217 protein-coding genes, 10 tRNA genes, 3 rRNA genes, 1 pseudogene and 2 riboswitches (2 of these 233 cut by a window edge) are annotated in these 222,550 nt (G+C 61.6%); of the genes and pseudogenes, 136 read left to right on the forward strand and 95 right to left on the reverse strand.

Translation table 11 applies throughout. From position 1 onward, the window contains the following. Positions 1-21, forward strand: partial view of a LysR family transcriptional regulator gene (locus L1O02_RS07720; RefSeq protein WP_108545356.1) — the end only. Its footprint begins 897 nt before the window's first position; only the last 21 of its 918 coding nucleotides appear in the window; its start codon lies beyond the left edge, outside the window; its stop codon occupies positions 19-21. Here L1O02_RS07720 and L1O02_RS07725 read toward each other — a convergent pair. Beyond that, positions 18-947, reverse strand: a complete 930-nt coding sequence (locus tag L1O02_RS07725; RefSeq protein ID WP_060844405.1) for a LysR family transcriptional regulator — start codon at positions 945-947, stop codon at positions 18-20. The genes L1O02_RS07720 and L1O02_RS07725 overlap by 4 nt on opposite strands. Before the next feature lie 66 nt (positions 948-1,013). On the opposite strand from L1O02_RS07725, the gene L1O02_RS07730 reads away from it, so the two are divergent. Then, positions 1,014-1,631, forward strand: a complete 618-nt coding sequence (locus tag L1O02_RS07730) for a LysE family transporter (protein ID WP_235759752.1) — start codon at positions 1,014-1,016, stop codon at positions 1,629-1,631. A gap of 4 nt (positions 1,632-1,635) precedes the next feature. On the opposite strand, the gene L1O02_RS07735 is transcribed toward L1O02_RS07730, so the two are convergent. Beyond that, positions 1,636-2,667 carry a LacI family DNA-binding transcriptional regulator gene (locus tag L1O02_RS07735; protein ID WP_060844403.1) on the reverse strand — a complete coding sequence of 344 codons (1,032 nt, stop codon included), beginning with the start codon at positions 2,665-2,667 and terminating at the stop codon, positions 1,636-1,638. Between the two features lie 215 nt (positions 2,668-2,882). Here L1O02_RS07735 and L1O02_RS07740 point away from each other — a divergent pair, with 215 nt between their 5' ends. Both L1O02_RS07740 and L1O02_RS07745 read left to right on the forward strand, forming a co-directional pair. Continuing rightward, positions 2,883-3,416, forward strand: a complete 534-nt coding sequence (locus L1O02_RS07740; protein ID WP_060840650.1) for a gluconokinase — start codon at positions 2,883-2,885, stop codon at positions 3,414-3,416. A gap of 84 nt (positions 3,417-3,500) precedes the next feature. Beyond that, complete coding sequence (locus L1O02_RS07745) at positions 3,501-4,853, forward strand: GntP family permease (RefSeq protein ID WP_235759753.1); 1,353 nt, start codon at positions 3,501-3,503, stop codon at positions 4,851-4,853. Between the two features lie 171 nt (positions 4,854-5,024). Here the strand turns inward: L1O02_RS07745 and alaC are convergent, their stop codons facing one another. Beyond that, positions 5,025-6,236 carry an alanine transaminase gene (gene alaC, locus L1O02_RS07750; protein WP_060840648.1) on the reverse strand — a complete coding sequence of 404 codons (1,212 nt, stop codon included), beginning with the start codon at positions 6,234-6,236 and terminating at the stop codon, positions 5,025-5,027. Between the two features lie 280 nt (positions 6,237-6,516). Here alaC and L1O02_RS07755 point away from each other — a divergent pair, with 280 nt between their 5' ends. The 9 genes from L1O02_RS07755 to L1O02_RS07795 all read left to right on the forward strand — a co-directional run bounded on the left by L1O02_RS07755 (position 6,517) and on the right by L1O02_RS07795 (position 16,183). Then, a complete protein-coding gene (locus L1O02_RS07755) occupies positions 6,517-7,179 on the forward strand; it encodes a LysE family transporter (RefSeq protein WP_060842003.1) in 663 nt (220 codons plus the stop codon). Between the two features lie 69 nt (positions 7,180-7,248). Continuing rightward, positions 7,249-7,737, forward strand: a complete 489-nt coding sequence (locus tag L1O02_RS07760) for a GyrI-like domain-containing protein (RefSeq protein ID WP_060840647.1) — start codon at positions 7,249-7,251, stop codon at positions 7,735-7,737. Between the two features lie 253 nt (positions 7,738-7,990). Then, positions 7,991-8,089, forward strand: coding sequence for a K(+)-transporting ATPase subunit F (kdpF, locus tag L1O02_RS07765; RefSeq protein WP_016968152.1), 99 nt, complete (start codon positions 7,991-7,993; stop codon positions 8,087-8,089). Continuing rightward, positions 8,073-8,243 carry a hypothetical protein gene (locus L1O02_RS07770; RefSeq protein ID WP_164990748.1) on the forward strand — a complete coding sequence of 57 codons (171 nt, stop codon included), beginning with the start codon at positions 8,073-8,075 and terminating at the stop codon, positions 8,241-8,243. The genes kdpF and L1O02_RS07770 overlap by 17 nt, the downstream gene beginning before the upstream one ends. 13 nt (positions 8,244-8,256) lie before the next feature. Then, positions 8,257-9,963: a potassium-transporting ATPase subunit KdpA gene (gene kdpA, locus L1O02_RS07775; RefSeq protein ID WP_108545360.1), complete on the forward strand. Its 1,707-nt coding sequence runs from the start codon at positions 8,257-8,259 to the stop codon at positions 9,961-9,963. Between the two features lie 9 nt (positions 9,964-9,972). After that, positions 9,973-10,656 carry a potassium-transporting ATPase subunit KdpC gene (kdpC, locus tag L1O02_RS07780; protein WP_235759754.1) on the forward strand — a complete coding sequence of 228 codons (684 nt, stop codon included), beginning with the start codon at positions 9,973-9,975 and terminating at the stop codon, positions 10,654-10,656. Between the two features lie 12 nt (positions 10,657-10,668). Beyond that, positions 10,669-12,741, forward strand: coding sequence for a potassium-transporting ATPase subunit KdpB (kdpB, locus tag L1O02_RS07785; protein WP_060840644.1), 2,073 nt, complete (start codon positions 10,669-10,671; stop codon positions 12,739-12,741). Positions 12,742-12,800: 59 nt separating this feature from the next. Next, entirely contained in the window at positions 12,801-15,494 is a 2,694-nt protein-coding gene (locus tag L1O02_RS07790) for a sensor histidine kinase KdpD (RefSeq protein ID WP_060840643.1), read from the forward strand. Beyond that, positions 15,491-16,183, forward strand: a complete 693-nt coding sequence (locus tag L1O02_RS07795; protein WP_060840642.1) for a response regulator — start codon at positions 15,491-15,493, stop codon at positions 16,181-16,183. The genes L1O02_RS07790 and L1O02_RS07795 overlap by 4 nt, the downstream gene beginning before the upstream one ends. Here L1O02_RS07795 and L1O02_RS07800 read toward each other — a convergent pair. Then, entirely contained in the window at positions 16,162-16,314 is a 153-nt protein-coding gene (locus tag L1O02_RS07800) for a hypothetical protein (protein WP_164990749.1), read from the reverse strand. The two genes, L1O02_RS07795 and L1O02_RS07800, sit on opposite strands and share 22 nt — an antisense overlap. A gap of 222 nt (positions 16,315-16,536) precedes the next feature. On the opposite strand from L1O02_RS07800, the gene L1O02_RS07805 reads away from it, so the two are divergent. Next, positions 16,537-17,040 carry an N-acetyltransferase gene (locus L1O02_RS07805; protein ID WP_235759755.1) on the forward strand — a complete coding sequence of 168 codons (504 nt, stop codon included), beginning with the start codon at positions 16,537-16,539 and terminating at the stop codon, positions 17,038-17,040. Between the two features lie 71 nt (positions 17,041-17,111). Here L1O02_RS07805 and L1O02_RS07810 read toward each other — a convergent pair whose 3' ends face one another. Then, on the reverse strand, positions 17,112-17,597 hold the full coding sequence (locus tag L1O02_RS07810) for a GNAT family N-acetyltransferase (RefSeq protein WP_060840640.1): 486 nt from the start codon (positions 17,595-17,597) through the stop codon (positions 17,112-17,114). Positions 17,598-17,781: 184 nt separating this feature from the next. On the opposite strand from L1O02_RS07810, the gene L1O02_RS07815 reads away from it, so the two are divergent. The 4 genes from L1O02_RS07815 to L1O02_RS07830 all read left to right on the forward strand — a co-directional run bounded on the left by L1O02_RS07815 (position 17,782) and on the right by L1O02_RS07830 (position 20,396). After that, complete coding sequence (locus tag L1O02_RS07815) at positions 17,782-18,216, forward strand: SgcJ/EcaC family oxidoreductase (protein WP_060840639.1); 435 nt, start codon at positions 17,782-17,784, stop codon at positions 18,214-18,216. A gap of 67 nt (positions 18,217-18,283) precedes the next feature. Beyond that, a complete protein-coding gene (locus L1O02_RS07820) occupies positions 18,284-18,628 on the forward strand; it encodes a YciI family protein (protein ID WP_060840638.1) in 345 nt (114 codons plus the stop codon). Between the two features lie 26 nt (positions 18,629-18,654). Next, complete coding sequence (locus tag L1O02_RS07825) at positions 18,655-19,146, forward strand: SRPBCC family protein (protein ID WP_235759756.1); 492 nt, start codon at positions 18,655-18,657, stop codon at positions 19,144-19,146. After that, on the forward strand, positions 19,146-20,396 hold the full coding sequence (locus L1O02_RS07830; protein ID WP_060840636.1) for an RNA polymerase sigma factor: 1,251 nt from the start codon (positions 19,146-19,148) through the stop codon (positions 20,394-20,396). The genes L1O02_RS07825 and L1O02_RS07830 overlap by 1 nt, the downstream gene beginning before the upstream one ends. Before the next feature lie 54 nt (positions 20,397-20,450). Here L1O02_RS07830 and L1O02_RS07835 read toward each other — a convergent pair whose 3' ends face one another. Continuing rightward, positions 20,451-21,305: a LysR family transcriptional regulator gene (locus tag L1O02_RS07835; RefSeq protein WP_060844398.1), complete on the reverse strand. Its 855-nt coding sequence runs from the start codon at positions 21,303-21,305 to the stop codon at positions 20,451-20,453. Positions 21,306-21,394: 89 nt separating this feature from the next. Between L1O02_RS07835 and L1O02_RS07840 the strand changes: the two genes are divergently transcribed. The 5 genes from L1O02_RS07840 to L1O02_RS07860 all read left to right on the forward strand — a co-directional run bounded on the left by L1O02_RS07840 (position 21,395) and on the right by L1O02_RS07860 (position 25,506). Then, the gene (locus tag L1O02_RS07840) at positions 21,395-21,829 is read left to right on the forward strand and encodes a multidrug/biocide efflux PACE transporter (RefSeq protein ID WP_060840634.1); all 435 of its coding nucleotides are present in this window, start codon (positions 21,395-21,397) and stop codon (positions 21,827-21,829) included. Positions 21,830-22,018: 189 nt separating this feature from the next. After that, entirely contained in the window at positions 22,019-22,627 is a 609-nt protein-coding gene (locus L1O02_RS07845) for a paraquat-inducible protein A (protein WP_060840633.1), read from the forward strand. After that, complete coding sequence (locus L1O02_RS07850; protein ID WP_060840632.1) at positions 22,627-23,241, forward strand: paraquat-inducible protein A; 615 nt, start codon at positions 22,627-22,629, stop codon at positions 23,239-23,241. The genes L1O02_RS07845 and L1O02_RS07850 overlap by 1 nt, the downstream gene beginning before the upstream one ends. Next, positions 23,234-24,925, forward strand: coding sequence for an MlaD family protein (locus L1O02_RS07855; RefSeq protein WP_060840631.1), 1,692 nt, complete (start codon positions 23,234-23,236; stop codon positions 24,923-24,925). The genes L1O02_RS07850 and L1O02_RS07855 overlap by 8 nt, the downstream gene beginning before the upstream one ends. After that, a complete protein-coding gene (locus L1O02_RS07860; protein WP_060840630.1) occupies positions 24,922-25,506 on the forward strand; it encodes a PqiC family protein in 585 nt (194 codons plus the stop codon). Before L1O02_RS07855 ends, L1O02_RS07860 begins: the two co-directional genes overlap by 4 nt. Before the next feature lie 325 nt (positions 25,507-25,831). On the opposite strand, the gene L1O02_RS07865 is transcribed toward L1O02_RS07860, so the two are convergent. Next, the gene (locus L1O02_RS07865) at positions 25,832-26,749 is read right to left on the reverse strand and encodes a LysR family transcriptional regulator (RefSeq protein WP_060840629.1); all 918 of its coding nucleotides are present in this window, start codon (positions 26,747-26,749) and stop codon (positions 25,832-25,834) included. Positions 26,750-26,948: 199 nt separating this feature from the next. Here L1O02_RS07865 and L1O02_RS07870 point away from each other — a divergent pair, with 199 nt between their 5' ends. The 6 genes from L1O02_RS07870 to L1O02_RS07895 all read left to right on the forward strand — a co-directional run bounded on the left by L1O02_RS07870 (position 26,949) and on the right by L1O02_RS07895 (position 32,716). Then, entirely contained in the window at positions 26,949-27,707 is a 759-nt protein-coding gene (locus L1O02_RS07870) for a 5-oxoprolinase subunit PxpA (protein WP_235759757.1), read from the forward strand. A 108-nt stretch (positions 27,708-27,815) separates the two neighbouring features. Beyond that, on the forward strand, positions 27,816-28,058 hold the full coding sequence (locus L1O02_RS07875) for an acetyl-CoA carboxylase (protein WP_060840627.1): 243 nt from the start codon (positions 27,816-27,818) through the stop codon (positions 28,056-28,058). Positions 28,059-28,068: 10 nt separating this feature from the next. Further along, positions 28,069-29,442 (forward strand): acetyl-CoA carboxylase biotin carboxylase subunit, encoded by a 1,374-nt coding sequence (locus L1O02_RS07880; RefSeq protein ID WP_235759758.1) that lies wholly within the window; start codon positions 28,069-28,071, stop codon positions 29,440-29,442. Further along, entirely contained in the window at positions 29,439-30,311 is an 873-nt protein-coding gene (locus L1O02_RS07885; protein WP_060840625.1) for an allophanate hydrolase subunit 1, read from the forward strand. The genes L1O02_RS07880 and L1O02_RS07885 overlap by 4 nt, the downstream gene beginning before the upstream one ends. Continuing rightward, entirely contained in the window at positions 30,308-31,282 is a 975-nt protein-coding gene (locus L1O02_RS07890; RefSeq protein ID WP_060844394.1) for a biotin-dependent carboxyltransferase family protein, read from the forward strand. Before L1O02_RS07885 ends, L1O02_RS07890 begins: the two co-directional genes overlap by 4 nt. A gap of 111 nt (positions 31,283-31,393) precedes the next feature. Next, positions 31,394-32,716 (forward strand): allantoin permease, encoded by a 1,323-nt coding sequence (locus L1O02_RS07895; protein ID WP_060844393.1) that lies wholly within the window; start codon positions 31,394-31,396, stop codon positions 32,714-32,716. A 27-nt stretch (positions 32,717-32,743) separates the two neighbouring features. On the opposite strand, the gene L1O02_RS07900 is transcribed toward L1O02_RS07895, so the two are convergent. Further along, positions 32,744-34,354: an inorganic phosphate transporter gene (locus tag L1O02_RS07900; protein ID WP_060840622.1), complete on the reverse strand. Its 1,611-nt coding sequence runs from the start codon at positions 34,352-34,354 to the stop codon at positions 32,744-32,746. A gap of 253 nt (positions 34,355-34,607) precedes the next feature. Continuing rightward, positions 34,608-35,630: a transporter gene (locus L1O02_RS07905; RefSeq protein ID WP_060842002.1), complete on the reverse strand. Its 1,023-nt coding sequence runs from the start codon at positions 35,628-35,630 to the stop codon at positions 34,608-34,610. Positions 35,631-35,904: 274 nt separating this feature from the next. Here L1O02_RS07905 and L1O02_RS07910 point away from each other — a divergent pair, with 274 nt between their 5' ends. Together L1O02_RS07910 and L1O02_RS07915 are read left to right on the forward strand one after the other, a co-directional pair. Next, on the forward strand, positions 35,905-37,530 hold the full coding sequence (locus L1O02_RS07910; RefSeq protein ID WP_060840621.1) for a methyl-accepting chemotaxis protein: 1,626 nt from the start codon (positions 35,905-35,907) through the stop codon (positions 37,528-37,530). A 109-nt stretch (positions 37,531-37,639) separates the two neighbouring features. Beyond that, on the forward strand, positions 37,640-38,083 hold the full coding sequence (locus L1O02_RS07915; protein ID WP_108545369.1) for a hypothetical protein: 444 nt from the start codon (positions 37,640-37,642) through the stop codon (positions 38,081-38,083). A 70-nt stretch (positions 38,084-38,153) separates the two neighbouring features. Here the strand turns inward: L1O02_RS07915 and L1O02_RS07920 are convergent, their stop codons facing one another. Beyond that, complete coding sequence (locus tag L1O02_RS07920; RefSeq protein ID WP_060840619.1) at positions 38,154-38,471, reverse strand: PepSY domain-containing protein; 318 nt, start codon at positions 38,469-38,471, stop codon at positions 38,154-38,156. 158 nt (positions 38,472-38,629) lie between these two features. Here L1O02_RS07920 and L1O02_RS07925 point away from each other — a divergent pair, with 158 nt between their 5' ends. Beyond that, entirely contained in the window at positions 38,630-39,541 is a 912-nt protein-coding gene (locus tag L1O02_RS07925) for a sterol desaturase family protein (RefSeq protein ID WP_060840618.1), read from the forward strand. Here the strand turns inward: L1O02_RS07925 and L1O02_RS07930 are convergent. Together L1O02_RS07930 and L1O02_RS07935 are read right to left on the reverse strand one after the other, a co-directional pair. Then, positions 39,519-40,199, reverse strand: coding sequence for an AraC family transcriptional regulator (locus L1O02_RS07930; protein WP_108545370.1), 681 nt, complete (start codon positions 40,197-40,199; stop codon positions 39,519-39,521). The two genes, L1O02_RS07925 and L1O02_RS07930, sit on opposite strands and share 23 nt — an antisense overlap. Continuing rightward, a complete protein-coding gene (locus L1O02_RS07935) occupies positions 40,200-41,327 on the reverse strand; it encodes a glycerophosphodiester phosphodiesterase (RefSeq protein ID WP_108545371.1) in 1,128 nt (375 codons plus the stop codon). A gap of 245 nt (positions 41,328-41,572) precedes the next feature. Between L1O02_RS07935 and L1O02_RS07940 the strand changes: the two genes are divergently transcribed. Next, positions 41,573-41,908, forward strand: coding sequence for a DUF2025 family protein (locus L1O02_RS07940; protein WP_016968120.1), 336 nt, complete (start codon positions 41,573-41,575; stop codon positions 41,906-41,908). Between the two features lie 35 nt (positions 41,909-41,943). Here L1O02_RS07940 and L1O02_RS07945 read toward each other — a convergent pair whose 3' ends face one another. Together L1O02_RS07945 and L1O02_RS07950 are read right to left on the reverse strand one after the other, a co-directional pair. Continuing rightward, positions 41,944-42,279, reverse strand: a complete 336-nt coding sequence (locus L1O02_RS07945) for an antibiotic biosynthesis monooxygenase (RefSeq protein ID WP_060840615.1) — start codon at positions 42,277-42,279, stop codon at positions 41,944-41,946. After that, a complete protein-coding gene (locus L1O02_RS07950; protein ID WP_060840614.1) occupies positions 42,276-42,995 on the reverse strand; it encodes a CTP synthase in 720 nt (239 codons plus the stop codon). Before L1O02_RS07950 ends, L1O02_RS07945 begins: the two co-directional genes overlap by 4 nt. Before the next feature lie 61 nt (positions 42,996-43,056). On the opposite strand from L1O02_RS07950, the gene L1O02_RS07955 reads away from it, so the two are divergent. Then, the gene (locus L1O02_RS07955; RefSeq protein ID WP_181321593.1) at positions 43,057-43,962 is read left to right on the forward strand and encodes a LysR family transcriptional regulator; all 906 of its coding nucleotides are present in this window, start codon (positions 43,057-43,059) and stop codon (positions 43,960-43,962) included. Between the two features lie 5 nt (positions 43,963-43,967). On the opposite strand, the gene L1O02_RS07960 is transcribed toward L1O02_RS07955, so the two are convergent. The 4 genes from L1O02_RS07960 to L1O02_RS07975 all read right to left on the reverse strand — a co-directional run bounded on the left by L1O02_RS07960 (position 43,968) and on the right by L1O02_RS07975 (position 48,124). Beyond that, the gene (locus L1O02_RS07960; protein ID WP_060840613.1) at positions 43,968-44,507 is read right to left on the reverse strand and encodes a DUF1003 domain-containing protein; all 540 of its coding nucleotides are present in this window, start codon (positions 44,505-44,507) and stop codon (positions 43,968-43,970) included. Between the two features lie 89 nt (positions 44,508-44,596). Then, positions 44,597-45,916 carry a PAS domain-containing methyl-accepting chemotaxis protein gene (locus L1O02_RS07965; RefSeq protein ID WP_108545372.1) on the reverse strand — a complete coding sequence of 440 codons (1,320 nt, stop codon included), beginning with the start codon at positions 45,914-45,916 and terminating at the stop codon, positions 44,597-44,599. A 358-nt stretch (positions 45,917-46,274) separates the two neighbouring features. Further along, positions 46,275-47,345 carry a diguanylate cyclase gene (locus L1O02_RS07970; protein WP_060844388.1) on the reverse strand — a complete coding sequence of 357 codons (1,071 nt, stop codon included), beginning with the start codon at positions 47,343-47,345 and terminating at the stop codon, positions 46,275-46,277. 170 nt (positions 47,346-47,515) lie between these two features. Continuing rightward, positions 47,516-48,124 carry a TetR/AcrR family transcriptional regulator gene (locus L1O02_RS07975; RefSeq protein ID WP_060840611.1) on the reverse strand — a complete coding sequence of 203 codons (609 nt, stop codon included), beginning with the start codon at positions 48,122-48,124 and terminating at the stop codon, positions 47,516-47,518. 203 nt (positions 48,125-48,327) lie between these two features. Between L1O02_RS07975 and L1O02_RS07980 the strand changes: the two genes are divergently transcribed. Beyond that, positions 48,328-49,386, forward strand: coding sequence for an MBL fold metallo-hydrolase (locus L1O02_RS07980; RefSeq protein ID WP_060844386.1), 1,059 nt, complete (start codon positions 48,328-48,330; stop codon positions 49,384-49,386). Positions 49,387-49,486: 100 nt separating this feature from the next. On the opposite strand, the gene L1O02_RS07985 is transcribed toward L1O02_RS07980, so the two are convergent. Then, positions 49,487-49,804 (reverse strand): XRE family transcriptional regulator, encoded by a 318-nt coding sequence (locus L1O02_RS07985; RefSeq protein WP_060840609.1) that lies wholly within the window; start codon positions 49,802-49,804, stop codon positions 49,487-49,489. Between the two features lie 106 nt (positions 49,805-49,910). After that, entirely contained in the window at positions 49,911-50,702 is a 792-nt protein-coding gene (locus L1O02_RS07990; RefSeq protein ID WP_235759759.1) for a helix-turn-helix transcriptional regulator, read from the reverse strand. Positions 50,703-50,815: 113 nt separating this feature from the next. Between L1O02_RS07990 and L1O02_RS07995 the strand changes: the two genes are divergently transcribed. Continuing rightward, positions 50,816-51,631 (forward strand): sulfite exporter TauE/SafE family protein, encoded by an 816-nt coding sequence (locus L1O02_RS07995; RefSeq protein WP_060844384.1) that lies wholly within the window; start codon positions 50,816-50,818, stop codon positions 51,629-51,631. Between the two features lie 40 nt (positions 51,632-51,671). Here L1O02_RS07995 and L1O02_RS08000 read toward each other — a convergent pair whose 3' ends face one another. From L1O02_RS08000 to L1O02_RS08010, 3 genes are all read right to left on the reverse strand, one after another. Beyond that, positions 51,672-52,652 (reverse strand): hypothetical protein, encoded by a 981-nt coding sequence (locus L1O02_RS08000; protein ID WP_235759760.1) that lies wholly within the window; start codon positions 52,650-52,652, stop codon positions 51,672-51,674. Positions 52,653-52,808: 156 nt separating this feature from the next. After that, complete coding sequence (locus tag L1O02_RS08005) at positions 52,809-54,056, reverse strand: ribonucleotide-diphosphate reductase subunit beta (protein ID WP_060840605.1); 1,248 nt, start codon at positions 54,054-54,056, stop codon at positions 52,809-52,811. Positions 54,057-54,729: 673 nt separating this feature from the next. Then, the gene (locus L1O02_RS08010; protein WP_016968107.1) at positions 54,730-54,993 is read right to left on the reverse strand and encodes a DUF2790 domain-containing protein; all 264 of its coding nucleotides are present in this window, start codon (positions 54,991-54,993) and stop codon (positions 54,730-54,732) included. A 411-nt stretch (positions 54,994-55,404) separates the two neighbouring features. Here L1O02_RS08010 and acs point away from each other — a divergent pair, with 411 nt between their 5' ends. The 14 genes from acs (at position 55,405) to astE (ending at position 71,333) form a co-directional block, all read left to right on the forward strand. Then, positions 55,405-57,360, forward strand: a complete 1,956-nt coding sequence (acs, locus tag L1O02_RS08015; RefSeq protein WP_060840603.1) for an acetate--CoA ligase — start codon at positions 55,405-55,407, stop codon at positions 57,358-57,360. 613 nt (positions 57,361-57,973) lie between these two features. Beyond that, positions 57,974-58,750, forward strand: a complete 777-nt coding sequence (locus tag L1O02_RS08020; RefSeq protein WP_060840602.1) for an ABC transporter substrate-binding protein — start codon at positions 57,974-57,976, stop codon at positions 58,748-58,750. 92 nt (positions 58,751-58,842) lie between these two features. Beyond that, positions 58,843-59,532 carry an ABC transporter permease gene (locus L1O02_RS08025; RefSeq protein ID WP_016968104.1) on the forward strand — a complete coding sequence of 230 codons (690 nt, stop codon included), beginning with the start codon at positions 58,843-58,845 and terminating at the stop codon, positions 59,530-59,532. Then, complete coding sequence (locus L1O02_RS08030) at positions 59,529-60,227, forward strand: ABC transporter permease (protein ID WP_016968103.1); 699 nt, start codon at positions 59,529-59,531, stop codon at positions 60,225-60,227. Before L1O02_RS08025 ends, L1O02_RS08030 begins: the two co-directional genes overlap by 4 nt. A gap of 1 nt (position 60,228) precedes the next feature. After that, positions 60,229-61,341 (forward strand): succinylglutamate desuccinylase/aspartoacylase family protein, encoded by a 1,113-nt coding sequence (locus tag L1O02_RS08035; protein ID WP_235759761.1) that lies wholly within the window; start codon positions 60,229-60,231, stop codon positions 61,339-61,341. A 23-nt stretch (positions 61,342-61,364) separates the two neighbouring features. Continuing rightward, complete coding sequence (locus L1O02_RS08040) at positions 61,365-62,129, forward strand: ATP-binding cassette domain-containing protein (RefSeq protein WP_011062773.1); 765 nt, start codon at positions 61,365-61,367, stop codon at positions 62,127-62,129. A 112-nt stretch (positions 62,130-62,241) separates the two neighbouring features. Then, positions 62,242-63,222 carry a transcriptional regulator ArgR gene (argR, locus tag L1O02_RS08045; protein ID WP_060840600.1) on the forward strand — a complete coding sequence of 327 codons (981 nt, stop codon included), beginning with the start codon at positions 62,242-62,244 and terminating at the stop codon, positions 63,220-63,222. A gap of 307 nt (positions 63,223-63,529) precedes the next feature. Beyond that, positions 63,530-64,750, forward strand: a complete 1,221-nt coding sequence (locus L1O02_RS08050; protein WP_060840599.1) for an aspartate aminotransferase family protein — start codon at positions 63,530-63,532, stop codon at positions 64,748-64,750. A 132-nt stretch (positions 64,751-64,882) separates the two neighbouring features. After that, positions 64,883-65,902, forward strand: coding sequence for an arginine/ornithine succinyltransferase subunit alpha (gene aruF / locus L1O02_RS08055; protein WP_108545375.1), 1,020 nt, complete (start codon positions 64,883-64,885; stop codon positions 65,900-65,902). Between the two features lie 85 nt (positions 65,903-65,987). Beyond that, on the forward strand, positions 65,988-67,013 hold the full coding sequence (gene astA / locus L1O02_RS08060; RefSeq protein ID WP_016968175.1) for an arginine N-succinyltransferase: 1,026 nt from the start codon (positions 65,988-65,990) through the stop codon (positions 67,011-67,013). Next, a complete protein-coding gene (gene astD, locus L1O02_RS08065; RefSeq protein ID WP_235760237.1) occupies positions 67,010-68,479 on the forward strand; it encodes a succinylglutamate-semialdehyde dehydrogenase in 1,470 nt (489 codons plus the stop codon). The genes astA and astD overlap by 4 nt, the downstream gene beginning before the upstream one ends. 135 nt (positions 68,480-68,614) lie before the next feature. Continuing rightward, positions 68,615-69,961 (forward strand): N-succinylarginine dihydrolase, encoded by a 1,347-nt coding sequence (gene astB / locus L1O02_RS08070; RefSeq protein WP_060840596.1) that lies wholly within the window; start codon positions 68,615-68,617, stop codon positions 69,959-69,961. A gap of 61 nt (positions 69,962-70,022) precedes the next feature. Next, the gene (locus L1O02_RS08075) at positions 70,023-70,310 is read left to right on the forward strand and encodes a hypothetical protein (RefSeq protein ID WP_016968178.1); all 288 of its coding nucleotides are present in this window, start codon (positions 70,023-70,025) and stop codon (positions 70,308-70,310) included. Between the two features lie 12 nt (positions 70,311-70,322). Next, on the forward strand, positions 70,323-71,333 hold the full coding sequence (astE, locus tag L1O02_RS08080; protein WP_060840595.1) for a succinylglutamate desuccinylase: 1,011 nt from the start codon (positions 70,323-70,325) through the stop codon (positions 71,331-71,333). Between the two features lie 57 nt (positions 71,334-71,390). On the opposite strand, the gene L1O02_RS08085 is transcribed toward astE, so the two are convergent. Continuing rightward, entirely contained in the window at positions 71,391-71,900 is a 510-nt protein-coding gene (locus L1O02_RS08085; protein ID WP_060844377.1) for a 6,7-dimethyl-8-ribityllumazine synthase, read from the reverse strand. Between the two features lie 120 nt (positions 71,901-72,020). Further along, a riboswitch (FMN riboswitch) is annotated at positions 72,021-72,191 on the reverse strand. Between the two features lie 222 nt (positions 72,192-72,413). On the opposite strand from L1O02_RS08085, the gene ltaE reads away from it, so the two are divergent. From ltaE to mgtE, 8 genes are all read left to right on the forward strand, one after another. Further along, the gene (gene ltaE, locus L1O02_RS08090) at positions 72,414-73,418 is read left to right on the forward strand and encodes a low-specificity L-threonine aldolase (protein WP_108545377.1); all 1,005 of its coding nucleotides are present in this window, start codon (positions 72,414-72,416) and stop codon (positions 73,416-73,418) included. A gap of 146 nt (positions 73,419-73,564) precedes the next feature. Next, positions 73,565-76,189 (forward strand): alanine--tRNA ligase, encoded by a 2,625-nt coding sequence (gene alaS / locus L1O02_RS08095; RefSeq protein WP_235759762.1) that lies wholly within the window; start codon positions 73,565-73,567, stop codon positions 76,187-76,189. Between the two features lie 97 nt (positions 76,190-76,286). Then, positions 76,287-77,528 (forward strand): aspartate kinase, encoded by a 1,242-nt coding sequence (locus tag L1O02_RS08100; RefSeq protein ID WP_016968182.1) that lies wholly within the window; start codon positions 76,287-76,289, stop codon positions 77,526-77,528. Positions 77,529-77,716: 188 nt separating this feature from the next. Beyond that, positions 77,717-77,905 carry a carbon storage regulator CsrA gene (gene csrA, locus L1O02_RS08105; protein ID WP_002554426.1) on the forward strand — a complete coding sequence of 63 codons (189 nt, stop codon included), beginning with the start codon at positions 77,717-77,719 and terminating at the stop codon, positions 77,903-77,905. Positions 77,906-77,967: 62 nt separating this feature from the next. After that, a tRNA-Ser gene (locus L1O02_RS08110) sits at positions 77,968-78,058 on the forward strand. 107 nt (positions 78,059-78,165) lie between these two features. Beyond that, positions 78,166-78,242, forward strand: a tRNA-Arg gene (locus L1O02_RS08115). A 72-nt stretch (positions 78,243-78,314) separates the two neighbouring features. Continuing rightward, a tRNA-Arg gene (locus L1O02_RS08120) sits at positions 78,315-78,391 on the forward strand. Between the two features lie 410 nt (positions 78,392-78,801). Next, a complete protein-coding gene (mgtE, locus tag L1O02_RS08125; RefSeq protein WP_060840590.1) occupies positions 78,802-80,244 on the forward strand; it encodes a magnesium transporter in 1,443 nt (480 codons plus the stop codon). Positions 80,245-80,353: 109 nt separating this feature from the next. Here the strand turns inward: mgtE and L1O02_RS08130 are convergent, their stop codons facing one another. Beyond that, a complete protein-coding gene (locus L1O02_RS08130) occupies positions 80,354-80,680 on the reverse strand; it encodes an Arc family DNA-binding protein (protein WP_016968184.1) in 327 nt (108 codons plus the stop codon). 380 nt (positions 80,681-81,060) lie between these two features. On the opposite strand from L1O02_RS08130, the gene phnN reads away from it, so the two are divergent. Beyond that, on the forward strand, positions 81,061-81,642 hold the full coding sequence (phnN, locus tag L1O02_RS08135; protein ID WP_108545380.1) for a phosphonate metabolism protein/1,5-bisphosphokinase (PRPP-forming) PhnN: 582 nt from the start codon (positions 81,061-81,063) through the stop codon (positions 81,640-81,642). Here phnN and L1O02_RS08140 read toward each other — a convergent pair. Next, the gene (locus L1O02_RS08140) at positions 81,617-81,796 is read right to left on the reverse strand and encodes a PA3371 family protein (protein ID WP_060844374.1); all 180 of its coding nucleotides are present in this window, start codon (positions 81,794-81,796) and stop codon (positions 81,617-81,619) included. The two genes, phnN and L1O02_RS08140, sit on opposite strands and share 26 nt — an antisense overlap. A 282-nt stretch (positions 81,797-82,078) precedes the next feature. Further along, on the reverse strand, positions 82,079-82,300 hold the full coding sequence (locus L1O02_RS08145; RefSeq protein ID WP_146189194.1) for a hypothetical protein: 222 nt from the start codon (positions 82,298-82,300) through the stop codon (positions 82,079-82,081). A gap of 45 nt (positions 82,301-82,345) precedes the next feature. Between L1O02_RS08145 and L1O02_RS08150 the strand changes: the two genes are divergently transcribed. Further along, positions 82,346-82,422, forward strand: a tRNA-Arg gene (locus tag L1O02_RS08150). A gap of 107 nt (positions 82,423-82,529) precedes the next feature. On the opposite strand, the gene L1O02_RS08155 is transcribed toward L1O02_RS08150, so the two are convergent. Together L1O02_RS08155 and L1O02_RS08160 are read right to left on the reverse strand one after the other, a co-directional pair. After that, positions 82,530-83,198 (reverse strand): hypothetical protein, encoded by a 669-nt coding sequence (locus tag L1O02_RS08155; protein WP_235759763.1) that lies wholly within the window; start codon positions 83,196-83,198, stop codon positions 82,530-82,532. Between the two features lie 60 nt (positions 83,199-83,258). Beyond that, positions 83,259-83,387: pseudogene (locus L1O02_RS08160) on the reverse strand (serine recombinase); the annotation flags it as partial. A 136-nt stretch (positions 83,388-83,523) separates the two neighbouring features. Here L1O02_RS08160 and L1O02_RS08165 point away from each other — a divergent pair. Continuing rightward, positions 83,524-84,201 (forward strand): hypothetical protein, encoded by a 678-nt coding sequence (locus tag L1O02_RS08165; RefSeq protein WP_235759764.1) that lies wholly within the window; start codon positions 83,524-83,526, stop codon positions 84,199-84,201. Here L1O02_RS08165 and L1O02_RS08170 read toward each other — a convergent pair. After that, the gene (locus L1O02_RS08170) at positions 84,198-84,818 is read right to left on the reverse strand and encodes a recombinase family protein (RefSeq protein WP_235759765.1); all 621 of its coding nucleotides are present in this window, start codon (positions 84,816-84,818) and stop codon (positions 84,198-84,200) included. The two genes, L1O02_RS08165 and L1O02_RS08170, sit on opposite strands and share 4 nt — an antisense overlap. A gap of 170 nt (positions 84,819-84,988) precedes the next feature. Here L1O02_RS08170 and L1O02_RS08175 point away from each other — a divergent pair, with 170 nt between their 5' ends. After that, the gene (locus L1O02_RS08175) at positions 84,989-85,660 is read left to right on the forward strand and encodes a hypothetical protein (protein ID WP_146189195.1); all 672 of its coding nucleotides are present in this window, start codon (positions 84,989-84,991) and stop codon (positions 85,658-85,660) included. A gap of 156 nt (positions 85,661-85,816) precedes the next feature. Here the strand turns inward: L1O02_RS08175 and L1O02_RS08180 are convergent, their stop codons facing one another. The 8 genes from L1O02_RS08180 to L1O02_RS08215 all read right to left on the reverse strand — a co-directional run bounded on the left by L1O02_RS08180 (position 85,817) and on the right by L1O02_RS08215 (position 89,289). Further along, a complete protein-coding gene (locus L1O02_RS08180; RefSeq protein ID WP_235759766.1) occupies positions 85,817-86,392 on the reverse strand; it encodes a tail assembly protein in 576 nt (191 codons plus the stop codon). Beyond that, positions 86,389-86,709, reverse strand: a complete 321-nt coding sequence (locus L1O02_RS08185; RefSeq protein WP_235759767.1) for a hypothetical protein — start codon at positions 86,707-86,709, stop codon at positions 86,389-86,391. The genes L1O02_RS08180 and L1O02_RS08185 overlap by 4 nt, the downstream gene beginning before the upstream one ends. 84 nt (positions 86,710-86,793) lie before the next feature. Next, the gene (locus L1O02_RS08190) at positions 86,794-87,681 is read right to left on the reverse strand and encodes a hypothetical protein (protein WP_235759768.1); all 888 of its coding nucleotides are present in this window, start codon (positions 87,679-87,681) and stop codon (positions 86,794-86,796) included. Next, entirely contained in the window at positions 87,678-87,896 is a 219-nt protein-coding gene (locus L1O02_RS08195; RefSeq protein WP_235759769.1) for a hypothetical protein, read from the reverse strand. Before L1O02_RS08195 ends, L1O02_RS08190 begins: the two co-directional genes overlap by 4 nt. Then, positions 87,883-88,314, reverse strand: a complete 432-nt coding sequence (locus tag L1O02_RS08200) for a hypothetical protein (protein ID WP_235759770.1) — start codon at positions 88,312-88,314, stop codon at positions 87,883-87,885. The genes L1O02_RS08195 and L1O02_RS08200 overlap by 14 nt, the downstream gene beginning before the upstream one ends. Beyond that, a complete protein-coding gene (locus tag L1O02_RS08205; RefSeq protein WP_219737507.1) occupies positions 88,311-88,748 on the reverse strand; it encodes a DUF5681 domain-containing protein in 438 nt (145 codons plus the stop codon). Before L1O02_RS08205 ends, L1O02_RS08200 begins: the two co-directional genes overlap by 4 nt. Further along, positions 88,732-88,917: a hypothetical protein gene (locus L1O02_RS08210; RefSeq protein ID WP_108545388.1), complete on the reverse strand. Its 186-nt coding sequence runs from the start codon at positions 88,915-88,917 to the stop codon at positions 88,732-88,734. Before L1O02_RS08210 ends, L1O02_RS08205 begins: the two co-directional genes overlap by 17 nt. Before the next feature lie 201 nt (positions 88,918-89,118). Next, positions 89,119-89,289, reverse strand: coding sequence for a hypothetical protein (locus L1O02_RS08215; RefSeq protein ID WP_235759771.1), 171 nt, complete (start codon positions 89,287-89,289; stop codon positions 89,119-89,121). Positions 89,290-89,907: 618 nt separating this feature from the next. Here L1O02_RS08215 and L1O02_RS08220 point away from each other — a divergent pair. The 5 genes from L1O02_RS08220 to L1O02_RS08240 all read left to right on the forward strand — a co-directional run bounded on the left by L1O02_RS08220 (position 89,908) and on the right by L1O02_RS08240 (position 93,574). After that, a complete protein-coding gene (locus L1O02_RS08220) occupies positions 89,908-91,905 on the forward strand; it encodes an AAA family ATPase (RefSeq protein ID WP_235759772.1) in 1,998 nt (665 codons plus the stop codon). 577 nt (positions 91,906-92,482) lie between these two features. Next, the gene (locus L1O02_RS08225) at positions 92,483-92,707 is read left to right on the forward strand and encodes a hypothetical protein (protein ID WP_235759773.1); all 225 of its coding nucleotides are present in this window, start codon (positions 92,483-92,485) and stop codon (positions 92,705-92,707) included. A gap of 113 nt (positions 92,708-92,820) precedes the next feature. Further along, a complete protein-coding gene (locus tag L1O02_RS08230; RefSeq protein WP_235759774.1) occupies positions 92,821-93,006 on the forward strand; it encodes a hypothetical protein in 186 nt (61 codons plus the stop codon). Then, complete coding sequence (locus L1O02_RS08235; RefSeq protein ID WP_235759775.1) at positions 93,003-93,251, forward strand: hypothetical protein; 249 nt, start codon at positions 93,003-93,005, stop codon at positions 93,249-93,251. Before L1O02_RS08230 ends, L1O02_RS08235 begins: the two co-directional genes overlap by 4 nt. Beyond that, the gene (locus L1O02_RS08240) at positions 93,248-93,574 is read left to right on the forward strand and encodes a hypothetical protein (RefSeq protein WP_235759776.1); all 327 of its coding nucleotides are present in this window, start codon (positions 93,248-93,250) and stop codon (positions 93,572-93,574) included. The genes L1O02_RS08235 and L1O02_RS08240 overlap by 4 nt, the downstream gene beginning before the upstream one ends. A gap of 999 nt (positions 93,575-94,573) precedes the next feature. On the opposite strand, the gene L1O02_RS08245 is transcribed toward L1O02_RS08240, so the two are convergent. The 3 genes from L1O02_RS08245 to L1O02_RS08255 all read right to left on the reverse strand — a co-directional run bounded on the left by L1O02_RS08245 (position 94,574) and on the right by L1O02_RS08255 (position 95,299). Beyond that, a complete protein-coding gene (locus L1O02_RS08245) occupies positions 94,574-94,774 on the reverse strand; it encodes a helix-turn-helix domain-containing protein (RefSeq protein WP_207239789.1) in 201 nt (66 codons plus the stop codon). Positions 94,775-94,913: 139 nt separating this feature from the next. Then, on the reverse strand, positions 94,914-95,102 hold the full coding sequence (locus tag L1O02_RS08250) for a hypothetical protein (RefSeq protein WP_235759777.1): 189 nt from the start codon (positions 95,100-95,102) through the stop codon (positions 94,914-94,916). After that, positions 95,099-95,299: a helix-turn-helix domain-containing protein gene (locus L1O02_RS08255; protein ID WP_235759778.1), complete on the reverse strand. Its 201-nt coding sequence runs from the start codon at positions 95,297-95,299 to the stop codon at positions 95,099-95,101. Before L1O02_RS08255 ends, L1O02_RS08250 begins: the two co-directional genes overlap by 4 nt. A 116-nt stretch (positions 95,300-95,415) precedes the next feature. Between L1O02_RS08255 and L1O02_RS08260 the strand changes: the two genes are divergently transcribed. Continuing rightward, on the forward strand, positions 95,416-95,934 hold the full coding sequence (locus tag L1O02_RS08260; RefSeq protein ID WP_235759779.1) for a hypothetical protein: 519 nt from the start codon (positions 95,416-95,418) through the stop codon (positions 95,932-95,934). 3 nt (positions 95,935-95,937) lie between these two features. Here L1O02_RS08260 and L1O02_RS08265 read toward each other — a convergent pair whose 3' ends face one another. Further along, entirely contained in the window at positions 95,938-97,149 is a 1,212-nt protein-coding gene (locus tag L1O02_RS08265; protein ID WP_235759780.1) for a site-specific integrase, read from the reverse strand. Positions 97,150-97,924: 775 nt separating this feature from the next. On the opposite strand from L1O02_RS08265, the gene L1O02_RS08270 reads away from it, so the two are divergent. From L1O02_RS08270 to rrf, 5 genes are all read left to right on the forward strand, one after another. Beyond that, positions 97,925-99,463, forward strand: a 16S ribosomal RNA gene (locus L1O02_RS08270). A gap of 123 nt (positions 99,464-99,586) precedes the next feature. Then, positions 99,587-99,663 (forward strand) — tRNA-Ile (locus L1O02_RS08275). A gap of 10 nt (positions 99,664-99,673) precedes the next feature. Continuing rightward, positions 99,674-99,749 (forward strand) — tRNA-Ala (locus L1O02_RS08280). A 221-nt stretch (positions 99,750-99,970) separates the two neighbouring features. Further along, positions 99,971-102,862, forward strand: a 23S ribosomal RNA gene (locus tag L1O02_RS08285). A gap of 148 nt (positions 102,863-103,010) precedes the next feature. Further along, positions 103,011-103,126: ribosomal RNA gene (rrf, locus tag L1O02_RS08290) — 5S ribosomal RNA — on the forward strand. Together the 16S, 23S and 5S rRNA genes with 2 tRNA genes alongside form the textbook arrangement of a ribosomal RNA operon. Positions 103,127-103,673: 547 nt before the next feature. Here rrf and L1O02_RS08295 read toward each other — a convergent pair. From L1O02_RS08295 to L1O02_RS08305, 3 genes are read right to left on the reverse strand one after another with little or no spacing between them, the layout of a single operon-like run. Continuing rightward, complete coding sequence (locus L1O02_RS08295) at positions 103,674-104,333, reverse strand: DUF1266 domain-containing protein (protein WP_060844371.1); 660 nt, start codon at positions 104,331-104,333, stop codon at positions 103,674-103,676. A 7-nt stretch (positions 104,334-104,340) separates the two neighbouring features. Beyond that, positions 104,341-105,582, reverse strand: coding sequence for a hypothetical protein (locus L1O02_RS08300; RefSeq protein WP_108546125.1), 1,242 nt, complete (start codon positions 105,580-105,582; stop codon positions 104,341-104,343). Then, the gene (locus tag L1O02_RS08305; protein WP_108546124.1) at positions 105,573-107,903 is read right to left on the reverse strand and encodes a hypothetical protein; all 2,331 of its coding nucleotides are present in this window, start codon (positions 107,901-107,903) and stop codon (positions 105,573-105,575) included. The genes L1O02_RS08300 and L1O02_RS08305 overlap by 10 nt, the downstream gene beginning before the upstream one ends. 523 nt (positions 107,904-108,426) lie before the next feature. Between L1O02_RS08305 and L1O02_RS08310 the strand changes: the two genes are divergently transcribed. The 4 genes from L1O02_RS08310 (at position 108,427) to L1O02_RS08325 (ending at position 113,740) form a co-directional block, all read left to right on the forward strand. Then, positions 108,427-110,031 carry a tetratricopeptide repeat-containing response regulator gene (locus tag L1O02_RS08310; protein ID WP_060840585.1) on the forward strand — a complete coding sequence of 535 codons (1,605 nt, stop codon included), beginning with the start codon at positions 108,427-108,429 and terminating at the stop codon, positions 110,029-110,031. Further along, the gene (locus L1O02_RS08315) at positions 110,028-110,717 is read left to right on the forward strand and encodes a HAMP domain-containing sensor histidine kinase (RefSeq protein WP_235759781.1); all 690 of its coding nucleotides are present in this window, start codon (positions 110,028-110,030) and stop codon (positions 110,715-110,717) included. Before L1O02_RS08310 ends, L1O02_RS08315 begins: the two co-directional genes overlap by 4 nt. Positions 110,718-111,053: 336 nt before the next feature. Next, positions 111,054-112,295, forward strand: coding sequence for a glutamine synthetase family protein (locus tag L1O02_RS08320; protein WP_173664444.1), 1,242 nt, complete (start codon positions 111,054-111,056; stop codon positions 112,293-112,295). Between the two features lie 74 nt (positions 112,296-112,369). Further along, positions 112,370-113,740, forward strand: coding sequence for an MFS transporter (locus L1O02_RS08325; protein ID WP_060840582.1), 1,371 nt, complete (start codon positions 112,370-112,372; stop codon positions 113,738-113,740). 58 nt (positions 113,741-113,798) lie between these two features. Here the strand turns inward: L1O02_RS08325 and L1O02_RS08330 are convergent, their stop codons facing one another. From L1O02_RS08330 to flgA, 4 genes are all read right to left on the reverse strand, one after another. Further along, complete coding sequence (locus L1O02_RS08330) at positions 113,799-114,545, reverse strand: flagellar brake protein (protein WP_060840581.1); 747 nt, start codon at positions 114,543-114,545, stop codon at positions 113,799-113,801. 96 nt (positions 114,546-114,641) lie between these two features. After that, positions 114,642-115,109, reverse strand: coding sequence for a flagellar protein FlgN (locus tag L1O02_RS08335; protein WP_060840580.1), 468 nt, complete (start codon positions 115,107-115,109; stop codon positions 114,642-114,644). A 48-nt stretch (positions 115,110-115,157) separates the two neighbouring features. Further along, positions 115,158-115,475 (reverse strand): flagellar biosynthesis anti-sigma factor FlgM, encoded by a 318-nt coding sequence (gene flgM, locus L1O02_RS08340; RefSeq protein ID WP_060840579.1) that lies wholly within the window; start codon positions 115,473-115,475, stop codon positions 115,158-115,160. A 151-nt stretch (positions 115,476-115,626) separates the two neighbouring features. Next, the gene (flgA, locus tag L1O02_RS08345; protein ID WP_060840578.1) at positions 115,627-116,388 is read right to left on the reverse strand and encodes a flagellar basal body P-ring formation chaperone FlgA; all 762 of its coding nucleotides are present in this window, start codon (positions 116,386-116,388) and stop codon (positions 115,627-115,629) included. 75 nt (positions 116,389-116,463) lie between these two features. On the opposite strand from flgA, the gene L1O02_RS08350 reads away from it, so the two are divergent. The 6 genes from L1O02_RS08350 (at position 116,464) to flgE (ending at position 121,493) form a co-directional block, all read left to right on the forward strand. Further along, a complete protein-coding gene (locus L1O02_RS08350; RefSeq protein WP_060840577.1) occupies positions 116,464-117,396 on the forward strand; it encodes a chemotaxis protein CheV in 933 nt (310 codons plus the stop codon). A 44-nt stretch (positions 117,397-117,440) separates the two neighbouring features. Next, on the forward strand, positions 117,441-118,268 hold the full coding sequence (gene cheR / locus L1O02_RS08355; protein WP_016967561.1) for a protein-glutamate O-methyltransferase CheR: 828 nt from the start codon (positions 117,441-117,443) through the stop codon (positions 118,266-118,268). Between the two features lie 250 nt (positions 118,269-118,518). Further along, on the forward strand, positions 118,519-118,926 hold the full coding sequence (flgB, locus tag L1O02_RS08360) for a flagellar basal body rod protein FlgB (protein ID WP_016967562.1): 408 nt from the start codon (positions 118,519-118,521) through the stop codon (positions 118,924-118,926). A 3-nt stretch (positions 118,927-118,929) separates the two neighbouring features. Further along, complete coding sequence (gene flgC, locus L1O02_RS08365) at positions 118,930-119,373, forward strand: flagellar basal body rod protein FlgC (protein WP_011062742.1); 444 nt, start codon at positions 118,930-118,932, stop codon at positions 119,371-119,373. A 15-nt stretch (positions 119,374-119,388) separates the two neighbouring features. Beyond that, a complete protein-coding gene (gene flgD / locus L1O02_RS08370; protein ID WP_060840576.1) occupies positions 119,389-120,120 on the forward strand; it encodes a flagellar hook assembly protein FlgD in 732 nt (243 codons plus the stop codon). Between the two features lie 29 nt (positions 120,121-120,149). After that, positions 120,150-121,493, forward strand: a complete 1,344-nt coding sequence (gene flgE / locus L1O02_RS08375; RefSeq protein ID WP_060840575.1) for a flagellar hook protein FlgE — start codon at positions 120,150-120,152, stop codon at positions 121,491-121,493. Between the two features lie 265 nt (positions 121,494-121,758). Here flgE and L1O02_RS08380 read toward each other — a convergent pair whose 3' ends face one another. After that, the gene (locus tag L1O02_RS08380; RefSeq protein WP_060840574.1) at positions 121,759-124,650 is read right to left on the reverse strand and encodes a ribonucleoside-diphosphate reductase subunit alpha; all 2,892 of its coding nucleotides are present in this window, start codon (positions 124,648-124,650) and stop codon (positions 121,759-121,761) included. A gap of 757 nt (positions 124,651-125,407) precedes the next feature. Here L1O02_RS08380 and L1O02_RS08385 point away from each other — a divergent pair. Continuing rightward, a complete protein-coding gene (locus L1O02_RS08385) occupies positions 125,408-126,130 on the forward strand; it encodes a response regulator (RefSeq protein WP_060844365.1) in 723 nt (240 codons plus the stop codon). Then, complete coding sequence (locus L1O02_RS08390; RefSeq protein ID WP_060840572.1) at positions 126,127-127,737, forward strand: ATP-binding protein; 1,611 nt, start codon at positions 126,127-126,129, stop codon at positions 127,735-127,737. Before L1O02_RS08385 ends, L1O02_RS08390 begins: the two co-directional genes overlap by 4 nt. A 12-nt stretch (positions 127,738-127,749) precedes the next feature. Here L1O02_RS08390 and L1O02_RS08395 read toward each other — a convergent pair whose 3' ends face one another. Next, positions 127,750-128,475, reverse strand: coding sequence for a 4'-phosphopantetheinyl transferase superfamily protein (locus L1O02_RS08395; RefSeq protein WP_060840571.1), 726 nt, complete (start codon positions 128,473-128,475; stop codon positions 127,750-127,752). 222 nt (positions 128,476-128,697) lie between these two features. Here L1O02_RS08395 and L1O02_RS08400 point away from each other — a divergent pair, with 222 nt between their 5' ends. The 3 genes from L1O02_RS08400 (at position 128,698) to L1O02_RS08410 (ending at position 131,440) form a co-directional block, all read left to right on the forward strand. Then, on the forward strand, positions 128,698-129,300 hold the full coding sequence (locus tag L1O02_RS08400) for a hypothetical protein (RefSeq protein WP_060840570.1): 603 nt from the start codon (positions 128,698-128,700) through the stop codon (positions 129,298-129,300). 119 nt (positions 129,301-129,419) lie between these two features. After that, positions 129,420-130,097 carry a response regulator gene (locus L1O02_RS08405; RefSeq protein ID WP_016967571.1) on the forward strand — a complete coding sequence of 226 codons (678 nt, stop codon included), beginning with the start codon at positions 129,420-129,422 and terminating at the stop codon, positions 130,095-130,097. Next, the gene (locus L1O02_RS08410) at positions 130,094-131,440 is read left to right on the forward strand and encodes an ATP-binding protein (protein WP_060840569.1); all 1,347 of its coding nucleotides are present in this window, start codon (positions 130,094-130,096) and stop codon (positions 131,438-131,440) included. The genes L1O02_RS08405 and L1O02_RS08410 overlap by 4 nt, the downstream gene beginning before the upstream one ends. Before the next feature lie 14 nt (positions 131,441-131,454). Here the strand turns inward: L1O02_RS08410 and L1O02_RS08415 are convergent, their stop codons facing one another. Further along, positions 131,455-132,453, reverse strand: coding sequence for an AraC family transcriptional regulator (locus L1O02_RS08415; protein WP_060840568.1), 999 nt, complete (start codon positions 132,451-132,453; stop codon positions 131,455-131,457). Between the two features lie 332 nt (positions 132,454-132,785). On the opposite strand from L1O02_RS08415, the gene L1O02_RS08420 reads away from it, so the two are divergent. Both L1O02_RS08420 and L1O02_RS08425 read left to right on the forward strand, forming a co-directional pair. Continuing rightward, positions 132,786-134,117, forward strand: a complete 1,332-nt coding sequence (locus tag L1O02_RS08420) for a dicarboxylate/amino acid:cation symporter (protein ID WP_060840567.1) — start codon at positions 132,786-132,788, stop codon at positions 134,115-134,117. Positions 134,118-134,264: 147 nt separating this feature from the next. Beyond that, entirely contained in the window at positions 134,265-135,446 is a 1,182-nt protein-coding gene (locus L1O02_RS08425; protein ID WP_108546123.1) for a CaiB/BaiF CoA-transferase family protein, read from the forward strand. Between the two features lie 30 nt (positions 135,447-135,476). Here the strand turns inward: L1O02_RS08425 and L1O02_RS08430 are convergent, their stop codons facing one another. Together L1O02_RS08430 and L1O02_RS08435 are read right to left on the reverse strand one after the other, a co-directional pair. Beyond that, positions 135,477-135,971 (reverse strand): SprT family zinc-dependent metalloprotease, encoded by a 495-nt coding sequence (locus L1O02_RS08430; protein ID WP_016967576.1) that lies wholly within the window; start codon positions 135,969-135,971, stop codon positions 135,477-135,479. A 151-nt stretch (positions 135,972-136,122) separates the two neighbouring features. After that, positions 136,123-136,725 carry a Yip1 family protein gene (locus L1O02_RS08435; RefSeq protein ID WP_016967577.1) on the reverse strand — a complete coding sequence of 201 codons (603 nt, stop codon included), beginning with the start codon at positions 136,723-136,725 and terminating at the stop codon, positions 136,123-136,125. Positions 136,726-137,016: 291 nt separating this feature from the next. On the opposite strand from L1O02_RS08435, the gene ttcA reads away from it, so the two are divergent. Then, positions 137,017-137,841: a tRNA 2-thiocytidine(32) synthetase TtcA gene (ttcA, locus tag L1O02_RS08440; protein ID WP_060840565.1), complete on the forward strand. Its 825-nt coding sequence runs from the start codon at positions 137,017-137,019 to the stop codon at positions 137,839-137,841. Between the two features lie 59 nt (positions 137,842-137,900). On the opposite strand, the gene L1O02_RS08445 is transcribed toward ttcA, so the two are convergent. The 7 genes from L1O02_RS08445 to arsC form a co-directional block, all read right to left on the reverse strand. Further along, a complete protein-coding gene (locus tag L1O02_RS08445) occupies positions 137,901-139,436 on the reverse strand; it encodes a glycosyltransferase family 39 protein (RefSeq protein ID WP_108546122.1) in 1,536 nt (511 codons plus the stop codon). 117 nt (positions 139,437-139,553) lie between these two features. Further along, entirely contained in the window at positions 139,554-141,206 is a 1,653-nt protein-coding gene (gene arnT, locus L1O02_RS08450; RefSeq protein ID WP_060840563.1) for a lipid IV(A) 4-amino-4-deoxy-L-arabinosyltransferase, read from the reverse strand. A gap of 341 nt (positions 141,207-141,547) precedes the next feature. Next, complete coding sequence (locus tag L1O02_RS08455) at positions 141,548-142,228, reverse strand: histidine phosphatase family protein (protein WP_219915012.1); 681 nt, start codon at positions 142,226-142,228, stop codon at positions 141,548-141,550. Between the two features lie 452 nt (positions 142,229-142,680). Then, the gene (locus tag L1O02_RS08460; RefSeq protein ID WP_060840562.1) at positions 142,681-143,352 is read right to left on the reverse strand and encodes a DNA-3-methyladenine glycosylase I; all 672 of its coding nucleotides are present in this window, start codon (positions 143,350-143,352) and stop codon (positions 142,681-142,683) included. 97 nt (positions 143,353-143,449) lie between these two features. Continuing rightward, on the reverse strand, positions 143,450-143,872 hold the full coding sequence (locus L1O02_RS08465; RefSeq protein WP_060840561.1) for a DUF2069 domain-containing protein: 423 nt from the start codon (positions 143,870-143,872) through the stop codon (positions 143,450-143,452). Next, positions 143,865-144,470 carry an NAD(P)H:quinone oxidoreductase gene (wrbA, locus tag L1O02_RS08470; RefSeq protein ID WP_108546121.1) on the reverse strand — a complete coding sequence of 202 codons (606 nt, stop codon included), beginning with the start codon at positions 144,468-144,470 and terminating at the stop codon, positions 143,865-143,867. The genes L1O02_RS08465 and wrbA overlap by 8 nt, the downstream gene beginning before the upstream one ends. Further along, positions 144,467-144,820, reverse strand: a complete 354-nt coding sequence (gene arsC, locus L1O02_RS08475) for an arsenate reductase (glutaredoxin) (RefSeq protein WP_060840559.1) — start codon at positions 144,818-144,820, stop codon at positions 144,467-144,469. The genes wrbA and arsC overlap by 4 nt, the downstream gene beginning before the upstream one ends. Positions 144,821-144,958: 138 nt before the next feature. Between arsC and L1O02_RS08480 the strand changes: the two genes are divergently transcribed. Beyond that, complete coding sequence (locus L1O02_RS08480; RefSeq protein ID WP_108546120.1) at positions 144,959-145,423, forward strand: TlpA disulfide reductase family protein; 465 nt, start codon at positions 144,959-144,961, stop codon at positions 145,421-145,423. 131 nt (positions 145,424-145,554) lie between these two features. Here the strand turns inward: L1O02_RS08480 and L1O02_RS08485 are convergent, their stop codons facing one another. The 4 genes from L1O02_RS08485 to L1O02_RS08500 form a co-directional block, all read right to left on the reverse strand. Further along, positions 145,555-145,959 carry an META domain-containing protein gene (locus L1O02_RS08485; protein WP_060840557.1) on the reverse strand — a complete coding sequence of 135 codons (405 nt, stop codon included), beginning with the start codon at positions 145,957-145,959 and terminating at the stop codon, positions 145,555-145,557. Further along, the gene (locus L1O02_RS08490) at positions 145,956-146,393 is read right to left on the reverse strand and encodes a hypothetical protein (RefSeq protein ID WP_092311726.1); all 438 of its coding nucleotides are present in this window, start codon (positions 146,391-146,393) and stop codon (positions 145,956-145,958) included. Before L1O02_RS08490 ends, L1O02_RS08485 begins: the two co-directional genes overlap by 4 nt. 87 nt (positions 146,394-146,480) lie before the next feature. Continuing rightward, positions 146,481-147,470 carry a 2-hydroxyacid dehydrogenase gene (locus L1O02_RS08495; protein ID WP_060844360.1) on the reverse strand — a complete coding sequence of 330 codons (990 nt, stop codon included), beginning with the start codon at positions 147,468-147,470 and terminating at the stop codon, positions 146,481-146,483. Positions 147,471-147,533: 63 nt separating this feature from the next. Then, entirely contained in the window at positions 147,534-150,287 is a 2,754-nt protein-coding gene (locus tag L1O02_RS08500; protein WP_060840554.1) for a response regulator, read from the reverse strand. A gap of 208 nt (positions 150,288-150,495) precedes the next feature. Here L1O02_RS08500 and L1O02_RS08505 point away from each other — a divergent pair, with 208 nt between their 5' ends. The 7 genes from L1O02_RS08505 (at position 150,496) to L1O02_RS08535 (ending at position 158,723) form a co-directional block, all read left to right on the forward strand. Continuing rightward, positions 150,496-151,218 carry a response regulator transcription factor gene (locus tag L1O02_RS08505; protein ID WP_108546119.1) on the forward strand — a complete coding sequence of 241 codons (723 nt, stop codon included), beginning with the start codon at positions 150,496-150,498 and terminating at the stop codon, positions 151,216-151,218. Continuing rightward, the gene (locus L1O02_RS08510) at positions 151,205-152,560 is read left to right on the forward strand and encodes a sensor histidine kinase (RefSeq protein ID WP_235759782.1); all 1,356 of its coding nucleotides are present in this window, start codon (positions 151,205-151,207) and stop codon (positions 152,558-152,560) included. Before L1O02_RS08505 ends, L1O02_RS08510 begins: the two co-directional genes overlap by 14 nt. Positions 152,561-152,678: 118 nt before the next feature. Then, a complete protein-coding gene (cysM, locus tag L1O02_RS08515; protein WP_060840551.1) occupies positions 152,679-153,581 on the forward strand; it encodes a cysteine synthase CysM in 903 nt (300 codons plus the stop codon). Next, entirely contained in the window at positions 153,581-154,933 is a 1,353-nt protein-coding gene (rlmD, locus tag L1O02_RS08520; protein ID WP_108546117.1) for a 23S rRNA (uracil(1939)-C(5))-methyltransferase RlmD, read from the forward strand. Before cysM ends, rlmD begins: the two co-directional genes overlap by 1 nt. A gap of 122 nt (positions 154,934-155,055) precedes the next feature. After that, the gene (gene relA / locus L1O02_RS08525) at positions 155,056-157,299 is read left to right on the forward strand and encodes a GTP diphosphokinase (RefSeq protein ID WP_060840549.1); all 2,244 of its coding nucleotides are present in this window, start codon (positions 155,056-155,058) and stop codon (positions 157,297-157,299) included. A 24-nt stretch (positions 157,300-157,323) separates the two neighbouring features. Beyond that, positions 157,324-158,157, forward strand: a complete 834-nt coding sequence (mazG, locus tag L1O02_RS08530; protein WP_060841998.1) for a nucleoside triphosphate pyrophosphohydrolase — start codon at positions 157,324-157,326, stop codon at positions 158,155-158,157. Positions 158,158-158,183: 26 nt separating this feature from the next. Further along, positions 158,184-158,723 carry a DUF2058 domain-containing protein gene (locus L1O02_RS08535; RefSeq protein ID WP_060840548.1) on the forward strand — a complete coding sequence of 180 codons (540 nt, stop codon included), beginning with the start codon at positions 158,184-158,186 and terminating at the stop codon, positions 158,721-158,723. Between the two features lie 96 nt (positions 158,724-158,819). Here the strand turns inward: L1O02_RS08535 and L1O02_RS08540 are convergent, their stop codons facing one another. The 4 genes from L1O02_RS08540 to purM form a co-directional block, all read right to left on the reverse strand. Then, entirely contained in the window at positions 158,820-159,008 is a 189-nt protein-coding gene (locus tag L1O02_RS08540) for a hypothetical protein (RefSeq protein ID WP_060840547.1), read from the reverse strand. Between the two features lie 284 nt (positions 159,009-159,292). Continuing rightward, entirely contained in the window at positions 159,293-160,006 is a 714-nt protein-coding gene (locus L1O02_RS08545; RefSeq protein ID WP_047305628.1) for a DUF3108 domain-containing protein, read from the reverse strand. Between the two features lie 8 nt (positions 160,007-160,014). Continuing rightward, a complete protein-coding gene (purN, locus tag L1O02_RS08550) occupies positions 160,015-160,665 on the reverse strand; it encodes a phosphoribosylglycinamide formyltransferase (RefSeq protein WP_108546126.1) in 651 nt (216 codons plus the stop codon). A gap of 11 nt (positions 160,666-160,676) precedes the next feature. Continuing rightward, on the reverse strand, positions 160,677-161,735 hold the full coding sequence (gene purM, locus L1O02_RS08555) for a phosphoribosylformylglycinamidine cyclo-ligase (protein WP_060840546.1): 1,059 nt from the start codon (positions 161,733-161,735) through the stop codon (positions 160,677-160,679). A gap of 371 nt (positions 161,736-162,106) precedes the next feature. On the opposite strand from purM, the gene L1O02_RS08560 reads away from it, so the two are divergent. The 6 genes from L1O02_RS08560 to L1O02_RS08585 all read left to right on the forward strand — a co-directional run bounded on the left by L1O02_RS08560 (position 162,107) and on the right by L1O02_RS08585 (position 167,417). Beyond that, positions 162,107-163,147: a DUF2066 domain-containing protein gene (locus L1O02_RS08560; protein ID WP_060840545.1), complete on the forward strand. Its 1,041-nt coding sequence runs from the start codon at positions 162,107-162,109 to the stop codon at positions 163,145-163,147. Between the two features lie 38 nt (positions 163,148-163,185). Next, positions 163,186-164,259, forward strand: a complete 1,074-nt coding sequence (locus tag L1O02_RS08565; RefSeq protein WP_060840544.1) for an AI-2E family transporter — start codon at positions 163,186-163,188, stop codon at positions 164,257-164,259. Positions 164,260-164,486: 227 nt separating this feature from the next. Next, entirely contained in the window at positions 164,487-165,191 is a 705-nt protein-coding gene (hda, locus tag L1O02_RS08570) for a DnaA regulatory inactivator Hda (RefSeq protein WP_007898944.1), read from the forward strand. Between the two features lie 223 nt (positions 165,192-165,414). Then, positions 165,415-166,035, forward strand: coding sequence for an NlpC/P60 family protein (locus L1O02_RS08575; protein WP_016966222.1), 621 nt, complete (start codon positions 165,415-165,417; stop codon positions 166,033-166,035). Positions 166,036-166,199: 164 nt separating this feature from the next. Next, on the forward strand, positions 166,200-166,733 hold the full coding sequence (locus L1O02_RS08580) for a C40 family peptidase (protein ID WP_060840543.1): 534 nt from the start codon (positions 166,200-166,202) through the stop codon (positions 166,731-166,733). Between the two features lie 21 nt (positions 166,734-166,754). Further along, positions 166,755-167,417: a class I SAM-dependent methyltransferase gene (locus L1O02_RS08585; RefSeq protein ID WP_060840542.1), complete on the forward strand. Its 663-nt coding sequence runs from the start codon at positions 166,755-166,757 to the stop codon at positions 167,415-167,417. 1 nt (position 167,418) lies between these two features. On the opposite strand, the gene L1O02_RS08590 is transcribed toward L1O02_RS08585, so the two are convergent. Continuing rightward, positions 167,419-168,738, reverse strand: coding sequence for a sorbosone dehydrogenase family protein (locus L1O02_RS08590; protein WP_060840541.1), 1,320 nt, complete (start codon positions 168,736-168,738; stop codon positions 167,419-167,421). Positions 168,739-168,808: 70 nt separating this feature from the next. Then, entirely contained in the window at positions 168,809-169,390 is a 582-nt protein-coding gene (locus tag L1O02_RS08595; protein WP_108546116.1) for a hypothetical protein, read from the reverse strand. A 167-nt stretch (positions 169,391-169,557) separates the two neighbouring features. After that, a riboswitch (cobalamin riboswitch) is annotated at positions 169,558-169,791 on the forward strand. 79 nt (positions 169,792-169,870) lie between these two features. Here L1O02_RS08595 and cobO point away from each other — a divergent pair. The 14 genes from cobO to L1O02_RS08660 all read left to right on the forward strand — a co-directional run bounded on the left by cobO (position 169,871) and on the right by L1O02_RS08660 (position 181,164). After that, positions 169,871-170,482, forward strand: coding sequence for a cob(I)yrinic acid a,c-diamide adenosyltransferase (gene cobO / locus L1O02_RS08600; protein ID WP_108546115.1), 612 nt, complete (start codon positions 169,871-169,873; stop codon positions 170,480-170,482). 10 nt (positions 170,483-170,492) lie between these two features. Continuing rightward, positions 170,493-171,815, forward strand: a complete 1,323-nt coding sequence (locus tag L1O02_RS08605) for a cobyrinate a,c-diamide synthase (RefSeq protein ID WP_108546114.1) — start codon at positions 170,493-170,495, stop codon at positions 171,813-171,815. Next, on the forward strand, positions 171,808-172,458 hold the full coding sequence (gene bluB / locus L1O02_RS08610) for a 5,6-dimethylbenzimidazole synthase (protein ID WP_060840537.1): 651 nt from the start codon (positions 171,808-171,810) through the stop codon (positions 172,456-172,458). Before L1O02_RS08605 ends, bluB begins: the two co-directional genes overlap by 8 nt. Continuing rightward, positions 172,455-173,363 carry an adenosylcobinamide-phosphate synthase CbiB gene (gene cbiB / locus L1O02_RS08615; protein ID WP_060840536.1) on the forward strand — a complete coding sequence of 303 codons (909 nt, stop codon included), beginning with the start codon at positions 172,455-172,457 and terminating at the stop codon, positions 173,361-173,363. The genes bluB and cbiB overlap by 4 nt, the downstream gene beginning before the upstream one ends. Continuing rightward, the gene (cobD, locus tag L1O02_RS08620) at positions 173,356-174,348 is read left to right on the forward strand and encodes a threonine-phosphate decarboxylase CobD (RefSeq protein ID WP_108546113.1); all 993 of its coding nucleotides are present in this window, start codon (positions 173,356-173,358) and stop codon (positions 174,346-174,348) included. Before cbiB ends, cobD begins: the two co-directional genes overlap by 8 nt. After that, complete coding sequence (locus L1O02_RS08625; protein ID WP_108546112.1) at positions 174,345-175,796, forward strand: cobyric acid synthase; 1,452 nt, start codon at positions 174,345-174,347, stop codon at positions 175,794-175,796. Before cobD ends, L1O02_RS08625 begins: the two co-directional genes overlap by 4 nt. Before the next feature lie 36 nt (positions 175,797-175,832). After that, the gene (cobU, locus tag L1O02_RS08630) at positions 175,833-176,354 is read left to right on the forward strand and encodes a bifunctional adenosylcobinamide kinase/adenosylcobinamide-phosphate guanylyltransferase (RefSeq protein ID WP_060840533.1); all 522 of its coding nucleotides are present in this window, start codon (positions 175,833-175,835) and stop codon (positions 176,352-176,354) included. Beyond that, a complete protein-coding gene (gene cobT / locus L1O02_RS08635) occupies positions 176,351-177,406 on the forward strand; it encodes a nicotinate-nucleotide--dimethylbenzimidazole phosphoribosyltransferase (RefSeq protein ID WP_108546111.1) in 1,056 nt (351 codons plus the stop codon). The genes cobU and cobT overlap by 4 nt, the downstream gene beginning before the upstream one ends. After that, positions 177,403-177,975 carry an alpha-ribazole phosphatase family protein gene (cobC, locus tag L1O02_RS08640; protein WP_060840531.1) on the forward strand — a complete coding sequence of 191 codons (573 nt, stop codon included), beginning with the start codon at positions 177,403-177,405 and terminating at the stop codon, positions 177,973-177,975. The genes cobT and cobC overlap by 4 nt, the downstream gene beginning before the upstream one ends. Position 177,976: 1 nt before the next feature. Continuing rightward, positions 177,977-178,708, forward strand: a complete 732-nt coding sequence (locus L1O02_RS08645) for an adenosylcobinamide-GDP ribazoletransferase (RefSeq protein ID WP_108546110.1) — start codon at positions 177,977-177,979, stop codon at positions 178,706-178,708. A gap of 70 nt (positions 178,709-178,778) precedes the next feature. Beyond that, complete coding sequence (locus L1O02_RS08650; protein WP_047305612.1) at positions 178,779-179,183, forward strand: MarR family transcriptional regulator; 405 nt, start codon at positions 178,779-178,781, stop codon at positions 179,181-179,183. A 61-nt stretch (positions 179,184-179,244) separates the two neighbouring features. Next, positions 179,245-180,438 (forward strand): MFS transporter, encoded by a 1,194-nt coding sequence (locus L1O02_RS08655; protein WP_161799188.1) that lies wholly within the window; start codon positions 179,245-179,247, stop codon positions 180,436-180,438. Beyond that, the gene (locus L1O02_RS31100; protein ID WP_281063683.1) at positions 180,435-180,557 is read left to right on the forward strand and encodes a hypothetical protein; all 123 of its coding nucleotides are present in this window, start codon (positions 180,435-180,437) and stop codon (positions 180,555-180,557) included. The genes L1O02_RS08655 and L1O02_RS31100 overlap by 4 nt, the downstream gene beginning before the upstream one ends. Positions 180,558-180,612: 55 nt before the next feature. Next, positions 180,613-181,164 (forward strand): redoxin domain-containing protein, encoded by a 552-nt coding sequence (locus L1O02_RS08660; RefSeq protein ID WP_016967460.1) that lies wholly within the window; start codon positions 180,613-180,615, stop codon positions 181,162-181,164. Positions 181,165-181,251: 87 nt separating this feature from the next. Here L1O02_RS08660 and L1O02_RS08665 read toward each other — a convergent pair whose 3' ends face one another. The 3 genes from L1O02_RS08665 to L1O02_RS08675 form a co-directional block, all read right to left on the reverse strand. Then, positions 181,252-182,538 (reverse strand): outer membrane protein transport protein, encoded by a 1,287-nt coding sequence (locus L1O02_RS08665; protein ID WP_060844347.1) that lies wholly within the window; start codon positions 182,536-182,538, stop codon positions 181,252-181,254. Positions 182,539-182,682: 144 nt separating this feature from the next. Then, positions 182,683-183,165: a hypothetical protein gene (locus L1O02_RS08670; RefSeq protein WP_016967458.1), complete on the reverse strand. Its 483-nt coding sequence runs from the start codon at positions 183,163-183,165 to the stop codon at positions 182,683-182,685. 271 nt (positions 183,166-183,436) lie between these two features. Next, complete coding sequence (locus L1O02_RS08675; RefSeq protein WP_060840529.1) at positions 183,437-183,661, reverse strand: hypothetical protein; 225 nt, start codon at positions 183,659-183,661, stop codon at positions 183,437-183,439. 880 nt (positions 183,662-184,541) lie between these two features. On the opposite strand from L1O02_RS08675, the gene L1O02_RS08680 reads away from it, so the two are divergent. Together L1O02_RS08680 and rmuC are read left to right on the forward strand one after the other, a co-directional pair. Continuing rightward, complete coding sequence (locus L1O02_RS08680) at positions 184,542-184,865, forward strand: hypothetical protein (protein WP_082729289.1); 324 nt, start codon at positions 184,542-184,544, stop codon at positions 184,863-184,865. A gap of 175 nt (positions 184,866-185,040) precedes the next feature. After that, positions 185,041-186,408: a DNA recombination protein RmuC gene (gene rmuC, locus L1O02_RS08685; protein ID WP_164990747.1), complete on the forward strand. Its 1,368-nt coding sequence runs from the start codon at positions 185,041-185,043 to the stop codon at positions 186,406-186,408. Between the two features lie 12 nt (positions 186,409-186,420). Here rmuC and L1O02_RS08690 read toward each other — a convergent pair whose 3' ends face one another. Further along, the gene (locus L1O02_RS08690; RefSeq protein WP_060844345.1) at positions 186,421-189,894 is read right to left on the reverse strand and encodes a PAS domain-containing hybrid sensor histidine kinase/response regulator; all 3,474 of its coding nucleotides are present in this window, start codon (positions 189,892-189,894) and stop codon (positions 186,421-186,423) included. Positions 189,895-190,027: 133 nt separating this feature from the next. Next, complete coding sequence (locus tag L1O02_RS08695) at positions 190,028-190,573, reverse strand: TetR/AcrR family transcriptional regulator (RefSeq protein WP_060840525.1); 546 nt, start codon at positions 190,571-190,573, stop codon at positions 190,028-190,030. A gap of 92 nt (positions 190,574-190,665) precedes the next feature. Here L1O02_RS08695 and L1O02_RS08700 point away from each other — a divergent pair, with 92 nt between their 5' ends. The 4 genes from L1O02_RS08700 to L1O02_RS08715 all read left to right on the forward strand — a co-directional run bounded on the left by L1O02_RS08700 (position 190,666) and on the right by L1O02_RS08715 (position 195,671). Next, a complete protein-coding gene (locus tag L1O02_RS08700) occupies positions 190,666-191,868 on the forward strand; it encodes an MFS transporter (protein WP_060844343.1) in 1,203 nt (400 codons plus the stop codon). Between the two features lie 275 nt (positions 191,869-192,143). Continuing rightward, complete coding sequence (locus tag L1O02_RS08705) at positions 192,144-192,455, forward strand: cupin (RefSeq protein WP_060840523.1); 312 nt, start codon at positions 192,144-192,146, stop codon at positions 192,453-192,455. A gap of 106 nt (positions 192,456-192,561) precedes the next feature. After that, on the forward strand, positions 192,562-193,713 hold the full coding sequence (locus L1O02_RS08710) for a TDT family transporter (RefSeq protein WP_060840522.1): 1,152 nt from the start codon (positions 192,562-192,564) through the stop codon (positions 193,711-193,713). Between the two features lie 83 nt (positions 193,714-193,796). Beyond that, a complete protein-coding gene (locus L1O02_RS08715; RefSeq protein ID WP_060840521.1) occupies positions 193,797-195,671 on the forward strand; it encodes an MFS transporter in 1,875 nt (624 codons plus the stop codon). 62 nt (positions 195,672-195,733) lie between these two features. Here L1O02_RS08715 and sugE read toward each other — a convergent pair whose 3' ends face one another. From sugE to rdgC, 3 genes are all read right to left on the reverse strand, one after another. Then, complete coding sequence (gene sugE / locus L1O02_RS08720) at positions 195,734-196,051, reverse strand: quaternary ammonium compound efflux SMR transporter SugE (protein WP_016967450.1); 318 nt, start codon at positions 196,049-196,051, stop codon at positions 195,734-195,736. A gap of 118 nt (positions 196,052-196,169) precedes the next feature. Next, positions 196,170-197,135 carry a bile acid:sodium symporter family protein gene (locus L1O02_RS08725; RefSeq protein WP_060840520.1) on the reverse strand — a complete coding sequence of 322 codons (966 nt, stop codon included), beginning with the start codon at positions 197,133-197,135 and terminating at the stop codon, positions 196,170-196,172. Positions 197,136-197,210: 75 nt separating this feature from the next. Continuing rightward, the gene (rdgC, locus tag L1O02_RS08730; protein ID WP_016967448.1) at positions 197,211-198,131 is read right to left on the reverse strand and encodes a recombination-associated protein RdgC; all 921 of its coding nucleotides are present in this window, start codon (positions 198,129-198,131) and stop codon (positions 197,211-197,213) included. Between the two features lie 160 nt (positions 198,132-198,291). On the opposite strand from rdgC, the gene L1O02_RS08735 reads away from it, so the two are divergent. From L1O02_RS08735 to L1O02_RS08750, 4 genes are all read left to right on the forward strand, one after another. Further along, positions 198,292-198,367: transfer RNA gene (locus L1O02_RS08735), tRNA-Val, on the forward strand. Between the two features lie 19 nt (positions 198,368-198,386). Then, positions 198,387-198,463: transfer RNA gene (locus L1O02_RS08740), tRNA-Asp, on the forward strand. 187 nt (positions 198,464-198,650) lie between these two features. Beyond that, positions 198,651-198,726: transfer RNA gene (locus tag L1O02_RS08745), tRNA-Val, on the forward strand. Positions 198,727-198,745: 19 nt separating this feature from the next. Next, positions 198,746-198,822: transfer RNA gene (locus L1O02_RS08750), tRNA-Asp, on the forward strand. Between the two features lie 139 nt (positions 198,823-198,961). Here L1O02_RS08750 and L1O02_RS08755 read toward each other — a convergent pair. Then, positions 198,962-200,131, reverse strand: a complete 1,170-nt coding sequence (locus tag L1O02_RS08755; RefSeq protein WP_108546107.1) for a catalase family protein — start codon at positions 200,129-200,131, stop codon at positions 198,962-198,964. After that, positions 200,128-201,936, reverse strand: coding sequence for a di-heme-cytochrome C peroxidase (locus L1O02_RS08760; protein WP_108546106.1), 1,809 nt, complete (start codon positions 201,934-201,936; stop codon positions 200,128-200,130). Before L1O02_RS08760 ends, L1O02_RS08755 begins: the two co-directional genes overlap by 4 nt. A 269-nt stretch (positions 201,937-202,205) precedes the next feature. Between L1O02_RS08760 and L1O02_RS08765 the strand changes: the two genes are divergently transcribed. From L1O02_RS08765 to L1O02_RS08785, 5 genes are all read left to right on the forward strand, one after another. Next, a complete protein-coding gene (locus L1O02_RS08765) occupies positions 202,206-202,919 on the forward strand; it encodes an FKBP-type peptidyl-prolyl cis-trans isomerase (RefSeq protein ID WP_016963891.1) in 714 nt (237 codons plus the stop codon). 291 nt (positions 202,920-203,210) lie between these two features. Then, on the forward strand, positions 203,211-203,666 hold the full coding sequence (locus L1O02_RS08770) for a YkvA family protein (protein ID WP_060844337.1): 456 nt from the start codon (positions 203,211-203,213) through the stop codon (positions 203,664-203,666). A 114-nt stretch (positions 203,667-203,780) separates the two neighbouring features. Continuing rightward, positions 203,781-204,122 (forward strand): helix-turn-helix transcriptional regulator, encoded by a 342-nt coding sequence (locus L1O02_RS08775; RefSeq protein ID WP_060845168.1) that lies wholly within the window; start codon positions 203,781-203,783, stop codon positions 204,120-204,122. Beyond that, on the forward strand, positions 204,119-204,490 hold the full coding sequence (locus L1O02_RS08780) for a hypothetical protein (RefSeq protein ID WP_003179080.1): 372 nt from the start codon (positions 204,119-204,121) through the stop codon (positions 204,488-204,490). The genes L1O02_RS08775 and L1O02_RS08780 overlap by 4 nt, the downstream gene beginning before the upstream one ends. Next, entirely contained in the window at positions 204,491-204,907 is a 417-nt protein-coding gene (locus L1O02_RS08785) for a sel1 repeat family protein (RefSeq protein ID WP_060840516.1), read from the forward strand. It begins immediately after the preceding gene. Here the strand turns inward: L1O02_RS08785 and L1O02_RS08790 are convergent. Further along, positions 204,858-206,684, reverse strand: coding sequence for a bifunctional diguanylate cyclase/phosphodiesterase (locus L1O02_RS08790; protein ID WP_060844336.1), 1,827 nt, complete (start codon positions 206,682-206,684; stop codon positions 204,858-204,860). The genes L1O02_RS08785 and L1O02_RS08790 overlap by 50 nt on opposite strands. A gap of 134 nt (positions 206,685-206,818) precedes the next feature. Then, positions 206,819-208,903: a carboxy terminal-processing peptidase gene (locus L1O02_RS08795; RefSeq protein ID WP_164990745.1), complete on the reverse strand. Its 2,085-nt coding sequence runs from the start codon at positions 208,901-208,903 to the stop codon at positions 206,819-206,821. A 138-nt stretch (positions 208,904-209,041) separates the two neighbouring features. Between L1O02_RS08795 and L1O02_RS08800 the strand changes: the two genes are divergently transcribed. Next, positions 209,042-210,004: an NAD(P)H-quinone oxidoreductase gene (locus tag L1O02_RS08800; RefSeq protein ID WP_060840513.1), complete on the forward strand. Its 963-nt coding sequence runs from the start codon at positions 209,042-209,044 to the stop codon at positions 210,002-210,004. Between the two features lie 105 nt (positions 210,005-210,109). On the opposite strand, the gene L1O02_RS08805 is transcribed toward L1O02_RS08800, so the two are convergent. The 6 genes from L1O02_RS08805 to L1O02_RS08830 all read right to left on the reverse strand — a co-directional run bounded on the left by L1O02_RS08805 (position 210,110) and on the right by L1O02_RS08830 (position 215,429). Continuing rightward, complete coding sequence (locus tag L1O02_RS08805) at positions 210,110-210,763, reverse strand: HAD family hydrolase (RefSeq protein WP_060840512.1); 654 nt, start codon at positions 210,761-210,763, stop codon at positions 210,110-210,112. Between the two features lie 40 nt (positions 210,764-210,803). Then, entirely contained in the window at positions 210,804-211,793 is a 990-nt protein-coding gene (locus tag L1O02_RS08810) for an ABC transporter ATP-binding protein (RefSeq protein ID WP_060840511.1), read from the reverse strand. Beyond that, positions 211,790-212,590 (reverse strand): ABC transporter permease, encoded by an 801-nt coding sequence (locus tag L1O02_RS08815; RefSeq protein WP_060840510.1) that lies wholly within the window; start codon positions 212,588-212,590, stop codon positions 211,790-211,792. The genes L1O02_RS08810 and L1O02_RS08815 overlap by 4 nt, the downstream gene beginning before the upstream one ends. Next, positions 212,577-213,422: an ABC transporter permease subunit gene (locus L1O02_RS08820; RefSeq protein WP_060840509.1), complete on the reverse strand. Its 846-nt coding sequence runs from the start codon at positions 213,420-213,422 to the stop codon at positions 212,577-212,579. Before L1O02_RS08820 ends, L1O02_RS08815 begins: the two co-directional genes overlap by 14 nt. Next, on the reverse strand, positions 213,419-214,225 hold the full coding sequence (locus L1O02_RS08825) for an alkaline phosphatase family protein (protein WP_060844335.1): 807 nt from the start codon (positions 214,223-214,225) through the stop codon (positions 213,419-213,421). The genes L1O02_RS08820 and L1O02_RS08825 overlap by 4 nt, the downstream gene beginning before the upstream one ends. Positions 214,226-214,361: 136 nt before the next feature. Further along, on the reverse strand, positions 214,362-215,429 hold the full coding sequence (locus tag L1O02_RS08830) for an ABC transporter substrate-binding protein (RefSeq protein WP_016963880.1): 1,068 nt from the start codon (positions 215,427-215,429) through the stop codon (positions 214,362-214,364). A gap of 363 nt (positions 215,430-215,792) precedes the next feature. On the opposite strand from L1O02_RS08830, the gene L1O02_RS08835 reads away from it, so the two are divergent. Continuing rightward, entirely contained in the window at positions 215,793-216,506 is a 714-nt protein-coding gene (locus tag L1O02_RS08835; protein WP_060840507.1) for a UTRA domain-containing protein, read from the forward strand. A gap of 38 nt (positions 216,507-216,544) precedes the next feature. Here L1O02_RS08835 and L1O02_RS08840 read toward each other — a convergent pair whose 3' ends face one another. From L1O02_RS08840 to minE, 6 genes are all read right to left on the reverse strand, one after another. After that, positions 216,545-218,701, reverse strand: coding sequence for a mechanosensitive ion channel domain-containing protein (locus L1O02_RS08840; RefSeq protein ID WP_108546105.1), 2,157 nt, complete (start codon positions 218,699-218,701; stop codon positions 216,545-216,547). A 79-nt stretch (positions 218,702-218,780) separates the two neighbouring features. Then, positions 218,781-218,987, reverse strand: coding sequence for a hypothetical protein (locus L1O02_RS08845; RefSeq protein ID WP_129406377.1), 207 nt, complete (start codon positions 218,985-218,987; stop codon positions 218,781-218,783). 81 nt (positions 218,988-219,068) lie between these two features. After that, the gene (locus L1O02_RS08850; RefSeq protein ID WP_108546104.1) at positions 219,069-220,358 is read right to left on the reverse strand and encodes a M18 family aminopeptidase; all 1,290 of its coding nucleotides are present in this window, start codon (positions 220,356-220,358) and stop codon (positions 219,069-219,071) included. A 99-nt stretch (positions 220,359-220,457) separates the two neighbouring features. Next, positions 220,458-221,570: a hypothetical protein gene (locus L1O02_RS08855; protein WP_108546103.1), complete on the reverse strand. Its 1,113-nt coding sequence runs from the start codon at positions 221,568-221,570 to the stop codon at positions 220,458-220,460. A 44-nt stretch (positions 221,571-221,614) separates the two neighbouring features. Next, entirely contained in the window at positions 221,615-222,250 is a 636-nt protein-coding gene (locus tag L1O02_RS08860) for an RluA family pseudouridine synthase (RefSeq protein WP_060840505.1), read from the reverse strand. A 91-nt stretch (positions 222,251-222,341) separates the two neighbouring features. Further along, positions 222,342-222,550, reverse strand: the 3' portion of a protein-coding gene (gene minE, locus L1O02_RS08865; protein WP_007898843.1) for a cell division topological specificity factor MinE. Its footprint extends 46 nt past the window's final position; only the last 209 of its 255 coding nucleotides appear in the window; its start codon lies beyond the right edge, outside the window; it ends in the stop codon at positions 222,342-222,344.

The following is a 222,550-nucleotide window of genomic DNA, read 5'->3' on the forward strand; positions in this document are numbered from 1 at the left end:
CTGCCCGGCCCCGGGTTCTAGGCCAGGGCCTGCTGGCGCAACCAGCGCAGCAGCAGACCGGCCGCCGAGTCGTCGCTGATCGCTTGGGCCGAAAGCAAGTAGTAGGCACTGCCGTCGGCGACGAAGCCGAATGGGGCGCACAGCAGTCCGTCGCGCAGATCGTCGCGCACCAGTTGCCAGGGGGCGATGGCCAGCCCCAAGCCCGCCACCGCGGCTTGCAGGCTGAAGTAGAAATGCTCGAAGACCTGCTCCGAAGACGCCTGAGGCCGCGGCATCGGGTGCAACTGCAGCCAGTGTTCCCAGGCTTGCGGCCGGGTTGCGCTGTGCAGGCGCGGGGCGTGGTCCGCGAGAACTGCCTGCTCGTTTGACTGCGGCGCCCAGTCAGGCTGTTTGTCCGGACGGCACACGGGGCCAATGGCTTCGTCGAACAGCCAGTGGGCCTGGGTCTGCTCGCTCCAGGCGAAATCATTGCGGCGGATCGCCAGGTCGATGCCGGCGTTGAACGAGAAGGGCCCGCCGCCAGCCAGCAACTGGATGGCTATGTCGGGGTGGGCGGCCTGGAACGCCGGCAGGCGCGGGATCAGCCAGCGCATCAGCAGGGTCGGTTCACAGGACAGCACCAGCGGTGCCCCGGGGGGCGGAGCCCGCAAGCGGCGGCTGGTGTTCTCGATCAGGTCCAGGGCCTGGGTCACGCTGTGCAGCAGTTCGGCCCCGGCCGAAGTGAGAAACACCCGGTGACTGCGTCGCTCGAACAGGGCAGTGCCCAGGTCGTCTTCCAGGCTGCGCACGGCGCGGCTGATGGCGCCGTGGGTCAGGTGCAGGGCTGCGCCGGCCAGGGTGAAACTCTCCAGGCGAGCGGCCGCTTCGAAGCAGCGCAGGGCGCCTAGGGGCGGCAGGCGTCGGCGCGAGGTCTGTGAGTTTTTATCACCAAGAGTGTCAGTTTTCATCGTTGGCCTTACCCCGGGAGATCCCCATACAGTAGCGCCGGATTGTATAACCAAGGCGTTGGCAACGTGACAGAACTGTTAGTCGTAATCACCATCACCATTCTCGCGGTACTCAGCCCCGGGGCCGATTTTGCCCTGATCACCCGTAACAGCCTGATGCTCTCGCGCCGTCACGGCGTGCTGACTGCAGTGGGGATCGGGCTCGGGGTCATGCTGCACATCGGTTACAGCCTGCTGGGGGTGGGGCTGCTGTTGCAGCAGTCGCCGCTGTGGTTCACCGGGCTGAAGCTGGCCGGGGCGCTGTATCTGATCTACCTGGGCATCCGCTTATTGCGCAGTCCCGCCCAGGGACCGGAGGACGTGGCGGGGTGTGGCCAGGTGTCGTCCTGGGCGGCCTTGCGCAGCGGTTTCCTGACCAATGCGCTGAATCCGAAGACGATGATCTTCGTCCTCAGCCTGTTCATGCAGGTGATCCAGCCGGGCACGGGGGTGGCGGTGCAGATCGGCTACGGGGCGATCATCGTCCTGGCCCACCTTCTGTGGTTCGTGGCCGTGGCGCTGTTTTTTTCGGCACCGGCCATTGCCGACCGGCTGTTGGGCTACAAGCGCCGTATCGATCAGCTGTTCGGGGTGCTGCTGATCGGGTTCGGGCTGTTGCTCAGTGTGCTTGGCGTGCAGCCCTGAGGCCTCAGGTACTTTCCCGGATCCGCAGTTCGAACCCCATGTCCACCACGGGCTCGGTCACGCTGTTACCGGCCAGCAGGGTCAGCATCTGCTCGGCGGCGCGGCGGCCGATGGCTTCCCTGGGGGTGCTGATGCTGCTCAGGCGCGGCACCATGTGCTCCGAGGACGGCAGGTCGTTGAACCCCAGCACCGCCACTTGCTCCGGGATCTTGATTCCGCAGCGCATGGCTTCGAGCAAGGCGCCCTGGGCCAGGTCGTCATTGCCGAAGAAGATGGCGTCCACTTGCGGCTGGCTTTGCATCAGTTGCAGGAACAGTTCGCCGCCCAGGCCGACGGAAGACGGGCGCGGGGTCAGCAGTTCCAGGTCGGGGTTGTACAGCCCGGCTTCCTGCAGGGCGCGGCGGAAGCCTTCGCCCCGCAGCAGGGTGCGCTGATCCAACTGCGCGCCGACGTAGGCCAGGTGCTTGCGGCCGCGGGAAATCAGGTGCCGGGCGGCAGTCTCGCCAGCGTTCAACTGGGAGAAACCCACGCAGTTGAGCCCGGCGCCGGAGTCCAGATCCATCATGTAGACGCAGGGAATGTTGTTGGCCTCGATCATCCGCCGGGAGCTTTCGGTTCGGTCGAAACCGGTCAGCAGCAGCCCGCGCGGCTGGTAGGTCATGTAGTTGCGCAGCAGGTTTTCTTCTTCGTCCCGGGAATAGTGGTAGTTGCCGATCAGCACTTCGAAGCCCTTGGGCCGCAGGACCTGATGAATGGCTTCCAGGGTTTCGATGAACAGCAGGTTGGACAGCGACGGCACCAGCACCACTACCGACTGGCTCTGGGCCGAGGCCAGGGCGCGGGCGGCGGAGTTGACCACGTAGTTCAGCTCCTGCGCGGCCTTCTGCACTTTTTCCACCAGCTCGGTGGCCACGCTGCTGACGCCGCGCAGCGCCCGGGAGGCGGTGATCGGACTGACACCGGCCAGTCGCGCCACTTCGTTGAGGGTAGGGCGCCCCGTGGTACGGGAGCTTTTATCGTTTTTATGAGGGGTCATCAGACGGCTTGCCAAACAAAATTCAAGTCACTAAGGTAGCGCTGTCCTGAAACAGCTGCAATGCGTGAGCGAGGTGTGCCTGACCCTCGCTCTTTGGTTTGGCGGACTATATACGCGGCAACCCACAAAAATGACAAGAAGGCGTCGGCAGACACTGTTTTTGTACTAGAAATAGAACTAGCGAAGGTAGCGCTGTCTGCGCGCTGAGGTGTTACATGAGTCAACCAATTACCGCCCTGGTCATCATGGGTGTTGCCGGCTGTGGCAAATCCAGCGTCAGCCAGGCCCTGTGCCAGCGCAGCGGCGCCACGGCCATTGAAGGCGATACGTTCCACCCTGCCGCCAATATCGCCAAGATGAGTGCCGGCATTCCCCTCGACGACGACGACCGTGCCGGCTGGCTCGACAGCCTGTGCGAGGAGTTGCGCCGCACCCTGGCCGCCGGCCAGCGCCCGGTGCTGACCTGTTCGGCGTTGAAGCGCAAATACCGTGAACGCCTGCGCGCCGCCACCCCCGGCCTGGGTTTCATCTTTCTCGAACTGACGCCGGCAGTGGCCGCCGATCGCGTGGCACACCGGCCAGGGCATTTCATGCCTTCGACCCTGATCGACAGTCAGTTCGCCACCCTCGAATCCCCCGTGGGGGAGCCGCTCACCCTGGCCCTGGATGCCAGCACCCTGAGCGTCCAGCGCCTGGCCGAACTGGCCAATCAATGGTGGCTGGAGCATGGCCTTGAACCTTCGCGCTAAGCGTCGGTTCGAAATAGGTAGCGCTATCCCACTCGGCCCTTGTTTTTAACGCTTTAATAAAAACAACAAACCGGAGGCAATTCCATGTTTGGCATGTCCCAAGAGACCTATCTGCTGGTTGATGCAGTGGTCACAATCATCGGCCTGATCGTCTTGATCACCCGATTCAAGCTGCATCCCTTTATTGCCCTGACCATCGCCGCGGGCTTCCTCGGCCTGACCTCGGGCATGCCAGTGGACAAGATCATCAAGGCGTTCCAGGACGGCTTTGGTGGCGTGCTCGGTTTTGTCGGCATCATCCTGGCGCTGGGCACCATGCTCGGCAAGATGATGGCCGAGTCTGGCGGCGCCGATCAGATCGCCCAGACCCTGATCCGCTCGTTCGGCAAGGAGCGGGTGCAGTGGGCGATGATGTTCGCCGCCTTCCTGGTGGGCATCCCGTTGTTCTTCGAGATCGGCTTCGTGCTGCTGATTCCGCTGGTGTTCATCGTCGCCCGGCGCACCGGGGTGTCGCTGATCAAGATCGGCATTCCGCTCCTGGCCGGCCTGTCGGCGGTGCACGGCCTGGTGCCGCCGCATCCGGGGCCGCTGCTGGCCATCGGCGTGTTCGGCGCCGACATCGGCAAGACCATTCTTTACGGCCTGATCGTTGCCCTGCCGACCGCCATCATTGCCGGTCCGATCTACGGCACCTTCATTGCCAAGTACATCCCGGGCCACCCGTCCCAGGAGCTGGTGGACCAGCTGGCCCGTGAAAACACCTCGCAGAACCTGCCGAGCTTCGGCGTGACCCTGCTGACCGTGCTGTTGCCGGTGTTCCTGATGCTGCTCAAGACCTTCGCCGACGTGGCGCTGCCGGACGGGCATTTCTTCCGCATCTGGATGGACATGATCGGCCACCCGATCAGTGCCTTGCTCCTGGCCTTGCTGCTGTCGCTCTACACCTTCGGCTACAAGCAGGGCATCGGCTCCAAGCAGATCCTCGGTTTGCTCGACGCCAGCCTGGCGCCTACCGCGGCGATCATCCTGATCATCGGTGCCGGCGGTGGCTTCAAGCAGATGCTGGTGACCAGCGGCGTGGGTGATGTGATCGGCCACATGGCGGTCAATGCGCAGATCTCGCCGATCCTCCTGGCCTGGCTGGTGGCGGCGGTGATTCGCGTCGCCACCGGTTCGGCCACCGTGGCGACCATTACCGGCGCGGGCATCGTGGTGCCGGTGGTGGGGATGATCCCCGGGGTCAACCGCGAGCTGCTGGTGCTGGCCACCGGTGCCGGCTCCTTGATCCTGTCCCACGTCAACGACGCCGGTTTCTGGCTGGTCAAGCAGTACTTCAACATGACCGTGGCCGAGACCTTCAAGACCTGGACGGCGATGGAAACCATCCTCTCGGTGGTGGGCCTGATCTTTATCCTGTTGCTGTCGTTGGTGGTTTAAACGGCGGGGTTGACCCCTGTAGCTGCTGTCGAGCCTGGGCAAAGGCCCGAAGCTGGATAGGCAACTGAATCGCCGCGAGTGCTACGCACTCGTTCGCAGCCTGCGGCAGCGGCTACAGTACAGGCACAAAAAAAACCGCATCGCTGCGGTTTTTTTGTGGCTGAAAGGCTCTCAGCTTTTCTGCACCAGGCCATCGGCGCGGAACATGCTGCGAATGCCGCGCACCGCCTGGCGAATCCGGTCCTGGTTCTCGATCAGGGCGAAGCGCACGTGATCGTCGCCGTACTCACCGAAACCCACCCCCGGCGACACGCAGACCTTGGCCTCGGCCAGCAGCTTCTTGGCAAACTCCAGGGAGCCCAGGTGTGCATAGGCTTCGGGAATCTTGGCCCAGACATACATCGAGGCCTTGGGGTTCTCCACCATCCAGCCCAGCTCATGCAGGCCCTTGACCAGCACATTGCGCCGTTGCCGGTACTGCTCGGCAATGTCCTTGACGCACTGTTGGTCGCCTTCAAGTGCCGCGATTGCTGCTACCTGCAGGGGGGTGAAGGTGCCGTAGTCGTGGTAGCTCTTGATCCGCGCCAGGGCACTGACCAGCTCCGGGTTGCCGACCATGAAGCCGATGCGCCAGCCGGCCATGTTGTAGCTCTTGGACAGGGTGAAGAACTCCACCGCGATGTCCTTGGCCCCCGGCACCTGCATGATCGACGGGGCTTTCCAGCCGTCGTAGACGATGTCGGCGTAGGCCAGGTCGTGGATCACCAGCACGTCGTACTGCTTGGCCAGGGCGATCACTCGCTCGAAGAAGTCCAGCTCCACGCATTGGGCGGTGGGGTTGGAGGGGAAGCCCAGGATCATCATCTTCGGCTTGGGGATCGAACCGCGAATGGCCCGCTCCAGTTCGGCGAAGAAGTCCACGCCGGGCACCAGTGGCACCGAGCGCACCTGGGCGCCGGCAATCACCGCGCCGTAGATGTGGATCGGGTAGCTGGGGTTGGGCACCAGCACGGTGTCGCCCTGGTCCAGGGTGGCCAGCATCAGGTGCGCCAGGCCTTCCTTGGAACCGATGGTGACGATGGCTTCGCTTTCCGGGTCGATGTCGACCTCGTAGCGATCCTTGTACCAGCGGGAAATCGCCCGGCGCAGCCGTGGAATGCCTTTGGAGGTGGAGTAGCCGTGGGTGTCCTCACGCTGGGCAACGGTCACCAGCTTTTCGACGATATGCGGCGGAGTCGCGCCGTCGGGGTTGCCCATGCTCAAGTCGATGATGTCTTCGCCGCGCCGACGCGCAGCCATCTTCAGCTCGGCAGTGATATTGAAAACGTAAGGGGGGAGACGATCGATGCGCGCAAAGCGGCGCGGCGAACCTTGTTCGGCCATTGTTGCCTCGAAAAGACGTAAGCGCCCGGAACCGTCCGAGCGACGTTGGCCACTGCGGTGGCCTGCGGGGCAGACGATAAGGGCGGCGCCGGCGGCTTGTCCAGAGGGGCGGAAAATTATTTTCGCGGCGTCGGGGGGATTTGCGAGGGCTGATGATTTGCCGCTATAACGTGCACGCTTTTTGCCTGCAAGGGCTGCGGCCCAGGTCGGCCAGGGCGATTTTCCAACGCTCGGCGGACCAGGACAGCCCTTCGAACCACCGCATCAAACGGGATGAATGATGGAGTTTACCAGCGGCTTCTTGCTGAGCCTTTCGCTGTGCCTGGACATTGGCGTGGCCAATATCGCGATGATTACCCTGGCCATGCAGCGCGGCTATTTCCAGGGCTTCTGCCTGGGCCTGGGGACCTGCGTCGGTGACCTGATCTATGCGCTGCTGGCGCTGGCCGGGATGACCGTGCTGCTGCAGTACGAAAGCGTGCGCTGGGTGCTGTGGATCGGCGGTTCGGCGCTGCTGGTGTATTTCGCCGCGAAGATGATTTACGCCGCGCTGCACCACAGCGCGGTACTGGCCACGGCCGGGGAGGCGGACAAGGGCTCGCCGCGCAAGGAGTTCCTGCGCGGGATCTTCCTGGCCATGTCCTCCCCCAGCGCGATCCTCTGGTTCGCCGCCGTGGGCGGCACCCTGATTGCCCGATCCGGGGGCGGCGGGATCGCCAATTCCGGGCTGTTCCTCGCCGGGTTCTTTTGTGCCGGGTTGCTCTGGACCCTGGGCCTGTGCCTGGCCGCGACCCAGGGCGGCAAGCTCCTGGGGGACAAGCTGCTGCGCTACTCCTACCTGGCATCTGCGGCGATCTTCTGCTATTTCGCGGTGTACGTGATCCTATCCGGCTACCAGGAGTTTATCGTCGGCGCCGGCGTGAGCGACCTTCCGGCACTCTGATCCAGGCCCTGGCGATTGGCTTCTATACTTGCTGCCGTACCCATCTTTTCTGCGGCAGGAGTGGCATTCATGGATGAGCAAAAACAGGGCGCAGGTCCGGAACCGCGCTTCGAAAGAGAGCGTTTTCTGCTGATCGCCGGCTTCAGCGAGCGGTTTACCCCTGGCACCGGCCAGGACATCGGCCAGCTGTGGCAGCGTTTCATCCCCCACATCGGCCGGGTGCCGGGGCAGGTGGATGAGGTGACCTACGGCGTCTGCTGCAACCCCGACGGCCAGGGTAGCTTCGAATACCTGGCCGGGGTCGAGATCAGCAAGCTCGACGATCTGCCCGAGCGTTATCGCTGGATCGAAGTGCAGCCGCAGAACTACGCGGTGTTCGAGCATGGCGGATCCCTGCAGGAGCTGCCCCAGACCTTCAACTACATCTGGAACACCTGGTTGCCCCAGTCCGGCCGCGAGGCCGCCAATGCGCCGGAGTTCGAGCGCTACAGCGCCGATTTCAACCCCGAGACCGGCAGCGGCGTGGTGGAGGTCTGGCTGCCGCTCAAAAGTGAATGATCCCCTCGGGGGCGCGGTCCGGCCCCCGATTTTCCCCGCCTGCCGCGCAATCTATACGCCGTCTTAATACCGCCCCCTGCAATCAGTGCCCGACCTTGATACGCCCTCACCTAACCTGCGTGGCGCAGAGGAGAGCGGCGCACGGCCCGTGGCCGACTCCCTGCCGGCGCCCGTTGCCGGGTGCCTGACCGGCTGCCTCCGGCGCCGCCATGGGCGGTGTCGGCGCGGCCTCAATGAATTAAGGGGAAAAGCCTTGCTGACACTGGAATTCATCTACGGCGCCAGCGGTTTTTGCGCCGTGCTGCTGTTTGTCTACCTGGGTTACGCGCTGATCCGTGCCGAGAAATTCTGATGACCGCACCCAGCGCTACCCCGGCATTTTCATTCGCCCGTCCGGGCATTTTCGAGAAAGGAAACCAGCCATGTACGACCTGATCTTCGTGGGCCTGTCCCTGGGGTTCTTTGTACTGACGGCCCTGGTCATCGTCGCCATGGGCAAGATTTGAACGGAGCATCGACATGTTGAGTACTGTGCTGGAATACGCGGTGATCCTCGGGGTAATGACCGGGCTCGCCGTACTCATGGGCAAATGGCTGGCCCGGGTCTTCAGCGGCCGCGGCCACGCCTTGCCCGAGCGGGCCACCTACCGCCTGCTGGGGATCGACCCCGGCGAAACCATGGGCTGGGCCCGCTATGGCTCGGCGCTGTTGCTGTCCAACGCGGCGATGATGCTCCTGGGCTACCTGGTGCTGCGCCTGCAAAGCGTCATGCCCCTCAACCCCCTGGGGCTGGCGGCGCAGACCCCGGACCTGGCGTTCAACACCGCCGCGTCCTTTATCACCAACACCAACTGGCAGGCGTACTCCGGGGAAAGCAGCCTGTCGAACTTCAGCCAGATGGCGGTGATCACCTTCCTGATGTTCGTCGGCGCCACCGCTGGTGTTGTCGCCGCGGCCGGTTTCATTCGCGGCCTGAGCCGTTCCAGCTCGGCGGATATCGGCAACTACTGGGTCGACTTCACCCGCACCCTGTACCGGGTGATGCTGCCTTTGTGCCTGGTCATGGCCCTGGTCTATGTCTGGCAGGGCATGCCCCAGACCCTCAACTCCCAGGCCCTGGCCACCACCCTGGAAGGCGCCCAGCAGCAGTTGATCGTCGGCGCCGTGGCCAGCTTCGAGTCGATCAAGCACATCGGCACCAACGGTGGCGGCTTCTTCAGCATGAACGCCGCCCACCCGTTCGAGAACCCGACCCCGCTGACCAACGTCCTGCACATCCTCAGCATGTTGCTGATCCCTTCGGCGCTGACCTACGCCTTCGGCAGCATGCTGCTGCGGCGGCGTCAGGGCTGGGTGTTCTTCGGCACCTTCCTGGTGATGTTCGTCGGCTTCCTGGCCATCGTCTTCACCGCGGAGCAGGGCGGCAATCCGCTGCTGACCCAGGTCGGTGTCGACCAGCAACTGTCGGCGACCCAGAGCGGCGGCAACATGGAAGGCAAGGAGCTGCGCTTCGGCATCGCCGACACCGCGCTGTTCGTCACCACCACCACCGGCGCCACCACCGGTTCGGTGAACGCCATGCACGACTCGCTGACCCCCATGGGCGGCTTCGTGCCCCTGGCGCAGATGATGCTCAACTGCGTGTTCGGCGGTGACGGCGTGGGCTTTATCAACCTGATCCAGTACGCCCTGCTGACGGTGTTCCTGGTGGGCATGATGATCGGCCGCAGCCCGGAATTCCTCGGCAAGAAGATCGAGGCCCGGGAGATCAAGCTGGTGATGCTCTCGGTGCTCGCGCACCCGATCTGCATCTTGGGTTTCACCGCCCTGGCAGCGTTGTGGCCGGACACCATGAATAGCCTCAACAACCTTGGCCCCCATGGTTTCAGCGAGGTGCTCTACGCCTACGCCTCGGGCACCGCCAACAACGGTTCGGCATTTGCCGGGCTCAACGCCAACACGCCGTTCTTCAACACCACCATCGGCCTGGCGATGCTCATGGGGCGCTTCTTCACCATGCTGCCGATGCTGGCCGTGGCCGGTTCCCTGGCGGCGAAAAAGAACATCCCGGCCGGTGCCGGCACCATTCCCACCGCCACGCCGCTGTTCATGTTCCTGGTGGTGTTCGTGGTGCTGGTGGTCGGTGGCCTGACTTTCCTGCCGGCCCTCGCGCTCGGCCCGCTGGTGGAGCAACTGCAGTTGCTGGCCGGCCAGACCTACAAGTAAGGGGTTGTGATGACTACGCAAATGCAAACCCAAGGCACCACTGTGGTGCTGTTCAAGGGCCTGTTGCGCCCGGTGCTGGTGGCGGCAGTGTTCTTCATGCTGCTGACCGGGCTGGCCTATCCGCTGGCGACCACGGTGCTGGCCAACCTGCTGTTCCCGTTCCAGGCCCAGGGCAGCCTGGTGCAGCGTGACGGCCTGGTGGTGGGCTCAAAGCTGATCGGTCAGTCCTTCAGTCGCCCGGAGTATTTCCAGGGGCGCCCGAGCATGACCCTGGGCAGCGATCCGCTGGACCCGAGCAAGAGCGTGCCCCAGCCCTACAACGGCGGGGCCAGTGGTGCCAGCAACCTGGGCCCCACCAGCCAGAAGCTGGTGGACAGCGTGACCGCGCGGGTCAGCGCCTACCGCCAGCTCAACGGCCTGGCGGCGGACATTCCGGTGCCGGTGGACGCGGTGACCGCTTCGGCTTCCGGCCTGGACCCGCACATCTCCCTGGCCAACGCCCAGCTGCAACTGAACCGGGTGGCCCGCCTGCGCAACCTGCCGCTGGCCGAGCTGCAGGCGCTGCTGCAGGCCCACAGCGAAAGCCGCACCTTCGGCCTGCTGGGCGAGCCCCGGGTCAATGTGCTGCAACTCAATCTCGCGCTGGATGCCCTGGCACCCGTGCCTGCCTCGCCCCTTGCGGTCAGTGAGTAAGAGATACCGATCATGAGTAAGAACCCTCGTATAGCGTTGTTCGACCGTGGGCTGCTGTCCACGGCGTGCCTGGATGCGGTGAAGAAGCTGCTGCCCCAGGCGCAGTGGAAGAACCCGGTGATGTTCGTGGTCTACCTGGGCAGCATCCTCACCACCCTGCTGTGGTTCCAGTCCCTGGGCGGCGAGGGCGAGGCCTCCAGCGGCTTCATCCTCAGCATCACCCTGTGGCTGTGGTTCACCGTGCTGTTCGCCAACTTCGCCGAAGCCCTGGCCGAGGGCCGCAGCCGGGCCCAGGCTGCGAGCCTCAAGGGCATGAAGCGCCAGACCCTGGCCAAACTGTTGCAGCAGCCCAGGCATGGCGCCGCCTGGCTGCCGATGGCCGCCAGCGAGCTGCGCAAGGACATGGTGGTGCTGATCGAGGCCGGCGACCTGGTGCCTTTGGATGGCGAGGTCATCGAAGGCGTGGCCACGGTGGACGAGAGCGCCATTACCGGTGAATCGGCGCCGGTGATCCGCGAGGCCGGGGGCGACTTTTCCTCGGTCACCGGCGGCACCAAGGTGCTGTCCGACTGGCTGGTGGTGCGCATCAGCGTCAACCCCGGCGAGTCGTTCCTGGACCGCATGATCTCCATGGTGGAATCGGCCAAGCGCCAGAAAACCCCCAACGAGGTAGCCCTGACCATTCTCCTGGTGGGGCTGACCCTGCTGTTCCTGCTGGTGATCGTGACCCTGAGCCCGTACTCGATCTTCGCCGTGGCCATGAGCGGCACCGGCAGCGTGATCAGCGCCACGGTGATGGTGGCGTTGCTGGTGTGCCTGATCCCCACCACCATCGGCGGCCTGTTGTCGGCCATCGGCGTGGCGGGCATGAGCCGGATGATGTCGGCCAACGTCATCGCCACGTCCGGGCGCGCCGTGGAAGCGGCGGGGGACGTCGACGTGCTGCTGCTGGACAAGACCGGCACCATCACCCTGGGCAACCGTCAGGCCAGCGCCTTCCTGCCGGCCCCGGGGATCAAGGACAGCGAGCTGGCGGACGCCGCGCAACTGGCTTCCCTGGCCGACGAAACCCCGGAAGGCCGCAGCATCGTGGTGCTGGCCAAGCAGAAGTTCGACATTCGTGGCCGCGACATCGAGGCCCTGGGCGCCAGCTTCGTGCAGTTCAGCGCGCAGACCCGCATGAGCGGCGTCGACCTGCCGGAGGGGCGCAGCATCCGCAAGGGCGCGGCCGATGCCATTCGCCGGCACATCGAAGCCCTGGGGGGCAGCTTCCCGCCAGCCTTGCAGGCCAAGGTCGATGAAGTCTCGCGGCGCGGCAGTACGCCGTTGGTGGTCAGCGACGGCGCCCAGGCCCTGGGCGTGGTGGAACTCAAGGACGTGGTCAAGGGCGGGATGAAGGAGCGCTTTGCCGAACTGCGGCGCATGGGCATCAAGACCGTGATGATCACCGGCGACAACCGCCTGACCGCAGCGGCGATTGCCGTGGAGGCCGGGGTCGATGACTTCCTCGCCGAGGCCCGTCCCGAAGACAAGCTGCAACTGATCCGCGACTACCAGGCCAAGGGCAAGCTGGTGGCCATGACCGGCGACGGCACCAACGACGCCCCGGCCCTGGCCCAGGCCGACGTGGCCGTGGCGATGAACAGCGGCACCCAGGCGGCAAAGGAAGCGGGCAACATGGTCGACCTGGACAGCAACCCGACCAAGCTGATCGAAGTGGTGGAAGTCGGCAAGCAGATGCTCATGACCCGCGGTGCCCTGACCACCTTCAGCGTGGCCAACGACGTGGCCAAGTATTTTGCTATCGTACCGGCCGCGTTCGTCGCCACTTACCCGCAGTTGGCGGCGCTGAACGTGATGCACCTCAACAGCCCGAACTCGGCGATTCTCAGTGCGGTGATCTTCAACGCGCTGATCATCGTGTTCCTCATCCCCCTGGCGCTCAAGGGGGTGAAGTACCGATCCATCGGTGCGGCGGCCCTGCTTAACCGCAACCTGCTGATCTATGGCCTGGGCGGGGTGCTGGTGCCCTTTGCCGGGATCAAGCTGATCGACATGCTGCTGGCCGGGCTTGGCCTGGTCTGAGGCAAGGACTGACAATGCGGCGCTCCCCGGAGCGCCGCATTGTTCATTTAAGGAAGCTCATGACTGTGCTCGATGCGAGTTCCCCGCCCCGCGACGGGCGTCCCGACCCCGACGCGCTGCTGGAAAAGCTGCAGCAGGATGAACAGGCCGCCCAGCGCGGCAAGCTGCGGATCTATTTTGGTTCCAACGCCGGGGTCGGCAAGACCTGCGCCATGCTCACCGCCGCCCGCAGCGAAGTGGCCCTGGGCCGCGACGTGGTGGCCGGGGTGGTGGAAACCCATGGCCGGCGGGAAACCGCCGAGCTGCTGCAAGGCCTGGAGGTGCTGGAGCGTCACCGCCTGATGCACCGCGACTACGCCTTGCCCGAATTCGACCTGGACGCCGCCCTGGCGCGGCGTCCCGCGGTGCTGCTGGTGGACGAGCTGGCCCACAGCAACGTCCCCGGTTCGCGCCACCCCAAACGTTGGCAGGACGTGGAGGAACTGCTGCGGGCCGGGATCGATGTCTGGACCACCCTCAACGTCCAGCACCTGGAAAGCCTCAACGACATCGTCAGCGGCATCATCGGCATCCGCGTGCGCGAGACGGTGCCCGATCACCTGTTCGACGAAGCCCACGAAGTGCTGGTGATCGACCTGCCGCCGGATGACCTGCTGCGCCGCCTCAAGGACGGCAAGGTCTACATGGGGCCCCAGGCCGAGCGCGCTTCACGGCATTTCTTTCGCAAGGGCAACCTGTTGGCCCTGCGCGAACTGACCCTGCGTCGCACCGCCGACCGGGTCGATGCGCAGATGCGCGACTACCGCCGCGAACGCTCGATCAATGCCCTGTGGCCGGCCCGCGAGCGCCTGCTGGTGGGGGTGGCCGGTGATCCGGCGGACGAACGCCTGGTGCGTGAGGCCGCGCGCCTGGCGCAGAAGCTCGAAGCCGACTGGATGGTGGTGCACGTGGCCTCGGCGCAGCGCCGCGGCCACGGCTCCAGCCGTTATGCGGCGGCGATGAAGACCCTGGCCCTGGCCGCCGAGTTCGGCGCCGAAACCGCGACGCTGCCCGGCCTGGACGTGGCCGAGGCGCTGGTGGCCTGTGCCCGCGAGCACAATGCCAATCGCCTGGTGCTGGGCCATTACCCGCGCAAGGTCTGGCAGTTCTGGCACCAGTCGGTGAGCGACCGGATCAGCCGCCAGCATCCGGAAATCGATCAGATCGTGATCGCCAACGGCCCCTTGAGCCGACGCCCGGTGCCTGCGGACAAGCCCGAGGCCGGGCTGCCACCGAGCCGCGCGCCGGCCTACCTGTGGGCCAGCCTTGCCTGTTTTGCCGCCACCGCGGTGGCGGCGCTGCTGCTCCAGGTGTTCGACCCGGCCAACGTGGTCATGCTGTTCCTGCTCACCGTGGTGCTGGTGGCGCTGCGCTTTGGGCGCGGCCCGGGCGTTTGGGCGGCGATGCTGGCGGTGTTGTGCTTCGACTTCTTCTTCGTCCAGCCGGTGTGGTCGTTCACGGTCAACGACACCCAGTACTTCTTCACCTTCGCCCTGATGCTCGGCATTGCCCTGATCACCGGCCAGCTCACCGCGCGCCTGCGCCATCAGGCGCGCACCGCCGCCGAGGGCGAGCGCCGTGCCACTTCCCTGGCCGGGCTGGCCCGGGAGCTGTCGGCGGCGCTGACCGAGGAGCAGATCTGCGCCGTGGCCCTGCGCACCTTCAGCGGGGTGTTCGAGGCCCGGGTCGGGCTGGCGCTGCCGGACGCCGACAATCGCGTGCGCGCCCTGAGCGCCAATGTCCTGACCATCGACGAAAGCATCGCCCAGTGGGCCTATGACCACGCCCAGCCGGCGGGGCGCGGCACCGACACCCTGGCAGCCGCCAAGGGCTGCTACCTGCCGCTCAAGGCGCCGATGCGGGTGCGTGGGGTGCTGGTGCTGGAACTGGCGGATGCCGAACGCCTGGCCGAACCGGAGGAGCGGCGCCTGCTGGAGGCGTGCATGAGCCAGCTGGCGATTGCCCTGGAGCGCGTGCATTACGTCGAAGTGGCCCAGAGCACCGTGGTGCAGATGGAGGGCGAGCGCATGCGCAACACGTTGCTGGCGGCGATCTCCCACGACCTGCGCACGCCCCTGACCACCATCATCGGCGCCGCCGACGCCGCCTTGCCCCACGCCACCGAGGGCCCGCTCAAGCCCCTGCTGGCGGGTATCCACGATCAGGCCTCGTCCATGCAGCGCCTGATCGAGAACCTGCTGGACATGGCGCGCATGCAGGAGCGTGGCGTGCGTCTCAAGCGCCAGTGGAACTCCCTGGAGGAAATTGTCGGCAGCGCCCTGCGCCAGTTGCGCGAGCCGTTGGCCAAGCATCAGTTGCGGGTCGTCATGGCGCCGCAGTTGCCCCTGGTGGAAGTGGACGCGCTGCTGCTGGAACGGGTGCTGGTGAACCTGCTGGACAACGCCGCCAAGTACACTCCGGCCGGCACCCTGGTGCAGATCAGTGCCCGTCAGGTCGACCAGCAGATCATTTTGCAGGTCAGCGATTCCGGCCCCGGCTGCCCCAAGGGCAGTTCCCCGGACAGCCTGTTCGAAGCCTTCAGCCGCGGCCAGCAGGAGTCCGCCGTGGCCGGCATCGGCCTGGGCCTGGCCCTGGCCAAACGCATCGTCGAAGCCCATGGCGGGCGGATTGAGGCCCAGCCTCACGCCGACGCCGGGCTGAGTTTTGTCATCACCTTGCCGGCGGGACAACCGCCTTCCCTGGAAGCCCTATGAGCAGCCCACGCATCCTGATCGTCGAGGACGAAGCCAATATCCGCCGCTTTGTCGGCATTGCCCTGGAGGACGAAGGCTTCCAGGTGTTCGAGGCCGACAGCGTCAAGCGCGCGCTGATCCATGCCGCCAGCCGTCAGCCGGACCTGGTGATCGTCGACCTGGGCCTGCCGGACGGCGACGGCAAGCAACTGATCAGCGAACTGCGCGGCTGGCTGGCGGTGCCGATCCTGGTGCTTTCGGCCCGGGATCGGGAAGACGAGAAAGTCGCCGCCCTGGATGCCGGGGCCGACGACTACCTGGTCAAGCCGTTCGGCGTGCCGGAGCTGCTGGCGCGGATTCGCGCGCAGTTGCGCCGTCATGGCCAGAGCGGCGCGGCAGCGGCCACCAGCAAGGTGAACTTCGGGGTGATCGAGGTCGACCTGGCGACCCATGAAGTGCGCCGTGAAGGGCAGTTGGTGCACCTGACGCCAATCGAATACCGCCTGCTCTGTGCGCTGATCCGCGGCCAGAGCCGGGTCCTGACCCATCGCCAGCTGCTGCTGGAGGTCTGGGGCCTGGATTACGTCGACCGCGCCCATTACCTGCGGGTGCACATGGCCCATCTACGGCAGAAGCTGGAGGCCGATCCGGCGCAGCCCCAGCATCTGATCACAGAGTTGCAGGTGGGTTATCGCCTGGTGGGGCTCTGATCCCGGCGCGTGGCGCCGCTCAGGGATTTCTCGCCGCGGCGCCGCTCATGCACAAAGTCGATGTACAGGGTGATGCAGCCGAAGGTGGCGATGCCGAACAGCAGAAAAAGGCCGATCTGGATGTTGCTCATGGGGAAGGTCCTGTGGGCAAGACGCAGCACGACCGGCTCGACAGGGCCGGCCAGCAGGCGTCGGGGAGCTGATAGATAATCCCTGGGCGGCGTGCTTGCCAGGGTTTATATGAAAGCTTTACGGCGTCCCCGATGATCCCTATGCCCTGCATACGCCAGGCTCGGCGCGGCGCCACTCTTGCTAGAATCCGCCACCCTTCACCGACTTCAGGTTGCCGCCCCATGACCGCTTCGAACCCGCTGATCCGCACCGTACTGCCCACCGACCTGGACCGTTGCTTCGCCATCGAAACCCTGGCCTACGAAGGCGACGAAGCCGCGACCCGGGAAAAGATCGCCACCCGCATCGCCACCTGGCCCGAGGGTTTTATCGTCGCCGAGGTGGACGGCGTGGTGGCCGGCTTCATCAACGCCGGCGCCACCTTCGAGGTGCAGATGGCCGATGAAGCCTTCAAGGAACTGATCGGCCACGACCCGGCCGGTTCCGAAGTGGTGATCATGTCGGTGGTGGTGCACCCGGACTTCCAGGGCCTGGGCCTGTCCCGGCAATTGCTGAACGCCTTCATCGCGCGCATGGGCCAGATGGGCAAGGCGCGTATCCACCTGATGTGCAAGGAGCGCCATGTGGCGTTGTACCAGCGCTTCGGTTTTGTCTACGTCAAGGCGTCGGCGTCGGACCACGGCGGCATGGCCTGGCATGAGATGGTGCTGAGTCTTACGCGCTGATGCCGTGAAACCGTCGGTTTGATGAAGAGAAACGCGGCGGATCTGGATCGTTCCTGGCCCACTCGGGTCACTCAGAACGCCAGCACCATCCGCCGCTCATAGCCGATCCGGCCCTTGCAGGCCTCGCCGTTCTCCACCCAGCCCAGCTTGCGGTACAGCCTGAGGGCTGGCTGGTTGTCGCCGTCCACCGCCAGGTTCAAGCCCTTGAGCCCGGGCCACTGTTGGCGCGCGGCGGCGGGAATGGCTTGCAGGCAGGCCTGGCCGAAGCCTTGACCCTGGAAGCGCTGGTCCACTTGCAGGGCGTGCAGGCTGGCGCTGTCGGCGTCGGCCCAGGCCGGCAGGCAGGGCGGGCGCTTGAGCAGCACAAAGGCCACCGGCCGCTCGTCGCTGAGCAGGGCAAAGCCCTTGATCGCCCCCTGGGGCGCATTGACCAGGGAGTGCAGCGCGCCATGAATGTCCCCGCTAAACGCCTTCTGTCCGGGCCGCACTTCAAGCTCCAGCAAGCGCGCATGCTGGTGGCTGTCGAGCTGTTCATAAGGCACGAGGCGTGTGGTCACGGGCAGGGCGATCCGGTCGGGAGGAGGGGGCGGATTCTAGCGATTTTGTGCAACGGGTAAATTTTTTTTCTGTGGCTTGTCGATTGCGCGAATGGCCAGGCGACTAAGGGTGAACCGAACAGCCAGGGCCCGGTGTGCCGGGGCTGTTCAACCGCGGTTGATTTCACTCACGAGGAGTTTGGCCATGCTCAATCCATCCAACGAAGCGCAGGTGCGCAGCCTGATCGACCATTGGCAGCAGGCAGTGGTGGCCCGGGATATCGAGCGCATCGTCAGCTATTACGCCGATGACATCACCTCCTTCGATGCGGTCGGGGCCTTGCAGTTCAAGGGCAAGGCCGCCTATCGCGCGCACTGGGAGGCGTGCATGCAGGTTTGCCCCGGCCCGGGCATCTTCGAGTTCCACCAACTGCAGGTGCGGGCCGACGAAGACTTGGCCTTCGCCCACTGGCTGGCCCATTGCGGCGGCACCGACGCCGAGGGCGTGACCAAGGCCTGCTGGATGCGCGTCAGCGCCGCCTATCAACGTCGCGACGGCCAGTGGCAGGTGGTGCATGAGCACTGGTCGGCGCCGTTCGACATGCTCACCGGGACCACCCGGTTCGACCTGCAACCCTGAACAGCGAGCGGTTCGCCAAAGTGCAAAACAGCGACCATAGTTGCTCAGCCCGAGTCCGGAGGTGCCCATGAAATACCTATGCCTGGTCTACAGCGACGAGCGCTTGCTGCACAGCCTGCCCGACAGTCCCGAGGATGCCGAATGCCTGGCCTATGCCGAGTCGGTGCAGGGCAGTGGGCGGATGCTCGCCGCCGAGGCGCTGCAATCGGTGCAGTGCGCCACCACGGTGCGCATGCGCGGCGGCAAGCTGTCGATCACCGACGGCCCGTTCGCCGAAACCAAGGAACAGCTGGCCGGTTTCTACCTGATCGAGGCCCGGGACCTGAATGAAGCGATCCAGGTCGCCGGGCATATTCCGGCCGCCCGGGTCGGCAGCGTCGAAGTGCGTCCGGTACGTGAATTGAAGCCCTGAACATCCCCCTGAACAGGAGTTTTTCGATGACATTCCCAACCGCGGGCCGCAGGTCCGCCGAGCATGAACTGTCGATCAGCCGCTTGATCGACGCACCGCGCAATACGGTATTTCGCGCCTGGACCGAGCCGGCCTTGCTGGTCCAGTGGTGGGGGCCCCATGGCATGACCACCCCGGAGTGCGAAATGGACCTGTGGGTCGGCGGCCAGTTTCGTACCCTGATGCGCGCTCCGGACGGCAGCGAGTACCCGACCATGGGGGTGTTCCTGGAGATCGACGCCCCGTCGCGGCTGGTGTTTACCGATGCCTACCTGCCGGGCTGGATTCCTTCGGGCAAGCCGTTCATGACGGCGCAAGTGACCTTCGACGAGCAGGGCAACAAGACCCTCTACACCGCCCGTGCCATGCACTGGAGCGAAGCCGACCGCAAGGCTCACGAAGCCATGGGCTTTCATGACGGTTGGGGGCAGAGCCTGGAGCGCCTGGTGGCGCTGGTGACCCAGGGCCTGCCGGACTGATGGCCGAGCAAGACCGGGAGGCGCTGGCGGGGCTGGTGGCGCAGGTCTATCGCGAGCAGTCGCGGCGGATCCTCGCCACCCTGATCCGCCTGCTGGGGGATTTCGACCTGGCCGAGGAGGCGCTGCACGAGGCTTTCTTCGTGGCTGTCGAACGCTGGCAGGCCGATGGCGTGCCCGACAACCCCCGGGCCTGGCTGGTGTCGGTCGGCCGCTTCAAGGCGATTGACTCCCTGCGCCGACGAGCGCGCTTCGCGGCCTCCCAGGCGGCGCTGCTCAGCCAGTTGGAACAGCTCGAACAGGACGACTGGAGCGTCGAGGATGTGCAGGATGACCGCCTGCGGCTGATCTTCACCTGCTGCCACCCGGCATTGGCGGCGGATGCCCAGGTGCCATTGACCCTGCGCGAGATCTGCGACCTGAGCACCGAGGAAATCGCCCGGGCCTTCCTGGTCACCCCGGCCACCATTGCCCAGCGCATCGTGCGCGCCAAGGCGAAGATCCGCGACGCCGGGATTCCCTATCAGGTGCCGCAACTGAGTGAATTGCCCGAGCGCCTGGAGAGCGTGCTGCGGGTGATCTACCTGGTATTCAACGAGGGTTACTCGGCCTCCATGGGCGCCGAACTGACCCGAGATGAGCTGACCCGCGAAGCCATTCGCCTGGGCTACCTGTTGCTGGAGCTGTTGCCCGAGGCGGAGGTTATGGGCCTGCTGGCGCTGATGCTGTTGCACGAGTCACGGCGCACGGCGCGGATCTCTGCCACTGGCGAGTTGATCCTGCTGGACCAGCAGGACCGTTCGTTGTGGCAGCAGGACTTGATCGCGGAAGGTTGCGCCCTGGTGGAGCGCGGCCTGCGCAGCGGGCACGCGGGGCCTTATTGCCTGCAGGCGGCGATTGCCGCGGTGCATGCCGAGGCCGCGAGTGCGGAACAGACCGATTGGGCGCAGATCGTTGGTCTGTATGACATCCTGCTGCGTTTGCAGCCTTCGCCGGTGATCCGCCTCAACCGTGCCGTGGCCCTGGCCAAGCGCGATGGGCCGGCTGCTGGGCTGGAGCAAGTGGAAGCCATCCTGCAGCGTGGCGACTTGCAGGATTACCACCTGGCCCATGCCGCGCGGGCCGATTTCTGCCGGCAACTGGGGCATATCGCCGCCGCGCGCGAGTCCTACCAGCACGCCTTGGCCCTGGCCCGGCAAGGCCCCGAGCGACGCTTTCTCGAACAGCGCCTGGCCGAGCTCGGTTCCCGCTAGAGGCTGGCGATTCAGGGCTCCTGGCGGGGGCCGGCCAGGAGCCGGTGAATGCGGTCATTGCAGCATCCGCGCCAGCAACCAACTGCCCGCCGGACCCGGTGGGTGCAGGCGTGACCAGAGCGCGTCCACCGCCACGGTGCGTGGCCAGCCACGGACCTGCAGCTCCTGCAACCTGTCTGCGCCGAACCCTTCCACCAGCCAGCGCGGCAGGGGCGCCCAGCCAAAGCCGCCCTGGGCCATCTCCAGCAGCATCAGGTAGCTGGGGGCCGACCAGACCCGGCCCTGGCTCCGGCTCTCGTAAGGGTTGAGCACGGTCGCCAGGCGCAGTTCCCGGTGCTGGCGCAGGGCTTGTTCGTCGACCTGATCCCGCTCTGCCAGGGGATGGTTGCGCGACACGTAGAGCGACATTTCACCCCGTTCATCCAGGGTCTTGTGCTCCAGGTCCGCCGGGTAATCGTCCTGCTGCTCGGCAAAGGCGATGTGCGCCCGGCCGCTTTGCACCAGGGCGATCAGGTCCTCGCACTCGGCGATCAGGCATTCCAGCTCCAGGTCCGGATAGCGCTGCTCGAAGGCGCTGAGGCAGCTTTCGAAACGATCCGACTGGTAGGTGTCGGACAGGGCAATGGTGAGTTTGGCCTCGACCCCTCGGGACAGTTGGCTGGCGGTCATTTCCAGGCGGCTGGTGGCGGCGAGGATCTCTTCGGCGCGCTGCAGCAGCACGTGCCCGGCCGGTGTCAGCCCGGGCTTGCGGCTGCTGCGATCGAACAGCTGGACATCCAGGTCGATCTCCAGGCTCGCCACCGCCGCGCTGATGGTGGACTGGCTCTTGCCCAGCTTGCGTGCGGCAGCGGAAAAGGAGCCCTGGGTGGCGGCCTGGACGAACGCCAGCAGCACTTCATGTGAGGCCATGAACTATCGCCTTGATCGATGGTTATTGATTATCAAGTATCGGCCTGCTCCTGGATGATCGCCAGCACCTTTACTTCAGGAGTACGGCAATGAGCCTGCCTAAATCCCTTACCGAACGTATTTTCCAGGCGGTCGCCTTTGAGCTGCTGGCGGTGTCGATCTGTACTCCGCTGCTGTCCTGGATCATGGACAAGCCCATGGTCGACATGGGCCTGGTGACCCTCGCCATCGGCCTTCTGGCCCTGGGCTGGAACGTGCTGTTCAACGGTCTGTTCGATCGTTTGCTCAAGCGTCTGGAGCTTGAACACACCGCCAGGACCCGGGTCCTGCATGCCTTGCTGTTCGAAGGCGGGCTGGTGGCCTTCTGTGTGCCGCTGATTGCCTGGTGGCTGGATATCAGCCTGTTGCAGGCCTTGCTCCTCGACATCGGCGTGTTGTTGTTCTTCCTGCCCTACACCTACCTCTACCACTGGGCCTACGACGTGCTGCGGGGCAAGTGGCTGCAAACGCGCCTGGCCCATTGAACGGGAGGGCGTCCCGGGATTGACCGCCTCCGCTGGCGGGCGGCGAAAATCTCCGGGGCGCCTATCATGGCGTAGACACCGGCGACGACGCAGCAGACAAAACTGGACACTGTCCTGATGTTTTTCTGAAAATATGCGCCAGCAGGTTCGAGTCACTGAACCTGCCGCCCTCCCGACTATCTGAAGACCATGACTATTTCCCGCAACTGGATCATCTGCGAGCACTGCGATTCGCTGTACGAATCGGTGCCGCTCGGCAAGGGCCAGGCCGCCCAGTGCTCGCGCTGCGGCGCGCTGCTGGCCCGCGCCCGTCACCTGAGCGTGCAGCAGCTGTTCGCCCTGTCGATCACCGCCGGGGTGTTATTCGTCTTCGCCAACCTGTTTCCGGTGATCAAGATCAGCCTCGAAGGCCTGAGCAACGAGGCGACCCTCTGGCAATCGGTCGAGGCCCTGGCTCAGGGGCGCATCAGCCTGATCGCGGCGATCACCGGCCTGACCATCATTCTCGCGCCCTGCCTGCAGATCATCCTGCTGTGCTGGGTGCTGGGCTTTGCCAACGTCGGCCGTGCGGCGCCGGGCTTCAAGGCCTGCATGCGGGCCCTGGAGCACCTGCGCCCCTGGAGCATGCTCGAGGTGTGCCTGCTGGGCATCCTGGTGGCCATCGTCAAGCTGGCGGGGATGCTCGATGTGCATCCGGGGATGGGCCTGTGGGCCCTGGCGATGCTCACGGTGCTGATCATCCTGATCTCCGGCAAGGACATCCGCTACCTCTGGGATGACCTGGAGGGCCGCTACTGATGAGTGCGCCGCCCTACGCCCGGGATTACCAACTGATGCTGTGCCACACCTGCGGCCAGGTCTGCCAGGACTTCGAACACCGCTGCCCGCGCTGCGATGCCGTGGTGCATGCGCGCAAGCCCAACAGCCTGGCGCGTACCTGGGCCTTTCTGCTGGCCAGCCTGATCTTCTACATCCCGGCCAACCTGCTGCCGGTGATGCACACCAGCATCTTTGGCAGCGCCAGTGAAAACACCATCATGAGCGGCGTGGTGGAGTTCTGGAAACACGGCTCCTGGGACATCGCCCTGCTGATCTTCATTGCCAGCGTGGTGGTGCCCTGCAGCAAGTTCTTTGTCCTCGGCACCCTGTTGGTGACCTGCCAGCGCCGCAGCCTCTGGGCCCAGCGCGAGCGCGCCAAGCTGTACCGCTTCATCGAGCTGATCGGCTACTGGTCGATGCTCGACGTGCTGGTGGTGGCCCTGGTGGCGGCCCTGGTGCAGTTTCGTGCCCTGAGCTCCATCGATCCGCGCATGGGCATTCTGTTTTTTGGTTTGGTGGTGGTGCTGACGATGTTGGCCGCCATGAGTTTCGATCCCCGGCTTATCTGGGACGCAGAGGTTGAAGATGTCTGAGCATCCAGGTTCCAACGCAGCAAATCCTCGGCCCGCGCCTGGTGCTCCGGCGCTGCGCACGCGGCGCTTCAATGTCTCGCTGGTGTGGCTGGTGCCGATCGTCGCGGCCCTGGTGGGGTTGTCGATGGTGGTGCACAAGTCGCTGTCGGCGGGGCCGGAAATCACCATCAGCTTCCAGACCGCCGAAGGCCTGGAGGCCAACAAGACCCAGGTCAAGTACAAGAACGTGGTGATCGGCAAGGTGACCTCCATCGCCTTGAGCGACGACCGCAAGAAGGTGCTGGCCAAGGTCGAGCTGGATCAGTCCGCCGAGCCCTTTACCGCCGACGACTCGATGTTCTGGGTGGTGCGCCCTCGGATCGGCGCCAACGGTGTTTCCGGGGTCGACACTCTGCTCTCCGGAGCCTTTATCGGCGCCGACGCCGGCCGCTCGGAAAAGCGCAAGGACAGCTTCAAGGGCCTGGAAACCCCGCCGCCCATCACCTATGGGCAGAAGGGCAAGCGCTTCACCCTGCACACCGATGACCTGGGCTCGCTGGATATCGGTTCGCCGGTCTACTACCGGCGCATCGAAGTGGGGCAGGTGGTGTCCTACCAGTTGGCCAACAGCGGCAAGGGCGTGGACGTGAAGATCTTCGTCAACGCGCCCAACGACAAGTACGTCACCACCGACACCCGCTTCTGGAACGCCAGCGGCGTCGACGTGACCCTCGGCGCCAACGGCCTGAAGGTCAACACCGAGTCGGTGTCGTCGATCCTCGCCGGCGGCATTGCCTTCGTCGAACCCAAGTACAGCCCCAATGCCCAGCCGGCCGAAGAGAACGCCGAGTACACCCTGTTCGGCGACCAGGACACCGCCCTGGCCCCGCCGGACGGCGCGCCCTATTACATCCGCATGCGCTTCGACCAGGCCCTGCGCGGCCTGTCGCTCAATGCCCCGGTGGAGTTCCTCGGGGTGAACATCGGCAAGGTGGTGTCCATGGACCTGGACTACGACGAACAGCGCAAGTATTTCCCGACCCTGGTCGGCGCGGTGATCTATCCCGAGCGCCTGGGCAAGGCCCACGAAAAACTGGTGAAACAGACCGGCGGCGAAGACGACGCGCGCTCGGCCAAGCTGATCGGCACCTTCGTCAAGAACGGCCTGCGGGCCCAGCCCCGCAGCGGCAACCTGCTGACCGGGCAGCTGTACATCTCCCTGGACTTTGTCGCCAACGCCAAGCCGGTGGCCTACGACGCGGCGGCGCGGCCGCTGGAGATCCCCACCATCCCGGGCAGCATGGACAAGTTGCAGGAGCAGTTGCAGGCCGTGGTCGACAAGATCAGCAAGCTGCCGATCGACTCGATTGCCGCCAACCTCGATGGCAGCCTCGCGCAGATGCAGAAGACCCTCAAGCAGGTCAATGGCGAGGTGCTGCCGCAGATGCGCGACACCCTGGAGCAATCGAAGAAGACCCTGGCCAGCGCCAACGAGAGCTTCTCCGAGGACTCGCCGCAGCGCCAGAAACTCAGCCAGGCCATGGAAGAAGTGCAGCGCACCGCGCGTTCGGTACGGGTGCTCAGCGACTTCCTCGGGCGTCATCCGGAAGCGCTGATCCGCGGGCGCCTCAAAGACAACCAACCGGATGCCTACCAGTCGCCATCCTCCTCTGTTCGCGAATCCGTACCGGAAGCCCAGCCATGAAAACCCGTGCCCTGTTGCTCTGCCTGACCCTGGGGCTGGCCGCCTGCAGTTCCGCGCCCACCCGTTACTACACTTTGCTGCCGCCGGTCGCCGAAGGCAGCGGCGCGGCCCGCGCTGACGGGCCGCAGTTCGAAATGTCCACGGTGCGCATTCCGGTGCAGGTGGACCAGCCGCAACTGGTGGTACGCCAGGACAGCGGCAGCCTGGCGATCCTCGAAACCCAGCGCTGGAGCGCGCCGCTGGTGGACGAATTCCACGATGCCCTGGCCAGCCAGATGGAGCAGAAACTCGGCACCCGCAACCTAGAAGGGCTGCCCAAGCAGCCCGGGCGTCCGGTGCTGTCATTGCAGACTGATGTGCGGCGTTTCGAATCCCTGCCCGGTCGCTATGCGCTGATCGATGTGGTCTGGAGCCTGCGCCTGCGGGGCGAGGGCGGCCCGGCCCGCAGCCTGACCTGCAGCAGCCAGATCCGTCAGCCGGCGGGTATCGAACTGAGCAGCCTGGTGCAGGCCCACCAGCAGGCCATCGCCCAGCTGGCCGGGCAGATCGCCGCCGCCGCGCAGCGCTGGACCTGTCCCTGAATCAGCCCTGTCGCCGCTGCCGCAGGCGGTGAACGGCTTGGGCGGCATTCCGATGCAGCAGAGGCCAGGATGCTGAGGCCGCTGCGGGTTTGGCGGGCGATCGTCAGGCAAGGCCCTGTGGGCCTTTTCGCAGCCTCGCCGGGGCTCGGCAGCGGCTACAAACCCTGTGTAGTCGCTGCCGCAGGCGGTGAACGGCTTGGGCGGCATTCCGATGCAGCAGAGGCCAGGATTTTGAGGCCGCTGTGGGTTTGGCGGGTGATCGCCGGGCAAGGCCCTGTGGGCCTTTTCGCAGCCTCGCCGGGGCTCGGCAGCGGCTACGAGGGGCTCAGCGTCGTGCCAGGTGTTGCTGGGGCGCGAGGAAGGCGTCGTGGAAGTAGGCACGCAAGGCCTGCATCGCCGGGGTGAAGGTGCGTTCGCGATGCCAGGCCAGCCCCACGCTCATAGGCGTGACCGCGTCGCTCAGGCTCAGGGTCTCGATGCGCTTGCCCTCCAGGGACCAGGGCCGGTGCACCAGGTCTGAAAGAATCGCCACGCCGCTGCCGTTGGCCACCATGCTGCGCACCGCCTCCACCGAGCTGGTGCGCACCCGCACGTTGGGCTGCTGGCCAGCCTGTTCCCAATAGCGCATGGCGCTCTGTTCGGCTTCGTCGACGGTGAGCAGGATGAACGGCTCCTGGGCCACGTCCGCCAGGCTGATGCTGGTGCGTTCGCACAGCGGATGGTGGGCCGGCAGCCATAGCCGGCGCTCGGAGTTGAACAGGGTCTGCGAGACGATGTCCGGGTGGGTCAGGTTGGCGGTGAGCACCACCGCCATGTCGAAGCGGCCTTCCAGCAAGCCTTGTTCGATGGCCTGGCGTTCCTGTTCATGCAGCTCGATGGTGACGTCCGGGTGCCAGTGCTCCAGGCGCTGCAGGTGGTGCGGCAGGAAGTAGCCGATCACCGTGTAGCTGGCCGCCAGGTGCAGCACGCCGCTGGCCCGGTAGTCCGGCAACGGGCTGTTCAGGGCATCCTCGACGCTGCGCAGAATCACGTAGGCGCGGTTGAGAAAGTGCCGCCCGGCATCGGTCAGGTTCATGCCCTGGGCCGAGCGCACGAACAACTGCACCGCGAGCATGGCCTCCAGTTCCTTGATCGCCGTGGTCACCGCCGACTGCGAAATGTTCAAGTGAATCGCCGCCTGGGAGATCTGCCCGATCTCGGCGGTGGCCACGAAATAGCGCACCTGGCGCAAGGTCAACGACATGGCCCATTCCCCTCTTGTCCTGTAGGAGCCGGCTTGCCGGCCAAGGCCATCGCGCGAACGCCGATGCCGTCACCTACAGCGCTGCCCGATAGTTTTATCTGTTTTTCAGAAGAAGCTCTATCTGATAATAGATCTTCCCAAGGGGTCAAGGCCGCTCTAATTTCTGTTGCACGAAGTCACAAGAGTTGGAGCAACAGTGATGCAGGCAGTGGATTTCAATTCGGACATGGGCGAGAGCTTCGGCCCCTGGACCATCGGCGATGGCGTCGACAACGAACTGATGGGCTTCATCAGTTCGGCCAACATCGCCACCGGCTTCCATGCCGGCGACCCCGGCACCATGCGCCGCACCATCGAGCAGGCCAAGCACCGTGGGGTGGCCATCGGCGCTCACCCGGGGTTTCGCGACCTGGTGGGTTTCGGTCGCCGGCACATCAATGCCCCGGCCCAGGAGCTGGTGGACGACATGCTCTATCAGCTCGGCGCCCTGCGTGAGCTGGCACGGGTGCAAGGCGTGAAGCTGCAACACATCAAGCCCCACGGCGCGCTCTACATGCATCTGGCCCGGGACGAGGAGGCGGCGCGGCTGCTGGTGGAAAACCTGCGCAAACTGGAGCCCGAGCTGCTGCTGTATTGCATGCCCAACTCGGTGATCTGGCACGTGGCCCGGGAACTGGGGCAGCCGGTGATCCGCGAGTTCTACGCCGACCGCGACTACGACCTCAGCGGCTCCATCGTGTTTACCCGCAATGTCCGCGCCCTGGACCCGACCGCGGTGGCGGCCAAGGTGCTGCGCGCCTGCCAGACCGGCCTGGTGCGCACCGTCGAAGGCGAGGAGTTGTTCCTCGAGTTCGATTCCATCTGCCTGCACAGCGACACCCCGGGCGCCCTGGACTTGGTCGAGGCCACCCGCACCGCGCTGGACCAGGCCGGCATCGAGGTGCGCGCACCGCGCTGAGCGCATCCACAGCCAGCCATCGACAAGAAGCACCGCGCACAGATGCGGGCCTCACCCGGGTTTTGAATTTTTGCCTGCCTTTCTACAACTATTCCAAAAGGAACAGACATGGCCGAACACAGTGTTATCACCCCCTTGCCGGGCACCTTCTATCGCAAGGCCACCCCTGAATCGGCGCCTTTCGTCGAGGTCGGCGACCTCGTCAGCGCCGATACCGTGATCGGCCTGATCGAAGTCATGAAGCAGTTTTCCGAACTGACCGCCGGGAGCGCGGGCCAGGTCAGCGCCTTTGCGGTGCAGGACGGTGATCCGGTGGAACCGGGTCAGGTCGTCGCGACGCTCAAGCAGTGAGGGCCGGGGCATGACTCAAGCAATCAAGAAATTGCTGGTGGCCAACCGTGGCGAGATCGCCGTGCGCATCATTGGCGCGGCCAAGGCCCTGGGCATTCCCACGGTTGCCGCGTGCAGCGAGGCGGATGCCGACTCCATGGCCGCGCGCCTGGCCGATGAAGTGCAGATCATCGGCCCGGCCCGAGCCGACAAGAGCTACCTGAATATCCAGGCCCTGCTCGCGGCCTTGCAGGCCAGCGGTGCCAACGCGGTGCACCCGGGCTATGGCTTTCTTTCCGAGAACGCCGGTTTCGCCGAGGCAGTGGTCGAGGCCGGGGCAATTTTCGTCGGGCCCAGCGCCGAAACCATCCGCCGCATGGGGGACAAGGCCGAAGCCCGGCGCACCGCCCAGGCGGCCGGGGTGCCGGTGGTACCCGGTTCACCGGACGAGCTCTTTGACCTGGAGGCCGCGCTCAAGGCCGCTGACAGCGTGGGCTTCCCGCTGTTGATCAAGGCCAGTGCCGGTGGTGGCGGGCGCGGGATCCGCCTGGCCCAGGACGCTGCACAACTGGCCGAGGAGTTCCCGCGGGCGCAACGCGAAGCCCAGACCGCGTTCGGCAATGGCGCGGTGTACCTGGAGCGTTTCATCGGCCGCGCGCGGCATATCGAGGTCCAGGTTCTGGGCGATGGCCAGCACGCGGTGCACCTGTTCGAGCGCGAGTGCTCGCTGCAACGGCGGCGGCAGAAGATCTTCGAGGAAGCGCCGTCGCCTGTACTCAGCAGCGAGCAGCGTGAGCAGTTGTGCAGCAGCGCCGTGCGCCTGACCCAAGCCTTGGGCTATCAGGGCGCTGGCACCCTGGAATACCTGTATGACGACAGCACCGGCGAGTTCTTCTTTATCGAAATGAACACGCGGATCCAGGTCGAGCACCCGATCAGCGAGCTGATCACCGGCATCGACCTGGTCCAGGCCATGTTGCGCATTGCCGGGGGCGAGCCCCTGGGGTTGCGCCAGAGCGATATCCAGCTCAATGGCGCGGCCTTGCAGATGCGCCTGAACGCCGAAGACCCGGCGCGGGATTTCTTCCCCAGCCCGGGTCGGGTCGAGCAACTGGTCTGGCCGCAGGGGCCGGGAGTGCGGGTCGATAGCCACCTGTACCCGGGCTATGCTGTGCCGCCGTACTACGACTCGCTGCTGGCCAAGCTGATCGTCCACGGAGCCGATCGCGACCAGGCCCTGGCCCGGGCGCGTCTGGCCGTGGAGCAGACCACCCTGAGCGGCATGGCCAGTACCTTGTCGCTGCACCGTGAACTGCTGGCCGAACCCTGGTTGCAGCAGGCCGACTTTCACACCGGAACCCTGGAAACCTGGCTGGCCACGCGCCGCGCCGGAGGTGTCGCATGAGCCAGCCGATCCGCTACAGCTTTGGTGCCGACGAGCACCTGTTCGCCGAAGTCAGCGACAGCATGTCCCTGGAAGCCTTCTTCAAGGGCATGGCGGTGACCCGCGCCGTGGAGCGCCTGGAATTGGACGGGGTGCTGGATGTGTGCCTGGCCAATGCCTCGTTCCAGATCCGTTTCGACCCGGATCGCATCGCCCCGCAAGCCCTGCTGGAAGCGGTGCAGCAGGCCGAGGCCGGGGCGGTGGCCGAGCGCAGCCTGCACACGCGGATCATCGAGATCCCGGTGCTGTACAACGACCCCTGGACCCATGAAACCCTGATGCGCTTTCGCGACCGGCACCAGGACCCCAGCGCCACCGATCTTGAGTACGCGGCGCGGATCAACGGCCTGGCGGACGTCGAGGCCTTCATTGCCGCCCACAGCGGCGCGCCCTGGTTCGTCTCCATGGTGGGCTTCGTCGCCGGGTTGCCGTTCATGTTCCAGATGGTCGAGCGCCAACGGCAGTTGCAGGTGCCCAAGTACCTGCGGCCGCGCACCGATACGCCCAAGCTGACCCTGGGCCACGGTGGCTGTTTCGGCTGCATCTACTCGGTGCGTGGCGCCGGTGGCTACCAGATGTTCGGCGTCACTCCGGCACCGATCTACGACCCGCAGCAGCAACTGGCCTACCTCAAGGCGCACATGGTGTTCTTCCGTCCGGGGGACATCGTGCAGTTCAAGCCCATCGACCGCGAGGCCTATGACCGGGCGGTGGCCGAGGTCGAGGCCGGGCGCTTCGACCTGCGCATCCGCGAGGTGGAGTTTTCCCTGGATGCCTTTCTCGCCGATCCGGTCGGCTATCCCAAATCGCTGCAGGAGGTGCTGGCATGATCAAGGTCATCAAACCGGGCCTGGCCACATCGGTGCAGGACTTGGGTCGCGAAGGTTTCTATCACCTGGGGATTCCGCCGTCCGGGGCCCTGGACCAGTACGCCCTGAGCGCGGCCAACCAATTGGTGGGCAACCCGGCAGGCGCGGCGGGGCTGGAGTGCACGCTGCTCGGGCCGGAGCTTGAGTTCGGCGCCGACGCCCTGGTGGCGGTTTGCGGCGCCCACATGACGCCCAAGCTCGATGGTGTGGACATGCACCTGGACACCGCCTTTGCGGTCAAGGCCGGGCAAGTGCTGCGCTTCGACTTTCCCAAGGCCGGGGCCCGAGCCTATCTGGCGGTGGCCGGTGGCATCGATGTGCCGCTGGTGTTGGGCAGCCGCTCGACCTACGCCCTGGGCGCCCTGGGTGGCTTCCAGGGCCGGCGTCTGGCGGCCGGGGATGAGCTGCCGGTGGGCGTCGCCAGCGGCAAGGGGCGAGCCGGTGCCAGCTTGCCCATGGCGCTGCGCCAGTCCCTGGGCGGCGAGATCACCCTGCGGGTGGTGCCGGGCCTGTACTACGAACGCTTGAGCGACGCGGCCAAGGCCAGCTTCTTCGCCGAACCCTGGACCGTGGGCTCGGAAGCGGACCGCATCGGCTATCGCTTCAAGGGTGGCAGCGCCTTGAGCTTCCAGCCCCGGGAGCAGCCGTTCGGCGCCGGTTCCGATCCTTCGAACATCGTCGACAGCTGCTACCCGATCGGCTCGATCCAGGTGCCGGCGGGGCTGGAGCCCATTGTCCTGCACCGGGACGCGGTGTCCGGTGGCGGCTACGCCATGATCGGCACGGTGATCAGCGCCGACCTTGACCTGATCGGCCAGATGCAGCCCAACCAGAAGGCCCGCTTTGTCGCGGTGACCCTCGAAGAAGCGCTGGAGGCCCGGCGCTCCTACAAGAAAAAGCTCGGCTGTCTGAGCAAACTGTTTCCTTCCTGATTCTGCCCGCCGCATCGCGCGGGCCATGCCAAACGGTACGCCAACGCCGCACTTCGGTGCGGTGACGGCTGCCCGCGCTTCAACCCTTGATCGGTTCTGGAGTACACGCATATGGCAGCTTTATCGCAAGCGAATCAAACCGGGCAGACCCCGGCCAACGTGGCCCTACCCAGCGATGCACGCATGGGCCGGCTGTCCCTGACCATGGCCTGGTGGGCGGTGTGCAGCGCGATGTTCTACATCGTGGTCGGCGCCTCCCTGGCCTTGTCCTACGGCACCCGCAATGCCTTGATCGGCATGCTCCTGTCGGTGCTCAGCTATGGCCTGATCAACAGCGTGCTCAGCCGCTTCGCCATGCGCAGCGGGCTCTCGGTGGCGCTGTTCTCGCGGTTGCTGTTCGGCAGCACCGGGGCTTGCCTGGCGACCCTGATCTTTTTCTCCACGGCCATCTACTACGCGGTGTTCGAGGGCTCGGTGATCGCCGTGGCGCTCAACCACCTGTACCCGCAACTGCTGTACCCGCTGGCGGCGCTGGTGGTGGTGCTGTACAGCGTGCCGCTGATCCTGGGCAGCGTGCAGCACTGGCTGGACAAGCTCAACGGCGTGCTGCTGCCGGTGTACCTGGGGGGCTTGCTGTTCGCCGTGGGCCTGTCCATCAGCCGTTATGGCTACCAGCCGCAATGGCTGGATTTCGGCCCGGCCAATCCCAGCAGCACGGGCTGGTGGGATTGCTTCGTGGCCTACATGGGGGTGTGGATCCTGATGCTGTTCACCTTCGACTACGCGCGCTTCGGCAAGCCCGAAGACGCCGGCTACCACGGTCGCTGGAACTTCGGCATGCCGTTCTACGCGGTGACGTTCTTGCTCAACGGTGCGGCGGGGATCTACCTGGTGAGCAGCATTCCCCATGAGGGCGCCCTCAATGAAGTCTCGGTGGTGATGGCCATACTGCAGTTGATGGGGCTCTGGGGCCTGTTGTTCGTCTGGGCCACCCAGACCCGGATCAACACCGCCAACTACTACCTGGCGACCCTGAACATGCAGGCGTTCTTCGCCCGCTTCGGCTTGCGCGGTTCCTACCTGATGTGGGCGGTGGCCGTGGGCATCATCGTCTATGGCCTGATGCTGGCGGACGTGTTCGCCTACCTGCTCAAGGCCCTGGCCTATCAGGGGATCTTCGTGGTGGCCTGGGTGGGCGTGGCCCTGGCGCAGATCTTGCTGGGGCGTACCGACGGCGCGGCGCTCGATCGCGTGGCGGCCTTCAACCCGGTGGGGCTGATGGCCTGGTTCGGCGGCACGGCCCTGGGCCTGATGCTGATGTGGGCGGGGGGCGGCCTGGCGAGTTTTTCCGCGCCACTGACCGGGGTCCTGGCGTTTGCCTTGCAGGCCGGGCTCGCCGCTCGCTTGCAGCGCGGCCTGCCCGCCGCCGGCTGAGCGGGCGACGGCGCAGGCGCTGGCTGCTCAGAACAGTTGGGTGAACAGCCAGTACAGGCTGCCGGAGAGCAGGATCGCCGCCGGCAGGGTCAGGACCCAGGCCATGGCCAGGTTGCGGATGGTGCGCATCTGCAACCCTCCGCCATTGGCCACCATGGTCCCGGCCACCCCCGAGGACAGCACGTGGGTGGTCGACACCGGCAGGCCGAACAGGTCCGCCGCGCCGATGGTCAGCATCGCCACGGTTTCCGCCGAGGCGCCCTGGGCATAGGTCAGGTGGGTCTTGCCGATCTTCTCGCCGACGGTCACGACGATGCGCTTCCAGCCGACCATGGTGCCCAGGCCGAGGGCGATGGCCACGGCGATCTTCACCCACAGCGGAATGAAGCGGGTGGCGTTGTCGATCTGCTGCTTGAACAGCTGCAGCTTGTCCCGGGTGTCCTGATCGAAGTGGCCGACCTGGTGCTTGTCCATCAGGCGGATCGCTTCGCTGGTCAGGTACATGTCGTTGCGCACGTTGCCCATGGCTTCGGCGGGCACCTTGGCCAGGGAGCCGTAGCCCTTCACTTCACTGCCGATGGCACCGGTCAGGGCGGCCAGGGCGGGGATCAGTTCCGGTGTCGCTTGCTTGCTGCGCATGTACTCCGAGAGCACCGCGCGAGGATCGGCCGGTGCCGGTTGCGGGGCGCTCTTGATCAGGGCTTGCTGGGTGACTTCGGCCACCGCGGCGAACTGCAGCGACTGGTCGGCGGGCATGGTGCGGTTCAGCGCGTAGGCCATGGGCAGGGTGCCCACCAGGATCAGCATGATCAGGCCCATGCCTTTCTGGCCGTCGTTGGAGCCGTGGGCGAAGGACACCCCGGTGCAGGTCAGGATCAGCAGGCCGCGAATCCACCAGGGTGGCGGCGCGTCGCCCTTGGGCGCCTTGTACAGGGCGCGGTTCTTGACGAACAGGCGCAGGGCCAACAGCAGCAGGGCGGCGAACACGAAGCCGATCAGTGGCGAGAACAACAGCGCGTAGCCGACCTTGGTGGCCTGGCTCCAGTCCACGCCGCTGGTGCCGTCGCGGCCGTGCATCAGTGCGTTGGCCACGCCGACGCCGATGATCGAGCCGATCAGGGTGTGGGACGAAGAGGCCGGCAGCCCCAGCCACCAGGTGCCGAGGTTCCACAGGATGGCGGCGATCAGCAGGGCGAAGATCATGGCGAAGCCGGCGGAGGAGCCCACTTGCAGGATCAGCTCCACCGGCAGCAGGGCGATGATGCCGAAGGCCACCGCGCCGCTGGACAGCAGCACCCCGAGGAAGTTGAACAGGCCGGACCAGACCACCGCGAACTGTGGCGGCAGGGAGTGGGTGTAGATCACCGTGGCCACGGCGTTGGCGGTGTCGTGGAAACCGTTGACGAACTCGAAGCCCAGGGCGATCAGCAGCGCCACGCCCAGCAGCAGGAACGGGGTCCAGGTGGTGACCGTGGTGCCCAGCTCGTGCATGTCGTGCACCAGGCTGTAGGCGGTGAACAGCAAGCCCATGGCCAGCACGGCGAAGAAGATCACCAGGGTGAAGGCACCGGGTTTTTTATCCAGTTGCGGTTTGATGTCGGGGCTGGGAGACGCGGCAGTCAGTGACGGGGTGGCCATTGCCGGACAATCCTGTTGCTGGAAAGGAGTGTCGCCCATGATCGTTGCCAAATGTTACAGGGAGACTGCCTCAGATCAGTGTTTGCGCAATTGAGCCGTTCCGTTGATCCGATCCCGCCCGCGCCGACATCCGTGCTCATCCCGCCATCCCGCTCATCCCGTAGGAGCCGGCTTGCCGGCGAAGAGGCCCTCAAGCCAAGCACCTGCCTTGGCGGACGCCTTCGCCGGCAAGCCGGCTCCTACAGGGAGTGTTTCAGTAGTCCTGGCGCTTGCGGAAGGCCCAGCGCCCGGCGATCAGGGTGAAGGTGGCCACCAGCGCCACCAGGATCCAGAAGCCCTCCGGGTCGCCGGAAAACGGAATGCCGCCGACGTTCATGCCGAAGAAGCCGGCAATGATGTTGATCGGCAGCGCCAGCACCGTGACCACGGTCAGGGTGAACAGGGTGCGGTTGGTCTGTTCGTTGAGGTTGGCGGCAATCTCTTCCTGCAGCAGTTTGATCCGTTCGCCCAGGGCCGTGAGGTCGTTGATGATCAGGGCGAACTCTTCGGTGGATTTGCGCAGCTCCTTGACGTCGTCCTTCTGCAGCCATTGCGGCGGGCGGTTGAGCAGGCGCAGCAGGGAACCCGGTTCCAGGGCCAGCAGGCGTTGCAGGCGCACCAGCACCCGGCGCATGGCCCCCAGTTCGGCACGGTTGCTGGAGACCCGGGCGGCCAGTAGCTGGTCCTCGATCTGGTCGACGCTGAGGCTGGTCTTGCGCACGATCTGGGTCAGCACCTCGCCCTGGTCGCGCAGCAGGTGCACCAGCAACTCCAGGGGCGAGCGAAAGCGTTCGCCGGCCTTGACCGAGGAGCGCAGCTTGTCCACCGAATGCAGGGGCTGCAGGCGGGCGCTGATGATCAGATTGCTGCGCACGCAGACCCACAGGGTGGAGATGTCCGAGGACACCATGCTGCTGAAGTTGAACACCACGTCGTTGACCACCGCCAGCAGGGCCGAGTCCACGTGTTCGATGCGGGTCGAGCGCGAACCTTCGTGCAGGGCTTCGAAGAACTCCTCGGGCAGTTGCAGGTGGGCCTTCATCCAGCGCTCGCAGGCCGCGTGGGCCAGGTTCAGGTGCAGCCAGAGGAATTCATCACTGTCCTGGGGGTGTTGCAGGGCTTGCAGGGCCTTGGCGGAATCCAGTTCATGACCGCGTTCGCCGGGGCGAAAACTGAAACCGTAGAGCAGGCCAAACAGATCGGAATCGCGGTGAATCTGGTCGAGGCTGTGGTTCATGGGGGCTCGCAGGAGGGACAGTGCCTGGCGCGGGTTTTTCAGGTTCACTTGGGCCACATCATGGCAAGGCTCTTTGACAGTTTTGTGACGTTTGTACGTGCACAATCCGCGGCGCTCTACCGGTGGTCGGCGACGTTCAAGAATGCCGCGCGGATGCCGATCACGCTCACATGCAACACACATTCGACCCGGTTCGAATGTGCCTGACAGGGAAGTTCGGACCTACGCAAGCCCTTGAGTGGGCCTGCTCTATCCCTGCCATGAGATCTTCTCGATGTTTTTGCAAAAATCCCTGAGAGCGCAAATTCTTGCCCTGCTGAGCGGTAGTCTGCTGGCGATGCTGTTGATCGCCCTGGCGTGTTTTCACTTGTTGTCCGGTGGCGTGCAGAGCTACCGCGAGCTGATCGACGGCCCGCTGCGCAGTTCACAGCTGATCGACGAGGCCAACCTGCAGTTCAAGAGCCAGGTGCAGGAGTGGAAGAACGTGCTGCTGCGGGGCAAACAGCCCCAGGAACTGAACAAGTACTGGCAGCAGTTCGAAGACCGCCAGCGCGATGTGCAGAACATCCTCGGCCAGTTGGCCCGGACGCCCGGGATGGAGGCTTCTCTCAAGAGTCGGGTGCAGCGTCTGGCGGATGAGCACCGGCAGTTGGGTTCGGCCTATCAGAAGGGCCGCGATGCCTACGTGGCTGGCGGTGCCGACCCGAGCGCCGGTGACGCTGCAGTGAAAGGCGTGGACCGGGCTACCAGCGAGCAGATGAGCGAGCTGGTGACCGAACTGCGCAAGAACGGCGAACAGCAATCCCGCGAGATCAGCACGGCGGCCGACCGCACGGTGTGGATGGGGATCCTGGTGATGCTGGTGTCCGGCCTGCTGATCGGCCTGCTCAGCCTGTGGCTGGTCAACCGTAGCCTGGTGGAGCCGATCCGCCAGTTGATCGACTACGTCGCCCAGCTCAGCCGTGGCCAGTTGGCCCAGCGGGTGGCCAGCGAGCGTCAGGACGAACTGGGCAAGCTGGCGGCCGCCGCCAACACCCTGCGCGACTTCCTGGCCCAGACCTTCAGCAGCCTGCAGCGCAGCGCCTCGGACCTGGACAGCTCCAGCGGCGAGCTCAATGCCATCGCCACGCTGATGTCCCAGGGCACCAACGAACAGTTCAGCCGCACCGATCAGGTGGCCACGGCGATGAACGAAATGTCCGCCACCGCCCAGGAAGTGGCACGCCACGCCGCCGACGCCGCGCGTGCCGCGGACGATGCCGACCAGTCGGCGCAGCAGGGCGAGCAGGTGATGCAGAGCACCATCCACAGCATCACCCAGATGCGTGGCGAGATCGCCAACACCGCGACCGTGATCCGTCGCCTGGAAGCCGACAGCGGGCGTATCGGCAAGGTGCTGGAAGTGATCCAGGGGATTGCCGAGCAGACCAACCTGCTGGCGCTCAATGCCGCCATTGAAGCGGCCCGGGCCGGTGAGGCCGGGCGCGGATTCGCCGTGGTTGCCGACGAGGTGCGCAGCCTGGCGCAACGCACCGCGGCGTCGATCATCGAGATCAACCAGATCATCCAGAGCGTGCAGACCGGCGCGGTGGACGCGGCCCTGGCCATCGAGAGCGGCCAGTCCCGCAGCGAGCAGAGCGTGCAGCAAGTGACCGAAGCCGGTGCCATGCTCGAACGCATCACCCAGGCCGTGGAGGCGATCCGCGACATGAACCGGCAGATCGCCACCGCCGCCGAAGAGCAGACCTCGGTGGCCGAGGACATTTCCCGCAACCTGACCGAGATCACGTCGATTGCCAGTACCAATCTGGACAATGTGCAGCGCACCGAGGCGGCGAGCCGTGACCTGCATGGTCTGTCGGGCCAGTTGAACGAGGTCACGTCGCGTCTGAGCGCCTGACGCCGATCATCCTGTATCGGCCTGCTTACCAGGCCGATACAGGATCACTCTCAAGTGGCGGGGGGCGCTGTCGATGACCGGGTATCTTTCCCCAATCAGGATCCACGCCATGGTCAGCATCACGTCAATTGCCATCAGCCAGACCCCGGTCACCCCGAGCAAGACGCGAATTGACGCCAGTGCCGGCGACAGCAGCGCCACCAGCAGCGGCAACGCCACCGACGTCGGCGCAGCCGGCAAGGCACCGGCTGCGGGCGGCGCCGCGGCGGCCGGGGACAGCTCCGGCAGCGAAGACTCCAGCAGCGATACGGTGAAGGAGCTGCGCAAGCAGATCGCGCAGCTGCAAAAGCAGTTGCAGGAGCAGCAACAGCAGCTGCAAGCGGCGCAGACCAGCCAGGAAAGTGCCGACGCCAAGGCGGCAGCGGTGGCAGCGGCCCAGGCTCAGGTGGCCACTACCAGCGCGTCCCTGCAAACCGCGACGGCGGCCTTGCTCCAGGCGTTGCAGGAGTCGGAGAGCGGCTCCTCGGGCTCGCTGGTCAGCACCAGCGCCTGAACTGTTCGTCCGCTACACGGCACAAGGCCGCGCCCCTTTTCGGGAGCGCGGCCTTGTGCCGTGTGGCGGGTTAGCGATCCTGCTTGTTGCTCAGGACCTTGCCGGTCTTGGCGTCCAGGTCCACGTCCCACTCGATGCCTTTGCTGTCACGCAGTTCCACCTGGTAGACGTAGGCGCCGGTGGCGGTCTGCTCCAGCTCGGTGTCGGTGATGCTGGCGGCGGTGGTGCCGGGGTGCTGGGCCAGGGCGGCCTGGTTGAGTTGTTCCAGGTCCATGATGGCGCCGGACTTGAGCAGGCCCGGGATCAGGTCCGGACGGACATCGGCCTGGGCCAGGCCGGCGGTCAGGGTCAGGGCGGCAGCGGCAAACAGTGCAGAGAAACGGGTCATGGTGTTGATTCCTTGGCTTGATGGCTTTCGATGGGCACAGATTAGCCAGTGCAACTTAATTCACCCTTAATTCAGCGCCGTGTTTGCGTCGTTTGTTCAAGCCGCGGGCCGGGTGACCCCGGCAAGCTGGGCTCTCGCTTTTTAAGGAGACACCAAGAATGAAACGCATGCTGGCGTGGTTGTACGGTCCCTTGTTTCTTGGCGGATTCATCGCCGGTGGGGTGTATTGGATGAGTGGCGGGCAGGCTTGTGCCCTGGGTTTGCTGGTGCTGTTCGCTGCGGCGCTGCTGGTGTCGTTCCTGGCGGAGTGGGCGCTGCCTTACGAGCCGGCCTGGAACCGCTCCCAGGGCGACCGGCTGCGCGATGCCTTGCACGCGCTGGTCAATGAAAGCCTGAATGCGCTGGGGCTGCTGGCCTTGCCGGGGCTGGTGGCCGTGCTCGGTGGCGATGGCCTGTGGCCCCGGGACTGGCCGCTCTGGGGGCAGTTGCTGCTGGCGATAGTGATCGCCGACGGCGGGATCAGCCTGGCCCATTACGCCAGCCATCGCTGGGCCTGGCTGTGGCGCCTGCACGCGGTGCACCACAGTGTGCAGCGCCTGTACGGTTTCAACGGGCTGCTCAAGCACCCCCTGCACCAGATGCTGGAGGCCTCGGCGGGGTTGCTGCCGCTGGTGCTGCTGGGCATCCCGTTGCCGGTGGCGCAACTGCTGGCCCTGGCCATTGGCGTTGCCTTGCTGTTGCAGCATTCCAACGTCGATATGCGCATGGGGCCGCTGCGGCGGGTGTTTGCCTGGGCTCCGGTGCATCGCTTTCACCACATGAAGTATGGCCGCGCCGGCGATGTGAACTTCGGGCTGTTCTTCAACCTCTGGGACTGGCTGTTGGGCACCGGGTTCTATCGGGACGACTACGCGATGCGCCAGGGCGACCTGGGCATCGGCAGCCGCCCCGACTACCCGCTGGCGTATTGGCCGCAGTTGCTGGAGCCGTTCAGGGTCCAGCGCTATGCCGCCGAGCCCAAGGTGCCTGCGGCGCTGCGCCGGCCGGTCAATCCAGCAGGCGAGGCCTGAGGGTTTTCAGGGCCTGGCCGGCGGTGACCCCGAACAGCGCTTTCAGGGTGCGGGAGAAGTGCGCGCTGTCGGCAAAGCCGGCGCTGTGGGCCGCCTGGGCCACGGGCTGGCCGTCGAGCAACAGGGCCATGGCCAGGCGCAGACGCCGCCACAGCACCAGGCGCCGCACCGGCAAGCCCACGTCGCGGGCGAACAGGCGCTCCAGCTGGCTCAGGGACAGGTGGGCCCTGGCCGCCAGTTGCGCCGCCACCACCTTGCCTGCGAGCCCTGCATCCAGGGCCTGCAGGGCCCGCGCCACACGCCGGTCGGCCAGGGGCAGGCGCGGGCAGGCGCGCAGCGCCGCCTCCAGTGTGGGCAACGAGGGGCGCAGGTTGTGAACGCAGGCCAGCAGGTCCTCGGCGGCGATCGACAACGGCTCGGCATAGACCGTGAAGGCGTTGTCGGGCGCCTGGAGAATGGCATGCCGCTGCAGCGCCTGGATCATCAGGAAGTGTCCGCTGTGGCGCGTGCCGTCGAGCTCCAGCGTCACCGGTTGCTCGGGGGCGATGATCAGTTGATGGGCGTAGTGGGCATGGGGCGCGGTGCGCCCCATGGCTCCCTGTATCAGGCCGAAGTCATGCCCCAGCCAGAGCTCGCCGCTCCAGTGCGAGACAGACATTCAGTAACCGCCGGCCTCCAGCAGTTGGGCCACGCTGGCGTTGGCCGGACGCTTGAAGTACTTGAGCAACTCGGCGCTGCGGTTGGTGAAGATACCGTCGACCCCGGCGTCCATGACCTTCTGGAAGTCCACCGGCTCGTCGAGGGTGTAGGCGTGTACCAGCAGGCCCTGATCGTGGGTGTACTGATTCATCCAGGGTTGCACCAGATCCGCGTAGCTTTGCTCGCCGCCCGCCGTCAGTGCCGTGGAGGGACCGGTGCCGATGGCGCCCTGGGCCTTGGCGTAGTCGATCCAGCGTTTGAATTCGCCGGGGTCCTTGGGTTGCTGCTTGGCGTAGAAGGCCGCCTTGTCGGTTTCGCCGCTGTTGGCGAAGGTGACGCTGGACGCCGGTTCGATGCTGCCGGGCCCGATCCACAACAGCAGCACCTTGGGCACCTGGGGCATTTCCTTGTGCAGCAGATCCAGGCTGTGTCTGTCGAAAGTCTGCAGCACCACCTTGCCTTTGCCCTGGCCCACGGCCAGCTCGCTCTTGGCCAGTTTTGAGCCCGCCGGGCTGAGCCAGCCGCGATCCTGGAGCTTTTCCTTGAGCTCGTGCTCGATGCCGGGGAACAGCTGCGGCTCCTTGGTTTCGATGTACAGCCCGGGCTTGTGCTGCGTGCTGCCTTGGGCGATGTCGATAATCTCGTCCAGGGTCAGGATCTTCAGGCCGGCAAAGCCCGGCCGGGCGCGATCCGGATGCGCCTGGTTGAACCAGCTGCCGGCGTCGAGGTGCTTGAGCTCGGCCATGGTGAAGGCGTTGGGCGGGCTGTCCTTGCGCTCGGGGAATTTCTGCGCCACGTCGGTGGTGCGTAGCAGGTTGTTGTCATGCAGGGCGAAGAGCACGCCGTCCTTGCTGCGCTGCAGGTCCAGTTCCAGATAGTCCGCCCCCAGATCCCGGGCCAGCCGGTAGGCCGCCGCAGTGGACTCTGGGGCATCGAACGAGGCGCCACGGTGGGCGATCACGGCTGGCTGGGGGATGCCCAGGCGCGCCGCCAGGGCATTCGGATCCGGCTGTTCAGCGGCCTGGGCCAGGCCGCAACCGAGCATCAGGCTCAACATCAGGGCGCAAGGGGTGAAGGTCGCTGGCATGCTCGAAATCCTTTCGTGGAGGCGGGGGCAAGGACCTATCTTTTAGCAACACAATGACGCTTGTGCTATCTCAAGGGCGACATAAATCCTTCTCATGCGCATCATTCAGGGTTTTTTCCGGCGCTTTGCAGTACTCTTGGGCGCGCAGTTTCCCCAGCAGAGGGAAGCCTGAAAACAACCCTTTCCTTGCCTCGCGTGTAGACCATCGATCACCCAGTCCTGTGGGACTTACCGTGAGGTTTACCATGAGCATCACCTCTGAACTCATCTGCCAGGCCGCCGACCAGCTCAAGGGTTTTGTCGGCTTCAATCGCAAGACCGGCCGTTACATCGTGCGTTTCAGCGAAGACTCCTTCGGCATGGATGTGGCCGACGACGCCATAGTGCCGGCCAGCGAATTTGTCTGGGCGCCGGTGTCCGATCAGGCCATGAGCCTCAAGCGCGAGCAGATCCAGTTGTTGCTGGACCAGAACATCGACGACCGGATCAACATCAGCGAACCGCTACGGGTCTATATGCGCCGTAGCGATCTGCCGGAAATCCAGGCCGTGCGCAGCCTGTTGCCGACGGCTCAGGATTGATCCGGCGGCCGGCCTGAACCGCTGTGGGCCGCGGTTCAGGCCTGGGCTTGGGGGTCGAAGGCGTAGGCCCGTTCGACCTGGCCGACCCGGGTATGACAGGACTGGTACCAATCCTTGCGCCCGCGCTCGCGGATGGCGCTGTGTTCGGCGTGGTGCTTCCACGCCAGGATTGCCGCCTCACTGCTCCAGTAGGACACGGTGATTCCGAAACCGTCCGCGCCCCGAGCCGATTCGACCCCGAGAAAGCCCGGTTGCCGACGCGCCAGCTCCAGCATGCGTTCGGCGGCCTGATCGTACTCGGGGTCCGCGGCACCGCGTTGGGAACTGAAGATCACGGCGTAGTAGGGCGGGGCGGGTGTCTGGCCGATCATCCTCGGGTCTCCAGGCAGGCATTGAGCAGGGCGCTGACCAGGGGCGGCGTGTGGCCCTTGAGGGCCGCGCGTTCGGGCTGGAACAGGGTGGCGACGAAAAATGGATGATCGGCGAGCTCCACGGCGCGCAGATCTCCCAGGCGGTCGTGGCCGCTGGCGCGCAGGGCGCCAGCGAGCAGGGGCCCGGCAAAGTCCGGATTGACGCCGTAGCGGCAGCGATAGCCTTCCTCGATGTGCCGGGTGCCATAGGCCTTGGCGATCCGACTGCCGTCTTGCAGTTCGATGCGCTCACGGGCCTCCACCAGGGCGCAGCTCAAGGGGGTGAGCAGTGCGCGTTCGGCATCGGGGGCGATCTCGCCGTGTTCGGCATCGGTCCAGCCCAGCACGTTGCGCGCGTATTCCAGGACCGCATGCTGAAAGCCGCCGCAGGTGCCGAGGAAGGGGCGCTGTTGCTCCCGGGCCACGCGGATCGCCAGCAGGGCGCCGTGGATATTCCGGTAGGGGCTGCCGGGCACGCACCAGATGGCGTCGAAGCCTTGCAACAGGTGCTCCTCAGTCAGCTCGGCAGTGGCCAGCCATTGCACGTCGAGGGTGATGGCGGCGTCGGCTGCGGCCTGATCCAGGGCCAGGGGAATGGCCTGGTGCGCGGTGATCAGTGGGTCGTGATCCCCCACCAGGGCGATGCGCAGGGTGGGGGGCGAGGCGGGTGCTTGCATGGGCTTCTCCGGTAGGGGCACTGACTTGTCGATTGCCTGGGGCCACTATAGATTGGCGTCCATGCAATCAATATTGGCGTTTACCCAAGTGATCAATGCAGCAGCGCACTATCAGCTGGACTACCCCGATCTGTCGCTGGTCCTGGCCCTGGTCCGTGGCGGCTCCCTGGCCCGTGCCGCGGCCCTGCTCAAGGTGGATGTTTCGACGGTGTTTCGTGCCGTGCGCCGCCTGGAGGCCGGGCTCGGTCAGCAACTGTTCGACAAGAGCCGTGCCGGCTACCTGCCTACCAGCCTGGCCCAGGCCCTGGCACTGCAGGCCGAACAGGCGGAACAGGCCCTGGAGGCGGCGCGGATCGGTGTGGCCCAGGGCGGCGAGGTGATCAGCGGCACGGTGCGCCTGACCTGTACCGATTCGGTGTTGCAGGGCCTGTTGCTGCCGGCCCTGGCGCAGTTCATGCCCAAGTACCCGGCGCTGGTCATCGAACTCTGCACTTCGAATGATTTCGCCAACCTCAACCGTCGCGATGCGGACATCGCCGTGCGCCTCACCGCGACGCCTCCGGAGCATCTGGTGGGGCGCTGCCTGGGGGCGGTGGCGTATCGGGTGTGCACCAGCCCGGCGTATCGGCACCGGGTGGATTGCACCGATCTGGCGCGGGTGGCCTGGATTGCCCCGGATGACTTTCTGCCGGATCACCCCACGGTGGTCTGGCGCCGTCAGCAGTGGCCCGGCGTGCAACCCAGTTATCGCTGCAACAGCATGCTGGCGGTGACCGAGCTGGTGCGGGCCGGCCTGGGGGTGGCGGCGTTGCCGGACTTTCTCCTGGGCGGTGGTGACCTGGAAGCCCTCGGCGAGCCCCTGGAGCATGCAACCGCCTTGTGGCTGTTGACCCGCCCGGACTGTCGGGCCCTGCGCTCGGTGGTGACGCTGTTCGATGAGCTGGGGCGTCATCTGCGCTGGCCCTGAACAGTTCAGGCCGCTGGTGGCTCCTTGCGGACGAAGTGCGCGTGCATCTCGCTGGTGAGGTTTTCGATGCGTTCGCTCAGTTGCTTGGTCATTTCCGTGAGGCGGGTGTTCTGCTCCAGCAGCTCCAGCAGTTGCCCGGTGGTTTGCGCGGCCTGGGCCTGGCGTTCGCTGTTGGCGATGGCCAGGGCCTCGCGGTGCTGGGCGTCGGCGTCGGACTGGGCCTTGTCGCGGGCGGCCTGGCGGGTCTGGGCCAGCAGGATCAGCGGCGCGGCGTAGGCCGCCTGCAGGCTGAAGGCCAGGTTGAGAAGGATGAAGGGATAGACGTCGAACTGAGTGACGCCGCTGAGGTTGAGGGCGATCCAGATCACCACGATCAGGGTCTGTGCCCCGAGAAAGGTCGGGGTGCCGAAGAAACGGGCAAAGGCCTCGGCCTTCAAGGCGAAGGCATCGTTGCCGAAGGTGGGGGCCAGGTGGGCATGGGCGCGGTGAAAGCGCAGGTGATCGGTGACCGGAGTGGTTTCTTCGGGCGTGTTGCTGGAACTCATGATGGCCTCCGCCAGGCACTGGGACGTCAGGCCACTATAGTCCTCAAGGCTGTCCCGGACGTCATGATCGACGCCGGGAAACCCCTCCCTTACAGCGCATCGCGTTCGTTGGCGAACATGCTCACGGCTTGCACCGCGTCACTGGCCCCATCGCGAATCTGCAGGATCACGGTGCCGGCCTGATCCGCCAGTTGCACGCCCTTGGCCGCCCGTTCCCGGGTGCCGTCCATGCTCTTGATGGCTTGCAGGGTTTCGTTCTGGATCATGTCGATCATGCTGGCGATTTCCGCGGTCGAGCCGCTGGTGCGCGCCGCCAACTGGCGAACCTCATCGGCCACCACGGCGAAGCCGCGCCCCTGTTCTCCGGCCCGGGCGGCCTCGATGGCGGCATTGAGGGCCAGCAGGTTGGTCTGGTCGGCAATCCCGCGGATGGTGTTGACGATGGCGGTGATCTGTTCCGAACGTTCGCCCAGGCGGGCGATCAGGGTGGAGGAGTCCTCGATGTTATGGGCGATCTGGCGCATTTCGCTGGCGGCCTGCTGGATCACGCCGGTGCCTTGCTCGGCGACTTTCCGGGTCTGTACCGAGATGTGATAAGCCTGGCTCGCGCTATGGGCGTCATGCTCGTGTTTCTCCACCTGCTGGGTGACGTCGGCGGCGTACTTGACCACTTTGCACAGGCGTCCGCTGGCGTCGTAGACCGGGTTGTAGTTGGCTTCCAGCCACAGCGTGCGGCCGTGCTTGTCGATCCGTTCGAAGCGACCGTTGAAGAATTCGCCCTTGTTCAGGCGATTCCAGAAGTCCTGGTAGGCGCTGCTGTTGACCAGTTCGGGCTTGCAGAACATCCGGTGATGCTTGCCCTGGACCTGCGCCAGGCTGTAGCCCATGCGGCTGAGGAAGTTGGCATTGGCGCTGATGATGCTGCCATCGAGGTTGAACTCGATCACGGCCATGGCCCGGTCGATGGCATCCAGCTTGTTGCGTGCCTCGGCCTCTTCCTGGATTCGAGTGGTGACATCCAGGGCGTACTTGACCACTTTGTACACCGTGCCCGAGGCGTCGCGGATAGGGTTGTAGCTGGCTTCCAGCCACAGGCTCTGCCCGGCACTGCTGACCCGTTCAAAGGTTCCGGACTGGAACTGACCTTCTCTGAGGCGTGCCCACAATTGCTGGTAGTCGCTGCTGCGGGCGTACTCCGGGGTGCAGAACAGGCGGTGGGACTGGCCGAGGACCTGGTCTTCGCGATAGCCCAGGGTCTTGAGGAAGTTGTGGTTGGCGCGCAATACGCAGCCTTGCAGATCGAACTCGATCACCGCCATCGAGCGGTCGATGGCCTCCAGCAGGCTCGATTGCTCGGCAACGGTTCGGTTCAGGGTGTCGATGGTCTTGTTGTGGCGGTTGAATAGCATGTGGGCAGGTGCTCTGTGGGAGAAACGTTGCGTCGATCCCTATTGAGTGCGCCGGTACGCCGAATGCTCCCCGGCGCTCGGCATTATCTGCTCAATGTCAGCGTTCCATGACTGACAGAAGATACATTCGCAGCGATGCAACGGGGACGCTTCAGGCGCGCGTCGGTGGCCGCGTCAAGGGAGACGTAGCGGCTGCGAATCGATTTAGTTGGATTGATTGGCTTCGGTGGCGGCAGTTGCGGTTGTGGGCATCCGTTGCAGCGAAGTGGCGGCATTATGATGGCAACTGCCTGGATAAATCCAAATAAACTTGTACAAAAATATTTTTTACTTCCTTTTTGTATAAGTTTTTTCGGTTTTATGCCAAATGCGATTGTGCTGCATAGCCGTTGGCATCGTTGCTGGCTATCCGGTTGCGTCCGGTTTTTTTCGCCTGGTACAGGGCCTGGTCCGCGGCATTGAGCCAGGTGGCCGGATCCTCGAAACCGGCATCGAAGGCTGCCAGACCAATACTCAGGCTGACATTCAGCTCGTTCACTTGCGGGTGCCGGTACTGGCTGAAGACCCGGCGCAGGCGCTCCATGATATCGAGCGCCTGCTGCTGGCTCATGCGCGGCAGGATCACGCAGAACTCGTCGCCACCGTAGCGGCCGGCCAGGTCATCGTGGCGCAGGTTGCGTCGTAGTTCGTTGCTCAAGTGGCGCAGCACGGTATCGCCAATGATGTGGCCGTAGGTGTCGTTGATCGCCTTGAAGTGGTCGATGTCGATCAGGGCGATGCAGGCGTGCATCTGCCGCTGCCGGCACTTGTGGAACTTGATGTGCAGCAGGTCCTTCCAGGAACCGTGGTTGAGCAGGCCGGTGAGGCTGTCGGTGCGGCTCAGGGCGCTCAGGGCGCGCTTGTGTTCGGACAGTTTGATCGCCAGGCGATAGCAGACCATGCCCACCGCCAGGGGATAGAGGGTCAGCATGGGCAGGCAGGCGTAGATCTGCAGCGGGCTGATGTGGGTGGTGACGTGTGGCCCGAACAGCGCCCAGGACAGCAGCACCCCGGTGCATTGGGCCAGACTGCCGCGAATGAACAGGCGCAGGCCACCAGCGGCCACGTTGTTCATGGCCATCATCGAGAGGATGGTGACCGCCGGCAGCGGGTTGAACTGCATGGTCGCGGCCCAGAAACCGCCCAGCAGCGAGTCATACAGCAGATTGCGCCGCTCTGCCCGGTAGGGAAACGCCGAACGGGCGGACAGTTGATAGGCCAGGTGGGGCCAGATCAGGCCGTTGAACAACAGCAGGCCCCATATCCAGTCGGGCAGTGCCAGGGGAGCGAGTGCCGCGAGGACACTGATGCCGCCGATGCCCAGGCCGATGATCCTTGGCCAATAGATGCGTCGGGCAAATGACAGCCCTTTGCCGCGTTGGTTTTCCATAAATTCCTGCACCAGGTTTTGCACTGAAACACTTTGTGGTGTTTTTGCGGCCTTGCCGTTTATCGGATCAGTCTGGTGAATATTGTCATTTATTCCACTAGGAATAATCAGTGTCCTTCGAAGCCATTTCGCGGTGGCCGGGGCAGGGCATGCCGGTCGATCGCGCTGAATCAGGCCTGGTAGTGGCTGAGAAACATGTCCAGTGCCGACTCGATGACCCGGGTCTGCAGGTCCGCTGCCAGGGGCGGTTGGCCCAGGGTGATCTGCGGCCAGAACGCGAAACTCTTGAGCAGCCCGTGCATCTGCTGGGCAGCGAACTCCGGGTCCAGCGGCTTGAGGCGGCCGTCGGCCAGGGCGCCGCGGATCCACAGGGTCAGGCCTTCCTCCCGTTCGCCGAGTCGCGCCACCATGTCCTGAGCCCGCTCGGGGGAGTGGATGGTGGCAGCAATGGCCACTCGGGCCAGGTCGAGGAAGTTGTCGTCGGCCAGCAGTTGCAGCTTGGCCCGCAACAGGGCTTCCAGTTGCTCGCGCAGGGGCTGGTCGTGGCGATAGACGACGTCCGCTTGGGCGCTGATGCTGGCCCAGAGCTTGTGCAGGATCTCGGCGAACAACTCCTCCTTGCTTGGAAAGTGGTTGTACACCGTGCGCTTGGATACTCCGGCCGTGGCGGCAATCTTGTCCATGCTGGTGATGTCGAAGCCGCTGGCGCGGAATTCGCTGATCGCCGCCTGGATGATGGCATTGCGTTTAAGGTCGGTGAGGCGCTTCGGAGCTGTCATAAGTTGGGTTCGATCAGGGTGGGCGGCTAAATCAATCGGCAGTCTACTTCGTCTTAATCCTGTTGCAATGTAGAAACTACACTGTGTAGTGTAGTTATCCTTTAAAACGATGATTGGCGGCTGATGCTTGCGTGCCTTGGCCAGTAGATCGTCCCGTAGAACCACCTCGGAACCTTGCCGCGTTCCACGGAGTCCTTTCAATCATGGCCAATGTCTCGTCCAGCCTAACCCGCGCCTCTGGTCAGCCAACCTCTCGTCAGGAGCAGGGCGCCTTTCGCAACCATGCACCGGTGCGACGTGCCGGTTTCGGCAAGACCCTGCAGATCTTCTGGAACATGCTGTTCCACAAACCGCGCAACACCCGCCCAGCAGGGGCGATTCCGGTGCAGGAACTGACCCGCGAGCAATTGCTGGCAGCGCCTAATCACAGCGTGTTTCGCCTGGGCCACTCCACCGTGCTGCTGAAGATGCGCGACAAGTTCTGGATCACCGATCCGGTGTTTGCCGAGCGGGCCTCACCGGTGCAATGGGCCGGGCCAAAGCGCTTTCATCAGCCGCCCATCAGCCTGGAGGCGCTGCCGGAGATCGAGGCGGTGATCCTGTCCCACGATCATTACGACCACCTGGACCACCAGACGGTGCTGACCCTGGCGGACAAGACCCGGCACTTCCTGACCCCGCTGGGCGTGGGCGACACCCTGATCAAATGGGGGGTACCGGCGAGCAAGGTGCGGCAGCTGGATTGGTGGCAGGGATGCGACGTCGATGGCATACGTTTTGTCGCCACGCCGTCGCAGCATTTTTCCGGTCGTGGCCTGTTCGATGGCAACCGCACCCTGTGGGCCTCCTGGGTGATGATCGATGGCCCGACACGGATCTTTTTCAGCGGTGACACGGGGTATTTCGACGGCTTCAAGCGCATCGGCCAGCAGTACGGTCCCTTTGATCTGACACTGATGGAAACCGGGGCCTACAACGTCGAATGGCCCCACGTGCACATGCAGCCGGAGCAAACCCTGCAAGCCCATATCGATCTGCGTGGCCGCTGGCTCCTGCCGATCCATAACGGCACCTTCGACCTGGCCATGCATGCCTGGCACGAACCCTTCGACCGTATTCTGGCCCTGGCCTGGGAACGCAGCATCAGCATCACCACGCCGCAGATGGGCGAAGCCTTCAGCCTGACGCAGCCTCAGCGGGGCAGCACCTGGTGGCTGGAGGTGGATGGCGTGCTGGAGCAGATGGGTATCGAGTCCGCGTGAACCAGGACTGGCCACGAAGGTGGCCAGTTACCCGATTCATCTGGTTTCGACCCTGGCGCTGAGCGCCGGTCTGGTGTCGGCCGCTGCCCGGGGCCGTCGATCATTCGATCATGGCGTAGTCAGGGCGCTCCATCGGATTGGGGGTCGCTCCACGGATGTTCATGCCGCGGCCGGGGGTGAAGCCGGGGAAGAACACCAGGCCTTGCGCCTCAAGGCAGAAGGCCAGGGCCAGCCGGGTGACGTCACGCACCTCGTAGCCGGCCTCAAAGCGCTGAATGGCTTGCACCGAGACGCTGGACTCGCGGGACAGCCGGTCCATGTCCCAGCCCAGCATGTCGCGGGCCTGAGCACAGTGCTGCGGAGTGAACTGATAAAGGGCGATACGTTCCAGGGTTATTTTCATCGCTAGAGAGGCCATGGTTTTCTCCGGGAGGTTAGGCAATGCGTTGGCTTGATACTGGTTATTTGTACAGTTGTTTTGCTTGCTGATCAAACTCAATTACGGCCAACCCCCGAGCCTTTGGTCACAAGGTTTTACCTGGGAACGCAGCCTCCTGATTCAGGTAGGTGCTGGGGGATTGCCCCAATACCCGGCGGAACATGGTGGAGAACGCCCCGGGGCTGTCGTAGCCGAAGTCCAGGGCGATGCGGGTGACCGGCTCGGCTGCAGCCAGCCGGGCCAGGGCCAGGACCACACAGGCCCGTTGTCGCCATTGAATGAAGCTCATGCCCGTCTGCCGGCGAAAGCTGCGGTTGAAGGTGCGCAAGCTGATATGCAGCTGTCCTGCCCAGTGTTCCGGGGATTGGTGAATATCCGGGCGAGCGAGGAAGGCCTGGCACAGCCCCAGCAGTGCACCGGCGGCCGGCAGGGGGATATGCAGCGGCAGCGGGCGACTGCGCTGCAACTCAAGCAGAAGGAGGTCGATCAGCAATCCGTCCCTGCCGTGCTGCGGGTATTCCAGGGGAAGCTCCACCGCCTCCAGAAGCAACTGGCGCAACAGGGGCGAGACGCTGATCACCTGACAGTCGCTGCTGTCCAGCGGCGCTGCTGCGGGTTCGATGTACAGACTGCGGGTGCTGACCCCGAGCATCAGCACCTCATGTTCCACCCCGGGCGGGATCCAGACCGCCCGCTGCGGCGGCACCACCCAGTTCCCCTGGGCCGTGCCCACCTGCATCACGCCGGTGGCGCCATACAACAGTTGCGCCCGGCGATGACTGTGGCGCGGCAGGCGCTGGCCGTCGGCATAGTCGGTGCCGATGGCCACGACCGGACGCGGTGTCCGATCCAGTGAGTCGATGGAGATGTTGCGCATGCGACGAGGTTCCTGGCTGGCGTAAACGCAAACATTATTGGCTGACTTGCTGAAGTCGGCCAGGGCTCGATCTTTTATTGTCCGCAGCTTCTTTCCCGGACGGATGCGGCTCGATGTTCTATCTACTGCTGGCAGTTTTTGGCTGCATGACCGGCGTCAGCGCGGTGCTGTTCGGCTTCGGCGGCGGTTTTGTGGTGGTGCCGCTGTTGTACTGGATGCTGCTGAGCAGCCAGGGCGCCGACTCGGCGGCGGGGCATTCGGCCATGCACATCGCTGTGGCCACTTCGACCTGCGTGATGATCGTCAATGCTCTGCTGGCCAGTTGGCGGCATCAGCGGGCCGGCAATCTTGTTCGCCATTACCTGTGGCCTCTGGGGGCCTACATCGCCCTGGGGGCAATGTGCGGAGCGGCCGCGGCGATGTGGGTCAGCGGCGAGGTGATTCGGTATGCCTTCATTGCCTACCTGGGCATCACCATTGCCGACTGCCTGCTGCGGCGCGGCTTTCTTGAGCCGGTGAACCAGGCTCAGGCGCGTCGCCTGGGCACCGGCGAAACTCTATTGGGTGGTGTAGGAATAGGCGTAATCGCGACGTTTCTCGGGGTGGGGGGCAGCGTCATGACAGTACCTCTGTTACGCCGTTGCGGTTTGAGCATGACCCAGGCCACCTCCATGGCCAATCCCCTGAGCGTGCCGGTGGCCCTGGCCGGAACCGCTACTTACCTGGCCCTGGCGCGCTTCAGTCCAGCCGATTTCGGGCCCGGGTTCATCGGCTATGTGGACCTGCTGGCGTTTTCGCTATTGTCCCTTGGCTCGTTGCTGGGCATCCGTCTGGCCACGCCCTGGATCGGTCGTATCCCGGATCGGGTGCATGCGCGGGTGTACATCGGCCTGCTGCTGGTGGTGCTGGTCAGCCTGTGCCTGACGTGACAGGGGCATCGCTGCGGGCAGAACCTGGTGGGGGCTGAGACTACTGTGCGTGAAGCCCCGGTGCCTCGCGGATCACGAAGTGGTCCAGGTTCTCGATGTTGGCGCTGAAGACCCCGAAGGTCGCTTCGGGGTTTTTCTTGCTCGGCACTTGCTTGAGTGTCGGGGTGACACCGTAGAAGAAACAGTACAACTCGCGCTGGCTGTCGATGGCGCTCTTGATCTCTTCGAGGAAGGCTTTGCGCTTGCGATAGTTGTCGATCAGTTTCTTGCTCAGGTAGACGTTGACCGAGTAGGGCTTCTTCTTCGATTCGCCATCGGCCTTGAGCCAGACCTTGTGCTCGAAATCGATGCGAAAGCTCTGGGTGTAGTCCTTGATTTCCTTGATCTTGCCCCAGTAGATCAGCCCCTTGTTGTCCAGCAGGTACTCGATCTTCTTGAAGAACGAGGCGTAGGATGCGGTGTGCTCGCCGATCTTCAGCGGCATGCGCTTGAGCAGTTCCTTGTCGTCGATGTTTGACACGAAACATTCCACCGGGTGGGCGAAGACACAGGTCTTGTCCGGGGTGCTATCGCGCCCGGCGTGGTTGTGTTGCAGGCCGGCTGGCACGGCGGGCGGATTGTCCCGGGGCGTCTCTGCCGCCGCAGTCGGGCTGCTCGGTCGGCGCTTGTACTCGCGGCGGGTCAACAGCAGTTCCGAAGGGAAGTGTTCCTCGCGTTCATCCTCGGCGGCTGCGCCTTCGATGCTGCCGGCACCTTTGCTGAGCCGGTAAGGGCAGCTTTCTATATGCAGCGTGCCGGGCAGGTTCTTGAAGTGCGGGGTGCGAAGGTAATTGACGTTCTTGGCATTGAAGGTGCCCAGCTGATTGGCGGCATCGAAGGCGGCGCGACATTCATCGTTGGGGCACTGGAAGCTTTCCTGGGCGGAATCGAAAGCCACGGTTTCATCGAAATTCAGATCCCGCACGTCATAGATCGACAACTTGTCGTCGAGGCTGATGCAGTAGGCGATATCGAATTTCATGAGCGCTTTGATCCTTAAGCGGGGGAGGGGTCTTTATAACCACAGCTCCTGCAGCCTGCACGCATTTTAATGGGCCATCTGCGCAGTCTGTTTCCTCGGCCAATAAAAAAGCCCTGAACAAGTCAGGGCTTCTTATTTGTTGCATTGATCCGCGAATCAATCCCAGCTCAGTGCACCGCCAGTTTGATACTCGATCACGCGGGTCTCGAAGAAGTTCTTCTCTTTCTTCAAGTCCATGATCTCGCTCATCCATGGGAACGGGTTGGTGGTGCCTGGGTACTCTTCCTTCAGGCCGATCTGCGACAGGCGACGGTTGGCGATGAACTTGAGGTAGTCCTCCATCATCGCCGCGTTCATGCCCAGCACGCCGCGCGGCATGGTGTCGCGAGCGTATTCGATTTCCAGTTGGGTGCCCTGGAGGATCATCTGGGTGGCTTCTTCCTTCATCTCGGCATCCCACAGGTGCGGGTTTTCGATCTTGATCTGGTTGATCACGTCGATGCCGAAGTTCAGGTGCATGGATTCGTCGCGCAGGATGTACTGGAACTGCTCGGCAACGCCGGTCATTTTGTTGCGGCGGCCCATGGACAGGATCTGGGTGAAGCCGCAGTAGAAGAAGATGCCTTCCAGAACGCAGTAGTAGGCGATCAGGTTGCGCAGCAGCTCCTTGTCGGTGTCGACGGTGCCGGTTTCGAACTTCGGATCGGAGATCGAACGGGTGTACTTCAGGCCCCAGGCGGCTTTCTTCGCGACCGATGGAATCTCGTGGTACATGTTGAAGATCTCGCCTTCATCCATGGCCAGCGATTCGATGCAGTACTGGTAGGCGTGGGTGTGGATCGCCTCTTCGAATGCCTGGCGCAGGATGTACTGGCGGCATTCCGGGTTGGTGATCAGGCGGTACACGGCCAGTACCAGGTTGTTGGCAACCAGGGAGTCGGCGGTGGAGAAGAAGCCCAGGTTGCGCATGACGATGCGGCGCTCGTCGTCGGTCAGGCCTTCCGGGTTTTTCCACAGGGCGATGTCGGCGGTCATGTTGACCTCTTGCGGCATCCAGTGGTTGGCGCAACCGTCGAGGTACTTCTGCCAGGCCCAGTCGTACTTGAACGGCACCAGCTGGTTGAGGTCGGCGCGGCAGTTGATCATGCGCTTTTCGTCAACCGCGACGCGGGCGGAAGAGCCTTCCAGCTCGGCCAGGCCTTCGGCGATGTCGAGCTGGTCCAGGGACGCCTTGGCCCGGGCAACGGCAGCGGAGTCATTGGCGGTCACGGCGCGAGCTTCCAGAGCTGCGGCACCACCGGCGCTGTCGAGGCGGTCCATGTTGGCTTCAGTGGCGTGGCCGGCGTTGGCGCCTTTGACTGCAACTTCGCCTTCTTCTTTGTCGAATTCGTCCCAGCTCAGCATGACGTGTCGTCTCCTGCTCGAGGGCCAGATGCCCGTGTGAAAACAAAAGGGTTGGCTTTTCACACGGCGCTACTGGCCGCGTTAAATCAATAGAAATCGTTTGTTGCAGCTGTGAACGCAGGCAATAAACAGAAATATGTGTCCGGGTGCCTTGAGGCTGCTGTCGGGCGGAACTGAGGCTTTCGGTTCCGGCGCGTGATTCAGCAGGTCGTTTTCATCCGGTAAGGGAATGTTGCGGGCCCGTTTTGAGGACGCATTATAAGGATATTTTCCGGCTCGTGGGGTGACCGATGGGCGCAGGCGGGCCGAGGAAGGCAGGGGATCCAGAGCAAAGCGCGGGTTTACAAGGCTTTGACCGCGGAAGATTTTTTTTTGGGCTGAAAAAAATCAGCCGGAAATGGCCAAAAAATAGCCAATTTTACTAGATGTTGTGTTTTTGCAAGCCATTTCACTGTTTTGAACACAACTCAAAACCACCTGGATTGGGCCAGTCAAGGGGCTGGGAACCGGCCTCGGCGGTGGCGAAAAGGTTGCGTGCGATTGCCGTGGTCGCACGTCGCGGGGGCGATGCTGTTGGCCGGACCCCGAACGGGGGCGCTGGCGAGGCATCTTTGCCGCAAGAGGGATTTCTTGCGGCCGGCAGTCATCAAGGTCTATGCAATGAACTTGGCTATTAACCGTTAGAGCAACCGTTGCCCATTACGCGGTATTGAAGAATATGCCGTTGACCGTGGGAGTCTTCATATTCCATACGCGCTGGTACAACTTCGCATACTTCTGGAACTTCGCTCATGGAGATAACTTTGGCGATATCCAGATCAGTGGAGTAAGTGTATTCCTCTACCGGTACTTGTTGCTGTGCGACATCAGTCGGGATCTCATCAGCCATCGCGGTAACGCACAGACTACTGAGGGCCAGAACTAATAAAGCTTTCATTTGCGTTTTACCTTTCTAAGGTCGTGTGGGGTCACGCAGCCTTTATGAGGCTGCGTGTGGAGCTTGAGTAAACGTTTGATTAACTGCCTTCGTGGGGGCTGCAACTTGGTTAATCAGATTGCCTGTTTGGCGAGACGGATTTTAGGCCCCGGGTGGCGGGTCATATAGGTGTACTTTTGATAAACACCTTTGACAGTTTTTGTAACAATCGCCGAAAAAGGCCTGTCCGGATGCCTGCTTGAATATTTTTGTCGAGGCTGAATGTCGCTGTAACCAGCGTTCTTGAAGGGGTGCGGCAAATAGCCGGGCATTTCGCAGGGGGTTGTTACTACCATCGTCGAATGGTTCTATAGGCGCCCCCCGGCTACAACGGGGTCATACAAAAACAACTATGTCACCGAGGTAAGAAAGATGAGTGCGGCTTCTCTGTATCCCGTTCGTCCCGAGGTTTTGGCCAATACGCTGACTGACGAGGCGACCTACAAGGCCATGTACCAGCAGTCGGTCGTTAACCCGGACGGTTTCTGGCGTGAACAGGCCAAGCGTCTCGACTGGATCAAGCCTTTTACCACGGTGAAGCAGACTTCCTTCGACGATCACCATGTCGATATCAAGTGGTTTGCCGATGGCACCTTGAACGTCTCCTATAACTGCCTGGATCGTCATCTCGCCGAGCGTGGCGATCAGATCGCGATCATCTGGGAAGGCGATGATCCTTCCGAAAGCCGCAACATCACTTACCGCGAACTGCATGAAGAAGTCTGCAAGTTCGCCAACGCCTTGCGTGGCCAGGACGTGCACCGGGGCGACGTGGTGACTATCTATATGCCAATGATTCCCGAGGCGGTGGTGGCCATGCTGGCCTGTACCCGCATCGGTGCGATCCACTCGGTGGTGTTCGGCGGGTTCTCCCCTGAAGCGTTGGCCGGGCGCATCATCGACTGCCGTTCGAAAGTGGTGATCACCGCCGACGAAGGCATCCGTGCCGGTAAAAAGGTTCCGCTCAAGGCCAATGTCGACGACGCCCTGACCAACCCGGAAACCAGCAGCATCCAGAAGGTCATCGTGTGCAAGCGCACCGGTGGCGACATCAAGTGGAACCAGCATCGCGACATCTGGTACGAAGACCTGATGAAGGTCGCCGGCAGCGTCTGCGCGCCGAAAGAGATGGGCGCCGAAGAAGCGCTGTTCATCCTTTATACCTCCGGCTCCACCGGCAAGCCCAAGGGTGTGCAGCACACCACTGGCGGCTACCTGCTCTATGCATCGCTGACCCATGAGCGGGTGTTCGACTACCGTCCGGGTGAAGTCTACTGGTGCACCGCCGACGTCGGCTGGGTCACCGGCCACACCTATATCGTCTATGGCCCGCTGGCCAATGGCGCCACTACGGTGCTGTTCGAAGGCGTGCCCAACTATCCGGACGTGACCCGGGTGGCGAAGATCGTCGACAAGCACAAGGTCAACATTCTCTACACCGCGCCGACCGCGATCCGCGCCATGATGGCCTCGGGCACGGCTGCCTGCGAAGGCGCCGATGGCAGCAGCCTGCGCCTGCTGGGTTCGGTGGGCGAGCCGATCAACCCGGAAGCCTGGGACTGGTATTACAAGAACGTCGGTCAATCCCGTTGCCCGATCGTCGACACCTGGTGGCAGACCGAAACCGGCGCCACCCTGATGAGCCCGCTGCCGGGGGCGCATGCCCTGAAGCCGGGTTCTGCCGCGCGTCCGTTCTTCGGCGTGGTGCCGGCCCTGGTGGACAACCTGGGCAACATCATCGAAGGCGCCGCCGAAGGCAACCTGGTGATCCTCGATTCGTGGCCAGGTCAGGCGCGCACGCTGTACGGCGACCACGACCGCTTCGTCGATACCTACTTCAAGACGTTCCGTGGCATGTACTTCACCGGTGACGGCGCCCGTCGCGACGAAGACGGCTACTGGTGGATCACCGGCCGGGTGGACGATGTGCTCAACGTTTCCGGGCACCGCATGGGCACCGCCGAGATCGAAAGCGCCATGGTTGCACACCCGAAAGTCGCCGAAGCGGCGGTGGTGGGCGTGCCTCACGACATCAAGGGCCAGGGCATCTATGTCTACGTGACCCTCAACGGTGGCGAAGAGCCGAGCGAAGCCCTGCGTCTGGAACTGAAGAACTGGGTGCGCAAGGAGATCGGTCCGATCGCCTCGCCGGATGTCATCCAATGGGCGCCGGGACTGCCGAAGACCCGTTCCGGGAAGATCATGCGGCGGATTCTGCGCAAGATCGCGACGGCGGAGTACGACGGTCTGGGAGATATCTCCACCTTGGCCGACCCAAGCGTGGTGCAGCATCTGATCGACACCCACAAGACCATGAACGTCGCCTGAGGCGGGTTCCGAGTCACCCAGCCCCGTCCGGCCTTACGCCGGGCGGGGCTTTTTTGTGCCGGGGCGATTCCCCGGAAAGCCGCCCGCTACAGCCTCCGCGCGCCTGGTGCGAGGCCCGCTTGCCGGTGCAGGCGAGCGAATAAATATCGGATTTATCCATGTGCCTGGTGTGAATGTTACCGATGCCGTCGAAGATGTAACCCGGCGCCCATTTTCGGGGCAATGGGAAACGCCGAGCCCCATTTCAGGGCTGTTTTTATCCATATAAAAAATAAGTCATCACGCTGCGCTTGCCGGAATAGAAGGCTTTGCCAATAATAGGCCCGCAATTTGCAGCGTAGATCGGTTCCCTATCATTTGCTCTTGCATAGTTTTGAAGAGCTGTCAATGTGCTCCCCCGGTATTCTCGATGCTTCTGTAATTTGTTGTCGCATTGAGGAAATATCGGCTTCCAGCCTGTCGTTAGAATGCCGGTCACTCGCTCGTCGTTGCCTGTGTGTGAGTCCTCTCCCGGGCTTCTAAGGACGCAGCGCCGTCTTTGCAGTTTTACCCATTCGCATATTGGGCTGTCGCTCACTCTGCCGTTTTCGCCCTTTACCGATGGAGTTCTAAGATGAAGAAACTCGTGCTTCTTGGCGCCCTGGCACTGTCCGTGCTCTCCCTGCCGACTTTCGCCGATGAAAAGCCCCTGAAAATTGGTATCGAAGCGGCCTACCCTCCGTTTGCCTCCAAGGCGCCGGATGGCAGCATCGTCGGTTTCGACTACGACATCGGCAACGCTCTGTGTGAAGAGATGAAGGTCAAGTGCGTGTGGGTCGAGCAAGAGTTCGACGGCCTGATCCCGGCACTGAAAGTGCGCAAGATCGACGCCATCCTCTCGTCGATGTCGATCACCGACGATCGCAAGAAGTCCGTGGACTTCACCAACAAGTACTACAACACCCCGGCACGTCTGGTGATGAAGGCCGGCACCCAGGTCAGCGACGGTCTGAGCGAGCTCAAGGGCAAGAACATCGGCGTGCAGCGTGGTTCGATCCATGAGCGTTTCGCCCGTGAAGTGCTGGCTCCCCTGGGCGCACAGATCAAGCCTTACGGCTCGCAGAACGAAATCTACCTGGATGTGGCCGCCGGTCGTCTCGACGGCACCGTGGCCGACGCTACGCTGTTGAATGACGGCTTCCTGAAAACCGACTCGGGCAAGGGCTTTGCCTTCGTCGGTCCGGCTTTCACTGACGTCAAATACTTCGGCGACGGCGTAGGGATCGCAGTGCGCAAAGGTGACAAGGCCGAGCTGGACAAGATCAACGCTGCCATCGCTGCCATTCGCGAGAACGGCAAGTACAAGCAAATCCAGGACAAGTACTTCGACTTCGACATCTACGGCAAGTAAGACCGTCGAAACAGTCAGTCCGAGATGGCGCAAGCAGCAGAATCTCTGAAGTTTGCGCCATTTTTTCATCCCAATTTTCGAGGACCTGAATCATGTTGAAAGGCTACGGGGCTGTCATCCTCGATGGCGCTTGGCTGACGCTTCAGCTCGCCTTGTCGTCCATGGCCCTGGCCATTGTTCTGGGTCTGATCGGGGTCGCGCTGCGCCTCTCGCCGGTGCGCTGGCTGGCCTGGCTTGGCGATCTGTATTCCACGGTGATCCGTGGCATTCCCGATCTGGTGCTGATCCTGCTGATCTTCTACGGCGGCCAGGACTTGCTGAACCGTGTCGCGCCGCTGCTGGGCTACGACGACTACATCGACCTCAATCCGCTGGCGGCCGGTATCGGCACCCTGGGCTTCATCTTCGGTGCCTACCTGTCGGAAACCTTCCGTGGCGCCTTCATGGCGATCCCCAAGGGGCAGGCGGAAGCGGGCATGGCTTACGGCATGAGCAGCTTCCAGGTGTTCTTCCGGGTGATGGTGCCGCAGATGATTCGCCTGGCGATTCCCGGCTTCACCAACAACTGGCTGGTGCTGACCAAGGCCACCGCGCTGATTTCGGTGGTGGGCCTGCAAGACATGATGTTCAAGGCCAAGCAGGCGGCGGATGCCACCCGTGAGCCTTTCACCTTCTTCCTCGCAGTGGCGGCCATGTACCTGGTGATCACCAGTGTCTCGTTGCTGGCATTGCGTCACCTTGAGAAGCGCTACTCGGTAGGCGTAAGGGCGGCTGATCTATGATCTTCGACTACAACGTCATCTATGACGCCTTGCCGCTGTACTTCAGCGGCTTGCTGACCACCTTGAAACTGCTGGCACTGTCGCTGTTCTTCGGCTTGCTGGTGGCTCTGCCCCTGGGGCTGATGCGGGTCTCCAAGCAGCCGCTGGTGAACATGACGGCCTGGCTCTACACCTACGTGATCCGCGGCACGCCGATGCTGGTGCAGCTGTTCCTGATCTACTACGGCCTGGCCCAGTTCGAAGCGGTGCGGGAGAGTTTCCTCTGGCCCTGGCTGTCCAGCGCAACCTTCTGTGCCTGCCTGGCCTTTGCCATCAATACCAGTGCCTACACCGCGGAAATCATCGCCGGCAGCCTGCGGGCCACGCCCAATGGCGAGATCGAGGCGGCCAAGGCCATGGGCATGTCGCGCTACAAGATGTACCGCCGCATTCTCCTGCCGTCGGCCCTGCGCCGGGCGCTGCCGCAGTACAGCAACGAAGTGATCATGATGCTGCAGACCACCAGTCTGGCGTCCATCGTGACCCTGATCGACATCACCGGCGCGGCACGCACGGTCAACGCCCAGTACTACCTGCCGTTCGAGGCCTACATCACCGCCGGCGTGTTCTACCTGTGCCTGACCTTTATCCTGGTGCGCCTGTTCAAGCTGGCCGAAGGCCGCTGGCTGCGCTACCTGGCACCGCGGAAGCACTGACATGCAGCGTATCGATCATCCATTGCCCTGGAGCCATCTGGGCAGCGAGCGCAGCATCTCGGTGTTCCGTTTCGGCAGCGGCGAGCGCAAGGCCTATATCCAGGCCAGCCTGCATGCTGACGAACTGCCGGGCATGCGTACCGCCTGGGAGCTGAAAAAGCGCCTGGCCGAGCTGGAGGCCCAGGGCGCCCTCAACGGTGTTGTCGAGCTGGTGCCGGTGGCCAATCCGCTGGGTCTGGGACAGTTGCTGCAAGGCAATCACCAGGGCCGTTTCGAGGCCGGCAGCGGCAAGAATTTCAACCGTGATTTCGTCGAGTTGAGCGCGCCCGTGGCCCAGCGCCTGGACGGGCGCCTGGGGGATGATCCGCACGCCAATGTACGCTTGATCCGTCAGGCCATGGCTGAGGTGCTGGCCGAGTTGCCGCCGGCAGCCAGCCAGTTGCAGGGTATGCAGCGGGTGCTGCTGAGCCATGCCTGCAATGCCGATGTGGTGCTGGACCTGCATTGCGATGCCGAGGCCGCGCTGCACATGTATGCCTTGCCGCAGCACTGGCCGCAATGGCGTTCCCTGGCGGCGCACCTGGATGTGAAGGTCGGCCTGCTGGCGGAGGACTCCGGTGGCAGTTCGTTCGACGAAGCCTGCTCGCTGCCGTGGCTGCGCCTGTCGCGGCAGGTCCCTGATGCGCAGATTCCCCTGGCCTGCCTGGCGACCACCCTGGAGCTGGGTGGTCAGGCCGACACCGGGCGCCCCCAGGCCGAGGCTTACGCCGAAGGCATCCTGGCGTTTCTGGCCGAGCAGGGGCTGATTGCCGGTGAGTGGCCAGCACCCGGGCACGACGCCTGCGAGGCCATGCCCTTTGAAGGCACCGAGCTGCTGTATGCGCCGCACCCCGGCGTGGTGAGCTTTCTGCGTCCGGCCGGGAGCTGGGTGGAAGTGGGCGAGCCGATTTTTGAAGTGATTGATCCCCTATCCGATCGGGTCAGTACGGTGTGTGCTGGCACCAGCGGCGTGTTGTTCGCCGTTGAGCGGCTGCGTTATGCCCAACCCGGTTTCTGGCTGGCCAAGGTGGCGGGGCGCGAAGCGCTGCGTCACGGGCGCTTGCTCAACGACTGACTGTTTTTGTGAGAACCGACCGCATGTACAAACTTGAAGTCCAAGACCTGCATAAGCGCTATGGCAGTCACGAAGTGCTCAAGGGCGTGTCCCTGAAGGCCGCGGCTGGCGATGTGATCAGCATCATCGGCTCCAGTGGCTCGGGCAAGAGCACCTTTTTGCGTTGCATCAACCTGTTGGAGCAGCCCCATGCCGGCAAGATCCTGCTGAACAACGAAGAGTTGAAGCTGGTGGCCAACAAGGACGGCGCGCTCAAGGCTGCCGATCCCAAGCAGTTGCAGCGCATGCGCTCGCGCCTGTCGATGGTGTTCCAGCACTTCAACCTGTGGTCGCACATGACCGCGATTGAAAACATCATGGAAGCACCGGTGCACGTGCTGGGGGTGTCCAAGGCCGAGGCTCGCGAGAAGGCCGAGCATTACCTGGCCAAGGTGGGCGTGGCGCACCGCAAGGATGCCTACCCGGGGCACATGTCCGGTGGTGAGCAGCAGCGCGTGGCCATTGCCCGGGCGCTGGCCATGGAGCCGGAAGTCATGCTGTTCGACGAGCCGACCTCGGCCCTGGACCCGGAGCTGGTGGGCGACGTGTTGAAGGTCATGCAGGCCCTGGCCCAGGAAGGCCGCACCATGGTGGTGGTGACGCACGAAATGGGCTTTGCCCGTGAGGTGTCGAACCAGTTGGTGTTCCTGCACAAGGGTGTGGTGGAAGAGAGCGGCAACCCGCGGGAAGTGCTGGTGAACCCGCAATCAGAACGTTTGCAACAATTCCTCTCCGGTAGCCTCAAGTAATCACTGCCGTTATGCACCAAATTAGGTCATGCTGCGCACCGCGCGCCAGATGGTCTAACTTGGTGCTGCCACCCTTGGCTTCTAACACTGTTTTCGTTTCGGATTGCCCGCCATGACTGCCCATCGAATTGGTTTCCTGATTTGGCCCAGCACTAAAGCCTTGACGCTGGCGCTGGCCGAGGAGGCCTTGCGTGTTGCTCAGCGGGTGCATCCGGAAGTGGTTTATGAGTTGGCGTTCCTGCAGGCCGAGGCACCGGCCGAAGGCGCCTGGCAACTGCCGGGCGAGCCTTGGGCGGGCAAGCTTGAGGGCTGCCAGAAGCTGTTCCTTTTGGCGGACGAGCCGCCCGGCCCCATGAGTTCCGGGCTCGGCAGCGCTCTCAAGCAGCTGGTGCGTGCCGGCTGCGTGATTGGCGGGCTGTCGGCCGGGGTGTATCCGCTGGCGCAGTTGGGCCTGCTCGATGGTTATCGGGCGGCGGTGCACTGGCGCTGGCAGGACGATTTCGCCGAACGCTTTCCCAAGGTCATTGCCACCAGTCACCTGTTTGACTGGGACCGTGATCGCCTGACCGCCTGTGGCGGCATGTCGGTGCTGGACCTGTTGCTGGCGGTGCTGGCGCGGGATCACGGCGCCGAGCTGGCCGGAGCGGTTTCGGAAGAGCTGGTGGTGGAGCGCATCCGCGAGGGCGGCGAGCGGCAACGTATTCCGTTGCAGAATCGTCTGGGGTCCAGCCATCCAAAGCTGACCCAGGCGGTGCTGCTGATGGAGGCCAATATCGAGGAGCCGCTGACCACCGACGAGATTGCCCAGCATGTCTGTGTATCCCGTCGGCAATTGGAGCGCATCTTCAAGCAGTACCTGAACCGCGTGCCCAGCCAGTACTACCTGGAGCTGCGCCTGAACAAGGCCCGGCAGATGCTGATGCAGACCAGCAAGTCGATCATTCAGATCGGCCTGTCCTGTGGTTTCTCCTCCGGCCCGCACTTCTCCAGCGCCTACCGCAACTTCTTTGGCGCCACCCCGCGCGAAGATCGCAATCAACGGCGCAGCAGCAGCCCGTTCGAACTCTCCTCCGTACCTTCCGAGCGCGGTTGATCCGCCTTCTGTAGGCGCCGGCTTGCCGGTGCAAGCGTCCTGACGCCCGCTCACCGGGCCTGCGCTGCAGCTAACTACCTGGATAATTACCTTGGGCAAAATGCCCGCTGAATCTGCCGCTAGAGCCCTGCGCAGTTTAAACTGCGCCTTTGCGACGCTATTTGTCGCATTGCCATAAACCCGCGTAAAACCGGGGTTGGCGCTATAAGAAGTTGTCGCTTGGCGACAAGGCCGGGCACAAAACTGTCCTTACAATCCCTCCATCGCTCGCCAGTTCCAGGCGGGTGTTCCTCTTCAGGAGACTCCGATGTCCGTTGAGCAAGCTCCGGTGCAACGCGCCGATTTCGACCAGGTGATGGTTCCCAATTACGCACCTGCGGCTTTCATTCCTGTGCGCGGCTCGGGGTCCCGAGTCTGGGACCAGTCGGGACGGGAGCTGATCGACTTCGCCGGCGGCATTGCGGTCAACGTACTGGGCCACGCCCATCCGGCACTGGTGGGGGCTCTGACCGAGCAGGCCAACAAGCTGTGGCATGTGTCCAACGTCTTCACCAACGAGCCGGCCCTGCGCCTGGCCCACAAGCTGATCGACGCCACCTTCGCCGAGCGCGCGTTCTTCTGTAACTCCGGTGCAGAAGCCAACGAGGCCGCCTTCAAGCTGGCCCGTCGCGTGGCCCACGATCGTTTCGGTGCCGAGAAGTACGAAATCATCGCCGCGCTGAACAGCTTCCACGGCCGTACCCTGTTCACCGTGAACGTCGGTGGCCAGTCGAAGTACTCCGATGGCTTCGGTCCGAAAATCACCGGCATCACCCACGTGCCGTACAACGACCTGGCTGCCCTGAAGGCCGCGGTTTCCGATAAGACCTGTGCGGTGGTGCTGGAGCCGATCCAGGGCGAAGGCGGCGTATTGCCGGCCGAGCTGGCTTACCTGCAAGGCGCTCGCGAACTGTGCGATCAGCACAACGCGCTGCTGGTGTTCGACGAAGTGCAGACCGGCATGGGCCGTAGCGGCGAGCTGTTTGCCTACCAGTATTACGGCGTGACCCCGGACATCCTCACCAGCGCCAAGAGCCTGGGCGGCGGTTTCCCGATCGCGGCGATGCTGACCACCGAAGCGCTGGCCAAGCACCTGGTGGTCGGTACCCACGGCACCACCTACGGCGGTAACCCGCTGGCTTGTGCGGTGGCCGAGGCGGTGATCGATGTGATCAATACTCCGCAAGTGCTCAACGGCGTGAAAGCCAAGCACGACCGCTTCAAGACCCGACTGCTGCAGATCGGCGAGAAGTATGGCCTGTTCACCGAAGTCCGCGGCCTGGGCCTGTTGCTCGGTTGCGTGCTCAGCGAAGCCTGGAAAGGCAAGGCCAAGGACGTGTTCAACGCCGCCGAAAAAGAAGGCCTGATGATTCTGCAGGCCGGTCCGGACGTGGTGCGTTTCGCCCCGAGCCTGGTGATCGAAGACGCCGATATCGATGAGGGCCTGGACCGCTTCGAGCGTGCCGTGGCGAAACTGACTCAAGCCTGATTCAGGTTGCAGTACTCCTCGGCGCCGGCTGTTGCAGCTGGTGTCGAGCCCCATTCCTGTGCCGGGCTGTCCCGGCATTTTTTTCCCTGCGTCGGACGGTTTCCGACCTGTTTTAGAGTAAGGAGTGACACCATGCTGGTGATGCGCCCCGCGCAAATGGCTGATCTGGGCGAGGTACAGCGTCTGGCTGCAGACAGCCCGATTGGTGTCACCTCCTTGCCGGATGATGTGGATCGCCTGCGCGACAAGATCGCCGCGAGCGAGGCTTCGTTTGCCGCTGAAGTGAGCTTCAACGGCGAGGAAAGCTATTTCTTCGTTCTCGAAGACACCGACAGCGGCAAGCTGGTGGGCTGCTCGGCCATCGTCGCGTCCGCCGGTTATTCCGAGCCGTTCTACAGCTTTCGCAATGAAACCTTCGTTCACGCGTCCCGCGAGCTGAAGATCCACAACAAGATTCATGTCCTGTCCCAGTGTCACGACCTGACCGGCAACAGCCTGTTGACCAGTTTCTATGTGGTGCCGGAGCTGGTGGGTTCGCCCTGGTCGGAGCTCAACTCCCGCGGCCGCCTGCTGTTCGTCGCCAGTCACCCGGAGCGTTTCGCCGACTCGGTGGTGACCGAGATCGTCGGTTACAGCGACGAGCACGGTGATTCGCCGTTCTGGGACGCCATCGGGCGCAACTTCTTCGACCTCAACTACGCCGAGGCCGAGCGCCTGTGCGGCCTGAAAAGCCGGACCTTTCTCGCCGAGCTGATGCCCCATTACCCGATCTACGTGCCGCTGCTGCCGGACGCCGCCCAGGAAGCCATGGGCCAGGTGCACCCGCGGGCGCAGATCACCTTCGACATCCTGATGCGCGAAGGTTTTGAGACCGATCACTACATCGACATCTTCGACGGTGGCCCGACCTTGCATGCACGGGTTTCGGGGATTCGTTCGATCGCCCAGAGCCGCGTGGTGCCGGTGAAGATCGGCGAGGCCCTCAAGGGCGGCGGTCGTCAGTACCTGGTGTCCAACGGCCAACTGCAGGATTACCGCGCGGTGCTGCTGGAGCTGGATTACGCCCCGGGCAAACCGGTGACCCTGGATCTGCAAGCCGCCGAAGCCCTGGGCGTCGGCGAAGGTGCCAGCGTGCGTCTGGTGGCGGTTTAAAGCCTGCTTCCACGACCTGGAAAGCATGCCTGGAAAGCAGCGAGTTTCGCGCAGGCCATCAGCGGCCTGCGTCTGAGGAGATAGCATGATCGTTCGTCCCGTACGCAGCAGCGATTTACCCGCGCTGATCGACCTGGCCCGCAGCACCGGCACCGGCCTCACCACCTTGCCGGCCAACGAAGAGCGCCTGACCCACAGGGTCGGCTGGGCGGAAAAGACCTTTCGCGGCGAAGCCGAGCGCGGCGATGCGGACTACCTGTTCGTGCTGGAAGACGACAACGGCCGGGTAGTGGGCATTTCCGCCATCGCCGGTGCCGTCGGGCTGCGCGAGCCCTGGTACAACTTCCGGGTCGGTCTGACGGTCAGCGCCTCCCAGGAGCTGAACATCTACCGCGAGATCCCCACGCTGTTCCTGGCCAACGACCTGACCGGCAACTCCGAGCTGTGCTCGCTGTTCCTTCACGCCGATTACCGCACCGGCCTCAACGGCCGCATGCTGGCCAAGGCGCGGATGCTGTTCATTGCCGAGTTCCCGCAGCTGTTCGGCAACAAGATCATTGCCGAGATGCGCGGCATGTCCGATGAGAATGGCCGCTCGCCGTTCTGGGAAAGCCTGGGTCGGCACTTCTTCAAGATGGAGTTCAGCCAGGCCGACTACCTGACCGGGGTTGGCAACAAGGCGTTCATCGCCGAGCTGATGCCCAAGTTCCCGCTGTACACCTGCTTTTTGTCCGAGGATGCGCGCAACGTGATCGGCAAGGTTCATACCGACACCGAGCCGGCCCTGGCCATGCTCAAGAGCGAAGGCTTCAGCTACCAGGGCTACGTCGACATCTTCGATGCCGGCCCGGCGGTGGAATGCGAAACCAGCAAGATCCGCGCGGTGCGTGACAGCCAGGCGCTGGTGCTGGCCATCGGCACCCCGGGCGACGACGCCACGCCGTTCCTGATCCACAACCGCAAGCGCGAGGACTGCCGCATCACCGCGGCGCCGGCACGCTTTGCCGCGGGCACCCTGGTGGTCGATCCCCTGACCGCCAAGCGCTTGCAACTCAACGCCGGCGACCAGGTCCGCGCGGTTCCGCTGTCTGCTTCTCGGGAGTCGAAATAATGAGCACGCTGTACATCGCAGGCCAATGGCTGGCTGGCCAGGGCGAAGCCTTCACCTCGGTCAATCCGGTGACCCAGGCGGTCATCTGGTCCGGCAACGGTGCCACTGCCGCGCAAGTGGACAGCGCCGTGCAGGCCGCCCGCCAGGCGTTTCCGGCCTGGGCCAAGCGTTCCCTGGAGGAGCGTATCGGTGTGCTCGAAGCCTTTGCCGCTGCGCTCAAGGCGCGTGCCGACGAACTGGCCCGCTGCATCGGTGAGGAAACCGGCAAGCCCCTGTGGGAAGCCGCCACCGAAGTCACCAGCATGGTCAACAAGATCGCCATCTCGGTGCAGAGCTACCGCGAGCGTACCGGCGAGAAGAGCGGCCCTTTGGGCGACGCCACCGCTGTGCTGCGACACAAGCCTCACGGCGTGGTGGCGGTGTTCGGTCCTTACAATTTCCCTGGGCACCTGCCCAACGGGCACATCGTTCCCGCGCTGCTGGCCGGTAACAGTGTGCTGTTCAAGCCCAGCGAGCTGACGCCGAAAGTCGCCGAGCTGACGGTGCAGTGCTGGATCGAAGCCGGCTTGCCGGCAGGTGTCCTCAACCTGCTGCAAGGTGCCCGGGAAACCGGTATTGCGCTGGCCGCCAATCCGGGTATCGATGGCTTGTTCTTCACCGGTTCCAGCCGCACCGGCAATCATCTGCACCAGCAGTTCGCCGGGCGTCCGGACAAGATCCTGGCCCTGGAAATGGGCGGCAACAACCCGCTGGTGGTGGATCAGGTCGCTGACCTGGACGCGGCGGTGTACACCATCATCCAGTCGGCCTTCATTTCGGCCGGTCAGCGCTGCACTTGCGCCCGCCGCCTGCTGGTGCCGGAAGGCGCCTGGGGTGATGGGTTGCTGGCGCGCCTGGTGGCGGTCAGCGCGAGCATCGATGTGGGTGCCTATGACCAGCAGCCGGCGCCGTTCATGGGCTCGGTGATTTCCCTGGGCGCCGCTCGCGCGCTGATGGATGCGCAACGGCAACTGCTGGCCAATGGCGCCGTGGCCTTGCTGGAAATGACCCAACCCCAGGCTCAGGCCGCCTTGCTGACCCCAGGCATTCTGGATGTGACGGCGGTGGCTGAGCGTCCGGATGAAGAGCTGTTCGGGCCGTTGCTGCAAGTGATCCGCTACGCTGATTTCGATGGGGCGATTGCCGAGGCCAACAACACTCAGTACGGCCTGGCTGCCGGCCTGTTGTCGGATTCCGCCGAGCGCTACCAGCAGTTCTGGCTGGAAAGCCGGGCGGGCATCGTCAACTGGAACAAGCAGTTGACCGGCGCCGCCAGCAGCGCGCCGTTCGGTGGGGTGGGTGCTTCGGGCAACCATCGGGCCAGTGCCTATTACGCGGCGGATTACTGCGCGTACCCGGTGGCTTCCCTGGAAACCCCGAGCCTGGTGCTGCCGAGCGCGTTGACGCCGGGTGTGCGCTTGTCCTGACTGGCGTGGCCTTTTCGCCGGTAAGCCGGCTCCTGCAGAACGCTGTGGGAGCCGGCTTGCCGGCGAGCGAGCGCACTGCGTTCGCCATGTGTAGATACCGATGCCTATAACAAACAGATTCGTGGAGCCTCGCTGATGAAATCCTATGAAGTCAATTTTGACGGTTTAGTGGGGCCGACCCATAACTATGGCGGCCTGTCCTACGGCAACGTGGCCTCCCAGAGCAACAGCCAGCAGGGCTCCAATCCCAAGGAAGCGGCGCTGCAAGGCCTGGCGAAAATGAAAGCGCTGATGGACATGGGCTTTCAGCAAGGCGTGCTCGCCCCGCAAGAGCGCCCGGACGTGGCGGCCCTGCGCAAACTGGGTTTTGCCGGCACTGATGCCCAGGTCATCCAGCTAGCCGCCAAGCAGGCCATGCCACTGCTGGTCGCCAGTTGCTCGGCATCGAGCATGTGGGTGGCCAACGCCGCCACCGTCAGCCCGAGTGCTGACACCGCCGATGGCCGCGTGCATTTCACCGCCGCCAACTTGAACTGCAAATACCATCGCAGCATCGAGCACCCGACCACCAGCCGCGTGCTGGGGGCGATGTTCGCCGACCAGAAACACTTCGCCCATCACGCCGCGTTGCCGGCGGTGGCGCAGTTCGGCGATGAAGGCGCGGCCAACCACACGCGCTTCTGCCGTGATTACGGCCAGGCCGGTGTCGAGTTCTTCGTCTTCGGTCGCAGCGCGTTCGATACCCGTTACCCGGCGCCGCAGAAATACCCGGCGCGCCAGACCCTGGAAGCCTCGCAAGCCGTGGCTCGCCTGCATGGCCTGAGCGAGGAGGGCGTGGTCTATGCCCAGCAGAATCCATCGGTGATCGATCAGGGCGTGTTCCACAACGATGTGATCGCGGTGGGCAATGGCGAGGTGCTGTTCTATCACGAGGATGCGTTCCTCGAGACCGAGAAGATGCTCGCCGAGCTGCAGGGCAAGCTGGGTCGACGCGGCGGCAACTTCCAGTCGATCTGCGTGCCGCGCGCGCAAGTGACGGTGGAAGACGCCGTGCGCTCCTACCTGTTCAACAGCCAGCTGCTGTCCCGCGCCGATGGTTCGATGCTGCTGATCGTGCCGGAGGAGTGCCGCGGCAACGAGCGGGTCTGGCAATACCTGCAAAGCCTCACCAGCTCGGGCGGACTGATCCGTGAAGTGAAGGTCTTCGATCTCAAGCAGAGCATGCAGAACGGCGGTGGCCCGGCTTGCCTGCGCTTGCGGGTGGCCTTGAATGAAACTGAGCTGGCGGCGGTCAATCCTGGGGTTATCATGACCGCGCCGTTGTACGACACCCTGACCCAATGGGTTGGCAAGCACTACCGCGACCGTCTGTGCGAAAGCGATCTGGCGGACCCGCAGCTGCTGCTTGAGTGCCGGACGGCACTGGATGAACTGACGCAAATCCTTAAACTGGGCGCGGTTTATCCCTTCCAGATCAATTGAAAGCCCGCGCCCGGCCCATTCGACCGGGCGTGCCGCTTCACCCCAGATGAGAACGACCCCCATGAGCGATACCCTGCAGCTGATCCTTGAAGACAGCGACGGCACCCAACTGCAAACCTCCTGCACCCGTTTCGCGGTGCTGTGGCAGGGCAAGGAAGTATGGATTCAACAGGACGGCCGCGGCCAACTGCTGATCGGCGTGGACGTGGAGGAGGGTGACGACGAGTACGCCAGTCTGCTGCTGCGTCCGCTGGCGACCAACCTGGTCAGCCTGCAACTGGAAATGGAACCGGCCGACGCCGGTGACGATGATCACGTGCATGGCCCCGACTGCGGCCACGCTCACTAAGGAAGCCGCGCTATGCTCGCCCTCGGCAAACTGCTTGAACTGACCCTCGCCGGCCGTGAACCGGCAGAGAAGACTCAACTGACTGTCGACGGCGTGCGCATGCGCTGGCTGAGCGAGGGCGCCCTGGAAGTCCGGCCGCCCGAAGCTCGCGATAACGGTCTGGACCTGCTGCTGTCAGCCGGTATCCATGGCAACGAGACGGCTCCCATCGAGCTGCTCGACCGTCTGTTGCACGACATTGCCCGGGGCGACCTGAAGCCTCGGGCACGCATTCTGTTCCTGTTCGGCAACCCCGAGGCCATGCGCCGCGGCGAGCGTTTTGTCGAGCAGGACGTCAACCGGCTGTTCAATGGCCGACATGAATCGAGCAGTGGTATCGAAGCCCTGCGTGCCTGCGAGCTGGAGCGTCTGGCGGCGAGCTTTTTCAGTCTGCCGCAGCGCCAGCGCCTGCATTACGACCTGCACACGGCGATCCGCGGTTCGAAGATCGAACAGTTCGCCCTGTATCCGTGGAAGGACGGGCGTCAGCATTCGCGCCGTGAGCTGGCGCGCCTGCGGGCGGCGGGCATGGAAGCGGTGCTGCTGCAGAACAAGCCCTCCATTGTCTTCAGCGCCTACACCTACGATCAGCTGGGGGCCGAATCCTTCACCCTGGAGTTGGGCAAGGCCCGGCCATTCGGGCAGAACCAGGGGGTCAATGTCGAGCGCCTGGAAACCCGCCTCAAGCAGATCATCGACGGCAGCGAGCCCGGGCAAGAGCAGGACAGCCTCGATGGCCTGCAGCTGTTCAGCGTGGCGCGGGAAGTCATCAAGCACAGCGACAGCTTCCACCTGCACCTGCCGGCGGACGTGGAGAACTTTTCCGAACTGGAAGTGGGTTACCTGCTGGCCGAGGACATCGCCCAGACCCGTTGGGTAATCGAGGAGGAGGGGGCGCGGATCATTTTCCCCAACCCAAAGGTGAAGAACGGCTTGCGTGCCGGGATTTTGATCGTGCCGGCCACCGCCGACGGCCTGGCCTGAGGTTCGCCGGCAAGCCGAACCCCCGCAGGGGCCGGCTCGCCGATGATGGGCTAACGCTTAAACCGCGACCGCACGCTGCTCATTGCGGCGCAGGGCGCGCAGCTTGTGCAGGGTGTCGGCGCAGGTCTTCGCCGCTTCCTGGCCCTTGTGCACGAAGTGCTCGAAGAAAAACTTCTGGTGCTCCTCACCCGCATGGAAGTGATGCGGGGTCAGCACCACCGAGAAGACCGGCACTTCAGTTTCCAGTTGCACTTGCATCAGGCCGCTGATCACCGACTGGGCGACGAACTCATGACGGTAGATGCCGCCGTCCACTACCAGGCCTGCTGCAACGATGCCGCTGTAGCGACCGGTCTTGGCCAGCAGCTTGGCGTGCAGGGGAATTTCGAAGGCGCCACCGACTTCGAAGAAGTCGATATCGGATTCCTGGTAACCCTGAGCGAGCATTTCGGCGACAAAGCCCTGACGGCTCTGGTCGACGATTTCCTTGTGCCAGCAAGCCTGGATGAAGGCGACGCGCTCGTTGGGGTGGTGTTTGCTTTTGCTATCGATTGCGGTGGGTTGCATCTGTTCTGACTCCTGTTTGTATGAAAAACAGGGCGTATATGAATCGAATGGGATTTAAGGGTACGCGCAGAGCTTCCGTGGAGAGTCCACGTCTGCCTGACAGCGGCCCTTAGGCGCCAATCCCGTTCTCTCTTCATCCGGACTATGACCGTCGGCCCCGGGATCACACCGGGTCTGCTGACCTTGTCGGCACCTGTGGACCTGCCACGGGTGTCACCAAGCGCTCGCGGGCTATGCACATTGCGCGCAATTACCGCCGGTGGGGAATTGCACCCCGCCCTGAGAACGATTGCCCGGGGTTTTTCCCGGGCGGTGAGTTTTTAACACAGATCTGGCGGGGAAGCATCGCGCCTTTTGGATAATGTTCATCGGATTTTTCATCCTCTGGCGCAAGATTTTCTACAGTTGCTGCTTGATTAATCGTCCACAGGGCCGCAGTAATTCGCTTCGAAAGGGAATTCCCCCTGTCCAAGCGTGGACCCTGGTGTCCCCCTGTAGCCGGAGCCTGATGTGATGAGCGTGATCGATCTTCGTAGTGACACCGTGACCCAGCCGACCCCGGGCATGCTCGATGCCATGGCGCGCGCCCGTACCGGAGACGATGTCTACGGCGAAGACCCGACGGTCAATCAGTTGGAGGCCGAGCTGGCCGGGCGTCTGGGGTTTGCCGCGGCCCTGTTCGTGCCTTCCGGCACCATGAGCAATCTGCTGGCATTGATGGCCCACTGCGAGCGGGGCGACGAATACATCGTTGGTCAACAGGCCCACACCTATAAATATGAAGGCGGTGGCGCCGCGGTGCTGGGCTCGATCCAGCCCCAGCCGCTGGAGTTGCGGGCCGATGGCTCCCTCGACCTGGAGCAGGTGGCGGCGGCGATCAAGCCGGATGACTTTCATTTTGCCCGCACGCGCTTGCTGGCCCTGGAAAACACCATGCAGGGCAAGGTGCTGCCCCTGGCCTACCTGGCCCAGGCCCGAGCCTTCACCCGTGAGCGGGGGCTGGCCCTGCACCTGGATGGCGCACGGCTGTACAACGCGGCGGTGAAGCTGGGGGTGGATGCCCGGGTGATCGCCGAGCACTTCGACTCGGTATCGGTGTGCCTGTCCAAGGGCCTCGGCGCGCCAGTGGGTTCGGTGTTGTGCGGCTGCACAGCGCTGATCGGCAAGGCGCGGCGCCTGCGCAAGATGCTGGGTGGGGGCATGCGTCAGGCTGGTGGCCTGGCGGCGGCGGGACTCTATGCCCTGGAGCATCAGGTGCAGCGTCTGGCGGATGACCATGCCCACGCACAATTGCTGGCTCAAGGGTTGAGCCAGGCCGGCTACAGTGTCGAGCCGGTGCAGACCAACATGGTGTACGTAGAGATGGGAGAGCGGGCCGAAGCCCTCAAGGCATTCGCCGCGGAGCGGGGGATCAGGCTCAGCGCGGCGCCACGCTTGCGTCTGGTTACCCATCTGGACGTGGATGCCGGGCAAATCGAGCAGGTGGTGAGCACTTTTGTCGAGTTTTCCCGTAACTGACAGTGTTCTCCGTCCAATTGACTGTTTGTATCGTACAAACACGCTGTACCAAGTGATTAACGCCGATATAATGCGGCCCTTTGCCGTCGTTTCGTCTGTTGACGTTGCGCACAGGCCTTTGGCCGCAGTCTCCGTGGAAGAACCTAATGAAAAGCGCAGAAATCCGTGAAGCCTTCCTTCGCTTCTTCGAAGAGCAAGGCCACACCCGTGTAGCCTCCAGCTCTTTGATCCCAGGCAACGACCCTACCCTGCTGTTCACCAACGCGGGGATGAACCAGTTCAAGGACTGCTTCCTGGGCCAGGAAAAGCGCGCCTATACCCGCGCTGTCAGCAGCCAGAAGTGCGTCCGCGCCGGTGGCAAGCACAACGACCTGGAAAACGTCGGTTACACCGCTCGTCACCACACCTTCTTCGAAATGCTGGGCAACTTCAGCTTCGGTGACTACTTCAAGCGCGATGCCATCACCTTCGCCTGGACCTTCCTGACTTCCGACAAGTGGCTGAACCTGCCGAAGGAAAAGCTCTGGGTCACGGTTTACGCCAGTGACGACGAAGCCTATGACATCTGGACCAAAGAGGTCGGGGTGCCGGCAGAGCGCATGGTGCGCATCGGAGACAACAAAGGCGCGCCTTACGCTTCGGACAACTTCTGGACCATGGGTGATACCGGCCCTTGCGGTCCTTGCACCGAGATCTTCTACGATCACGGCGCCGACATCTGGGGCGGCCCACCCGGCTCGCCGGAAGAAGACGGTGATCGCTACATCGAAATCTGGAACAACGTGTTCATGCAGTTCAACCGCACCGCCGATGGCGTGTTGCATCCGCTGCCGGCACCGTCGGTGGACACCGGCATGGGCCTGGAGCGGATCAGTGCGGTGCTGCAGCACGTGCACTCGAACTATGAAATCGACCTGTTCCAGAGCCTGCTGGATGCCGCGGCCAAGGCCATCGGTTGCACCAACGATGCCCAGGCCTCGTTGAAAGTGGTGGCCGACCATATCCGTTCCTGCGGTTTCCTGATTGCCGACGGCGTGCTGCCGTCCAACGAAGGCCGCGGTTATGTGCTGCGTCGGATCATTCGTCGTGCTTGCCGCCACGGCAACAAGCTAGGGGCCAAGGGCAGCTTCTTCTATCAGATCGTTGCCGCGCTGGTTGCCGAGATGGGTGAAGCGTTCCCTGAGCTGAAATCCCAGCAGGCGCATATCGAGCGGGTGCTGAAGGCCGAAGAAGAGCAGTTCGCCAAGACCCTGGAGCAGGGCCTGAAGATCCTCGAGCAGGATCTGGCCGCACTGGAAGGCTCGGTGGTTCCGGGCGACGTGGTGTTCAAGCTCTACGACACCTATGGGTTCCCGATGGACCTGACCGGCGACATCGCCCGTGAGCGCAACCTGACCCTCGATGAGGAAGGTTTCGAGCGCGAGATGGAAGCCCAGCGTGTGCGTGCCCGGTCTGCCAGCTCCTTTGGCATGGACTACAACAGCCTGGTCAAGGTTGATGTGGCCACTGAGTTCACCGGCTACCAGGCCACCAGCGGTTCGGCCAAAGTGGTTGCCCTCTATAAGGAAGGGCAGTCGGTAGACATCCTTAATGAAGGCGAAGAGGGCGTCGTGGTGCTTGACCAGACCCCGTTCTACGCTGAGTCCGGCGGACAGATCGGCGACTGCGGTTACCTGCAGGCCGGCAGTGCACGTTTTGATGTGCGCGACACCACCAAGACCGGTGGCGCGTTCCTGCATCACGGCGTACTGGCCAAGGGCAGCCTGATCGTCGGCGCCCCGGTTGAAACCCAGGTCGACGCCGACGTGCGTCACGCCACCTCGCTGAACCACTCGGCCACCCACTTGCTGCACGCTGCCCTGCGCCAGGTGCTGGGCGAGCACGTCCAGCAGAAGGGCTCGCTGGTGGACAGTCAGCGTCTGCGTTTCGACTTCAGTCACTTTGAAGCGATCAAGCCTGAGCAGATCAAGGCCCTGGAAGACATCGTCAACGCCGAGATTCGCAAGAACACGGCGGTGGAAACCGAAGAGACCGACATCGACACCGCCAAGAAGAAGGGCGCCATGGCGCTGTTCGGCGAGAAGTACGGCGACAGCGTGCGTGTGTTGAGCATGGGCGGAGACTTTTCGGTGGAGCTGTGTGGTGGTATCCACGCCAATCGTACCGGCGACATCGGCTTGCTGAAGATCACCAGCGAAGGCGGCGTGGCGTCCGGCGTGCGGCGTATTGAAGCCGTTACCGGTGCTGCGGCTCTGGCGTACCTGAACGCTGCGGAAGAACAACTCAAGGAAGCGGCGACCCTGGTCAAGGGTAGTCGCGACAATCTGATCGACAAGCTGTCGGCGGTGCTGGAGCGCAATCGTCTGCTGGAGAAGCAGCTCGAGCAGTTGCAGGCCAAGGCTGCCAGCGCCGCCGGTGACGATCTGTCCGCTCAGGCGGCTGACGTCAAGGGCGTCAAGGTACTGGCTGCGCGCCTCGACGGCCAGGACGGCAAGGCGCTGCTGGCGCTGGTGGATCAGTTGAAAAACAAACTCGGCCGCGCAGTGATCCTGCTCGGCAGTGTCCATGAGGAAAAGGTCGTACTGGTTGCCGGTGTAACCAAGGACCTGACTGGCCAACTCAAAGCCGGTGATTTGATGAAGCAAGCCGCTACGGCAGTGGGCGGTAAAGGCGGTGGTCGTCCAGACATGGCCCAGGGCGGTGGTGTTGATGCTGCTGCACTGGATGCCGCGCTGGCCTTGACCGTTCCATTTGTCGAGCAGGGCATTTAAGGCGCCGAGCCGGGCCCGTCGTCTAGTGGCGGGTCCTTGCGCTGTGCAGTTTGATTGTTTAACGGGCGCCCCTTTACGGGCTGAGGCGGCTTAGAAAATGGCTTTGATCGTACAGAAATTTGGAGGCACTTCGGTCGGCTCTGTGGAGCGGATCGAGCAGGTCGCTGACAAGGTGAAGAAGTTCCGCGAAGCCGGCGATGACCTGGTGATTGTGCTGTCGGCGATGAGTGGCGAAACCAACCGCCTGATCGATCTGGCCAAGCAGATCAGTGGCGAAGCCATACCGGTTCCCCGTGAGCTGGATGTGATCGTGTCCACCGGTGAGCAAGTGACCATCGCTTTGCTGGCCATGGCATTGATCAAGCGCGGTATTCCAGCGGTGTCCTACACCGGGAATCAGGTGCGCATTCTCACCGACAGTGCTCACAATAAAGCGCGAATCCTGCAGATTGATGATCAGAAGATTCGCAGCGATCTGAAGGCTGGTCGTGTGGTCGTGGTTGCCGGTTTCCAGGGCGTTGATGAGCACGGCAACATCACCACGTTGGGGCGTGGCGGTTCCGATACCACCGGGGTGGCGCTGGCCGCGGCCCTGAAGGCTGACGAGTGCCAGATCTATACCGATGTGGACGGTGTCTACACCACCGACCCGCGTGTGGTACCCAAGGCTCAGCGCCTGGACAAGATCACCTTTGAAGAGATGCTGGAAATGGCCAGCCTCGGATCCAAGGTGCTGCAGATCCGCGCGGTCGAGTTTGCTGGCAAGTACAACGTTCCGCTGCGCGTGTTGCACAGCTTTCAGGAGGGTCCGGGCACCCTCATTACTATTGATGAAGAGGAATCCATGGAACAGCCGATCATTTCCGGCATCGCTTTTAACCGCGATGAAGCCAAGCTGACTATCCGTGGCGTGCCAGACAATCCTGGCGTGGCCTTCAAGATTCTCGGCCCGATCAGCGCGTCGAACATTGAAGTCGACATGATCGTGCAGAACGTTTCGCACGATAACACCACCGACTTCACCTTCACCGTTCACCGCAACGACTACCTGGCTGCCCAGACCGTGCTGGAAAACACCGCACGTGAAATCGGTGCCCGTGAAGTGGTCGGTGATACCGACATTGCCAAGGTTTCAATCGTTGGTGTCGGCATGCGCTCTCATGCGGGCGTAGCCAGCCGGATGTTTGAAGCCCTGGCGAAGGAAAGCATCAACATCCAGATGATCTCCACTTCTGAAATCAAGGTGTCGGTGGTGATTGAAGAGAAGTACCTGGAGTTGGCGGTACGTGCGCTGCACACCGCATTCGAGCTTGACGCTCCGGCCCGACAGGGCGAGTGATGCGTGCTTGAAAGGGGCGCGGTCTGACCGCGCCCTTTGTGTTTTTGATCGGCACGGGAGAAAACTGTTCTTTTGCCCGTGCTAGTCAATACTTAGGCGTGTAGGACTGCAGCCGCCCTGGTTGTAGGCCGACACCCTTTTTTTTGCAGACTGTAGTCCCTGAAAATGTAATGCGTGAGGAGATAGGTATGCTGATTCTGACTCGTCGGTGCGCAGAAAGCCTGATCATTGGTGATGGCGAGATCACTGTGACCGTGCTCGGCGTCAAAGGTAATCAAGTGCGTATTGGTGTCAACGCCCCCAAAGAAGTGGCGGTTCACCGTGAGGAAATTTACCTGCGGATAAAGAAAGAGAAGGACGAAGAACCAAGCCATTAATTTTTATCGTTTTTTTTGTTTGCAAACGGGGAGAAAGCTGGTTAATATACGCCCCGTGTTGCGGAGAGCTGGCCGAGTGGCCGAAGGCGCTCCCCTGCTAAGGGAGTACACCTCAAAAGGGTGTCGGGGGTTCGAATCCCCCGTTCTCCGCCATTATTTGCTTAGTACGTTGTAATCTGGCTTCTTCTGTAAGTTGTTGAAATTACTAGAAAAAGTGCTTGACAAGAAGATTAAACGGCCTATAATGCGCGGCAACAAATGCACTCGTAGCTCAGCTGGATAGAGTACTCGGCTACGAACCGAGCGGTCACAGGTTCGAATCCTGTCGAGTGCACCATTTAAGAGTTAGTTGCAGCGATGTAGTTAACTTGGCTTCAACCAGTTGTGGTCTGGTCTAAAAACACAGAATGCACTCGTAGCTCAGCTGGATAGAGTACTCGGCTACGAACCGAGCGGTCACAGGTTCGAATCCTGTCGAGTGCACCATACACCAGAAAGCCCGCATCGAAAGATGCGGGCTTTTTGCTTTCTGCGATTTACCCATCTATCTCTCTTCTTACGGTTTGGGGCTGGAACGGCTTGGTTCGTTGGCAGTCGAATAGCCAGCCTGCCTCCAGGTTTTTTCTGTTGGCATGTGTTTTCTGTTTCGGCGCGGGCGTCGCAGTTTCACAGATTCGGACGCTGCTTAGGTTTGTGCCGCAAGCGCTTGTTCTTGCCACGATTTTTTAACGTTTAAAGCTGCCAAGGGGTGTATCATTGCGCCCGTCAGCCCCGCCGGGGCTTGTGGAATACCTCCATGGACTTACCCAGTAGTTATTCAGTATCCCGTTTTCACAATCATGAACTGACTGATTGATCCTTCCGGCGTGCTCCTCTGCTGGGAGTGGAGTTCGCCTATGACCGAAGTAGAAGTAAAGAAGACGCAGGAAAGCCTGCAGGACCGCCTCGCTCAAGTCGTTGAGCTGCTGCAGCGCCAGCGGGTAGTCGAAGACCTGACACACCGTCAGGAAGGTCACCACCATGATCGGGTCGAGAACCTGGTCCACCGGCAGAATCTCGTCGAGTTGCAGCGCAAGCTTGATGATCTGCACTCTGCCGACGTTGCCTACATCCTTGAAGCCTTGCCGCTGGAAGAGCGACTGACCGTTTGGCAATTGGTCAAGGCTGAGCGCGATGGCGACATTCTTCTCGAAGTATCCGATTCCGTTCGTGAAACCCTGATCGCCGACATGGATGATCATGAGCTCCTGGCCGCTGCCAAGGAGATGGACGCTGACGAACTTGCTGACTTGGCTCCCGAGCTGCCGCGAGACGTTGTCCATGAGCTGATGGAGGCTCTCGATGGCCAGCAGCGTGAGCGTGTTCGTTCTGCGCTGTCTTATGACGAGGAGCAGGTCGGTGCGTTGATGGACTTCGAGATGGTGACGATCCGCGAGGATGTCAGTCTCGAAGTGGTGCTGCGTTACCTGCGCCGGCTCAAGGAGCTGCCTAGTCACACCGACAAGCTGTTCGTGGTGGATTACGACGGTGTGCTCAAGGGCGTGCTGCCGATCAAGCGCCTGTTGGTCAATGATCCGGACAAGCAGGTCTCGGAAGTCATGGCTAGCGATCCGGTGAGCTTTCATCCTGATGAGGATGCCTATGACGCTGCTCAGGCATTTGAGCGCTATGACCTGATTTCTGCTCCTGTGGTCGATAAGAATGACAAGTTGATCGGTCGTTTGACCATCGACGAAATGGTCGACCTGATTCGTGAAGAGAGTGAAACCGAAGTCCTCAATATGGCGGGTCTGCGCGAGGAGGAAGATATCTTCGCCTCAGTCTGGAAGTCCTTGCGCAACCGTTGGGCCTGGCTGGCCATCAATCTGATCACGGCGTTCGTTGCGTCGCGCGTGATTGGTCTGTTTGAAGGTTCCATCGAGAAATTGGTAGCCCTGGCGGCCCTGATGCCGATTGTTGCCGGTATTGGCGGCAACTCGGGTAATCAGACCATCACCATGATCGTTCGGGCCATGGCCTTGGATCAGGTAAGCACCGGTAATACTTCGCGCCTGATGCGCAAGGAGCTGGCGGTGGCTCTGATCAATGGCCTGGTCTGGGGAGGGGTGATCGGTGTTGTTGCCTATATGCTCTACGGGAGCTGGTCGCTGGGAGTGGTGATGACTGCTGCGATGACCCTGAACCTGTTGCTGGCAGCTTTGATGGGGGTTCTGATTCCCATGACTCTGGCGCGCCTGGGGCGCGATCCGGCAATGGGGGCTAGCGTAATGATTACGGCCATGACCGATAGTGGCGGTTTCTTTATCTTTCTCGGCCTGGCGACAATCTTCCTGCTTTGACTCTTCCTTTATGCATGGGTAACCCGCGAAGCGCCTTTATGGCGCTTCGTTGTTTTTATCGCAGGCAAAAAAAAGCCAGCAACTAGGCTGGCTTGAGCATTCTGGGGAGTCAGTTGGCGTCTGCGGCCATTTCAGCGTCGTGGGCTATCAGCGAAACCAAAGCGTTTTGCTGACGATGTGAAAGTTGGCGGAAGCGTTGAAGTAGTTCGCGCTCATGCAAGGACAGCTCTGGGCTGTCCAGGCGCATGCTCAACTCTTCACCCAAGGCGCCTTCCTGAATAAGACTCTGTTCCAGGCGCGCGATGATTTCGGAGTTCATGCTGCGGTGATGATTGCGAGCCACCTCGGCAATGCGTTCACGCATCCCGTCGGGTAGACGTACGACGAACTTGTCAGCCGTACGGCTGGAATAAATTGCCTGTTTCAATGGGCGCATATATTTAACCGGTTAGTTCAGGGGAGCGGTTCTCGGAATTGGCCGCGAGCTGTCTTTTAGGACAAGCCGTATTGCCAAATGTTCAACCTGAATTGTTAAGAGGCCCGCATCATGCCTCAAAATTGCCAGATCCTTGGCGTCAATTCTGTGACAAATATTGAACTGGATAAAGGCGTTATGCCAGCACCAATTATCAGAAATGCGGACTGGTTTGAAAAGATCGCCGACTCCACATTGTGGGCCGCATTCTCCCATCCGACGGGGGGGGTTAGTGTGCGGACGAGCGTGCATGCTATGTGGATGAGAGCGTAATCCCTACTTGTTTAGAGGATAGTGGCAAATGGCCGATTTACTAGTTGGGCTGTCCTGGGTGGCGACTCATGCCGGGTAGGGTGATTTATCTGATGGGGCCCTCAGGAGCCGGCAAGGATAGCTTGATTGATGCGGCCAGGCAGCCTATTAGCGCATTGGGGTGTGAGGTGGCAAAAAGAGTGATCACCCGCTCGGCTGAGTCTGTGGGCGAGGAAGCGCTCGAAGTTACGTCCGAGGAATTTGAACGGCGTGTCGCGTTGGGTGAGTTTGCTTTGTTCTGGCGTGCCAATGGTTTGGGTTATGGCATTCCCAGGCAGATTGATGCTTGGCTGGCGCAGGGGCGAAATGTCCTGGTCAATGGTTCTCGAGGGTATTTGCGTCAGGCGCGAAAGCGCTATCCCGATCTGATTCCTATAGTTCTGACGGTCGATAACGAAGTGCTGCGCCGGCGTTTACTGCGTCGTGCCAGGGAAAGCCTACCGGAGATTGAGCGTCGTCTGCAGCGCAACCAGCAGTTTGTCAGTACTGCCTGGCTGGATGAAGAGCGTGTCATACGCTTGGATAATTCGGGTGCGCTCGAGGCCACTCTGGTGCGTCTGTTGGCCATACTCCGTGAGCAGGGTGTCAGCGCAGTACCGGGTCAAACTTGATCTTGCGTCCGGCCAGAAGTGCCAACAGGAACAGGCCGAACATCGAGCCGCAGATGATCAGCGCAGCATTTCCTAGTGAGTCGTCAGGTAGTAGCAAGGCGGAAATGCCGCTGAGTAGAGTCAGAAAAAGCAGGCTTTTGGCTGCATTGGACATGATGGCTCCTGGTGCGCATTGTTAAATAGCCCTGCGTATATTTTGTTTGGTGCTGGGTTGCTGCTGATGCTGCCTATTGGGCTGTTGGGCAGAAGAGCTGGGCTGGGTGTTGATTATCGACAGGTACGGTTTAGGGGCTTGCTTGTAATTAGGAGGGACGGGCTGGCAGATCTGGCGTTGTCTACAGGTTGAAGGTGCAAGGTCGCAAGCACGATGGTGGCGATCACATTCAATAGAAGCAGAGCACTGTGTATAGGCGTTATCTCTGCATTCTTCATCTGCTTACTCAGGCAGCTCGCGTGCTAGGAGTTTATCCTTAAATAAATCCTTTAAAAACAAAGACTTGATTTGGTGGCGAAAGAGCGGCCAATTGTATTTTGCAAGGATTGCTGTTGATGGTGATGCAATTTGCAAGCTGGGATCGTCAGCTAACAAATCGCTTCTGGCCGTTCGTGTAAAAAGCCCTATGGATGACATGACAAACGTGGCCTTGGCCGTTAACATGCTCGCCGTCCTTTACGCCTGACATCCTCAGGCGCTCGTTGTTTTGTCTCAGTAGCTCAATTGGATAGAGCATCCCCCTCCTAAGGGGAAGGTTGGCAGTTCGAACCTGCCCTGGGACACCATATAATTCAATGCCTCCAGCGATTTAGCTCCTTACTACAATATTTCCATGGGTGCAGGGTGGGTGCATTGGGGTGTGGATTCGGCCACTTTAGCTGCCCCGAGCTATCTAGTTTTCCAAATTCATTGACCGCATCAGCAGGCCCCTTTCTCGCGTGTAAGCAGCCGCTATTTCCGGGCTCACCAGTTCATCCTTCTTGGGCACAGCACGCTTCGGCAGTTGCTCATCTGCATACTGTTTTAGCTGAGGGAAGACCCAGGCCTTGTCCGCTGGATCGGTCACATTGTCCTTAAATATGAAAATGTCTTTCTTCAGCTCTTCCATCCGGGCTATCAATCGACTGGGATCAGCCTTCCCAGACTCTCGCTTGATATAGTCGATTTCGTCGGCAATTTTTTTCAACGTCCCGCATACGCCGGTTCTGGCTTCCGTACGCAGCACGCAATCGTGGCGAGATTTTGTGAGGAACAAACTCTCGGATATCGCATATTCGGATACCCGCTTCGAGTCTACGGCAAGCATTTCCACACCCTGTCTAAATGAAGGGTACTGGGATATGCCGGCAAAAAGGGTTCCTAAAATGGTCAGATAGATTTTGAGCGACCCCTCCTTGAGCTCAACGTCTGTACCGACTTCTTTGTAGAGAAAAAACTCCGCTCTCACGCCCAGAAATGATTCCAGCTGCGTTTTCAATGCTGCTTCGTCAAGGTTTTCTGGAACCGGATCAATATGGAGATATGCTTGGCAAATTATGCTTTTGTCGATGTAGTCGGCCAATTGGAATTCCCTTTTCGTTTCGGCGGAGAGTGCCGAAAGACACGTTAAGCGGCTTGGCCACTACTTTGCAATTGCGGCCATATCTCGAATGCGGAGCACGGTGGTAATGGAGTAGGCGGCGTGCCGGGCCGTCACGAGCTTGTGCAGATCGGCGTCGACCGGGTGGCCCTGATACTTGCCCTCGTTCTTCTCCGTATCCTAGGGAGGGGGGGGGGCAGCACTTCGCTCGATTACGTGAGCTATACATAGTGCGGAGTAGTGCGCAGTAGTGGCATTTTCATATTGCGCTGGTTCCGATCAAGTCAAGGACGAAGGAGAAGCGCAAATGGTCAGTTACCCGCAGCGTGTTTGGGACAATATCGTTCCGCTCTCTGTTGGCAAGACGCTGCCAGAGGCTTTTGAGGAATGGTCTTTCAAAGATGTGGTAAGGGATCACGAGCACCCAACTGAGACGTGTGAGCTTTGTGATCAGGAGTCGCTTCGCTATCAGTTTGAGATTCGAAACGCACTCACGGGCCACGCGCTTTGGGTCGGCTCTCAGTGCATCCTCAGGTTCGGTGTTTCGGTATTTGAAGCGGGCCGCAAACTCTCGGCAAAGGACACACAGAAAAAACTAGATCGTTTGACGCAGAAGATGCGCGACGATGCTTGCTTGCGATCACTGCAGAAGCTCGCCGACGCAGAGGGTGGTTCAATACTCGCGAATGCCCTTCGCTACTACGAAGGTCATGGGTACCTTTCTCCGAAATTCGCCTTCGTGGTTCTGTGGCGGCTGAAGGAAAACCACATCGACCATAGCCCTTCGTTTTTCAAGGTTGCCCTTCGTCGCGATCAGCATAAAAAGGACTTGCAAGAGATGAAGCTGTCGAACGTTCACATGATCTGGCCGGCACTGTCGTCATCTCAGCGTGAACTAGCGATAAGGCTTGGGCATCGCGCACCACCACCGACGTTGTCACCTCTCTCATCATTTCCAAACCTTCCGCCCTTGCCTCTACCCTAAGAAGGGTTACTTTGGTCCCTGATCTTCATAACCGTCGTGGTTGAGCATGACGCGTGTCGAGCTGCGGCGCGAATTCCAAGGCCTGCCGCCAGCAGCTCCTTCACACGCTTGTGCAGATCCTTATTAATCGGACGACCTTGGTACTTGCCTTCGGCTTTCGCCTTCTCGATTCCTTGGGCTTGGCGTTCGCGGCGCTGCTCGTAATCCTTGCGAGCAATGGCGGCCATCATTTCCACTAGCATTGAGTTGATCGCCCCTAGCATTCGTCCGGTGAACTCGTCGCCCTTGGTGTCCTGCATTCCTTGGTGGCTGGTCGGCAGATCAAGCGCGACGATGCGTAATCCCTTGGAGTCGATAGTGGCCTTGAGCTTCTGCCAGTCCTCCACAGGAAGGCGTGAGAGGCGATCTATTGACTCCACCAGCAGCACGTCACCCTTGCGGGCGTCCTTGAGCAGGCGCAGCAGCTCAGGCCGATCTGCGGTTGCTCCGCTGGCGTTCTCTAGGTACTCGCAGGCAATGACTTTGTTCTGGTCGCTGGCAAACTTCTCGAGAGCTGTGCGAGCGCGTCCAGCATCTTGCTCGTCGGTTGAGGCTCGAAGGTAAGCGCGGATGAACATAATGCAGCCTGTATCAGTTAGGGTGTTGTCCTAACACTGTTGCATTTTGGGTGTTACATATCAAGTGAAAAGGCTGGGAAAGGTGGAATCTGCCTGTATCAGCCTAGGCATACCATGTGAAACATCCTGGTAATAGGTATCATGGCCTTTTGATTTTGGCCTTCTTCTAGATGAAAAATCACTACTCTGTCGGGTTCTACGGGCTGCTGGCTGCGTTCACCATACTTGTTTGTGCGCTTTTTTATTCGACGTTTACAGATGGGAGGCCTGAGAGCACAGATAAGGCATTCAGTTTAATAAGTGCTGTATCTGCTCTTATTCAGACCATTGCCGCAGTTTTGGTCGCGGGGCTTGCTTTTAAAGGATGGAATAGCTGGAAGTTGCAAATCGTTCATGGAAAGGCTTTAGGCGTTGTTTGGGATGCTAATGTGGCGCTAAGGGAAGTGGAAGCTGCCATGAATGTCCTAGAGGCTCGATGGATTCGTTCGTATGCTGAAGGATCTGATCAATCGACAGAATTAGATGAAGCGGGAATCGTGGGTAAGGCTTTACGATCGTTCAGAGATCAGTGTGTTCTGCTTGATAAGGTAGTCGTTAAAAACGAATGGGAATGGCAAAACTATTCTAATGATCTTTACGCTTGCATTAGAGGGCTGGTCGATGAGCAGAAAAAGGAAAAGTATGTTGCTGTCGATAGTCGTAGGCCGGCTAGCACGCGTGGTGTAGGTAGCATTTTAAATAGGAAAACGGATGAGTCAGTGGCGGAGAAGAGGGACGCCTTCAAAGCGGTCACTGATACGATTGCTACAAAGCTTTCGGCGTTAGAGGCTGAATATCTCTAAGTGCACGTAAGCCTGTCAGCGTTACTCAAGCTTGACTCTCAGCGTAGAACAGCTGCGCTGATGAATGCCCCTCCTGCCGTTTTCCCTAACAAAGCTGTATCAGTTTGTCGGATGCCGTAGTGTTCTTGGTGCTACCGAACACGTAGGTCATTTTGCCTACATCTGATCTTCAGAGTAGATCCCGGCGCTGATAACCGCGCTACCGACAATCATCCGGCCGTAGAGCAGCGGAACAGGGTTGCCCTGGACACTGGTGTTCACAGCTCCGTTGAAGCTGTAGCTGGGCCGGTTGTTGGGTGTGTCCTGGGTGCCCAGCCCCTTGGCTTGAGGGCTGAGCATCTGAATAACGCCGCCGGCTAGCATGGCAAGACCTACGGGCAGAACAGGTGAGTAAACCAAGCCCACAACGACGAGCACCGCACCGACGATGGTTTGAAGCATTCCAGCTCGCTTAGAGCCTGTAATGACCGGCGATATGCGAATCACTCCTTTGCCGGTGGGCTTCAGCAAGTCGTCTTGGCTTATGTTTTCCTTGCCGTTGAAAACCGCGAATGTCAGCCCTTTGCTGGCACTCTCGATCATGAACTGCTCAAAACCCGCAAACTGCTTGAAGTAACCCATGATGTCCCGCCAACCTGCGCTGGTGGCTACTCGATGCTCACGCCGTCCTGTGATTTTTGCGAGCTGACCATAGACCAAAACGGTTTGCATCTTCTCACCATGAACGTTCATTCAGATTTAGCCTTTTGATCGTCTACAAGTTGTTGTGCCAGGCGAGTGCGGCTGGCCTGGCAATCCAAGATCAGTTGCGGGGTTATGGCTGGGTGGTCCTGATAGCTGCAGGATTCGACCTTGGCGTTTCGGCACGAGCTCTTCAGATAACCCGCGACGATTGCTGCCTCAGCTTCAGTGAAGAATGGGCCGTCCACTTCGTGAGCTTGGCCAAGACTGACAATTCGTACCGAGTAGGCAATATGCCGATCTGGCTTGCCCACTCGCTCGAGATTTGTCGTTTTGCAGGCTTCTGCAAATTGGTCTGACACGGTCATCAGGTGTCCCTCGGTGCTGCGAGGCTCATAAGTGAGCCTCTATCTAGATGTTCTGAATTTAAGAAGGTCGAGTTCTAGCTGCTTCTAGGCTGCCTTGTCGTCGTTGGTGGAGCCTTCGTCGTCTGCATCTGCAGGCTCATCATCCCCAGGGTTGGCTGATTCTTTTTTCGTGGTGTGAGCACGAGAGGGGAGGTTGCCGAGCCAATCGCGCAGCAGCTCAGAGCCGTCGCAACCCTGGCGCCACTTCTCAAATCGCAGCTTGTAACCATTGGTGTTATCCACCATTCCGCACAGCCCTATGCATACCTGGGCCGTGGTGGTCATCACGTCGTCGTACAGCTTCAACATTTGGCGCAGGGCTTCCAGATCTTCGGCACGAGAAGCGGCGATGCCCGCTCGCTCCAGGCTGCTGGCCGACTCTGAACTGAGCCCGGAGAGCATTGGGTGTGCACGGAGAACCGCCTCGACAATTTCTGGGTGAGCTCCCTGGCGAGACGCCGCCACCAAAGAGCGTCGTTCCTCCGGAGGCAAACCGCGGACCATCGTGCGTAGCTCCTGGTCAGCCAGGAAGCCAACGACATCCGTATTACTGCGTGGGGAAACAGGTGCGAATCCGCGCTTCACAGTCTCTGAAAGGGTGAGCATATTCTGAGTAACTGACTTGATTGCCGGCACCAGCGCTTCAGTAACCTGATCAATTTTTTCCTTGCTCAGGCGCTCGATGGCAGAGGGGTTGTAGTCCGTATTCGCACGAATCTTCACGATGTCATTTCCAACATCCTTGAAGCATTCCAAAGCCAGGGTTTGCAGCTCGCGGAGCGGACGGAAAAGGGAGCCAGCCTGCCAGGTAGCTTTGGCCCCGTTTTGGTTGAGAATCGAGAAGTTGCGCGATTCCACGGAAATATGGTCGTACTCGGTGTAGTGGACGCTTGCCGAACCGACCTTGAGATTGTTGCGCTTTCCAATTTTCATGATGATTCCTTCAGGTGGCGGCCGGGCTCGGCCGCGGTTGAGGACTGGTATTCGTCCAGAATGTCTTGCAGCGTTTGATTTCTGTGGGGTAACTCGGAGCCGGCAGCATTCGCGCTCAATTCGTCGATCAGATCGCTGATTTGCTTCACGTCCTCGTTGAACGGGTTTTTAGCGGTCTGCCGGCGCAGTTTTTCGACCTGGCTACGGATGTTCATTGCGTGCTTCAACGATCAGGCGGTATTGCTCGGCGGCGTGTTGTTCAACCGTTACGCCTTCAGGTGGCCAAGTGACGATCCATGCTCCTTCAGCGGCGGATACCCGCATTTCCAGAATGCCGACCTGAGGGGTCCGGCCGGCGCGTTCAACCTGGCGTGTGTGGACGATGATGGCCTTGGCCATTTGCTCGCACTGGTCGCTATCCATCTCTGCGAAGGGGAAGAACAGGGAGACATTCCGCCCTTGAATCCGGTAGTCCACGTGATGCCCCGCGGTTTTCGGAAAGTCTTCCTCCGTCTTCAACTCGCTAACGTTTGCTCGAATGACCGCCAGCACGATCAGCAGCACCGTCTCATCTGCTGCGCCGATCTTCTGAGCGATGCGCTGCAGCTCCGCTTTCAACGACTTGATGCTCATTGCTGCATTCCCTCCATTTTTTCGCGGAGTTCTTCGACTGCCTTTTGCAGCTCGGCAACTTCGATCACTCGGGCGACGGCACCTAACCCCTCGATCAGTGCTTTGCCCTGGTCTGGTGGAAGCTCGCCCGCTGCAACAGCGCGAAGGATCGATTTGGCTGCGCTAGGCAGGTCGGAATCGTCCAGCTCAAAGCGCACCGTCTCGGCAGTTGGTTTGATTGGCGGGACCAGGCGCTCGAGGATCAGGCGACAAGCCTGCATATCTCCCTTCTTGGCTGCTGCCAGCACCTTCTTGGTTACCGCATCGGCCCCTTCAGAAAGCTTTGCCCGGATGGCCTGAGTCTGCCCAGATCGCCCACCAGGGTTGCCGGAGTGGCCCTTCTTGAACTGACCTTTGTCTGCCCGCTCCACTGGCGGCTTATCCGGCGCGTGCAAGTCCTGCCCCCATCGTGATTGCGGGTTTGTTTTCTGCCAGGGCAATCAGTAATGCGTTCGCCTCGACATTGCCTTGTTGTGCGGCTGCGCGAAGGCGTGCCCAGGCTGCGGAGATCTCTGCCTTGGTTGGCTTCGATTGCGGGCCGCGTGGCTTGGCTGTGGTGGTCATGGTTGGTCCTCGGTAGAGCCCATTTGAGGACACATTAGGTCTGATATGAACGTTTATCCAGTGCTTTTAGGGTGCACCTTAGGTGCTACACATAACCGGATTAAACGGGACTGAAATAGGTGGAGTGCAGCGGATCAGGAAGGGGATTTTTGTTGCAGTAAATCGATGGTAGGCAAAGTGATACAGGGCTGAGTTTTCAGCTCAGTACTCGGTCTGCTTGCGGTTCATCGAGACTAGGTAGATGTCGGAAAAGTTTCCGGCATCTTTTTTCAGTACGCGAGGCACCTTCTTCATGAAGTCGGCATGATCCAAAACAGGATCATCCGGAAGGCGTTGACCATTGATGAAGTCGACCAGCTCAAGGCTGGACATTGAAACTGTCCGCGCCACGTTTTGCGAATTCTGAAAACGTGGCGCGCAGTTTCTTGAAGCATTCAACGATGGATGCATCCCCCATTGGGGGCTGGGCCCGCCGCTCCATTACGATAGGGCTGGGGCGCGACACGTTTCGTGGAAGAGGTATCCCAAGGTTCTGGGATATCTCGGCTGGCGTGCAAAGCTTGCCGCTCGAGGTGATGCGTCCAAATCTGGACGGATCATCCCCCGCTGGGGGAATACTCCTGATTGTGGGCATCTCAAACCGGGAATTCCCGTTCTGAGAGGGCACAGCCAGTTAGACCTGATTCAATTCTGCTCTAGGGCAGAATTGGGTGGTATGGCGGCTTCACTACCCCATGGTTTAAAGGTGAGCCAGGATCACCTTTACCTGAAGGCGTTGCTGTCACAGCAACGCCTGCTCCAGCCTGCTGTCAGGGGATAGGAGCACAACTTGTATTCAAAGTGTTCAAAAAGCTTGCAGCATTCTGGAAATTGATGAGCAATTTCACTAAAGAAGTTCGCTTACGATTTCTAGATCTATTTCGCAGCAATCGCTTCCTGTACGCTCAGCGTTTTCGCGAAAATTCAGTGATTGACACAGGGAGATATGAGGTGAAATTAGTATCCGCGACGGTTGGTCCATTCCGCTCGATTAATTCTTCACAAGTTGTTGAAATTGATAGAGATGTTACAGTTTTAGTTGGTATGAACGAAGCTGGGAAGACGGTTTTCCTCAAGGCGCTGCATAAAGCTCAAGATGCGCTGGGCCTCGAGAAATTCAATCCTACCGACGACTATCCGCGCAAAGACTACACCTCCTATATGAAGCGCCATCAGGAGGCTCCGGAAACCGCCGTGGCTTTGATCTATCAGCTAGACGATAAGGAAGTTGATGAGATCAACGCTCGGTTCAACACCTCTATTGAGAAAGGATTCAAATTTTCAGTTTCCTTTCTGTATAACAACACCAAAAATATCACCCTTACGGTAGACCAGGCGCCAGTAATTTCTGCAATGGCCCTGACATCCGGTCTCAGCACTGATGCTGCGGCAGCTATCAAAAAGGCTACAAGTCTGCGAAGCGTTGTTGAGGAGCTAAGCGATATCGACTACACCGATGCAGATGGTGAGTTCTTGAATGGTCTCAAGGCTCGGATTGAAAAAACGAGTTGGGAGAACGTCGTACAGTATGAGGTGTGGACCTATGTATCCAAACTGCTTCCCAAGTTTCTCTACTTCAGTGACTACGATTTACTCCCCGGGAAATTAAACCTTAAAGATCTCGCTACTCGAGTGGCGAACGCTAAGGCAGACCCTCATAACGCGCTAAAACAGGTCCAGCCAAAACACCAAGCTGTGCTCGCTCTACTACGTATGGCCGAAGTAGATATAGACGATTTTTCAGGAAGTTCGGGGTATGAAGAACTCAAAGCTAAGGTTGAGGCAGTGTCTATTAGCCTTACCGACCAAGTGCTGGAATTTTGGAAACAGAATGAAGACTTAGAGGTAGAGGTTGATATCCGTTCTGATGTTACTGATGAGGCGCCATTCAACGATGGTCCAAATCTGTATTTACGTATCAAGAATCGTCGTCATCGTGGTGTAACAACGCCATTTGATCAAAGAAGTCGAGGTTTTATTTGGTTCTTCAGTTTTCTAGTTTGGTTCGATAGTGTTCAACAACAGCTTGATCCAGCGGGTACACCTTTGCATAAGCAATTGATTCTCCTGCTTGATGAGCCTGGTCTTGCGCTGCACGCCTTAGCTCAAGCTGACTTTCTACGATACATTGATGCTTTGGCTGACGATCATCAAGTTATCTACACGACGCACTCGCCTTTCATGGTGCATTCGAATAGGTTACACCAAGTTCGAGTTGTCGAAGATAAGGCCGCAATAGGGACAGTTATCTCTGATAATATTTCAGGATCGGATGCACGAACAATCTTTCCATTGCAGGCTGCGTTAGGGTGGAATCTGGCGCAGAATCTTTTCATCACAACGAGAAATTTGTTAGTGGAGGGGCCGTCAGAGCTCGCTTACCTACAAACTGTATCTGCGCTAGTTCAAGCTGATGGCGGTAATGGGCTGCCGGATAATATAACTATAGTTCCAGTAGGTGGTCTCAATAACGTTGCAACATTTGTATCACTTCTGGGGGCGAATGGACTGGAATTGGCGGTGTTACATGATTACAGTGGAAAGCCAGAGCAAAAGCTTGACGGTTTGATTCAACAAAGACTACTTGCTCAGAAATCGGTTTTCAATGCGTCTCAGTTTCGTGACTTGGAAAATCTCGGCCACAACAGTGTTCCTAGTGATATTGAGGACTTGTTTGATGTCGCGCTCTATCTTGATTACTTCAACAAGGTCTATGCGAAAGCACTAGGTGATACGCCCATTCTAGAGTCGGATCTGCCTGAGGGAGATCGTATAGTGCATCGTATCGAGCGCGCCTTGATAACTAAAAAGATTAACGTACGCCCTACGGGCGGTTTCAATCATTATGCAGTAGCAGCGGCTTTTTCCACCTCTCCACCCGAGCATCTGAGCGAAGAAACCCTTACTCGATTTAGTGCTCTTTTCAAAGCAATTTCTAGCGCTGTATAGCATCGAAGGATGCTATGTGTTTTTGAATCAGTGAGGCCTAATCAGTCTCACTGAGACGAAGTCGCCACAGATCGCGAGATTTCACCGTGTAAGATAGGCATAGCAGAGCTTTTACCTGGGAGATGCACTCAATGCTGAGTACATCTCCCGGAGCCCCTATCTCAGTCATCGATTGCGACTACCTGCCCAACTCGGCAAAGACCAAAATCCCGCCAGAGCAGGCCCTGCTGATCACGCAGAGCCGCGTCGCTCGCCGATGAATTCGAGCAGAAGGCGCTTGCCCAGCTCACCAGGGACGCAACCTCAGCGCTGGCCGCCGGCGCCGATCCGCGCCAGGTCATCCGGCAGATGCGGCTGTAATTTCTTCAAATTGAGGGAACCGAGGTATTCACCACTGGTGGGAACCCAGTCCTTTTACGACCTACTTACGAAACTAGCGGATTTCGGTAGATGCCTGAGGTACTGGGCTGCGATTTCAGCGCAGTGAGTACGGCCAGCAAAAGTTGCACGTTACCCCTTGCGTAACTAGTCACGATGATTCAGTATGGCGTTGTCGTAACTAGTCACGGATAAATAGATGGCCGACGAGCAGAAACAGCCCCGTTCAGCAGCTGAGCGCCAAAGGCTCTACAAGGAGCGGCAACGCGAAGCAGGGTTTCGATTGACCGCCTTATGGATTCACGAACAAACGGAGCAGGAAGGGCGCCAGGCGGCGCGAGAAGGGAGGCCACTCAAGCCTCAGGGAAGTAAAGATCCCGTGAGCTGGGCAATTGGATGGTTGAACGAGAAGGGTAAGCAGTAAATACCCCAGATTCCGGGGATTTAAATGTGGGGGAATCCCACTTTTGAGAGGTGCCAGGCCGCTGCGTCAACAGCGGCCTGGCGATCACACGACGAATCTTGAAGGAACACGTCATGCAATTTAAACAGAATACCATCCAAATTTTGGACGCGCACGACCGAGTCATCACTACCATGGTGCTGCCGGCCAACATCAAACTGACCGAGCTCGCACCGTTGAAGATCCTGGGCGACATCAGTGTCAAGGTGTTGCCTTGCTCCACTCTCTTTGCCGGAATCGGCGCAGGGGGTGTGCAATGAAACTGCAGATCCACGCCAATGTAGCCAGCGACGCTATCGACTTGATCCACTCAACCCGCGAGCACGTGACCTGGCTTACGGCACTGCTCAATGCCGTACGTGCGGACGTTATCCACGGTAAGGGGCACAACGTCCAAGCCCTGACCGGCCTAGGCCAGTACATCGGAGACGACTGGGCCAATTACCTAGACTGCCAGGCCGCAGAGCTGCAAGAGAAGCTCGACTCGTTGGAGGTAGACCAATGAGCCCGGCCATCCAAACGCGAGAGGACATGAGCTTCACCAGGCGGGACGACCAGGGGCGCCTTATCAATTGGCCGCGGAACAACCCCGGCGCGGCTGAGGACTGGCGCAAGGGGGCTGCGTTCTTTGACTGCGAGGTTTGCGAGCTGGCGAGTCATGATGAAACTGAGGCATTTGACGCCATCCGGTTCGCGCTACTTGGTATGGGCGGCTGGTACACGAATCTTGAGGTCGGATTCGTTGATCGTGTTGCACGAGCCGCGGTGACGGGGCTGCGAGGTCTACGGGGCGGTACCGAGCAGTTCGAGCCCGCAGATCGGGACTGACAAACTACGAAACCTTCGCAGTATCAAGGGCACTACCCCGAAACAGGGTGGTGCCCTTTTTCATTGGCGGGCGGTTGGTGCCATCTCGGCAAAGTAGATTAGGTGGAGCTGTATGCCTCCAACCACTCATCAACACTCTGATCCTGGGGTGGCTTAGGGGTAGGCAAATCAGTTATGGAGGCTGTCTTGTTATCGTCCCTTCTTGTTAACTTGTTTTCGTAGTTTGAAACACACGTAGTTCGAATCGGCTGTAACCCGCGCAGTGTATGGGTTTGCGCTGTTTCCTTGTGCCCTGACGTTGTGCCCTCCTTGTGCCCTAGTTGTGCCTCAGTTGTGCCCAAGTTGTGCCCTAGAACTGCTAGGCGCGCTTGGTCTGCGGTGATGGTCACAGGTTGGAGCGACTGCACATTAAGCCGGTCCTTTTTCACCTCGCCAGCCAGCAAGATGCTGGACAGCTTTCCCATGCACTTGTGGAACCGCTGCATCCGCTCAGGCAGTGGTAGACCAGTGCTCTGCCAGAACTTGCAAAACTGGCTTCGCTTGCCGACACGGAACTCACCGGCTGGAAGAGGTGCGCCAGCTTTGCCTCCTACCGTTGTGCGTTTGCGGGTCAGGTCCACATTGAAAATGGCGTAGGCAGTTTCGCCAGTCAGTACCGATGTGAAGCGAAGGGTCACGCCGGCCGATTTGTGCTCTCCGTACCGGCCCGTGCTATAGCCTTCATACCTGAATGCATCGACTCCAATTGCCGCCAGTACCGATCGGCAAATCTCCAGTGCTTTTTGATCCATCCACTCAGGCGGTACGGGCTTGCCGCTCGCCGGTTGAATGGCGAGCTGCCCAAGCTCGATGCTAACCGTGTCGCCGCGGCTAAGTAGTTTTGTGGCTAGGCATTCCACTGAATCGACCTCAGCGTAATCCGGCTGGGTAACCAAACCAGTAGTTCACAGGCAGGCGCGGGGGTGTCCTCAAAACTGAGGACACCCCCGCTTTTCTGGTTTACGACGCTTCGCGCATGAGGATGTACTTGGCGACGCGGTGAGGCGGGCGGCCAGGCTCAGTGGACTGGTGCGTCCAGTAGGTGTGGATCTCGTGCCCCTTTTTCCTGAGGCGGCGAATGGTGTTAGGCGGCTGGACGATATCCAGGTCCTTGGCGGCTTCGATGGTCGATACCGGCCCGTTGCGCAGGGCCTCCATCATCTTGGAGTCTTGCTCAGTTGAAGAATGGCGTGTCATAGTTTGCCCTTCACGTTGGTGCTATCCAGTGTGTTTTCGCCAAGGCGGTGTTCCCGCACCGCCTTGGTAATTTCTCGCGGAACCCTGCGCGGTTCATTCCTGATCATTTGTCGCTAGGCTCATCGACGAAACGGCTCAGCACGAGCCAGAGGACGGCGGATTTCTCTTCCTCCCAGCGCTTGCTTAAGCGTTCGTATTCGGTGGTGAGGGTGTTCATCCCCTGCATGGCCCGGAACGTGTCGCAGGCCAACTCAAGCATCAGGTGCTCTTTGTTGGTAAATTCCAGAATCATCGTGCACCGTCCCTAGCTGCGCGTTCGATCCACGCCTTCAGCTCAGTCATCAAAATCAACCGTCGCCGGCCAAGTTTGAAGGCTTTCAGATCTCCGCTAGCTATAAGTTCGTAAATCCCGGAACGCGAATGGCCGACGATCCTCGCGGCGTCCTCGACGCTTACCGAAAGCGGTGCGAACTGTTCTGCTTGGCTCATGTGTTTATCCTTGATCGGTGGGGCGGACTGTACGATACTCGTCCGGACGTAAGCATCGTATTTGTAAGTAACATGATCTGCAAGCACAAATTTTGTAAGCGCTTTGGAGTCACCCAATGGCAAACCGCTCAAAAAAGGTAGTTCTGTCGACCAGGATTGCCCCATATTTAAAGAGTGGGCTTGAGCTATGCGCCCGCGCTCGGAACATGAAAATTGTCGAGACGATAGAAGAGCTCATTGAGCACGCGCTTATGACAAACAGCATTGACTCTCCCTTCCCAGATAAAAATGGGAGCAGAGGCAAGGCGTCGGTCTTGAGTGTTGTGGAGTGGTTGTGGAGCGATGACCCGATTATCTACACGCTTCGCCTAGGGTTTATCAGCGACCAGCTGGTAGACCGAGAAACCTATGTGGTGTGCGTTGAGACCACGACAGCTAGGTTCAAGGGAGATTTTGACCTCTTTGAGGAACCACGAAAACGGGCTACCTACAAAGATGTGTACAAAACTACCGCTTTAAATATCGAAAAAATCCGGGAGGAGTGGGAGGACCTTTGCGCTTACGCTAAGTTTGTTGAGGCGAATAAGCCCATGAAGATTGATTACGAGGATTTTCTGAGAATGGCCAGAGGTTAGGGGCTATATCAACTCGACTGCTGCGGCCTTTGTTCCAGGTGCCAAGTGGGCGTACCTCAGCGTCATCTTGATATCGGCGTGCCCCAGCAGGTCCCGGACCGTGTTGAGCGGTACGCCGGCCATAACCAAGCGTGACGCGAAGTCGTGGCGCATATCGTGCCAGCGAAACCCCTCGATTTTGGCTCTCTCCAGTAGCTTGAGCCAGGCGCTTTTAACGTCTTCCAGGCGGCCGCCTTCCTGGCTGGGAAACACATAGCGAGATTTGCCGGCCTGCTTCTTCCAGCCCTCCAGCACAGCGACCGTTTCCTTGTTCATCGGGATATGTCGCGTGTCGCTAGTTTTGGTGGTGGCGCCTGCGACGGTGATCGTCTTCGTTTGGAAGTTCACCGCTGACCATTTCAGGTCGAACAGTTCGCCGCGCCTCATGCCGGTATTTAGCGACACCAGAACCAAGGGCTTTAGGTGGTCGGTAAAAGGGATGTGTAGCAAGCTCGGCATCAAATCCTTGCCGCGGTCAGCTCGCCACTTGTTCGCACTCTCACGCTCAGCCCGTGTTTCTTCTTGGCGGGCGTCCAGTGCTTCTCGTAGGCGCTTTGTCTCATCGCCGTCCAGGTAGCGGACCAATCCCATCGAATCGACCTTGAGGGCTTTGAGTCGATCCATCGGGTGGGCGTCGATGTACTCCCATTCAACGGCTCTGCTGAAGACGCCACTGATGGAGCCCATTTTGCGATTGACCGTCGACGGCTTGTTGCCTGACTGCATCCATCCTGTACGGATCTGGTCCAGGTCGCGGCCGGTGATTGCGTCGAGGCGCTGTGACATGATCGCGTCGAAGTTGCAGCTCAGGGTGTGCAGGGTCTTCTCGTGGCCTTTGTGGTGAGTCTTGAACCACGGCATATAGGTGTCTTCGATGAACTCACGTAGCGAGGGTAGGGCGGTTCCTCTGCGCTTTTGGGTAACGGCAAGTGGTTCGCCAAGCGCTCGAGCCTCTGCGAGATACTGAGTTGCCTCGGTCCTGGCTTGGTCTAAGGTGAGAATGCCAACTCGCCCCAGTGTCTTCTTGCGGCCGCGGGCCCAGGACACAACGTACGATTTCGCGCCGGCCGCAGTCACCCGAACGAATAGGCCCGTGACGGTGGTGTCGTGAACCTCATATTCGCTGCCAGTGACCTGCAGCGAGGTAAGCAGTTTTGCCGTTAGCTTCTCTTTCAATTTGTTCCCATGGGTGCATGGTGGGTGCAAAAAGAACTATACGGCGTCGTTTTTACGGACACAACCGGACGCGAAGCCCAATAAACACTGGGTTTGGCCAAGTGGGCCGGCGCCTCTAATGACCCTCCTAAGGGGAAGGTTGGCAGTTCGAACCTGCCCTGGGACACCATCTTTCTCCAAGATTCCCTCCTTCTTATAGTCGCCACCTGTATCAAGGTCGGTCGTGGCTTTTTGTTTGGCCAAACTCCTGCTTCTCTTCTTTGAAACCTGATGCCTTCGGTGTGTGCGTTGATCTCTGGACGTCAACGTCATTGTTCGGTTGCTGCTGTAATGGCCTGGTTTCATTGCTGGAGTGCTGCGTCGCTCGTGAAGGTTATGGCAGCGTGCTTTCGCCTTGTTAACGATTCGATCGTCTCGGTCGAAAGCGGTTAAAAAGAGGTGTTGACAGCAGCGTGTAACGCTGTAGAATTCGCCTCCCGCTAACGAGAGATCGAAAGCGCAAGTGGTTGAAGTTGTTGAGGAAATCTTCAAAAACTTCTAAAAAAACCGCTTGACAGCAAATGAGGCTGCTGTAGAATGCGCGCCTCGGTTGAGACGAAAGGTCTTAACCAACCGCTCTTTAACAACTGAATCAAGCAATTCGTGTGGGTGCTTGTGGGGTCAGACTGATAGTCAAAAAGATTATCAGCATCACAAGTTACTCCGCGAGAAATCAAAGATGTAACCAACGATTGCTGAGCCAAGTTTAGGGTTTTCTCAAAACCCAAAGATGTTTGAACTGAAGAGTTTGATCATGGCTCAGATTGAACGCTGGCGGCAGGCCTAACACATGCAAGTCGAGCGGCAGCACGGGTACTTGTACCTGGTGGCGAGCGGCGGACGGGTGAGTAATGCCTAGGAATCTGCCTGGTAGTGGGGGATAACGTCCGGAAACGGGCGCTAATACCGCATACGTCCTACGGGAGAAAGTGGGGGATCTTCGGACCTCACGCTATCAGATGAGCCTAGGTCGGATTAGCTAGTTGGTGAGGTAATGGCTCACCAAGGCTACGATCCGTAACTGGTCTGAGAGGATGATCAGTCACACTGGAACTGAGACACGGTCCAGACTCCTACGGGAGGCAGCAGTGGGGAATATTGGACAATGGGCGAAAGCCTGATCCAGCCATGCCGCGTGTGTGAAGAAGGTCTTCGGATTGTAAAGCACTTTAAGTTGGGAGGAAGGGTACTTACCTAATACGTGAGTATTTTGACGTTACCGACAGAATAAGCACCGGCTAACTCTGTGCCAGCAGCCGCGGTAATACAGAGGGTGCAAGCGTTAATCGGAATTACTGGGCGTAAAGCGCGCGTAGGTGGTTTGTTAAGTTGGATGTGAAAGCCCCGGGCTCAACCTGGGAACTGCATCCAAAACTGGCAAGCTAGAGTATGGTAGAGGGTGGTGGAATTTCCTGTGTAGCGGTGAAATGCGTAGATATAGGAAGGAACACCAGTGGCGAAGGCGACCACCTGGACTGATACTGACACTGAGGTGCGAAAGCGTGGGGAGCAAACAGGATTAGATACCCTGGTAGTCCACGCCGTAAACGATGTCAACTAGCCGTTGGGAGCCTTGAGCTCTTAGTGGCGCAGCTAACGCATTAAGTTGACCGCCTGGGGAGTACGGCCGCAAGGTTAAAACTCAAATGAATTGACGGGGGCCCGCACAAGCGGTGGAGCATGTGGTTTAATTCGAAGCAACGCGAAGAACCTTACCAGGCCTTGACATCCAATGAACTTTCCAGAGATGGATTGGTGCCTTCGGGAACATTGAGACAGGTGCTGCATGGCTGTCGTCAGCTCGTGTCGTGAGATGTTGGGTTAAGTCCCGTAACGAGCGCAACCCTTGTCCTTAGTTACCAGCACGTTATGGTGGGCACTCTAAGGAGACTGCCGGTGACAAACCGGAGGAAGGTGGGGATGACGTCAAGTCATCATGGCCCTTACGGCCTGGGCTACACACGTGCTACAATGGTCGGTACAAAGGGTTGCCAAGCCGCGAGGTGGAGCTAATCCCATAAAACCGATCGTAGTCCGGATCGCAGTCTGCAACTCGACTGCGTGAAGTCGGAATCGCTAGTAATCGCGAATCAGAATGTCGCGGTGAATACGTTCCCGGGCCTTGTACACACCGCCCGTCACACCATGGGAGTGGGTTGCACCAGAAGTAGCTAGTCTAACCTTCGGGGGGACGGTTACCACGGTGTGATTCATGACTGGGGTGAAGTCGTAACAAGGTAGCCGTAGGGGAACCTGCGGCTGGATCACCTCCTTAATCGACGACATCAGCTGCTTCATAAGCTCCCACACGAATTGCTTGATTCATTGAAGAAGACGATAGAAGCAGCTTTAAGCTCCAAGCTGATAGCTCCAAGCTAACAGTTACAAGCTCGAAATTGGGTCTGTAGCTCAGTTGGTTAGAGCGCACCCCTGATAAGGGTGAGGTCGGCAGTTCGAATCTGCCCAGACCCACCAATTTTGTTATGGGGCCATAGCTCAGCTGGGAGAGCGCCTGCCTTGCACGCAGGAGGTCAGCGGTTCGATCCCGCTTGGCTCCACCATAAACTGCTTCTGAAAGCTTAGAAATGAGCATTCACATTGAATGTTGATTTCTAGTCTTTTGATTAGATCGTTCTTTAAAAATTTGGGTATGTGATAGAAAGATAGACTGAACGTTACTTTCACTGGTAACGGATCAGGCTAAGGTAAAATTTGTGAGTTAAATTGCAAATTTTCGGCGAATGTCGTCTTCATAGTATAACCAGATTGCTTGGGGTTATATGGTCAAGTGAAGAAGCGCATACGGTGGATGCCTTGGCAGTCAGAGGCGATGAAAGACGTGGTAGCCTGCGATAAGCTTCGGGGAGTCGGCAAACAGACTTTGATCCGGAGATCTCTGAATGGGGGAACCCAGCCATCATAAGATGGTTATCTTGTACTGAATACATAGGTGCAAGAGGCGAACCAGGGGAACTGAAACATCTAAGTACCCTGAGGAAAAGAAATCAACCGAGATTCCCTTAGTAGTGGCGAGCGAACGGGGACTAGCCCTTAAGTGGCTTTGAGATTAGCGGAACGCTCTGGAAAGTGCGGCCATAGTGGGTGATAGCCCTGTACGCGAAAATCTCTTAGTCATGAAATCGAGTAGGACGGGGCACGAGAAACCTTGTCTGAATATGGGGGGACCATCCTCCAAGGCTAAATACTACTGACTGACCGATAGTGAACTAGTACCGTGAGGGAAAGGCGAAAAGAACCCCGGAGAGGGGAGTGAAATAGATCCTGAAACCGTATGCGTACAAGCAGTGGGAGCAGACTTTGTTCTGTGACTGCGTACCTTTTGTATAATGGGTCAGCGACTTATTTTCAGTGGCGAGCTTAACCGAATAGGGGAGGCGTAGCGAAAGCGAGTCTTAATAGGGCGTCTAGTCGCTGGGAATAGACCCGAAACCGGGCGATCTATCCATGGGCAGGTTGAAGGTTAGGTAACACTGACTGGAGGACCGAACCGACTACCGTTGAAAAGTTAGCGGATGACCTGTGGATCGGAGTGAAAGGCTAATCAAGCTCGGAGATAGCTGGTTCTCCTCGAAAGCTATTTAGGTAGCGCCTCATGTATCACTGTAGGGGGTAGAGCACTGTTTCGGCTAGGGGGTCATCCCGACTTACCAAACCGATGCAAACTCCGAATACCTACAAGTGCCGAGCATGGGAGACACACGGCGGGTGCTAACGTCCGTCGTGAAAAGGGAAACAACCCAGACCGTCAGCTAAGGTCCCAAAGTTATGGTTAAGTGGGAAACGATGTGGGAAGGCTTAGACAGCTAGGAGGTTGGCTTAGAAGCAGCCACCCTTTAAAGAAAGCGTAATAGCTCACTAGTCGAGTCGGCCTGCGCGGAAGATGTAACGGGGCTCAAACCATACACCGAAGCTACGGGTATCACGTAAGTGATGCGGTAGAGGAGCGTTCTGTAAGCCTGTGAAGGTGAGTTGAGAAGCTTGCTGGAGGTATCAGAAGTGCGAATGCTGACATGAGTAACGACAATGGGTGTGAAAAACACCCACGCCGAAAGACCAAGGTTTCCTGCGCAACGTTAATCGACGCAGGGTTAGTCGGTCCCTAAGGCGAGGCTGAAAAGCGTAGTCGATGGAAAACAGGTTAATATTCCTGTACTTCTAGTTATTGCGATGGAGGGACGGAGAAGGCTAGGCCAGCTTGGCGTTGGTTGTCCAAGTTTAAGGTGGTAGGCTGGAATCTTAGGTAAATCCGGGGTTCTAAGGCCGAGAGCTGATGACGAGTTACCTTTTAGGTGACGAAGTGGTTGATGCCATGCTTCCAAGAAAAGCTTCTAAGCTTCAGATAACTAGGAACCGTACCCCAAACCGACACAGGTGGTTGGGTAGAGAATACCAAGGCGCTTGAGAGAACTCGGGTGAAGGAACTAGGCAAAATGGCACCGTAACTTCGGGAGAAGGTGCGCCGGTGAGGGTGAAGGACTTGCTCCGTAAGCTCATGCCGGTCGAAGATACCAGGCCGCTGCGACTGTTTATTAAAAACACAGCACTCTGCAAACACGAAAGTGGACGTATAGGGTGTGACGCCTGCCCGGTGCCGGAAGGTTAATTGATGGGGTTAGCTAACGCGAAGCTCTTGATCGAAGCCCCGGTAAACGGCGGCCGTAACTATAACGGTCCTAAGGTAGCGAAATTCCTTGTCGGGTAAGTTCCGACCTGCACGAATGGCGTAACGATGGCGGCGCTGTCTCCACCCGAGACTCAGTGAAATTGAAATCGCTGTGAAGATGCAGTGTATCCGCGGCTAGACGGAAAGACCCCGTGAACCTTTACTATAGCTTTGCACTGGACTTTGAATTTGCTTGTGTAGGATAGGTGGGAGGCTTTGAAGCGTGAACGCCAGTTTGCGTGGAGCCATCCTTGAAATACCACCCTGGCAACTTTGAGGTTCTAACTCAGGTCCGTTATCCGGATCGAGGACAGTGTATGGTGGGTAGTTTGACTGGGGCGGTCTCCTCCTAAAGAGTAACGGAGGAGTACGAAGGTGCGCTCAGACCGGTCGGAAATCGGTCGTAGAGTATAAAGGCAAAAGCGCGCTTGACTGCGAGACAGACACGTCGAGCAGGTACGAAAGTAGGTCTTAGTGATCCGGTGGTTCTGTATGGAAGGGCCATCGCTCAACGGATAAAAGGTACTCCGGGGATAACAGGCTGATACCGCCCAAGAGTTCATATCGACGGCGGTGTTTGGCACCTCGATGTCGGCTCATCACATCCTGGGGCTGAAGCCGGTCCCAAGGGTATGGCTGTTCGCCATTTAAAGTGGTACGCGAGCTGGGTTTAGAACGTCGTGAGACAGTTCGGTCCCTATCTGCCGTGGACGTTTGAGATTTGAGAGGGGCTGCTCCTAGTACGAGAGGACCGGAGTGGACGAACCTCTGGTGTTCCGGTTGTCACGCCAGTGGCATTGCCGGGTAGCTATGTTCGGAAAAGATAACCGCTGAAAGCATCTAAGCGGGAAACTTGCCTCAAGATGAGATCTCACTGGGATCTTGAATCCCCTAAAGGGCCGTCGAAGACTACGACGTTGATAGGTTGGGTGTGTAAGCGCTGTGAGGCGTTGAGCTAACCAATACTAATTGCCCGTGAGGCTTGACCATATAACACCCAAGCAATTTGCTTAAGAAGCGAGTTGCGGTGTGTGAAGACGAAACGAACCGAAAGTTTGCACCGCTCACAAAGCACACAAACCTATTACATACCCATTCGCTGGCACGTTGCACAAGCAACGGACTGGCTACCGAATTTCTTGACGACCATAGAGCGTTGGAACCACCTGATCCCATCCCGAACTCAGAAGTGAAACGATGCATCGCCGATGGTAGTGTGGGGTTTCCCCATGTGAGAGTAGGTCATCGTCAAGATTAAATTCCGAAACCCCAATTGCGAAAGCAGTTGGGGTTTTGTTTTTGCGCTGCAGAAAAGCTGCGCTGCTGTGGCCGGCCATGACCGCTCGGCTGCGGCTGCCAGCACCCCGCGACAGTGCCGGGGTTGCGGCCTACCCCCGCTGGAGCGGGCTCTACCGCCATTGGCTTGAAAGGGGGGGACGGTCGACTGAGTGCACTAGAGCCGCTGTTCTCGCTCTCTCCGATCAGGCCCTGTAGCAGGGGACTGCCTCCCAGCACCCACTCATGGAGTCACCTGGGATTGTTCAGGTCGCGGTGATCGGTGTTGCTGATACTCGGCTGGGAGAAGAGGGGGATGCTCTATGTAATGCTGCTCCCCGGAACCAGCTTGGCGGCTGATGCGCTGAGCGGATGGTTCCGCCAGTACATGACCCATTACAGGGTTCCCAGCAGCAGCGTGAAGTTCGTCCTCGACTCCCCTGCCAATATGACGGGCAGGGGTCTCATCAGGCCGATGAGGCCATTCAATGGTACGGGGACAGGACACTTCCCCACTTGTGTGATTTCAATCCGCCACTGGCGAGAACGCCGGCAACCCCTGCCAGGCAACCCCAGCCCACATGCCGCTGCCCGGCGTCAGCAGGCGGCCAAGGCTTGCTTCGTTGAACGCCTGCCCCAGTGAGTCGGCCCTGAATGCCGCTACCCACTGACTGCGTCCGAGCATGAAGGCTTTACCGAAGTCTTCCCAGTCGCTGAAGCAGTCCTGGGCTCGCTGTGCGTTGAGGAGCAGGATCCGCCAGCCGCTCTCGGTTTCGATCCAGCCCATCAGCATTGCGCAACGGACGAAGAAGGCGCAGCGCACGCAGGCAAAGGCCATGGCCGCTCGCGGGTCGTCGCTGGCGTTCAGGCCGTGCAGGTCAATCCGAAACCACTGGCGTTCCAGAGTGCTGTTCAAATGCTCACGGACTTCGTCATCTGTGGCATTGCTGCGAAAGCCGATCTGATGCAGCAGTGGGGCCCTGAGAGTAGTTTTCGCCTGATCCATGAAGTGGGTGGTATCGGGATCGAAGAAGCCCGTCATCCCGGTGGCGTCGACCATGGGTTGCGCCAGCGTCAACGCCCAGCGTTTGCGCGGGGTGAATACCACCAGCGAGGTAGGCGATTGGCGGCGGTAGTAGCGCCATACCAGCCAGGCGCCGAAGGCTACTGCTATTACTGTCATCATTTGCGGTTCACCGATTCCTGGCCTGCCAGGCCGCTATTTCCTCCTCCTGGAGTGGGGACATATCTGTCCATGTCACCCCTTCGGTCCGGTATGACGGGGCGTCGGCGTGGGGTTGTGGCCAGGGACTTTTCTTGAAGATATGCCGGGTGGCGTACTTCACCGACGGCGCCCTGGGAGCCACCTCCAGCAGCAGGTCGGACTGACGGGCCGCCACCAGCCACTCGACCATGGCCGAAGGAGCATCCAGCCGGTAAAACAGTTGCGGGTAGCGCGCCACCAGGCGCGTCTGGGTCTGGGCGTCGCTGACTTCCTCAATGCGCAGCCAGCCGGCTTCGGTGCGCACGATGCCGATGGCAATGCAGTCGGCCGGGGTCTGCAGGTCGGTATCCAGGGTATTGAGGAACCGCAGCAGGTCCTGAAAGTAGCGTTCGATAGGGGGACGGTTCTGCTTGCCTTTGACTTGCTCCACGGTCAATGCGCCATCCTCCTGGATGATCAGGCTGACGGTGATGTGGGGCTGGCCTTGGGCATCACGCAGGCTGAACACGCGCATGCTCTGTTGTTCCACGGCTTCGGCATAACGCTCGCCGTAGCCGCCGGTCAAGGCTCGGCGGTTGGCAAACTGCCCCAGGCAGTGGCGCATCACGTAGCTTTCGAAGGCCATTTCTGCTCGCAGCAACGGGCTTTGCGGGCGCAGCTCGACCCAGTTGTGATCGGCGCAGGCCAGGGTCAGATCCAGGGCGTCAGCCGAGCTTTGACGCCAGCCCTGCTCAACACGGGCTGCCATCTGTGCATGCTCTTTTTCCCACAGCGCCAGGGCCTGGGGGCAGGTGATGCGATCGAGCTTGCCCTCCAGTGCCGTGCCTTTGCGCGACGTCAGGAACTCCACGAGCACAGCCTCATGCTGCAGCAACTGTGGTTCCAGTGGGTCGATCCAAACCAAGGGCGCCACTGCGTTTGGTCTTTCTTCGCTCAGGGCTTTGGCCGCGGCCTTGAAGTGCCCGGCTACCCAGGCGGGCAAGGTGTCGCTGCCCAGGGCGCTAGCGGCTTCCTCCAGGCTGAAAATGGCGCGCGCCGGCTCAAAGTTACCGACCAGATGCCGGTAGAAGTGATTGAGCAGCCAGCTCTGCACCGGCCCTTCATCGCCCCGGCCCTGACTGCGTTGAGCGATGCCGGCCTTGAGCTGGTCGGCATTGAGCAGATTGCGCGGGGCATAGCTGGAGGTGCGTGGGTCGGTGCCTATTTCCATATCTGCCACCAGCTTTTCTTGGCGACTGTTTGCGCCGGTGCCTGGAGCTGCGCCAGGAGCTGTTCGGTGCGGGCCCGGCACTTGATGTCGTAGTCATCTTCGTCATTGCACAGGGCCAGGGTGCGTGTGCAGTAGTCGATGGCTTCGGCGGTGCGTCCCCGGGCGTGGTGGAAGTCTACCGAGGAGGACATCACCGAGACTTCGTTCATGGCCAGGACCAGTGGTTCATAGCGCTGCCAGAGGCTGTCGGCATTATCCGGGTGGGCATGGGCCAGATAGCGCGCCAACTTGACTCGGGCGAACAGGGCTGAGCTGTCCAGTTGCTGGTCGCTGACGCCTTGTTCTTCCTGCCATTTGAGCAGGCGTTCGAGCCAGATAAGGATTTCGCTGTCGCGATCCAGCGAGTACAGGGCGTAGGCCACCGAAGCGATGTAGTCGTTTGGATCGTGGCGGCTGTAGCCGAATTCCGCCGAGTAGTGCCACAGCTGTTCTGCGGCTTCGACGATGCCGGGCTTGTCGTCCATGCGAATGCGCGCGCTGAGCAGGCCGTTGTAGTGTTCCGCGAACGAGCTGGCAGCGATGCCTCGCAGGTGCAGGTCAATCGCCTCCTCGTTGCGGTTCTGTTCGTTGTAGTAGCGATAGTTGATCGCCAGATTGTTGCAGAGCATGGAATACAGGTGGGCACAGGCGTCAAACGGGTGACCGCTGCCGCTGGCGAAGTAGCGTTCCATATGGGCCTGGCCCTGCTCGTAGGCATCTCTCTGTGCCTCGCGCAGCAACCAATAGGCCTGGTCGCGGGCTTCTTTGGGCAGTTTGTCGGCCTCGGCTTCCACCAGATCGTCGATGAACGCCGCGTAGTTGTAGCCATACATGCCGCTGGCCAGGATCGGCTTGGGTTGCTTCAGGGCCTCGATCACCCCCAAGTTCTTGACCTGCGCCGCAAACAGCGAAAAGGCGCTGCGGTTGTCCTGCATCCGTCCGGCCTGGATGGCCGCCTGCAGTTGGCTGGCCTCGCTAGCAGCATCGATCAGGCCGCGTTCAGCGTCATGCACGGCGGCCAGGCGCCGGATCCACGGGTGCTCGGGGGCGCGGCGCAGGGCTTCGGCCCGTGCTGCGGCAAACAGTGGATCAAGCAACTGCGGATCTTCCATGGCTGCATGCAGCGCCGCGAGCAGCGCGGAGGCGCCCGCCTCGTTGGCATCGAGCTCTGGCAGTGCCGAGAGAAAGCTCTGCAGGACCTCTTCATTGATGCAAGCGCGCATCACACAGATTGGCCACCAGGGGTTGTGATCCTCGGGGTCCTGCAAGCGGTTGAGGATCAGGCGGGCGGTGGCCGGCCACATTTCGGTTTGTCGCTCGTAGACATCGATGAAGGCGCGATGCCCAGCTTCCTCGATGCGTCCGGCTTCCATCAGCCAAGGCAGTTCATATTCGATGAAGTTGCTACCGCCGTCGGAGTCCAGGCTCAGGGCGGCGGCGTTACAGATCTTCAGGGCTCCGGCCAGGTCACCCTGGGCGTGCAGGGCGCGGGCGGCCAGGCGTGCGGTGCGCACCTCCCACTCGCGGCGCCTTGGCAGGGAGAGGTGGGCGGTCAGTTGGGCGATGGGTTGCTCGAACAGCGCCAGGCGCAAGGGGATGATCTCGATCAGCGCATTGCCCAGCCACAGCCAGTCGCCTTCGTCGATGTCCTGATCAGGCCCGGCGCTGCGCAGCGCATTGATCGCTTCCAGGGCGGCGCTGCGGGCGTCTTCATCACGCTCGTGATAGGCCAGGACGCGGGCGCGGCGCTGATACTGATCGGCGGCATCCCAGGCTCGCAGTGCCACGCGGGCAGGGTTGCTCAGAGTCAGGGCGTAGCGCACTTCGATGGTTTTTACTGCGACTTCGAGGCGGCCGCCCTCCAGTTCGTCGAAGATCCGGAAGCGACGGTAATGCTCGACATTGAAGTCCAGCGTTTGCGTGGCCATCTGGTTGAGCTGTTCGAGGACCTCGAGCAGGGTCGCGTCGTCATCCAGATAGCTGGCGACCCGCAGGCGCAGGATGGCCAGGTTCATCAGCAGTTCGGCGCGCGCCGGCTCGGGCGAGGCCTGCAGCAGGGCGTTGCCATCGTTCTCGATCACCGCCCGGGCCGCCGCTGAGTCGCCGGCCTGCATCCACAGGGTGTGCAGGCGGTCGATGGACGCCAGAGAGTCGGCCCGCAGGGGCTGTGCCTGCAGTTGGGCCAGCCAGGTATTGCCTTCCTGCTCCTGCTGTTGCGCCTCAAGGCGGTCCATGAACTGTTCCAGTTCGATGCCGGTTATCACGCTGCTGTCATGCGCCATCGTTAACTCCATTTGATAATGACCTGCGCATCCGGTGATGCACTGCCTGGCGGACCGGCATTGCCTCGTCGTGGGTACCGTCTTCGGGTGTCATGCCGATCCTTCGACACCCGGGTAGCAAGCCGGTGGCGCCTGCTACTGATAGACCCCCTGGCTCCGGCCGACCCTGCGCGCAGTGTCGGTATTCCAGGCCAAAAATGATCGAGGCTTCAAGGCGCAGCACGCTATCAGGTGATGTTTCGGAATCCAAGGTTTGCCCATGCAGCAACGCTGTTTTTCTGCGCAGGGCCGTCTAGGCTGGCAGCTGTTAAATCCTCTCGGGCCTCTATAAGGGATTGGCAAGTCCGGCCGATAACTTCAGTGGACAATTGTGTTCCCAAGCGGCGACCTGCATCACAGGTCGACTTGAAAGTGCTTGATAGCCTGTGGCCAGCAGCTATTATCTGCGCGCCAAAAACAGGCTGCGAAGCCGGGCGGGTCTTGCTGTCCCTGGATTGATCTTCTTACTTGCCTGGAATCTTCGATGCTGGCGTACCACCAAAAGAGCTTTTTGATCGTCGATGATTTCTCGGACTTCCGCAGTTCGGTGCGTTCGATGTTGCGTGAGCTGGGCGTCAAGGACGTGGACACCGCCGATAGCGGCGAACAGGCCCTGCGTATGTGCGCGCAGAAGCGCTACGACTTCATTCTTCAGGATTACCACCTGGGCGACGGCAAGAAAAACGGCCAGCAGGTGCTGGAAGACTTGATGCTGGAAAAGCTCATCAGTCACGAGAGCGTGTTTCTCATGGTGACTGCCGAGAGCAGCCAGGCAATGGTGCTCAGTGCCCTGGAGCACGAACCCGATGCCTACCTGACCAAGCCGTTCAACCGTTCCGGCCTTGCCCAGCGCCTGGAGCGTCTGCAGCAGCGCAAGACCCTGCTCAAACCCATTCTCCAGGCCCTGGACCGCGGCAAGCCGGTGGAGGTGCTCAACGCCTGCGTCGCCCTGTGCAAGCAAGACCCGCGTTACGCGCCCCTGTGCCTGCGCTATCGGGCCGATGCCTTGCGCGACATGCATCAAAACGAGGCCCTGGAGCGTCTGTACAACAGCATCCTGGCCGATCGGCCACTGCCTTGGGCCTACGTCGGCCTGGGCCGTTTGCTGTTCAAGCGTGGACAGATAGGTGAAGCCAAGGCGGTGTACGAAAAAGCCCTGAAGACATTCCCGATGATGCCGGGGCTGTACGACGGATTGGCCGATGTGCTGGTGGCCGAAGGTGATACCAAGCGCGCCCAGAGCGTGCTCGAAGAGGCCGTGCGCCTGTCGCCGCTGGCGGTGCGTCGTCAGGCGTTGCTGGGCAAGCTGGCCATGGCCAACGAAGACTTTGACAGTGCTTCCAGGGCCTATCGCCAAGCTGTATCCCAGGGCGCCCAGTCGCGCTTTAAGGACCCGGAAAGCAACCTGGGCCTGGCCCATGCCCTGATCAGCAAGGGCAGCGAAAAGGGCCTGGACACCCGCACCCGCCTGGAGATCAATCAGACCCTGAGTGCGGTAGCCAAGGAAAATCCCACCGACCCGGGGCTGCAGATTCGTGCGCGTTTGATGAAAGCCACCAGCCTGCTGCTCAATGATGCGGAAACCGCGGAGAAGCTCACCGAGCAGGCGCTGATGCGTCTGGACGGCATGGAGCAGTTCATGAGTCCGGAAGCAGCATTGCTGGTGGCCAAGCAGTTGCAGATGCTCGGGCAGGCCAGTGCCGGCGCGACGATGTTGAAGAACTGTGCGGAGATCTATGGCGACGATCCGAAGGTCATGCAGAACATCGCCAAGCTCACGGACGATCCGACTATTCTCAGTTCGTCCAATGCGGCGGCCGACATCAACCGCCAGGGCGTGCGCAGTTACAAGGCCGGCAACCTCAGCGAGGCTCGCGAGTTGTTCCGCAAGGCCCTGGCCATGCAGCCGAAGAACATCAGTATTGCCCTGAATATGGCGCAGTCGCTGTTGCACGGCACAGACCCGAATACAGACGCGGCACTCCTGGAAGAATGCCAGGCGTGCCTGAAAATGGTCGGCATGATGCCCGATACCGATGCGCGTTATCCGCGCTACCAGAAGCTGCGAAGCAAGGCGTTTGGTGAATGAACGAAGAGCAACAGGCGCTCGATTTTTCCACGGTGATCGCCTCCACCGTACACGACATGAAAAACTCCCTGGCCATGCTGATGCAGGCCCACGGTCAGTGGCAGGCTCGACTCTCCGAGGCGCAGCGCGCGCCCGAACAGGGCGTGATCGATTACCACTTCGCCCACCTCAACGGCATGCTGGTGCAGCTCCTGGGGCTGTACAAGCTGGGCGTCAATCAGTTGCCGTTGCAGCCGGCCTACCATGAGCTGGATGACTTCATCGAGGCGCAGTTGGTGAACCATCAGGATGTGTTCAAGAGTCGCGGCATCTCGGCCACTTATGAGGTCGATCCCTTGAGCCCCCTGGGCTTTTTCGATCGAGAACTGATCGCCTCGGTGCTGGCCAATTGCATCAACAACGCGCTGCGTTATGCCCGTCATGCCCTGTTGATCACGGTCAGTGACGAAGAGGGGCAGGTGGTGCTGTCCATCAACGACGACGGCGGCGGCTACCCGCAGGCGCTGATCGAGCGCCAGGACGATTATGTCCAGGGCATCAATCAGAGCAGCGGCAGTACCGGGCTGGGGCTGTATTTTGCCGGGCGCATCGCCCAGTTGCACCAGCGCAATGGTGTCTGCGGACACACCCGTATCAGCAACGGAGGCCCCTTGGGCGGCGGGCTGTTCAAGCTGTATCTGCCTTGAGCGTCTTGTCAGTCCGGGTGCGGAAGAGGTTCTGAAAGGCCAGGCCTGGCCGGTCAGCGCTTGTGGGGGCTCTCTTTCTTCTACAGGTTCGTGCTGGACCTGGCTTTATGGGTTGTTCGCCGGGAGCGGGTCCGCTCCCGGGATTTTATTCTTGCCTGCTTGAAATCCTGAACGGGTGATGCGTATTTTGTACGGGTCGCCGTTCGCGGCTCGTATAACAACAAGGATTGAGTCATGACAACCGATGGCCACAGTTCACTCGCCGAGCGATTGACGGGCATTGATGAGATTGAATGCGTCACCGCGGATCTCAATGGCGTGCCGCGGGGCAAGGTGATGACCGCCGAGGGCTTTCTCGAAGGGCGGCGCTTGCAGATGGCTCGGGGGGTGCTGCTGCAATGCATCATGGGCGGGTATCCGCCGGCACGTTTTTACGGCAGCGACGACGGCGACCTGGCGCTCAATGCCGACCCCCGGCAGATTCACCGCCTGCCCTGGAGCCAGACGCCGCGAGCGCTGGCCATCTGTGACGCGGACGAACTCAGCGGTGAAAGTTCGCGTCTGTCCACCCGGGGCCAACTCAAGCAGGTGATCTCGCGTTATGCGGCCCTGGGCCTGGCGCCTGTGGTGGCCACTGAGCTTGAGTTCTTCGTGTTTGCGGCCAATGACGATCCTGCTCAGGCCTTTCGGCCGCCGGTTGGCCTGGATGGTCGACGGGAAGAGGGGTATTCGGCGTTCAGTGTCAGCTCCAACAACGGCCTGCGGCCGTTCTTCAAGGAAGTCTATGAATGCATGGCGGCCCTGGGCCTGCCTCGCGATACGTTCATGCATGAGATGGGCGTCAGCCAGTTCGAGATCAACCTGTTGCATGGCGATCCGTTGCTGCTGGCGGATCAGACTTTCCTGTTCAAGCACCTGCTCAAGGAAGTGGCGCTCAAGCACGGGTTGATCGTGGTCTGCATGGCCAAGCCGCTGGCCCGCACGCCCGGCAGCTCCATGCATATCCACCAGAGTCTGGTGGAGATCGGCAGTGGGCGTAATGTCTTCAGTGACGAGGCCGGGCAACCGACGGCGATGTTCCGTCATTTCATCGGCGGCCTGCAGGCCGGCCTGGCGGATTTCACGGCGTTGTTCGCGCCTAACGTGAACTCCTATCAGCGCTTGTGCCATCCTTACGCTTCGCCGAACAATGCCTGCTGGTCGCATGACAATCGGGCTGCGGGGCTGCGTATACCGGCCAGTTCACCGGTGGCGCGACGGGTGGAAAACCGCCTGCCGGGCGCGGATGCCAACCCGTATCTGGCAATTGCCGCCAGCCTGGCTGCGGGTCTGCATGGGATCGAGAACGAACTGGAGCCCACGGCGGCGATCCAGGGTGAGTTCGAAGTACCGGACAATTTGTCCCTGCCTTGTACCTTGCATGCGGCACTGGAGCGTCTGAAACGTAGTCAGTTGGCCAGGGAACTGTTCGGCACCGAGTTCATCGAAGGCTACATCGCTTCGAAGACCATGGAGTTGACCAGCTTCTTTGATGAAATCACTCCCTGGGAGCGGCGTGTGTTAGCGGCCCAGGCATAACCTAACCCGTCGCTGGCCGGGCCCCGATCTGTCCGGGGGCCGGCACCTCATTCAAGGAGCCGCTCGGAACGCCGATGCGCCAAATCTGGAAATCCTTTCGAGCGCTTTATTTCGCCTCGCTGATGATGTTGATCGGCTCGGGTCTGCTCAGCACTTATCTGGCCCTGCGCCTGGCGGCCGACCATGTCGATGGCCTGTGGGTGGGGGCCCTGATGGCGGCGAACTATTTCGGCCTGGTATTGGGCGGCAAGCTGGGTCATCGGCTGATTGCCCGGGTCGGCCACATCCGTGCCTACGCCACCTGTGCCGGGATCGTCGGCGCGGCGGTGCTTGGGCACGGTCTGGTGGACTGGCTGCCAGCCTGGCTGGTGCTGCGGATGATCGTCGGCCTGGGGATGATGTGTCAGTACATGGTCATCGAAAGCTGGCTCAATGAGCAGGCCGACGCCAATCAGCGTGGACTGGTGTTCAGCGGCTACATGATCGCTTCTTACCTGGGGCTGGTGCTGGGGCAGTTGATACTGGTCATGCACCCGGCTCTGGGGCCGGAGCTGTTGATGCTGGTAGCCCTGTGCTTTGCCTTGTGCCTGGTGCCGGTGGCCATGACCCGGCGTATTCACCCGGCACCTCTGCACCCGGCGCCGATGGAGCCGCGCTTCTTTATCAAGCGGGTGCCGCAGTCCCTGAGTACCGTATTGGGCTCGGGCCTGATCGTCGGCTCGTTCTACGGCCTGGCGCCGCTCTACGCCTCGCAGCAGGGGCTTAGCACCGAGCAGGTGGGTCTGTTCATGGGCAGCTGTATCTTTGCCGGGCTGGTGGTGCAATGGCCGCTGGGCTGGTTGTCCGATCGTTATGATCGGGCCCTGTTGATTCGTTGTTTTGCCTTGTTCCTGGCAGTGGTGGCCTTGCCCTTGGCGGTGCTGCCGGCAGTGCCTCTGGAACTGCTGTTCGTCCTTGGATTCCTCTGTTCTCTGGTGCAGTTCTGCCTCTATCCGCTGGCGGTGGCTTTTTCCAATGACCATGTGGAAAGTGATCGACGGGTGTCGCTGACGGCGATGCTGTTGGTCACCTATGGCGTTGGGGCAAGCGTCGGCCCGTTGGTGGCTGGGGTGCTGATGAAGTTGTTCGGCAGCCAGATGCTCTATGCCTTCTTCAGTTTCTTTGCCCTTGTGCTGGTCTGGCGGATTCGACCGAAGGCGGTGACCAATCTGCATCAGGTGGACGATGCGCCGCTGCATCACGTGGCGATGCCGGACAGTATGTCCAGTTCGCCTCTGGTGGCGGCTCTCGATCCGCGGGTAGACGAGCAGGTGGTCCAGGATCAGATGCAGACCGCTCCCGCGCCGGACGCCACGCCGGCTGCAGAGCCCGATACGCCGCAAGCGCCGGATGAGGTGCCGCCGGAGGATTGCGCTCGGGATCACCTGAGCGGGGCCAGGCCCTAGAAATGCAAAACGGGCAGTCGCCGCAAGGCTCTGCCCGTTTTCAATGGTGTCTGCTGAATCAGAGGTCGTCTTTGTCGAAGCGCCGTGCTTCACGCTGCAACTGATAGACGAAGCGCTCTACCTGGCGCTGGACCAGGCCGCTCATGTTATGAAAGCGCACGCCGGCAAACGTGGTGTCGATGCGTTCTTCGTGGTGCAGATAGCGCAGCTCGACCGGGGCAGTCATGCTGCCGAAGGGCAGGGCGGCGATAAAACGTTCGTAGACCTGGCCCAGTTGCAGGCGCGAGGAAATATCGCCATCGAAGCGCAGTTTGCAGCCGGTGGCGGAGATATCCAGCAGCTTGCCGGTCAACGGGGACTTGAGTTTTTCGCCGCTCAGTTCGATATCCACCAACTGCGCCAATTTGAGTGCGGCACGGAAAGCGTTGCGGCGCTGATGGTAGACCACTTCGTCCGGCAAGGTGGTGCGGTAGCAGCGGCCGCCATTGGACTCGTCCAGGGTTGGCGTGCCATTGCTTTCCCAGGCGATGCGCACGCCTTCATGAAAGCCTTCAACACGAAACGGTTCGCCTGCCAGCAGGAAGCGCTCGCCGTCGCGGGGAATCATTTCATCGAGAGCAATCATGTTGCTGTCGCGGTCCACTTCCACCAGATAGCTCTGGAAACGCTGGCTGCGCTCATGGAAAGTGATGATCAGCGGGTCGTGGCTCTCTTGCAGCAACCGCAGGTTGGAGGAAATTTCCAACGCAGTGGTGAACACCTTGGGTGGCTGCGGAGCATCTTCCGCGTTTGAGGCGTTGAACACGGTTCATCAATCTCCAGACAAAATACAACTACACGCAGGAGCTGGCATTCTGCCAGCATGTTTCACGGCTTGGTAGCGCGCGCTCATTTTTGGGGTTTAAGCCTGACTGAGTGGGCGGGGCTTCGCAAGCATAGAGGTGGAGCCGCGGGCGTCATAAAGGGCTGGGGGTTCGCCGCCGTTGAGAATTTTCAACTGGTTGGCAGTGCTGGCCTGCTGAATCTGGATCGAGCGGCCATTGAGTTCGTTGGTGGCCTGGCAGTCGGCGAGCAGTTGGGTCAGTCGGCTGCCCTGCTCAAGCAGTTGATCGCCCACGCTCGAGTGACTGGCCAGTTGTTCAAGACCGGCACGATTGGTCGGCAGGTTAAGGCTGGCGAGGATCTCTGTGCGTTTGCGGCCATGCTGTTCCAGCAAAATGACCAGGGCCTGTTTCTGCGCCAGAATATCCTCCAGCAGCGGCATGTCACGGCCGTGCAGGGCTACGGATTCGGCTCTGAGCAGTTCCAGCAGTTGTTGCGCTGGAGCAAGGTCATCGTTGATCAGTTGCAGTAGATTCGTGTCGTGCATGGCTGGCCTTGGGGATTAAGCGTCCAAAAGCCTGGCGCAAGCCTGGGGCTAGCGCTGGGCTTCGAAGTTGAGCAGTTTGCTGGCTACACGGTTGCTGTCGACCTTGTAGCTGCCATCGGCAATGGCTTGCTTCAACTCGGCCACTCGGGCCTTGTCGACAGCAGGCTGATCGCGCAGCTTGTCGGTGATTTTCTGCAACTGTTGAGCCTCATTGCTGAGGTGTACCGATTCCCCGCTTTTGCTGGTCTCGGCTGCAGTTGCCAGCGGCACGGACTTGCCGGCATCGCCGGTTTCCTTGCTGGTGCCGGTACGCGTACTGCCTGTCAGTAAAGGGGAGCTGTTTAAACGGCTGAAGTCGATGACCATGATGAAGAAAACCTCTGGGTATTTGGACGCTTGCCATGTTTTCGGCCATACCCTGAAAAACTTTAGGCTCGATTGTCGATAAGCCAACGCAGGTATCTGCGACCTCTGATTGGCCACAGTTTAGGGAACGAGCGAGTCGAGCGCCAGTTATCTACATGGCAACTTCCACCTGTCCAGGGGCGGTGACACGAGCCTTGATCACTCGTTGCGAATTCAGGTTCTTGACCCGAATCTGCTCGCTCATACCGCCGTTAGACAGTGCTTCTCCCGGCATTCGTACATTCAGGGTGCCGCTGCGTGCCGAGATCACTACGTGATCGCCTTTGCGCACCACCTCTGCCTGTTCCAGATGACCCAGGGTAACAAGTTGGTCGGCGACCATTGGTCGGACAAGTTTCTGACCAATGGCCTGGTCTACCGAGGTCAGGTAGCCCTGATTGCTCAGGCTGATGTCCCGCTCGCGCAGCACAACGTCTTCGGGCTCGATGATGCCGGCGCGTTTGAGTGGTCGTGAACTGGTGACCACTTCGCGGAACAGTTTGACCTGGGCCGGGACGAACACGGTCCAGGGCGAGCTGCCTTCGCAGCGTACCTTGACCGTGACCCTGCCCAGTGGCTGGGCAGGACTTTCCAGGCTCGCTGTCAATTCCTTGTCGCACGCCGGCATGCGCATACGGGGATCCAGCTGGTTGACCTGAATTTCGTAGCGTCCTTCCGTTTGACTGGTAGCCAGGTAGTCTTCTACCGTGAATTCAAGAAACCCTTGAGTGACGCCGATAAGTAGATCAGGCAGGGTGACCGAATCAGCAACGGCAGGGCCGCCAGGGTTTAAGATACACAACGCCGACAGCCCGCAGAGCAATGTGCGGTAGGGGGATGTCAGGCGTCGGAAAAATGTCGTTTTGGCGTTCATAACAGTTAAAAAGCAAGCGCCGTGCCGTTTAGCAATGAGCGTGCGTCGGATCTTAAAGCTTCGGGGAGTCTGGGCATGGCTGGTGTAATGGATTCGGTAAACCAGCGCACGCAATTGGTTGGGCAGAATCGCCTGGAGCTGCTGCTGTTCCGTCTGGACGGTGAGCAGCTCTACGGGATCAACGTGTTCAAGGTTCGCGAGGTGCTGCAATGCCCCAAGCTGACCCTGATGCCCAAATCCAATCCTGTGGTGTGCGGTGTCGCGAATATACGAGGGGCGACCATTCCGATCCTGGATCTGGCAATGGCCACCGGTGCTGGCGGGTTGCAGGATCAGAGCAATCCGTTCGTCATCATCACTGAGTACAACACCAAGACCCAAGGGTTTCTGGTGCGCTCGGTGGAACGCATCGTCAATATGAACTGGGAAGAAATCCATCCGCCGCCCAAGGGGACTGGCCGTGACCATTACCTCACGGCTGTCACTCGGGTGGACAATCAGTTGGTCGAGATCATTGACGTCGAGAAGGTGCTGGCGGAAGTCGCCCCTACCTCGGAGTCCATTTCGGTGGGCGTGGTGGATGTCGAGACCCAACACAAGGCTGTTTCCCTGCGGGTGCTGACCGTTGATGACTCATCGGTGGCGCGCAAACAGGTGACTCGCTGCCTGCAGACCGTAGGTGTCGAGGTGGTGGCCTTGAACGATGGGCGACAAGCGTTGGACTACTTGCGCAAGCTGGTGGATGAGGGCAAGAAGCCGGAAGAGGAATTCCTCATGATGATTTCCGACATCGAGATGCCCGAAATGGACGGCTACACCCTCACGGCCGAGATACGTAATGATCCACGCATGCAAAAGCTGCATATCATCCTGCATACTTCGTTGTCAGGGGTGTTCAATCAGGCGATGGTGAAGAAGGTCGGTGCCGATGACTTCCTTGCCAAGTTCCGTCCTGATGACCTGGCTTCCCGGGTAGTTGACCGGATCAAAGCAGCAGACCACAGCTGAGGGCATCAGCCCCTGGCGGACATAAGATTTAAGAGGCGGCAGCATTGTCTACGGGTAATTTGGATTTTGAACAGTTCCGGGTCTTCCTGGAAAAAGCCTGTGGTATTTTGCTCGGGGAAAATAAGCAATATCTCGTCTCGAGCCGTCTCAACAAACTGATGGAGCAGCAAGGTCTCAAAACCTTGGGTGAGCTGGTTCAGCGGATTCAGACCCAGCCTCGCAGCGGATTGCGCGAGATGGTGGTAGACGCGATGACGACCAACGAAACCTTGTGGTTTCGTGACACCTATCCCTTCGAAGTATTGAAGAACAAGGTGCTTCCCGAAGCGATCAAGGCCAGCCCCAACCAGCGTTTGCGGATCTGGTCGGCGGCTTGCTCGTCGGGGCAGGAACCCTATTCGTTGTCGATGTCCATCGATGAGTTCGAGCGCAGCAACATGGGCCAGTTGAAGATGGGGGTGCAGATCGTTGCCACCGACCTGTCTGGAACCATGCTCAACAACTGCAAGACCGGCGAATATGACAGCCTGGCAATTGGGCGCGGGCTTTCTGCCGAGCGTCTGCAGCGTTATTTCGACCCCAAGGGGCCGGGACGCTGGGTGGTCAAGGCGCCGATCAAGAGTCGAGTGGAGTTTCGCTCGTTCAACCTGCTGGACAGCTATGCCAGTCTGGGCAAGTTCGATGTCGTGTTTTGCCGCAATGTGCTGATCTACTTCTCGGCCGAGGTCAAGAAGGACATCCTGATGCGCATTCACAGCACTCTGAAACCTGGCGGTTATCTGTTTCTGGGGGCTTCCGAAGCGCTCAATGGCCTGCCGGACCATTACCAGATGGTGCAATGCAGCCCGGGGATCATCTACCAGGCGAAGTGATCAACAGTTGCAGCAGCGAAAAGGAGGCCATCAGGCCTCCTTTTTTGTGCGCGTCAGTTTCTTGCAAACAGTGGCAAATGCGGCAGGGCGCTTGCCGCTTTGCCGGCGATTCGCGGAAGGCCATTGCCGCTTTTCTGGCATTGCCGTCTTGCCGCTGTCGGCAAAGCCTTGATTTACGGGGCTTAAGGACTTGGCACGTAGCTTGCTAAAGCCAGATTACGAAAAATCAGGTCACCCAAAGGTTTCCGACATGAGCATCAGCTTCGATAAAGCGCTCGGTATCCACGAACAGGCTCTTGGCTTTCGCGCCAAGCGCGCCGAAGTGCTGGCCAACAACATCGCCAACGCCGACACCCCGAACTACAAGGCTCGGGATCTGGACTTTTCCGCCGTGCTCGCCGAGCAGAACGAAAAGGTCAAGAACGGCACCTTCGCGTTGAACATGACCAACACCCGGCACATCGAAGCCCAGGGCCTGAGCAGTGGCGACGAGTCGCTGCTGTATCGGACCCCGATGCAGCCTTCGATCGACCAGAACACCGTGGACGCCCAGCTGGAGCAATCGAGCTATGCGCAGAACTCGGTGGACTTCCAGGCCAGCTTCACGCTGCTCAACAGCAAATTCAAAGGGCTGGTAGCAGCCCTGCGCGGAGAGTAATCCATGTCCCTCGCCAGTGTTTTCAATATTGCCGGTAGTGGCATGAGCGCTCAGACCACGCGTCTGAACACCGTCGCCAGTAACATCGCCAACGCCGAGAGCGTGTCGTCGAGCATCGACCAGACCTATCGCGCGCGTCATCCGGTATTCGCCACCATGTTCCAGGGTGCCCAGAGTGGCGGCAGCGATTCGCTGTTCCAGAACCAGGACGCCGCAGGCCAGGGCGTGCAGGTGCTGGGCGTGGTGGAAGACCAGAGCAATCTGGAAGCTCGCTACGAACCGAACCATCCGGCCGCCGACGCCAAGGGTTATGTCTACTACCCCAACGTCAACGTGGTGGAAGAAATGGCCGACATGATTTCCGCCAGCCGCTCGTTCCAGACCAACGCTGAAATGATGAACACCGCCAAAACCATGATGCAGAAGGTCCTGACCCTCGGTCAGTGATAAGGGGCGAAGCCAATGAGCGTTACTGACACCACCAGCGGCCCGTCCCTCAAGGACGTATTGGCCAACTCGTCAAAGAAAACCACGACCACTACCAGTGCCGACGGCCTGGCGGCCGCTACCAACAGCACCACTGGCAAGCAGTCCCTGGGCAAGGATGCGTTCCTCAAGCTGCTGGTGACCCAGCTGAACAACCAGAACCCGCTGGATCCTCAGGACAACAGTGCGTTCGTTGCCCAGTTGGCGCAGTTCTCCACCCTGGAAGGGATTACCACCCTCAATAGCTCGGTGAACTCGATCACGGGCAACTACAAGTCTTCCCAGGCGCTGCAGGCTTCGTCCCTGGTGGGCCGTTCGGTGATCGTGCAGACCGGCACTACCCAGGTTGACACCAGCAAGAGCATGACCGGCTCGGTCACCGTGCCATCCAGCGTCAGTTCGGTCACCGTGACCGTCACCGATAAGAACGGCAACACCGTCAAGACCATCGACATGGGCAGCCAGAAGGCCGGCAGCGCCAGCTTCGTCTGGGATGGCACCAAGACGGACGGCACCAAGGCGGATCCGGGCAGCTACAGCTTCAAGGCCAGCACCACCATCGATGGCAAGGGCACTGATCTGATCACCTACCTGCCGGCGACCGTCAACAGTGTGACTATCAGCCAGACCGGCGGCGAGTTGATGTTGAACCTTGCCGGCATGACCAGCCCGATTGGCCTGTCCAAAGTACAAACCATTGGTATCTAGAGCCGACTAACCGGCACAAGGAGTGGAATATGTCTTTCAATATCGGCCTTAGCGGTCTCTACGCTGCCAACAAACAGCTGGACGTTACCGGCAACAACATCGCCAACGTCGCCACCACCGGCTTCAAGTCCTCCCGCGCGGAGTTTGCCGACGTTTACTCGGCCACCAAGCTGGGCAGCGGCACCCAGGTGATTGGTAACGGCGTGCGCCTGGCCAACGTTTCCCAGCAGTTCACCAACGGTGACATCAACAACACCGGCAACGTGCTGGACATGGGTATCCAGGGCCAGGGCTTCTTCGTGCTGAGCACCAACGGCTCCCTGACCTACACCCGTGCCGGTACCTTCAAGACCGACAAGGATGGCTTCATCACCAACAGTGATGGCACTGCGCGTCTGCAAGGCTATGCCGTGGATGCCAATGGCAAGATCATCAACGGTGTGTTGACCGACCTGCGGATCGACACCTCGAACCTGGCGCCCAAGCCAACCGACTCGATCTCCTCGACCATCAACCTGAACTCCGACGCCGATCCGATCAACGTCAACCCGGTGGCGCCGGCTCCGGCTTATGTGTTCGATCCGACCAAGAACACCACCTACACCAAGCAGTTCAGTACCCCGGTGTATGACACCCAGGGCAACAAGCACGTCATGGATCAGTACATGATCAAGACGCAGAACCCCAACGAATGGCAGACCTACACCCTGATCGATGGTCGCAACCCGGATGGTACGGCTTTCACCATGGCCAACCAGGCGCCGATCACTATCAAGTTTGACTCCTCGGGCAAGCTGCAGACCCTGACGCCGCCTGCTGCACCGGCCGTCAGCCAGTTCACCGTCAATGGCAACAATATCGCCATGACTGCCTGGACTCCGGGTGATGTGGTCAACGGTGTCTTCGTTCCCAATGGTGCAGCGCCTGCGCCGGGCGGCGTGAAGATCGATATGACCAAGACCGGTTCGGTATTCGGCGATACCAACCGCTCGGTGATCGCGCAGAACGGTTACTCCACTGGCCAGATCTCCAGCCTGACCATCGACGGCACCGGCGTCATGCTGGCCAACTTCAGCAACGAGCAGACCAAGCCGATCGGCCAGATCTCCCTGGCCAGCTTCACCAACGAGCAAGGCCTGCAGCCGGTAGGCGGCACCCAGTGGAAAGAAACCTACTCGTCGGGTATTCCAGGTTATGACGCACCGAAGACCGGAACCCTGGGCGCGGTAGTGTCTAACTCCCTGGAAGAGTCCAACGTCAACCTGACCAACGAACTGGTGAACCTGATCAAGGCCCAGAGCAACTATCAGGCGAACGCCAAGACCATCTCCACCCAGAGCACCATCATGCAGACCATCATCCAGATGACCTGATGCGGGTTGGCTGACACGCTGTACGAAAAGCCCCTCCTTGAGGGGCTTTTTTGTGCCTGTTCGATGGCGCTGTTTACCCTGCAGGAGCCTCTGCCGTAGGGGCTGGCTTGTCAGCGAAGGCGCTCTCTGAAGCAGTGCAAGGCTTCGGAGCTGTTCGCTGGCAAGCTGGCACCTGCAGCTGTGTTGCGGGCAAAAGAAAACCCCCGATAAACCGGAGGTCTATCGGGGGTTGTGGCAGGTGCCCGCAGGCACCTGTCAGCTCAGCTTATTGGCAAGCTTCGCAATCCGGCTCGTCGATGGCGCAAGCCTTCGGCACTGGAGCAGGACCGGCAGGAGCGGCCAGGACCGAGTCGTCACCGTGGTTGCCGCCGCTGGAAACAGCGTTCAGCTTGCCGGTGTTGATGGTCGACTTCTCGGTGCTGGTGGCGGCCAGGGCGCGGAGGTAGTAAGTGGTTTTCAGGCCACGGTACCAAGCCATGCGGTAGGTCACGTCGAGTTTCTTGCCCGAAGCGCCGGCGATGTACAGGTTCAGCGACTGAGCCTGGTCGATCCACTTCTGGCGACGGCTGGCGGCGTCGACGATCCACTTGGTTTCCACTTCGAATGCGGTCGCGTAGAGCTCCTTGAGCTCCTGCGGGATGCGCTCGATCTGCTGTACCGAACCGTCGTAGTACTTCAGGTCGTTGATCATCACCGAGTCCCACAGGCCGCGAGCTTTCAGATCGCGTACCAGGTACGGGTTGATCACGGTGAATTCGCCCGACAGGTTCGACTTCACATACAGGTTCTGATAAGTCGGCTCGATCGATTGCGATACGCCGGTGATGTTGGCGATGGTCGCGGTCGGTGCGATGGCCATGATGTTGGAGTTACGAATGCCTTTCTGCACGCGGGCACGTACCGGCGCCCAGTCCAGGGTTTCGTTGAGGTCCACATCGATGTACTTCTGGCCACGGGCCTCGATCAGGATCTGTTGCGAGTCCAGCGGCAGGATGCCCTTGGACCACAGCGAGCCCTGGAAGGTCTCGTAGGCGCCGCGCTCATCGGCCAGGTCGCAGGAAGCCTGGATCGCGTAGTAGCTGACCGCTTCCATGGACTTGTCGGCGAACTCGACGGCCGCGTCGGAACCGTAGGCGATGTGCTGCAGGTACAAAGCGTCCTGGAAGCCCATGATGCCCAGGCCTACTGGACGGTGCTTGAAGTTGGAGTTCTTCGCTTGCGGCACCGAGTAGTAGTTGATGTCGATCACGTTGTCGAGCATGCGCACGGCGGTGTTCACGGTGCGTTGCAGCTTGGCGGTGTCGAGCTTGCCGTCCTTGATGTGGTTCGGCAGGTTGATCGAGCCCAGGTTGCAGACCGCGATCTCGTCCTTGTTGGTGTTCAAGGTGATCTCGGTGCACAGGTTCGAACTGTGGACCACGCCCACGTGCTGTTGCGGGCTGCGCAGGTTGCATGGGTCCTTGAAGGTCAGCCATGGGTGGCCGGTTTCGAACAGCATGGACAGCATCTTGCGCCACAGGTCTTTGGCCTGGACGGTCTTGAACAGCTTGATCTTGTTGTATTCGGTCAGGGCTTCGTAGTACTCGTAGCGCTCTTCGAAGGCCTTGCCGGTCAGGTCGTGCAGATCCGGCACTTCCGATGGCGAGAACAGGGTCCACTTGCCGTCATCGAAGACGCGCTTCATGAACAGGTCGGGGATCCAGTTGGCGGTGTTCATGTCGTGGGTACGACGACGATCATCACCGGTGTTCTTGCGCAGCTCGATGAACTCTTCAATGTCCATGTGCCAGGTTTCCAGGTAGGCACAGACAGCGCCTTTGCGCTTGCCACCCTGGTTCACGGCGACGGCGGTGTCGTTGACCACTTTCAGGAAAGGCACGACGCCCTGGGATTTGCCGTTGGTGCCCTTGATGTAGGAACCCAGCGCACGCACCGGCGTCCAGTCGTTGCCCAGGCCGCCGGCGAATTTCGACAGCATGGCGTTGTCGTGGATGGCGCCGTAGATGCCCGACAGGTCGTCCGGAACGGTGGTCAGGTAGCAGCTCGACAGCTGTGGACGCAGGGTGCCGGCGTTGAACAGGGTCGGAGTCGAAGCCATGTAGTCGAAGGACGACAACAGGTTGTAGAACTCGATGGCGCGGTCTTCGCGCTGTTTCTCTTCGATCGCCAGGCCCATGGCCACGCGCATGAAGAAGATCTGCGGCAGTTCGAAACGCACGCCATCCTTGTGGATGAAGTAGCGGTCGTACAGGGTTTGCAGGCCCAGGTAGGTGAACTGCTGGTCGCGTTCGTGGTTGATCGCCTTGCCGAGTTTTTCCAGGTCGAATTCGGCCAGGACCGGGTTCAGCAGTTCGAACTCGATACCCTTGGCGACGTAGGCCGGCAGTGCCTTGGCGTACAGGTCGGCCATTTCGTGGTGGGTGGCGCTTTCGGCGACTTCGAGGAAGCCCAGGCCTTCGGCACGCAGGGTGTCCATCAGCAGGCGGGCGGTGACGAACGAGTAGTTCGGCTCGCGCTCCACCAGGGTGCGAGCGGTCATCACCAGAGCGGTGTTGACGTCCTTCAGGGCTACGCCGTCGTAGAGGTTCTTCAGGGTTTCGCGCTGGATCAGGTCGCCGTCGACCTCTTCCAGGCCTTCGCAGGCTTCGCTGACGATGGTGTTCAGGCGGCCCATGTCCAGGGGCGCGAGGCTGCCATCGGCGCGAGTGATGCGGATCGATGGGTGGGCCTGTACCGGCGCTTCGCTGCTGGAGCGGGTGGCGCGTTCCTTGGCGCGGGAATCGCGGTAGATCACGTAGTCGCGGGCCACTTTCTGTTCGCCGGCACGCATCAGGGCCAGTTCGACCTGATCCTGGATCTCTTCGATGTGGATGGTGCCGCCCGAAGGCATGCGACGCTTGAAGGTTGCGGTGACCTGCTCGGTCAGGCGCGCCACGGTGTCGTGGATTCGCGACGAGGCAGCGGCGGTGCCGCCTTCAACTGCGAGGAACGCTTTGGTGATAGCGACGGTGATCTTGTCGTCGGTGTAGGCAACGACAGTGCCGTTACGCTTGATCACGCGCAATTGGCCAGGGGCGGTAGCAGACAGATCCAGGTTGGAATCGGCGGCCTGCGGCGCATTGGCCTGCGGGTTCTCGCGAGTTGTGTCGGTTTGCATGGGTGTCTCCACGTTCTCTATGTTTGTTTGGGCACCAATGAGGTGCCCACCGTTCCGTCCTGAAGCACTACAACCGGCAGAGGCCGGGCATAACGACTTCGGGACAGTTCAGGAAGGGGGCTATGGGCGCCGCTTCCATGCCGAAGTCTTGGGCGTCGAGCCAGTGGCTCGGCACCTTATTCCTGGTGGGTGACAGTATTGTGGCTGCAACACCCGTACCGCTTTCTCCTGGACAGGGTGGAAAACGATGCCATCCGCACGCGCGGTGTTGGTCTTTTGAAACAGCGATTGGTTCCACCAAACGGGGCAAGAAAAGGGCTTGAGTTTCTCGTCTGAATTGTGTTTGGTTTTTTGTGTAAAACCCTAGATATAGGGATTTTTAGCCGCCGGGCTACAAGATAATGCGTTTGGGGGACTGATTGCAACGTACTGCCTGTGGATAAGGTTGTGCGTAAATTGTGTATGGACTGGGGTAAAACTCATGCAGCCCGCAGTCCCAGTGCATGCAACCGTCCGTCACTGTTTTTTATCCCTGAAAATTGCCTTGGGCGGATTTTTGCGGGCGCGAACCCTATCACAAAAAATCGCCCCGACCGAGTCGTTTTAGTCGCTTGTGTGGGGGCGCATGCCGGTTGCTACAATCCGCCGCGGTCCATGCAGCGACGACTGCGTTTTCCACGACAGGTTATCCGCCTTTTTCATGACAAAAAGACGGGTGCCTTGTGTCCAATGAGTGCTGGCAATAAAGAGGTCGAGCGTGGAGCAAGAAGCCTGGCAGGTACTGATTGTCGAGGATGACCAGCGTCTGGCTGAGTTGACCCGTGAATATCTGGAGAGCAACGGACTGCAGGTGGCGATCGAAGGCAATGGCGCCCTGGCTGCCGACAGGATCATCGCCGAGCAGCCGGACCTGGTGATCCTCGACCTGATGCTGCCCGGCGAGGACGGCCTGAGCATCTGCCGCAAGGTCCGGGATCGCTACGATGGGCCGATCCTCATGCTCACCGCCCGCACCGATGATATGGATCAGGTCATGGGGCTGGACCTGGGGGCCGATGACTACGTGTGCAAGCCCGTGCGTCCCCGCCTGTTGCTGGCCAGGATCCAGGCGCTGCTGCGGCGCAGCGAGACGCCCGAGCCCGCCCCGGAGAAAAGCCGGCGCCTGCGCTTCGGGCCCTTGGTGGTGGACAGCGCCCTGCGCGAAGCCTGGCTGAGCGACGTGGGAATCGAGTTGACCAGCGCCGAATTCGATCTGCTGTGGCTGCTGGTGGTGAATGCCGGGCGGATTCTGTCCCGCGAGGAAATCTTCAATGCCCTGCGGGGGATTGGTTATGACGGCCAGGACCGCTCCATCGACGTGCGCATCTCGCGCATCCGTCCCAAGATCGGCGATGACCCGGAGCACCCGCGGCTGATCAAGACCATTCGCAGCAAGGGTTATCTGTTCGTCCCCGAAGCCGCTGCCGACATGCCCTTGTGAACTCGATCTTCCTGCGTATCTATGGCGGCATGTGTGCCGCGCTGATTCTGGTGGCGCTGCTGGGGGTGCTGGCCTTGCACCTGCTCAACGAAGTGCGCAGCGAGCAATACCGCGAACGCTTGGCCCACGGCACCTTCTCGCTGATGGCGGACAATCTGCAGCCGATGAGCGAGATCGAGCGTCGCCGGGCCTTGCTGGTGTGGCAGCGCTTGCTGGGCATTCCCCTGAGCCTGAAGACCTTCAGCCAGACCGATCTGGACAGCAGCCAGCGTGGCCGGGTGCTGCGCGGGCAGGCGCTGGTGGAACAGACCGGTCCCTTCGCGGCCCGGGTCTACCGCCTGGTCAGCGAGCGGGAGCAGTTGCTGCTCAGTGCCGAGGTGCAGCAGATCAGCGAACAACTGGCCCGGGCCACCATCTACCTGCTGGCGGACGAGCTGGTGCGCTACCCGGTGGCCGAGCAGCCACAGCGTCTGGCGGCGCTCAAGCAGGCCAAGGGGTTTGGCTTCGACATGCACCTGGCGACCCTGGATGCCGCGGATATGGATGAGGACCAGCGCCGTCGGGTGGCCGAGGGCGATACGGTGATGGCCCTGGGCAAGGGCGGTGACTCGATCCGGGTCTTCGCCGGTCTGGTGGGCACGCCCTGGGTGCTGGAAATCGGTCCCCTGTACCAGATGAACCCTTATCCGCCGCAATGGCTGGTGTTGATTGCCGTGCTCGGGCTGAGCCTGATCGGGTTGATCGTCTACCTGTTGGTGCGCCAGTTGGAGCGCCGCCTCAGCGGCCTGGAATCGGCGGCCACGCGGATTGCCAAGGGCAGCCTGGAAACCCGGGTGCCGGCCCGGGGCGCGGATTCGGTGGGGCGTCTGGCGGCCGCCTTCAATGGCATGGCCGAACACCTGCAACGGCTGCTGGCGATCCAGCGTGAACTGGTGCGGGCGGTGTCCCACGAACTGCGTACCCCGGTGGCGCGCCTGCGTTTTGGCCTGGAGATGATCGCCTCGGCGAGCACCGACCAGGCTCGGCAAAAGTACCTGGACGGCATGGACAACGATATTCAGGACCTCGATCGGCTGGTGGACGAGATGCTCACCTATGCCCGCCTGGAGCAGGGCTCGCCGGCCCTGAACTTCCAGCGCATCGACCTCGATGCCCTGATCAATCAAGTGATCGACGAGCTGGCGCCGTTGCGGGCCAATCTCAAGGTCCATCGCGGCCTGTGCCTGTCTGCGGTCGAGTGCGATGGCGCCTGGGTCGAGGCCGAGCCGCGTTATCTGCACCGGGCGCTGCAGAATCTGGTGAGCAACGCCATGCGCCACGCACACTCCCAGGTGACCGTCAGTTATCAGGTGGGCCAGTTGCGCTGTCGGGTGGATGTGGAGGATGACGGGCCCGGTGTACCGGAAAGTGCCTGGGAAAAAATCTTCACGCCGTTCCTGCGTCTGGACGACAGTCGGACCCGTGCTTCCGGTGGACATGGATTGGGCCTGTCCATTGTGCGGCGGATCATTCACTGGCACGACGGTCGGGCGCTGATCAGCAAGAGCAACAGTCTCGGGGGCGCCTGCTTCAGCTTGAGCTGGCCGCGGCATCAGGAGCCCCGTTGAGGATGCGCGTGTTCAGGGTTTGATCGCGATCAGGCTCAGCAACTGGCCTGCCTCGACGACGAACTGACCCAGCAGTTCGCGGCCGTGGTGCCATTCCTCGGACAGGTCGGTGAGCAGGCGCATGCGCACCTGGCCCGCTGGCGACCACTCCAGCACTTCGGCATGTTCGAAATAGAAGCTTTTCTGCACCAGCGGATACAGGGCCTTGTACAGGCTTTCCTTGATCGAGAAGGTCAGGGTCACGGCCAGTGCGTGCTGCTCGGCCGGCAAGCGGTCGCGACGCAGCAGCTCCGCCGGGGTGAGGATCTGCCCGGCCAGATTGGCTGCACGTTCCTCGCCGAGGAGCTTTTCCAGATCCATGCCCAGGGCTCGCCAGTGCTGCTTGTCGGCGACGATGGCGGCCGCCCGGCCGGTGCTGTGGGTGATCGAGCCACAGATATGTTCCGGCCAGACCGGTGCCCGGTCGGCGCCGATCGGCGGCACCCAGTCCAGTTGTTGCAGTTGGCGCAGGGCCTCCCGCGCGCACAGGCGCCCGGCGAGAAATTCCGCCTGGCGCTTGGCTACTGAGCGCTGGATGCTGGGCGGTGCGGGAATGCCGCTGCGCTGGAAATCGTCCGCAGTCAGTTGCCCGGGGTCGAACCGAGTGCTCAGCCAGCGGGTGTGGGGCAAGGCTTCCGGCAAGGGCCAGGAGGCCTCCGGAGGGGTGCAGCAGAGGGGGAGAGAGGGGAGTGCATTCATGGCCGCTAGTTTGCCGGGTTGACGGGTTCGAGGGTAGCGCTGCGTGCTGCCCAGCGAGGGGGTGGCGCTCCGTACGGGAAGCTTGTTGGGGTTAAACGCCGGTAAAAACAATCATGTGGCTCTGGTTCAGGCGAGGTTAAGGAGGTGTTCAGGGGGAGTTCAGGGCGGGCTGGTTACTCTGGCCCGGCACCCAAAAAGCCAATAGCGCAAAGGAAACTTCCTATGACTTCATTGAAAAAACTGATCCTCGCCTTTACCGTGCTCGGCGCCAGCGCCGCCGTTCAAGCCGCTGACAGCAACTTCGCCAGCCTGACCTTCGGCCAGACCAGCGACAAGGTTAAAAAGTCCAGCCAGCTCAACAGCAACCTCGGTCATCCGAATGCCGATGGCGTGATCGGCAAGGACAACACCTGGGGCGTGCGCCTGGGGCAACAGAACGACCAGGGCCGCTACTACGCCACTTACGATTACGTTTCCGGCTCTCACAACGGCATTAAACTGCGTCAGCAGAACCTGCTGGGCAGTTACGATATGTTCCTGCCGGTGACCGGTACCACCAAGCTCTTTGGCGGCGGCACGGCCGGCCTGACCAAGCTGACCCAGGAGTCCCCGGGCTTCAGCCGCGACAGTGACATCGGCTACGCGGTCGGCGTGCAGGCCGGTGTCCTGCAGCAGATTTCACAGAACACCTCGGTGGAGCTCGGCTACCGTTACCTGCGCAGCAATGCCGGGACCGAGATGAGCGAACGGGGCGGCAGCAAGCAAGGTTCACTGAGCCTGACCAGCAGCGCCCAGACCTATCTGTCGGCCAACTACGCTTTCTGATAAGCGGCCTGGCCTGAACCGCGCCGGACCATGCCTTGGGCATGGTCCGGCGCGGGTGCATTGATCATCAGGGCGCAGGGGCGCCCCTGGAGATGTCGAATTTTGCCTGGGAGAGCGTTATGAAGTTGCTGGTCGTCGAAGATGAGGCGCTGTTGCGTCATCACTTGCAAACCCGCCTCACCGACAGCGGTCACGTGGTCGAGTCCGTGGCCAACGCCGAGGAGGCGTTGTACCAGACCGAGCAGTTCAATCACGACCTGGCGGTGATCGACCTGGGCTTGCCCGGCATGGGCGGGCTGGACCTGATCCGCCAGCTGCGCGCCCGGGGCAAGGCATTTCCGATCCTCATCCTCACCGCTCGCGGCAACTGGCAGGACAAGGTCGAAGGCCTGGCCGCCGGTGCCGACGACTATGTGGTCAAGCCCTTTCAGTTCGAGGAACTGGATGCGCGGCTCAATGCGTTGCTGCGCCGCTCCAGCGGCTTTACCCAGTCGACCATCGTTGCCGGGCCGCTGTTGCTGGACCTGAACCGCAAACAGGCGTCCCTGGATGAGCAGCCCCTGGCGCTGACCGCCTATGAATACCGGATCCTCGAATACCTGATGCGCCATCACCAGCAGGTGGTGGCCAAGGACCGTTTGATGGAGCAACTGTATCCGGACGACGACGAGCGCGATCCGAATGTCATCGAGGTGCTGGTGGGGCGCCTGCGGCGCAAGCTTGAAGCGCCTTCGGGCTTCAAGCCCATCGATACGGTGCGTGGGCTGGGCTACCTGTTCAACGAGCGCTGCCGATGATTCGATCGCTGCGCCTGCGCCTGATGCTGGCCGCCACCACCCTGGCAGTGCTGTTCATGTTGGCGTTGCTGCCGGCCATGCAGGGCGCGTTCAGCCTGGCGCTGCAGGACTCCATCGAGCAGCGCCTGGCCTCCGACGTCACCACCCTGATTTCGGCGGCGCGGATCGAAAACAATCGCCTGCAGATGCCCGCACAGTTGCCCGACGAGCGCTTCAACCTCGCCGACAGTCGCCTGCTGGGCTACATCTACGATCGCGAGGGGCATCTGGTCTGGCGCTCCCGGGCCACCCAGGAAGAGAACATCAACTACCGTCCGCGGTACGACGGGCGTGGCAACGAGTTCGCCAGGATCCGCGAAGCCAATGGCCAGGAGTTCTTCGTCTACGACGTCGAGATCAAGCTGCTGGGAGGCAAGAATGCGGCCTTCAGTATTGTGGCGCTGCAGCCGGTGCGCGAGTACCAGCAGACCCTCGAAGGCGTGCGGGAGAACCTCTATCTGGGATTTGGCGCGGCATTGCTGGTGCTTCTGGCGCTGCTGTGGATGGGCCTGACCTGGGGCTTGCAGGCCCTGCGACGCCTGAGTCAGGAGCTGGACCAGATCGAAAGCGGCACCCGCCAGAGCCTGAGCGAGGAACACCCGCGGGAGCTGTTGCGGCTGACCGGCTCCTTGAACCGCCTGCTGCAAAGCGAGCGCGAACAGCGCAGCCGCTATCGGGACTCCCTGGATGACCTGGCCCACAGCCTGAAAACCCCGCTGACGGTGTTGCAAGGGGTGAGCGAGGATATGGCCCAGCGACCTCAGGATCGGGAGCAGGCCTGGGTCCTGCAAGCGCAGATCGAGCGCATGAGCCAGCAGATCAGCTATCAGTTGCAGCGTGCCAGCCTGCGCAAGAGCGGCTTGGTGCGCCATCAGGTGCGTCTGCGGCCGGTGTTGCAGAGCCTGTGCGACACCCTGGACAAGGTCTATCGCGACAAGCAGGTGCGGGTGTCCTTCGATTTGCCCGAGCGCTGCTATGTGCCGATCGAGCAGGGCGCCTTGCTGGAGTTGCTCGGCAACCTGCTGGAGAACGCCTACCGCCTGTGCCTGGGCTCGGTACGCATCAGCGTGCGCGAAACCCTCGACGGCGCTGAGTTGTGCGTGGAGGACGACGGTCCCGGCGTGCCGCCGGATCAGCGGGCGCGGATTCTGCAGCGCGGTGAGCGCCTGGATCGCCAGCACCCGGGGCAGGGCATTGGCCTGGCGGTGGTCAAGGACATCATCGAGAGTTACGGCGCGCAGCTGACCCTGGGGGATTCGGCCCTGGGCGGTGCGGCATTCCGCATTCACTTCCCGGCTCTCTAGCGCTACACCCTGTGCTAGCGGTCCCGGGCTCGATAGGCGCCCGGGGTCAGGCCGGTCCATTTCTTGAACGCCCGATGAAACGCCGACGGTTCGGAAAAGCCCAGGTGCTCGGCGATCTGTTGCAACGACAGGTCGGCGCGGCCCAGGTGGAAGATGGCAATGTCGCGGCGCAGTTCATCCTTCAAGCCCTGAAAGCTCGAGCCTTCCTCGCGCAAGTGGCGGCGCAGGGTCTGGGGGCTGACGTGCAGGTGCTGCGCGACGCTTTCCAGATCGGGCCAGCGCTCGCGGTCGTGGCTGAGCAGGCGGCGTAACTGGCTGCTAAGGCTGTCGCCTTCGTCCGGCCGCGACAGCAGGTCGGCGGGGGAGCGTTCGAGGAAGTGCTTGAGGGTGCGTTCATCCTGCAGCAGCGGCATGCCCAGGTAGCGGCTGTGGAACAACAGGCTGCTGCGTTGCTGTGCGAACTCCAGGGGGCAGGGGAAAAGCAGGTCGTATTCCGCGGCGTGTTCGGGTTTCGGATAGCTGAAGCCGGCCTGCTCCAGGCGAATGCGCTGGCCGATCAACCAACTGCCCAGGCGGTGCCAGATCACTAGCAGGCTTTCGCTGAGAAAGTGCTCGGGGTCCCACAGTTCAGAATCATCCAGGCTCAGTCGAGCCATTTCTCCCTCACGCGTCAGACTCAGACGCGGAGCTTCCGGAAACAAGCTATAAAACAATAAGCCGCGCTGCAGTGCTTTTTCCAAGGTGCGGCAATGGATCAGGGCGTGGCACATCATGGCGAACGTCCCGCGTTTGCTGGGGCCATGGGCGAAGCCGAGGTATTCGTCGTCCAGCTCCAGCCACAGTTGTTGCAGCAGGCTGGTGAACTGCTCCGGAGCGATGCGCGCCTTGGGTTGGTTCAACAGCTCCGGGCTGATGCCCAGTCGCTGCAGGAGCGGCTCGCAATCGTGGCCGCGACGGCGCGCCCCGCCTAAGGCGGCGCGGGCAAAGTGGCTGGCGATGGTGCGTTCACGCATGAGGCTGGTCCGTCCATTGAGTGGCGGATGTTAGCCAGCCCCCTCACGAGGGAACAAGGCGGATATCCGCCAAATTGTAGGACGAGGCTCGATGAATGGGCGGATATCCGCCAGCTTCACCGGGCGCAACGAATGCAAGGATCGGCCCGCCCCCTGATGTCTAAAGGCCTGCAGGGCTTTTGGGCAAGGTGGCACGGGCTTTGCGATAGAGCCGGAAGATCTGCCAGCACGCAGTTCGACACAACAAATCCCTCCAGTGCAGGAGGGTTCGCACTTTAGGCACCGCATGCATCGACGGAAGCTGTATGCCGGGGCTCTTGAGGAACTTTGCAATGACGACTCGTCAGCCACTGTACAAATCCCTGTATTTCCAGGTGATCGTTGCCATCGCCATCGGCATCCTGCTCGGTCACTTCTACCCTCAGACCGGCGTGGCCCTCAAGCCCCTGGGTGACGGGTTCATCAAACTGATCAAGATGGTCATTGCCCCCATCATTTTCTGCACCGTGGTGAGTGGCATCGCCGGCATGCAGAACATGAAATCGGTCGGCAAGACCGGCGGCTATGCGCTGCTGTACTTCGAAATCGTCTCCACCATCGCCCTGCTGATCGGCCTGATCGTGGTCAACGTGGTGCAGCCGGGTGCCGGCATGCATATCGACGCCTCGACCCTGGATGCCTCGAAAGTCGCGGCCTATGTGACCGCAGGCAATGACCAGAGCATCGTCGGCTTCATCCTCAACGTGATTCCGACCACCATCGTCGGTGCCTTTGCCAACGGCGACATCCTGCAAGTGCTGATGTTCTCGGTGATCTTCGGTTTCGCCCTGCATCGCCTGGGTGCCTATGGCAAGCCGGTGCTGGACTTCATCGATCGTTTCGCCCACGTGATGTTCAACATCATCAACATGATCATGAAGCTGGCGCCCCTGGGTGCGCTGGGTGCCATGGCGTTCACCATCGGTGCCTACGGCGTCGGCTCCCTGGTGCAACTGGGCCAGTTGATGATCTGCTTCTACATCACCTGCGTGGTGTTCGTGCTGGTGGTCCTGGGGGCCATCTGCCGTGCCCACGGCTTCAGCGTGATCAAGCTGATCCGCTACATCCGTGAAGAGTTGCTGATCGTGCTGGGCACTTCCTCCTCGGAGTCGGCCCTGCCGCGCATGCTGATCAAGATGGAGCGCCTGGGTGCCAAGAAGTCGGTGGTCGGCCTGGTGATTCCAACCGGTTACTCGTTCAACCTCGACGGTACGTCGATCTACCTGACCATGGCCGCGGTGTTCATCGCCCAGGCCACTGATACCCACATGGACATCACCCACCAGATCACCCTGCTGCTGGTGCTGCTGCTGTCCTCCAAAGGCGCCGCGGGCGTGACCGGCAGCGGCTTCATCGTCCTGGCGGCAACCCTGTCGGCCGTGGGCCACCTGCCGGTGGCCGGCCTGGCGCTGATCCTGGGCATCGACCGCTTCATGTCCGAGGCTCGCGCCCTGACCAACCTGGTAGGCAACGCGGTGGCCACCCTGGTGGTCGCCAAGTGGGTCAAGGAGCTGGACGAAGACAAGCTGCAAGTCGAACTGGCTTCCGGTGGTCGTGCCATCAGCGACACCCGCGAAACGGATGATCTGGGTGTGGCCGAAGGTCCGGCACCCACCATCAAGTAAGCCTGGCTGAACATAAGAAACCCGCTACGGCGGGTTTTTTATGGCCTGGTGGATGAGCGCAACGGTCAGTCCGGCTGAGCATTGTGGTAATTGTTGCAGTGCTTGCGGCTGCCTACTCTCTGGCGGTCGATCAAGAGGAGAGGGCACATGCAAGGGCCGTTGGCGTCACTCAAGGTACTGGATTTCTCCACCCTGCTGCCGGGGCCGTTCGCCTCGCTGCTGCTGGCGGACATGGGCGCCGAGGTGCTGCGCATCGAGTCGCCGACCCGCATGGACCTGTTGCGGGTGCTGCCGCCCCACGATCGGGGGGTGTCCGCCAGCCACGCCTACCTCAATCGCAACAAGCGCAGCCTGGCCCTGGACCTCAAGCGGCCCGAAGCACTGGAGGTGGTGTGGCAACTGCTGCAGGAGCATGACATTCTCCTCGAACAGTTTCGCCCGGGGGTGATGGAGCGCCTGGGGCTGGGCTACGAAGCCTTGAAGGCGATCAATCCGCGGCTGATCTACGTGTCCATTACCGGCTATGGCCAGACCGGGCCCTACAAGGACCGCGCCGGACACGACATCAATTACCTGGCCCTGGCCGGACTGGCCAGCCAGACCGGGCGTCGCGATCAGGGACCCTTGCCCCTGGGCATTCAGGCGGCCGACATCGCCGGTGGCTCGCTGCACGGGGTGATTGGCCTCTTGGCGGCGGTTATCGCCCGTCAGCACAGTGGTCAGGGTCAGCACCTGGATATCAGCATGACCGACTGTGTGTTCAGTCTGAACGCCATGGCCGGCGCCGGTTATCTGGCCTGCGGGGTCGAGCCGGGGATGGAGCAGCAGGCGCTCAACGGCGGCAGTTTCTACGACTACTACCGCAGTCGGGATGGTCGCTGGCTGTCAGTGGGCAGCCTGGAGCCGGTGTTCATGCAACAGTTGTGTCAGGCCCTGGGGCGTCCGGAGCTGGCGGCCCAGGGCTTGTCGCCTGTACCGGAGCAGCAACAGGCCCTCAAGCAGGCCTTGCAGATCGAGTTCGAAAAACACGACTTCGCCGAACTCTGCCAGCTGTTCGCCGGGCTCGACGCCTGTGTCGAGCCGGTCCTGAGTCTGGCCGAGGCGGTGCAGCATCCGCAGTTGCAGGCCCGGCAACTGGTCAGGCAGGTGCCCCGTGAGGACGGCAGCTTCCAGGCGCAGATCGCCTGTCCGCTGAAGTTCTCCCAGGGCTTGCCCGAGCCGCGGCATATCGGCGCCAGGCTGGGCGCCCATTGTGTTGAGGTGCTGACGGAGCTGGGCTACAGCGCCGAGCGCATCGAGGCACTTCGAAGCGAGGGGATCATCGGCTAGGAACCGGCCGGCGAAGCGCTTTGGCTTCTGTCACTCGACCCTGGTTTCCCCGCTGTACACCAGGGTGTGCCGGCAGCGTCGGCACAGGTAGCGGCGACCTTGTGCCACCAGCTTGTGGCGCTGGGCCGAAAACGGGAAATCGCTCTCGGCGCAGGGGCAGCGATAGATGTAGCGGGTCACGCTGCGACGTTTGATCGCATAGGTGTGACAGCGATTGGGCGGCAGTTCATAGACCCCGCGCATGATCAGTTGCCATTCCTCGCCATGGGGCTGGATGCGCTCGCCAAACAGTTGGTGAGCGATCAGGTGGGCCACCTCATGGGCCACCGTCTGCTTGAGGAAGTCTTCGGTGTTTTCCCGGTACAGCTGGGGATTGAAGCGCAGCAGGTTTTCATGCAAATGAGCGACCCCGGCTTTCTGGCCGCGCAACTTGAGGCTGACCACCGGGCGTTTGAAAGGACGTTTGAAAAAGGATTCAGCGAGTAGGAAACAGTCTTCGACGCGGGTATTGAGTTGCTCGGGCATGCTTAACGGCTCTCCAGAGTGGCTGAGTATGCCGCAAAGACCGGCGAATCCGAATCGTTCAGGCGCCGAATGGTCGCAGGATCGGGCCCATTAAGAAGGCCGCCTTGCGGCGGCCTGTGCTGGCAGATGGAGGATTATTATTGGTGCGGCGTCAGTTGGTGTACACGGGGCCGACGCCCAGGCCCCAGACAATCACGGTGAAGGCCATGATCGCGACCAGCACCACCAGTCCCACCGCCAGGACCGAGCTGGAAAACAGGAAGCCCTCGTCAGACGGGATGTTCATGAAGGTCGGCAGTCCGACGTAGAGCAGGTACACGGTGTAGCAGATTGCCGCGGTGCCGATGATCATCCCCAGCCACATGTGTGGATATAGGGCCGCCAGGCCGCCGACGAACAGCGGGGTCGCGGTGTAGGTGGCAAAGGCTACGCAGCGCGCCAGACTCGGGCTGGCATCGTAGGTCCGGGCCATCCAGTGAATGAACGCGCCCATCACCGCCACGCCGCAGAGCATGGCCAGGTACGACATGATGGTCATCCACAGGGCGCTTTCCATGGTCAGCATCACCGGCGCGCGGTTGCCGATGACCCAGCCGACCTGGGTGGTGCCGATAAAGGCCGAGACAGCGGGGATCGCCGCCAGAATCAGCGTGTGAGTGAGGTACATGTGACTGATGCTTTCCTCGGCATCGCCACGGATTTCTCGCCATTCCTGATCGGGGTGGGTGAAGAGTCCTACGACATGATGAATCATGGTCAGTCACTCCTTAAATGTTGCCATCGCCCCCCAACGGAGCGCTTACAGCCAAGTGGCATGGTCAGTATAGGTCTATACGGGTGTGCGACCTTATGTCGCAGTATAGGAAGGAGTTTTCCTCAGATGTGCGCCGCTTTAGAGCAAATCGCGCTGTAAAACCCGTGGGTAATCGCGGTCGTGTCGGTTACCCCCGTCTGGCTGGATAGCACCTTGCGGCGCTTTCACGGGGCCGGGGTTTTGCTTAAAATGCTCGGCTTTTCGTCACACACCTCGCGGATTCCAAGCGCCATGGGCACTCTTACGGTCAACCAGAACAAACTGCAGAAACGCCTTCGTCGACAGGCGGGCGAAGCGGTCGCCGATTTCAACATGATCGAAGAGGGCGACAAGGTCATGGTCTGCCTGTCCGGCGGCAAGGACAGCTACACCATGCTCGACGTGCTGCTGCACCTGCAGAAGGTGGCGCCGATCAAGTTCGAGATCGTCGCGGTGAACATGGACCAGAAGCAGCCCGGCTTTCCCGAGCACGTGCTGCCGGCCTACCTCAAGGAATTGGGGATCGAGTACCACATCGTCGAGAAGGACACCTACTCGGTGGTCAAGGAACTGATCCCCGAAGGCAAGACCACCTGCTCGCTGTGCTCGCGCCTGCGTCGTGGCACCCTGTACACCTTCGCCGACGAGATCGGTGCCACCAAGATGGCCCTGGGTCACCACCGTGACGACATCGTCGAGACGTTCTTCCTCAACATGTTCTACAACGGCTCGCTCAAGGCCATGCCGCCCAAGCTGCTGGCCGACGACGGGCGCAACGTGGTGATCCGGCCGCTGGCCTACTGCAGCGAGAAGGACATCCAGGCCTATTCCGACCTCAAGCAGTTCCCGATCATTCCCTGCAACCTCTGCGGCTCCCAGGAGAACCTGCAGCGCCAGGTGGTCAAGGAGATGCTTCAGGAGTGGGAGCGCAAAAGCCCTGGGCGTACCGAGAGCATCTTCCGCGGCCTGCAGAACGTGATTCCGTCGCAACTGGCGGATCGCAACCTGTTCGACTTCACCAACCTGCGCATCGATGACAACGCCACGCCGCGCTTCGTCAATGTGGTGAACCTCTGATCGGCAATCGCTGAACCAGGGCCGCGGCGTCCCGAGTCCCGGGGCGCCGCGGCCTGCCTTCAGGGGCCCGGCACCCGCGGCACGAAGGCCACGCTGCCCTCTGCGGATTTCTTCGCCAGGCGTTCACCGTGGGTGGGCCGTGTGCGGATCAGCTGATGGTCGTTGCCCAGGTATTCCAGCATCAAGGGTTGATCCTTGTTCTGCTGCACGAATATCAAGGTGCGCTGAGGATCCCAGTGCTGGCCGCTGGTCTTGTCCAGCCAGGCCATGAAGTCGGCGCTCGTGCCCGTTCGAGGAAAATCCGCGGTTTGCGGCACGTAGTAGAACGCACCTCCCTGGTTCTGCAGGTACATCGGCAATTTGTTGTCCACTTCCACCAGCACCATGCGCCATTGATTCCAGGGGGCGATCCGGCTGGCCTCGGTTTTCACCTGGGCGCCGAACTGCATCACTCCGCCACCGCCATTGCTCCAGGGATAGGCGACTCCCAGTACCAACAGCAGCACCACGGCCGCGCCGGCAAAGCCCAGGGTCCAGCGCCGGTCAGCGGGTTTGCCGCTGGCGCGTTTTTGCTGCAGGTGCCGGTTCAGCCACCAGGCCCCCAAAAGCTGGGCGAAGGGCACCAGCGGCAAGACGTAATAGCTGCGTCGGCTGCCGCTGGCGGTGAAGAACAGGAACAGCAGGCCCAGGGCCCAGACCAGCCAGCGCTCGTTGGGCTGCAACTGGCGCCAGTGGCGCACCGCAACCCACAGACCGAGCAGCCAGCAGGGAACCCAGGGCAAGGTATAGGCCGGCAGGTAGATCAGGTAGGTATAGATCGGCCCCTGATGGTCGAACGGGTCGAAAAAGCGCACCACGTTTTCTCGAAACACCAGGTCCAGGCCGCTTTGGCTGTAGGTTGGTGTGCCGTACAGGTGCGAGAGCAGGAACGGCACCATGTACAGCAGGCCGGCCACCACCAGAGCCAGGCACAGGCGCAGATTCAGGTGGCGTTTCCAGCGGCCCTGGCTGAGCAGGTGAGGCAGCAGGGCCAGCCCCGGCAAGACGATACCTATCAGCCCCTTGAGCAGCGATGTGGCCGCCAGCAGCAGGAAGAACACCGTGTAACGACTCAGACGGGTGTCGTCCGGATCTCGCCAGTACCACCAGATAGAGGCCAGTACGCCGCATACCGTGAGAATGTCGGCGGTGGCTACCCGTGCCCAGAACGCGAAATAGAACGTGGTGGCCAGCATCCAGCCGGCGATCAGACCGGTGCCTTTGTGGAACAGTCGCTCACCGATCAGGTACACCAGCCAGATGCTCAGCCAGGCGGCGAGTACTGACGACAGGCGCAAGGACCAGTGACCCAGTCCGCCCATCAGCCAGGCACTGGCAGTGATCAGCCAGTAGGACGGCAGGGGCTTGTCGTAGTAGGGCGTGCCTTTGAGGTACGGGTCGAAGTAATTGCCGCTCTGCAGCATCTGCAGCGCGATGTTGGCCCAGCGGGTTTCCGGGCCCCACAGCTCGCGGGAGCCCAGGCCCAGCAACAGGATCAGCGCCGATACGCCCAGGAGCAGGATCAGGGCCTTGCGCTCGCTGTGATCGAGATTCATAGACGGATTTCCATGGACTGACTCGAAAAGACTGCACGGGCTCGCAGGGCCGGACAGGCAAAAAAAACGTCAGCGCCGAACGGCTCGACGCTGACGCTGGCTGGCTCACAGGGCAGGCTACGGCTGGCTCTGTGGCACGATCAGGATCAGCAGGTTGCCCTCTTCATAGCGCTTGCCTCCCGCTGGCAGCAGCGCGACTTCCTCGTTCTCCACCACGTTCTTGACCCGCATGACCACGCCCACGGAGCCCTGCTTGCGAGCCTCGGTCATCCATTGTCCGACGTCGGCCATGCTCACCTTGCGTTGCTCCGAGTCTGGATAAGCCAGGCCGTATTTCAGCTCGCCCTCGGTGTTGTACAGCGACACCTGCGGACGTTGCAGGCGCCAGGCCAGGGCCGAGGCCGCACCCAGGTCATTGCTGAGCAGGGTCTTGGTCTGCTTGAGCTCTTGCAGATGTTCCTTGATGAACTGGTCTGGCATCTCGTTGTGCACGATCAGTCCGGGCATGCCGGCGGGCAGCAGCGCCACCAGCAGCCAGATGCCCAGGGCCGGGGCGGGCCAGTATTGCAGCGGCCTGGAGGCCGGCAGCAGGTTGGCGATGATCCAGCCCATCAGCATGATGAACACCAGGGACAGGCTGAGCATTTCGTTGTGGCCATAAACTGGCCGGGTGAGCTGGATCACCAGCAACGCCACCAGTGCCCCCACGCCGATCAGCAGATTGAGCAGGCTGTTGAGGCGAATGGCTCGACCCTGGCGATCGCTGACGCGGTCGATCAGTGCGTTACCCATGAGCACCGCCAGTGGCAGCAGGCACGGCATGATGTAGGTCGGCAGCTTGCCCCGGCTCAGGCTGAAAAACACCAGCGGCAGCAGCAACCACAACAGCAGAAAACCGCTGTTGGCCTGGCGCTTGTCCTTCCAGGCCTGCATCAGTGTGCCGGGCAGCAGCAATGCCCAGGGCAGGCAGGAGACGACCAGCAGAGGCAGGTAGAACCACCAGGGCCGGGTGTGCTGGGCGTTTTCGGCGGCAAAGCGCCGAATATGCTCGTGCCAGAAGAAAAAGCGCCAGAAGTCCGGCTCATGGGCGTGCACGCTGAGCGCCCAGGGCAGGCTGATACCGATGGCCACCACTACCGCCACCAGCCCGTAGCGCAGCAGTTCGCCCAGGCGACGTTGCCAAAGCATATAGGGCAGGGCGATCAGTACCGGCAGCAGCCACGCCAGGAAGCCCTTGGTCATGAAGCCCATGCCGCACGCCGCCCCGAGCACCGCCCAGGCCAGGAGGCGAGCGCGTGTGGCCTGGCTGTCCAGGGCGAACCACAGGGCCACCAGACTCAGGTTGACCCACAGCGTGAATTGCGGGTCGAGGTTGGAGTATCCGGCTTGCCCGGCAATCAGGCCGAAGCTCATGTACAGCAGCGCCGCGGCGAAGCTCTTGCGTGGATCGTTCCACATCCGGCGCGTGATGAGATAAGCCAGCAGCACGCTCAAACCGGTGCTCAGGGCCGAGGCGATGCGCACCCCGAACAGGTTGTCGCCGAACACCGCCTGGCCGATGGCGATCATCCAGTAACCGGCAATGGGTTTTTCGAAGTAACGGATACCCATGAAGTGCGGCGCGACCCAGTCGCCGCTGAGGAGCATTTCCTGGCTGATCTGCGCGTAGCGGGTTTCATCGGGAATCCACAGGCCATGGCTGGCCAGCGGCAGCAGGTAGAACAGGCTGAAGGCCAACAGCAGAAATGGCAACGCCCAACGCTTGATCATGCCGTTGCTACTCCCACGCACAGTGTTGCCTGAAGGTGTGGCGCTCGTTCCATAAGCCGGGTGGGTAAAGTGCGGTGCATTTCTGTCCTCGAAGTCAGGTAAGGATTTCAACGTGCAAGTTGCATTGCCGGGGCGAGTTGAGGATCAGCGATGACGGCATCTACAAATCGCTTGAAACTCCGTGAGTGCTGCCCGGTTTTTAATGGCTGCATTTTTTATAGCGGTTTTTATGAAAAATGCTCTGCTCTCTAATAGTGCAACTTGCAATAAAGTCAATTAAATGTGGGCTGTTAGTCTGTCGATTCGCTGAATGAAGTCTGTTGTCTAGTTGTCAAAAAGAGTTACAAATTGTTCGGCGCTTCTTTAAGTACTTGTGGCCAGCTCTTGGCGTTCAGTATTCCCAGTATTTGCAGTTTTCCGTCTGCACCGAGCGTCAGGAACAAGGAACTGGTGTACTCGGTGGCCAGGGCATGGGCGAAGCCCATGCGGCTCTCCAGATCACTGATGCAGCCGCTGTGGGTGACCAGGATCAGGTTGCGCCCCTGAAGCTTATGGGCCTTTATATCGTTCTCGAAGTTGTCGGCGCAGTTCAACAACCAATCCTGAGAGCTGGTGACCTGATTGAACATGGCCTGTGCGGTTTGCAGGGTACGGGTCATGGGGCTGCTGATGACGTCGGTACGGTCCATGCCGATGCTCCGGAAGGCCTTGCCCAGGTCGGTCGCGGTAGCACTGCCCAGGCGAGTGATGCCATCTGCGGGGCCCAGGCAGGGGTTGGCCGATCGGTCACAGCGCTCGGCGTGGCGCACCAGGGCGATGACTTCTCCGGCCTTCCAGTGTTGATAGATTCCGCTGCGTTGCATCTGATGATCGCCAGCGAGATCCAGAGGAGTCGCCGGCCAGAGTACAAAACCGCTTATCAGGGCGATCAGGGTAATAGTGAGCGCGCTGATGATGATCTTTCCGGAGCGCCGAATGCGGGCGGTGTCGGCCCGGGGTCTGGTTTGTTTGATGTTGTGCACGTCGCTTACCTGAATCTATTTTTGAGAAATACTTTTAATTCGGGTTGGAACTAGTGTTCTGCAGCAGACCGACATGCGCACCGGCACCAGCGTAGTCACTGGCCCCCAACTTAAGGGAGTCCAGGTGTCTGATTGGTGAAAGCGATGTGAAAAAAACGAATGGCGCGGCACGTGCCTGTTTAAGACCAGACAGCCGTTACTCAGCCTGTTGGCTTGAAAGAAACGTTGTTATTCGTTAACCGGCGGACGCAGGGAATCTGCGCGTGGCGGCTATTTAACGCTGCTGGTCCTGGTGTCTATAACAAGCCGGTGAAACTTTATCCCGAGAAAAAGAACGGCGTGGAAAAACTGCGCATCAGTTCAGCGTTCTGTCAGCCAAAGGAGGGAGAGGGGCGGTGCAAGACTGCTTCCAGCCACTGTCCGTGGCAGAAGCAGTCAAGAGGGAGCGGGTATCAGTGGTTGACGGTGTAGGCCAGCATCGCCGACAGCTGGCACAGGGGACGACCACTTTCCTCTTGCCACTGGTTGAACACCGCTTGCACCAGCGCCTGGTCGCGTTTGCTGCTGGGCACCTTGTCGATGATGTTCTGGGCATTGAGGGCGGCCACTACGTCCCAGGTGGGGATGAAGGTGTCCTTGCCAACCATGCGCAGGAAGCGTGGCGCCGACAGGCCGCCCATCTGGTTGCCGTGCTTGGCCAGGTACTGCCAGAGCCCGGTGATGTCCTGCACCGGCCAGTCGGCTATGAAGGCGCCGAAACTGCCGTGCTGCTGTTGCACGTCTAGGATCATCTGCGCATTGCGTGGCACGCTCTTGAGCTTGCCCAGGTGACGAATGATCCGCGTGTCTTGCATCAGCCGCTCCAGATGTTCGGCGCCCATGAGCACCACCTTGTCCGGATCGAAGCCGAAGAACACCTGTTCGAACGCTGGCCATTTGGCGTCCACCAGGCTGTGTTTCAGCCCCGCGCGAAAGACCCGCAATGCCAGTGTCGACAGGTAGCGATCAGCGCTCAAGGCACGCAGATACTCGTTGCTTGCCGGGGTTGGCAGTTGGGCTTCCAGGGCCGCGGCGGAACCGAAGCGGTTGAGACAGTATTCATTCAGCCATTTGTAATCGTGCATGCCTGCTCCTGGAGGGGCGGTCGGAGAGTCGGTTGAACAGGGTTGGGGCCTTGGCTGGCGATACAAGTTCCCCGGGACCGGGGAACTTGCGTCAGGTTCAGGCCGGGGTGGCGCCTTCGCCGGCGAGCCGGCGGTTGAGCTGGAAGCGCCAGCGCACGTAGAGCAGCGCCGAAGTGAACACCGCCAGGCTGGCGAACATTTCCAGCAGGCCGAACAGCTGGCGATTCGGGTCATAGGCCGCCAGCGCGCCCTTGATGAAGTACAGGTTGACCACAAAGCACATCCACGCGTGCCCCCGGGCACTGCCGCTGAGCATGCCGGGTGCCATGAGCAGCAGGGGCACCAACTCGATCAGCAGGATCACCCAGGGCCGGGCACCGTGCAGGTCGGCCACCAGCAGGTAATACCCACACAGCAGGCCCACCAGGCCGAAGAAACAGATCAGGCTGGTGATCCGGGCCAGACGCACCCGGGGTTCCAGCCATTGCACCGTCGGCAGGATCTTCGGCTTCTTAGCCACGGCCGTTCTCCAACTGCAGGGCGGTTTTCGCCAGGCGCAGGCCCAGGGCCCGGCACAGGGCGATTTCATGCTCGTCCAGCGGGCTCTTGCCGTCAGCTCCGGCGTGATGGCTGGCGCCGTAGGGGGTGCCGCCGCCACGGGTCTCCAACAGGGCCGACTCGCTGTAGGGCAGGCCGGTGATCAGCATGCCGTGATGCAGCAGCGGCAGCATCATCGACAGCAGGGTGGCTTCCTGGCCGCCGTGCAGGCTGGCGGTGGAGGTAAACACGCCGGCGGGCTTGCCCACCAGCGCGCCGGTCAGCCAGAGGTTGCTGGTGCCGTCGAGAAAGTATTTCAGGGGCGCCGCCATGTTGCCGAAGCGGGTCGGGCTGCCCAGGGCCAGGCCCGAGCAGTGCTTCAGGTCGTCGAGGCTGGCGTACAAGGCACCACTGTCGGGGATGCTCGGGGCCACGGCTTCGCATTCGGTGGAAATTCCCGGGACGGTGCGCAGGCGGGCTTCCAGGCCGGCCTGTTCGACGCCACGGGCGATCTGCCGGGCCATCTCGTTGGTCGAACCGTTGCGGCTGTAATACAGGACCAGGATGTACGACGCGCTCAAGGCAGAATCTCCAGCACATTTTCCGGTGGGCGACCGATGATGGCCTTGTCGGCGGTTTCGAGAATCGGGCGTTCCATGAGTTTCGGGTGCCCGGCGATGGCAGCGATCAGTTGCTCTTCGCTCAGGCTCTGGTCGGCCAGGTTGAGGCTCTTGTACTCGTCCTCGCCGGTGCGCAGCAGCTGGCGCGCGCTGATGCCGAGCTTGCCCAGCAGGCGTTGCAATTGGGCGGCATCCAGTGGGGTTTCCAGGTAGCGGACCACGGTCGGGGCCAGGCCGCGTTGTTCCAGGAGTTCCAGCGCACCGCGGGATTTCGAGCAGCGCGGGTTGTGATAAAGCGTCAGATCGGTCATGTGCGGGTCGCATCTTGCGTAAGGTGGCGGCTATTCTACCCGCGCGACGGGCTCTCCTGAACCTTGGGAGTCGATAGGTCGCAGCGACCCGGGGTCGGCAGTGTTATTCAAGACATCTTTCAATACAGGAAACAGCGCATGGCAAGGCAATTGGCGGCGGCATTGGCGATCATTACAACCCTGCTGCTGAGCGGCTGTGGCAATGACTACGGGGTCGACCAATATGGCCGGAAAGTCGCCGCCGAGCGTATCGACAAGCAGTGGCTGGTGCTCAATTACTGGGCCGAGTGGTGCGGCCCTTGCCGCACCGAGATCCCTGAATTGAACGCCCTGGACGAGCAGCTCAAGGGCCAATCGGCCACCGTGCTGGGGGTCAATTTCGACAATGTGCAGGGTGAAGAACTCAAGAACGCCAGCGAGAAGCTGGGGATCAAGTTCACCGTGCTGGCGCAGAACCCGGCGGAACTCTTCGAACTGCCACGCAGCGAGGCGCTGCCGGTGACCTACATCATCGACGACAAGGGCAAGGTGCGTGAGCAGATGATGGGGGAGCAGACGGCTGCGGGCGTGCTGGCCAAGTTGCAGGCCCTGCGCGGGCATTGATGGCGCTTGGACGCTAGCGGCTGGCCAGGCTGCGAAGGTCCTGAAGGAATGCGGGGGCCTGAAGCTCGCTGGAGATTCAGGCCCCCGGATGTTGTTCGCCGTTTGCAGGCTCGGCAGCGGCTACAGGAATATCAGCCTTCTTCCAGCCACCAGCGCAACGGTTTGCCTTCGGCGGGCCAGAAACGCACTTGCTCGATCGGCGAGACATCCCAGCGTTCGACGTTTTCCAGGGCCTGCAGAAAGCGGCGTTCCTGCTCCATCAAGGCCGGGGCACAGAGTTTGCGGGTGCTGCCGACCTTGCCGAAGCTGAGCTTCTCGCCGTCCAGGGTGTAAGGCGCGAACCAATGGTTGCAGCCGCCATTGCCGTAGGCGCGACCATCCTCGCCCAGGGTGATGGTCAGGTGGCTGTAATCGATCAGCGGACGCTCACCGATCCATTCCAGAACATAGCTGCGGTCCTGCTGCAGCTTCAGCGGCTCGGCGGCGCAGCCCAGCAGGCCGGCCCCCAGCGCCGCGGTCAGCATCAGGCGTTTCATTGGCCGGCCTGCTGGCATTTCGGGCAGCGGTGCTGCTCACCTTCGCTGCGCCAGCCAAGTTCGGCGATCCGCGCGCTGGCGGCGGGCTTCTGGGCCTTGTTGCCCAGCTTGGCATCCACCGCGAACTCGAAGTCGAGGGTGGCGGCGCAGCTGTCGCAGTTGACCTGCCACTGGTGAATCGCCAGTTCGCCGAATACCGGGCCGCGGGCCACGGCGACCCACTGGCCGACGGGATTGATCAGGTGGCGCACGGTCTCCACCGTCAGGCGCATGGACAGGTCCTTGCTGCCTTTGAGGGTGACCAGAAGCACGTCGTCGGTGCGGATGGAGCCACCGTTGCCGGTGACTTGATAGCGGCCCGGCACCAGTGCGCGGCATTCGATCAGGGTGTGTTGCGGGTTCATCAGGTTGTAGCGGAAATCGTGTTCGACCATGGGTCCTCCAAATCTGCCGCGTATGCTAGCACGGGCCCCTGCGCCGCAGGTCGCGGGCAGGCGACCTTCGATCAGCCCGCGCGGATGTCACCCCAGGACCCGATTCTGCGCTTGTCCTGCGGCCCAGCTGGCGATGTTGTGCAAGGTGGTCTCGGCGATGGCGGCCAGGGCTTCGTGGGTCAGGAACGCCTGGTGCGCAGTGACAATCACGTTGGGGAAGGTCAGCAGCCGGGCCAGCACGTCGTCCTGCAGGGGCAGGTCGGAGCGGTCCTCGAAGAACAGTTGCGCCTCCTCTTCGTAGACATCCAGCCCCAGGTAGCCCAGTTGCCCGCTTTTCAGGGCGTCGATCAGCGCCGGGGTATCCACCAGGCCGCCGCGCCCGGTATTGATCAGCATTGCCCCGGGCTGCATGTGGGCCAGGCTGTCCTGGTTGATCAGGTAGCGACTGTGGTCATTGAGCGGGCAATGCAGGCTGATGATCTGCGCCTGGGCCAGCAGTTGCGGCAGCTCCAGATAACGGGCGCCGAGGGCTTCCACGGCCGGATTGGGGAAGGGGTCGTAAGCCAGCAGTTGGCAGCCAAAACCCGCCATGATCCGGGCGAAGGTGGCGCCGATCTGCCCGGTGCCGACAATGCCCACGGTCTTGCCCACCAGGTCGAAGCCGGTCAGGCCGTGCAGGGTGAAGTCGCCCTCGCGGGTGCGGTTGTAGGCTCGATGCAGGCGCCGGTTCAGCGCCAGGATCAGGGCCACCGCGTGCTCGGCCACCGCATGCGGGGAATAGGCCGGGACTCGCACCACCTCCAGGCCCAGGCGCTGCGCCGCCGCCAGGTCGACGTGGTTGTAGCCGGCCGAGCGCAGGGCGATCAGGCGAGTGCCGCCGGCGGCCAGTTGTTCCAGCACTGGGGCGCTCAGGTCATCGTTGATGAAGGCGCAGACCACTTCATGGCGTTCGGCCAGGGCCACGGTGTCCAGGCTCAGGCGGGCGGCCTGGAACTGCAGTTCGATACCCGCCGGCAGGCTGGCACCGAGAAAACTCTCGCGGTCGTAGTTCTGGCTGCTGAATAGAATCGTGCGCATGCTTGCATCCTTGTTCGGGGCGCCCAGCATGCCTGCCGGGCACTGTTCGGGTCTTGCCCTGGGTCAGGCGTTGATCCGCGCCTCGGCGGCTAGGCGACCGATTGCGTGGTCCAGCTCGTCAAGGGCGGCAAAGGCCTTGGCGTCCTCCTGCTTGAGCAGGGTTTCGCTGCGTTGGCAGGCGGCACGCAACTGCGGCACCCCGCAATAACGAGTGGCGCCGTGCAGACGGTGCACCCGCTCGATCAAGGCGCCATGGTCGTTGGCCGCCCGGGCGGCTTTGATCGCCTCACGATCGGCTTCCAGGGATGCCAGCAACATGGCCAGCATGTCCGCTGCCAGATCGGCCTTGCCGGCGGCCAGGCGCAGGCCTTCGTCCTGATCCAGCACTTGCAGTTCCAGGCTCACTTCAGAGCGTTCGCTGGCCCGTTCCGGGCCCTGGTTGCGCAGGGCCAGGCCGGTCCATTTCAGCACCACCTGGGCCAGTTGCCGTTCGCTGATGGGCTTGGTCAGGTAGTCGTCCATGCCGCTTTGCAGCAGGGCGCGCTTTTCGTTGGCCATGGCGTGGGCGGTCAGGGCGACGATCGGCAGCGGTGTCCCATGGCGCTCGCTTTCCCATTGGCGGATCGCCTCGGTACTTTGCCGACCGTCCATGCCGGGCATCTGCACGTCCATCATCACCAGGTCGAAAGGCTCGTTCTGGATCGCGTTCAGCGCGGCGTAACCGTTGTCCACCGCCAGCACCTTGGCGCCCATGTCTTCCAGCAAGGTCTGGATCAGCAGCAGGTTGGCCGGGTTGTCATCGACACACAGCACCCGTGGTGCGCGGCTGGAGAGGGGTTCCTCCGGCTCGCTGCGGGGCCGGCGCGGAGTGACCAGATCGGACAGGGCCCGGCGCAGTTTGCGGGTGCAGGCCGGCTTGGCCTGCAACTGACTGTGGGGATTGGGCACCGAGAGGTGGAACAGCGTCTGTTCGGTGGTCGGGCACAGCACCAGGACCTTGCAGCCCAGATGCTCCAGGTCCCAGATGTGCTGGCTCAGGCGCTCGGGAGACATGTCGTTGCTGGTGATGCCCAGCACCGCCAGGTCAATCGCCTGATCGCTCTGGTGCACCCCGGTAATGCCATTGGTCAGGGCTTCCAGGGTGTTGAACGGGGTCACCTCCAGGCCGCAGTCTTCCAGTTGGTGCAGCAGGGCCTGGCGGGCCAGTTCGTGATTTTCCAGGACCGCCACCCGTCGTCCCAGCAGAGGCGGGCCGGGCAGGTCCTCGGCATCGTCGCGGGTCTTGGGCAGGTTGAGGCTGATCCAGAACTCCGAACCTTCACCCGGCGTGCTGTCGACCCCGATCTCGCCGCCCATCTGCTCGATCAGGCGCTTGGAGATCACCAGCCCGAGCCCGGTGCCGCCGGGTTGGCGCGACAGCGAGTTGTCGGCCTGGCTGAAGGCCTGGAACAGGGCGCGTACATCCTGGTTCGACAGGCCGATGCCGGTGTCCTGGATGCTGATGCGCAGTTGCACGCTGTCTTCGTGCTCTTCTTCCAGCATGGCCCGGGCGACGATGGTGCCTTCGCGGGTGAACTTGATGGCGTTGCTCACCAGGTTGGTGAGGATCTGCTTGAGTCGCAGCGGGTCACCGACCAGCGACAACGGCGTGTCGCGATAGACCAGGCTCACCAGTTCCAGCTGCTTGGCGTGGGCGGCCGGGGCGAGGATGGTCAGGGTGTCCTGCAGCAAGTCCCGCAGGTTGAACGGAATGCTGTCGAGCACCAGCTTGCCGGCTTCGATTTTCGAGAAGTCGAGGATTTCGTTGATGATCCCCAGCAGGCTGTCGGCGGATTTTTCAATGGTGCCCAGGTAATCCAGCTGGCGCGGTGTCAGCTCGCTTTTCTGCAGCAGGTGTGTGAAGCCGAGGATGCCGTTGAGGGGTGTGCGGATTTCATGGCTCATGTTGGCCAGGAACTCCGACTTGATGCGGCTGGCTTCCAGGGCTTCCTTGCGCGCCAGATCCAGTTCGATGTTCTGGATCTCGATGGTTTCCAGGTTCTGGCGCACGTCTTCGGTGGCCTGGTCGATGCTGTGCTGCAGTTCTTCCTGGGCGTTCTGCAGGGTGCTGGCCATGCGATTGATGCCGGAGGCCAGTTCATCCAGTTCGTGGCTGCCCAAGGGTGGCAGGCGGGTTTCCAGGTTGCCGTCCTTGAGTTGCGCCACCGCCTGCTTGATCTGGGTCAGCGGGTTGTTGATGGTGCGCCCCATGCGCACCGCCAGCAGGGCGGTACCGGCCAGGCCGGCGGCAATCAACAGCAGGCTGGCGAAAAGGCTGCGGTAGCCACGCAGCAGCATGCCGCTGTGGGACAGCTCCAGTTCCACCCAGCCCAGCAGGCGGTCGGATTCATCGGGGATCAGGTCGCCGGCCAGGTTGCGATGGCGGCCGAATACCGGCAGTTGGTAGCGGGTCGCGTCATTGCCGCTGCGCTGCATCATCTGCGTGCCGTTGCCGCTGGGTGGCGGGTTGAGCATGCTCGGTCCCGCGTGGGCCACCAGCGTGCGATCAGGGGCCAGGAAAGACACCGCGCGCACGTCCTGCTGTTCCAGGGCCTGGGTGGCGATGCGCTCGAGCATCTGCGCGTTGTGGTTGCCCATCGCCGGCGCCACCAGCGAGGCCAGTTGTTCGGCAATCATTTCGCCGCGCTGCAGGAGCTGGGCCTGCAGTTCGGAGAGCTGCATCCAGGTGAAATAGCCGCCCAGCACCAGGGCCATGAGGCTGGTGGGCAACAAGGTCAGCAACAGTACGCGGCCTTTGATTCCCAGTTTCTTGAGCACGCCACTCTCCTGCTTCCACGCTGTTTTGAAAGGTCTACGGGCACGTCCGTGATGCGCCACCCGCGCAGTGTAACGATTTGCCGAAGGCTGATCTTGGCAAATTGCGCCCTGGCGGTCGGCGGCTGGAATGCCTGCGACCAAGGCATTGGTTGCCGCGCTCCGGGCAATCTTGAATAATCGCCCAACTGAGAATGACTTGCAGAAGCTAATGACTCCCGTAGCTGTTGAGCCTCCCCGTATCCTGACCATTGAAGATGACCCGGTGCTTGGTGCCTATGTGCATGAGCAGTTGGGTCGCTGCGGCTTCGCCGTGACCTGGTGCCGCAACGGCCAGGAAGGCTTGGGGATCGCCCGCAGCCAGCGCTTCGATGTGGTGCTGATGGACATCCTGCTGCCCGGCATGGATGGGCTCACCCTGCTGACCCACTTGCGCCAGAGTCATTCTACGCCGGTGCTGCTGATGTCGGCCCTGGGGGCGGAGGCCGATCGCATCAGCGGTTTTCGCCTCGGAGCCGACGACTACTTGCCCAAACCCTTCAGCCTGACCGAGTTGCGGGTACGCATCGAGGCGATCCTGCGCCGGGTGGCCCTGGATCGGCGGCCGATGTCGCCGGTGCCAAGCAGCAACGTGCAGAGCCTGAGTTTCGACGACGAGCTGTGCGACGTGCAGTTTGCCGGGCAATGGGCCGGGTTGACCCGCAGCGAATACCGCCTGCTGGAAACCCTGCATCGCAACGTCGATGAGGTGCTGAGCAAGGCCTTCCTTTATCAGCATGTCCTGCAGCGCGGCTACGCGGCCCATGACCGCAGCCTGGACATGCACGTCAGCCAGATCCGCCGCAAGCTCAAAACTCTGGGCTACAGCGAGCGGGAGTTGCGCACCGTGTGGGGCAAGGGCTACGTCTTGAGTGCCGCCGATGAGCTGGCCTGAACTGCCCTGCCGGCATTCGCTGTTCTGGAAACTGGCCTGCCTGCTGGTGGCGTTCTGTCTGCTGATGATCTGGCTGAGCTGGTCCTGGGGGCGCTATGTGGAGCAGAGGAACCTGTACCTGTCCGATGACGCCCGGGCGACCTTGGAGCATTACGCCGTTGAGGCCGAGCAAGCCTGGAACAGCGGCCAGAGTGCCGGTGTCGATGCCTGGCTTGTGCAGATGGCCGGCCGTGAGCAGACCTGGGTCGGCGTCATCGGCAGCGACCTGCAATCGCTGAGCAGTCAGCCGCTGACCCCGGCCGAGGCCCAGCGCCTGACCTTCCTGCGCGGTGCGCACTGGCCGGTGAGCCGGCATGTTCATGGTCTGCCGTGGCTGAAAATTCCATTCCCCGGGGATCCGTCCCTGGGCAGCCTGGTGATCGAGCTGCCGCAGCGCTTCATGCCCGGGCGCTATCGCGTGTTCTGGCAGGTGATCACCAACGGTGTGATCCCGGGCCTGTTCACGCTTTTGCTGTGTGTCGGTCTGTACCGTTTGCTGGTGGTGCCGCTCAAGCAACTGCGCGAGCAGGCCAATGCCTGGCGTGCGGGGCAACTGAATGTGCGTCTGTCCAGCGAGACCACTGAGCGCAAGGATGAGTTGGGAGAGCTGGGGCGGGCCTTCGATCAGATGTCCGAACGCTTGCAGAGCACCGTGGCCGTGCAACAGCAATTGCTGCGCGATCTGTCCCACGAGTTGCGTACGCCCTTGAGTCGCCTGCGGGTGGCTTGCGACAGCGAGCAGAACCTGGGGGCGCTGCGCGAGCGCCTGGCCCGGGAGGTCGATGGCATGCAGCGCCTGGTGGAAGACAGCCTGCAACTGGCCTGGCTGGACACCGAGCGCGGACCATTGCCCGTGGAGCAGATCCAGGTCCAGGCGCTGTGGGAGATGCTCAGCGAGAACGCCTGCTTCGAAAGCGGCTGGTCGGCGGCGCAGCTGTGCTGTGAGCTGGACGCCGATTGCTGGGTGCGCGGCCACCTCAATACCCTGGCCCAGGCCCTGGAAAACATCCTGCGCAATGCCATCCGCCATTCCCCGGCCGGCGCCCGGATTACGCTGGCGGGACAACGGGAAGGCGAGTATTGGCACCTGTGGCTGGACGACCAGGGGCCGGGCGTGGCCGAAGAAGACCTGGAGCGGATCTTCGCGCCGTTCATCCGTCTGGATGGATCGCGGCCGGGGGATGGCGGCTTCGGCCTGGGCCTGAGCATCGCGCGCAATGCAGTGGTGCGTCAGGGCGGGCAGTTGTGGGCGCAGAACCGCGAGCATGGCTTGCGTCTGCATCTGTGCTTGCCGGGAGCCTGAACGCGGGCCCTGGCCGGCCTTAGATCAATAAGCCATAAGTCCCGCACTTTGCGTGATATGGCGCTTGGACGTTTGCCGGTATGATAGGCGCCCCCGCAGTCTGGATTGCGAATACGCCATGACCTTGCAGTACCCAACCATCGCCGATTGCGTCGGCAACACCCCGCTGGTTCGTTTGCAGCGCCTGCCTGGCGCCACCAGCAATACCTTGCTGCTCAAGCTTGAGGGCAATAACCCGGCGGGTTCGGTCAAGGACCGTCCGGCACTGTCGATGATCACTCGCGCCGAGCTGCGCGGGCAGATCCAGGCCGGCGATACCCTGATCGAAGCGACCTCGGGCAATACCGGCATCGCCCTGGCCATGGCTGCGGCGATCAAGGGCTACAAAATGATCCTGATCATGCCCGACAACTCCAGCGCCGAGCGCAAGGCGGCGATGACCGCCTATGGCGCCGAGTTGATTCTGGTCAGCCAGGAAGAGGGCATGGAAGGCGCCCGCGACCTGGCCGAACGCATGCAGGCCGAAGGCCGTGGCAAGGTGCTCGATCAGTTCGCCAACGGCGACAACCCCGAGGCCCACTACACCGGCACCGGTCCGGAAATCTGGCGCCAGACCCAGGGCAGCATCACCCACTTCATCAGCTCGATGGGCACCACCGGCACCATCATGGGCACTTCGCGCTATCTGAAAGAGCAGAACCCCGAGGTACAGATCATCGGTCTGCAACCCATGGAAGGTTCGGCCATTCCCGGCATTCGCCGCTGGCCCGAGCAATACCTGCCGAAGATCTATCAGGCCAGTCGGGTCGACCGGATCGTCGACATGGCCCAGAGCGAAGCCGAAGACGTGACCCGGCGCCTGGCCCGGGAAGAAGGCATCTTCTGCGGCGTGTCCTCCGGTGGCGCGGTGGCGGCGATGCTGCGCCTGTCCCGGGAAGTGGAAAATGCGGTCATGGTCGCGATCATCTGTGACCGTGGCGATCGTTACTTGTCGACCGGCATCTTCGATGCGCCCAACTGATGGCTAAGCAAGAGAGAGGCCTGCGCTTCCAGCCTGCGGGCGGCAGTCGGGCCCCACAGATTCCGGTGGGCAAGAAGCAGCGCCTGAACATCCAGCGTCTGGCCAACGACGGTCGTGGCATCGCCTTTGTCGATGGCCGCACCTGGTTTGTCAGCGGAGCCCTGGCCGGCGAAGAAGTCGAAGCACGGGTACTGGGCAGCCATGGCAAGGTGGTGGAGGCCCGGACCGAGCGTCTGTTCAGCGCCAGCGAGCTGCGCCGCCCGGCAGCCTGTGCCCACGCCGGGCGTTGTGGCGGCTGCAGCGTGCAGCACCTGCCCCATGCCGAACAGCTTGCCCTGAAACAGCGCATGCTCGCCGAGCAGTTGTCCAAGGTCGCGGGGGTCGAACCCGAGGTCTGGGCGGCGCCGTTGAGCGGTCCCGAGTTCGGCTATCGGCGTCGCGCCCGGGTGGCGGTGCGCTGGGACGCCAAGGGCAAGCAACTGGAGGTGGGTTTCCGTGCTGCTGGTAGCCAGGACATTGTCGCCATCGACGATTGCCCGGTGCTGGTACAGGCCTTGCAACCCATCATGAGCCGCTTGCCGGCCATGTTGCGGCGCCTGAGCAAACCGCAGGCGCTGGGACATGTCGAGTTGTTCAGCGGCTCGGCCCTGGCCCTGCTGTTGCGGCACATGGCGCCACTGTCCGAAAGCGACCTGGCGATCCTCAAGGATTTTTGCGATTTCCATCAGGCGCAGTTGTGGTTGCAGGGTGAAGGCGAGCCTCAGCCCCTGGATCCATCGCAGACCCTGGGCTACCGCCTGGAAACCTGGGATCTGCATCTGGCGTATCGGCCGGGGGACTTTGTCCAGGTCAATGCTGGGGTCAACGAGGCGATGGTGGCCCAGGCTCTGGAGTGGCTGGCGCCGCAACCGCAGGAGCGGGTGCTGGATCTGTTCTGCGGCCTGGGCAACTTTGCCTTGCCGCTGGCCCGGCAGGTGCGGGAAGTGGTGGCGGTGGAAGGCGTGGCGGCCATGGTGGCGCGCGCCGCTGACAACGCCGCCAGCAACAATTTGCATAACACACGCTTTTTTCAAGCCGATTTATCCCAGCCTCTGAGTGCTGCCGAGTGGGTTGATGAAGGCTTTTCTGCGGTACTCTTGGACCCACCCCGTGACGGTGCTTTCGAGGTGGTTCGCCACTTGGCGAGCCTGGGTGCCAAACGGTTGGTCTACGTGTCATGCAATCCGGCAACTTTGGCCCGTGACACGGTCGAATTGATCAAGCAGGGCTACAGGTTAAAACGTGCCGGGATCCTCGATATGTTTCCTCAGACGGCGCATGTCGAGGCCATGGCGTTATTCGAAGCGAGCTAGGATGGCTTGTCTAATCCGACTGATCTTTCAGGTGTGGTTCGCTGGCCCCGCGAGCTGCCCCTGAGCGTTGAAGGTCAGCGATTTGACGCATTGAATGTGCGTCGTAGGGAAGGTAAAGCAAGATGGTACAGGTGAGAGCGCACCAGCCGATCAACACCGACGGCAGTATCAATCTCGAGGCATGGCTCGATCATACGGTCAGCGTCGATATGGCATTGGACCGTGAGGCCTTGAAAGAAGCCTGCGAGTTCGCTCGCGAGGCAGAGTTGAAACACATTGCCGCCAAGGGTCTGAACGCCGAGGACGTGTCGAGTTTCAGCACGGGCCTGGAGATTGCGGAGATCCTTGCCGACCTCAAGCTGGATCAGGATTCCCTGGTCGCCGCCGTGCTGTACCGCGGTGTCCGCGAGGGCCAGATCCAGTTGCCGGCGGTCAGCCAGCGTTTTGGTCCGGTGGTGGCCAAGCTGATCGATGGCGTGCTGCGCATGGCCGCCATCTCGGCCAGTCTCAGCCCTCGTCAATCCCTGGTACTCGGCACTCAGGCTCAGGTGGAAAACCTGCGCAAGATGCTGGTGGCCATGGTCGATGACGTGCGCGTGGCGCTGATCAAACTGGCCGAGCGGACCTGCGCCATTCGGGCGGTGAAAAGCGCCGACGAAGAGAAGCGCAACCGGGTTGCCCGGGAGGTGTTCGATATCTATGCGCCTCTGGCTCACCGCCTGGGCATCGGCCATATCAAGTGGGAACTGGAGGACCTGTCCTTCCGTTATCTGGAGCCTGAGCAATACAAGCAGATCGCCAAGCTCCTGCACGAGCGGCGCCTGGATCGCGAGCGCTTCATCAGCGACGTGATGAACCAGCTGCAGAACGAACTGAAGGCCACCGGGGTCAACGCCGACATCAGTGGGCGGGCCAAGCACATCTATTCCATCTGGCGCAAAATGCAGCGCAAGGGCCTGGAGTTCAGCCAGATCTACGATGTGCGCGCCGTGCGGGTACTGGTGCCGGAAATGCGCGACTGCTACACCGCGCTGGGTATCGTGCACACCTTGTGGCGGCATATCCCCAAAGAGTTCGACGACTACATCGCCAACCCCAAGGAAAACGGCTATCGCTCGCTGCACACCGCAGTGATCGGCCCCGAGGGCAAGGTGCTGGAAGTGCAGATTCGCACCCACGCGATGCACGAGGAAGCGGAGCTGGGGGTGTGCGCCCACTGGAAATACAAGGGCACCGACGTCAAGTCCGGCTCCAACCATTACGAAGAGAAAATCTCCTGGCTGCGTCAGGTGCTGGAATGGCACGAGGAGCTGGGGGACATCGGCGGCCTGGCCGAACAGTTGCGGGTGGATATCGAGCCGGATCGGGTGTACATCTTCACCCCCGACGGCCATGCCATCGACCTGCCCAAGGGCGCCACGCCGCTGGACTTCGCTTATCGGGTGCACACCGAGATCGGCCACAACTGCCGGGGCGCGAAGATCAACGGGCGCATCGTACCGCTCAACTACAGCCTGCAGACCGGCGAGCAGGTGGAGATCATCACCAGCAAGCACGGTACGCCAAGCCGCGACTGGCTGAACCCGAACCTGGGCTACGTCACCACGTCCCGGGCGCGGGCGAAGATCGTCCACTGGTTCAAGCTGCAGGCTCGCGATCAGAACGTCGCCGCCGGCAAGACCCTGCTGGAACGCGAGCTGAGCCGTCTCGACCTGCCTCAGGTGGACTTCGACAAGCTGGCCGACAAGGCCAACATGAGGACCGCCGAGGACATGTTCGCCGCCCTGGGCGCGGGTGACTTGCGCCTGGCGCAACTGGTCAACCTGGCCCAGCAGCTGGTGGAGCCGGAGCGCGGCAACGAACAGCTGGAGCTGATCCCACGCAAGGCCGCCGGCTACAAGCCAGGCAAGCGCGGCGATATCCAGATCCAGGGCGTGGGCAACCTGATGACCCAGATGGCGGGCTGCTGCCAGCCGCTGCCGGGGGATGCGATCGTCGGTTACATCACCCAGGGCCGTGGCGTGAGCATTCACCGCCAGGACTGTGCCTCGGTGCTGCAACTGGCCGGGCGCGAGCCGGAACGGATCATCCAGGTCAGCTGGGGGCCGGTGCCGGTGCTCACCTATCCGGTGGACATCATCATTCGCGCCTACGACCGTTCCGGCCTGCTGCGTGACGTGTCCCAGGTCCTGCTCAATGAGCGGATCAACGTACTGGCGGTCAATACGCGCTCGAACAAGGAGGACAACACTGCGTTGATGTCCCTGACCATCGAGATTCCGGGCCTGGACGCATTGGGACGTTTGCTGGGGCGCATATCCCAGTTGCCGAACATCATCGAGACCCGGCGCAATCGAACCCCGTGATGCCCGCATGAAATGGATGAACTGATGTACAGCCTTGAAGACCTGTTGCACCTGATGGCGCGCCTGCGGGACCCGCAATACGGTTGCCCGTGGGACATCAAGCAGACCTACGCCAGCATCGTTCCCCATACCCTGGAGGAGGCCTACGAGGTCGCCGACGCCATCGAGCGCGGCGACTTCGACCACTTGCAGGGTGAGCTGGGCGATCTGTTGTTCCAGGTGGTGTATTACAGCCAGCTGGCCCGGGAGGAGGGGCGCTTCGAATTCGATGCGGTGGTGGACAGCATCACCCGCAAGCTGATCCGTCGGCATCCCCATGTGTTCCCCACTGGCGATCTGTACGCGCCGCTGGATATCCCGCGGCTCGATGAGGAGCAGGTCAAGGAGCGCTGGGAACAGATCAAGGCCGAGGAGCGCGCAGAGAAGTCCGACGCTCCGCAGCAGCTGTCCCTGCTCGATGATGTGCCGGTGGCCCTGCCGGCCCTGTCCCGCGCGGCCAAGTTGCAAAAGCGCGCGGCGCAGGTCGGCTTCGACTGGCCGGAAGCCCTGCCGGTGGTGGACAAGGTGCGCGAAGAACTGGACGAGGTGCTGGAGGCCATGGCCGACAACGACCCGGCGGCCATCACCGATGAAATCGGTGACTTGCTGTTTGTCGTGGTCAATCTGGCCAGGCACCTCAAGGTCGACCCGGAAACCGCCCTGCGTAGCGCCAATGCCAAGTTCGATCGGCGCTTCCGATTTATCGAGCAGGCATTGCGCGACACCGGTCGTCCCGTGGAAGATTGCACCCTCGAAGACTTGGATGCCCTGTGGGGTGAAGCCAAACGTCAGGAAAAGAATTTGCCCAGCTGCGGCTGAGGCCGTTGCCTAAGTGAGTAAGCACCATGAGCCTTTCCCTTCGCGACCAGTTGCTCAAAGCAGGGCTGGTCAACCAAAAGCAGGCCAAGCAGGTCAGCAAAGACAAGCAGAAGCAGCAGCGACTGGCCCATAAAGGCCAGATCGAACTCGATGATTCCCAGCAGCGCGCAGCCCAGGAAGCCATGGCCGAGAAGGTCAAGCGTGACCAGGAGCTCAACCGTCAGCAGCAGGAGAAGGCCGAGCAGAAGGCTCGTGCAGCGCAGATCAAGCAACTGATCGAGGTCTCGCGTCTGCCCAAGCTGAACACCGAGGACTACTACAACTTCGTCGACGACAAGAAGGTCAAGCGCCTGTCGGTGAACACCCTGATGCGCAACAAGCTCAGCAGTGGTTCCCTGGCCATCGTCCACCACGGTGGTGGCTATGAGGTGATTCCGCGGGAGGCGGCGCTGAAGATCCAGGAGCGTGACCCGCGGCGTATCGTGCAACTGAACACGCCTACCGAGGCGCCGGACGAGGACGATCCGTACGCGGCCTATCAGATCCCTGATGATCTGATGTGGTAAGCACCCAGTAACCACCAACCCCGCTCATGGCGGGGTTGGTGGTTTTTGCGCGGGGGGATTTGCGTGGAATCCCGGCGCCTCTGTGTCGAAGTTGAATCAGGAGCTCTGGGACGCTCGGTTCTGCTCGAGTTTTTCCAGTTCGGCCTTGTAGCTGTGGGCATCGCTCTCGGAGTGGAACATGCCCACCAGCATGTCTTGTTGATGCACATCCCAGATCCGTACACCCGCGGCTACGCCTTCATGGGACATATGTGAATCGTCGCGTTCAGTTACTTTTACAGTCATCTGCTGGCTCCAATCTCTGTTGATCTGCAGCAAGGCGTGTGCAGGCCTCTGTTATATGTTTTGTTAGCTTGCTAAGTAAATTGCCTGGATCTGCAACAGACCTTTGCAGGATCGGCGACAATCCTGCAGCCCGCGAAAACCGTGACATTTCGCCGCAGTGGCCGATCTTTCATGACAAAAGTTTCATCTTGGCCCTATTGCGCCAGGGCCTCCGGGCGGGCTTGGCGAGTCAATTCCGGGCAAAAAAAAGCCCCGCTTTCGCGAGGCTTCCAGGGTGCTGCGGCTTAACTGCCTTTGACTGTCTTGCCGTTGACGGTGCCGTTGAGGAGCATGATGTTGTACTCCTTGCCGTCGGTTTCCACCTGTTGCAGGCGTACCAGCAGGTAATCCCAGTCCTTGGCGAACCACATCACGGTGATGCGTTTGCTTTGTGTCGGGTCGCGGACGCGCTCGACCTTGATGGCATCGATCTGGCCGGCCTTGGTGTCGACTTTTTCCGAACCCAGGACGCGGAAATCGTAGGTATCGACTTCACCGCCGTCGACCACTTGATAGCTCATGGTCTTCTTGCCGGCGGCCACGTCGTGCTGCAGCGCCAACTGGTAGGTGGATTTGTCCACCATGCCGGTGTTCAGTGGCAGCTTGACCGCATCCCCACGGTCGGTGCCGGTGACCATCTTGGCGTTCCAGTCGAAATCAAGGTCGGCTTTCTTGGCCTTGCCCAGACCGCCACGCTCGAAGTGATAGGACTGGGGCACCAGGGTGTCCTTGTCCAGGGTCAGGGTGCTTTCCTCGCTCAGGCTGGCGATCATCATCGACGCCTTGAAGCTGAGTTTCCAGGCGCCATTGGCGGTTTTTTCCAGGCTGCGTTCAGCCGTGCCGCTCATGGGCAGTTGCTTCCAGTCGGCGGTGTAGCTGGCGGAGAACGGGTGAAGGTCTGCAGCCTGCACAACCGGCAGGGCAAACAGAGCACAAGCGAAGAGCAGGGCGCGACGCATAAAATCTCCTAGGTTCGAATCAAATAGCCGCTGGCGGCCAGTAATTGACCATCCAGTAAAGCACCCTGATCGCCGAGCATCAGCCGACCTTCGGCAAACCAGCGTACGGCCATGGGGTAAATCCGGTGTTCCTGGATGTGCACTCGCTGCGCCAGGCTTTGCGGCGAGTCGTGCAACTCTACCGGGATCACAGCCTGTACGACCAGTGGCCCGCCATCGAGTTCCTCGGTAACGAAGTGCACACTGCAGCCGTGCTCAGTATCCCCGGCCTCCAGCGCCCGCTGGTGAGTGTGTAACCCTTTGTATTTGGGCAGCAGCGAGGGATGGATATTCAGCAGTCGGCCCTGGTAGTGACGAACGAATCCGGCGCTGAGGATGCGCATGAATCCGGCCAGGACCACCAGTTTCGGTTGGAAGGTGTCGATCAGCTCGATCAGCGCCTGATCGAAGGTCTCGCGGCCTTCGAAAGCGGTGTGATCGAGGAAGCGGGTCGGGATGCCCGCGTCCTGGGCGCGCTGCAGCCCATAGGCGTCGGCACGGTTGGAGATCACGGCGGCAATGCGGACCGGACTGTCGTCGGTCCGCGCGTTGTCGATCAGGGCTTGCAGGTTACTGCCGGTGCCGGACAGCAGCACCACAACATCACAGGTCGGCGACATCCGCTCTTGCATCAGTGAGCCTTGAGGTTCTTCAGCTCGACCTGGGCCGCGCCTTCGGCTGCGGTGGCGATCTGGCCGATGACCCATGGCTGTTCGCCGGCTGCACGCAGGACGTTCAGGGCATTTTCAACCTGATCCTGAGCCACGCAGATGACCATGCCGACGCCGCAGTTCAGAACCCGGTGCATTTCGTGTTCGTCGACGTTGCCTTGCTCTTGCAGCCAGTCGAAGACCGCCGGGCGTTTCCAGCTCGCCACGTCGACCACCGCCTGGGCGCCTTTTGGCAGCACGCGGGGGATGTTGTCCAGCAGGCCGCCGCCGGTGATGTGAGCCATGGCCTTGACCGCACCGGTGTCCTTGATCAGCTTGAGCAGCGGCTTGACGTAGATGCGGGTCGGGGCCATCAGCAGATCGGTCAGTGGCTTGCCGTCCAGCTGGATGCTTTCGATGTCGGCGCCGGAGACTTCGATGATCTTGCGGATCAGCGAGTAGCCGTTGGAGTGCGGGCCGGAAGACGGCAGGGCCAGCAGGGCGTCACCGGTGGCCACTTTCGAGCCGTCGATGATTTCGGCCTTTTCCACCACGCCGACGCAGAAGCCGGCCAGGTCGTAGTCTTCGCCTTCGTACATGCCGGGCATTTCAGCGGTTTCGCCGCCTACCAGGGAGCAGCCGGACAGTTCGCAGCCGGCGCCGATACCGGTGACCACCTGGGCGGCGGTATCCACGTTGAGCTTGCCGGTGGCGTAGTAGTCGAGGAAGAACAGCGGCTCGGCGCCGCAGACCACCAGGTCGTTGACGCACATGGCTACCAGGTCGATGCCGATGCTGTCGTGCTTGTTCAGGTTCAGGGCCAGGCGCAGCTTGGTGCCGACGCCGTCGGTGCCGGAGACCAGTACAGGCTGCTTGTAGCCGGCCGGGATTTCGCAGAGGGCGCCGAAACCGCCCAGGCCGCCCATGACTTCCGGGCGCGCAGTGCGCTTGGCGACGCTCTTGATGCGTTCGACCAATGCTTCACCGGCGTCGATGTCTACACCGGCGTCTTTGTAGCTCAGGGAGGGTTGCTTGCTCATGATCCAGGCCTTTAGGGGGGATTCAGGGGTATCGACCGAACCAGAGAGCCTGCCCGAGCACTGGGAAAGTGTTTCAGGGTGCCCAGCTGGTGCCGGTCTGCGAAGGCGCGCGATTTTATCAGGCTTGAGGGGCAGCGGCCATCCTCGGGCCGACGGGTAGAGGCATATCCGCTTAAAAAAACCGCGATTGGCCGTGTTGGTGGTCCTGCCCATGCCTGTATAAGGTATAGCGCTCAAGTGGCTATCGTTATGACAGCGTGAAAACAGTCGGGCGACGGGTGAATGTTTTACCGGGGTTTGTGGTCACAGCCTTGCTCGCAATGGTTCATGCGCGCTGTTTCAATCGTGTTTTTTGTCGTCGGGAATCTTCCATGCGTCTGGGTCAATTTCTGTTTGTGGGCTGTTTGTCATTGGTCAGCCTGGCGAGTCATGCCGAAACCCTCAATGGCCTGTATCAAGTACGCGAGCCGGTGAGCAGTCAGTCGCCCGAGGAGCGCGACCAGGCCACCCAGCGGGCCCTGGAGACCCTGGTACTGCGCCTGACCGGCGATGCCAAGGCAGCTCAGGGGCCGGGGCTGGCGGCCATCCGCAAGGACCCGCAGCAGATCATCAGCCAATACGGCTACGACGCCGGCCCGCCGGAAAGCCTGCAAGTGGACTTTGATCCGGTCAGCACCGATCGCGCGCTGCGTCAGGCGGGCCTGCCGTTGTGGGGCAGCAACCGGCCATCGATCCTGGGCTGGTGGTTGAGCGACTCCACCGAAGGTTCGAGTCTGGTCGGCGACGGTCAGGCCAGTGCCGCGCCTTTGCGGCGTGCAGCGCAGCATCGCGGCTTGCCGCTGCGCCTGCCTCTGGGCGATCTGGATGAGCAGATCGTTGCCACGGCGCCGAACCTTGAAGGTGCCGACCCGGCTCCGCTGCGCCAGGCATCGGAGCGTTACGGTGCCGATGCGCTGTTGGCGGTGCATGCCCGTGAAGAAGGGGGGCAGTGGCAGGCCAAGTGGCGTTTGTGGCTGGGCGATCAGAAAGAGCAGGGCACTGTTCAGGGCGCGGATACGGCGGCGCTGGCCGATGGCGTGCTGCTGGCGGTGAGTCAGCGCCTGGCGCCGCGCTTCGTCACGCGGCCTGGAGTCTCCAGCGAACAATTGCTGGAAGTGCAGGGCATGACCCTGGAGCACTACGCGGCGCTGGGGCATCTTTTGGAGCCGTTTGGCGCGCAGATTCAGAGCATCGACGGTGATCGCGTCATCTATCGGGTCAACGGCAGCGCGGAGCAACTGCGGGCGCAGTTGTCCCTGGCCAAGCTGCAGGAAATTCCCGCCGGCGAGGCGCAAGCCCCTGTGCAGGGTGCTGAAGGGGCGGCGCCGGCGGTGGCTGCGCCACAGGCCGCACAATTGCGTTTTCGCTGGTAGCAGATTGGTTTCCTTCTATATAGAAGCTGGAGTGGTTTATGGCTGATACGCGGCGTTGGGTCTGGTTGGGGGGCGTGCTCCTGGTCTGTGGGTTCATCTATCTGTTGCACCCCATCCTCAGTCCGTTCCTGGTGGCGCTATTGCTGGCCTATCTGTTCGACCCGCTGGTGGATCGTCTGGAGGCGTGGGGGCTCTCGCGTACCTGGGGCGTAGTAGCGGTGTTTGCCCTGTTCACGCTGATCATCATGGCGCTGTTGCTGGTGCTGGTGCCGATGCTGGCCAAGCAGTTGCTGCGCCTCTACGAGCTGGCGCCGCAGATGCTTGATTGGGTGCAGCACACGGCCATGCCCTGGGTTCAGGCCCGGTTGGGCCTGGCGGACGGCTTCTGGAAGTTCGACAAGGTCAAGGCTGCGATCAGCGAGCATATGGGTCAGACCACCGACATTGTTGGCGTGGTGCTGAGCCAGGCGACGGCGTCGGGGCTGGCGCTGATCGGTTGGCTGGCCAACCTGGTGCTGATTCCGGTGGTCAGCTTCTATCTGCTGCGGGACTGGGACCTGATGATGGCCAAGATCCGCAGTCTGCTGCCGCGCAATCGCGAAGAGCGGGTGGTGTCCCTGGCGGGAGAGTGCCATGAGGTGCTAGGGGCGTTTGTTCGTGGGCAATTGCTGGTGATGCTGGCCCTGGGAATGATCTACGCGGCGGGACTGATGCTGGTGGGGCTCGAGTTGGGGCTGTTGATCGGTCTGATTGCCGGCTTGGCGGCGATCGTGCCGTACATGGGCTTTGTCATAGGCATTGGCGCGGCGCTGACTGCCGGCCTGTTCCAGTTCGGCGGCGACCTGTACCCCATGATCGGCATCGTTGCCGTGTTCATGGTGGGGCAGGCGCTGGAGGGGATGGTGCTGACGCCGCTGTTGGTGGGCGACCGTATTGGCCTGCATCCGGTGGCGGTGATCTTTGCCATTCTCGCCGGCGGCGAGCTGTTCGGTTTTACCGGGGTACTGCTGGCCTTGCCAGTGGCGGCGGTGATCATGGTGCTGGTGCGGCACGTGCACGATCTGTACAAGGATTCAGACCTCTATAGCGGTGCCGAAGACCCAGATCTGTAGGCCGGTGCGCAACGAGTGGCGACAATGAGCGCTCGCGGGCGTGCGCTGGCAGGCGTTCATTGGCTGTTGCCCGGGCTGTCAAAGTTAGCCCCTGAATGCTGTTTTGCTGACGCAAACCTTTGATTTTGCTTGTGGTCTGCTGCATTGTGCGCTCGGCGTCACGGGTATAAACTTTGCAAACTTTACACAGAGGCCACTAACGGTTCCTTTGGAACTGTTCAGTCAGCATGAAACCGATTCAGCTGCCCCTAGGTGTGCGTCTGCGTGACGACGCCACCTTCATCAACTACTACCCAGGCGCCAATGCCGCTGCACTCGGCTACGTCGAGCGCCTTTGCGAAGCCGACGCCGGCTGGACCGAAAGCCTGATCTATCTCTGGGGCAAGGACGGCGTGGGCCGTACGCACTTGCTGCAGGCGGCCTGTTTGCGTTTTGAGCAGTTGGGGGAGCCTGCGGTTTATCTGCCGCTGGCGGAGCTGCTGGATCGCGGTATCGAGATTCTCGACAACCTGGAGCAGTACGAGCTGGTGTGTCTGGATGACCTGCAGGCGGTAGCGGGCAAGGCTGATTGGGAGGAGGCGCTGTTCCATCTGTTCAATCGCTTGCGTGACAGTGGCCGGCGCTTGCTGATTGCCGCTTCGACCTCGCCCCGTGAGTTGCCGGTGAAGCTGGCGGATTTGAAATCCCGCCTGACCCTGGCGCTGATTTTTCAGATGCGTCCGCTCTCCGATGAAGACAAATTGCGTGCCTTGCAACTGCGCGCGTCTCGTCGTGGGCTGCATCTGACCGACGAAGTCGGGCATTTTATTCTGACCCGTGGAACCCGCAGCATGAGTGCTCTGTTCGAGCTGCTCGAACGTCTTGATCAGGCCTCGTTGCAAGCTCAGCGCAAGCTGACCATCCCCTTTCTGAAAGAGACCCTGGGCTGGTAAAACCAAGGCCTGCAGCCGTTTTCTTGCAGGCCTTCGGCATATTTCAGGCGTCAGAAAACGCGCCTTTGGAAGGGGTTCCAAAGAGCGTCGGACTTAAAATGGGCTTAAAGCCTTAGATGTACGGAAGAAACTCATAAGTCACATTCTGATCGATTGAATTTGCAAATGAGGGCGATAGAAGGCATAGTCGCGTCTTCATTTATTTCAAGCCACGGTCGTGCCCATGCTAAATCGCTTCGCACCCCTCGTGCCTCTCGCACTCGTTACCCTGTTGTTTGGTTGCGCTTCCCACACTCCGGTGTCCCAGCAGCAAACTGCCCAGCAGGCTCAGGTCTCCGTCAAAAATCAGTCTTCCGCTGTTTACCAGGAAGAGCTGGCAACTGAAAAGGAACTGGCAGAGTTCTCTGACAGCAAGCCTTACCAGTTGCCAGTTCTGGCTGACAGCATCCTCGAGCGTGGCATGTCCCTGATCGGTACCCGCTACCGTTTCGGTGGTACCTCGGAAGCCGGCTTCGATTGCAGCGGTTTCATCGGCTATCTGTTTCGCGAAGAGGCGGGCATGAATCTGCCACGCTCCACTCGTGAAATGATCAACGTCAAGGCCCCTCTGGTGGCGCGCAACAACCTCAAGCCGGGTGATTTGCTGTTCTTCAGCACCAACGGTCGCGGGCGCGTCAGTCATGCCGGTATCTACTTGGGCGATGATCAGTTCATCCACTCCAGCAGCCGCCGCAGTGGCGGTGTGCGGGTCGATAGCCTGGGTGACAGCTACTGGAGCAAGACCTTCATCGAAGCCAAGCGGGCTCTCGCCATGGCGCCAACCGTGGTCACCGCACGCAAATAAACGGATAGTTTGTAGGGCGAACTTAAAGTCTTACTTGAAGTTTGGCGCGTAGACGCTAGAATCCTGATCTATTGTTGAAACTAACCGCGTAAGCCCTGCTTACGCGGTTTTGTTTTCAGTACCACGGCAGAGAAAGCCGCATCCCGATCAGGATTGTTCAGCTTATGTCGACCTCGGCCCGATTTGCCCTTATTGCCCTCGCCGCGCTGCTCAGCGCTTGCGCCAGTCGTACCCCGCCACCTGTGCCTGTGGTACGTGCACCGGTTTTCAATTCCTCCCAGGCTTTTTCTCCCGTTGCTGAAGATGTGCTGTTCCGCGCCTTGGGTCTGGTCGGCACGCCTTATCGTTGGGGCGGCAACACTCCGGATTCCGGGTTCGATTGCAGCGGCCTGATTGGCTATGTCTACCGCGATGCCGCGGGTATCTCCCTGCCACGTTCGACCCGGGAAATGATCGGCATGCAGGCGCCGGACGTGGGCAAGAACGCCTTGCAAACCGGTGACCTGATCTTCTTCGCCACCAATGGCGGCTCCCAGGTCAGCCATGCCGGGATCTATGTTGGTGAGGGGCGTTTTGTCCATGCTCCGGCCACCGGCGGTACGGTGAAGCTCGACAGCCTGTCCAAGGCCTACTGGCAGAAAGCCTACCTGAGCGCCAAGCGCGTGCTGCAGCCGGAACACCTGGCGCACAATCCATAATCCACTCTGGTCGAGGTGCTTGTGACTGCGCGTACGCTCAACCTCGACGATGCCCTGTATCAATACCTGCTGGATGTTTCCCTGCGCGAAACGCCGCTGCTGCGACGTCTGCGGGATGAAACCCAGGCCCTGCCCAATGCCCGTTGGCAGGTGGCGCCGGAGCAGGGGCAGTTTCTTGCGCTATTGATCAAGTTGACCGCTGCTCGCCAAGTGCTGGAAGTGGGAACCTTTACCGGCTACAGCGCCTTATGCATGGCGCAGGCCCTTCCCGCAGACGGCTCGTTGATCTGTTGCGACCTGCCCGGCGACTACAACGCTACGGCTCGTCGTTACTGGCAGGAGGCGGGGTTAGCGCAACGCATCGAACTGCGCCTGGCTCCGGCGCTGGACACCCTGGCCGGCCTGGAACTGGCCGGCCGGCTCGAATCTTTCGACCTGATCTTCATCGACGCTGATAAAGCCAACTACCCGGCCTATCTGGAGTCCGCGTTGCGTCTGTTGCGAGTCGGTGGCCTGGCGGTGTTCGACAACACCTTGTGGAGCGGGCGTGTGCTGGAGGTGGAGCCCGCCAGCGAAGATACCCGAGCCATCCAGGCGCTCAATCGGGCCTTGAAGGACGACTCGCGCATCGATCTGTCGCTGCTGCCCCTGGGGGACGGCTTGACCCTGTGCCGCAAGCGCTGAATCAGGGGGCTTTGGCGGCCGATACCCGCCAGATCGTATTGCCGACGTCATCGGCCACCAGCAAGTCGCCTTGCTGATCGATCACAACCCCAACCGGGCGTCCGTAAGCCTTCTCATCGGCGCTGAGAAAGCCGCTGAGCACGTCCACGGGCGGCCCCTGGGGTTTGCCGGCGCTGAAGGGGACGAAGATGACTTTGTAGCCGCTATGGGGCTTGCGGTTCCACGAGCCATGCTGACCGATGAAGGCGCCTTCGGTGAATGGAGCGGGGAGCTTGCTGCCTTGGGCGAAGGTCAGCCCCAGAGAGGCTGTGTGCGGGCCAACGGCGTAGTCCGGGGCGATGGCCTTGCTCACCAGGTCGAGGTTCTGCGGTTTGACCCGGACATCCACATGCTGCCCGTAGTAGCTGAAGGGCCAGCCGTAGAAGGCGCCGTCCTTGACCGAGGTGATGTAGTCCGGCACCAGGTCGCTGCCGATCTCGTCGCGCTCGTTCACCGCGGTCCATAGCGCCCCGCTGACCGGCTCCCAGGCCAAGCCGTTGGGATTGCGCAAGCCGGTGGCGAACAGGCGGTGCTGTCCGCTGTTCCGATCCACCTCCCAGATCGCGGCGCGGCCTTGCTCCTGGTCCAGGCCATTTTCCCCGACGTTGCTGTTGGAGCCGACGGTGACGTAGAGCTTGCTCCCGTCCGGGCTGGCGATGACGTTCTTGGTCCAGTGGTGATTGAGCGTGCCGCCGGGCAGATCGACGACCTTGGTGCCGGCTGCGGTGATCCGGGTGTCGCCGGCCTGGTATGGAAAGCGCAGCAATTTGTCGGTGTCCGCCACATACAGGTCATTGCCGACCAGGGTCATGCCGAACGGCGAGTTCAGGTTGTCCAGGAGCACGCTGCGGGTTTCGGCCACGCCGTCGTGATCCTGATCCCTTAGCAGGGTAATGCGGTTGGCGCTGGGCACCGCAGCGCCGGCGCGGCCCATGATTTTTCCGGCGATCCAGCCGCGAATGCCCCGGCTGTCATCGGGTTTGGGCGGTGCATTGGTTTCCGCCACCAGTACGTCGCCGTTGGGCAGGACATAGAGCCAGCGTGGATGATCGAGGCCTTCGGCGAAGGCATTGACCTGGGTGCCGGCTGCCGCCAATGGCTTGCTGCCCTTGGGCCAGCCAATCGCCGGGGCGATGTTCACCGTGGGGATCAGCGTCGGATTGGGCTCCGGCAGCTTGGGGGTCGGGCCGGTGCCGTCGGAAACTTGCAGGCTGGAGGTTTCGCCACAGGCCGTAAGGCCGGCGGCGATCGCGATAAGCAAAGCGTGTCGAGACTTGAGCATGCTGATTTCCCTATGAATGCACGGACGTCCTAGTCATAGAGGAGCATAGCCGGCGTATGGTTCCGCCTGATCAGCGGGCTTCCTTGAACAGTACGGCGACCCCGGGATGGTAGAGGCCGGCCTCGTTGTGCAACTTGCGATAGGCGTATGGAAAGTACCAGGCCACCGCGCAGCAGTGTTCCTTTTGCAGCTCGTCGAGCATGTCCTGGAGTTCTTCCGGGGTGGCGCTGTGCTGAGCCTTCTGCGGGCTGACAAACAGGCAGCCAAGCCGCAGGTCGCTGGGGTAGCTGATCTTTCTCGCGTCACCGGCAATGTCGAGCAAGGCCTGGGTCAGGTGCAGACCGTTGACCTGGGGCCAGCGCTGGGTGGCCTGAATGTAGGCGCGTTCTTCCCGGGTGGCCAGGTACAGATCGGTGCGTGCGTTGCGGGCGCCTTCTTCCTGCTGCTTTTTGCTGGGGCTGTGTTCGAGGCTGACCATCTCCGCCATCCAGGCGGCGGCGGAAAGCAATCCCAGGTTGGCCTGCTCGTCGAACCAGTAAGGGGTTTCGCTATCGCCACGAACAGCGTTGTAGCGGTCAATGCAATCAAACCAGCGTTCCAGCATCGGGCGCAGGAATTCCAGCTTTGGATTGCTGATGATCATGCCTTGCATCGGGGTCCGTCCTTATTGTTGTCTGGCGGTGGGTGGGTTGAATTATGGCTATTTGATATCAACTCGCTGAGTGTGGCACAAGATTGGCGCCAGTTTGTTGATGCGGTGCAGTTTTGTGTGCCAAGCGACGCCTGGCTTTAATTGACGCTCCACCCCCAACCCTCTAACCTTCGCGACTTGTTTCAGGTGCTCTGTGGCCGCTGGTCGACAGAGTGAAACAGGGAAGCCGGTCAGGGCCTGTTCCAGCGATGGACATGGCGACGATTCCGGCGCTGCCCCCGCAACGGTAGATGAGTCAAGGCTGCGCCAGATGCCACTGTGTCCACGACATGGGAAGGCGCGCAGTCAGGCAGCAATGCCCCTCATGAGCCCGGAGACCGGCCTGATCCATCCAACGGCATCACGGTGGGCGATGCCAGGCTTGCGCCGTCTATTCCTTTTCCTGCCCGCCGTTCCCCAGCCCCAACGGAGAGCTGCCCCATGAGTGAATCCCCCGATCGTGACGAGCGCCATGTGGCGCGCATGTTGCGCAAGAAAGCCGTGATCGATGAGCGCATCGCCAACTCGCCCAACGAATGTGGCCTGTTGCTGGTGCTGACCGGCAATGGCAAGGGCAAGAGCAGTTCGGCTTTCGGCATGTTGGCGCGGTCCATGGGCCACGGCATGCAGTGCGGCGTGGTGCAGTTCATCAAGGGTCGTAACAGCACCGGCGAAGAGCTGTTCTTCCGGCGTTTTGCGCCGCAGGTGCGCTTTCATGTGATGGGCGAGGGCTTTACCTGGGAAACCCAGGATCGCCAGCGCGATATCGCCGCGGCCGAAGCGGCCTGGGCGGTATCCAGGGAACTGCTGAGCGACCCGGAGATTGGTCTTGTTGTACTCGACGAGCTGAACATCGCCCTCAAGCACGGTTACCTGGATCTGGACCAGGTGCTCAGCGACCTGCAGGCCCGTCCGCCCATGCAGCATGTGGTGGTGACCGGTCGCGGGGCCAAGCCGGAGCTGATCGAACTGGCGGATACCGTCACCGAAATGGGCATGGTCAAGCATGCCTTCCAGGCCGGCATCAAGGCGCAGAAAGGTGTTGAGCTGTGAGTGTGACTTCATGACCGATGTTCGTCATTGCCCGGCGGTATTGATTGCCGCACCGGCTTCCGGCCAGGGCAAGACCACCGTGACCGCCGCCCTGGCTCGCCTGCACCGCAATCAGGGGCGCAAGGTACGGGTGTTCAAATGCGGTCCGGACTTTCTCGACCCGATGATTCTCGAACGCGCCAGCGGCGCTCCGGTGTACCAGCTGGACATGTGGATGGTGGGCGAGCAGGAAAGCCGGCGCTTGCTCTGGGAAGCCGCGGCTGACGCCGACCTGATCCTGATCGAAGGGGTCATGGGGCTGTTCGACGGCACGCCTTCCAGTGCCGATCTGGCACGGCATTTCGGGGTGCCGGTGCTCGGGGTGATCGATGGCACCGCCATGGCCCAGACCTTCGGGGCGCTGGCCCTGGGCTTGGCCCGTTACCAGCCGGACCTGCCGTTCGCCGGGGTGCTGGCCAACCGGGTCGGCACCTTGCGCCACGCGCAGTTGCTCGAAGGCAGCCTCACCGAAGGCTTGCGCTGGTACGGCGCCCTGTCCCGGGAAACCGATATCGAACTGCCCAGCCGGCACCTGGGGCTGGTGCAGGCCCGTGAACTGAATGATCTCGACCTGCGCCTGGATGCCGCCGCCGAGGCGTTGTCCAGCAGCTGCCAGGTGGAGCTGCCGCCTGCGGTGAGTTTTGCCGCGCCAGCGCCTGTGGCCTGCGCGCCCTTGCTGGAGGGGGTGCGCATCGCCGTGGCCCGCGACGAGGCGTTTGCCTTCACCTACGGTGCCAGCCTCGATCTGTTGCGGGCCATGGGGGCGCAGTTGCATTTCTTCTCCCCTATCCATGACACGCAGCTGCCTGAGGCGGACAGCCTGTACCTGCCCGGTGGCTACCCAGAGTTGCACCACCAGGCCCTGGCGCAGAACCGCGCCATGCTCGACGCGATTCGCGCCCACCATGGTGCGGGCAAGCCATTGCTGGCCGAGTGTGGCGGCATGCTGTACCTGCTCGACTCCCTGACCGACGTCGAAGGCCGGTGCGCCGAGCTGCTGGGGCTGCTGCCCGGCGCGGCGGTGATGCAGAAGCGACTGGCCGCCCTGGCCTTGCAGGCCGTGGAGTTGCCGGAGGGCGGCTTGCGTGGCCATACCTACCATCACTCCCTGACCACGACCGCCCTTGAGCCGATTGCCCGTGGCATCAGTCCCAACGGTGGGCGTGGGGCAGAGGCGGTGTATCGCGACGGGCGGATGACCGCTTCTTATGTGCATTTCTACTTTCCGTCCAATCCGGCAGCGGTAGCGGCGTTGTTCGCTCCGTCTCCTGCAGGGAGTGTGAGCGGTGAGTGAGCAGGGATTTTCTGCGGCGGAGCGTGAGGCCGTGTATCGCGCCATCGCCGAACGCCGGGACATGCGGCATTTCGCCGGCGGCAGTGTCGAGCCCGAGTTGCTGCGCCGTTTGCTGGAGGCGGCGCATCAGGCGCCCAGCGTGGGGCTGATGCAGCCCTGGCGTTTTATCCGCATCAGCGATCGCCCGTTGCGCGGGCGTATCCAGCAGTTGGTGGAGGAGGAGCGGGTGCGCACCGCCGAGGCGCTGGGCGAGCGTTCCGATGAGTTCATGCAGCTTAAGGTCGAAGGCATCCATGACTGTGCCGAGGTGCTGGTGGCGGCCCTGATGGATGGCCGCGAGCGGCATGTCTTCGGCCGGCGGACCCTGCCGGAAATGGACCTGGCCTCGCTGTCCTGTGCCATTCAGAACCTCTGGCTGGCGGCGCGCAGCGAAGGCCTGGGCATGGGCTGGGTGTCGCTGTTCGAGCCCCAGGCCCTGGCCGACCTGCTGGGGTTGCCCGCCGGTGCCAAGCCCCTGGCCGTGCTGTGCCTGGGACCGGTTACCGAGTTCTATCCGGCGCCGATGCTGGCGCTGCAGGGCTGGGCGCAGCCCCGGCCATTGAGTGAGTTGCTGTATGAGAATTACTGGGGAGTGAGTCAATGAGCGTGGCGTTGCTGAGTGTCGCCGCCGTGGCGCTGGACGCGCTGCTGGGCGAACCCAAGCGCTGGCATCCGCTGGTGGCCTTCGGTCGTATGGCGGATCGTATCGAGCAACGTTTCAACGCCGCGGGCCGGGGCTGGCGCAGTCATGGCGTCAGCGCCTGGGTGCTGGCGGTACTGCCCCTGACCCTGTTGGCCACCGCGCTGTCCTGGCTGCCCTATATCGGTTGGCTGGTGGAGATCCTGGCGCTGTATTGCGCCCTGGGCCTGCGTAGCCTCGGCGAGCACGTCGAACCGGTGGCTCAGGCCTTGCGCAGCGATGATCTGCAGGAAGCACGGCACCGGGTGGGGTTCCTGGTGAGCCGCCAGACCAGCGAACTGGACGCCACCGCCGTGGCCCGTGCGGCTACTGAATCGGTGCTGGAGAACGGCAGCGACGCCGTGTTCGCCGCGTTGTTCTGGTTTGCCGTGGCCGGCGCACCGGGGGTGGTGCTCTATCGCCTGAGCAACACCCTGGATGCGATGTGGGGCTACCGTAACGAGCGTTTCGAGCGTTTCGGCTGGGCGGCGGCGAAGATCGACGACCTGCTCAACTACATTCCTGCGCGTCTGGTGGCCCTGACCTACGCCTTGCTCGGCAAGACCCGGCTGGCGCTGAAGTGCTGGCGCCGCCAGGGCCCGACCTGGGACAGCCCGAATGCCGGCCCGGTCATGGCGGCCGGAGCGGGAGCCCTGGGAGTGGAACTGGGCGGGGCGGCGATCTATCACGGTGAGTTGCATCAGCGTCCGCCTCTGGGCGAGGGCGAGCCGGCCAGTGCCGACTCCATTGATCGTGGCTGGCAGTTGGTGCAGCGAGGTGTCTGGCTGTGGTTGTTGATTCTGTGTCTGGGGGCGGAATTCTATGCTTGAGCACGGCGGAAGGTTGCGTAAGGCGGCCCAGGAATACGGGATTGCCGAAGAGGCCTGGCTGGATCTGTCCAGCGGATTGGCGCCTTGGCCGTTTCCCATTCCGGCCATTCCCTTGCGGGCCTGGGCGCGCCTGCCGGAAACCGATGACGGTCTGGAACAGGCGGCCTGTGCCTACTACGGTGCCGACGAAGTACTGCCGGTGGCCGGTTCCCAGGCCGCGATCCAATTGCTGCCGCGACTGCGGCGGGCGGGCAAGGTCGGGGTGTTGTCGCCCTGTTATGCCGAGCACGCCGAAGCCTGGCGCCGCAGTGGCTACCGGGTGCGAGAGGTGCTGGAGCAGGAAGTGGATTTCTTTCTCGACAGCCTCGATGTGCTGGTGGTGGTCAACCCCAACAACCCCACCGGCCTGAGCCTGACTCCGGAGCGCCTGCTGGACTGGCATGCCCGCCTGGCCCAGCGCGGCGGCTGGCTGGTGGTGGATGAAGCCTTCATGGACAACACCCCGGACCTGAGCCTGGCCCGGCATGCCCATCAGGTGGGGCTGATTGTCCTGCGCTCGTTTGGCAAGTTCTTCGGCCTGGCCGGCGTGCGCCTGGGGTTTGTCCTGGCCGAGCGTCGGCTGCTCAAGCTGCTGGCGGAGCAGGTGGGGCCCTGGGCGGTCAGTGGACCGACCCGGGTGCTGGGGCAGGCGTGCCTGCGGGATGTCGACGGGCATGTGCGGCAGCGCCGGCGCAGCGAGGTAGCCAGCCAGCGCCTGAGTCAGGTCCTGGAAGGGTTCGGCTTCAAGCCCCAGGGCGGCTGTGCCCTGTTCCAATGGCTGATCACCGCCGAGGCCGAGCAGCTTTATCAATTCATGGCACGGCGCGGCATTCTGCTGCGGCTGTTCGCCCACAACAGCAGCCTGCGCTTCGGCCTGCCCGCCGACGATGCCGACTGGGCGCGCCTGGAGCAGGCGCTGCAGGCCTATCGCAAGGATTACCCATGACCACCCTGATGGTGCAGGGCACCACCTCGGATGCCGGCAAGAGCACCCTGGTTACCGCGCTGTGTCGCTGGCTGTTGCGCCAGGGCGTCAGCGTGGTGCCGTTCAAGCCGCAGAACATGGCGCTCAACAGTGCGGTGACCGCCGACGGTGGCGAAATCGGTCGGGCCCAGGCGGTCCAGGCCCAGGCGGCCAACCTGGTGCCCCACACCGACATGAACCCGGTGTTGCTCAAGCCCAACAGCGACACCGGCTCCCAGGTGATCATTCACGGTCGCGCCGTGACCACCATGAATGCCGTGGCCTATCACGACTACAAGGCCATCGCCATGCAGGCGGTGCTGGCTTCCCATGAGCGCCTGCGGGGGGCTTATGAGGTGGTGATGGTGGAGGGTGCCGGCTCGCCGGCGGAGATCAATCTGCGCGCCGGCGACATCGCCAACATGGGCTTTGCCGAGGCGGTGGACTGCCCGGTGCTGCTGATCGCCGATATCAACCGCGGCGGGGTGTTCGCGCATCTGGTGGGCACCCTGGAACTGCTGTCACCCAGTGAGCAGGCGCGGGTCAAGGGCTTCATCATCAACCGCTTCCGAGGCGACCTGGCCCTGCTGCAACCGGGACTGGACTGGCTGGAGGCCCGCACCGGCAAACCGGTGCTCGGGGTGCTGCCCTATGTGATGGACCTGCACCTGGAAGCCGAGGACGGCATCGATCAGCGTCAGGCCGGCAAGGTCGAGCAAGTGCTCAAGGTGGTGGTGCCGGTGTTGCCGCGGATCAGCAACCACACGGATTTCGATCCGCTGCGCTTGCATCCCCAGGTCGACTTGCAATTCATCGGGCCCGGGCAGGCGATTCCTGCCGCCGACCTGATCATCCTCCCCGGTTCGAAAAGCGTGCGCGGCGACCTGGCTTACCTGCGCAGCAACGGCTGGGAGCAGGCTCTTGCCCGGCACCTGCGCTACGGCGGCAAGGTGCTGGGTATTTGCGGCGGCCTGCAGATGCTCGGCGAGCAGTTGCATGACCCGCTGGGGCTCGAGGGCACAGCCGGTTCCAGCCCGGGCCTGGGCCTGCTGGCCTTTGCAACCGTGCTTGAAGAGGAGAAGCAGCTGCGCAACGTCAGTGGCCGCCTGACCCTGGAGAATGCGGCGGTCAGTGGCTATGAGATTCACGCCGGGGTCACTCGTGGCCCGGCCCTGGAGCAGGCCGCCGTGCAGTTGGACGATGGGCGTAGCGACGGTGCCTTGAGCGCCGACGGGCAGATTCTCGGCACTTACCTGCACGGCTTGTTCGAAACCCCGGCGGCCTGCAGCGCGCTGCTACGCTGGGCCGGCCTGGAGGCGGTGCAGGAGGTGGACTACCACGCCTTGCGCGAGCGCGATATCGAGCGGCTGGCGGATCTGGTGGAGCGGCATCTGGACACCCGCGCGCTGCTCACGCTCTGTGGTCGCTAGAACTGCGGTGAACATTCATTTCAAAGGTGCTCAAGCATGCTGCAACTGATTCTCGGCGGTGCCCGTTCCGGCAAGAGTCGCCTGGCGGAACAACTCGCCACCGACAGCGCCCTGGCGGTCACCTATATCGCTACCAGCCAGCCTCTGGATGGCGAGATGAACCAGCGTATCGCCCATCATCGCGAGCGTCGGCCGAGTCATTGGGGCTTGATCGAAGAACCTCTGGAGCTGGCCCGGGTGCTGCAGCAAGCCGCCGCCCCCGGGCATTGCCTGCTGGTGGATTGCCTGACCCTGTGGCTGACCAACCTGCTGATGCTGGATGACCGGGAGCGTCTGCTGGCCGAGCGCGACGCCTTGTTGCAGTGCCTGCCCGGTCTGCCGGGAACGATCATTTTTGTCAGCAACGAAACCGGAATGGGTGTCGTGCCGCTGGGCGAATTGACTCGCCGTTACGTGGATGAAGCCGGTTGGCTGCATCAAGCTCTGGCCGAGCGGTGTCAGCGTGTGGTGCTGACGGTGGCCGGCCTGCCCCTGACTTTGAAAGGAACTGCGTTATGAGTAACTCCTGGTGGCTGGATCCATGCAAGGCGATCGATGCGCAGATGGTCGAGCAAGCATTGGCGCGACAGCAGCAACTGACCAAGCCGGCCGGCTCTCTTGGCCAGCTGGAGCCCCTGGCGGTGCGCCTGGCCGGTTTACAGGGGCAGCTCAAGCCTGGCCTTGAGCGGTTGTGGATCGCGATCTTCGCCGGTGATCACGGGGTGGTCGCCGAAGGGGTGTCCGCCTATCCGCAAGAGGTCACCGGGCAGATGCTGTTGAACTTTGTCAGTGGTGGGGCGGCGATCAGCGTGCTGGCGCGGCAACTGGGGGCGCAACTGGAAGTGGTGGACCTGGGAACGGTGGCGTCCGGTTTGAACCTGCCGGGGGTGCGCCACCTGAACCTGGGCGCGGGTACGCAAAATTTTGTCCAGGGACCGGCCATGACCCCGGATCAGGGCGAGCAGGCCCTGCAGGCCGGGCGTGACAGCGTGCTGCGGGCCCGTGCCGAGGGCGCCCAGCTGTTTATCGGCGGTGAAATGGGCATTGGCAACACCACGGCTGCCAGCGCCATTGCCTGTGCCTTGCTGGATATCCCGGTGGCCCGGTTGGCCGGTCCGGGCACCGGCCTGAATGCCGCCGGAGTCAGCCACAAGGCTCAAGTGATCGAACGGGCCCTGGCGCGGCATGCCGCCTCCCGTGGCGATGCCCTGCAAACCCTGTTCAACCTGGGCGGGTTTGAAGTGGCGGCGCTGGTGGGCGCCTATCTGGCGTGTGCCCAGGAAGGCATCGCGGTGCTGGTGGATGGTTTTATCTGCAGCGTCGCGGCGCTGGTGGCGGTGCGTCTGAATCCGGCCTGTCGTCCCTGGCTGCTGTTTGCCCATCAGGGTGCGGAGCCGGGACACCGGCATGTGTTGCAGACCCTTGAGGCCGAGCCGCTGCTGGACCTGGGCTTGCGTCTTGGGGAGGGCAGCGGTGCGGCGCTGGCGGTGCCATTGCTGCGTCTGGCCTGCGATCTGCACGGGCAGATGGCGACCTTCGCCGAGGCGGCGGTGGCGGATCGCCCGGCATGACCTTGCACCTGGACCTGCTGCGCCACGGGGAAACCGAACTGGGCGGCGGCCTGCGCGGCAGCCTGGATGACGCCCTGACGGAGCGTGGTTGGCAACAGATGCGCGATGGGGTTCAGGGGCGCGGGCCTTGGGACCGGATCGTCAGTTCGCCGTTGCAGCGCTGTTCGCGGTTTGCCGAGCAACTGGCTGCCCGGCTGGAGGTGCCCCTGAGTTTGGCGCCTGATCTGCAGGAGCTGCATTTTGGCGCCTGGGAAGGGCGCAGCGCGGCGGCGCTGATGGACACCGACGCCGAGGACCTGGGGCGTTTCTGGGCCGATCCCTACAGCTTCACACCGCCCCAGGGAGAGCCGGTGGCGGACTTTTCCCGGCGGGTGCTGGGGGCCATTGATGGCCTGTACCAGTCGTGGGCCGGGCAGCGGGTGCTGTTGATCAGTCATGGCGGGGTCATGCGCCTGTTGCTTGCTCGGGCGCGGGGGCTGCCCCGGGAGCAGTTGTTGAGTGTCGAAGTGAGTCATGGCGCGTTGTTCAGCCTGAAAGTCGCCCCGGGCCTGCTGAGCGAGGAGGGCTGAGATGCTGCCGTTCTGGATTGCCTTGCAGTTTCTCAGCAGCTTGCCGGTGCGCTTGCCGGGCATGCCGGAACCTCAAGAGCTGGGGCGCTCCCTGTTGTTCTATCCGCTGGTGGGGCTGGTGTTTGGCCTGTTGCTGTGTGGGTTGCATGCGCTGCTTGCGGGAACGCCGTTGCTGCTGCATGCAGCGCTGTTGCTGGCTGCCTGGGTCCTGCTCAGCGGCGGCCTGCACCTGGACGGGCTGGCCGACAGCGCCGATGCCTGGCTGGGGGGCTTTGGCGATCGCGAGCGCACCTTGAGCATCATGAAGGACCCGCGCAGCGGACCGATCGCGGTGGTGACTCTGGTGCTGGTGTTGCTGCTCAAGTTCGCCGCTCTGGTGGCGCTGATCGAGCAGCAGCAGGCATTCGCCTTGTTGCTGGCGCCGTTGATCGGGCGTGCGGCGCTGCTGGGGTTGTTCCTCAGTACGCCCTATGTTCGCGCCGGCGGTCTGGGGCAGGCTCTTGCCGATCACCTGCCACGGCTAGCAGGGCGGCAAGTGTTGGGGGTGAGCGTGCTCGGTTGTTTGCTGCTGGGCGGCTACAGCGGACTCTGGGCGCTGCTGCTGGCGCTGGTGCTGTTTGTCTGGTTGCGCCAGTTGATGATGCGGCGTTTGGGCGGCACCACCGGAGACACCGCCGGGGCGCTGCTGGAGTTGCTGGAGGTGACCGTGCTGCTGGCGGTGGTGGCATTTTGAGGCAGATCCGGATCTGCCGATTGAGTGGAAAATTCTTGCCTTGAATTAATCGCGGGTATATACACGCACCATGCTTCCCTCTCAATGTTTGTGCACCAATCTGCGTCGTGCCGCGCGTGGCGTCAGCAGGTATTACGACGGCGTCCTTGATGGCTTCGGGATTAACGTCGCCCAGTATTCCTTGCTGAACAATCTGCTGCGTCTCGATCAGCCGAGCATTTCCAGCCTGGCGGAGGCCATGGGCCTGGATCGCAGTACCCTGGGACGTAATGTGCGGGTGCTGGAGGCGGCCGGTCTGGTCCGCTTGCTGGAAGGTGATGATCAGCGCAATCGTCTGGTGCAATTGACCGAGGCGGGGCACGAGCGACTGGCGGCGGCCTTGCCGGCCTGGGAGGCGGCTCAGCAGCGACTGATCGATCGCCTGGGCGCGCAGAAGCGTGAAACCTTGTTGGCCTTGCTGAACGAACTGGCCTGATGCTGCTTCGTTTGATTACAAGCGGGTATATACCCGTAACTGGAGAATAAAAATGTCATCGATGTGGCGCACCAGTGGTTGGGTCCTCCTCGGCAGTGCATTGATCCTGGCGCTGTCCCTGGGCGTGCGGCACGGTTTTGGCCTGTTTCTGCCGCCCATGAGTGCGCAGTTCGGTTGGGGGCGTGAAGTGTTCGCCTTTGCCATTGCCCTGCAGAACCTGATCTGGGGGCTGGCCCAGCCCTTTACCGGAGCCCTGGCCGATCGCTTTGGGGCGGCCAGGGTGGTGTTGATCGGCGGCGTGCTGTACGCGGTCGGGCTGGTGTTCATGGGGCTTTCGGATTCGGCGCTGAGCCTGTCCCTGAGTGCCGGGTTGCTGATTGGCATCGGTTTGTCCGGAACCTCCTTCTCGGTGATTCTCGGGGTGGTCGGTCGTGCCTTGCCGCCGGAAAAGCGCAGCATGGGCATGGGGATCGCCAGTGCTGCAGGCTCCTTCGGCCAATTCGCCATGCTCCCGGGAACCCTGGGGCTGATCGGCTGGCTGGGCTGGTCGACGGCATTGCTGGTGCTGGGGCTGCTTGTGGCGCTGATCGTGCCGCTGGTCAGCATGCTCAAGGACAAGCCGCTGCCGGTGCTGGGGCATGAACAGAGCCTGGGCGAGGCCCTGCGTGAAGCCTGTTCTCACTCGGGGTTCTGGTTGCTGGCGTTCGGTTTTTTTGTCTGTGGTTTCCAGGTGGTGTTCATCGGCGTGCACCTGCCGGCCTATCTGGTGGATCAGCATCTACCGGCGACAGTCGGAACCACGGTGCTGGCGCTGATCGGCTTGTTCAACATCTTTGGCACTTACACGGCGGGCTGGTTGGGCGGGCGGATGTCCAAGCCGCGGCTGTTGACCGGTCTGTACCTGCTGCGGGCGGTGGTGATCGGCCTGTTCCTGTGGCTGCCGGTGACCCAGACCAGTGCCTACCTGTTCGGCATGGCCATGGGCTTTCTCTGGCTGTCCACCGTGCCCTTGACCAATGGCACGGTCGCGACCCTGTTCGGGGTCAGGAACCTATCGATGCTTGGCGGCATCGTCTTCCTGTTCCATCAGCTGGGCTCCTTCCTTGGCGGTTGGCTGGGGGGCGTGGTGTATGACCGTACCGGGAGTTATGACTTGATCTGGCAGGTGGCGATTCTTCTCAGTCTGTTGGCCGCGGCTCTCAATTGGCCGGTGCGCGAGCGGCCGGTGGCGCGCTTGCAGGCGAGTGCAGCATGAAGTCATGGCTGGGTTGGAGCGCCGGCCTGGGCGTTGGCCTTGTGCTGTTGTGGCTGGCCTGGTGTGGGTGGCATCGCGGCGGACTGGCGCTGATGCAGTTGGGCATGGGTGCTTGCTAGGTGGGCGCAGGGGCGAGTAACGTCGGTGTCCGACCACTCTTGAAGGACATTGAACATGGCTAAGCGCTGGTTTGTGGTTCCGGCATTACTCACACTGTTTGCCGGTTCGGCCTGGGCGGCGGATTGTCCAGCGTTGCTGCAGGGATCTGTGCCCAAGTTGCACGCCAAGGAATCCATCGATCTGTGTCAGCGCTTCGCCGGCAAGCCGCTGGTGGTGGTCAATACCGCGAGCTTCTGTGGGTTCGCGCCGCAATTCAAAGGTCTTGAAGCGCTGTATCAGCGTTACAAGGAGCAGGGGCTGGAGGTGGTGGGCGTGCCGTCCAACGACTTCAAGCAGGAGTCCAAGGACGGGGCCGAGACGGCCAAGGTCTGCTACGTCAACTATGGCGTGACCTTTACCATGACCGAGCCACAGAAGGTCCTGGGGACGGATGCGGTGCACCTGTTCAAGGTACTGGCGCAGCAGAGCAGCGCGCCGAAGTGGAATTTCTACAAATACGTGGTGGATCGACAGGGCAATGTGATTGCCAGCTTTTCCAGCCTGACCAAACCGGATAATCCGGAATTCCTGGAGGCGGTGGAGAAGGCGTTGGCGTCGAAGTCTTGAGCTTTTCGTCCCGGTAAATGAAAAAGCCCTGCCTTTTGAAAGGCGGGGCTTTTTTATTCAGCTCTGGAGGCGCAGGCCTCTGAACGATTAGAAGCGGTAGGTTGCACCTACGCCAAAACCGTTTGCGCTGTTTTCGTACTCGGCGTTGTACGTCTGGCCGAGTGCGTTTTTGCGGTTGACGTTGACTTTCTCTTCCTTGAGGTACGAGTAGGCCACGTCGATGGTCAGGTCGTCTGTCGGGCTCCAGCCGGCACCCAGGCTGAAGATGGTCCGGTCGCCGGTAGGGATACGAGGCGAGCGGTCAGTGTTGTTGGTCGGCGCTTGGTCAAAGGTCAGACCGGTACGCAAGATCCACTGTTTGTTCAGCTGATACGAGGTGCCGATGGCGTAAGCCCAGGTGTCGTGCCAGTTCTGCTCTTCCTTGATGGTGCCAAGGTTCAGGATTGGGGCCAGTGCACCGCCGGAGGAGGCAGTCACACCTTCGTTGTTGACGGTGATGTCCTTCAGGCGGCTCCAGCGGGTCCAGGTGGTACCGGCATAGAGCTTCCAGGCATCGTTCAGCTCTTGGGTGACCGAAAGGTCATAGGACTCTGGAGTTTCGATCTTCAGAGAGGCGTCATAGCGATTGCTTTTCAAGAGAAGCGGGTTGGTACCGGCTCCTGGAGTGACTTCGGTATGGCCTTCCAGTTTGTAGTTCACTTTGGAGTGGTAGGTCAGGCCGACACGAGTGGTGTCGGTCGCCTGGACCAGAACCCCGATGTTGTAGCCGTAACCAATGTCGTCGCCTTTGATCTGGACCCGGCCGTCATTAGGCGAGGCAGGAGTGGTCAGCGCCGATTCCAGCACGCCGGAAATCCGGTTGATGGTCGGGCCAAAACCGATGGAGACCTTATCGTTGAAGGCGTAGCTGACCGTTGGCTGGAAGGTTACGACTTTAACTTCGCTCTTACTGCCGAAGTTACGTCCCTGAAAGTTGTTTTCATAATCGGTGACCAGGCCAAACGGAGCATAAACGCCCAGGCCGAATGCCCATTGGTCATCGATTGGTTTGACGTAGAAGCCCATGGGTACGGCGGTGAAGGGCACCATATCGCCCTTGTTGGTGCCTCTGCGGCTGCCGCTGGTGTCCTTGAGGTCGGTGGATGCATCGATAGCAGCCATACCGCCAGTGACTTGCTGGCGTTTGAGGCGGGACATGCCGGCTGGGTTACCAAATACAGTACTTGCGTCATCGGCAGCGGAAGAACGTCCCGCGAAACCCGTACCCATGCCGCTAATGCTTTGTTCGTTAAGAGCAAAGCCGCTGGCAAATAGCTGAGTAGAGGCAAGTGCAACTGCGAGACTGATGGTGGATTTGAGCATGACTTTTTTCATTATTAGAACTCCTGATGATCACCGAGGCGAAAATTACCAACATTTCGGCTACGGCGCTATAGGCTAAATCAGTAGATTTTCCGGCATTTTGTAGGACAATCCGACCAAAATCGGCTTTTTTCTCTGATTTTGTAAAAGCCGGTATCAGCAGGCGACTTGGCTCAACGGTGAAACACAGGTTTGCCAGGCACAGGCGAAATCTCTCAAACGTCCTTGTGGTTGAAAGGTCTTCCTCCAGATACGGGCCATGCCGAGCAGATCGTCGGCTGCGGGGAGCGGGGTGTGTTGTTGTTCCACCAGCAACCAGGCGATGGCGGTGGCGTAGCGCAGATTGACGGTCAGTTCCAGGTGCGGTCCGGCGAGGAATGCATGCTGGCTGGCCAGTCCTCTCACCAGGCTGGCCCGTTCCGGGTCCAGCGCCAGGTAGTGATCCCAGAGGGCCTGGTGGCGCACTTCAGTGATGCGGTACAGGCCGTGGCCACGGCGATCGTGCAGTGCCGAGCCCAGCGCCGACTGACTGGCGGCAATGCCCAGCAACAAGGCTTCAGCGGTTTTGCTATGACTGCCCAGGTACATCAGCGTCGGGCGAATGACATAGCGGCACAACTCGCTGGCGGCGATACCCATAATGCCCTCGAGGGGTGAAGGTGGCCGGCGAAACCCGAAGGTGCTTGGCAGCAATGAAGGGATCAGGTTTGCCGGAAGCGGCGCGGGCCGCCTGACTTGAAGTGTAGTGTCATATCTATGTTGTAAAGGCCTGTTTTTAAAACATTTCTGAGCTCTTGTTATAAGCCTTATATCTATTGGTGCTTTGGTTGGAGGCGGGTATTGGCGAATCGCAGGCAATAAAAAGCCCCGCGATCAGGCGAGGCTCTTGGGGTTTCAGCGCTCTGGCGTATCAGGCCACCAGGGCCTGGCGAGTACGCTCGATCACGGCCTGCAGCGGTTCGGCGCTGGAGTATTGATCGGGATACAGGCGTTCGCTGTGACGGGCGATGCCGTGTTCGTTGACCAGGGTGAAGCTGAAGCAGCCTTTGCGAGCGGCCATGATCAGGCAGTTCAACGGAGCAAAAGCGTGGGTTAGGGTGCGAATGGCATCCTGAGTCTGGAGTTGAGTGGACATAATTATTAGGTGTTCCTACAAATGACACGGTTAAGAACCGTGCAGCGTTAAAACGTTCCAGTAACGTCGACCACCATTGGTCAGACGAAGAACCCGACTGGAACAAAGCAGCCAGTTGCAGCGCTGTAATAAGGTTGCGCTAGGGGCTGGCAGGTAGGTACTTAGGAGGGCAGGCAACACAACAAGGGCAAAGGTTCTGTGCCCAGGGTGGCGATCCTGATCAATTTGCAGGTTGGTTCGGTCAGAGTAAGTAACTTGGGCACGGCCTTTGATTTCGTTTCAAGGGCGGTGTCAGTTTGAGAATTACCTGGAAACCAGCGAGGTGGTCGGTCCTTGATATTCGACGTTGTTCTCGTTAGGAGAGGTGTCGGTGGGACTTGTTCGACCAGAATTGACTTTCAGCTTGGTACTAACGGGGCGGAGTCTATTGGGTTGAAGGCCGGAATGCAAGTGTGCTAGGAAAAATATTCCCTGGGCAACGACATCACGGGGTGACGATTGTGTCACCTGCGAGACGGCGCGGTGTACGAAAGTGGTGCATTGCCGAGCTTAATGTGCGCAGGGTTGTGCACACTTGTTGCGCCACATGTCACCGGGTTGTCACCTTCCCCGGGGCGGCTCCCATAGCCTGTCTCGAGAATTTAAGTCAATGATAAACATCGTCTTTTTTGACTGGTGAAAAAATCGTCAGTTTGACTGCAAGGCCCGTCTCATGGGGCTTTGGGAGGGTTGTGGAGGGGTTGTCCACTGAGTTATCCACAGCTTCTGTGGATTGTCCCAAGCGCTTGCTCTAGCACGGGCATGCTGGCTCTTTTGGTCTTTACCCGAGCGAAAAAAGGAGTAGAGTGGCGCGCCTTCCGATCTGCCCCCACAGTGCTTTATGAAGTTTCGCTCAGTATCACCCTCTGTTACCGCCACCCCTGCCAGTGTTACCGAGCCCAAGCGCTTTTCCCTGCGGGTTGCCCTATGGCTGCTGGACAGTCCACGCCTGGGGCACAACACCAACGTCAAGTACTTTGCCGGGCGTTTGCTCAAGCAACCTGCGCGTGATGGCGTGGTAGCGGCGCAGAGTCGCCTGGGGCAGTTGATGTGCCGCGAGTGCGGCAACGCTCGGGACCGGCGAATCGGTCACGATCTCTTGCGCCAGGCTGCCCGTGCCGGCGACCGCCGTGCGCAACTTGAGCTGGGTCGCATCGAAGACTGAGCTGTCCAACCTCTGGTGGCTTGGTTAACCTTCATTTCTTATTTCGATGACAGGAATCGCTATGGCTATGGACTTGACCAGCCTGCTGCTCGGCCTGGCGGGTGCGGCGTTGCCGTTACTGATGTTGGCCTGGCAGCTGCAGCGGCGCGCCAGTTCCAGTCAGAGCGAGCTGGCGCTGCTGGAGGAGCGTCTGGCCACTGCCCAGCTGGCCCAGGAAGGCCTGGCTGCGCAGTTGGATGCCTGCCGCGATGAAGTCAGTGATCTGAGTCAGGCCAATGCCCTCAAGCAAGCGGACCTGGCCGCCTTGCGGCGTGAAGTGGAGTTGCTGCAGATCGAGCGCGATAACGCCCGTGACGCGGCCCACGCCTGGAACCTCGAGCGAGCCGCCAAGGAGAACGAACTGCGTCGCCTGGATGCCCAGGCCGCTTCGTTGCACGCCGAACTGCGCGAGCAACAGGAAAGCCACCAGCAGCGCCTGACCGATTTGCAGGGTTCCCGGGACGAACTGCGGGCCCAGTTTGCGGAACTTGCGGGCAAGATTTTCGACGAGCGCGAACAGCGTTTCGCCGAAACCAGCCAGCAGCGTCTCGGGCAGTTGCTGGACCCGCTCAAGGAGCGCATTCAATCGTTCGAGAAACGGGTCGAGGAAAGCTATCAGGCCGAGGCCCGCGAGCGGTTTTCCCTGGCCAAGGAACTGGAGCGCCTGCAGCAACTGAATCTGCGTCTGAGCGATGAGGCCACCAACCTGACTCGCGCCCTCAAGGGCCAGAAGACCCAGGGCAACTGGGGCGAACTGATACTTGAACGGGTCCTGGAGCACGCCGGCCTGGAGAAAGGGCGCGAATACCAGACCCAGGTCAGCCTCAAGGGGCCGGACGGCGAGCGTTTCCAGCCCGACGTGCTGATCATGCTGCCGGGCGACAAGCAGGTGGTGGTGGATTCCAAGGTCAGCCTCACCGCCTATCAGCAGTATGTCGGCAGCGATGACCCGCAGATTGCCCAGGCGGCCCTGAAGCAGCATGTGCTGTCGTTGCGCAATCACGTCAAAGGCCTGTCCGGCAAGGACTACAAGCGCCTTGAAGGGCTGCACAGCCTCGACTTCGTGCTGCTGTTCGTGCCCATTGAGGCGGCCTTTTCCGCGGCCCTGCAGGCCGAGCCCAATCTGTTTCAGGAAGCCTTCGATCGGCACATCGTGATTGTCAGTCCGACCACCTTGCTGGCCACTCTGCGGGTGATCGACAGCCTGTGGAAGCAGGAGCGCCAGAGTCAGAACGCCCGGGAAATCGCCGAGCGCGCAGGTTGGCTGTATGACAAGTTCGTGTTGTTTATCCAGGACCTGGATGAAGTCGGCAATCGCCTGCAGCAGCTGGACAAGGCTTATTCGGCGGCGCGCAACAAGCTTACCGAGGGCCGGGGCAACCTGGTCAGTCGCAGTGAACAGCTCAAGTTGCTGGGCGCCCGTGCCAGCAAGAGCCTGCCGAGCGATTTGCTGGAGCGCGCCATGACTGATGCCGAAGGGCGCGAGCTGGAGTTGCCGGAGTAATCCGCCGCAGGCTCAGCCCAGTGGTAGATGCCGGCTCAATAGGGCGCGCAAGGCCGCCGGTTTAACCGGCTTGGCCAGATAATCCAGCCCCGCCGCGTGCACCTGGGCGACCATCTCCGGACGTCCATCGGCACTGATCACCACGCCAGGCACCGGCTCCCCCAACTGAGTGCGTAGCCAGGCCATGACGTCGGTGCCGGTTTCGCCATCGTCCAGGTGGTAGTCCACCAGCGCCAATTGTGGACGGATGCCGTCCTTGAGCAGCGCCGCGCACTCCTCGCGGTTGCGCGCGGTCCAGACCTGACACCCCCAGCGCGTCAACAGGCTATTCATGCCGATCAGAATGCTGTCTTCATTGTCCACGCAGAGCACTTGCCCGCCATTGAGCGACTGCCCGTTGAGCTCGGCGGTCTTGCCCGGGGCAATGGCGCTGCTGCGGGCCAGGGGCACGCTGACACTGAAGACGCTGCCCCGACCGGGCCAGGAACGCACCTGCAGAGGGTGGCCGAGCACCCGGCACAGGCCATCGGCAATCGCCAGGCCCAGGCCCAGGCCTTTTTCGGCGCGGGTCTGGTGACTGTCCAGGCGCTTGAACTCCTCGAAGATCACCTGCTGCTTGTCCTGGGGGATGCCCGGTCCACGGTCCCAGACTTCCAGGCTCAATGAGTCGCCGCGACGGCGTACCCCCAGCAGCACCGGCCCCTTGGCGTAGCGGAAGGCGTTGGTGAGGAAGTTCTGCAGGACCCGGCGCAAGAGCTTGCTGTCGCTGTCGACCCGCAAGCGGCTGCCACGCACCCGGAACTGCAGGTTCTGTTCCTGGGCCAGAGCCTTGAACTCCGCTCCCAGGGTGTCAAACAGCTCGTTGAGCACGAAGGGCTTGCGTTCAGGGGTGATCTTGCCGTTCTCCAGGCGCGAGATGTCCAGCAGGTCGCTGATCAGGTCCTCCGCGGAGCGCAGCGAGCTGTCCAGGTGCTGCACCAGTTGCTGGGCTTCGGGCGAGAGTCCGTCGTCCTGATGGGAGAGGGCGGCGGAGAACAGTCTTGCCGCGTTCAGCGGTTGCATCAGGTCGTGACTGACGGCGGCAAGGAAACGGGTCTTGGACTGGTTGGCGGCTTCCGCCGTGCCCTTGGCTTCGGTCAGGGCGGCGTTGAGCTGGGACAGTTCGTGGGTGCGTTCCGCCACCCGCTGCTCCAGGCCTTCGTTGGCCTCGGTGAGGGCCTGCTCGGCCTCGCGGAAGGGGGTGATGTCGGTGAAGCTCATGACGAAGCCGCCGCCGGGCATCGGATTGCCGATCAGCTCGATGACCCGGCCGTTGGGGAACAGGCGCTCGGACGTATGGGCCCGTCCCTGGCGCATCCAGTGCAGGCGCCGGGCGACATGGACTTCCGCTTCCCCCGGGCCGCACAGGCCGCGTTCGGCGTTGTGGCGAATGATGTCGGCAATCGGCCGGCCGACGCTGATCAGGCCGTCCGGGTAATCGAACAGCTCCAGGTAGCGACGGTTCCAGGCCACCAGTTTCAGCGACTGGTCCACCACGCTGATGCCCTGGGTGATGTTTTCGATCGCCCCTTGCAGCAGGGCACGATTGAACTGCAGGACCTCCGAGGCTTCGTCGGCGATGCGCACCACGTCTTCGAGCTGCATCTCCCGGCCTTCGATCGCGGCCTTGACCACGGCACGGGTCGAGGAGGCGCCAAGAACACCGGCGAGCAGGCGTTCGGTGTGGGCGATCCATTCGCCGTCGGCGTTTTGATTCGGGTTGAAGCCTTTGCCCTGGCGATAGGCGAAGCGAATGAAGCTCTGGCGGGCGCGTTCCTCGCCGACGAAACGCGCGGCGAGCTTCAGCAGGTCATCGATCTGCACCGCCAGCATGGAGCGCGAGCTGAGGCGGCCGCTGATTTCCTGGCCGATGAAGCGTCCGGCCTGCCAGTGCTCGGAAACCCGGGTGCGGGACAGCACCGAGACCCAGGCGAAGAGGGTGAAGTTGCCGGCCAGGGACAGCACCACGCCCTGGGTCAGGGGCGTGATCGGCAGGTTCAGCGGGTTGCCGTGCAGCCAGGCCAGACCGGGGAAACTGCTCAGGGACCAGCCCAGGCTGTGGGCGGCGATGGGCAGGATCAGGGTGTAGAACCAGATGAAGGTGCCGGCGGCGAGCCCGGCGAACACCCCGCGACGGTTGGCCTGCTTCCAGTACAGCGCGCCGAGCATGGCTGGTGCCAGTTGGGTCACCGCGGCAAAGGCGATCTGGCCAATGGTCGCCAGGCTTGCGGTGGAGCCCAGCAGGCGATAGCTGACATAGGCCAGCAGCAGGATGACCACGATGCTGACCCGGCGGACCGAGAGCATCCAGTGGCGGAACACTTCAAAGGGCCGCTCGGCATTCTTGTGGCGCAGCAGCCAGGGCAGCAGCATGTCGTTGGACACCATGGTCGACAGCGCCACGCTGGCCACAATCACCATGCCGGTGGCGGCCGAAGCGCCGCCGATGAACGCCAGCAGGGCCAGGGACGGATGGGCCTGGGCCAGGGGCAGGCTGATGACGAACGAGTCCGGCAGCACGCTGCTGGGCAGGAGCATCTGTCCGGCCAGGGCAATGGGCACCACAAACAGCGCCGCCAGGGCCAAATAGGCCGGGAACACCCATTTGGCCAGGCGCAGGTCCTGGGGTTCGATGTTCTCCACCACAGTGACGTGGAACTGCCGTGGCAGGCAGATGATCGCCATCATCGCCACCCCGGTCTGGACCACCATCGATGGCCAGTTGATGGTTTCCTTCCAGTATTGCTCCAGGCGCGGCGCCAGCATGGCCTGGTTGAACAGGTCGTCGAAACCGTCATACAGGCCGAAGGTGACGAAGGCGCCCACGGCGAGAAAGGCGAACAGCTTGACCAGTGACTCGAAGGCAATCGCCAGCACCATGCCGCGGTGGTGCTCGGTGGCATCCAGGTTGCGGGTGCCGAAGACGATGGTGAACAGCGCCAGGATCAGCGACACGATCAGCGCCGTGTCCTGGGCCCGGGTGCCCATGGCATCGGCCCCTGCGCCGATCAGCAGGTTGACACCGAGGACGATGCCCTTGAGCTGCAGGGCGATGTAGGGCAGCACGCCCACCAGGCAGATCAAGGCCACCACCACCGCCAGGGATTGGGATTTGCCGTAGCGCGCGGCAATAAAGTCGGCAATCGAGGTGATGTTCTCCTGCTTGCTGATCATCACCATCTTCTGCAGCACCCAGGGCGCCAGTACCAGCAGCAGGATCGGGCCCAGGTAGATCGGCAGGAAGGCCCAGAGCTGCTCGGCGGCCTGGCCGACCGCGCCGAAGAAGGTCCAGCTGGTGCAGTAGACGGCCAGCGACAGGCTGTATACCCAGGCCCTGACCCGTGGCGGCAGGGGCGTGCTGCGCCGATCACCGTAGAAAGCGATGGCGAACATGATGGCCATATAGGCCAGGGCAACGGCGGCGATCAGCCCGCTGGACAACGACATGGAAACTCCGGAGCAAAGACACCGGGCACCTCAGCCCGGCCAGACAGTCTGGCACGATGTGTCGTTGGCGTCAGTGTCGACCAAGGTATCAGCGCGGTCTGATGTCGCAGGGTCGGGCCGCCGTATCCGCAGGCTAGGGCAGGAGGGCCAGCTCGATCAGGGCGTGCAGTTCCGGCACCGACAGCGGGGTGGCGGAGAACAGGATGCGGAACACCGTCGGGGCCACGATCAGGTTCAGCAGGCGGTCGATGTCCGGCAGGCGTTCTTCACTGTCCCGATAGCGTTCGAGGATGGTCTGCAGTTGAGCGCTGAGGATCGTCACGCAATAGCCTGGCGTGGCGCTGCTCTGCACGTCGCGCATCATGTTGCGCCCGGGTTCCGAGCTCATTTCATCCAGGTACTGCTCGGCCCAGGCGCGCAGGTCGCCTCGCAGGCTGCCGGTGTTCGCCGGTTCGCTGTCCGGACGCATGCGCGCCAGGGCGACATCGGCCAGCAGCGCCGAGAGGTCGCCCCAGCGCCGATAGATGGTCGACGGGGTGACACCGGCGCGAGTGGCAATCTGTGGCACGGTCAGGGTCGAACGCTCCTGTTCTTCAAGGAGTTCGCGAACTGCCGTATGGATCGATTCCTGAACCCGGGCGCTGCGGCCGCCGGGGCGTAAAGCTTCTTTAATGGCCATGGGGTCGAACCTTAACACAAAGAATTTGCTTTAAGCCCTGGCCGGTAGCACACTGCGCAAAAGCAAAATATTAGCTTTAGTGGAGCGTGCTCATGTCCGGTGCAATCAATGCTTGTGGGGCCAGCCGTCGCAGTCTGGTGTTTCTGGCCCTTACCCTGCTGAGTTTCCTGGCGGCGTCCAGCGTGCCGACACCGCTGTATCACCTGTATCAGGAGTCCCTGCATTTTTCTCCGGCGGTGTTGACCCTGGTGTTCGGGGTTTATGCCCTGAGCCTGTTGGCAGCGTTGTTGACCGTGGGTTCGCTGTCGGACTACCTGGGACGGCGGCCGGTGATTTTTGTCGCCCTGCTGCTCAATTGCCTGGCGATGCTGCTGTTCATCAATGAAAGCGGGGTGCAATGGTTGATTGCCGCGCGCGTGATGCAGGGCTTTGCCACCGGCATGGCCACCAGTGTGCTCGGCGCCGCGCTGCTGGATGTCGATCGTCGCCAGGGCCCGCTGGTCAACAGTGTGGCGCCCCTGCTGGGCATGGCCTGCGGCGCGATGGGGGCCAGCCTGCTGGTGGAGTTCGCACCCCTGCCGTTGCAGCTCAGTTACTGGCTGCTGTTGGGGGTGTTTGGCGTTCAGGCCCTGTATGTCTGGCGCTTGCCGGAAAGTGTCAGCGCGCAACCCGGCGCCTGGGCCTCGCTGCGCCCGAGGCTGCATGTGCCGCCGCAAGCACGTCGGGCTTTATGGCTGGCGTTGCCGGTGGATGTGGCGGTGTGGGCGGTGGGCGGTTTCTATCTGTCCTTGGCGCCATCGCTGGTTCGCGCCGCCACCGGCTCCACTTCGAACCTGATCGGCGGTGCCATGGTGGCAGTCCTGACCCTCAGTGGTGCGGCGATGATCTTTTCCTTGCGCCAGCGTCCGGCCGACAAGGTCCTGCGCTTGGGGGCCGGGTTGCTGGCGCTGGGGGTGATGCTGCTACTCGGGGCCGTGCACAGTGCCAGCCTGACAGTGTTTTTTGTCGGCACCCTGGTGCTGGGCGGCGGCTTTGGTGCCGGTTTTCTCGGCGCGTTGCGCAGCGTGGTGCCGCTGGCTTTGCCCCATGAGCGCGCGGGCCTGATGTCGGCGTTTTATGTCTTGAGTTACCTGGCGTTCTGCCTGCCGGCCTTGCTGGCGGGAAACCTGACCCGTCGCTTCGGCCTGATTGCCACCACCGATGGTTACGGTGCGCTGCTGATCCTGTTGTCCCTCGGCGCGCTTCTGGTGCTGGTGCGTCGTCCCCTGCAGCCCTGTGCGGCGCCGGGAGCCTGAGCAAATGCTCGATTGCCCGGCAGTAGGCTTGATGGTCCATGGGCCGGTTTGCCCTGGGGGGCTGAGTGCAGGTGCGTCGGTTGGCGAAAGGGCCGCCCGCGTTCACTATGGGCGCCTGTTCCCTGTTCCCTGTTCCCTGTTGCCATGGAGTGCCTTATGTCCCCTGAGCCTGATCATCGGTTGTTCGACCGGCTGGCGCATCGCTGGTGTTTCACCTTACCGGTAACGGTCCGCCGCGCGGGTCGCTCAGCGTCCTGGGTGCCAGGGAGGTCGGCATGAAGGTCATTCGCAGCGCAGACTTTACCGGCGAGCGGGCCTGGGCGGCCCTGGACATCGCCAACATGAACGGCATCACCACGCGCCTGCACTGGACTGACCAGCCCTACCGCTGGCACGTCAATGACGGTGAGGAGGTATTCGTGGTGCTGGGTGGCCAGGTGCAGATGCGTTATCGCCTTGAAGGGCTGGAGCAGTCAGTGCTGCTGGAGGTGGGCGACATTTTTTATGCCGACCTGGGGACCGAACATGTGGCTCATCCTCAGGGTGTTGCCAGGGTGTTGGTGATCGAATCCGCGGGTAGCGTCTAGTTATATATCTGCAAAATAGATAACAGATAGAGAAATTACCCGTTATATAGATATTCGATTCGGTTCTACCATGGGCTCCACCTCATCAGAGGACAGGAGACACGCCATGCCATGCACCCACAGCATCAAAACCGGCCGTCGGCCCTTGAGTCATCTGCAACACCCGCGCGAAGCCATTCGTCAGTTCACTCCCAACTGGTTCGCCGCCACCATGGGCACCGGAGTTCTGGCCCTGGCGCTGGCCCAATGGCCGGCCCCGGTGCCGGGCCTGCATCAGGTGGCCGAAGGCTTCTGGTGGTTGACCATCGTCCTGTTCTTGCTCTTTACCGCGATGTACACCGCGCGCTGGGTGCTGTTCTTCGATGAGGCGCGGCGGATCTTTGCTCACTCAACGGTATCGATGTTTTTCGGCACCATTCCCATGGGGCTGGCAACCCTCATCAATGGCTTGCTGCTGTTCGGCATTCCACGCTGGGGTGAGGCGGCGGTGCATCTGGCGCAAGTGTTGTGGTGGCTGGATGTGGCCATGTCCCTGGCTTGCGGGGTGTTGATCCCCTACATGATGTTCACTCGGCAGGAGCACAGCATCGATCAGATGACCGCCGTCTGGTTGCTGCCGGTGGTGGCGGCCGAAGTGGCAGCGGCCAGCGGTGGCTTGCTGGCGCCGCACCTGGCGGATGCCCATGCCCAGTGGGTGGTGCTCAGTACCAGTTACGTGTTGTGGGCTTTCTCGCTGCCGGTGGCCTTCAGCATCCTGACCATCCTGCTATTGCGCATGGCCTTGCACAAATTGCCCCACGAAAGCATGGCCGCTTCCAGCTGGCTGGCCCTGGGGCCGATCGGCACCGGCGCGTTGGGCATGCTGGTGCTGGGCGGCGACGCGCCGGCGATCTTTGCTGCCAATGGCCTGCCAGGCGTCGGTGAGATTGCCGCCGGCCTGGGGCTGGTGGCGGGCCTGACCCTTTGGGGTTTTGGCCTGTGGTGGATGTTGATGGCCGTGCTGATCACCCGCCGTTACCTGCGTGAGGGCATTCCCTTCAACCTCGGCTGGTGGGGCTTTACCTTTCCGCTGGGGGTGTATTCGCTGGCGACCCTGAAGCTGGGTAGTACCTTGCACCTGGGCTTCTTCAGTCTGTTTGGCGCGGTACTGGTGGCGGCATTGGCGGTGATGTGGCTGATCGTAGCCAAGCGCACGCTGCAGGGCGCCTATAAGGGAGAGTTGTTTGTTTCGCCGTGCATTGCGGGCTTGGGGAAATAATCGCCAAAGATAGGTAAGGTTGTGGCCTGGATCGATATTCGACATTCCAATAACAGTATCCACGCCACTCAGGGACATGGACGATGAGTCACCCTTCGCAGTTCACCTTGCTCCGCAAGCGGCGGTTCCTGCCGTTTTTCATCACGCAATCCCTCGGCGCGTTCAACGACAACATCTTCAAGCAGTCGTTGATTCTGGCCATTCTCTACAAGCTGAGCATCGAGGGGGATCGCTCGATCTGGGTCAACCTCTGTGCCTTGCTGTTCATCCTGCCGTTCTTTCTGTTTTCTGCCCTGGCCGGGCAGTTTGGCGAGAAGTTCGCCAAGGACGCGTTGATCCGCCTGATCAAGCTGGGGGAGATCGCGATCATGGTGGTGGGGGCGGTGGGTTTCGCCTTCGATCACCTGTCGCTGATGCTGGTGGCGCTGTTCGCCATGGGGACTCACTCGGCGCTGTTCGGGCCGGTGAAGTACTCGATCCTGCCCCAGGCCCTGCACGAAGAGGAACTGGTGGGCGGCAACGGCCTGGTGGAAATGGGCACATTTCTGGCGATCCTGGCAGGCACCATTGGCGCCGGGATCATGATGTCCTCGGCGCATTACGCGCCGATTGTCTCCAGTGCCATGATCGGTGTCGCGGTGCTGGGCTACCTGGCCAGCCGGGCCATTCCCCGGGCGGCCGCTGCGACCCCGGACCTGCGCTTGAACTGGAACATCTTCAGCCAGTCCTGGGCCACCTTGCGCCTGGGCCTGGGGCAGACTCCGGCTGTGTCGCGCTCCATTGTCGGCAATTCCTGGTTCTGGTTTGTCGGGGCGATCTATCTGACCCAGATTCCGGCCTATGCCAAGGAGTGGATGCACGGTGACGAGACGGTGGTGACCCTGATTCTCACCGTGTTCTCGGTGGGTATCGCGGTGGGTTCGATGCTGTGCGAGAAGCTCTCGGGGCGCAAGGTCGAGATCGGCCTGGTGCCGTTCGGCTCATTTGGCCTGACGGTGTTCGGTCTGTTGCTGTGGTGGCATTCCGGCGGAATTCCGCAGAGCGCCAGCGGACATGGCTGGCTCGAAGTCCTGGGCTTTGCCCACGCCTGGTGGGTGCTGTTCGACGTGCTGGGCCTGGGGGTCTTCGGTGGCTTCTATATAGTGCCGCTGTATGCGCTGATCCAGTCACGCACTCCGGAGAACGAACGGGCTCGGGTGATCGCCGCCAACAACATTCTCAATGCGTTGTTCATGGTGGTTTCGGCGCTGGTTTCCATCGTCATGCTGAGCATGGTCGAGCTGACCATTCCTCATCTGTTCCTGGTGGTGTCGCTGCTCAATATCGCGGTCAACGTCTACATCTTCAAAGTGGTGCCGGAATTCAGCATGCGCTTCATGATCTGGCTGCTCAGCCATTCCATGTACCGTGTCGAGCATCGCAACCTGGAGCAGATCCCCGATGAAGGGGCGGCGTTGCTGGTGTGCAACCACGTGTCGTTCGTCGATGCCTTGTTGATTGGCGGCGCTGTACGTCGGCCGATTCGCTTCGTGATGTATTACAAGATCTACAACCTGCCCGTGCTGAACTTTATCTTCCGCACCGCCGGGACCATTCCTATCGCTGCACGGCATGAGGACCTGGAGATCTACGAAAAGGCCTTCAAGCGGATTGCCCAGTACCTGCGCGATGGTGAACTGGTGTGCATTTTCCCCGAGGGCAAGCTGACGGCCGATGGCGAGATCAATGAGTTCAAGGGCGGGCTGACGCGGATTCTCGAAGAAACCCCGGTGCCGGTGATTCCCATGGCCCTGCAAGGCTTGTGGGGCAGTTTCTTCAGCCGCGATCCGAGCAAGGGCTTCTTTCATCGCATCTGGTCGCGAGTGACCCTGGTGGCCGGGCCGGCAGTGGCGGTGGAAACGGCGGAGCCGGCGTACTTGCAGACCCTGGTGGCGCAGTTGCGCGGCCCGCGGCGCTAGTTTCTGCCGGATACAAAAACGCCCGCAATGCTGCGGGCGTTTTCATGTCTGCGGGGTGGCGGTCAGCTGGCGCTGACTTTCAAGCCCACCAGGCCGGCGATGATCAGCGCCACGCTGGCCAGGCGTACCAGGGCCATGGATTCGCCGAACAGGATGATCCCGGCGATGACCGTGCCGATGGCACCCACTCCGGTCCAGATGGCGTAGGCGGTGCCCAGGGGCAGCTCCTTCATGGCCAGGCCGAGCAGGCCCAGGCTGATGGCCATGGCGAGGATGGTCAGGGCAGTGGGCAACGGACGGCTGAAACCGTCGGTGTACTTCAGGCCGACGGCCCAGCCTACTTCGAACAAACCGGCAAACAACAAAATGATCCAGGACATGCTGACCTCATCGGTGGATGGGGTCGTCCCCAGAATGAATCACTCGATCGAGTGGCGAGGTCGTCCTCGCGTTGCGCAGTATACTGCCCAGTTTTGTTTGGGCGATCAGTTTTTCCGCTCAGTCGCTGAGCTGTTTTGTTTCCAGTTTTTGCTCGCTTTCGTCATTCATGCGGCGGAAGTAGGTAGAGAGCAGCGCCCCGGAAATATTGTGCCAGACGCTGAACAAGGCGCTGGGCACCGCCGCCAGGGGCGAAAAATGGGCGCTGGCCAGGGCGGCCCCCAGGCCGGAGTTCTGCATGCCGACTTCCAGGGCCAGGGATTTGCGCTGGGCCAGGGGCAGTTTGAAGAGTCGGCCGGTGAAATAGCCCAACAGGTAGCCGAAGCTGTTGTGCAGCATCACCACCGCCATGATCAGCAGTCCGGATTCGGCGATTTTCGCTTGGCTGGCCGCCACCACGGCGGTGACGATGATGACGATGCTGACCACCGACACCAGCGGCAACACCTCCACCGCGTGCTGCACCCGCTGGCCCAACAGGCGTTGGGCCAGGACGCCGAGCACGATCGGCAGCAGCACCACCTGCAGGATCGACCAGAACAGCTCCATGAACGACACCGGTAGCCAGGCCGAGGCCAGCAACCAGATCAGCGCCGGGGTCAGCAGCGGGGCGAGCAGGGTGGTCACCGCGGCAATCGCTACCGACAGCGCCAGGTCGCCCCGGGCCAGCCAGGTCATGACGTTGGAGGAGGTGCCGCTTGGGCAGCAGCCGACGAGAATCACTCCGACGGCGATTTCCGGCGGCAGGTGAAATGCCTGGCAGAGCACCCAGGCCACGCCCGGCATGATCACGAAATGCGCCACGACTCCCAGGGCCACCCGCCAGGGATGCCGCGCCACTTCGGCGAAGTCTTCGAGTTTCAGGGTCAGGCCCATGCCGAACATCACCAGGCCCAGTAGCGGCACGATGGCGCCCTTGAGGCCGATGAACCAGCCGGGTTGGAAGAATGCCAGGACGGCGAAGATCAGTACCCAGTAAGCGAAGGTGTTGCCGACAAAGCGGCTGAGTGCAGCCAGTGCGCGCATGACCTGTTCCTTGTTATGTGAAAACGCCACCGAAGGCGGTGGCGTCTGGTGCGGAGCGGCTATCCGGACAAGGCGTCAGATGCCTTGCGGAATTTCCTCGCCGCCCAGGGCTTCGAACAGCGCCGGCAGGAAGTCGCCGAAGGTCAGCATCATCAGGGTGAAGCTGGCGTCCTGCTGGCCGAGGGCTTCATCGCCACCGTCCTGTTCCGCCTGGTCCTGCAGCAGGTCTTCGAACTTCAGGCGCTTGACCACCATCTTGTCGTCGAGCATGAAGGACAGCTTGTCCTGCCAGGCCAGGGACAGTTGAGTGACCACCTTGCCGGTGCTCAGGTGCAGCTGGATTTCCTCGCCGGTCAGGTCCTGGCGCTTGCAACGCACAATGCCGCCGTCCTCGTGGGTGTCGCGCAGCTCGCATTCGTCGAGCACGAAGAAGTCGTCGGCGGCTTTCTGTGTCTTGACCCAGTCGGTCATGATTGCGCTCGGGGCGATCTTCACGGTCAGCGGACGTACTGGCAGGGTGCCGAGGACTTCACGCAGGGTGGAGAGCAGGTCTTCGGCGCGCTTTGGGCTGGCCGAGTTGACCAGGATCAGACCCTGTTTCGGGGCGATGGCGGCGAAAGTCGAAGAGCGACGGATAAAGGCACGGGGCAGGAACGCCTGGATGATTTCATCCTTGATCTGGTCGCGCTCCTTCTTGTAGACCTTGCGCATCTGTTCGGCTTCGATCTCTTCGACCTTTTCCTTCACCGCGTCGCGCACCACGCTGCCAGGCAGGATGCGTTCTTCCTTGCGCGCGGCCACCAGCATGAAGTCCTGGCTGACGTGAACCAGCGGGGCATCTTCACCTTTGCCGAAAGGGGCGACGAAACCGTAAGTGGTCAACTCCTGGCTTGCACAGGGGCGCGCCAGTTTGGTCGCCAGTGCAGTTTCCAGCGCCTCAGCATCAAAAGGCAGATCTTGGGTCAGGCGATAGATCAGCAGGTTTTTGAACCACATGGGGTGAATCTCTCCTTTATACAAAGGAGGGCATTATTCTCTTCGCTGCTGCTCAGGCCAACCCTTCGCTAAGCCTTTGGAAGGCCTGAAAAAATTATTATAAAAAGTGCTTGCCAGAGTACGGACTGCTCCGTAGAATGCGCGCCACACCGAACGTGAAGGGTGATTAGCTCAGCTGGGAGAGCGTCTGCCTTACAAGCAGAATGTCGGCGGTTCGATCCCGTCATCACCCACCATTCGCATTCAGTGTTACGCGCAGCGGTAGTTCAGTCGGTTAGAATACCGGCCTGTCACGCCGGGGGTCGCGGGTTCGAGTCCCGTCCGCTGCGCCATATTCGGTAACTTGGAACACTGAACGCCAGGTCACCACAGAAAGCCCGCTAACGCGGGCTTTTTGCTGTAAAGAGTTGGCGGGTAGCGCGGCAAATCATGGGAATTCAGATTTTTTTGATAAATTTATCAATTAAATCAACACTTTAAGAATTTCTGTGGCATAATGCGCCCCGCAACGAAGGTAAAGGGTGATTAGCTCAGCTGGGAGAGCGTCTGCCTTACAAGCAGAATGTCGGCGGTTCGATCCCGTCATCACCCACCACTTACTTTCAACGCTACGCGCAGCGGTAGTTCAGTCGGTTAGAATACCGGCCTGTCACGCCGGGGGTCGCGGGTTCGAGTCCCGTCCGCTGCGCCATATTCGGTAACTTGGAACACTGAACGCCAAGTCACCACAGAAAGCCCGCTAACGCGGGCTTTTTGCTGTCTGGGATTTGGTTTGGTGCAGATCCTGTGCGAAAAAAAGCGGCCCTTGGGCCGCTTTTCTCGTTTATGGCTTACTGCTCGGCGTTTCGGCTATGCCGATAGTCGCTGACCGCTTCGTACACCGCCTTGCGCAAGCGGTTGATACCGCCAATGGGGCGATGGGCTTCGATGCCGAACCAGGGGTTGAAGGATTGGTTGTCGCAGGCCAGGTTCTGCACCGGGGTGTCGAAGTCCTGGGCAGGAATGGTCAAGCGGGCCACGGTTTCAAAGGGGGCGTCGCTTTCCTTCCATTCGATGCTGGTGTCTTCGATCGGCATGAACCGGCTCGGGTTCTGACGCTGGATCTGCAGGACGAAGCAGGCCGGAACCCGATCGGTGGAAAGTTGCTGGGTCAGGGCGCTGCGCAGGAAGTTGGGCAGGTCCTGATTCTGCGCCGGCAGGCTGTAGGCCGGGCAACTGTCAGGGTCCGGCATGACCCGGAACTTGGCGTTGGCATTGCCGAACTTGTAGGGCGAAACCGAGAAGTAAGTGCTCTGGGTCGGGCTGGCCGGTGCCGGTGACAGCGTGGCCAGGGCAATGAACAGGTGGCGGATCTGCCAACGGCGAGGATCCCAGCCAGGAAAGAAGGCACCGACTTTCTTGCCGTCCGCCTGCGCCGCGATGTTTTGCTGATACTCGGCCACATCGCTGACGAAGAAGTTCGGATGGTTGAACATCACAAAGTCCTGCTCGCGTCGCCCCGATTCCGCAGGGATCAACTGTTGCCCTGGCACCTCCAACAGTTTGATTGCCATGCCGCGGGCGTCGCGAATGCTGTCGAACTGCGGATAGGCATTGCCATTGGACAAGCGCACCGTCGCTTGCCAGGTCTGGCCAGGATTGGCGAACACGCCCTGGCGCAGCTCCGGACTCAGGTCCTTGAGGACCTGGACCTCGGCTTTTACGCAGCCATGGGCCTTGGCATGGGCATCGCGCAGGTAGCGGGTGCCCTCGCGGTGCTGGTCGACGATGCGCACGGCAGTCTGGATGATGTCCTGGGTGCGCGCGGCCTCATCGGCGGGAATCTGCTCTTGTACCGCCACCGGACCGCGGTGCTGCCAGGCGAACCAGGCGCTGGACAGCGCCCAGGCCAGGAGGCCGATGACCAGCAGCAGTAGCAGCGTCCTGCCCAGCAATGCGCCAAGGCGCAGCCACAGCCTGGCCAGCAGCGACGGTCGTTTTCTTGCGAGATCGAGTTTCATGGCAGTTGTGACTCCAGCGGTCCGCCCAGCACTTTCAGGTATTCCAGCAATGCCCAGCGCTCCTCCGGCTGCAGCAGCGGGCCGATAACCCCGTTGCCTCGCTGGCCGGCGCGGAACTCGTGACCGCTGTTGTGGTTGCCGCTGATGCGGGTGTCGAATTCAAAACCGTTCTTGAAGGCTTCCGGACGATAGCCCAGGTGTTTGGGGTCGTACTCGAAGGTGCCGCGATAGAAGGTCGTCGAGCGCTCCGATTGCGGAGACAGCAGTTGATACAGGTTGGGCACCGAGCCGTTGTGCAGGTAGGGCGGGGTTGCCCAGACCCCGGCCAGCGGGCGGGCCTTGTAGGCGCGCAGCTCGCGTACCCCGATTGGCAGGCCGTAGCCGTCCAGTCGTGGGCGCTCCTCGGGGCTGACCTTGGCGTCACGGTAGGCGCGTTCTTCAACGAAAGCGGTGATGTAGGCCAGGCCCTTGGCCGCCGAGAGTTGACGCAGGTCCAGCGGTTCGGTGGGCGTCGGGTGCAGCTCGACATTGGATTTTGCCAGCTCGGCGGTATCCCACTGCAGGGCGCTGAGGTCATAGCGCAGGTCGGCGATATTGCTGGCGGAGTTCGGGTCGGTGCCAATCACGGAAACCGGGAGCATTTTCAGATGTTGAACCGGTCGGCCGTTGGACTCGCTCACCGACGGCTGATGGCAGCCAGCGCAATGCTGGGCGAACAGCTCACGACCCTTGGCCGCCAGGGGCTTGTCGACGGCGCCCAGCAGTGTTTCCGGCCAGGCAGGTGGCTTGAGGCGCTGCAAGGTTTCTTCGATGAGGTTGAGGTCACGAACCCGCACGCTGGATGGATAGCGTGATTCGCCAGTGAGCGGCTGGCCGTTGGCGTCGAACAGGTTCAGGGTCGCGCCGACGCCTAGGGCTTCGCCGATATTGCGCGCCATGGGTTGCTGCGCCGAGCCGTTCCACTGTACCCAGTCGAATGTCCAGATATCCCACAGTTGCGGATAGTCCACGGGGGCGTTGGCGATGCGGTAGTTCTCTGGGGAAATCGCGTCGCCGAAACTGGCGTTGGCGATGCGTCCGAATGCGTCGGTACGGCCCGGCCCTTCCTCGGTGGGATAAAGGCCGCGGTGGGTATCGTTCCAGGCCACTTGCAGGAAGTTGTCCAGTGAGCGCTTGAAGTCTTTGCGCAGTTGCGGGTGCTGCGCCTCGTAGTTGTCGCCCAGGACTTTGCGAGCGAAACGCTCGAACTTCCAGGGGTTGTAGTAGGTGGCGGTAAGGCTGGCCACCAGCGCCTGGCCGAAGCTGCCGCCGCGCAGGGTCGGCACGCTTGAAGGCAGTACGTGTTGCGCCGAGCCTCCGTCGATCCGCAGGGCCTGATGGTTGAAGCGCAGTTCGCCGGTGTGACAGGCCGCGCAGGTGATGTCCAGGTATTGTTCCGGGCTGCCGGGGTTTTGGTGGCGCGCGAAGCCTACCGGAAGGTTGCCGGGATTCTGCGCTGTGGCTTTCTGTCCGGGCTCCACCAGAAAGCCGAAGCGTGCCAGGTACTCGGGAGCGGCAAAGGACTGTTCGGAGAAGGGCAGTTCCAGGGCAACAAACCATTCATAGCGCAGGCCTTTGACCTGGGTGCCTTGGGGGGTGAAATAGTAGGTCTGGCGGTCTGCTGCATCCCACTGATCCAGGTAGTGCACCTGTTCGACGGGGACATATTCCGCCAGCTTGGGGTTGGCGATGTAGTACAGGACCACGGCCAGGACTGTGCCGATCAGTACGGCGATTATCAGTAATACACGGTAGATGAGGCGCAAGATGTACGTCCTTGTCGAATTTGCCTTCCTTATGCCTGAGCGTCATTGACGCGGCAAGTAGCCATTACTTGCGCTATGGTTATTCGCGCTCGTTCCAGCGCCTCATTCAGCCGCCTGGGCGGGGCGTTCTCCACAGCACAAAAACGTGTTTAAAGACGTGAACTTATCAGACATTTACTACTCTTACGCCGGTAGCCATTGGTCGTGGTCGCCTGATAAGCTCGCGGCTTTATTCGATTGCCCTTTAGGCGCATGAACAAGGAAATAGCATGAAACAGCATCGGTTGGCGGCGGCGGTGGCCCTGGTTAGCCTGGTACTTGCGGGTTGTGATTCGCAGACCAGCGTAGAGCTGAAAACCCCGGCGCAAAAAGCTTCCTACGGTATCGGCCTGAACATGGGCAAGAGCCTGGCTCAGGAAGGCATGGATGACCTGGATTCCAAAGCCGTAGCCCAGGGCATCGAAGATGCCGTCGGCAAGAAAGAACAGAAGCTGAAAGACGAAGAACTGGTCGAAGCCTTTGCCGCGCTGCAAAAGCGTGCTGAAGAGCGTATGGCCAAGATGAGCGAAGAGTCGGCGGCTGCCGGCAAGAAATTCCTCGAAGAAAACGGCAAGAAGGCCGGCGTGACCACCACCGCTTCCGGCCTGCAGTACGAAGTGTTGAAGAAGGCCGATGGCGCTCAGCCAAAGCCGACTGACGTGGTCACCGTTCACTACACCGGTACCCTGACCAACGGCACCGTGTTCGACAGCTCGGTTGAGCGTGGCAGCCCGATCGATCTGCCGGTCAGCGGCGTGATCCCTGGTTGGGTTGAAGGCCTGCAACTGATGCACGTAGGTGAGAAGTACAAGTTGTACATCCCAAGCGATCTGGCTTATGGCGCGCAGAGCCCAAGCCCGTCGATCCCGGCCAACTCGGTGCTGGTATTCGAGTTGGAACTGCTGGGGATCAAGGATCCAGCCAAGCAGGACGCCGCCAAGTAACCTGTCTTTGCGCCTGAAGCAACGCCCCGTTTTACGGGGCGTTGTCGTTTCTGCAAGGCTCATCTGGCAATTAATCCGAACCTGCGGCCTCGTCGGTGGTCAGAACGGGTTGTCAGCTGCGGGTAGTCGTTGAGGGCTGCCAAGTCAATGAAATTATGGGTTTTTTTATGTGAGTAAAAAACGCCCGATCTGAGCTCAGCCCTTGTGAGACGGGGCTTTCAGCCGTGAAAAATAGCTCTGTTCACAAGGTTATCCACAATTTGTGTGGATAACATTTCAGTGGGAGTGATGATGAAAACACCCTGGAACTTTGCTCGCTTCCTGCCTTTGGCGGGCCGGTTGCTGAGCCGCGGTCGTTTGCCGACGCTATTGTTCGCTGTCGCCAGCAAGGGGGCGATTCAGGGAGGGCGCTTGGGCAAGGTCAAAGAGGACCTGCGCCTGCTCCAGGCGTTATGCCTGGCTTACTGGCGAGGCGAATATCGGGCAATCAGCGCCAAGTCCTTGTTGTCGGTGGTGGCGGGGCTGATGTATTTCCTCAGTCCGGTGGACGCGATTCCCGATTTCATCCCGGTGTTCGGCATGCTCGACGACATTGCCGTGCTGGCCTGGCTGATGAAGACCCTGGATGACGAGCTCAGCGCCTTCCGCGCCTGGCGTGGCCGGCAGCGGCCGGAAAAGCTGGCGGTAGTCGAACGTCTGCCGGATACACCGGAACAGCTGCGGTTGGAGGGGCCACGGCAAAATTGAGTCGATTGACTCGCAGGTTCAACAATCATGCTCCCCGCGACCGCAGCCGCTGTTAGGATTACACTTCAAAGGAAAAGTCCGACTCGATAAGTGTCGTTGTCCTACGGGGTAGTAATGGATATTCAGATTATTGAACGCGATGGCGAGCCCGAATACGCGGTTCTGCCGTGGGCTCAGTATCAAGCTTTATTGACAGCCGCAGGCCTCACCGAACCACTATCGCATGCTGGCGCTACGTCTCAGGCAGCGCCACCGGCCCAGAGTCTTCCGGGCCTGGATCAATTACGCAATCTGCGCGAAGGGAAGGGCATCGCCATCGAGGCGCTGGCCCGCAAAGTAGGTATCAGTCCGTCTTACCTGGCCCTGATTGAAAGTGGCGAGCGTCACCCTGACGCTGCGATTCGCCGCAGCCTGGCCTGGGAATTGACGGTGCCGGGGTGGAGGGAGCAATCGTGAGTGTAAGGATCAGTCGTCAGCACTGGGATGGGCTGTTGGGTGAGCTGGATCAAGCCCGTCGTCAACGTCACCTTTTAACCTATCGTGCGCTGCTGGAGCGATTGCAACTGCCCAGTCCGGCGATGCAGACCTTAACGGCCGCTCTGGAGCACCTGGCGGCCCTGGATGCCCGGGCCGAACAGCCGCTGCGCAGCTCATTGGTGATCAGCCAGGGCGCCAGTCGTTTGCCGCGGACCGGATTCTTCGAGTGTGTCGAGCGCCTTGGACGTTTTTCCGGGCCTTCCGACGGGGTGGCTGCCGCTTCATGGCACGCTTCGGAGGTGGTGCGTGTGTTCGAGTACGAATACCCCGAATCAGCGGAGGCTTGAATGTTCCTGCCACTCAAGGCACGTCTCGGTTATTGGTTGGCGCGCCGCTTGTTTCATTGGCCCTGGTTTATCCGTCAACCCCGTATCTGGCGTTGGATGGAAGGGCAGTTCGCGCGCATGGCCAATCTGGGTAACGTCGCTGCGCAGAGTTTCTATGGGCATATCCTGACCTTTCGCGGACAAGGGCTGGGTGCGCGTGAGGAAGGTCAGCGTCTGTTGCGCCTGGCGGCATTGGCGGGTGACGGCAAAGCGGCCTATCAGCTTGGTGTGATCAGTCTGGCCGGCTCGCCCAGCAAGGCGCCCGATGCGGCCGAGGCCGCCCGTTGGTGGCGGCTCTCGGCGCAGGCCGGTCATCCTCTTGCGGAGCTCAAACTGATGCAGCTCGATCAATCGGCTGATCCCGCAGCGGCTCATTGAGGGAGTGCGTTCCCAGGCTGGCTGCGGCATCCAGGCTGTCGATCACATGGATGCTGTAGCCCTGGACGTTCTTGGCGTGATGCTTGGCCTGGGAGGCCAGTTCTGCCAGCTGACTGGAGTCCAGTTGTCCACAGGCCTCCGAATACAGGTGCACCACGCCGATAGACAGCGATAGCAGGGGAAATTCCTGGCGCACTCCCTGGCGGTTGGGCGCGACAAAACAGCCGGCTTCCAGGTGTTCGCTGCGATAGAAGCGCCGACACTGACTGTGGAAGTCGTCCAGCAGCTGATTCAGGCGCCTGCGCCAGTCTTCCGGCCCCAGCACCAGCAAGAAGTCATCGCCGCCGATATGCCCGACGAAGTCGCGGCTGGGATCGACCCGATCATTCAGGCATTGAGCCAGGCACAGCAGCACTTCATCGCCACGGCCGTAACCGTAGATATCGTTGAAGGGCTTGAAGCTGTCGATATCCACATAGCAGATCACCGATTCCCGTCCCTGCTGTAGCAAGCGCGTCAGGCACTGCTGGATGGGGACGTTGCCCGGCAGCAGGGTCAAGGGGTTGGCGTAGCGTGCCTGCTGGATTTTCAGCTCGGTGATCAGCTTGAGTACGTCTATGACCCGCCCCAGTCCCAGGTACTGGCCGTTGAGGGTGATGATGAAGTCTTCCTCGATGCGTTGTCGTGCGCGACTGGTGATCAGGCGACTGACCTGCTGCAGGGATTGGCTGAGTTCGACGGCGAGGAAATCGTCGTTCATCAGGCGACTGATGGGTTTGCGGGCAAACAGGTCGGTGGCGAAGGGTTTGAGCAGGGCGTCCGAGAGTGAATGTCGATGAACGATCCCGCAGGGCTGGCCCTGCTCGTCAAGAACAGCCAGGGAATTGAGGTTGGCTTGCCGGCGAAAGGCTTCCAGGACGTTGGCCGTGGGGGTATTGCGGGCAACCGCCGGCTGCTCGTTGAGCAAGGCGCTGAGATCGCTGCCTTCGTCGTTGAGCGCCACGCTGGGGTTGTCGTGTTTGGGCATCATCGTCCGCGCATCACGGGGCGGCTGCTCCTGCGGCCGGCACAGCAAGTAGCCCTGGACCAGATCGACCCCCATTTCCGTGAGCACCGCCAGCTCCTCGAACATCTCGATGCCTTCGGCGATGACCTGGGCGCGGGAAGCCTTGGCGATCTGCAGGATCGAACCGACGAACTCGCGTTTGAGCGCGTCCTGATGAATGCCATCGATAAAGTGTCGATCGATCTTCACATAATCCGGTCGCAACTCGGACCACAGGCGCAGGCTTGAATAGCCGGCGCCGAGGTCGTCCAGGGCGATGGAAAATCCCATGTCGCGGTAGTGATGCAGAGCATTCTGCAGCAGCTGAAAGTCGTCGATGGGCGTCTGTTCGGTGAGTTCGATCACCACCTGACTCGGCGGGATGCCGAAGTCCTGCAGCAGTTGCAGGGTGCGCCCGGGCTGGTGGGCCGCTTCCAGCAGGGATTCGGGGGAGACGTTGAGAAATAGTTTGCCGGGCAGTTGCTGCTCGCTGAAGCGTTTGCAGGCGCTGTGGCGGCAGGCGATCTCCAGTTCGCTCAGGCGGCCGGCCTGGCGTGCCACCGCAAACAGGGCGACAGGGGAGTGCAGGGGGCTGTTGGAGGGGCCGCGACTCAAGGCTTCGTAACCCAGGATGCGCCGCTCGGAAAGGCTGATGATCGGTTGGAACAGGCTGTGCAAACCGCTTTGAGCCAGGATTGAACTCAATGCACTCAGCTGTTCGGTCGTGGTCATGGCGATCTCTGTCGATGAAAAAAGGACCGGGCGCCGCTCCAGTTCAAGAGCGGCGCCCGGTCCTTTATTTCACGACAGAATGATGACTGTTTAATGACGATCCGGGGAGCGATCGAATTAAATTGCCATCATCTTCAGTGCTTGGCCACCGAGGTGTTGAGCTTCAGATAGTCCAGCAGGATGCGCCCGGTTTCACTCAGGTAGGCGTCATCTTCCGGCTTGGTCTTGTCCGGCTCGGCAGCGGCCAGCGCGTCTTCGTCCTCTTTCTTCAGCTCTTTGAGCGGCTCTTCGCCCTTGGCCTTGCGACGAGCGTTTTCCAGGGCCAGTTGCTTGGCTTCGATGTCGGCATGTTGTGCGCGACGCTCGGCTTCGTTGAGGCTGACGGTCTTTTCCGCCATCAGTTTCTGTGCCAGGGCCAGTTTGTCGCGGATGAACACGAACTCCGGATCTTTCGCCGAACGGCTTTCGTGTTCGGCCTTGAGCTGGGCCAGGAACGGCTTGAACGGATCCATGGCGGGCTTGATGGCCGGGCGGATGGTGTCCCATGGCATGGCTTCAGGCAGGGCGCTTTCGCCGATTTCCTTGGTGTCGATGATCGATGGGTAGCCGATATCCGGCAGCACGCCTTGATGCTGGGTGCTCTGTCCGGAAACCCGGTAGAACTTGGCCAGGGTCAGCTTCAGCTCGCCGTGGTTAAGTGGCTGGATGGTCTGCACCGTGCCTTTACCGAAGGTCTGGCCACCGATGATCAGTGCGCGGTGGTAGTCCTGCATGGCGCCGGCGAAAATTTCCGAAGCCGAAGCCGAGAGGCGGTTGACCAACAGCGCCATCGGCCCTTTGTAGAAGGCGCCGGGGTTTTCGTCTTCGAGCACATCCACACGGCCATCGGCGTTGCGTACCAGGACGGTCGGGCCCTTGTCGATAAACAGGCTGGTCAGTTCGGTGGCTTCCTGGAGAGAGCCGCCGCCGTTGTTGCGCAGGTCGATGACGACACCGTCGACCTTGTCTTTCTGCAACTCGGTCAGCAGTTTCTTCACGTCGCGGGTGGTGCTCTTGTAGTCCGGATCACCGGCGCGGAAGGCCTTGAAGTCCAGGTAGAAGGCCGGGATCTCGATCACCCCGAGCTTGTAGTCCTTGCCGTCCTGCTTGAGGTTGAGGATCGACTTCTTCACTGCCTGGTCTTCGAGCTTCACCGCTTCACGGGTGATGGGCACGATCTTGCTGGTCTGATCATTTGGCGCGTTGCTTGCCGGGATCACTTCCAGGCGCACCAGGGTACCTTTCGGGCCGCGGATCAGCTTGACCACTTCGTCCAGGCGCCAGCCCACCACGTCGACCATTTCCTTGTTGCCCTGGGCAACGCCGATGATCTTGTCCGCAGGCGCTACTTGCTTGGTCTTGTCCGCCGGGCCTGCCGGCACCAGGCGCACGACCTTGACCTGGTCGTTGTCGCTCTGCAATACGGCGCCGATGCCTTCCAGCGACAGGCTCATGTTGATGTCGAAGTTTTCCGCGTTATCCGGCGACAGATAATTGGTGTGCGGATCGTAGGACATGGCGAAGGTGTTGATGTAGGCCTGGAAGATATCTTCGGCTCGGGTCTGGTCCAGGCGCGCCAGTTGGTTCTTGTAGCGCTTGGTCAGGGTTTCCTGGATCTGCTTGGGATCCTTGCCGGCGATCTTCATCCGCAGCACTTCGTCCTTGACGCGTTTGCGCCACAGGTCGTCGAGTTCTGCGGTGGTCTTGAGCCATGGCGCGTCCTTGCGGTCGATCAGCAAGGTTTCCTTGGCGTTGAAGTCGATCTTGTCGACGCCTTTGTTGAGTTCCGCGAGGGCGAAGTCCAGACGCGCTTTGACCCGGTCCAGATAACGCTTGTAGATGGTGAACCCGGCGTTCAGGTCGCCGCTCTTGAGGAAGTCGTCAAACTGGGTTTTCCATTTGTCGAATTCCGCAATGTCGCTGGCCAGAAAGTAGCTGCGCGACGGATCCAGCAGCTTCAGGTAGCTGTCATAGATGATCACCGAGCGCGCATCGTCCAGCGGCGGTTTGCTGTAATGGTGGCGTTTGAGCAGTTCTACAACATTGAGGCTGGCAATTACCTCATCGCGATCGGGCTGAAGGTTGTCCCAGCTATTGGCTGCGAACGTATTGGTCGACATCGGCAGTAAGCCGAAACCAATGAAAAGGGCGAGGGCGGTGCTGGGGAACAAATGCTTCATGCTGATTCGACGCGGGGGCAATTGATAACGCATATTAGGCCGTCTTTGAAGTCGCCGGTTCCATAAGGGCCGGTCGCATAATGCAAAAAGCCCGGTGCTACCGCTCCGGGCTCAGTCCAGACTCACTATGGAGGCACTGTGAAAGCATTGCAAGGCGTTGAAGGTCATGTGGAGTGGGTTGAAGAACCAAGTCCGGCCTGTGATGTAGGGCAAGTTCGCATTCGTGTGGCGGCTGCGGGGCTCAATCGTGCCGATCTGCTGCAGCGAGCCGGACTTTATCCGCCGCCGCCGGGAGCCAGCCCGATCCTGGGGCTGGAGTGCTCCGGGATTATCAGCGAAGTCGGCCCGGGTTCGTCCTGGCAGATCGGCGATCGGGTGTGCGCGCTGCTCGCCGGTGGCGGCATGGCCGAGGAAGTGGTGGTGGATGCGCGCCATGTGCTGCCGGTGCCTGAGGGGCTGTCCCTGGTCGAGGCGGCGGCACTGCCCGAGGTCTACGCCACCGCCTGGCTCAATCTGTTCCAACTGGCGGCGCTCAAGCCCGGGGAGAAGGTGCTGTTGCACGCCGGGGCCAGTGGTGTCGGTTCGGCCGCCATTCAATTGTGCAAGGCGTTCGGCAATCCGTGTTGGGTCAGTGTCGGTTCCGCCGATCGCCTGGCCTATTGCGAAAGCCTGGGTGCCCAGGGCGGTGTGGTACGCACCGATGGCCTGGAGGCGCTGCGGGACTTCGGCCCATTCGATGTCGTCCTTGATCCGGTAGGCGCCAATTACGCGGCCGACAACATCAAGTTGCTGGCCGTGGATGGACGTTGGGTGTTGATTGGCTTGATGGGAGGGCGCGAAGCGCAATTGGACCTGGCCCAGGTTCTGGCCAAGCGCATCCAGTTGCTGGGCTCGACCCTGCGCAGCCGCAACGAGCAGTTCAAGGCCGACCTGCTGAGCGACCTCGGGCAAAATGTCTGGCCGCTGTTCACCGAAGGGCGTCTGAGCCCGCAGTTGGCCAAGACCTTCCCGATTCAGGACGCTGAAGCCGCCTTCGCCGAACTGGCGACCAACAAGGTGTCGGGCAAGCTGGTGCTGGTGATCGACTCCAGCTTGATCTGAACCCTGTAGAAGCAGGCCTGCCGACGAAGGGGGCGTCAGGCCTGACAGGCTGCTGGCTGGCCGCCAGCTCCTGCACGAGCCAGCTTCGGGGATCTTGGGGGTGGGTCACTTCCAGTGATGGATCAGCCAGCCGGCCTTCTCGGCGTGCTCACGCAATACCGGGTCCGGGTTCACCACTTGCGGATGATCCACTCGCAGCAGCAACGGCAGGTCGTTGCGCGAGTCGGAGTAGAAGGTCGCGCCTTCCAGGTTTTCTTCCTCGGCATCCAGCCATTCCAGCAGACGGGTGATCTTGCCTTCGCGGTAAGTCAGGGTGCCAACGGTGCGGCCACTGTAGACCCCATGCTGCACTTCCAGCTCGATGCCCAGCACTTCGTCGATGCCCAGGCGGGCCGCTATCGGCTTCACCAGATGGGTGCCCGAGGCCGAGATCACCAGGATCCGGTCGCCGGCCTGGCGATGGGCGGCAATGGCCTTGCAGGCATCGCTGAAGATGATCGGTTCGATCACCTCTTCGACCCAGGGCTCGACCAGGTGCGCGACTTCTTGCGGCGTGCGTCCGGTCATGGGCTCCAGGCTGAAGTCCATGAACTCCTCCATGGCCAGCTTGCCATGGCTGTAGGCGTCCATCAGTTCATGGTTGCGGCGCATGAACGATTCGCTGTCGACCCAGCCCAGGCGGCCCATCTGTTCGCTCCAGAGGGTGGCGCAGTCGCCGTGAATCAGGGTTTCGTCCAGATCAAAAATTGCCAAGGCCATCAGTGCCGCTCTCTCTTCAGGATCAATTGCGTGAATGCCATCAGGCTACCTCACACAGGGCTGCCGGATCGATGGTCAATGCCAGACGCTGGCCGTCTGCATGAAGGTCATCGGCCGAACGATTGAGTACATCCACCACCAGTTCCACGCCACGGGCTTCGATCCGATAGCGGATCACGTTGCCCAGCAGGCTGTGACTGCGTACCAGGGCATCGAGTTGCCCTTCCTTGCGCAGTTCGATGGCTTCCGGGCGAATGGCGATGCGCCCGTTGACCGGCCGTTGCAACAACTTGCTGGCGCTCTCGGCGGACAGCAGGTTGTAGTTGCCGATAAAGCCCGCGGCGAAGGCATCCACCGGTGCGGTGTAGAGGGTTTCGGCGTCGCCACTCTGGACGATCTTGCCCTGGTTCATCAGGAAGATCCGGTCGGACAGGGTCAGCGCTTCCTCCTGGTCGTGGGTGACGAAGATGGTCGTCAGTCCCAACTCCCGCTGGATGTTGCGGATCTGTTCACGCAGGTGCTTGCGGATCCGCGCATCCAGGGCCGACAGCGGTTCGTCCAGCAACAGCAGGCGCGGGCGGGTCACCAGGGAGCGGGCCAGGGCCACGCGCTGGCACTGGCCGCCGGACAGTTGATGCGGGTAGCGGCTGGCGTAGTCGTTGAGCTCCACCAGTTGCAGGGCTTCCTGCACACGCTTGTGGCTGTCGTCGGCGTTGACCTTCTGCATGCGCAGGCCAAAGGCCACGTTCTGTTCCACCGTCATGTTGGGAAACAGCGCGTAGCTCTGGAACACCATGCCAATCCCGCGTTTCTGCGGGCTCAGGGGCACGATGTCCTGGCCGTCGAGGAGGATCTTGCCGCCGTCCACCGGGGTCAGCCCGGCGATGCAGCGCAGCAGCGTGGATTTGCCGCAGCCGGACGGGCCCAGCAGGGTGACGAACTCGCCCTTGCGGATTTCGCAATTGATGTCGCTGAACACCGTGGTGCCGGCGTAGTTCTTTTGCAGGTGTTGGACGCTGACGAAGCTCATTGGCTTTTGTCCTTGTTCAAGATGTTGGCGGCCCAGGTCAGAACCAGCACAAAGAAGAAGTAGGAAATCACCAGGGCGCTGGTGAAGTGGCCGCTGCTGTTGCGCATGTTGTTCAGGTAGACCTGCAGGGTTTCATAGCGGGTGCCCACCAGGATGTTGGCGAACACGAACTCGCCGAACAGGAACGAGAACGACAGCAGCAGCGCCACCATCAGGCCCTTGCGCAGGTTCGGCAGGACCACCAGGAAGGCCGCCTGCCAGGTGCTGGCGCCGAGCAGTTGGGCGGCGTCCATCAGGTCCCGCAGGTTGATCGCCTGCAGGTTGTTGGTGATGGCCCGGTACATGAACGGCAGCGCCACGGTGAAGTAGCAGCCGATCAGGATCCAGGGCGTGCCGACCATGGCCAGGGGCCCCGAACCATAGAGCTGCAGCAGGCCCACCGAGGACACCACCGGCGGCACCGCGAAGGGCAGCAGGATCAGGATGTTCATCAGCGCATCGAGCTTGGGAAAGTGGTAGTGCACCACGAACAGCAGCGGCAGGATCAAGACCACCGACAGCACCAGCGCGCCGACGCAGACCAGCAGCGACTGGCCGAAGGCGTTGAGAAAGCGCGGGTCACTCCACAGTTGCAGGTACCACTTGAAGGTCAAGCCGCTGGGCAGGATGGTGGCCGACCAACTGCTGGCGATGGAGTAGACAAAGGTCCCCAGCAGCGGCAGCAGCAGGATGGCGAACAGCAAGTAGACCACCACCCGGTGGTAGAGCGCGGCGGAGCCGGGTTCAGCGCGAGACATGGTAGCTCCTCTTCAACAGCAGCTGATGGACGATGGTCACCAGGGTCATCAGCGCTACCAGCACCACGGCCAGGGCGCTGGCCATGTTCGGATCCAGGGAGATGTCCCCAGAAACCATGGCGGCGATGCGGATCGGCAGCACGTTGAAGTTGCCGGTGGTCAGGGCATAGACCGTGGCATAGGCGCCCAGGGCGTTGGCCAGGAGGATGACGAAGGTGCCGAGCAATGCCGGGGTCAGCACCGGCAGGCCGATATGCCGCCAGAACTGCCAGCCGCTGGCCCCCAGTAGCGCGGCGGATTCGCGCCAGTCTTCCCGCAGGGCGTCGAAGGCCGGATAGAGCAGCAGCACGCCCAGGGGAATCTGGAAGTAGGTGTAGAGGATGATCAGCCCGGTCTTGGAGTACAGGTTGAAGTCCTGAATGATCCCCGACTGCTTGAGCATGATGGTGATGGTGCCGTTGAAACCCAGGAGGATGATGAAGGCAAAGGCCAGGGGCACACCGGCGAAGTTGCTGGTCATGTTGGCGAAGGCGTTGACGAAGTTGCGCAGCCTGGAGTCCACCCGGCGCAGCGAGTAGCTGCCCAGCACGGCGATGATGATGCCGAACACGCTGGACCAGAAACTGATCTCCAGGCTGTACTGGATGGCCTGCAGATAGAACTTCGAACTGAAGATCTTGCTGAAGTTGGCCAGGCCCCAGCCGAACTCTTCCGACTGCAGGCTGTTGATCAGCACCCATGCCAGCGGGGCGATCTGGAACACGATGAAGAACAGGGCAAAGGGCACCAGGCACAGCGCCGCCAGCCATTTGCCGCGGGTCACTGAATTCACTGCAACAGCTCCCGGCAGAAAGGTTTGTCATGGGGCACGCCCAGCAGTTGGCAGACGGTGCCGCACAGCTCGGTTTGTTTGGGCGTGGCGTTGGGGTCGAGGCTGAAGGCATCGCCGAGCACGAACAGCGGGACTTCCCGCTCCTCGGCCAGCAGGCCGTTGTGCGAGCGGTCGTTGTTCATGCCGTGGTCGGCCGTCACCAGCACCTGATAGCCGGCCTCGAGCCAGCCTTGCAGATAGTCGGCGAGGATGATGTCCGCCGAGCGCGCGCTGTTGCGGTACTGGGCGCTGTCCAGGCCGTGCTTGTGCCCGGCATCGTCGATGTTCATCGGGTGCACCAGGAGCAGGTTCGGCTGATGACGCAGGCGCAGGTGCTCCGCATCGGCGAACAGGTGGGAATCGGGGTAGTGATCGCTCCAGTAGAAGTGGCCGTACTGGATCGGCAGTTCCGGGTTGGCGGTATGGCGGTCACGGGGGGCGTTGAACGGGCTGCGGTTGTAGAGCTCGCTGACCCAGTGGTAAGCCGCCGCGGCGGTGATCAGGCCGGCCTCGCGGGCATAGTGGAACAGGCTGCGCTGGGTGGACAGGCGCGAGACCTGGTTGTGCACGATGCCGCTGTCGATGGGGGCGACACCGGTGAGGATGCATTCGTACAGGGGCCGGGACAGGGCCGGCAACTCGCATTGCAACTTGTACAGGGCGGCGCGGCCTGCGCCGACGTAGGCTTGCAGGTGGCCCATGGCGTGTCGGGCCACTTCGTGGTTGAGGCCGTCGAGCACCACAAGAATGACGTTGTGCTTCATGAACGGGGAAACTCCGGGATCAGGCGGCGCATGGAACCTGTAGGAGCGGCCGCACGGCACTGCGTATGCCGGCGAAGGCGTCTGCACATTCGTGCAGGCCTGCGCCGGCAAGCCGGCTCCTACGACTGATGCAGCGTTACGGCATGTTGATGATCACTTCTTCCTGCCATTTCTGCGGCAGGGCCTTGGAGGTTTTCTCCCAGGCATCGGCGTCCTTGATCGGAGTCACGTGCTTGTACTGTTCGTTGGGCAGCAGGTTGGCCTGCACGTCCGCCGGCAGGGTCAGGTGTTCGGCGCGGATCGGCCGGGCATTGCCGCGAGCCAGGTTGGTCTGGCCGGCATCGCTGAAGATGTATTCGCGGGTCAGCTTGGCGGCGTTGGGGTGCTTGGCGTACTTGTTGATGATGGTGGTGTAGCCGGAGATCACCGAGCCATCGGACGGGATCAGCACTTCGTAGTCGTCCTTGTTGACCATCTTGTTGCGGTAGCTCAGGCCGTTGAAGTCCCAGACCACGCCGACTTCCACTTCACCCTTTTCCATGGTGGCGATGGTCGGGTTGGCCAGGGACAGGCGACCCTGCTTGGCGATCTCGGCGAACATCAGCAGCGCCGGCTGGATGTTCTTCTCGTCGCCGCCCTTGGCGATGGCCGCTGCCAGTACGCCGTTGGCGGCCTGGGCGGCGGTGCTCACGTCACCGATGGAAACCTTGTACTTGCCTTTTTCCAGGTCGGCCCAGCTCTTGGGTGCTTCGGAACCGTGCAGCAGCTTCTTGTTGATGATGAAGGCGATGGTGCCGGTGTAGGCCAGCGCCCAATTGCCGTCCTTGTCCTTGGCCCAGTCCGGGACCTGGGCCCAGGTGCTCGGCTTGTAAGGCTGGGCCACACCCTGCTTGACCGCGATCGGGCCGAAGGCCGCGCCGACGTCGCCGATGTCGGCACTGGCGTTGTCTTTCTCAGCGGCGAACTTGGCGATCTCCTGGGCCGAGCTCATGTCGGTATCGATGTGCTTGAGGCCGTAGGTTTTCGCCAGGTCCTCCCAGGTGCCTTTCCAGTTGGCCCAGTCATCGGGCATGCCGACGCTGTTGACCGCGCCTTCTGCTTTCGCAGCGGCTTCCAGGGTTTTCAAATCGTTATCAGCAGCCATGGCGGCGGTGCACAGGGCAATGGTCGAGCCTAACAGTGATGCCAGGAAAAGCTGTTTCATCCGAAGCTCCTTTGGGCGTGTTCAACGCTGCGTTTTTATCGACGGTCTTGCGGTGGGTTGGTCTAGGTCAGCAATACCTGAGCCAATTTAGGCGTGTTGGATGACACTTTGATGTCGGTGCCAACGGTCGGCGCATGGATTCGGGCGCAGGTCCGGCGCTGCGAAATAAGCGTAGACCATGAGCAAACACCCGTTCTGCAAGGATCTGGCGGGCAATTTGCAGGTTCGCCAGGGGGCCGCTCGGCGGCTTTGTCATCTCTCAGTCATATGCATTGCCTAGGCTTTGGACACGGCTGCGGAGCGCTGTCCCGACCACTGCACTGCCCTGAAACAGTGCTGGTCTAGTCCAGATAGGTAACGTTGATGCGTATTGATGCAACCAAAGCGGTGACAGCCATCGGCCAGGTCCTGCAGGAGCAGATCGCCCACGGTCTGTTGGCGCCGGGCAGCAAGCTGCCGGCCGAGCGCAAGCTCAGCGAGCTGTTCGCCACCACCCGGATCACCGTGCGCGAGGCCTTGCTGCAACTGGAGGCCCAGGGGCAGATCTACCGTGAGGAGCGCCGGGGCTGGTTCGTTTCGCCGCCGCGGCTGGCCTACAACCTGATGCAGCGCAGCCACTTCCACGCCATGGTCAGTGCCCAGGGACGAGTGCCTTCCACCGAGGTGATCTCGGCGCGCCTGCAACCGGCTTCGGCGGCGGTCTGCGCCTGGCTGCAGCTACCGGCGCTGTCCAGCGTGATCCAGATCTGCCGGGCGCGGCGCATCGACGACCGGCTGGTGCTGTACGTGGAGCACTACCTGAACCCCAAGTACTTTCCGCACATTCTCGAGCTGGATTTGAACCAGTCGATCACCGAGCTCTATGCCCGGCATTACGACCTGCATTACGGGCGGGTGCGCTTCGAGATCGTGCCCACCTCCTTGCAGCCGGAAGCGGCGGCGGCCTTGAAGGTTTCGGTGGGCAGTCCCGGGCTGCGCATCGCCCGGGTCAACTATGACCAGCACGAGCGGCTGATCGATTGTGATCTGGAGTTCTGGCGGCATGACGCAATTCATGTCGGCGTTGACGTGCTTTAGAGGCCGGTGCCGTTCGCCGGCAGCCGGCTCCTACAGGGTCATTGTTTCTCCGGGGCGCTACCGGGGGTGATCACTTGAATGCTCATGCGCGGGGTGGCCAGGTCCAGCCCGGCTTCGTCCAGGTGACGCTTGAGGGACAGGTTGAAGGCCCGGGACACTTCCCATTGCTTGATTGGCGCAGTCTTGAAGCGAGCCCGGAGGATGGCGCTGCCGGACTCGAAGCTTTCCACGCCCTGAATCTCCAGCGGTGACCAGATATTGCGCCGCTGCAACGGGTCAGTGCGCATCTTCTGGCCGACATCGCGCATCAGCTTGATCGCGTCGTCGATCTCCATGTTGTAGGGAATCGCCACGCGGAAGATCGCGTAGCCGAACTCCCGGGAGTAGTTCTTGATGCTCTTGATTTCGCTGAACGGGATGGTGTGCACGATGCCGTCGATGTCCCGCAGGCGCACGGTGCGGATGGTCAGGCCCTCGACGGTGCCGAGGTGGCCGCCGACATCCACGTAGTCGTCGATGGCCAGGGAGTCCTCGATGATGATGAACAGACCGGTGATCAGGTCCGCCACCAGGGACTGGGCGCCGAAACCGATGGCCAGACCGATGACGCCGGCACCGGCCAGCAGTGGTGTGACGTTCATGCCCATGTTGGCCAGGGCGACGATGGTGGCGATGATGAAGATCGCCACGAACAGCACGTTGCGGATCAGCGGCATCATGGTTTGCGCGCGGGCGTTGGCCAGTCCCTTGCGCGAGCGGGTCAGGGCGTGATGCACCGCGGTGTCACTGAGAATCCAGATCAGCCAGGCGAAGATCAGGGTACCGCCGAGGCTGAACAGCTTGACGCTGACTTCATGACCGTCGCCTTCGGTGAAGCGGATCAGCGACATGCCCCAGACCCGCAGGCCCAGTTCGATGAACGCCAGCCACACCGCCAGGTGGGCCAGGGTATAGAAGAAGCTTTTCAGCCTTTCGGAGTACAGCGCGTGGCGCTTGTGGCCCCGTTGCGGCTTGAGCGCATGACGCCGCACCAGGCCGTTGATCACCATGCACAGCACCAGCAGCACGGTGCACAGCAGGGACTGGCGCAGGGCGGTGCTGGTGTCGCCGGCGGACACGAAGGTGGCGAACAGGGAAATCCCGACCAGCACCAGGGCCGGCAGGTACCAGAAGGTGCCGATGATTTCGATGGTGTCGCTCAGGGCCCGGCGGGTCAGGCGCCGGGACAACGGTTGGTTGCGGATCAGGTGGGCGATTGGCCGGCGGAAACGCAGGATGAACACCCCGGTGGACAGCGCCGCCATCACATTGGCGAAGGTCGCCGCGGTATGGGCCAGGTGCTGGCCGAGGCTGGCCACCATGCGCGGGTCGCTCAGGGCTTCGCCAAAGGCGGCGAAACTGCCGATCCACCACAGCGGGCGGAAGGCCTGGCGGCGCAGGATGTACAGCGCGCGATGGCGGTGCGGGCCATCGAGCACGGAGAACGCCACCACGCAGACCGCCGAGAAACAGGTGCCCACCACCAGCGCGTAGGCCAGGACCATGGCCAGGTCCTTGCCCAGGGAAGAAGGCAGGGAATAGGTCATGTAGACGGTGATCAGCAGGGCGATCAGCCAGGGGCCGAGCTTGCGCAGGGCGAAACGCAGCAAGTCCCAGGTCTTGGGATGCTGGGGCAGTTCGTCGGTGAGGCCAAAACGCAGGCGCACCCGGTGACTGAGCCAGATCAACGCCGCCGCCAACAGGCTCCACACCATGAGGATCAGGGCAAAGGCAAAGATGATCGGCAGCCATTGGCTGGCCGGCAGCATCAGCGCGGCCAGTTCTTCCTGGGCCAGATCGAACTCGTCGGTCCAGCGGTTGACCGGACTGTCGGCACCGGAGAACTGCTTCTCAAGGCTGCTCAGGGTGCCGCCGATCAAGCCCAGTACGCCTTCCTCGGGGGTGGGCTGAGCTTTTTTCGTGGCGTCCCGGAGCTTCTTCAGGTCCGCCAGCAGCTTGGCCCGTTGCTGGTCGTTCTCCAGGGACTTGATCACCTCGTCCAGGGATTGTCCCAGGGGTTCCTCGGCCTGGGGCTGTGCCTTGGTCTGGCTGCCCAGCAGGCCAGGCAGGCCCACCGCCTGGGCGCTGCTCAGCGGCAGCAGGGTCAGCAGGCAGACAAGTGCATAGCAGGGCAGGGCGAAAAGACGAGCAAACACTGGGCGGTCAACCTCGCAGGCAAAAGGATCGACCGAGTGTACGAGGCCACCAAATTCAATGCGAGGGCAGGCGCCGCATTTATTCCGCGAGCTTGGCCAGGATCTTGTAGACCACGGTGCCGAGAATCAGCAGCATGCCGATCCACATGCTGAACACCCCGAGGTTCTTGTCCCGGAAGTTGAAGCCGATGGCCAACAGGATCATGCCCGTGAGAATCGGGATGAGCATGGAATGGAACGAAGACATCGAGATCATGGCGACGGCCTTGTCTGAAGAGGTACTCATGAGTCTAGGTCGCTTTGTCGCGACCTGGGTTGATGTGTATCAGGAGCCGGCGGGCGTGGAGGTCCACGCCCGCCGCATGCCTTACGGCAGTTCGCGGCTGGCGTAGAAGGCGCTCAGCACTTTCACCAGGTGGGCCAGGTCATGGCTGCCGCACAGTTCGCGGATCGAATGCATGGCGAAAGTCGGCAGGCCGATATCCACGGTGCGCACCCCCAGGTGGCTGGCGGTGATCGGGCCGATGGTCGAGCCGCAGCCCATGTCGCTGCGCACCACGAAGCTCTGCACCGGCACTTCTTCGGCCATGCACAGGTGGCGGAAGAAACCGGCGGTTTCGCTGTTGGTGGCGTAACGCTGATTGCTGTTGACCTTGATCACCGGGCCGGCATTGAGTTTCGGGCCGTGGTTGGCGTCGTGCTTGTCCGCGTAGTTGGGGTGCACGCCGTGGGCGTTGTCGGCGGACACCAGCAGCGATTTCTGGATGGTGCGCACGAACTCGTCGCCTTCGGGCAACAGGCGACGCAAGGTCTGTTCGAGCATCGGACCGTCGGCGCCGCAGGCCGAGCAGGAGCCGACTTCCTCGTGGTCGTTGCACACCAGCACGCAGGTTTCTTCGCTGTCGGCGTTCAACAGGGCCTTCAATCCGGCGTAGCAGGACAGCAGGTTGTCCAGGCGCGCACCGGCAATGAAATCGCCATGCAGGCCGATTACCGCAGCGCTCTGGGTGTCATAGAAACTCAACTCGTAGTCCAGCACCACGTCGGCGTTCAGGCCGTGTTCCCGAGCCAGCTGGTCGGTGAGTACCGCGCGGAAATCCACGCGCTCGTCGCCGGCGAACTGGGCCAGGATCGGCGGCAGTTCATTTTGTGCATTGATCGCCCAGCCCTGGTTGGCTTCCCGGTTGAGGTGAATGGCCAGGTTGGGAATGATCGCGATCGGTGCCTTGAAATCGATCAGTTGGCTTTCCACCTTGCCATCGCGACGGAAAGTCACGCGGCCGGCCAGGGACAGATCGCGGTCGAACCAGGGCGCCAGCAGCGCGCCGCCGTAGACTTCCACGCCCAGCTGCCAGAAGCCCTGGCGCTGCAGTTCCGGCTGCGGCTTGACCCGCAGGCACGGACTGTCGGTGTGCGCGCCCACCAGGCGGATACCGCCTTGCAACGGCGAGTGCCGTCCCAGCTTGAAGGCGACGATGGAGGAGTCGTTACGGGTGACGTAGTAGCGACCGTTGGCCTCGGTGGTCCATGGCTCGCGCTCGTCGAGGCGTTGATAACCGGCCGCTTCCAGACGTTGAACAAGGCTGGCAGTGGCATGGAAAGGGGTAGGGGAGGCCTTGAGGAAGTCGATCAGGCCTTGGTTCAACTCTTCGCGCATAAGTAGCTCCAGACAGCAGTGGCGCGAGTTTAACGTATTGGATCGTGGCGATGGGCAAGAGCGTTTGAAGCTGGTTGCCCATCGACAGCAGAACCCACGTCAGCGGTTCGTTGATGCCAACTGCTCGCGCAGATAAATCAGGATGGCCTCTTGGTCTTCCTGGCTCGCGGGTTTGGGCAACACCTTCGGCCAGGAGCCACTGTCGAGATTGAGCAATCGTTGTTGTTTCTGCGGATCCCAGCGCCCGATCTCCCGGGATGCGTTTTTCCACCACTCGTGCCTACAGGCCAAGTGGTAAGGATTGCTGGACAGCGCGTTTCCATAATGCAAGTCCCGGGCAATCTTTTTTAATTCACCGTCGAGTTTACGTAGGCGCCACTTAATTTGAAGTTGTTTCCAAAGCGAGGGCTCGGGCACCTGGCGTGGAAGTTCTCGAGATAGCGAGATCAGTTCGCAACGATAGTCTTCGCCGTAAAGTGCGAAAAAGCGCGCCTGCATCGTGTGGAAGAAACGCTTTTTGGCAAAGTAGTGATAGACGTACTTCTTGGTTTCCTGCACGGGCTTGTCACGCATTGCAAATGACAAAGCAATCTGTTCGATCGTGTGGATATCGAACGGGGCCTGAGTCCACTCATCGATATAACCGATGGACTTTTCCAGCAGTGGTGTATCGCTGTTGGTCAGTCCGCACAGACCGCTGTTGTAGAGCTTGAAATCGCTGTCAGGCTTTATGCCATGCGTTTGCAGGCATGCACCAAGCTTGAGGTAATTCTGACGCGTACTCACATCTCGCCAATGGTATTCAAACTCATCCATCAAGTAGTGCTGAGGACTGATCTTTTTCAGTAGCTGATGAGGGTTTTTCAGAAAAAGTGTATCGGTGTCTGCGAAAAGGGTTTTTTCCGCGAGTTTAAGTCCGGCGGCCATTGCGCAGGCTTTGCGCCGATGGTGATAGCCGTTCTGGCCTTGCCACTGGTGCAGGATTTCTTCGTTCAAAGTGACGATATCTACCGGCCAGCCAACGTAATCCTGAGGTCGGTCGGTCATTATCCTGATGCACAGCGACTCTCCGTTACTTAACAGGCTAAGTGCTGTGAGGATGCTGAATTTGGCTTCGCGCCGATAAACCTCGTGGTTACCGTAAACCAGGTAGAGCAGTTGCTCTGGAGTTTTTACCAGGGAGTGCGGGGCAAGTGCTGCTATGCACGTCATCGGTCAAGTGTCCTTACTGAGGGCGCGGGCTGATCAGGTTGTTCTCAAAACGGCGCAGGGCAGTCGAAGCGCAGGCGCTCACCGGTCTGGGGGTGGGTGAAGCTGAGCATGCTGGCGTGCAGGCACAGGCGTGGCCAGGCAGCCAGGGCTTGCGGGTGGGCGTAGAGGCCGTCGCCCAGGAGCGGGTGGCCGATGGACAGCATGTGTACCCGCAGTTGGTGGGAGCGTCCGGTGATCGGCGTCAGTTCGACCCGGCACCAGTCGCCGCAGCGCTCCAGCACGCGCCAGAAGGTCAGGGCGTGTTTGCCGAATTCGTGATCCACCACATGCCGGGGCTTGGTTGGCGGGTCATAACGCAGGGGCAGGTCGATGCTGCCGCTGTCCAGTTCCGGCTGGCCCCAGCACAGGGCGGTGTAGGCTTTTTCGGTTTCCCGGTCATGAAACTGCCGCGACAGCTCGCGATGTGTGTCCGGGTCCCGAGCCAGGAGAATGATTCCGGAGGTTTCCCAGTCCAGTCGGTGGACGATCCGGGCTTCGGGGTAACCGTTTTCCTGCAGACGGGTGATCAGGCAGTCCTTGTTGTCGTCGGCGCGACCAGGGACTGAAAGCAGCAGGGTGGGTTTGTTCACCACCAGGACGGCGGCGTCCTGATGCAGGATGTGGATATTCGACAACGGCATTAAAACAGCCTCGTAACAAACGCCAACGGCGGCTCGCCGACCCCATTCAATGCATGAGGCCTGCGAGCCGCCGTGGCTCCTGGCGGATCAATCAGCGATCAGGCAGGGTGATATTGAGTTCCAGGATCGAGCAGCTGCCCTGGTTTTCCAGAGCGACGTGCACGTCGTCGGACCCGATATTGACGTACTTGCGGATCACTTCCACCAGTTCCTTCTGCAAGGCGGGCAAGTAATCAGGGGTGCTGCGCTGGCCGCGTTCATGCGCCACGATGATCTGTAGACGCTCTTTCGCTACCGACG

Origin of the sequence: Pseudomonas sp. BC42 (genome assembly GCF_021560055.1) — a bacterium.
Classification (GTDB): Bacteria; Pseudomonadota; Gammaproteobacteria; order Pseudomonadales; family Pseudomonadaceae; genus Aquipseudomonas.

Coding starts and splice junctions, on each gene's coding strand:
- L1O02_RS07970 (WP_060844388.1), bottom strand. CDS start 47,345: ATGGAAAACCAACGCGGCAAAGGGCTGTCATTTGCCCGACGCATCTAT.
- L1O02_RS08210 (WP_108545388.1), bottom strand. CDS start 88,917: ATGACCACCACAGCCAAGCCACGCGGCCCGCAATCGAAGCCAACCAAG.
- purM (WP_060840546.1), bottom strand. CDS start 161,735: ATGAGCAAGCAACCCTCCCTGAGCTACAAAGACGCCGGTGTAGACATC.
- L1O02_RS08000 (WP_235759760.1), bottom strand. CDS start 52,652: ATGAAATTCGATATCGCCTACTGCATCAGCCTCGACGACAAGTTGTCG.
- ltaE (WP_108545377.1), top strand. CDS start 72,414: ATGAGCGTGATCGATCTTCGTAGTGACACCGTGACCCAGCCGACCCCG.
- L1O02_RS07895 (WP_060844393.1), top strand. CDS start 31,394: ATGGCAGCTTTATCGCAAGCGAATCAAACCGGGCAGACCCCGGCCAAC.
- L1O02_RS08510 (WP_235759782.1), top strand. CDS start 151,205: ATGAGCTGGCCTGAACTGCCCTGCCGGCATTCGCTGTTCTGGAAACTG.
- L1O02_RS07840 (WP_060840634.1), top strand. CDS start 21,395: ATGAGCCTGCCTAAATCCCTTACCGAACGTATTTTCCAGGCGGTCGCC.
- L1O02_RS08660 (WP_016967460.1), top strand. CDS start 180,613: ATGGCTAAGCGCTGGTTTGTGGTTCCGGCATTACTCACACTGTTTGCC.
- L1O02_RS08225 (WP_235759773.1), top strand. CDS start 92,483: ATGGCCGACGAGCAGAAACAGCCCCGTTCAGCAGCTGAGCGCCAAAGG.
- flgM (WP_060840579.1), bottom strand. CDS start 115,475: ATGGTCATCGACTTCAGCCGTTTAAACAGCTCCCCTTTACTGACAGGC.
- L1O02_RS08260 (WP_235759779.1), top strand. CDS start 95,416: ATGGCAAACCGCTCAAAAAAGGTAGTTCTGTCGACCAGGATTGCCCCA.
- L1O02_RS08020 (WP_060840602.1), top strand. CDS start 57,974: ATGAAGAAACTCGTGCTTCTTGGCGCCCTGGCACTGTCCGTGCTCTCC.
- L1O02_RS08460 (WP_060840562.1), bottom strand. CDS start 143,352: ATGCACGATTACAAATGGCTGAATGAATACTGTCTCAACCGCTTCGGT.
- rlmD (WP_108546117.1), top strand. CDS start 153,581: ATGGCTAAGCAAGAGAGAGGCCTGCGCTTCCAGCCTGCGGGCGGCAGT.
- L1O02_RS08645 (WP_108546110.1), top strand. CDS start 177,977: ATGCTGCCGTTCTGGATTGCCTTGCAGTTTCTCAGCAGCTTGCCGGTG.
- L1O02_RS07910 (WP_060840621.1), top strand. CDS start 35,905: ATGTTTTTGCAAAAATCCCTGAGAGCGCAAATTCTTGCCCTGCTGAGC.
- L1O02_RS07805 (WP_235759755.1), top strand. CDS start 16,537: ATGACCGCTTCGAACCCGCTGATCCGCACCGTACTGCCCACCGACCTG.
- L1O02_RS08035 (WP_235759761.1), top strand. CDS start 60,229: ATGCAGCGTATCGATCATCCATTGCCCTGGAGCCATCTGGGCAGCGAG.
- L1O02_RS08775 (WP_060845168.1), top strand. CDS start 203,781: ATGGATATTCAGATTATTGAACGCGATGGCGAGCCCGAATACGCGGTT.
- arsC (WP_060840559.1), bottom strand. CDS start 144,820: ATGACCGATCTGACGCTTTATCACAACCCGCGCTGCTCGAAATCCCGC.
- L1O02_RS08765 (WP_016963891.1), top strand. CDS start 202,206: ATGAAACAGCATCGGTTGGCGGCGGCGGTGGCCCTGGTTAGCCTGGTA.
- L1O02_RS07945 (WP_060840615.1), bottom strand. CDS start 42,279: ATGATCGGCCAGACACCCGCCCCGCCCTACTACGCCGTGATCTTCAGT.
- L1O02_RS08310 (WP_060840585.1), top strand. CDS start 108,427: ATGCTGGCGTACCACCAAAAGAGCTTTTTGATCGTCGATGATTTCTCG.
- L1O02_RS08435 (WP_016967577.1), bottom strand. CDS start 136,725: ATGATTCATCATGTCGTAGGACTCTTCACCCACCCCGATCAGGAATGG.
- L1O02_RS07790 (WP_060840643.1), top strand. CDS start 12,801: ATGACTGTGCTCGATGCGAGTTCCCCGCCCCGCGACGGGCGTCCCGAC.
- cobU (WP_060840533.1), top strand. CDS start 175,833: ATGCTGCAACTGATTCTCGGCGGTGCCCGTTCCGGCAAGAGTCGCCTG.
- L1O02_RS08040 (WP_011062773.1), top strand. CDS start 61,365: ATGTACAAACTTGAAGTCCAAGACCTGCATAAGCGCTATGGCAGTCAC.
- L1O02_RS08415 (WP_060840568.1), bottom strand. CDS start 132,453: ATGCGTGAACGCACCATCGCCAGCCACTTTGCCCGCGCCGCCTTAGGC.
- L1O02_RS07990 (WP_235759759.1), bottom strand. CDS start 50,702: ATGCGCAACATCTCCATCGACTCACTGGATCGGACACCGCGTCCGGTC.
- cobC (WP_060840531.1), top strand. CDS start 177,403: ATGACCTTGCACCTGGACCTGCTGCGCCACGGGGAAACCGAACTGGGC.
- sugE (WP_016967450.1), bottom strand. CDS start 196,051: ATGTCCTGGATCATTTTGTTGTTTGCCGGTTTGTTCGAAGTAGGCTGG.
- alaS (WP_235759762.1), top strand. CDS start 73,565: ATGAAAAGCGCAGAAATCCGTGAAGCCTTCCTTCGCTTCTTCGAAGAG.
- alaC (WP_060840648.1), bottom strand. CDS start 6,236: ATGGCCGAACAAGGTTCGCCGCGCCGCTTTGCGCGCATCGATCGTCTC.
- L1O02_RS08315 (WP_235759781.1), top strand. CDS start 110,028: ATGAACGAAGAGCAACAGGCGCTCGATTTTTCCACGGTGATCGCCTCC.
- L1O02_RS07835 (WP_060844398.1), bottom strand. CDS start 21,305: ATGGCCTCACATGAAGTGCTGCTGGCGTTCGTCCAGGCCGCCACCCAG.
- L1O02_RS08695 (WP_060840525.1), bottom strand. CDS start 190,573: ATGGCCATTAAAGAAGCTTTACGCCCCGGCGGCCGCAGCGCCCGGGTT.
- L1O02_RS08215 (WP_235759771.1), bottom strand. CDS start 89,289: ATGTCCAGCCTTGAGCTGGTCGACTTCATCAATGGTCAACGCCTTCCG.
- L1O02_RS08130 (WP_016968184.1), bottom strand. CDS start 80,680: ATGCGCCCATTGAAACAGGCAATTTATTCCAGCCGTACGGCTGACAAG.
- L1O02_RS08770 (WP_060844337.1), top strand. CDS start 203,211: ATGAAAACACCCTGGAACTTTGCTCGCTTCCTGCCTTTGGCGGGCCGG.
- L1O02_RS07955 (WP_181321593.1), top strand. CDS start 43,057: ATGCAATCAATATTGGCGTTTACCCAAGTGATCAATGCAGCAGCGCAC.
- L1O02_RS07865 (WP_060840629.1), bottom strand. CDS start 26,749: ATGTCGTTGACCTTGCGCCAGGTGCGCTATTTCGTGGCCACCGCCGAG.
- L1O02_RS08075 (WP_016968178.1), top strand. CDS start 70,023: ATGAGCGATACCCTGCAGCTGATCCTTGAAGACAGCGACGGCACCCAA.
- L1O02_RS08535 (WP_060840548.1), top strand. CDS start 158,184: ATGAGCCTTTCCCTTCGCGACCAGTTGCTCAAAGCAGGGCTGGTCAAC.
- L1O02_RS07905 (WP_060842002.1), bottom strand. CDS start 35,630: ATGAACCACAGCCTCGACCAGATTCACCGCGATTCCGATCTGTTTGGC.
- L1O02_RS08325 (WP_060840582.1), top strand. CDS start 112,370: ATGCGCCAAATCTGGAAATCCTTTCGAGCGCTTTATTTCGCCTCGCTG.
- arnT (WP_060840563.1), bottom strand. CDS start 141,206: ATGATCAAGCGTTGGGCGTTGCCATTTCTGCTGTTGGCCTTCAGCCTG.
- L1O02_RS07875 (WP_060840627.1), top strand. CDS start 27,816: ATGGCCGAACACAGTGTTATCACCCCCTTGCCGGGCACCTTCTATCGC.
- L1O02_RS08165 (WP_235759764.1), top strand. CDS start 83,524: ATGGTCAGTTACCCGCAGCGTGTTTGGGACAATATCGTTCCGCTCTCT.
- L1O02_RS08790 (WP_060844336.1), bottom strand. CDS start 206,684: ATGACCACGACCGAACAGCTGAGTGCATTGAGTTCAATCCTGGCTCAA.
- L1O02_RS08710 (WP_060840522.1), top strand. CDS start 192,562: ATGCCATGCACCCACAGCATCAAAACCGGCCGTCGGCCCTTGAGTCAT.
- L1O02_RS08605 (WP_108546114.1), top strand. CDS start 170,493: ATGACCGATGTTCGTCATTGCCCGGCGGTATTGATTGCCGCACCGGCT.
- L1O02_RS08835 (WP_060840507.1), top strand. CDS start 215,793: ATGCGTATTGATGCAACCAAAGCGGTGACAGCCATCGGCCAGGTCCTG.
- cbiB (WP_060840536.1), top strand. CDS start 172,455: ATGAGCGTGGCGTTGCTGAGTGTCGCCGCCGTGGCGCTGGACGCGCTG.
- L1O02_RS07950 (WP_060840614.1), bottom strand. CDS start 42,995: ATGCAAGCACCCGCCTCGCCCCCCACCCTGCGCATCGCCCTGGTGGGG.
- L1O02_RS08715 (WP_060840521.1), top strand. CDS start 193,797: ATGAGTCACCCTTCGCAGTTCACCTTGCTCCGCAAGCGGCGGTTCCTG.
- L1O02_RS08480 (WP_108546120.1), top strand. CDS start 144,959: ATGGCAAGGCAATTGGCGGCGGCATTGGCGATCATTACAACCCTGCTG.
- mgtE (WP_060840590.1), top strand. CDS start 78,802: ATGACCGAAGTAGAAGTAAAGAAGACGCAGGAAAGCCTGCAGGACCGC.
- L1O02_RS08845 (WP_129406377.1), bottom strand. CDS start 218,987: ATGAGTACCTCTTCAGACAAGGCCGTCGCCATGATCTCGATGTCTTCG.
- csrA (WP_002554426.1), top strand. CDS start 77,717: ATGCTGATTCTGACTCGTCGGTGCGCAGAAAGCCTGATCATTGGTGAT.
- L1O02_RS08490 (WP_092311726.1), bottom strand. CDS start 146,393: ATGGTCGAACACGATTTCCGCTACAACCTGATGAACCCGCAACACACC.
- L1O02_RS07930 (WP_108545370.1), bottom strand. CDS start 40,199: ATGTCTGTCTCGCACTGGAGCGGCGAGCTCTGGCTGGGGCATGACTTC.
- L1O02_RS08805 (WP_060840512.1), bottom strand. CDS start 210,763: ATGGCCTTGGCAATTTTTGATCTGGACGAAACCCTGATTCACGGCGAC.
- L1O02_RS08085 (WP_060844377.1), bottom strand. CDS start 71,900: ATGCAACCCACCGCAATCGATAGCAAAAGCAAACACCACCCCAACGAG.
- L1O02_RS07985 (WP_060840609.1), bottom strand. CDS start 49,804: ATGGCCTCTCTAGCGATGAAAATAACCCTGGAACGTATCGCCCTTTAT.
- L1O02_RS08350 (WP_060840577.1), top strand. CDS start 116,464: ATGGCTGGTGTAATGGATTCGGTAAACCAGCGCACGCAATTGGTTGGG.
- L1O02_RS07965 (WP_108545372.1), bottom strand. CDS start 45,916: ATGCTATTCAACCGCCACAACAAGACCATCGACACCCTGAACCGAACC.
- L1O02_RS08560 (WP_060840545.1), top strand. CDS start 162,107: ATGCGTCTGGGTCAATTTCTGTTTGTGGGCTGTTTGTCATTGGTCAGC.
- L1O02_RS08755 (WP_108546107.1), bottom strand. CDS start 200,131: ATGAAACTCGATCTCGCAAGAAAACGACCGTCGCTGCTGGCCAGGCTG.
- L1O02_RS08595 (WP_108546116.1), bottom strand. CDS start 169,390: ATGCAAGGCATGATCATCAGCAATCCAAAGCTGGAATTCCTGCGCCCG.
- L1O02_RS08100 (WP_016968182.1), top strand. CDS start 76,287: ATGGCTTTGATCGTACAGAAATTTGGAGGCACTTCGGTCGGCTCTGTG.
- L1O02_RS07825 (WP_235759756.1), top strand. CDS start 18,655: ATGACATTCCCAACCGCGGGCCGCAGGTCCGCCGAGCATGAACTGTCG.
- L1O02_RS08025 (WP_016968104.1), top strand. CDS start 58,843: ATGTTGAAAGGCTACGGGGCTGTCATCCTCGATGGCGCTTGGCTGACG.
- L1O02_RS08545 (WP_047305628.1), bottom strand. CDS start 160,006: ATGCGTCGCGCCCTGCTCTTCGCTTGTGCTCTGTTTGCCCTGCCGGTT.
- flgE (WP_060840575.1), top strand. CDS start 120,150: ATGTCTTTCAATATCGGCCTTAGCGGTCTCTACGCTGCCAACAAACAG.
- phnN (WP_108545380.1), top strand. CDS start 81,061: ATGCCGGGTAGGGTGATTTATCTGATGGGGCCCTCAGGAGCCGGCAAG.
- L1O02_RS08240 (WP_235759776.1), top strand. CDS start 93,248: ATGAGCCCGGCCATCCAAACGCGAGAGGACATGAGCTTCACCAGGCGG.
- L1O02_RS08145 (WP_146189194.1), bottom strand. CDS start 82,300: ATGTTAACGGCCAAGGCCACGTTTGTCATGTCATCCATAGGGCTTTTT.
- L1O02_RS08420 (WP_060840567.1), top strand. CDS start 132,786: ATGACGACTCGTCAGCCACTGTACAAATCCCTGTATTTCCAGGTGATC.
- cysM (WP_060840551.1), top strand. CDS start 152,679: ATGACCTTGCAGTACCCAACCATCGCCGATTGCGTCGGCAACACCCCG.
- L1O02_RS08830 (WP_016963880.1), bottom strand. CDS start 215,429: ATGAAACAGCTTTTCCTGGCATCACTGTTAGGCTCGACCATTGCCCTG.
- L1O02_RS07815 (WP_060840639.1), top strand. CDS start 17,782: ATGCTCAATCCATCCAACGAAGCGCAGGTGCGCAGCCTGATCGACCAT.
- L1O02_RS07900 (WP_060840622.1), bottom strand. CDS start 34,354: ATGGCCACCCCGTCACTGACTGCCGCGTCTCCCAGCCCCGACATCAAA.
- L1O02_RS07755 (WP_060842003.1), top strand. CDS start 6,517: ATGGAGTTTACCAGCGGCTTCTTGCTGAGCCTTTCGCTGTGCCTGGAC.
- L1O02_RS07820 (WP_060840638.1), top strand. CDS start 18,284: ATGAAATACCTATGCCTGGTCTACAGCGACGAGCGCTTGCTGCACAGC.
- L1O02_RS08030 (WP_016968103.1), top strand. CDS start 59,529: ATGATCTTCGACTACAACGTCATCTATGACGCCTTGCCGCTGTACTTC.
- L1O02_RS07830 (WP_060840636.1), top strand. CDS start 19,146: ATGGCCGAGCAAGACCGGGAGGCGCTGGCGGGGCTGGTGGCGCAGGTC.
- L1O02_RS08300 (WP_108546125.1), bottom strand. CDS start 105,582: ATGGAAATAGGCACCGACCCACGCACCTCCAGCTATGCCCCGCGCAAT.
- L1O02_RS08505 (WP_108546119.1), top strand. CDS start 150,496: ATGACTCCCGTAGCTGTTGAGCCTCCCCGTATCCTGACCATTGAAGAT.
- L1O02_RS08410 (WP_060840569.1), top strand. CDS start 130,094: ATGATTCGATCGCTGCGCCTGCGCCTGATGCTGGCCGCCACCACCCTG.
- L1O02_RS07995 (WP_060844384.1), top strand. CDS start 50,816: ATGTTCTATCTACTGCTGGCAGTTTTTGGCTGCATGACCGGCGTCAGC.
- L1O02_RS07960 (WP_060840613.1), bottom strand. CDS start 44,507: ATGAGTTCCAGCAACACGCCCGAAGAAACCACTCCGGTCACCGATCAC.
- L1O02_RS08380 (WP_060840574.1), bottom strand. CDS start 124,650: ATGCAAACCGACACAACTCGCGAGAACCCGCAGGCCAATGCGCCGCAG.
- L1O02_RS08170 (WP_235759765.1), bottom strand. CDS start 84,818: ATGTTCATCCGCGCTTACCTTCGAGCCTCAACCGACGAGCAAGATGCT.
- L1O02_RS08785 (WP_060840516.1), top strand. CDS start 204,491: ATGTTCCTGCCACTCAAGGCACGTCTCGGTTATTGGTTGGCGCGCCGC.
- L1O02_RS07935 (WP_108545371.1), bottom strand. CDS start 41,327: ATGCCAGCGACCTTCACCCCTTGCGCCCTGATGTTGAGCCTGATGCTC.
- L1O02_RS08580 (WP_060840543.1), top strand. CDS start 166,200: ATGTCGACCTCGGCCCGATTTGCCCTTATTGCCCTCGCCGCGCTGCTC.
- L1O02_RS07800 (WP_164990749.1), bottom strand. CDS start 16,314: ATGAGCAACATCCAGATCGGCCTTTTTCTGCTGTTCGGCATCGCCACC.
- L1O02_RS08690 (WP_060844345.1), bottom strand. CDS start 189,894: ATGTCGTTGTCCAGCGGGCTGATCGCCGCCGTTGCCCTGGCCTATATG.
- argR (WP_060840600.1), top strand. CDS start 62,242: ATGACTGCCCATCGAATTGGTTTCCTGATTTGGCCCAGCACTAAAGCC.
- kdpA (WP_108545360.1), top strand. CDS start 8,257: ATGTTGAGTACTGTGCTGGAATACGCGGTGATCCTCGGGGTAATGACC.
- L1O02_RS08010 (WP_016968107.1), bottom strand. CDS start 54,993: ATGAAAGCTTTATTAGTTCTGGCCCTCAGTAGTCTGTGCGTTACCGCG.
- L1O02_RS08320 (WP_173664444.1), top strand. CDS start 111,054: ATGACCGCCGAGGGCTTTCTCGAAGGGCGGCGCTTGCAGATGGCTCGG.
- L1O02_RS07860 (WP_060840630.1), top strand. CDS start 24,922: ATGAAAACCCGTGCCCTGTTGCTCTGCCTGACCCTGGGGCTGGCCGCC.
- L1O02_RS07885 (WP_060840625.1), top strand. CDS start 29,439: ATGAGCCAGCCGATCCGCTACAGCTTTGGTGCCGACGAGCACCTGTTC.
- L1O02_RS08650 (WP_047305612.1), top strand. CDS start 178,779: ATGCTTCCCTCTCAATGTTTGTGCACCAATCTGCGTCGTGCCGCGCGT.
- flgA (WP_060840578.1), bottom strand. CDS start 116,388: ATGAACGCCAAAACGACATTTTTCCGACGCCTGACATCCCCCTACCGC.
- aruF (WP_108545375.1), top strand. CDS start 64,883: ATGCTGGTGATGCGCCCCGCGCAAATGGCTGATCTGGGCGAGGTACAG.
- L1O02_RS08140 (WP_060844374.1), bottom strand. CDS start 81,796: ATGTCCAATGCAGCCAAAAGCCTGCTTTTTCTGACTCTACTCAGCGGC.
- L1O02_RS08235 (WP_235759775.1), top strand. CDS start 93,003: ATGAAACTGCAGATCCACGCCAATGTAGCCAGCGACGCTATCGACTTG.
- L1O02_RS08705 (WP_060840523.1), top strand. CDS start 192,144: ATGAAGGTCATTCGCAGCGCAGACTTTACCGGCGAGCGGGCCTGGGCG.
- L1O02_RS08485 (WP_060840557.1), bottom strand. CDS start 145,959: ATGAAACGCCTGATGCTGACCGCGGCGCTGGGGGCCGGCCTGCTGGGC.
- L1O02_RS08850 (WP_108546104.1), bottom strand. CDS start 220,358: ATGCGCGAAGAGTTGAACCAAGGCCTGATCGACTTCCTCAAGGCCTCC.
- L1O02_RS08680 (WP_082729289.1), top strand. CDS start 184,542: ATGAAGTTTCGCTCAGTATCACCCTCTGTTACCGCCACCCCTGCCAGT.
- L1O02_RS08175 (WP_146189195.1), top strand. CDS start 84,989: ATGAAAAATCACTACTCTGTCGGGTTCTACGGGCTGCTGGCTGCGTTC.
- L1O02_RS08670 (WP_016967458.1), bottom strand. CDS start 183,165: ATGGGTATCGCCGCCAGCGAGTTGTGCCGCTATGTCATTCGCCCGACG.
- cobD (WP_108546113.1), top strand. CDS start 173,356: ATGCTTGAGCACGGCGGAAGGTTGCGTAAGGCGGCCCAGGAATACGGG.
- L1O02_RS07880 (WP_235759758.1), top strand. CDS start 28,069: ATGACTCAAGCAATCAAGAAATTGCTGGTGGCCAACCGTGGCGAGATC.
- astA (WP_016968175.1), top strand. CDS start 65,988: ATGATCGTTCGTCCCGTACGCAGCAGCGATTTACCCGCGCTGATCGAC.
- L1O02_RS08005 (WP_060840605.1), bottom strand. CDS start 54,056: ATGCTGAGCTGGGACGAATTCGACAAAGAAGAAGGCGAAGTTGCAGTC.
- L1O02_RS08860 (WP_060840505.1), bottom strand. CDS start 222,250: ATGCCGTTGTCGAATATCCACATCCTGCATCAGGACGCCGCCGTCCTG.
- mazG (WP_060841998.1), top strand. CDS start 157,324: ATGTACAGCCTTGAAGACCTGTTGCACCTGATGGCGCGCCTGCGGGAC.
- L1O02_RS07845 (WP_060840633.1), top strand. CDS start 22,019: ATGACTATTTCCCGCAACTGGATCATCTGCGAGCACTGCGATTCGCTG.
- L1O02_RS07940 (WP_016968120.1), top strand. CDS start 41,573: ATGAGCATCACCTCTGAACTCATCTGCCAGGCCGCCGACCAGCTCAAG.
- L1O02_RS08665 (WP_060844347.1), bottom strand. CDS start 182,538: ATGAAAAAAGTCATGCTCAAATCCACCATCAGTCTCGCAGTTGCACTT.
- L1O02_RS08795 (WP_164990745.1), bottom strand. CDS start 208,903: ATGAAGCATTTGTTCCCCAGCACCGCCCTCGCCCTTTTCATTGGTTTC.
- L1O02_RS07740 (WP_060840650.1), top strand. CDS start 2,883: ATGAGTCAACCAATTACCGCCCTGGTCATCATGGGTGTTGCCGGCTGT.
- L1O02_RS08445 (WP_108546122.1), bottom strand. CDS start 139,436: ATGAATCTCGATCACAGCGAGCGCAAGGCCCTGATCCTGCTCCTGGGC.
- L1O02_RS07745 (WP_235759753.1), top strand. CDS start 3,501: ATGTTTGGCATGTCCCAAGAGACCTATCTGCTGGTTGATGCAGTGGTC.
- astB (WP_060840596.1), top strand. CDS start 68,615: ATGAAATCCTATGAAGTCAATTTTGACGGTTTAGTGGGGCCGACCCAT.
- L1O02_RS08400 (WP_060840570.1), top strand. CDS start 128,698: ATGACTTCATTGAAAAAACTGATCCTCGCCTTTACCGTGCTCGGCGCC.
- L1O02_RS08245 (WP_207239789.1), bottom strand. CDS start 94,774: ATGATGGAGGCCCTGCGCAACGGGCCGGTATCGACCATCGAAGCCGCC.
- L1O02_RS08700 (WP_060844343.1), top strand. CDS start 190,666: ATGTCCGGTGCAATCAATGCTTGTGGGGCCAGCCGTCGCAGTCTGGTG.
- L1O02_RS08305 (WP_108546124.1), bottom strand. CDS start 107,903: ATGGCGCATGACAGCAGCGTGATAACCGGCATCGAACTGGAACAGTTC.
- L1O02_RS07855 (WP_060840631.1), top strand. CDS start 23,234: ATGTCTGAGCATCCAGGTTCCAACGCAGCAAATCCTCGGCCCGCGCCT.
- L1O02_RS08725 (WP_060840520.1), bottom strand. CDS start 197,135: ATGCGCGCACTGGCTGCACTCAGCCGCTTTGTCGGCAACACCTTCGCT.
- L1O02_RS07925 (WP_060840618.1), top strand. CDS start 38,630: ATGAAACGCATGCTGGCGTGGTTGTACGGTCCCTTGTTTCTTGGCGGA.
- L1O02_RS08050 (WP_060840599.1), top strand. CDS start 63,530: ATGTCCGTTGAGCAAGCTCCGGTGCAACGCGCCGATTTCGACCAGGTG.
- L1O02_RS08495 (WP_060844360.1), bottom strand. CDS start 147,470: ATGCGCACGATTCTATTCAGCAGCCAGAACTACGACCGCGAGAGTTTT.
- L1O02_RS08625 (WP_108546112.1), top strand. CDS start 174,345: ATGACCACCCTGATGGTGCAGGGCACCACCTCGGATGCCGGCAAGAGC.
- L1O02_RS08565 (WP_060840544.1), top strand. CDS start 163,186: ATGGCTGATACGCGGCGTTGGGTCTGGTTGGGGGGCGTGCTCCTGGTC.
- L1O02_RS08430 (WP_016967576.1), bottom strand. CDS start 135,971: ATGCCCGAGCAACTCAATACCCGCGTCGAAGACTGTTTCCTACTCGCT.
- L1O02_RS08590 (WP_060840541.1), bottom strand. CDS start 168,738: ATGCTCAAGTCTCGACACGCTTTGCTTATCGCGATCGCCGCCGGCCTT.
- L1O02_RS08250 (WP_235759777.1), bottom strand. CDS start 95,102: ATGATTCTGGAATTTACCAACAAAGAGCACCTGATGCTTGAGTTGGCC.
- L1O02_RS08335 (WP_060840580.1), bottom strand. CDS start 115,109: ATGCACGACACGAATCTACTGCAACTGATCAACGATGACCTTGCTCCA.
- cobT (WP_108546111.1), top strand. CDS start 176,351: ATGAGTAACTCCTGGTGGCTGGATCCATGCAAGGCGATCGATGCGCAG.
- flgB (WP_016967562.1), top strand. CDS start 118,519: ATGAGCATCAGCTTCGATAAAGCGCTCGGTATCCACGAACAGGCTCTT.
- L1O02_RS07890 (WP_060844394.1), top strand. CDS start 30,308: ATGATCAAGGTCATCAAACCGGGCCTGGCCACATCGGTGCAGGACTTG.
- L1O02_RS07725 (WP_060844405.1), bottom strand. CDS start 947: ATGAAAACTGACACTCTTGGTGATAAAAACTCACAGACCTCGCGCCGA.
- L1O02_RS08655 (WP_161799188.1), top strand. CDS start 179,245: ATGTGGCGCACCAGTGGTTGGGTCCTCCTCGGCAGTGCATTGATCCTG.
- L1O02_RS08405 (WP_016967571.1), top strand. CDS start 129,420: ATGAAGTTGCTGGTCGTCGAAGATGAGGCGCTGTTGCGTCATCACTTG.
- L1O02_RS08810 (WP_060840511.1), bottom strand. CDS start 211,793: ATGAGCTTCGTCAGCGTCCAACACCTGCAAAAGAACTACGCCGGCACC.
- L1O02_RS07915 (WP_108545369.1), top strand. CDS start 37,640: ATGGTCAGCATCACGTCAATTGCCATCAGCCAGACCCCGGTCACCCCG.
- relA (WP_060840549.1), top strand. CDS start 155,056: ATGGTACAGGTGAGAGCGCACCAGCCGATCAACACCGACGGCAGTATC.
- L1O02_RS08255 (WP_235759778.1), bottom strand. CDS start 95,299: ATGAGCCAAGCAGAACAGTTCGCACCGCTTTCGGTAAGCGTCGAGGAC.
- L1O02_RS08425 (WP_108546123.1), top strand. CDS start 134,265: ATGCAAGGGCCGTTGGCGTCACTCAAGGTACTGGATTTCTCCACCCTG.
- L1O02_RS08185 (WP_235759767.1), bottom strand. CDS start 86,709: ATGACCGTGTCAGACCAATTTGCAGAAGCCTGCAAAACGACAAATCTC.
- L1O02_RS08540 (WP_060840547.1), bottom strand. CDS start 159,008: ATGACTGTAAAAGTAACTGAACGCGACGATTCACATATGTCCCATGAA.
- rdgC (WP_016967448.1), bottom strand. CDS start 198,131: ATGTGGTTCAAAAACCTGCTGATCTATCGCCTGACCCAAGATCTGCCT.
- astE (WP_060840595.1), top strand. CDS start 70,323: ATGCTCGCCCTCGGCAAACTGCTTGAACTGACCCTCGCCGGCCGTGAA.
- L1O02_RS08190 (WP_235759768.1), bottom strand. CDS start 87,681: ATGAAAATTGGAAAGCGCAACAATCTCAAGGTCGGTTCGGCAAGCGTC.
- L1O02_RS08180 (WP_235759766.1), bottom strand. CDS start 86,392: ATGAACGTTCATGGTGAGAAGATGCAAACCGTTTTGGTCTATGGTCAG.
- kdpB (WP_060840644.1), top strand. CDS start 10,669: ATGAGTAAGAACCCTCGTATAGCGTTGTTCGACCGTGGGCTGCTGTCC.
- L1O02_RS31100 (WP_281063683.1), top strand. CDS start 180,435: ATGAAGTCATGGCTGGGTTGGAGCGCCGGCCTGGGCGTTGGCCTTGTG.
- L1O02_RS08675 (WP_060840529.1), bottom strand. CDS start 183,661: ATGTCCACTCAACTCCAGACTCAGGATGCCATTCGCACCCTAACCCAC.
- L1O02_RS08200 (WP_235759770.1), bottom strand. CDS start 88,314: ATGAGCATCAAGTCGTTGAAAGCGGAGCTGCAGCGCATCGCTCAGAAG.
- ttcA (WP_060840565.1), top strand. CDS start 137,017: ATGGGCACTCTTACGGTCAACCAGAACAAACTGCAGAAACGCCTTCGT.
- L1O02_RS07980 (WP_060844386.1), top strand. CDS start 48,328: ATGGCCAATGTCTCGTCCAGCCTAACCCGCGCCTCTGGTCAGCCAACC.
- L1O02_RS08855 (WP_108546103.1), bottom strand. CDS start 221,570: ATGACGTGCATAGCAGCACTTGCCCCGCACTCCCTGGTAAAAACTCCA.
- L1O02_RS08815 (WP_060840510.1), bottom strand. CDS start 212,590: ATGTCTCGCGCTGAACCCGGCTCCGCCGCGCTCTACCACCGGGTGGTG.
- L1O02_RS08230 (WP_235759774.1), top strand. CDS start 92,821: ATGCAATTTAAACAGAATACCATCCAAATTTTGGACGCGCACGACCGA.
- flgC (WP_011062742.1), top strand. CDS start 118,930: ATGTCCCTCGCCAGTGTTTTCAATATTGCCGGTAGTGGCATGAGCGCT.
- L1O02_RS08295 (WP_060844371.1), bottom strand. CDS start 104,333: ATGATGACAGTAATAGCAGTAGCCTTCGGCGCCTGGCTGGTATGGCGC.
- L1O02_RS07735 (WP_060844403.1), bottom strand. CDS start 2,667: ATGACCCCTCATAAAAACGATAAAAGCTCCCGTACCACGGGGCGCCCT.
- kdpC (WP_235759754.1), top strand. CDS start 9,973: ATGACTACGCAAATGCAAACCCAAGGCACCACTGTGGTGCTGTTCAAG.
- L1O02_RS08195 (WP_235759769.1), bottom strand. CDS start 87,896: ATGAACATCCGTAGCCAGGTCGAAAAACTGCGCCGGCAGACCGCTAAA.
- L1O02_RS07975 (WP_060840611.1), bottom strand. CDS start 48,124: ATGACAGCTCCGAAGCGCCTCACCGACCTTAAACGCAATGCCATCATC.
- L1O02_RS08825 (WP_060844335.1), bottom strand. CDS start 214,225: ATGAAGCACAACGTCATTCTTGTGGTGCTCGACGGCCTCAACCACGAA.
- L1O02_RS08575 (WP_016966222.1), top strand. CDS start 165,415: ATGCTAAATCGCTTCGCACCCCTCGTGCCTCTCGCACTCGTTACCCTG.
- L1O02_RS07850 (WP_060840632.1), top strand. CDS start 22,627: ATGAGTGCGCCGCCCTACGCCCGGGATTACCAACTGATGCTGTGCCAC.
- L1O02_RS07760 (WP_060840647.1), top strand. CDS start 7,249: ATGGATGAGCAAAAACAGGGCGCAGGTCCGGAACCGCGCTTCGAAAGA.
- flgD (WP_060840576.1), top strand. CDS start 119,389: ATGAGCGTTACTGACACCACCAGCGGCCCGTCCCTCAAGGACGTATTG.
- L1O02_RS07795 (WP_060840642.1), top strand. CDS start 15,491: ATGAGCAGCCCACGCATCCTGATCGTCGAGGACGAAGCCAATATCCGC.
- purN (WP_108546126.1), bottom strand. CDS start 160,665: ATGTCGCCGACCTGTGATGTTGTGGTGCTGCTGTCCGGCACCGGCAGT.
- acs (WP_060840603.1), top strand. CDS start 55,405: ATGAGTGCGGCTTCTCTGTATCCCGTTCGTCCCGAGGTTTTGGCCAAT.
- hda (WP_007898944.1), top strand. CDS start 164,487: ATGAAACCGATTCAGCTGCCCCTAGGTGTGCGTCTGCGTGACGACGCC.
- cobO (WP_108546115.1), top strand. CDS start 169,871: ATGAGTGAATCCCCCGATCGTGACGAGCGCCATGTGGCGCGCATGTTG.
- L1O02_RS07870 (WP_235759757.1), top strand. CDS start 26,949: ATGCAGGCAGTGGATTTCAATTCGGACATGGGCGAGAGCTTCGGCCCC.
- L1O02_RS07920 (WP_060840619.1), bottom strand. CDS start 38,471: ATGACCCGTTTCTCTGCACTGTTTGCCGCTGCCGCCCTGACCCTGACC.
- L1O02_RS08395 (WP_060840571.1), bottom strand. CDS start 128,475: ATGAATGCACTCCCCTCTCTCCCCCTCTGCTGCACCCCTCCGGAGGCC.